The organism is Lentisphaera araneosa HTCC2155, assembly GCF_000170755.1.
GTDB classification, from domain to species: Bacteria; Verrucomicrobiota; Lentisphaeria; order Lentisphaerales; family Lentisphaeraceae; genus Lentisphaera; species Lentisphaera araneosa.
Genome location: NZ_ABCK01000008.1, coordinates 1 through 210,656 on the forward strand (window position 1 = coordinate 1; position 210,656 = coordinate 210,656).

The 210,656-nt window shown below is 41.2% G+C and carries 177 protein-coding genes, 1 tRNA gene and 6 pseudogenes; 104 read left to right on the forward strand and 80 right to left on the reverse strand.

Annotated features, from left to right (window positions below; genetic code table 11):
* Nucleotides 1–1,225 (reverse strand): DUF1501 domain-containing protein (locus LNTAR_RS09680; RefSeq protein WP_007278511.1); only part of this gene is annotated, 1,225 nt, incomplete at its 3' end.
* A gap of 4 nt (nucleotides 1,226–1,229) precedes the next feature.
* On the reverse strand, nucleotides 1,230–4,364 hold the full coding sequence (locus LNTAR_RS09685) for a DUF1553 domain-containing protein (RefSeq protein ID WP_007278512.1): 3,135 nt from the start codon (nucleotides 4,362–4,364) through the stop codon (nucleotides 1,230–1,232).
* A gap of 416 nt (nucleotides 4,365–4,780) precedes the next feature.
* Between LNTAR_RS09685 and LNTAR_RS09690 the strand changes: the two genes are divergently transcribed.
* On the forward strand, nucleotides 4,781–5,893 hold the full coding sequence (locus LNTAR_RS09690) for an ROK family protein (protein WP_007278513.1): 1,113 nt from the start codon (nucleotides 4,781–4,783) through the stop codon (nucleotides 5,891–5,893).
* 47 nt (nucleotides 5,894–5,940) lie between these two features.
* Here LNTAR_RS09690 and LNTAR_RS09695 read toward each other — a convergent pair whose 3' ends face one another.
* Nucleotides 5,941–6,234: a hypothetical protein gene (locus LNTAR_RS09695; protein ID WP_157473461.1), complete on the reverse strand. Its 294-nt coding sequence runs from the start codon at nucleotides 6,232–6,234 to the stop codon at nucleotides 5,941–5,943.
* A gap of 70 nt (nucleotides 6,235–6,304) precedes the next feature.
* Nucleotides 6,305–7,336, reverse strand: a complete 1,032-nt coding sequence (locus LNTAR_RS09700) for a Gfo/Idh/MocA family protein (RefSeq protein WP_007278515.1) — start codon at nucleotides 7,334–7,336, stop codon at nucleotides 6,305–6,307.
* An 85-nt stretch (nucleotides 7,337–7,421) separates the two neighbouring features.
* Here LNTAR_RS09700 and LNTAR_RS09705 point away from each other — a divergent pair, with 85 nt between their 5' ends.
* Entirely contained in the window at nucleotides 7,422–8,312 is an 891-nt protein-coding gene (locus tag LNTAR_RS09705) for a hypothetical protein (protein WP_157473463.1), read from the forward strand.
* A gap of 3 nt (nucleotides 8,313–8,315) precedes the next feature.
* Nucleotides 8,316–9,674, forward strand: a complete 1,359-nt coding sequence (gene mnmE / locus LNTAR_RS09710; RefSeq protein ID WP_007278517.1) for a tRNA uridine-5-carboxymethylaminomethyl(34) synthesis GTPase MnmE — start codon at nucleotides 8,316–8,318, stop codon at nucleotides 9,672–9,674.
* On the opposite strand, the gene LNTAR_RS09715 is transcribed toward mnmE, so the two are convergent.
* Nucleotides 9,675–10,931, reverse strand: a complete 1,257-nt coding sequence (locus LNTAR_RS09715; protein WP_007278518.1) for a valine--pyruvate transaminase — start codon at nucleotides 10,929–10,931, stop codon at nucleotides 9,675–9,677. It abuts the gene before it with no gap.
* Between the two features lie 132 nt (nucleotides 10,932–11,063).
* Nucleotides 11,064–13,487 (reverse strand): InlB B-repeat-containing protein, encoded by a 2,424-nt coding sequence (locus tag LNTAR_RS09720; RefSeq protein WP_007278519.1) that lies wholly within the window; start codon nucleotides 13,485–13,487, stop codon nucleotides 11,064–11,066.
* A 160-nt stretch (nucleotides 13,488–13,647) separates the two neighbouring features.
* On the opposite strand from LNTAR_RS09720, the gene LNTAR_RS09725 reads away from it, so the two are divergent.
* Nucleotides 13,648–14,394, forward strand: a complete 747-nt coding sequence (locus LNTAR_RS09725) for a TrmH family RNA methyltransferase (RefSeq protein ID WP_007278520.1) — start codon at nucleotides 13,648–13,650, stop codon at nucleotides 14,392–14,394.
* 8 nt (nucleotides 14,395–14,402) lie between these two features.
* Here LNTAR_RS09725 and LNTAR_RS09730 read toward each other — a convergent pair whose 3' ends face one another.
* Complete coding sequence (locus tag LNTAR_RS09730) at nucleotides 14,403–15,257, reverse strand: hypothetical protein (RefSeq protein ID WP_007278521.1); 855 nt, start codon at nucleotides 15,255–15,257, stop codon at nucleotides 14,403–14,405.
* 110 nt (nucleotides 15,258–15,367) lie between these two features.
* On the opposite strand from LNTAR_RS09730, the gene LNTAR_RS09735 reads away from it, so the two are divergent.
* Both LNTAR_RS09735 and LNTAR_RS09740 read left to right on the forward strand, forming a co-directional pair.
* Nucleotides 15,368–16,192, forward strand: a complete 825-nt coding sequence (locus LNTAR_RS09735) for a DUF6576 domain-containing protein (protein WP_007278522.1) — start codon at nucleotides 15,368–15,370, stop codon at nucleotides 16,190–16,192.
* Nucleotides 16,179–16,871: a DUF4197 family protein gene (locus LNTAR_RS09740; RefSeq protein WP_007278523.1), complete on the forward strand. Its 693-nt coding sequence runs from the start codon at nucleotides 16,179–16,181 to the stop codon at nucleotides 16,869–16,871. Before LNTAR_RS09735 ends, LNTAR_RS09740 begins: the two co-directional genes overlap by 14 nt.
* Before the next feature lie 39 nt (nucleotides 16,872–16,910).
* Here LNTAR_RS09740 and ylqF read toward each other — a convergent pair whose 3' ends face one another.
* Nucleotides 16,911–17,867, reverse strand: a complete 957-nt coding sequence (gene ylqF / locus LNTAR_RS09745; protein WP_007278524.1) for a ribosome biogenesis GTPase YlqF — start codon at nucleotides 17,865–17,867, stop codon at nucleotides 16,911–16,913.
* Nucleotides 17,864–19,114 carry a hypothetical protein gene (locus LNTAR_RS09750; protein WP_157473466.1) on the reverse strand — a complete coding sequence of 417 codons (1,251 nt, stop codon included), beginning with the start codon at nucleotides 19,112–19,114 and terminating at the stop codon, nucleotides 17,864–17,866. Before LNTAR_RS09750 ends, ylqF begins: the two co-directional genes overlap by 4 nt.
* Before the next feature lie 201 nt (nucleotides 19,115–19,315).
* Between LNTAR_RS09750 and LNTAR_RS09755 the strand changes: the two genes are divergently transcribed.
* From LNTAR_RS09755 to LNTAR_RS09765, 3 genes are read left to right on the forward strand one after another with little or no spacing between them, the layout of a single operon-like run.
* A complete protein-coding gene (locus LNTAR_RS09755; RefSeq protein WP_007278526.1) occupies nucleotides 19,316–20,794 on the forward strand; it encodes an NfeD family protein in 1,479 nt (492 codons plus the stop codon).
* Nucleotides 20,787–21,488: a lipoate--protein ligase family protein gene (locus LNTAR_RS09760; protein WP_007278527.1), complete on the forward strand. Its 702-nt coding sequence runs from the start codon at nucleotides 20,787–20,789 to the stop codon at nucleotides 21,486–21,488. The genes LNTAR_RS09755 and LNTAR_RS09760 overlap by 8 nt, the downstream gene beginning before the upstream one ends.
* Complete coding sequence (locus tag LNTAR_RS09765; RefSeq protein ID WP_007278528.1) at nucleotides 21,488–21,964, forward strand: low molecular weight protein-tyrosine-phosphatase; 477 nt, start codon at nucleotides 21,488–21,490, stop codon at nucleotides 21,962–21,964. Before LNTAR_RS09760 ends, LNTAR_RS09765 begins: the two co-directional genes overlap by 1 nt.
* A gap of 4 nt (nucleotides 21,965–21,968) precedes the next feature.
* Here the strand turns inward: LNTAR_RS09765 and LNTAR_RS09770 are convergent, their stop codons facing one another.
* Nucleotides 21,969–23,351, reverse strand: a complete 1,383-nt coding sequence (locus LNTAR_RS09770) for an MATE family efflux transporter (protein ID WP_040914666.1) — start codon at nucleotides 23,349–23,351, stop codon at nucleotides 21,969–21,971.
* 135 nt (nucleotides 23,352–23,486) lie between these two features.
* On the opposite strand from LNTAR_RS09770, the gene LNTAR_RS09775 reads away from it, so the two are divergent.
* The gene (locus LNTAR_RS09775) at nucleotides 23,487–24,614 is read left to right on the forward strand and encodes a glycerate kinase family protein (RefSeq protein WP_007278531.1); all 1,128 of its coding nucleotides are present in this window, start codon (nucleotides 23,487–23,489) and stop codon (nucleotides 24,612–24,614) included.
* Here the strand turns inward: LNTAR_RS09775 and LNTAR_RS25500 are convergent.
* Nucleotides 24,604–26,052 carry an FtsW/RodA/SpoVE family cell cycle protein gene (locus LNTAR_RS25500; RefSeq protein ID WP_007278532.1) on the reverse strand — a complete coding sequence of 483 codons (1,449 nt, stop codon included), beginning with the start codon at nucleotides 26,050–26,052 and terminating at the stop codon, nucleotides 24,604–24,606. The two genes, LNTAR_RS09775 and LNTAR_RS25500, sit on opposite strands and share 11 nt — an antisense overlap.
* Complete coding sequence (waaF, locus tag LNTAR_RS25505) at nucleotides 26,053–27,135, reverse strand: lipopolysaccharide heptosyltransferase II (protein ID WP_007278533.1); 1,083 nt, start codon at nucleotides 27,133–27,135, stop codon at nucleotides 26,053–26,055.
* Nucleotides 27,136–27,298: 163 nt separating this feature from the next.
* Here waaF and LNTAR_RS09790 point away from each other — a divergent pair, with 163 nt between their 5' ends.
* From LNTAR_RS09790 to LNTAR_RS09820, 7 genes are all read left to right on the forward strand, one after another.
* A complete protein-coding gene (locus LNTAR_RS09790) occupies nucleotides 27,299–27,565 on the forward strand; it encodes a hypothetical protein (RefSeq protein WP_007278534.1) in 267 nt (88 codons plus the stop codon).
* 8 nt (nucleotides 27,566–27,573) lie between these two features.
* Entirely contained in the window at nucleotides 27,574–28,437 is an 864-nt protein-coding gene (locus LNTAR_RS09795) for a hypothetical protein (RefSeq protein WP_007278535.1), read from the forward strand.
* A 67-nt stretch (nucleotides 28,438–28,504) separates the two neighbouring features.
* Nucleotides 28,505–29,674 carry an OmpP1/FadL family transporter gene (locus LNTAR_RS09800; RefSeq protein WP_007278536.1) on the forward strand — a complete coding sequence of 390 codons (1,170 nt, stop codon included), beginning with the start codon at nucleotides 28,505–28,507 and terminating at the stop codon, nucleotides 29,672–29,674.
* An 87-nt stretch (nucleotides 29,675–29,761) separates the two neighbouring features.
* Nucleotides 29,762–31,186 (forward strand): adenylosuccinate lyase, encoded by a 1,425-nt coding sequence (purB, locus tag LNTAR_RS09805; protein WP_007278537.1) that lies wholly within the window; start codon nucleotides 29,762–29,764, stop codon nucleotides 31,184–31,186.
* Nucleotides 31,187–31,267: 81 nt separating this feature from the next.
* Nucleotides 31,268–32,263: a hemolysin family protein gene (locus LNTAR_RS09810; protein WP_274377939.1), complete on the forward strand. Its 996-nt coding sequence runs from the start codon at nucleotides 31,268–31,270 to the stop codon at nucleotides 32,261–32,263.
* Nucleotides 32,264–32,485: 222 nt separating this feature from the next.
* A complete protein-coding gene (locus LNTAR_RS09815; protein ID WP_007278539.1) occupies nucleotides 32,486–34,126 on the forward strand; it encodes a hypothetical protein in 1,641 nt (546 codons plus the stop codon).
* Nucleotides 34,127–34,290: 164 nt separating this feature from the next.
* Entirely contained in the window at nucleotides 34,291–35,907 is a 1,617-nt protein-coding gene (locus LNTAR_RS09820) for a hypothetical protein (RefSeq protein ID WP_007278540.1), read from the forward strand.
* Between the two features lie 63 nt (nucleotides 35,908–35,970).
* On the opposite strand, the gene LNTAR_RS09825 is transcribed toward LNTAR_RS09820, so the two are convergent.
* Both LNTAR_RS09825 and LNTAR_RS09830 read right to left on the reverse strand, forming a co-directional pair.
* Nucleotides 35,971–36,429, reverse strand: a complete 459-nt coding sequence (locus tag LNTAR_RS09825) for a superoxide dismutase [Ni] (protein WP_040914681.1) — start codon at nucleotides 36,427–36,429, stop codon at nucleotides 35,971–35,973.
* Nucleotides 36,430–36,526: 97 nt separating this feature from the next.
* Nucleotides 36,527–37,525 carry a DUF2786 domain-containing protein gene (locus tag LNTAR_RS09830; RefSeq protein ID WP_007278542.1) on the reverse strand — a complete coding sequence of 333 codons (999 nt, stop codon included), beginning with the start codon at nucleotides 37,523–37,525 and terminating at the stop codon, nucleotides 36,527–36,529.
* 86 nt (nucleotides 37,526–37,611) lie between these two features.
* Between LNTAR_RS09830 and LNTAR_RS09835 the strand changes: the two genes are divergently transcribed.
* The 13 genes from LNTAR_RS09835 to LNTAR_RS09895 all read left to right on the forward strand — a co-directional run bounded on the left by LNTAR_RS09835 (nucleotide 37,612) and on the right by LNTAR_RS09895 (nucleotide 51,131).
* The gene (locus tag LNTAR_RS09835) at nucleotides 37,612–38,115 is read left to right on the forward strand and encodes a TIGR00645 family protein (protein WP_007278543.1); all 504 of its coding nucleotides are present in this window, start codon (nucleotides 37,612–37,614) and stop codon (nucleotides 38,113–38,115) included.
* 10 nt (nucleotides 38,116–38,125) lie between these two features.
* Nucleotides 38,126–38,641, forward strand: coding sequence for a hypothetical protein (locus LNTAR_RS09840; protein ID WP_007278544.1), 516 nt, complete (start codon nucleotides 38,126–38,128; stop codon nucleotides 38,639–38,641).
* Nucleotides 38,641–39,270, forward strand: a complete 630-nt coding sequence (gene tmk / locus LNTAR_RS09845) for a dTMP kinase (protein WP_007278545.1) — start codon at nucleotides 38,641–38,643, stop codon at nucleotides 39,268–39,270. The genes LNTAR_RS09840 and tmk overlap by 1 nt, the downstream gene beginning before the upstream one ends.
* Before the next feature lie 101 nt (nucleotides 39,271–39,371).
* On the forward strand, nucleotides 39,372–39,809 hold the full coding sequence (rpiB, locus tag LNTAR_RS09850; protein WP_007278546.1) for a ribose 5-phosphate isomerase B: 438 nt from the start codon (nucleotides 39,372–39,374) through the stop codon (nucleotides 39,807–39,809).
* Complete coding sequence (locus LNTAR_RS09855; RefSeq protein WP_007278547.1) at nucleotides 39,809–40,552, forward strand: ElyC/SanA/YdcF family protein; 744 nt, start codon at nucleotides 39,809–39,811, stop codon at nucleotides 40,550–40,552. The genes rpiB and LNTAR_RS09855 overlap by 1 nt, the downstream gene beginning before the upstream one ends.
* Nucleotides 40,553–40,617: 65 nt before the next feature.
* The gene (cysE, locus tag LNTAR_RS09860) at nucleotides 40,618–41,391 is read left to right on the forward strand and encodes a serine O-acetyltransferase (protein ID WP_007278548.1); all 774 of its coding nucleotides are present in this window, start codon (nucleotides 40,618–40,620) and stop codon (nucleotides 41,389–41,391) included.
* Between the two features lie 95 nt (nucleotides 41,392–41,486).
* The gene (gene gap, locus LNTAR_RS09865; RefSeq protein WP_007278549.1) at nucleotides 41,487–42,482 is read left to right on the forward strand and encodes a type I glyceraldehyde-3-phosphate dehydrogenase; all 996 of its coding nucleotides are present in this window, start codon (nucleotides 41,487–41,489) and stop codon (nucleotides 42,480–42,482) included.
* A gap of 76 nt (nucleotides 42,483–42,558) precedes the next feature.
* Nucleotides 42,559–42,822 carry a phosphoribosyl-ATP diphosphatase gene (locus tag LNTAR_RS09870; RefSeq protein WP_007278550.1) on the forward strand — a complete coding sequence of 88 codons (264 nt, stop codon included), beginning with the start codon at nucleotides 42,559–42,561 and terminating at the stop codon, nucleotides 42,820–42,822.
* 29 nt (nucleotides 42,823–42,851) lie between these two features.
* Nucleotides 42,852–43,841, forward strand: coding sequence for a CobW family GTP-binding protein (locus LNTAR_RS09875; RefSeq protein ID WP_007278551.1), 990 nt, complete (start codon nucleotides 42,852–42,854; stop codon nucleotides 43,839–43,841).
* An 85-nt stretch (nucleotides 43,842–43,926) separates the two neighbouring features.
* Nucleotides 43,927–45,324, forward strand: a complete 1,398-nt coding sequence (locus LNTAR_RS09880) for a nucleotidyl transferase family protein (protein WP_007278552.1) — start codon at nucleotides 43,927–43,929, stop codon at nucleotides 45,322–45,324.
* 91 nt (nucleotides 45,325–45,415) lie between these two features.
* Nucleotides 45,416–46,810 carry a TolC family protein gene (locus tag LNTAR_RS09885; RefSeq protein WP_007278553.1) on the forward strand — a complete coding sequence of 465 codons (1,395 nt, stop codon included), beginning with the start codon at nucleotides 45,416–45,418 and terminating at the stop codon, nucleotides 46,808–46,810.
* The gene (locus LNTAR_RS09890; protein WP_007278554.1) at nucleotides 46,780–47,997 is read left to right on the forward strand and encodes an efflux RND transporter periplasmic adaptor subunit; all 1,218 of its coding nucleotides are present in this window, start codon (nucleotides 46,780–46,782) and stop codon (nucleotides 47,995–47,997) included. The genes LNTAR_RS09885 and LNTAR_RS09890 overlap by 31 nt, the downstream gene beginning before the upstream one ends.
* Nucleotides 47,998–48,002: 5 nt before the next feature.
* Nucleotides 48,003–51,131 carry an efflux RND transporter permease subunit gene (locus LNTAR_RS09895; RefSeq protein ID WP_007278555.1) on the forward strand — a complete coding sequence of 1,043 codons (3,129 nt, stop codon included), beginning with the start codon at nucleotides 48,003–48,005 and terminating at the stop codon, nucleotides 51,129–51,131.
* 74 nt (nucleotides 51,132–51,205) lie between these two features.
* Here LNTAR_RS09895 and dapA read toward each other — a convergent pair whose 3' ends face one another.
* From dapA to LNTAR_RS09915, 4 genes are all read right to left on the reverse strand, one after another.
* On the reverse strand, nucleotides 51,206–52,081 hold the full coding sequence (gene dapA, locus LNTAR_RS09900; protein WP_007278556.1) for a 4-hydroxy-tetrahydrodipicolinate synthase: 876 nt from the start codon (nucleotides 52,079–52,081) through the stop codon (nucleotides 51,206–51,208).
* Between the two features lie 35 nt (nucleotides 52,082–52,116).
* On the reverse strand, nucleotides 52,117–53,199 hold the full coding sequence (locus LNTAR_RS09905) for a polyprenyl synthetase family protein (protein ID WP_007278557.1): 1,083 nt from the start codon (nucleotides 53,197–53,199) through the stop codon (nucleotides 52,117–52,119).
* Nucleotides 53,200–53,211: 12 nt separating this feature from the next.
* Nucleotides 53,212–54,510, reverse strand: a complete 1,299-nt coding sequence (glgC, locus tag LNTAR_RS09910) for a glucose-1-phosphate adenylyltransferase (RefSeq protein WP_007278558.1) — start codon at nucleotides 54,508–54,510, stop codon at nucleotides 53,212–53,214.
* A gap of 154 nt (nucleotides 54,511–54,664) precedes the next feature.
* The gene (locus LNTAR_RS09915; RefSeq protein ID WP_007278559.1) at nucleotides 54,665–55,114 is read right to left on the reverse strand and encodes a NanQ anomerase/TabA/YiaL family protein; all 450 of its coding nucleotides are present in this window, start codon (nucleotides 55,112–55,114) and stop codon (nucleotides 54,665–54,667) included.
* A gap of 283 nt (nucleotides 55,115–55,397) precedes the next feature.
* Between LNTAR_RS09915 and LNTAR_RS09920 the strand changes: the two genes are divergently transcribed.
* The 5 genes and pseudogenes from LNTAR_RS09920 to LNTAR_RS28440 form a co-directional block, all read left to right on the forward strand.
* Nucleotides 55,398–56,426 (forward strand): COX15/CtaA family protein, encoded by a 1,029-nt coding sequence (locus tag LNTAR_RS09920; RefSeq protein ID WP_007278560.1) that lies wholly within the window; start codon nucleotides 55,398–55,400, stop codon nucleotides 56,424–56,426.
* Nucleotides 56,419–57,318 (forward strand): heme o synthase, encoded by a 900-nt coding sequence (gene cyoE, locus LNTAR_RS09925; RefSeq protein WP_007278561.1) that lies wholly within the window; start codon nucleotides 56,419–56,421, stop codon nucleotides 57,316–57,318. The genes LNTAR_RS09920 and cyoE overlap by 8 nt, the downstream gene beginning before the upstream one ends.
* Before the next feature lie 13 nt (nucleotides 57,319–57,331).
* Nucleotides 57,332–57,799: a DUF420 domain-containing protein gene (locus tag LNTAR_RS09930; protein ID WP_007278562.1), complete on the forward strand. Its 468-nt coding sequence runs from the start codon at nucleotides 57,332–57,334 to the stop codon at nucleotides 57,797–57,799.
* A complete protein-coding gene (locus LNTAR_RS25510) occupies nucleotides 57,796–58,932 on the forward strand; it encodes a class I SAM-dependent methyltransferase (RefSeq protein ID WP_007278563.1) in 1,137 nt (378 codons plus the stop codon). Before LNTAR_RS09930 ends, LNTAR_RS25510 begins: the two co-directional genes overlap by 4 nt.
* Nucleotides 58,933–59,096: 164 nt before the next feature.
* Nucleotides 59,097–59,300, forward strand: a pseudogene (locus tag LNTAR_RS28440) (TM2 domain-containing protein); the annotation flags it as partial.
* A gap of 52 nt (nucleotides 59,301–59,352) precedes the next feature.
* Here LNTAR_RS28440 and LNTAR_RS25515 read toward each other — a convergent pair.
* On the reverse strand, nucleotides 59,353–59,973 hold the full coding sequence (locus tag LNTAR_RS25515; protein WP_157473469.1) for a C40 family peptidase: 621 nt from the start codon (nucleotides 59,971–59,973) through the stop codon (nucleotides 59,353–59,355).
* 276 nt (nucleotides 59,974–60,249) lie between these two features.
* Between LNTAR_RS25515 and LNTAR_RS09945 the strand changes: the two genes are divergently transcribed.
* Nucleotides 60,250–60,322 (forward strand) — tRNA-Phe (locus LNTAR_RS09945).
* Between the two features lie 93 nt (nucleotides 60,323–60,415).
* Here the strand turns inward: LNTAR_RS09945 and LNTAR_RS09950 are convergent.
* The 4 genes from LNTAR_RS09950 to LNTAR_RS09965 are packed head-to-tail and all read right to left on the reverse strand — an operon-like array spanning nucleotide 60,416 to nucleotide 63,102.
* The gene (locus tag LNTAR_RS09950) at nucleotides 60,416–61,213 is read right to left on the reverse strand and encodes a peptidylprolyl isomerase (protein ID WP_007278566.1); all 798 of its coding nucleotides are present in this window, start codon (nucleotides 61,211–61,213) and stop codon (nucleotides 60,416–60,418) included.
* A gap of 38 nt (nucleotides 61,214–61,251) precedes the next feature.
* On the reverse strand, nucleotides 61,252–61,626 hold the full coding sequence (locus tag LNTAR_RS09955; protein WP_007278567.1) for a hypothetical protein: 375 nt from the start codon (nucleotides 61,624–61,626) through the stop codon (nucleotides 61,252–61,254).
* Nucleotides 61,623–62,747 (reverse strand): M20 family metallopeptidase, encoded by a 1,125-nt coding sequence (locus LNTAR_RS25520; RefSeq protein WP_007278568.1) that lies wholly within the window; start codon nucleotides 62,745–62,747, stop codon nucleotides 61,623–61,625. Before LNTAR_RS25520 ends, LNTAR_RS09955 begins: the two co-directional genes overlap by 4 nt.
* A gap of 1 nt (nucleotide 62,748) precedes the next feature.
* Complete coding sequence (locus tag LNTAR_RS09965) at nucleotides 62,749–63,102, reverse strand: response regulator (protein WP_007278569.1); 354 nt, start codon at nucleotides 63,100–63,102, stop codon at nucleotides 62,749–62,751.
* 267 nt (nucleotides 63,103–63,369) lie between these two features.
* On the opposite strand from LNTAR_RS09965, the gene LNTAR_RS09970 reads away from it, so the two are divergent.
* The 7 genes from LNTAR_RS09970 to LNTAR_RS10000 are packed head-to-tail and all read left to right on the forward strand — an operon-like array spanning nucleotide 63,370 to nucleotide 69,395.
* Nucleotides 63,370–64,650, forward strand: a complete 1,281-nt coding sequence (locus tag LNTAR_RS09970) for an adenylosuccinate synthase (RefSeq protein ID WP_007278570.1) — start codon at nucleotides 63,370–63,372, stop codon at nucleotides 64,648–64,650.
* A 12-nt stretch (nucleotides 64,651–64,662) separates the two neighbouring features.
* On the forward strand, nucleotides 64,663–65,355 hold the full coding sequence (gene uppS / locus LNTAR_RS09975; protein ID WP_007278571.1) for a polyprenyl diphosphate synthase: 693 nt from the start codon (nucleotides 64,663–64,665) through the stop codon (nucleotides 65,353–65,355).
* Nucleotides 65,355–66,245 (forward strand): phosphatidate cytidylyltransferase, encoded by an 891-nt coding sequence (locus LNTAR_RS09980; RefSeq protein ID WP_007278572.1) that lies wholly within the window; start codon nucleotides 65,355–65,357, stop codon nucleotides 66,243–66,245. The genes uppS and LNTAR_RS09980 overlap by 1 nt, the downstream gene beginning before the upstream one ends.
* 3 nt (nucleotides 66,246–66,248) lie before the next feature.
* Complete coding sequence (gene dxr / locus LNTAR_RS09985; protein WP_007278573.1) at nucleotides 66,249–67,409, forward strand: 1-deoxy-D-xylulose-5-phosphate reductoisomerase; 1,161 nt, start codon at nucleotides 66,249–66,251, stop codon at nucleotides 67,407–67,409.
* Nucleotides 67,406–68,029, forward strand: a complete 624-nt coding sequence (gmk, locus tag LNTAR_RS09990; RefSeq protein WP_007278574.1) for a guanylate kinase — start codon at nucleotides 67,406–67,408, stop codon at nucleotides 68,027–68,029. Before dxr ends, gmk begins: the two co-directional genes overlap by 4 nt.
* Nucleotides 68,022–68,549, forward strand: a complete 528-nt coding sequence (locus LNTAR_RS09995; RefSeq protein ID WP_007278575.1) for a gamma carbonic anhydrase family protein — start codon at nucleotides 68,022–68,024, stop codon at nucleotides 68,547–68,549. The genes gmk and LNTAR_RS09995 overlap by 8 nt, the downstream gene beginning before the upstream one ends.
* Before the next feature lie 3 nt (nucleotides 68,550–68,552).
* Nucleotides 68,553–69,395, forward strand: a complete 843-nt coding sequence (locus LNTAR_RS10000; RefSeq protein WP_040914668.1) for a glutamate--tRNA ligase family protein — start codon at nucleotides 68,553–68,555, stop codon at nucleotides 69,393–69,395.
* Between the two features lie 345 nt (nucleotides 69,396–69,740).
* Here LNTAR_RS10000 and LNTAR_RS10005 read toward each other — a convergent pair whose 3' ends face one another.
* Nucleotides 69,741–70,163: a hypothetical protein gene (locus tag LNTAR_RS10005; RefSeq protein ID WP_007278577.1), complete on the reverse strand. Its 423-nt coding sequence runs from the start codon at nucleotides 70,161–70,163 to the stop codon at nucleotides 69,741–69,743.
* Between the two features lie 177 nt (nucleotides 70,164–70,340).
* On the opposite strand from LNTAR_RS10005, the gene LNTAR_RS10010 reads away from it, so the two are divergent.
* The 8 genes from LNTAR_RS10010 (at nucleotide 70,341) to rfbB (ending at nucleotide 76,949) form a co-directional block, all read left to right on the forward strand.
* Nucleotides 70,341–70,700: a HopJ type III effector protein gene (locus LNTAR_RS10010; RefSeq protein WP_007278578.1), complete on the forward strand. Its 360-nt coding sequence runs from the start codon at nucleotides 70,341–70,343 to the stop codon at nucleotides 70,698–70,700.
* Nucleotides 70,701–70,838: 138 nt separating this feature from the next.
* Complete coding sequence (rplM, locus tag LNTAR_RS10015) at nucleotides 70,839–71,264, forward strand: 50S ribosomal protein L13 (RefSeq protein WP_007278579.1); 426 nt, start codon at nucleotides 70,839–70,841, stop codon at nucleotides 71,262–71,264.
* Between the two features lie 10 nt (nucleotides 71,265–71,274).
* Entirely contained in the window at nucleotides 71,275–71,667 is a 393-nt protein-coding gene (rpsI, locus tag LNTAR_RS10020) for a 30S ribosomal protein S9 (protein ID WP_007278580.1), read from the forward strand.
* 87 nt (nucleotides 71,668–71,754) lie between these two features.
* Nucleotides 71,755–72,798 (forward strand): N-acetyl-gamma-glutamyl-phosphate reductase, encoded by a 1,044-nt coding sequence (gene argC, locus LNTAR_RS10025; protein ID WP_007278581.1) that lies wholly within the window; start codon nucleotides 71,755–71,757, stop codon nucleotides 72,796–72,798.
* 10 nt (nucleotides 72,799–72,808) lie between these two features.
* Entirely contained in the window at nucleotides 72,809–73,684 is an 876-nt protein-coding gene (argB, locus tag LNTAR_RS10030; RefSeq protein ID WP_007278582.1) for an acetylglutamate kinase, read from the forward strand.
* A gap of 9 nt (nucleotides 73,685–73,693) precedes the next feature.
* Nucleotides 73,694–74,872 (forward strand): aspartate aminotransferase family protein, encoded by a 1,179-nt coding sequence (locus tag LNTAR_RS10035; protein ID WP_007278583.1) that lies wholly within the window; start codon nucleotides 73,694–73,696, stop codon nucleotides 74,870–74,872.
* Nucleotides 74,865–75,764, forward strand: a complete 900-nt coding sequence (gene argF, locus LNTAR_RS10040) for an ornithine carbamoyltransferase (protein WP_007278584.1) — start codon at nucleotides 74,865–74,867, stop codon at nucleotides 75,762–75,764. The genes LNTAR_RS10035 and argF overlap by 8 nt, the downstream gene beginning before the upstream one ends.
* A 63-nt stretch (nucleotides 75,765–75,827) precedes the next feature.
* Complete coding sequence (gene rfbB, locus LNTAR_RS10045; protein WP_007278585.1) at nucleotides 75,828–76,949, forward strand: dTDP-glucose 4,6-dehydratase; 1,122 nt, start codon at nucleotides 75,828–75,830, stop codon at nucleotides 76,947–76,949.
* Between the two features lie 342 nt (nucleotides 76,950–77,291).
* Here the strand turns inward: rfbB and LNTAR_RS10050 are convergent, their stop codons facing one another.
* Both LNTAR_RS10050 and LNTAR_RS10055 read right to left on the reverse strand, forming a co-directional pair.
* Nucleotides 77,292–78,200 carry an IS3 family transposase gene (locus LNTAR_RS10050; RefSeq protein ID WP_157473474.1) on the reverse strand — a complete coding sequence of 303 codons (909 nt, stop codon included), beginning with the start codon at nucleotides 78,198–78,200 and terminating at the stop codon, nucleotides 77,292–77,294.
* Nucleotides 78,201–78,247: 47 nt separating this feature from the next.
* Complete coding sequence (locus LNTAR_RS10055; RefSeq protein WP_007278587.1) at nucleotides 78,248–78,556, reverse strand: transposase; 309 nt, start codon at nucleotides 78,554–78,556, stop codon at nucleotides 78,248–78,250.
* Nucleotides 78,557–78,874: 318 nt separating this feature from the next.
* Between LNTAR_RS10055 and LNTAR_RS10060 the strand changes: the two genes are divergently transcribed.
* Nucleotides 78,875–79,069 carry a hypothetical protein gene (locus tag LNTAR_RS10060; protein ID WP_007278588.1) on the forward strand — a complete coding sequence of 65 codons (195 nt, stop codon included), beginning with the start codon at nucleotides 78,875–78,877 and terminating at the stop codon, nucleotides 79,067–79,069.
* A 37-nt stretch (nucleotides 79,070–79,106) separates the two neighbouring features.
* A complete protein-coding gene (locus tag LNTAR_RS10065; RefSeq protein WP_193363964.1) occupies nucleotides 79,107–79,406 on the forward strand; it encodes a hypothetical protein in 300 nt (99 codons plus the stop codon).
* A 110-nt stretch (nucleotides 79,407–79,516) separates the two neighbouring features.
* On the opposite strand, the gene LNTAR_RS10070 is transcribed toward LNTAR_RS10065, so the two are convergent.
* Nucleotides 79,517–80,224, reverse strand: coding sequence for a hypothetical protein (locus LNTAR_RS10070; RefSeq protein ID WP_007278590.1), 708 nt, complete (start codon nucleotides 80,222–80,224; stop codon nucleotides 79,517–79,519).
* Complete coding sequence (locus tag LNTAR_RS10075) at nucleotides 80,224–81,006, reverse strand: glycosyltransferase family 39 protein (protein ID WP_007278591.1); 783 nt, start codon at nucleotides 81,004–81,006, stop codon at nucleotides 80,224–80,226. The genes LNTAR_RS10070 and LNTAR_RS10075 overlap by 1 nt, the downstream gene beginning before the upstream one ends.
* Before the next feature lie 489 nt (nucleotides 81,007–81,495).
* On the opposite strand from LNTAR_RS10075, the gene LNTAR_RS10080 reads away from it, so the two are divergent.
* Entirely contained in the window at nucleotides 81,496–81,729 is a 234-nt protein-coding gene (locus LNTAR_RS10080) for a glycosyltransferase family 2 protein (protein WP_007278592.1), read from the forward strand.
* A 433-nt stretch (nucleotides 81,730–82,162) separates the two neighbouring features.
* Here the strand turns inward: LNTAR_RS10080 and LNTAR_RS10085 are convergent, their stop codons facing one another.
* Together LNTAR_RS10085 and LNTAR_RS10090 are read right to left on the reverse strand one after the other, a co-directional pair.
* Nucleotides 82,163–83,257 (reverse strand): IS110 family transposase, encoded by a 1,095-nt coding sequence (locus LNTAR_RS10085; RefSeq protein WP_007276754.1) that lies wholly within the window; start codon nucleotides 83,255–83,257, stop codon nucleotides 82,163–82,165.
* 89 nt (nucleotides 83,258–83,346) lie between these two features.
* On the reverse strand, nucleotides 83,347–84,312 hold the full coding sequence (locus tag LNTAR_RS10090; RefSeq protein ID WP_007278593.1) for an IS1595-like element ISLar1 family transposase: 966 nt from the start codon (nucleotides 84,310–84,312) through the stop codon (nucleotides 83,347–83,349).
* A 90-nt stretch (nucleotides 84,313–84,402) separates the two neighbouring features.
* Here LNTAR_RS10090 and LNTAR_RS10095 point away from each other — a divergent pair, with 90 nt between their 5' ends.
* The gene (locus LNTAR_RS10095) at nucleotides 84,403–85,095 is read left to right on the forward strand and encodes a glycosyltransferase (RefSeq protein WP_007278594.1); all 693 of its coding nucleotides are present in this window, start codon (nucleotides 84,403–84,405) and stop codon (nucleotides 85,093–85,095) included.
* 219 nt (nucleotides 85,096–85,314) lie between these two features.
* Nucleotides 85,315–85,983, forward strand: a complete 669-nt coding sequence (locus LNTAR_RS10100) for a sulfotransferase family 2 domain-containing protein (protein WP_007278595.1) — start codon at nucleotides 85,315–85,317, stop codon at nucleotides 85,981–85,983.
* A 10-nt stretch (nucleotides 85,984–85,993) separates the two neighbouring features.
* Here LNTAR_RS10100 and LNTAR_RS10105 read toward each other — a convergent pair whose 3' ends face one another.
* The 5 genes from LNTAR_RS10105 to LNTAR_RS10120 all read right to left on the reverse strand — a co-directional run bounded on the left by LNTAR_RS10105 (nucleotide 85,994) and on the right by LNTAR_RS10120 (nucleotide 89,554).
* Nucleotides 85,994–86,734, reverse strand: coding sequence for an RIO2 family protein (locus LNTAR_RS10105; RefSeq protein ID WP_007278596.1), 741 nt, complete (start codon nucleotides 86,732–86,734; stop codon nucleotides 85,994–85,996).
* A 79-nt stretch (nucleotides 86,735–86,813) separates the two neighbouring features.
* Nucleotides 86,814–87,896, reverse strand: coding sequence for a hypothetical protein (locus LNTAR_RS10110; RefSeq protein WP_157473472.1), 1,083 nt, complete (start codon nucleotides 87,894–87,896; stop codon nucleotides 86,814–86,816).
* Between the two features lie 129 nt (nucleotides 87,897–88,025).
* On the reverse strand, nucleotides 88,026–88,442 hold the full coding sequence (locus LNTAR_RS27720) for a glycosyltransferase (RefSeq protein WP_420798213.1): 417 nt from the start codon (nucleotides 88,440–88,442) through the stop codon (nucleotides 88,026–88,028).
* Nucleotides 88,402–88,995, reverse strand: coding sequence for a hypothetical protein (locus tag LNTAR_RS27725; protein WP_007278599.1), 594 nt, complete (start codon nucleotides 88,993–88,995; stop codon nucleotides 88,402–88,404). The genes LNTAR_RS27720 and LNTAR_RS27725 overlap by 41 nt, the downstream gene beginning before the upstream one ends.
* A gap of 4 nt (nucleotides 88,996–88,999) precedes the next feature.
* The gene (locus LNTAR_RS10120; protein WP_007278600.1) at nucleotides 89,000–89,554 is read right to left on the reverse strand and encodes an NAD-dependent epimerase/dehydratase family protein; all 555 of its coding nucleotides are present in this window, start codon (nucleotides 89,552–89,554) and stop codon (nucleotides 89,000–89,002) included.
* 11 nt (nucleotides 89,555–89,565) lie between these two features.
* Here LNTAR_RS10120 and LNTAR_RS10125 point away from each other — a divergent pair, with 11 nt between their 5' ends.
* Nucleotides 89,566–90,534: a glycosyltransferase family protein gene (locus tag LNTAR_RS10125; RefSeq protein ID WP_007278601.1), complete on the forward strand. Its 969-nt coding sequence runs from the start codon at nucleotides 89,566–89,568 to the stop codon at nucleotides 90,532–90,534.
* An 8-nt stretch (nucleotides 90,535–90,542) separates the two neighbouring features.
* Here LNTAR_RS10125 and LNTAR_RS10130 read toward each other — a convergent pair whose 3' ends face one another.
* From LNTAR_RS10130 to LNTAR_RS10170, 9 genes and pseudogenes are all read right to left on the reverse strand, one after another.
* Nucleotides 90,543–91,376, reverse strand: coding sequence for a BUD32 family EKC/KEOPS complex subunit (locus tag LNTAR_RS10130; RefSeq protein ID WP_007278602.1), 834 nt, complete (start codon nucleotides 91,374–91,376; stop codon nucleotides 90,543–90,545).
* Nucleotides 91,369–92,577 carry a hypothetical protein gene (locus LNTAR_RS10135; protein WP_007278603.1) on the reverse strand — a complete coding sequence of 403 codons (1,209 nt, stop codon included), beginning with the start codon at nucleotides 92,575–92,577 and terminating at the stop codon, nucleotides 91,369–91,371. The genes LNTAR_RS10130 and LNTAR_RS10135 overlap by 8 nt, the downstream gene beginning before the upstream one ends.
* Before the next feature lie 9 nt (nucleotides 92,578–92,586).
* A complete protein-coding gene (locus tag LNTAR_RS10140) occupies nucleotides 92,587–93,558 on the reverse strand; it encodes a glycosyltransferase family protein (protein WP_052607315.1) in 972 nt (323 codons plus the stop codon).
* A gap of 4 nt (nucleotides 93,559–93,562) precedes the next feature.
* Complete coding sequence (locus tag LNTAR_RS10145) at nucleotides 93,563–94,597, reverse strand: NAD-dependent epimerase (RefSeq protein WP_007278605.1); 1,035 nt, start codon at nucleotides 94,595–94,597, stop codon at nucleotides 93,563–93,565.
* Nucleotides 94,598–95,233: 636 nt separating this feature from the next.
* Nucleotides 95,234–96,394 (reverse strand): annotated as a pseudogene (locus LNTAR_RS10150) (IS1380 family transposase); the annotation flags it as partial.
* Nucleotides 96,395–96,397: 3 nt separating this feature from the next.
* Nucleotides 96,398–97,309: pseudogene (locus tag LNTAR_RS10155) on the reverse strand (transposase); the annotation flags it as partial.
* A 45-nt stretch (nucleotides 97,310–97,354) separates the two neighbouring features.
* On the reverse strand, nucleotides 97,355–98,521 hold the full coding sequence (locus LNTAR_RS10160; protein ID WP_007277098.1) for an IS256 family transposase: 1,167 nt from the start codon (nucleotides 98,519–98,521) through the stop codon (nucleotides 97,355–97,357).
* Between the two features lie 184 nt (nucleotides 98,522–98,705).
* Nucleotides 98,706–99,245, reverse strand: a pseudogene (locus LNTAR_RS10165) (ISNCY-like element ISLar6 family transposase); the annotation flags it as partial.
* Nucleotides 99,246–99,375: 130 nt separating this feature from the next.
* Nucleotides 99,376–99,552, reverse strand: a pseudogene (locus LNTAR_RS10170) (IS1380 family transposase); the annotation flags it as partial.
* Nucleotides 99,553–99,847: 295 nt separating this feature from the next.
* Between LNTAR_RS10170 and LNTAR_RS10175 the strand changes: the two are divergent.
* The 9 genes and pseudogenes from LNTAR_RS10175 (at nucleotide 99,848) to LNTAR_RS10215 (ending at nucleotide 125,922) form a co-directional block, all read left to right on the forward strand.
* Nucleotides 99,848–101,086, forward strand: coding sequence for an IS4 family transposase (locus LNTAR_RS10175; RefSeq protein WP_007278610.1), 1,239 nt, complete (start codon nucleotides 99,848–99,850; stop codon nucleotides 101,084–101,086).
* Nucleotides 101,087–101,497: 411 nt separating this feature from the next.
* A pseudogene (locus LNTAR_RS26610) lies at nucleotides 101,498–102,899 on the forward strand (transposase).
* A gap of 552 nt (nucleotides 102,900–103,451) precedes the next feature.
* The gene (locus LNTAR_RS10185; RefSeq protein ID WP_007278613.1) at nucleotides 103,452–118,424 is read left to right on the forward strand and encodes a hypothetical protein; all 14,973 of its coding nucleotides are present in this window, start codon (nucleotides 103,452–103,454) and stop codon (nucleotides 118,422–118,424) included.
* A gap of 18 nt (nucleotides 118,425–118,442) precedes the next feature.
* Nucleotides 118,443–120,038: an autotransporter outer membrane beta-barrel domain-containing protein gene (locus LNTAR_RS10190; RefSeq protein ID WP_007278614.1), complete on the forward strand. Its 1,596-nt coding sequence runs from the start codon at nucleotides 118,443–118,445 to the stop codon at nucleotides 120,036–120,038.
* Between the two features lie 138 nt (nucleotides 120,039–120,176).
* Entirely contained in the window at nucleotides 120,177–120,527 is a 351-nt protein-coding gene (locus LNTAR_RS10195; RefSeq protein ID WP_007278615.1) for a hypothetical protein, read from the forward strand.
* Between the two features lie 142 nt (nucleotides 120,528–120,669).
* Nucleotides 120,670–122,760, forward strand: coding sequence for a type I secretion system permease/ATPase (locus LNTAR_RS10200; protein ID WP_007278616.1), 2,091 nt, complete (start codon nucleotides 120,670–120,672; stop codon nucleotides 122,758–122,760).
* The gene (locus LNTAR_RS10205) at nucleotides 122,760–124,268 is read left to right on the forward strand and encodes an HlyD family type I secretion periplasmic adaptor subunit (protein ID WP_007278617.1); all 1,509 of its coding nucleotides are present in this window, start codon (nucleotides 122,760–122,762) and stop codon (nucleotides 124,266–124,268) included. Before LNTAR_RS10200 ends, LNTAR_RS10205 begins: the two co-directional genes overlap by 1 nt.
* Nucleotides 124,265–125,638, forward strand: coding sequence for a TolC family protein (locus LNTAR_RS10210; RefSeq protein WP_007278618.1), 1,374 nt, complete (start codon nucleotides 124,265–124,267; stop codon nucleotides 125,636–125,638). The genes LNTAR_RS10205 and LNTAR_RS10210 overlap by 4 nt, the downstream gene beginning before the upstream one ends.
* Nucleotides 125,639–125,652: 14 nt before the next feature.
* Nucleotides 125,653–125,922 (forward strand): hypothetical protein, encoded by a 270-nt coding sequence (locus tag LNTAR_RS10215; protein WP_007278619.1) that lies wholly within the window; start codon nucleotides 125,653–125,655, stop codon nucleotides 125,920–125,922.
* A 67-nt stretch (nucleotides 125,923–125,989) separates the two neighbouring features.
* Here the strand turns inward: LNTAR_RS10215 and LNTAR_RS10220 are convergent, their stop codons facing one another.
* Nucleotides 125,990–127,171, reverse strand: a complete 1,182-nt coding sequence (locus tag LNTAR_RS10220; protein WP_007278620.1) for a serine hydrolase domain-containing protein — start codon at nucleotides 127,169–127,171, stop codon at nucleotides 125,990–125,992.
* 189 nt (nucleotides 127,172–127,360) lie between these two features.
* Between LNTAR_RS10220 and LNTAR_RS10225 the strand changes: the two genes are divergently transcribed.
* A complete protein-coding gene (locus tag LNTAR_RS10225) occupies nucleotides 127,361–130,237 on the forward strand; it encodes an FAD-binding and (Fe-S)-binding domain-containing protein (protein ID WP_007278621.1) in 2,877 nt (958 codons plus the stop codon).
* A gap of 20 nt (nucleotides 130,238–130,257) precedes the next feature.
* On the opposite strand, the gene tsaA is transcribed toward LNTAR_RS10225, so the two are convergent.
* The 8 genes from tsaA to bcp all read right to left on the reverse strand — a co-directional run bounded on the left by tsaA (nucleotide 130,258) and on the right by bcp (nucleotide 137,561).
* A complete protein-coding gene (tsaA, locus tag LNTAR_RS10230) occupies nucleotides 130,258–131,019 on the reverse strand; it encodes a tRNA (N6-threonylcarbamoyladenosine(37)-N6)-methyltransferase TrmO (RefSeq protein ID WP_007278622.1) in 762 nt (253 codons plus the stop codon).
* On the reverse strand, nucleotides 131,016–132,791 hold the full coding sequence (locus tag LNTAR_RS25535) for a hypothetical protein (RefSeq protein WP_007278623.1): 1,776 nt from the start codon (nucleotides 132,789–132,791) through the stop codon (nucleotides 131,016–131,018). The genes tsaA and LNTAR_RS25535 overlap by 4 nt, the downstream gene beginning before the upstream one ends.
* Nucleotides 132,788–134,374: an ABC transporter permease gene (locus LNTAR_RS10240; protein ID WP_007278624.1), complete on the reverse strand. Its 1,587-nt coding sequence runs from the start codon at nucleotides 134,372–134,374 to the stop codon at nucleotides 132,788–132,790. Before LNTAR_RS10240 ends, LNTAR_RS25535 begins: the two co-directional genes overlap by 4 nt.
* A gap of 113 nt (nucleotides 134,375–134,487) precedes the next feature.
* Nucleotides 134,488–134,925: a hypothetical protein gene (locus LNTAR_RS10245; protein WP_007278625.1), complete on the reverse strand. Its 438-nt coding sequence runs from the start codon at nucleotides 134,923–134,925 to the stop codon at nucleotides 134,488–134,490.
* Nucleotides 134,925–135,815, reverse strand: coding sequence for a TIGR01777 family oxidoreductase (locus LNTAR_RS10250; RefSeq protein WP_007278626.1), 891 nt, complete (start codon nucleotides 135,813–135,815; stop codon nucleotides 134,925–134,927). The genes LNTAR_RS10245 and LNTAR_RS10250 overlap by 1 nt, the downstream gene beginning before the upstream one ends.
* Nucleotides 135,812–136,660: a peptide chain release factor N(5)-glutamine methyltransferase gene (prmC, locus tag LNTAR_RS10255; RefSeq protein WP_007278627.1), complete on the reverse strand. Its 849-nt coding sequence runs from the start codon at nucleotides 136,658–136,660 to the stop codon at nucleotides 135,812–135,814. Before prmC ends, LNTAR_RS10250 begins: the two co-directional genes overlap by 4 nt.
* Nucleotides 136,657–137,076, reverse strand: a complete 420-nt coding sequence (queF, locus tag LNTAR_RS10260) for a preQ(1) synthase (protein ID WP_007278628.1) — start codon at nucleotides 137,074–137,076, stop codon at nucleotides 136,657–136,659. Before queF ends, prmC begins: the two co-directional genes overlap by 4 nt.
* A 17-nt stretch (nucleotides 137,077–137,093) precedes the next feature.
* Nucleotides 137,094–137,561 (reverse strand): thioredoxin-dependent thiol peroxidase, encoded by a 468-nt coding sequence (gene bcp / locus LNTAR_RS10265; protein WP_007278629.1) that lies wholly within the window; start codon nucleotides 137,559–137,561, stop codon nucleotides 137,094–137,096.
* Between the two features lie 87 nt (nucleotides 137,562–137,648).
* On the opposite strand from bcp, the gene LNTAR_RS10270 reads away from it, so the two are divergent.
* From LNTAR_RS10270 to LNTAR_RS10305, 8 genes are all read left to right on the forward strand, one after another.
* On the forward strand, nucleotides 137,649–138,146 hold the full coding sequence (locus LNTAR_RS10270) for an NUDIX hydrolase (protein ID WP_007278630.1): 498 nt from the start codon (nucleotides 137,649–137,651) through the stop codon (nucleotides 138,144–138,146).
* A 67-nt stretch (nucleotides 138,147–138,213) separates the two neighbouring features.
* A complete protein-coding gene (locus tag LNTAR_RS10275; protein ID WP_007278631.1) occupies nucleotides 138,214–138,960 on the forward strand; it encodes a metallophosphoesterase family protein in 747 nt (248 codons plus the stop codon).
* A gap of 16 nt (nucleotides 138,961–138,976) precedes the next feature.
* Nucleotides 138,977–140,152 (forward strand): hypothetical protein, encoded by a 1,176-nt coding sequence (locus LNTAR_RS10280; protein ID WP_007278632.1) that lies wholly within the window; start codon nucleotides 138,977–138,979, stop codon nucleotides 140,150–140,152.
* Between the two features lie 3 nt (nucleotides 140,153–140,155).
* Entirely contained in the window at nucleotides 140,156–141,358 is a 1,203-nt protein-coding gene (locus LNTAR_RS10285) for a serine/threonine protein kinase (protein WP_007278633.1), read from the forward strand.
* The gene (locus LNTAR_RS25540) at nucleotides 141,358–142,152 is read left to right on the forward strand and encodes a metallophosphoesterase family protein (protein ID WP_007278634.1); all 795 of its coding nucleotides are present in this window, start codon (nucleotides 141,358–141,360) and stop codon (nucleotides 142,150–142,152) included. The genes LNTAR_RS10285 and LNTAR_RS25540 overlap by 1 nt, the downstream gene beginning before the upstream one ends.
* Entirely contained in the window at nucleotides 142,137–143,681 is a 1,545-nt protein-coding gene (gene trpE / locus LNTAR_RS10295; RefSeq protein WP_007278635.1) for an anthranilate synthase component I, read from the forward strand. The genes LNTAR_RS25540 and trpE overlap by 16 nt, the downstream gene beginning before the upstream one ends.
* A gap of 11 nt (nucleotides 143,682–143,692) precedes the next feature.
* On the forward strand, nucleotides 143,693–144,706 hold the full coding sequence (locus LNTAR_RS10300) for a branched-chain amino acid aminotransferase (RefSeq protein ID WP_007278636.1): 1,014 nt from the start codon (nucleotides 143,693–143,695) through the stop codon (nucleotides 144,704–144,706).
* Nucleotides 144,693–145,481: a lysophospholipid acyltransferase family protein gene (locus LNTAR_RS10305; RefSeq protein ID WP_007278637.1), complete on the forward strand. Its 789-nt coding sequence runs from the start codon at nucleotides 144,693–144,695 to the stop codon at nucleotides 145,479–145,481. Before LNTAR_RS10300 ends, LNTAR_RS10305 begins: the two co-directional genes overlap by 14 nt.
* On the opposite strand, the gene LNTAR_RS10310 is transcribed toward LNTAR_RS10305, so the two are convergent.
* The 8 genes from LNTAR_RS10310 to LNTAR_RS10345 all read right to left on the reverse strand — a co-directional run bounded on the left by LNTAR_RS10310 (nucleotide 145,482) and on the right by LNTAR_RS10345 (nucleotide 152,699).
* The gene (locus LNTAR_RS10310; RefSeq protein ID WP_007278638.1) at nucleotides 145,482–145,754 is read right to left on the reverse strand and encodes an HPr family phosphocarrier protein; all 273 of its coding nucleotides are present in this window, start codon (nucleotides 145,752–145,754) and stop codon (nucleotides 145,482–145,484) included. It lies immediately after the preceding gene.
* Nucleotides 145,755–145,817: 63 nt separating this feature from the next.
* The gene (locus LNTAR_RS10315; RefSeq protein WP_007278639.1) at nucleotides 145,818–146,453 is read right to left on the reverse strand and encodes a redox-sensing transcriptional repressor Rex; all 636 of its coding nucleotides are present in this window, start codon (nucleotides 146,451–146,453) and stop codon (nucleotides 145,818–145,820) included.
* Nucleotides 146,454–146,457: 4 nt separating this feature from the next.
* Nucleotides 146,458–148,761 (reverse strand): peptidylprolyl isomerase, encoded by a 2,304-nt coding sequence (locus tag LNTAR_RS10320; protein ID WP_007278640.1) that lies wholly within the window; start codon nucleotides 148,759–148,761, stop codon nucleotides 146,458–146,460.
* 137 nt (nucleotides 148,762–148,898) lie between these two features.
* Entirely contained in the window at nucleotides 148,899–149,795 is an 897-nt protein-coding gene (locus LNTAR_RS10325) for a DUF58 domain-containing protein (protein WP_007278641.1), read from the reverse strand.
* Nucleotides 149,796–149,888: 93 nt separating this feature from the next.
* Complete coding sequence (locus LNTAR_RS10330) at nucleotides 149,889–150,716, reverse strand: hypothetical protein (RefSeq protein WP_007278642.1); 828 nt, start codon at nucleotides 150,714–150,716, stop codon at nucleotides 149,889–149,891.
* Nucleotides 150,716–151,075 carry an aspartate 1-decarboxylase gene (gene panD / locus LNTAR_RS10335; RefSeq protein ID WP_007278643.1) on the reverse strand — a complete coding sequence of 120 codons (360 nt, stop codon included), beginning with the start codon at nucleotides 151,073–151,075 and terminating at the stop codon, nucleotides 150,716–150,718. The genes LNTAR_RS10330 and panD overlap by 1 nt, the downstream gene beginning before the upstream one ends.
* A 58-nt stretch (nucleotides 151,076–151,133) precedes the next feature.
* Nucleotides 151,134–152,135: a tryptophan--tRNA ligase gene (trpS, locus tag LNTAR_RS10340; RefSeq protein ID WP_007278644.1), complete on the reverse strand. Its 1,002-nt coding sequence runs from the start codon at nucleotides 152,133–152,135 to the stop codon at nucleotides 151,134–151,136.
* An 81-nt stretch (nucleotides 152,136–152,216) separates the two neighbouring features.
* Nucleotides 152,217–152,699 carry an acyl-CoA thioesterase gene (locus LNTAR_RS10345; RefSeq protein WP_007278645.1) on the reverse strand — a complete coding sequence of 161 codons (483 nt, stop codon included), beginning with the start codon at nucleotides 152,697–152,699 and terminating at the stop codon, nucleotides 152,217–152,219.
* Between the two features lie 259 nt (nucleotides 152,700–152,958).
* Here LNTAR_RS10345 and LNTAR_RS10350 point away from each other — a divergent pair, with 259 nt between their 5' ends.
* The gene (locus LNTAR_RS10350) at nucleotides 152,959–153,753 is read left to right on the forward strand and encodes a ThuA domain-containing protein (protein WP_007278646.1); all 795 of its coding nucleotides are present in this window, start codon (nucleotides 152,959–152,961) and stop codon (nucleotides 153,751–153,753) included.
* 50 nt (nucleotides 153,754–153,803) lie between these two features.
* Here the strand turns inward: LNTAR_RS10350 and rlmN are convergent, their stop codons facing one another.
* The 3 genes from rlmN to LNTAR_RS10365 are packed head-to-tail and all read right to left on the reverse strand — an operon-like array spanning nucleotide 153,804 to nucleotide 156,158.
* Nucleotides 153,804–154,835 carry a dual-specificity RNA methyltransferase RlmN gene (rlmN, locus tag LNTAR_RS10355; RefSeq protein ID WP_007278647.1) on the reverse strand — a complete coding sequence of 344 codons (1,032 nt, stop codon included), beginning with the start codon at nucleotides 154,833–154,835 and terminating at the stop codon, nucleotides 153,804–153,806.
* Nucleotides 154,828–155,292 (reverse strand): SixA phosphatase family protein, encoded by a 465-nt coding sequence (locus LNTAR_RS10360; RefSeq protein ID WP_007278648.1) that lies wholly within the window; start codon nucleotides 155,290–155,292, stop codon nucleotides 154,828–154,830. Before LNTAR_RS10360 ends, rlmN begins: the two co-directional genes overlap by 8 nt.
* A 2-nt stretch (nucleotides 155,293–155,294) precedes the next feature.
* On the reverse strand, nucleotides 155,295–156,158 hold the full coding sequence (locus tag LNTAR_RS10365) for a hypothetical protein (protein WP_007278649.1): 864 nt from the start codon (nucleotides 156,156–156,158) through the stop codon (nucleotides 155,295–155,297).
* 187 nt (nucleotides 156,159–156,345) lie between these two features.
* Here LNTAR_RS10365 and cobA point away from each other — a divergent pair, with 187 nt between their 5' ends.
* Nucleotides 156,346–157,728, forward strand: a complete 1,383-nt coding sequence (cobA, locus tag LNTAR_RS10370) for a uroporphyrinogen-III C-methyltransferase (RefSeq protein WP_007278650.1) — start codon at nucleotides 156,346–156,348, stop codon at nucleotides 157,726–157,728.
* A complete protein-coding gene (aat, locus tag LNTAR_RS10375) occupies nucleotides 157,709–158,392 on the forward strand; it encodes a leucyl/phenylalanyl-tRNA--protein transferase (RefSeq protein ID WP_007278651.1) in 684 nt (227 codons plus the stop codon). The genes cobA and aat overlap by 20 nt, the downstream gene beginning before the upstream one ends.
* 162 nt (nucleotides 158,393–158,554) lie before the next feature.
* On the opposite strand, the gene lpdA is transcribed toward aat, so the two are convergent.
* The 3 genes from lpdA to LNTAR_RS10390 are packed head-to-tail and all read right to left on the reverse strand — an operon-like array spanning nucleotide 158,555 to nucleotide 163,998.
* Nucleotides 158,555–159,958, reverse strand: a complete 1,404-nt coding sequence (gene lpdA / locus LNTAR_RS10380; protein ID WP_007278652.1) for a dihydrolipoyl dehydrogenase — start codon at nucleotides 159,956–159,958, stop codon at nucleotides 158,555–158,557.
* Nucleotides 159,959–159,969: 11 nt separating this feature from the next.
* Entirely contained in the window at nucleotides 159,970–161,217 is a 1,248-nt protein-coding gene (odhB, locus tag LNTAR_RS10385; protein ID WP_007278653.1) for a 2-oxoglutarate dehydrogenase complex dihydrolipoyllysine-residue succinyltransferase, read from the reverse strand.
* A 15-nt stretch (nucleotides 161,218–161,232) separates the two neighbouring features.
* Nucleotides 161,233–163,998, reverse strand: coding sequence for a 2-oxoglutarate dehydrogenase E1 component (locus LNTAR_RS10390; protein WP_274377940.1), 2,766 nt, complete (start codon nucleotides 163,996–163,998; stop codon nucleotides 161,233–161,235).
* Nucleotides 163,999–164,143: 145 nt separating this feature from the next.
* Between LNTAR_RS10390 and LNTAR_RS10395 the strand changes: the two genes are divergently transcribed.
* The 7 genes from LNTAR_RS10395 (at nucleotide 164,144) to LNTAR_RS10425 (ending at nucleotide 171,176) form a co-directional block, all read left to right on the forward strand.
* Nucleotides 164,144–165,592 (forward strand): DEAD/DEAH box helicase, encoded by a 1,449-nt coding sequence (locus LNTAR_RS10395; RefSeq protein ID WP_007278655.1) that lies wholly within the window; start codon nucleotides 164,144–164,146, stop codon nucleotides 165,590–165,592.
* Nucleotides 165,593–165,624: 32 nt separating this feature from the next.
* Nucleotides 165,625–166,440, forward strand: a complete 816-nt coding sequence (locus LNTAR_RS10400) for an NAD(+)/NADH kinase (protein ID WP_007278656.1) — start codon at nucleotides 165,625–165,627, stop codon at nucleotides 166,438–166,440.
* Nucleotides 166,441–166,448: 8 nt separating this feature from the next.
* On the forward strand, nucleotides 166,449–166,967 hold the full coding sequence (locus LNTAR_RS10405) for an NUDIX hydrolase (RefSeq protein ID WP_007278657.1): 519 nt from the start codon (nucleotides 166,449–166,451) through the stop codon (nucleotides 166,965–166,967).
* 1 nt (nucleotide 166,968) lies between these two features.
* A complete protein-coding gene (locus LNTAR_RS10410; protein ID WP_007278658.1) occupies nucleotides 166,969–167,544 on the forward strand; it encodes a thioredoxin family protein in 576 nt (191 codons plus the stop codon).
* 6 nt (nucleotides 167,545–167,550) lie between these two features.
* Nucleotides 167,551–167,937 carry a DUF3010 family protein gene (locus LNTAR_RS10415; protein ID WP_007278659.1) on the forward strand — a complete coding sequence of 129 codons (387 nt, stop codon included), beginning with the start codon at nucleotides 167,551–167,553 and terminating at the stop codon, nucleotides 167,935–167,937.
* 70 nt (nucleotides 167,938–168,007) lie between these two features.
* On the forward strand, nucleotides 168,008–168,685 hold the full coding sequence (locus LNTAR_RS10420) for a class I SAM-dependent methyltransferase (RefSeq protein WP_007278660.1): 678 nt from the start codon (nucleotides 168,008–168,010) through the stop codon (nucleotides 168,683–168,685).
* A gap of 373 nt (nucleotides 168,686–169,058) precedes the next feature.
* Nucleotides 169,059–171,176 (forward strand): Tex family protein, encoded by a 2,118-nt coding sequence (locus LNTAR_RS10425; protein ID WP_007278661.1) that lies wholly within the window; start codon nucleotides 169,059–169,061, stop codon nucleotides 171,174–171,176.
* A 1-nt stretch (nucleotide 171,177) separates the two neighbouring features.
* On the opposite strand, the gene LNTAR_RS10430 is transcribed toward LNTAR_RS10425, so the two are convergent.
* Together LNTAR_RS10430 and LNTAR_RS10435 are read right to left on the reverse strand one after the other, a co-directional pair.
* Nucleotides 171,178–171,945: a carboxylesterase family protein gene (locus LNTAR_RS10430; RefSeq protein ID WP_007278662.1), complete on the reverse strand. Its 768-nt coding sequence runs from the start codon at nucleotides 171,943–171,945 to the stop codon at nucleotides 171,178–171,180.
* A gap of 85 nt (nucleotides 171,946–172,030) precedes the next feature.
* Entirely contained in the window at nucleotides 172,031–173,095 is a 1,065-nt protein-coding gene (locus tag LNTAR_RS10435; RefSeq protein ID WP_007278663.1) for an Lnb N-terminal periplasmic domain-containing protein, read from the reverse strand.
* 43 nt (nucleotides 173,096–173,138) lie between these two features.
* On the opposite strand from LNTAR_RS10435, the gene LNTAR_RS10440 reads away from it, so the two are divergent.
* The 3 genes from LNTAR_RS10440 (at nucleotide 173,139) to LNTAR_RS10450 (ending at nucleotide 176,123) form a co-directional block, all read left to right on the forward strand.
* Nucleotides 173,139–174,050, forward strand: a complete 912-nt coding sequence (locus LNTAR_RS10440) for an alpha/beta hydrolase (RefSeq protein WP_007278664.1) — start codon at nucleotides 173,139–173,141, stop codon at nucleotides 174,048–174,050.
* Between the two features lie 100 nt (nucleotides 174,051–174,150).
* A complete protein-coding gene (locus LNTAR_RS10445) occupies nucleotides 174,151–175,599 on the forward strand; it encodes a sialate O-acetylesterase (RefSeq protein ID WP_007278665.1) in 1,449 nt (482 codons plus the stop codon).
* Between the two features lie 158 nt (nucleotides 175,600–175,757).
* Nucleotides 175,758–176,123, forward strand: coding sequence for an SgcJ/EcaC family oxidoreductase (locus tag LNTAR_RS10450; protein WP_007278666.1), 366 nt, complete (start codon nucleotides 175,758–175,760; stop codon nucleotides 176,121–176,123).
* 88 nt (nucleotides 176,124–176,211) lie between these two features.
* On the opposite strand, the gene LNTAR_RS10455 is transcribed toward LNTAR_RS10450, so the two are convergent.
* From LNTAR_RS10455 to LNTAR_RS10470, 4 genes are all read right to left on the reverse strand, one after another.
* On the reverse strand, nucleotides 176,212–177,789 hold the full coding sequence (locus LNTAR_RS10455) for a LamG domain-containing protein (protein ID WP_007278667.1): 1,578 nt from the start codon (nucleotides 177,787–177,789) through the stop codon (nucleotides 176,212–176,214).
* Nucleotides 177,786–178,304, reverse strand: a complete 519-nt coding sequence (locus LNTAR_RS10460; RefSeq protein ID WP_007278668.1) for a sigma-70 family RNA polymerase sigma factor — start codon at nucleotides 178,302–178,304, stop codon at nucleotides 177,786–177,788. The genes LNTAR_RS10455 and LNTAR_RS10460 overlap by 4 nt, the downstream gene beginning before the upstream one ends.
* Nucleotides 178,305–178,411: 107 nt before the next feature.
* Nucleotides 178,412–182,587, reverse strand: coding sequence for a cytochrome c (locus LNTAR_RS10465; RefSeq protein ID WP_007278669.1), 4,176 nt, complete (start codon nucleotides 182,585–182,587; stop codon nucleotides 178,412–178,414).
* 1 nt (nucleotide 182,588) lies between these two features.
* Nucleotides 182,589–183,290, reverse strand: a complete 702-nt coding sequence (locus LNTAR_RS10470; RefSeq protein WP_007278670.1) for a 3-keto-disaccharide hydrolase — start codon at nucleotides 183,288–183,290, stop codon at nucleotides 182,589–182,591.
* Between the two features lie 254 nt (nucleotides 183,291–183,544).
* On the opposite strand from LNTAR_RS10470, the gene LNTAR_RS10475 reads away from it, so the two are divergent.
* Entirely contained in the window at nucleotides 183,545–184,387 is an 843-nt protein-coding gene (locus LNTAR_RS10475; RefSeq protein WP_007278671.1) for an alpha/beta hydrolase, read from the forward strand.
* Nucleotides 184,388–184,403: 16 nt separating this feature from the next.
* On the opposite strand, the gene LNTAR_RS10480 is transcribed toward LNTAR_RS10475, so the two are convergent.
* From LNTAR_RS10480 to LNTAR_RS10495, 4 genes are all read right to left on the reverse strand, one after another.
* Nucleotides 184,404–184,691, reverse strand: a complete 288-nt coding sequence (locus LNTAR_RS10480) for a hypothetical protein (protein WP_007278672.1) — start codon at nucleotides 184,689–184,691, stop codon at nucleotides 184,404–184,406.
* A gap of 119 nt (nucleotides 184,692–184,810) precedes the next feature.
* Nucleotides 184,811–185,329, reverse strand: coding sequence for a hypothetical protein (locus LNTAR_RS10485; protein ID WP_007278673.1), 519 nt, complete (start codon nucleotides 185,327–185,329; stop codon nucleotides 184,811–184,813).
* A gap of 84 nt (nucleotides 185,330–185,413) precedes the next feature.
* Complete coding sequence (locus tag LNTAR_RS10490) at nucleotides 185,414–186,754, reverse strand: DUF1501 domain-containing protein (protein WP_007278674.1); 1,341 nt, start codon at nucleotides 186,752–186,754, stop codon at nucleotides 185,414–185,416.
* A gap of 9 nt (nucleotides 186,755–186,763) precedes the next feature.
* The gene (locus LNTAR_RS10495) at nucleotides 186,764–189,214 is read right to left on the reverse strand and encodes a PSD1 and planctomycete cytochrome C domain-containing protein (protein WP_007278675.1); all 2,451 of its coding nucleotides are present in this window, start codon (nucleotides 189,212–189,214) and stop codon (nucleotides 186,764–186,766) included.
* Between the two features lie 197 nt (nucleotides 189,215–189,411).
* Between LNTAR_RS10495 and panB the strand changes: the two genes are divergently transcribed.
* The 6 genes from panB to LNTAR_RS10525 all read left to right on the forward strand — a co-directional run bounded on the left by panB (nucleotide 189,412) and on the right by LNTAR_RS10525 (nucleotide 195,803).
* Entirely contained in the window at nucleotides 189,412–190,209 is a 798-nt protein-coding gene (gene panB / locus LNTAR_RS10500) for a 3-methyl-2-oxobutanoate hydroxymethyltransferase (protein ID WP_040914670.1), read from the forward strand.
* Nucleotides 190,209–191,063, forward strand: a complete 855-nt coding sequence (panC, locus tag LNTAR_RS10505; RefSeq protein ID WP_007278677.1) for a pantoate--beta-alanine ligase — start codon at nucleotides 190,209–190,211, stop codon at nucleotides 191,061–191,063. The genes panB and panC overlap by 1 nt, the downstream gene beginning before the upstream one ends.
* A complete protein-coding gene (locus tag LNTAR_RS10510) occupies nucleotides 191,056–191,685 on the forward strand; it encodes a regulatory protein RecX (RefSeq protein WP_007278678.1) in 630 nt (209 codons plus the stop codon). The genes panC and LNTAR_RS10510 overlap by 8 nt, the downstream gene beginning before the upstream one ends.
* A 9-nt stretch (nucleotides 191,686–191,694) precedes the next feature.
* Complete coding sequence (gene glgA, locus LNTAR_RS10515; RefSeq protein WP_007278679.1) at nucleotides 191,695–192,897, forward strand: glycogen synthase; 1,203 nt, start codon at nucleotides 191,695–191,697, stop codon at nucleotides 192,895–192,897.
* Nucleotides 192,898–193,001: 104 nt separating this feature from the next.
* Complete coding sequence (locus LNTAR_RS10520; protein ID WP_007278680.1) at nucleotides 193,002–195,272, forward strand: LPS-assembly protein LptD; 2,271 nt, start codon at nucleotides 193,002–193,004, stop codon at nucleotides 195,270–195,272.
* A gap of 9 nt (nucleotides 195,273–195,281) precedes the next feature.
* Entirely contained in the window at nucleotides 195,282–195,803 is a 522-nt protein-coding gene (locus tag LNTAR_RS10525) for a hypothetical protein (protein WP_162026385.1), read from the forward strand.
* Nucleotides 195,804–195,826: 23 nt separating this feature from the next.
* Here LNTAR_RS10525 and LNTAR_RS10530 read toward each other — a convergent pair whose 3' ends face one another.
* Complete coding sequence (locus LNTAR_RS10530) at nucleotides 195,827–196,312, reverse strand: hypothetical protein (RefSeq protein ID WP_007278682.1); 486 nt, start codon at nucleotides 196,310–196,312, stop codon at nucleotides 195,827–195,829.
* A 240-nt stretch (nucleotides 196,313–196,552) separates the two neighbouring features.
* On the opposite strand from LNTAR_RS10530, the gene lepA reads away from it, so the two are divergent.
* The 6 genes from lepA (at nucleotide 196,553) to LNTAR_RS10560 (ending at nucleotide 204,543) form a co-directional block, all read left to right on the forward strand.
* Complete coding sequence (gene lepA, locus LNTAR_RS10535) at nucleotides 196,553–198,358, forward strand: translation elongation factor 4 (protein WP_007278683.1); 1,806 nt, start codon at nucleotides 196,553–196,555, stop codon at nucleotides 198,356–198,358.
* A 2-nt stretch (nucleotides 198,359–198,360) separates the two neighbouring features.
* The gene (locus LNTAR_RS10540; protein WP_007278684.1) at nucleotides 198,361–199,731 is read left to right on the forward strand and encodes a S26 family signal peptidase; all 1,371 of its coding nucleotides are present in this window, start codon (nucleotides 198,361–198,363) and stop codon (nucleotides 199,729–199,731) included.
* Nucleotides 199,732–199,819: 88 nt separating this feature from the next.
* Nucleotides 199,820–200,275: an arsenate reductase/protein-tyrosine-phosphatase family protein gene (locus LNTAR_RS10545; protein WP_007278685.1), complete on the forward strand. Its 456-nt coding sequence runs from the start codon at nucleotides 199,820–199,822 to the stop codon at nucleotides 200,273–200,275.
* Nucleotides 200,276–200,278: 3 nt separating this feature from the next.
* The gene (locus tag LNTAR_RS10550) at nucleotides 200,279–202,210 is read left to right on the forward strand and encodes a hypothetical protein (RefSeq protein WP_007278686.1); all 1,932 of its coding nucleotides are present in this window, start codon (nucleotides 200,279–200,281) and stop codon (nucleotides 202,208–202,210) included.
* 2 nt (nucleotides 202,211–202,212) lie between these two features.
* Nucleotides 202,213–203,322 carry an IMP cyclohydrolase gene (locus LNTAR_RS10555; protein ID WP_007278687.1) on the forward strand — a complete coding sequence of 370 codons (1,110 nt, stop codon included), beginning with the start codon at nucleotides 202,213–202,215 and terminating at the stop codon, nucleotides 203,320–203,322.
* 114 nt (nucleotides 203,323–203,436) lie between these two features.
* Nucleotides 203,437–204,543 (forward strand): prenyltransferase/squalene oxidase repeat-containing protein, encoded by a 1,107-nt coding sequence (locus LNTAR_RS10560; protein WP_007278688.1) that lies wholly within the window; start codon nucleotides 203,437–203,439, stop codon nucleotides 204,541–204,543.
* Between the two features lie 69 nt (nucleotides 204,544–204,612).
* Here the strand turns inward: LNTAR_RS10560 and orn are convergent, their stop codons facing one another.
* The gene (orn, locus tag LNTAR_RS10565) at nucleotides 204,613–205,167 is read right to left on the reverse strand and encodes an oligoribonuclease (RefSeq protein ID WP_007278689.1); all 555 of its coding nucleotides are present in this window, start codon (nucleotides 205,165–205,167) and stop codon (nucleotides 204,613–204,615) included.
* Nucleotides 205,164–206,141, reverse strand: a complete 978-nt coding sequence (locus tag LNTAR_RS10570; RefSeq protein ID WP_007278690.1) for a serine/threonine protein kinase — start codon at nucleotides 206,139–206,141, stop codon at nucleotides 205,164–205,166. The genes orn and LNTAR_RS10570 overlap by 4 nt, the downstream gene beginning before the upstream one ends.
* A gap of 180 nt (nucleotides 206,142–206,321) precedes the next feature.
* Between LNTAR_RS10570 and LNTAR_RS10575 the strand changes: the two genes are divergently transcribed.
* The 3 genes from LNTAR_RS10575 to LNTAR_RS10585 all read left to right on the forward strand — a co-directional run bounded on the left by LNTAR_RS10575 (nucleotide 206,322) and on the right by LNTAR_RS10585 (nucleotide 210,626).
* On the forward strand, nucleotides 206,322–206,840 hold the full coding sequence (locus LNTAR_RS10575) for an adenine phosphoribosyltransferase (protein ID WP_040914673.1): 519 nt from the start codon (nucleotides 206,322–206,324) through the stop codon (nucleotides 206,838–206,840).
* Between the two features lie 21 nt (nucleotides 206,841–206,861).
* Complete coding sequence (gene acs, locus LNTAR_RS10580) at nucleotides 206,862–208,820, forward strand: acetate--CoA ligase (RefSeq protein WP_007278692.1); 1,959 nt, start codon at nucleotides 206,862–206,864, stop codon at nucleotides 208,818–208,820.
* A gap of 81 nt (nucleotides 208,821–208,901) precedes the next feature.
* The gene (locus tag LNTAR_RS10585) at nucleotides 208,902–210,626 is read left to right on the forward strand and encodes a Na+/H+ antiporter NhaC family protein (protein WP_007278693.1); all 1,725 of its coding nucleotides are present in this window, start codon (nucleotides 208,902–208,904) and stop codon (nucleotides 210,624–210,626) included.
* Nucleotides 210,627–210,656 lie beyond the last annotated feature (30 nt).

The following is a 210,656-nucleotide window of genomic DNA, read 5'->3' on the forward strand; positions in this document are numbered from 1 at the left end:
ATCGTGGGTGGTGGTCACGACCGTAGTTGTCACGAGTGAGTTTACCCTGTGAATAATTTGTACGACCAAATTCACCGCCCCAAACGACGAGGGTGTCTTCGAGTAAGCCACGTTGCTTGAGATCTTGAATGAGACCATAGCAAGATTGGTCAATATCTTTACATTGATTGGGGAGGTCGCCAGCGATATTAAAATGTTGGTCCCAGCCGCGGTGGAAAATTTGCACCATGCGCACATCGCGTTCGACCATTCGTCGAGCTAGAAGGCAAGAAGCAGCAAAAGTGCCTTTCTTGTGAACATCAGGGCCATAGAGTTCGAGAGTTTTTTTATCTTCCTTACTGATGTCGGTAAGCTCTGGCACCGAAGTTTGCATGCGGAAAGCCATTTCGTATTGAGAAATACGGGCATTAACTTCTGGGTCATTGACATCTTGGAAATGTTTACGGTTCATTTGTGCCAAGCTGTCGAGCATGCGACGACGAGTGCTCGAATTTACTCCTTTTGGGTCAGATAAGTAGAGTACAGGGTCTCCATCCGAGCGAAAACCGATACCTTGGTGTTCAGAGGGAAGAAAACCTGAGCCCCAAAGACGTTGATAAAGTGCTTGGGCATCTTTTCGGCCTGTCCAAGATGGAGTCATGGCGACATAAGTGGGTAGGTTGTCATTCATACTCCCCAAACCGTAAGAAAGCCAAGAACCCATGCTGGGACGACCTGGGATTTGATTGCCAGTTTGCAGATAGGTGATCGCGGGGTCATGATTGATCTGCTCAGTATGCATGCCTCGCATGATGCACAGGTCGTCAGACATTTTAGCGGTCCAAGGCAGAAGTTCACTAAACCATGCACCTGATTTACCATGTTGTTTAAATTTAAACTTTGAGGGAGCTAAAGGGAAGCGTGATTGATTGGCTGTCATGCCTGTAAGACGCTGGCCATCCCGAACAGATTCAGGGAGATCTTTATCAAACATCTTTTCCAGCGTAGGCTTGTAGTCGAGCATGTCGAGGTGTGATGGAGCGCCAGCCATACAAAGCCAAATGACTTTTTTAGCCTTTGGAGCATGATGGGGAAGGCCGAAAGCATTTTGTGTAATGCCTGGAGCAGCTCCATGTTGATCTTTGGCATTGAGATCCATGAAACTAAAGGCACCGAGTCCAAGAGCTGAATTGCCTAAAAATTGGCGACGGTTTTGAAGTGTATTGAATTGGTCTGCTAAGTTCATGATTCTACTCCTTAGTAATGGCTTCGTCTAAATTGTATAGTTGGCTGCAGAGCATCGTCCAAGCCGCGAGTTCATTTGAGTCGATATCCTTTGGGACCTTTGACTCACCATGAGCAATCAGTTCTTTGGCTTCATTGGCATTTACTTCGAAATGCTTGTGGTGTGCCTGCAAAACTTCTGACATGATGATTAGCTCCTCTTTATTAGGGAAGCGTGAAGTCACTTTTCGGAAAGCCTTTTTAATCTTGTCATTATTATCGCCTTGAGTCTGTAAAGCTTTTGTGGCTAGATGGCGAGAAGCTTCAAGGTATTGTACATCGTTCATGAGTTGTAAAGCTTGAAGAGGGGTGTTGGTCCGTTCTCTGCGAACTGTGCAAGTTTCTCTGTTCGGCGCATCAAAATTACTCATCATGGGAGCGGGAGCGGTACGTTTCAGGAAGGTATACAGGCTGCGACGATAGAGCTTCTCTCCAGATTCTTGTTTGAAATGTCGTGTATTGGAACCGGAGTAGGCCACGGCATTCCATATACCCTCAGGTTGATAGGGCTTCACAGATTTGCCACCAATTTTCTCGACTAATAGGCCCGAGGATTTGAGGGCGTTATCGCGGATCATTTCAGCATCTAACCTAAAGCGAGGGCCGCGAGAGATGAGTCGATTATAGGGGTCGATCTCAAGTTTTTTGTCGCTGACGAAGCTGTCTTGGCGGTAGGATGCGGACATGAGCATATATTTCATCAGTTTTTTGACGTCCCAGCCTTCGTTCATGAACTTATAGGCTAGATGATCTAAAAGTTGTGGGTGTGAGGGGAACTCACTTTGGGAACCAAAGTCATCCGATGTTTTACAAATGCCTGTTCCAAAAAGTTGTTGCCAAAAGCGGTTAACTGTGACTCGCGAAGTAAGCGGATGGTCCGGTAAAAAGAGCCACTTTGCAAAAGTGAGGCGATTGCCAGGACCTTTTGGGAGGTCAGGAAGAAATGCTGGGACGGCAGGTTCAACTTTATCTTTACGTTGATCATATTGACCGCGATCTAAAACGTAGGCACCACGCGGTGTTGGACGTTCCTGCATGATCATGGTCGTGGGGATAGTTTTTAAGAAATTATTACGTTTATTTTCAGCAACACGAAGCTGTTTATCAGCTAGTAGAGAAGCTTCATCGACGTGACTGCGGTAATAGCTGTAGAGCTCTTTGACTCTTTTGTTTTCAGCATTCTTATCTTTTTTAGGGCTCAACAGATGTTTAATGGGGTACTCACCATAGGCGCTTGTGACTTGTATAGGGCTGAGTTTTTTTTCGAAGAATTGTAAGTCACTGATCTTACCCTTGAAGCCTGGCTGCGATTCTCGCCCACCGAGGTAAAGTGGTTTTTTGTTTTTTATAGTTTTGCTGAGATTGTTGTTGTTTGTACGAAAATCCTGAGTTCTGCCATTGAGATAAATTTTAATGCCATGGGCGCGGCCACTGCCATCAGATGTTATAAATAGATGGTTCCACTTTTTTGGTTTTAATGGTGCTTTTTTGGTTTCAACCTTTAAAGCATTGCCTGGCCACTCATTAATCACATGAAGGACAATTCTCCCGCTTGTTGACCAAATATCCCAGCCGCGAGTGTATTGGGCATTGTCCATGTTGGAAACGATTGCGCCGCTAAATTCTTCTCCATATACCCAAAGGCCAATGGAGAAGGGCTTATTAAACTCAAAATCTGGTTTAGTCGTCGTTTCTAAAACGGCTTTTTTATCGAGGACTAGAGAGTTTTTTCCCTTATCAATCGTAAATACGGGTTTCCCTTTAATATCCACAGTTTGTTCAGTGAAATTGAGAGCTAGCTTGGCATTTGGAGCAGGCGCAGGTTTTGTAGTTTTCGCTTTTTGGGCCCAGGTTAGAAAGTTGGGGTCTTTTGGATTGTGAGGAACGACTTTCTTGGCTTCCGCAATTTTAGCTTCTAGTGCAAGGTCTTTCTTTTTTTGTTGATCATTCATGACGTGAATGATAGGGGGAGTGTCTTTGCGATTGCCGTCCATAGCATTTTCAGTTATGTTGTTAAAGAATGCTGTCATCTCATAAAATTCTTTTTGTGAAACGGGATCAAATTTATGATCGTGGCAAGCTGCGCAGCCAGTTGTTAAACCAAGCCATACAGTGGAAGTCGTTGATGTTCTATCAACTGCGTAGCGAACGTAGTATTCTTCGGCAATAGAACCTCCTTCACTCGTAGTGACGTTACAGCGGTTGAACCCTGAAGCGATTTTTTGCTGAAGAGAAGGTTTTGGTAGTAGGTCGCCGGCTAATTGTTCAGTTGAGAATTGATCAAAAGGCATGTTTTTGTTGAAGGCTTCAATAACCCAGTCACGGTAGGGCCACATTTCACGGTAGTTATCCAGGTGAAGCCCATGGGTGTCACCATAGCGAGCGGCATCTAGCCAAAATCTTCCCATATGCTCGCCGTAGGCAGCTTGTGCTAGGTAATGATCCACCATTTTTTCGTAGGCATCAGCGGAGTTATCTTTTAGGAAACGATCTAATTCTTCTAGGCTTGGTGGGAGACCTGTGGTATCAAAACTAAGGCGACGAAGAAGTTTTTCTTTTGTAGCCTCTTTATTAGGTTTTAAGTTTTTATCTTCTAGTTTATTTAAGACATAGCGGTCAATATCATTATTAAGCCACTGTTCCTTGTTTACTTCAGGTGGAGTTTGATCTGCAATTTTGGTGAATGACCAATGTTCTTGGAATTCGGCACCTTGTTCAATCCATTTGGCCAAGAGATCTTTTTCATATTGACTTAAAGTTTTATGAGACTCAGGAGGTGGCATGATGTCGTCTTCGTCGTCAGTATTGATGCGTTCGACAAGAGATGATTTTTCAGGATGTCCAGGGATGACAGCGTATTTTTCACGGCGCTTACTTAGATTTTTGGTAGCGGCTTCAAAACTATTGAGGAGTAGTCCTGCTTCGGCAGTTTCTGGATCGTTGCCATGACAATGGAAACATTTATCAGAAAGAATAGGGCGAATGTGTTCATTGAATTCTACTCGTTCGGGTAATTTATTTTCATCTTCATTGTTGAAAAGAGCACAGCCACTTCCGATTAGAGTTGCGCTTATGAGTGCTGTGTAAGCTAGTTTGTTCATATTTGATTACCCTTTATTAAAAGTTGCCCTGTGTACTAATGTATCGTTAGAAAAGTAATAGATCAGCCTTGCTGTTTACAAGAAAAATTGAGTTATTTCACAAAAAACGCTATGTTTACAATATTGATTTTCAATTTATTTCATAAAAACACTATATTTATAATATATATTTCTAATTTTCATTCAAAATAATACTATTTAATTGAGTGGAGTAAAAAGACCATAAAAACATCGTTTGTCTAACCTTCCTTAAATAAAAATTCAATGAATGAATATATCTTAAGATTTAATACGCTCTAAATCTTAACTTTGTGACTGTTTATGAGTAAAAACTCTTGAGTTTCTTCATTGAATGAATTTTAATCATTTTAGAGAGTCTTTAGAGAAAAAAAAGGGCATGGGATTATTATCTGAACATGAATCAATCAAAAAACAGTATGAATCAGCAGAGCGCGGCTCATTATAATCGTCAACAAGTATTAAAATTGTTGCGCGTACATCAAGGTTTGAGTCGTGTACAGCTTTCTGATTTGACACAGCTACAGAATTCAACGATGTCTTATATCATTCGTGATTTTATTAATCGTGGTGTAGTTGTTGAAGGCGCGAAATTAGAAGGTGGTGCAGGGTATAAGAAGCAAACTTCACTTAGAGTCAACCCCGAACTTGGTTGGGTTATCGGTATTGTCGTACAAAATGTTTATGCGGAATTAGTAAAAGTAGATTACGCTGGAGAAGTGATTGACTCTTGTAACTTTGAGGTTGATCCCGATATTTCTACCTTGCCGATGTACTTAAAAAATCGTTTAGAAAACTGGTTTAAAGAAAGAGGCTGTCCTCCCGGTCCGCTGAAAGGAATTTGCTTGGGTTTACCAGCGATTGTTGATCATAATAGCGGGATGATAAAGAGTTCCTCATTCTTTAATATTCAAAATTACCCTTTAGCGGCAGAAATGCAGGCTTTGTTTCCCGAAACAGAAATTATGATTGATAATGACGCAAGGCAGGCTTCCATGGCTGAGCTTGTTCATAAAGATACAATTTCAGGAGACTTTTTGTTTTATTACATGAACTACCAAAAAGTTAGCAAAGGTGTGAAGCCTTGTAGTTTTAGTTCCGTTATGTTTGTCAATGGACAGATGATTAATGGTATGAATTCCTCTGCAGGTGAGTTGAGCGGCGTTTTAAAACCCCATGATCCACCTTTTTTATCTAATGAAGATTGGAAAAACCTTCAAGATCCCGAAGGCGATTTGAGTCCGGCTATGATGAATTTGGGGCTTTGGGTTCTGCCTTGGTTGGAAGCTTTGACTTGTTACTCAGATCCAGAGTGTGTCGTCATGGGCGGTGCCTTGAATTGGCAGAATAAAAAATTGTTTGCGATGATTAATGAGTACCTCAGTAATCGTTTAAGCGCAATTGGCAAAGAGAGTGTACTCGTTCGGCGTGCTAATTCTCCAGTACAAAGTGTGGCCTACGGGGCAGCGAGTTCGCTATTAGAGCATTTAGCCCAAGATCTAATCAAATAAAAAAGGCCGCGGTTAAGCGGCCTTTTTAATATTCTAAGAAAGGTTTCTTAGAATTGTGCAATCACGTTGTTGATTTGACCAACGAGCTTGTCAGAAGCTTTCTGTTCGAGAAGATTATCTTCACCAACACGAATGTTCTTTTTGAAAACTGTAGTGATTTGATCACCATCGAAGTTTTGGACAAATAATCTCCAAAGCTTTCTGCTTTCTGTTTCGCCATTATTACGAAGGCTTTTTTTAGCACGACGATTTACGTAGTTGAGCGTGATAGAAAGGTTGCTATCAGCAAACTTTTCTTTAATTTCAGCCCAAGTTAGTCCTGAGGGAAGTTGTTCCATCATTCTCTCCAACTTTGTTAGTTAATAATATTTGGGAGGTGCTAGTATAAGGAGTTTTTCCTTGTTGGCAAGCTTAATCCGTTTCTTTTTTCGTGCTGGTCAATAATTTATGTATGTTGTAGGCACTCGAGAAGTTGGGTTCAAGTGTCGTGTCATGCTTACGGATAGCGTTGATGAAGCTTCTCCAAATATTAGGGACAAGCGGGCATTCAATTTCTGACCATAGACCATTTTGTCGATCCGGACCCGTACAGAGTCGCAAGCTTGGTATGCCATCTTTTATTTTTAGTGAGAGCCCGCCTTTGTCTCCATAAACTCTTAATCTAAGAGAATTAATTTCTCCCGTGGCCCAGCGACTGAGGTGGAAAGAGCCTAGAGCGCCACCTTTCATTTCTGCCATAATGACTGCTGAATCGCTTGCGTCGAGTTGAGTGTCGCCTAAGCGATTGCCTGGGACGTCTTTGCGAAAGGATCTTTTGGAGACATCAATCGTATTGATTTCACCAGCTATAAAATCAACACAATCCAATAGGGTGAGGCCTAGGTCATCAATAACACCATGGCCACCAAATTTTTGAGTCATTCGCCATAAAAGGGATTCTGAGGTTTTCCAATTACCTAAAGTGTGCGTGCTCAGCCAAGATTGTAGGTAACTAGCTTCAATATGCATGATTTTTCCTAAGCGACCCGCTTTTACGAGGTTGGCAGCTTTGTGTACTTCGGGGATGCCGCGTGTTTCGTAGGATACTATGTTCACGAGTTCGGCTTCGTTGGCGAGTCTAGCGAGTTTAGCGGCGTCACGTGAATTGTTGGTGAGAGGACGTTCACAGAGAATGTGAACTTTGTGTTCGATGGCGATGAGACAGGCCTTCAGTTGAGCGTAAGGCGGTACTGCAATGATGATAGCGTCGGGTTTTTCGCGTTGCAGCATATCTTCAATATTTAGGTAGAGATTTTTGATTTTATGTCGCAGAGCAAAATCTCTTGCTTTTGAGTGGGATACGTCACAGCACGCACAGAGTTCAACCCCTCTAATTGCATCTAATTCTTGAGCGTGTAAATCTGCAATGGCTCCAGTGCCAGTTATTGCGATACGAAGGCTCATGCTAGGTCCTGCTTAGTCTTGACAAAGGGGGTGGTCCAGTTAAATTGGGCGAGTTTTAAAATCATAATTTATAATTGGGATCAATGTGATGAAAATTTTAAGGAAAATAGTCCTTGTGTTTATATTGTCTGTGAGCTTTTTTGAGCTTCAGGCGCAGGTTCAGTATGGTTTGTCATTTGATCGTGAAAGATACCTTCAATATGAGAAAATCCAAGTGACCTTTACGGTAGTTAATAACTCGGGTACACGTTTGACTTTCGGAGCAAATGAGAGGAGTGGCAAGTTAAAGATACTTGTTGTTGACCCTGAAAATCGCTTAGTTCCAGCATATGATAAGAAGTTTAATCCAGTGAATGGTTTAGTTTTAGCGGCGGGTGAAACTAAATCTTTGGTGTTTAACATAAATGAACATTTTTCAATGACGCGGCTGGGACGTTTTAGTGTTTCGGCATCGATGACTCACCCAGCTTTGACTGGTTTAGCTTTTGAGACTAAACCTAAGATCCTCAATGTTGAATCGGGGACCGTCTTAAGGAAGAAGACTTTTGGTGTGGTTGACTTAGAGGATAGTAATGTAATTCACCCGAGGAGTTATGAGATTATCTCGTTCAAGGAAAAAGAGGGGGATATCGTCTGTTTAAAAGTTTATGATAAGCAGTGGGTTTACGCTTTACTGCGTTTGGGGCCTTATGTAACGGGGGTGAAAGTGAATCATGACGTGGACACTTTCTCAAATATTCATACGATGATTCAGGTTAAACCACGCGTATTTATTCATATGGTTTTCTCTGATACTGGGTCTATTAAGCAGTTTATTGTCTATCGTGCGACTTTTGAAAATGTTCCAGTTATGGTGCGTGACTCAAAATTGGGAACCGTGAGAATTTTTGGTGGGGAAAAGCTCACAGAAGGTGAAGACTATATCCGTATCGGTAATACACTCGAACTACGTAACGTAGATCCTGATCTTAATTAGATCATGGATCATGATACAATTGCGGCATTAGCAACTGCGCCTGGTGGAAGTATAGCCATTATTAGAGTTTCAGGGTTAGATGCCTTGAGTGTAGCTAAAAAAGTTTGGCGTGGAAAGACGAATCTAGAAAATAATGAAAGACGTTTGGTTCTTGGTCAAATGATCGACCCTGAAACTCAAGAACCTGGTGACCAGGCGATGGCAGTTTATATGAAAGGGCCTCAAACTTACACGGGTGAGGATGTTGTTGAGTTTCAATGTCATGGCGGTAATTTCACAGCAAAGCACACCTTAATGTGCACTCTGAAAGCTGGAGCTCGTGCCGCAGAAGCGGGAGAATTCACGAAAAGAGCTTTTGTGAATGGTAAGCTTGATTTGACTCAAGCTGAAGCTGTCATGGATGTTATTAGTGCGGGTTCTGAGAAAGCGATGCAAATTGCAGTTAATCAATTAAATGGTCGTTTTGGTAATGAAATTCGTTCTATGTATGATGGCCTCTCTGATTTGTTAGCGGAATGCGAGGTTCGCATGGACTTCGTTGATGAAGATTTAAATTGGACTCCGCCTGAAACAATGAATAAAACCTTAAATGACGCAAGTACGCTCATGGCTAAGCTTTTAGAGGGACGTAAGGATGGGGAAGTTCTTCGCGATGGAGTCAAAGTTATTATTGGTGGTCCACCAAATGCAGGTAAATCCAGTTTGATGAATCATGTGCTGGGGCGCGATCGCGCGATTGTCACAGATATTGCAGGTACCACTCGCGATACTTTGGAAGAATATACAAGAATTCGTGGGATTCCTCTTAAAATCACCGATACAGCCGGGATTCGTGAAGCAGAAGATATTGTTGAGCGCACAGGTATTGAGCGCAGCAAGCAGGCGTTGAAAGAAGCACAGCTCATTTTGTGGTTAATGGATCTATCGCGTCCACTTGAAGATCAATTGCCGCCGGAAGATTTCAAATCAGATGCACCTTTGATCGTTATTCTCAATAAAAGTGATATTGCTCTCGAGCAAGAATTGCCGAGTTATTTCAATCAAAGTCATGTGTCACATGTCAGGGTTTCAGTTAAATCCGAAGATAACCTCAACCGTTTGTATGACCTCATTGAAGAGGCGGTTTGGCAAGAGGATCACCATCATATCCCTGATGTCGCCGTTAATGCGCGTCACGGTGTGCTTCTAGAGCAAGCAGTCCAGCAAATTGATGATTGCCAAGCCTGTATTGATGGAGAGGCTTGGGAGTTAGTTTCCGTGCATTTACGCGGAGCCTTGGATCCCTTAGGTGAAATTCTGGGTTTAACACTGATGCCTGATATTTTACACACAATTTTTGGCCGTTATTGCATAGGTAAATAATTAATCGTAAAGATTGTTTATTTCTTCAGCAATAATTTTAATCCCTTGTTCCACCTGTGAGCTTTCGCTTGAGTAAGTCATCCTAATACATTCGTGTTGATGGGGCCAGTTATCTTCTGCTAATCCGGGGAAGAAATGATGGCCAGAGACAACTAAAACATTTTTATCTTTTAAGCGCTCATAAAGTTCTTGTGAAGTGATAGGCAGCTTGTCGAACCACAGCCACAGGAACATGGCGCCTTCAGCTTTATGGATATGCCATGGGATATCTGCACGTAAGTGTTTGTGGAGAAGTTTTATGGCTGTGCGTGCTTTTTTGTGGTAGTAAGGCTTAATAACGTCTTCACTTAATTTAGCGATGTTCTTACTTTCAACTAAATCTAAAGCTAGTTCTGCGCCAAAGCTACCAGGTGCAAGACTCATGACTGAATTCATGGAAGCTAAGGTTGAGATGACAGATTTATTTGCAATGACAATGCCTGTTCGAGCGCCGGGCATCCCCAATTTGGATAAACTTAAACACATGATAAGTGACTCGTTCCATTTGGATTCAATGTCGGTAAAAATGATGCCCGGAAAGGGGGCTCCATAGGCATTATCAATAATGAGTGGAATGTCGTGTTTGCGAGCTAGGTCTTCTAATTGTTTAATTTCCTTGTCAGTGATGACATTGCCGGTAGGGTTAGTGGGACGTGAAACGCATATAGCCGCAATAGTATCATCAATATTTAAGGCTTCAAAGTCGACATGGTACTTAAATGTATGTTGATCGATGTGTTCAATTTTTGCTTTCCGTGACGTGAAGACGCCATCTTCAATGGACGAATCTCCATAGCCAATGTATTCAGGAGTTAAAGGGAAAAGGATTTTTTTGATATTTCCATCATCATCACGTCCGCCAAAAATGTTGAATAGGGAAAAGAAAGCACTTTGGCTTCCTGAGGTGAGGGCAATGTTATCCTCAGTTACATCCCAGTTGTATTCTTGCTTGAGGAGCTCTGCAAGTGCTTTGCGAAAGCTGAGGTTGCCTTTTGGCCCATCGTAATCACCTAGCATTTCTTCGAATTTTCTATCTGAATCGAGGAGTGATTTCATGCTTTGGCGTAAATAATCTTGGACTGCAGGTATATGGCTCGGATTACCACCGCCCATCATGATCATGTCTTTGTTTTCTCTTAGGGCTTTGCCTAGTTCATTCATTAATTCGACTATGCCAATATTGGAGGAGAATTTATTGCCTATACGTGAAAATTTCATATACTCTGTGTTCTTGATTGATAAAACTATACTTTAGGAGGCTTATGCACTTGATCAAATAAGTGTCATAAGTAAAATCTAAAAAAAAGGCCGATCATGAGGATCGGCCTTTAAAGTTAGAGGGAGTTGCTTTTACTTTTTATTAAAAGTCCAAGTAACCGTGCTTATTTTCGCTTGATTCAGCTGGGTCATGCTACCGATGTGAGAAATCTCGAGGTAATCGATGCTCTCTTCAGGAGATGTAACCTGGAAGTTAGTGTTTTGTTCGCAAACTTCTTCGCCAGGAGTTACCAATGCGTTAGCAGTGATTGAGTATCCTGGGTAGTCCATGTGAAGTTCGGCTGCGTGTGTACCAACTTTCCAGCCTTCATCACTTGGCTTTGGAACTGCAAAAGTTACTGAATTTTCTTGTTCAGCAGGCTCAGCCAGTTCGCCGTTGAAAACAACATAGCCAGTGGGGTGCATTTCTTCGAAAATACTTTTTCCGAGTGTTACACTTGTGGGGCGTTGGAATTCAGTGAAAGTAGCTGGGCCGACACTGAAGTTGTGGCCGATTTTACCTTCTTGTGCAAGGAGTTTAGAAGATACAATGAGTTGATTGTGCTTCACTTCAAAAGTTCTTTCAATCGCACAGCCAAAGTCTGCATTAGAGCGGCTGGTAAGAATTACTTTACCTAATGATGCAGTAAGTTCTGCAGCAGGAGCGCCATCAAATTCATAGGCAGGTGGGAATTCTCTTTTCAAGAGCATGTGATTGAGTTCAACTGGAGCTACCCAAACGCGTGAGCCACCAACGTCATTCCATTGATTGAGTGCTTCGCCTCGTGAAAAACTTTGACCTGCAAGATCTTCGTTGAGCCAAAGAGTATTTTCTTTGCCACCAGGAGTGCCCATGTAGATAACTCTTCCGACGTCAGGAGAAATGATGATTTCGAGTTCTTTGCTCGCCATGCGGATGCAGTTTTTCCATCCCATGTACTCAGTGAAGTCAATTTTAGCATGTCCTTTTTCGAGCATGTCTGGCGCTTCAATGTGAGTTAGAGCTAGTTTATCATGTTCTTGGATTTGTTCTTTGAGTGGAGCTACGTCTAAGACATTACGTTCAGCAGGACTATTGTAGATAGTGCCAGGAATATTGTTCTTGGCTTTTTGGTGAGAGTAATATTCGTTTTTAGATTCAGAAACTACTTCGCCTTCGTTACTCTTGATTGTAAGAGTGTTTGGCTTGGGGTTAAAGTCAGCAATTACAGTCTTCGGCTTATCGGCAACGATGTCTACTTCGCTGTCTTCAACGTTGGCTGTTTGAATATCACCAGCCCAAAAGAAGCTTTCGCCATCTTTAACTGGAACAGTGATGTTATCGACAGAGTCACCTTTGTTGAGCCAGTAAGTACCAAGAAGTTCTTGACCATCGCCAGATTTTTTGATAACTTTAACGAGGACTTGTTCAACCCAGTTGACATTAACTTCTTTGTCGCTGTCAATAGTTACTGTGCCAGTCGCAGGGACAGCAATGAAGCGTGTGCCTTTGATGTCTTCGGTAGGAGAGCTGACAGCCCAAGTAACTTCGCTACCACGAGCATGAGCACCAGCGCCAGTGATTTCACCATGTTCACTATTGACATTTAAGTTAAATTCTTTCTTTAAGAAAATAGCTTTGGCATTAACAGCGCCATCAACAGTAATTGTCACAGGGTTTGTTTGAGCAAGCTCCTCTGTGATACCTTCCCATTTTACAAACTCGAATTGATCATCTTTTGGAGTGGCCATGAGTGTGATTTCTTCGCCATGAGCTAACCAGCCTGCAGGTGATTCAACACTACCATTTCCATTTGAAGTACTCTGAACGAGAAATTCATGTTCCCATTCGAGTGTGATATTGTGATTGTCGTTAAGGACTGCAGAGCCACTTTTTTCACGTGCAACCATGCGCTCGTTTTCGCTGAGTGCTACAGGTGAAGCAACTGACCATGCAACTTTAGATCCGCGTTCGTAGGTACCAGAACCTTCTGGTTTTCCGAACTTACTGTCGATATTAAATTTAACATTATTAGAGAGGAAAGCTGCAGCAATATTTCTTGGGCGATCCATTTTAATCGATATAGTATCACCAGTTACTTCAGCACCTTCAATGTCGCCAACCCATTCGTGGAAAGTGGCATTGTCATCATTATTTGCTTTAATTGTAACTGTGTCTCCAACTTTGACCCATTTATTTTTGATTGATACGGAACCGTATCCTTCTGGGTTGTCGGCTTTAACGTGAAGGGCAAATTGCTTTTCGTACTGAAGGCTAATTTCACGACTATTTGTCATGTCTACTTCTACGGCAACGTCAGGTTTGATGTGACGGACAATAGCGGGGTTCTTTTCCCATCCTTCACCATAACGTGCGGTTCTTTGTTCCGGAGTTAAGAAATTTACATCTCTTACATCATAGACTTTAGTTTTTGGTATAGCAGCATTTTCAGCTTCTTTATCTTTTTCAGCATTATTACTTTGGCATGAGCTTAGCGCTACAGCCACTAAAGCAGAAGTAAATGTACGTTTTATCATCGAGTTACTACTCCACAGAGTTCTTTGTTGACACGTTTGTTTTATAAAAATTTTATTTCATATGACTAAAAATTTACCAGTGTGAGTTTAAAATGCTATCTCTTTGTAAAAAAATCACCTGCAGTATTATCATTTTTTTCACTTAGATGTATGATTTTGCATGAATAGTTCCCTTCCACGTAAAATTAAGCAAGAGTTTATAAAATTAAAAACTCGTGGTGGTCGTCGTAAATCCAATTACTTTCTATGTGAAGGAAAGCGTTGTTGTGACGAGGCCTTAAAGTACGCAGCTAATTCAATAGAATGTTGTGTTGTGGCTCAAGAGAAGGCAGACTTAGATTTCTTGGATATGAAGTTTGTCTTATCCGAAAAAGAAATGTCTGAATTGAGTTTAACAGAAAATCCTCAGGGAATTTTGATGTTGATGAAGAAACCGGATAAAGTTGAATGCCCATCCAGTTTGAAACCCTTTGTCTTAGTTTTAGATGGTGTGGCGGAGCCTGGTAACATGGGGACGATTTTAAGAACCGCTCTTGCTGTTGGTTTGGAGCGCGTCATTTTAACCTCTGGTACAGTTGACCCTTATAATGCAAAAGCCGTACGAGCTGGCATGGGGGCCCAATTTCGCTTAGAATTTATTTATGTGGAATCATTGGAGTCCCTTTCTCAGGACTTTCCTGAAGCTAAGTTTTGGCTTACGAGTCCAAGAGCTGATATATCCTTATATAATAAGGGCTTCGATTTATCGGGAAGTTTTTTAGTCTTTGGTGAAGAAGGTGATGGTATTAAAGATTTCTCAGTGGGAGAGCGTGTAACTATTCCGATGCCAGGCGATACAGAATCTTTAAATGTGGCTCAAGCAGCAACATTATTCCTGTTCGAAGGTGTCCGCCGCAATTTGTTATAATTTGGTTTTTACTTATCCTTTTTCATTTCTTCTTTTAGTAGCTCTGCAATCTCTTGGTCGCTAACTTGGGCTGATATTTTTAGCTCTGTTGAGTTTTGTTCAAACTTTAAACTCTTTCTCATTTGGTCAGGTAGGGGTGTGAAGCCAATGAGAGTTCGCAGCATATTCTGCGCACCACTAGTGGCCTGTTCATTGTTGAATTGCCCTTCAAAATTAATATCAAGTGTGTCTTTGTACTGTGCTTGACCTGAGAGCTCCTTGATGTCTTTGAGTTGTGGAGGGAGAAGTTCGCTTTGCTTAATGAGTAAAGAGAAAGGTAAAGCGAAGTCGATCTTGTCGACGATAGGATTGCTACTTACAGCTTTGGAGCTAAGAGAATTGAGAAGGTCGTTTTGTTGACCAATAAGGATTATCTTAGGTGAGACTTGGGCACAGAAACGACTTTCATCTTTGCGTGTTAGTCGATAAACGTTTTTGTCTTCAAATAAGAGTCGCTCACCATTGTATTTAGGCGATTTAGCTTTAAGAAACTTCTCAAAGAGGCGGTCGAGTTCTAAAGGTGCCTTCAATGTAAGGATGTAGAATTCATGTTGACTCAGGCAAGTTGTGATGTTGCTGAAATCAGAGAATGGGATTTGTAACTCATTTAAAATTTTAAACTCTTTATTTTTCCCTAGTTTATCGTGAAGAAATTGCTTTGCCCCGGTAGTTGAGTCTATACTTTTGAGGTTAAAGTTAATGATGCCAAAAGCTTTTGGAGAAATAAAGTCCGTTGCTTGAGCTGGCTTGGTGGCTTCTTTAGGTTTACAAGCACAGAAAGTCAATGCGATTAAGATAAGTGTGGTAGCAGGTTTTATTTTCATTTTAATGAGTTTTTTTGTTTAAATCCTCGCCAAGCTAACCTGTGTTTCGCCTAGCTACAAGAGATTTTGCCTTTACTTTAAACTGAATTTTTGAAGAGGAATAATAGAAAATGCTAAGTGATAGAGAATATATCAAAACTAAAGGGCCTGAAAAGTGGCCTTTGTTAAAGGTGATTCTTGGTGTTGCAGTGCTTATTAATGTTGCGGTTTTTTTAACTGCGGGGCGTTTATGGGATTCCTTTGCGCTGAGTTTAGTCGGTCTAAAATCAGGTTGGATTTGGCAGCTTTTCACCAGCTTTTTCTTAGCGTCTTCCGATCAGCTTTTTTCATTTGTCTTTGATCTACTCATTTTTTATTTTGCTGCACAGCGCTTAGAAGAAGCTTATGGTGAATCACGTTTGCGGCTCTTGTACAAAAAGCTTTTTGCGGCCATCGCCATTGCGATGCCTGTTTTATTACTTTTATTTTTTTATCAATCCTTTGCGTTTTTATCTGCTTTGATGTTAGGGACAGTGTGTGCCTATGGATGGACTTATTATTCAGTGAAAGCGAGGTTTTACATATTTTTTGTTTTGCCTTTGGATCTTAGTGGAAAGAATATTTTGACACTTATTGCTTTGTATGCAGTTTTGGTGGCAGCAACCCATCAATGGTCCATTTTAATTGTTTATTCCTTGGTAGCGTATGTGGCTTATGATCATTGTAAAAAGAAAAAAAAGAAGCGTAAGAACAAGCAGAAAGGTCAAAAGCAAGAGAAGAAGCCTGTAAAACGCAATGAAATGCAAAGAGGATTTAAGCGGATTGTTAAAGAAGATCTTGCTGACCCCGAAATAGATGCGATTTTAGACAAGATTTTAGCTCAGGGTATGGATAGTCTGACTGCTAAAGAAAAAGAAATATTAGAATCAAGGAGCTCGTCGAGTGAAAAGCCTTAAATTAATGTACTTATCGGCCTTAACTTGTTTTGTCGGTTGTGCTGATCTACAAGATGTAATGCCTGGGATGAGTTATAGTGATCGAACTTTGCTCGAGGGCATACAAGCTTGTGCAAGTTACTCGATGGAGAAAGCTGTTGCGGATTTAGATGGGCAAAAATTGGGGGATAAGTTTTGGGGCTCAAAGGCGGAAGAATTAGATGAGTTTGAAACGATTTTAACAAAACTTAAAAAAGAAGAAGAACTAAAAGAAGTTCGAGCTCTTTTAAATGAAACTATATCCACTGTTTTGAAGCAGGAAGCAGTTTCATTTAACAAGCAAATTGTGACTTTACATGTTGTGGAAGACCCTGAGGTTTTAATGGAGTCAAGTAATCGAGCCATTACTGATTATTATATGGGGAACTTAAAAGTCCAAGGTCAGGTGGGTGATGTGATTTTAAAAGTTATGCAAGCAAATGGCGCACAAGAAAAGTTCCTCAAGCTTAAACAAATTTACAACGATATTCCCTACTTAGAGGATCAGTTTGATTTAGCTTTACATAGTCAGTTGAGTTCATTTCTTCTGGCTGAAATAACTGAGCGTATGGCTCACCATGAGCAAGAGTTAAGAAGAAATCCCCTGTTAAGGAAAACTAAAATCTTAAAGAAAACTTTTGCTGACTACGACCCCGTCTAATCCTCGAGGTTGATCGGTGCAGGTGGTGGTCTTTGAGGATTAGTTTTCTTCGTCTTCTATATCTAAGTTGATCTTTGCGTCTGGCCAAAGGATTTTAACATCTCCAGGAGCTTGGAAATCAGGGGGAGTATCCAAGGTCATCTTTCCGAATTTACCGTCTGTGTAAGAGCGTAAGATGAATTCTTCGGTTTTGCGAATGTCGGGTTCATCACCAGGAAGTTTATAGCCCATTTTTGCCGCAATCGTGGTAAGGATGTCATCGTAATCCTTTACTGGAAATGCGACGCCTAGGCTTTTGAGGTAGGCATAGTTTTCATGTTTAAATGCCTGAGACATGAGGTAAGTGACGAGTAAACTTTTACCGATGAGGTCTTGTTTAACGGCATTGATGAGGCCAAGGCGTAAGCCGCATTCTACTAAAGGATTGCCTGGGGGCATGATGCCCGGAGTGTCGAGTAATTCCATATCATCAGCTAAGGTGATCCATTGCTGCGAACGTGTGACACCAGGGCGTGGACCCGTGCGAGCTGATTTCTTGCGATTGAGTGCATTGATTAAAGATGATTTACCAACATTGGGGACGCCGGCAATCATCAGGCGGATGGGACGGAAAAGAGGGCGAGTGGCGCCTTTTTTCTTGCGATCTTCTTTGATGAGTTGGCGTGCCGTGTTTGTGATTTGCTTCAGGCCACGTCGATTAATAGTTTCTGTGATGACGTAATCACAGTTTTCGTACTTGGATTTTAGGTGTTCAGCCCAGTCAAGAGTTTTTTCATCTTCGGCTAAATCCGCTTTGTTAAGGACGATGAGCGTCGGCTTCGTTGAAGTTATTTTGATTAAACCTTCATTGAGAGCTGACACGGGAGTTCTTGCGTCAGTGAGAATCATAACCACGTCAACCAGTTTGAGCTGTTTGCGAATATCGCGGGTTGCTTTTAGCATGTGACCAGGATACCAGCCGACGCCTTTTACGAATGAGAAGTCAAAATTAATCACTTGAAGAAGCCTTCTAAGCTGGGTAAAGCTAGTCTTTCTTCTTCATCTGGTTTTAGGAAGATTTTAAACTTGTCTTTGGCGTGGTTGTCGATCCAGCTAAGAAAGTCAAAAATAGGGTTGATGTCCCAGTGAGCTAAGCCCATGACATTTTTTCTTTCAATGTGTGAGGGGTGGTAGCAGATTCCTGGATGAATACCTTCTAGGATAAGTCCGTTAAAGCCATCCATTTCACTAACGCGGCGCATGATTTTTTTGAGGCGACGAATGATGACTGGTGATTGCCAGCAGAGTTCATCGCTCACTAAGCCGCAGCAAAAGGCTTGTGAACTGGGGACGGCTAAGGCATTATCTGGCCAGCTGAGACCTCGATGAATGTTGAAGTATAAGTAAGTGTTTTCTTCTGATGATTCAGCAAGTGATTTTTTTAAACGCTCAAAATCGACTTCTTGTCCAGCATTTTTAAACGGAATGTAGAGTTTCTTGTGTTGCGGTACAGTGAGTTTCTTCTTATCGTTATTCCAAGCAATGTGCCAAGTGAAGCGGTAGTTTCTCTGTTCTGGGGTGAAATCTTCGCAGCAGGCTAAGGGCTCACGAGTGAACTCAAGGCTTTTTTCTTTTAATTTGATTTTGTAGGAACCACTTTCTGGATGGTAGCCTAGGTTTTCTTCCCAACGCCAGATATCAAATCCAGTACCAACTTCAATATCGATGCCATCTTTTCTGTGGAAGATGATCGCGAGTGGTGGGCGGTGCCAATGACCGATCATGATTTCTTTGCCTTTCCAGTCAGGGATCTCCCTAGTGTATGGCTCGCTGCCTTCGGTTTGGTGTTGGGCAGGCGGGATAACTGTGAAAGCTTCGTATTTGCCCTTTAAATTTAAGGATCCTACGGAAAAATGTCGATTAACCGTTGTGCCATGACGGAAATTTATATCTTGCGTAACACGCAAAAGGTTCTTGTGGTAGCGAGAAGTTTGTTTGAATTCACTTTCGCCACCGAAAGGTAAGTAGCCTTCGCTCTCAACAACCGATTGCCCAGCTTTGTGGTACTCTTTAACTTTGCGAGTGATGCACTGAGTATCTTCAATTCCACTAATAGAACTGCGAATGTCAGTGATGATAGATTTGTTATCAATTTTAATTTCACAAGGACCCCCACAGCTTTCGACGGGGTGAAAGGCTTGCCAGTTATTTTCAATGACGTAAATATTTTTGTCTTCGTCTTTTTCGATCATATTTGTATCCATTGCAACTCAATGAGTTGACTTAATTAAGCATTATAATTTTTCGAATCTAAACCTTATTGCTTATAGATGAAACTGGTTTTAAGATTTTTTACCTATTTAGCCATGGATTTGAAAAAGCGAAAAGAAAGTGCTTGCAATATGGGTCTTGTACTTGTTTAGGTGGAGCAAGAAGTTAATTTAAGAGTATATAGGGAATGTTACATGAGAACAATATTAATATTTTTACTAGCTCTTATTAAGCTTTCAGCGCAAGAGATCGAATCAATAGAAACTGAAGTTGATAAAAGTGTAGAACGCTCGAAGCTTTTGCTTGACCTAAAAAATAAAGGTCCTGAAGCACTTATTTTACATGTACGACTCGACGGCGATACAGGGCAAGAGTTGACTGGGCGTCTGGGGCGAGCGCTTGAGAGAGCTGATGACGAGTTTGTCGATGCTTTGGTATTAGATCTGCATAATTTAGAGACCGATATATCTCGAAGTCTTTTGGTGAATCAGAAACTACTCAAATTTGCGGTCCCCATTTTTGTCTATGCAGAGGGTAAGGTGAGTGGCGCAGCTAACTTATTCCTTTTAAGTGGAGATAAAATCATTTTGCATGATCAGCTTGAACTCGCTTACTCAGAACCCAAAATGTTTAATGATGAAGAGCCATCTTTAGAACAGAAAAAAGAACTTCGATCCATGCGGATTGACGCTTTTGCTAAAAACGCAAAGATGAGGAATCATAACGTGAGCTTAGCCAAAACCTTGGCGGATTGGAGGATCCCCTTCAGCAAAGCAGGTGTCGAACATCTAGGTACTGAGGGGGCTTTCAAAATTTCTGCTCAAGAATGTCGCTTGGATGAGCAGGGAGAAGTTATTTTAACAAAAGATATAGTGACTTCCTTTGATGAGTTTAAGAAAGGTTTTTTGGGAGAAGCAGAGATTATAACTTTTAAAGAAAGTTCCTCTTATCTCTTGGCTAAAAGGCTCATGCCTTTCCTGCCAGCCATTTGGATTGCCGTTATGATTGCTTTATTTATGGAGATGAATACGCCAGGTTTTGGCGTTGGCGGAAGTGTGGGTTCAGTAGGCTTGGTTTTTTGTTTGTTTCTTCAATATCAACTGGGGACTGCTGGGGCATTAGATATTAGTCTTATAATAATTGGTTTAGCGTTGCTGGCGGTAGAAGTGGTCGTACTTCCGGGCTTTGGCATAGCGGGCATATTAGGTATACCTGCATTCGGTGCCGGTGTTGTGATGAGCTTTATTGATTTGGAGGCCTTGCCCGAAAACGAAGTAATTCGAAGCTCTTATTTAGTTGATTCCTCTATGTACGCCATGTTCAATTTATCGGTTATTATCATAGGTACTTTTGTGGGGACTTTAGCTGTCATGTATTATTTGCCAAAAATGAAACTGAGCAACAGTGTGGTGTTACTAGATGAAGGTGATAATCGAGAGAATACGGCAGGAGAAAATATTGTCCCTGAACTCGTTCAAGGACAAATAAGTGCGGGTGTCTTACTGCATAGTAAAGGTGTGGCATTGACGGATTTGAGACCAGTGGGTTCGGCTAAAATCTGTAATGTTCACTTAGATGTAATTAGTCATGGCGAGATGCTGGATATGGGTACTAAACTTATAGTTGTTGAAGTGGAAGGAAGTCGAGTCGTGGTGGAGCAAGTCAGTGAATAAAGAAGAGTGGTTTCTTTGGCAAGATGAGGAGCATTCTGCCGCTGAAAACATGGCCATAGATGAGGCTCTCATGGAGCTAGCCATGGATTTACCTGGTCCGCTTTTGCGTTTATATGAATGGCAGGAGGAAGCTGTTTCCTTTGGTTATACGCAGAAATTTGACAGAGTTCCTCAAGGTATTAAAGATTTAGTTCGTCGCCCAACGGGTGGGGGGATAGTTTATCATAAGCATCACTTTACCTATACAGTTATTTTACCTCCAAATCATTGGATTGTGAAAGATACAAAGCCCGTAGAAAGCTATGCTTGGCTTAACCGTTGTGTACAAAATGCTTTGAAAGTTTTTAGTTTAGATTCGTCTCTTGCCGAACAAGAGATTCCTAGATCAGTTGACCGTGCTGGGATGGTTTGTTTTGTGACCCCAACTCGCTATGATTTACTTTTGGAAGACAAAAAAATTGCAGGCTCCGCACAAAGAAGAACGAAGTTGGGGATGCTGCATCAAGGTTCTATTGAATGTGAAGGCTATGATTTTTTAAATGCGAAAAGCTTGCGCGAAGCTTTGCCAAAGGGTTTTGAGAAAGTAATTCCCTGTAATTTTATAGCTTACTCTCCAATGACTTTGATAGAAGGTCGCGTGATTGAACTGCAAGAAGAGAAATACAATAATAAAGTATGGAATCAAAAACGCTGATGAAAAAAATTCTATTTGTTTGTCTTGGAAATATATGTCGATCTCCCGCTGCCGAAGGAGTCTTTAAAGCTAAACTTACTGAACAAGGTTTGGAGTCTGATTATGTGGTAGATTCTGCAGGAACTAGCGGTTGGCATATTGGAGAAAGAGCTGATGGCCGTATGATAAAATCTGCTGCTCAGCGAAATTATGATCTTCAGTCACGTTCACGTAAAGTTTTAGATAGCGACTTTGATGAATTTGAACTGATTATTGCTATGGATAGAAGCAATGTCCGCAACCTGCAAAAAATGGGCGGTGGGCGCAAACATCGTGCGAATTGTTTTTTAATGACGGATTTTTGCCAGAAATATAAGGGAGTCGAAGAGGTGCCAGATCCTTATTATGATGGTGAAGAGGGCTTTAGTCATGTTCTCGACCTTCTTGAAGATGCCTGTGATGAACTTATCAAAAGATTAGAAGCCAAAGAGCTTTAGTTGATTAGATGATTTTCTTCGTCTTCCAAATGCCAGTACGAAATCTTTGGTAGTATAAAATGCCTATGGCGATGATGAGGATGGTGAAACTCCACCAAACTTTTATAGGGCTTAGCTCCAAGATATTTATTTCTATGTAAGCGAGTATGCACGCACCCCAGAAAATAAAAAAAGTCAGACAAGTCGGGTAAATCAGATCACCAGCACCTTTGAGGATACCTGCATAAACGAGGTGAATGGCATCAAAAGTCATATATACACAGGCAATTCTCAGCATTGTACTAGCCATTTGACTCGTTTCATTGAGCTCGCCATTAGTGAAGGCGCTGGCAAGGTTAGGAGCAAAGATGAAAAAAATGATGGCGAGTGTACCCGAATATAACATGGCGATTTTTAGAGCGTTATAACTCGTGCGTTCAGCTAATTCAGTTTTTCCCATGCCTATATATTTTGCGCTCAGCGCAATTACGGCAATTTGTATGCCTGTCATCGGTAAATAAGAGAGGAGTTCCCAACTAAAGGTGATAGTTATGGCCGCCGCTGCTGTGGGCCCGGCCGATGCAAAGATAAGAATGAAAAAATTAAACCCCGATAGTTGAAGTAAGAATTCCAATCCTGCTGGGAGGCCTAGTTTAAGCAGTGCTCGCATGATATCAGGATTGTAGCGAATACTGAGGTGAGTTTTATGGCTTTCGCGGTAGTGGTGGCTGAAGTAATAATAAATCAAGATACACAGGACTATGAAAGAGGAAATGACTGTAGCCCACGCAGCACCGACTATGCCGAGTTCGGGCAGATTCCATTTCCCAAATATCAAAGCATAGGTAAGTGGGATGTTAATGACGACACCTATAAGGGCGCTCTGCATAATGATCATAGGCTTACCAATTCCAGAGAAGAAGCTGGCTAAAACACATCTTAGCAAAGTGATGATGTGAGCCGAAACGAGTATTTGGTAATATTGAGTTTCTAAATGAAGTAGGCGGCCTTCGTGACCACAAAATGAAAAGAAGTTTTTGGCGAAAGGTAAAGTAAGATATAAACAGGGGGCAAAGAGGCAGGCGAGCATGATGCCTTGTCCTGCGGCTAGCGAGGCTTCAATAGGTGATTTCTTCCCAGTGAATTGTCCTGAGAGTGCGTTGACTTGGGAGAGTAAGCCGAAGAAGAGAGTTACGGTGAGAAAGGAAGTGAGCCCCCCAGAAAGTGCGGCCGCCATATCGATCGGGGATTTTCCTGCGAGTAGATAGCGGTCGGTAAACATGAGGATGGTATCACTGGATTGAGTGATAATAATGGGAGTGGCTTGAATTAATAAGACTTTAATCCCGCCAGGGCCACGCCAAGATTTTTTTTGAGCTTCTACAAAGTTGCGATAAATCATGGTCATAAAGATGCTTTGGCTTTATCAAATTAAAAAGCTTGCGATGGAAATTGGCGAAAGTTTTTTTCTAGGTTCTTTCAATTAAAGTAAACTCAATTAGTTTATTTTATGCAGGTTTAATTTTTATTTGGTGAGCTCAAGATGAGATTAGTTTTTGCTTTTGATTCGTTTAAAGGGACGATTGATGCCCGAGATTTGTGTGAGATTGCAGTGAAGAAATTTGCTGAATGGGAACCGACTTGGGAATGTATACCTATGCCATTGGCAGATGGTGGAGAAAATACTGCTGAAATTATCGCAGGAAATTTACAAGGTAAGATTTCCTCGATGGGGCAAGTGCAAGGACCAGTTAAGGCGATGTCATGCGAAGGGCATTATGTAGAGTTGCCCGGAAAACGAGCAGTTGTGGAGATGGCACATTGTTCGGGTTTAGCGCAATTGGGCTTAGAGGGTAAAGAGCCGCTGAATAGTAATACATTTGGAACGGGACAAGTTTTACGCTATCTAATTGATCAAGGATTTGAAGAGATTTTATTGACTCTGGGTGGTAGTGCGACAAATGATGGTGGAACTGGCGCAGCAGCGGCCATGGGCTGGAAGTTTATCAATAATCATGGTGATGAGTTTGTTCCGAATGGTGGAACCCTTTTGAATATAGTTGATATAATAGCGCCTCAAGATTTTGATTCTTGGCCGAAAATATCCGCTCTTTGTGATGTGCAAAATCCCATGACAGGTGCGCAAGGGGCAGCCTATATTTTTGGACCTCAAAAAGGCGCGAATAAAGATCAGATTTTACTAATCGATGAAGGTTTAAAACATCTGGCAAAGTTGTTTAGTGCTCAGTTGTCGAAAGATGTCGAAGATCTGCCTGGCACAGGTGCCGCTGGAGCTTTTGGCGGAGGGGCGATGGCCATGATGAATGCTGACTTGGTTCCTGGTATCGAGACTATTTTGGATTGGTTTAAAGCCGATGAAGTTTTGCAAGCAGCGGATTATTTGATAACTGGAGAGGGCTGTTTAGATATGACCTCTTTTGGTGGAAAAGTTGTGGGAGGTGTGAGTCAACGTTATGGCGCTAAGTCTGAATTGGGGCTAGCTGCGATTGCGGGTGCAGTAAAAATTAATGCGGACTTCGCAAAGCAAAAGGGCTTATCTTATGTGGGTGAATGTCGAAAAGCGGATCAGTCGGAAGTAGATGCATTTTCTAATGCTAAGCAAAACTACATCGATGCCTTAGAAGAATTTTATCGTTTTCTCAAGTCTTAAGTTCTTTAAGTTTTTCAGCAGATTCAATTCCCTTCCTATGTATGTAAATGCTCTGAAGGATACCAATACATATTAAAGAAGACACAATTGAAGAGCCGCCATAGCTAATGAAGGGGAGTGGGATCCCGATTAAAGGTGCAACCCCCATTGCCATGCCTACATTTATATATGTGTGGTATAAGAATAAGACGGCAATAGAGATGGCCATGTACTTGCCGAAAGCATTTTGCGCATAGCAGGCAATTCGAAAAGCGCTTATGAAAAGGCCTAATTCAAGTAGGATAACTAGTGTGCCCATGCGGAATCCACCTTCTTCGGCAATGACCGCGTAAAGTGAGTCTGTGGTGGAAACTGTTTGAGGAAGGAATCCGAGTCGCACTTGTGTACTGTTTCCTATGCCTTTACCATTGAGGCCCCCGCTGCCTATGCTTAATAATGATTGGCGCGCATGCCAGCCTTCGGCTAGGTAAAATTGTTTTAAGCTTGTGAAGACATCAGGTTTTTCGTTATAGAGATCTTTGGAGATTGTGATATTCTTATTTTTGAACTCTTGTAGGAGAGTTTTATCGGGGCGTCTTGATGTGAGAATCGGCGTTATTTTTTTGTGCTCCATACCATGCGCTAAAGCTAGTTTTTTGATAGTAATTAGTTCATTGATGTATTTGTAAGGGCTACGCATTAGTTCCATGCGTTCCATGCATTTGATAGGAAGCTCATTTTTTTCAGCGAGTTTCTTACCTCTCGCAATTGCTACGGGGTGGGATACGGGGTGTACAAACACATCAATACGTTTCTTTTGGTGATCCTGTAGCAAGAAGTAGAGAATGGGGGTCATGATAGCGATGGCTAAAATTGGGTAGATGATGTAGCGCTTTCGAATGCCAGCAACAAATAGTACGGCAACAGTGACTGGAATGAAAGTACTGGCAGACCCAAAGTCAGGTTGGAGACCCACGAGAAATGCGGGCAAAAACCCAATGCAAATTACGGGGATGACGTGCCAGAATTCACTTAACTTTCTGTGAGCTTGCGAAGCAAACCAAGAGAGGGCAACAATGGTGCAGGGTTTTGCGATCTCCGCAGTTTGAAGTGTGATCGGACCCAGTTTGATCCAGCTTTTTGCACCGTTGATGGTTTGGCCGAATAATAGGACACTTACCAGCATGATTAAGCCGAAAACATAGATCTGCCACCAAAAATGACCGTAGTAATTGTAATCGATTACGGCTACCACTGTGCAAGCGACTCCGCCAACAATAATCCATTGGATTTGCTTAGTTCCATAATTAGCTAGAAAGCCCTGTACTTGTTCTCCGATTCCATTTATATAGGTCACGCTGATAATAAGCAGGCAAACCGTGCATAAAGTCAAACTTAAGTCAAAGCGACTAAGGCGTTTCACCCAATCAGGTAAAGACTGGAATTTTTGTCCTCTCATTTATCCCAAACTTTCGAGTAATTCAATGACCATATTAGGGCTTACGGTCGAAAGACATTTGTATTGATCTTCATTAAGAGGACAGGTTTTTTGAAGGCAGGGTGAGCACTCTGGATTTGTGGAAGCAATTTTCCAGCGACCGCCTAGTGGGCCAGTGGCAAATGAATCTGTTGAGCCAAAGATGGCGACACCTTGAGCGCGAACACTCGCAGCCAAATGCATGGCTCCGCTATCGTTGACGACGCAAAACTTTGAGCCAGCTAAGATGTGCATGAGTTCAGGGATAGATGTTTTGCCAACCAGATTAAGAGCTTTAGGGCATAGGGATTCGACTTCAGCTCCAACTTGTTCTTCCCCAGGGGCGCCCAATATGGCGACTTTGCCGCCTTTAGAAATCCACCAATTAGCGAGTTCCGCATAATGCTTTGCGGGCCATTGTTTAGCGGGGCCAAAAGCGGCTCCTGGAGCAATATTCAGCCATATGTCTCTTTGCTCGGTATAAGCAATTTTCGCGAGTTTATCTTTGTCGATATTTGGTGTAGCGGCCTCGAATTGGTCGTTCCATCCTTGTCCTCCAGCGATGTAAGCGAGTTCAAGGTACTCTTTGAGTTGATGGTTTTTGTCTTCTCCGGGAGTACGATAAAAGCCAGGGAGAGAGCGGTTTAGCATCAAGCCACGCCCGCGACCTGAACGACCAATTTTCAGTGGTATTCCCTTAAGGAAAAGATCCATGGCGGACCCAAAGGAATTTGGGAAAATTACAGCAAAGCCAGGGTTGGCTTTTCTAATGAGTTCAGTTTCTCTTCTCTTTGTATGTTTTTCTTCCATAGCAATGACCTCGCTAACCCAGGGGAAGCTCTGCCACAATGAAGCGAGGTTTTTTTTACATAGAATAATGAAAGGAGCGCCGTTTGGTAGACTCTGTTGAATTTTATAAACTGCTGGTAAAGTCATGACTGCGTCGCCTAGCCAATTGACAGATCGGATGATAGCACCGCGTGCTTGGAGGTTTTGTGGGATTTGTTGACGCTGGATATTGTCTGGCTCGCTACCAATCTCAGCTTGGTAATAATTTGGTATCATAAAATCCTGTGTAATTTTGTCAAAATATAGCGGAAGAGAGCTATTTAACTACAGAAAAGGATAAAAATCTGTTTAATTTGTACAATATTTTTTTTAGAGTCTTGAACAGCTGAGTAGAATGTTTTACCTTGGATTAGAGAGTTAAATAAATTTGCAATAGCGTATGAGAAAAGTATTGGGAACATATGAAAAGCCACTGGCTTTCAAGCTACAAGATGGATTTGCAAGATATCTGTTTAGTATTGCTTCCGCGATTATCGCGGTGTTCTTGATCTATGTACTTGTAAATAATGCCGTTGATATGTTAAACTTTATTGACGTTAATTCTGCTGGAGAAGGTGGAATGACTCATGATGATGAAGCCGTAGTATGGATTCGTCGAGGTTTATCTATTATTGCAGCAATATATTGTTTTAAAAGAACCAGTTAGGAGAACACATGGCCACACTATTAGTACTATATCTCATATTCGGCTCAGGCATGATATGGGGTTACACAAAATCGAAGAAAGATCCAAGAAAACCAATCCCCAAACTCATGTCAATCATCTGTGCAGTTGCTGTCGTGATGGTGGCTATTCTTTCTCCTCTGATTAATGCGGGCCCAGATCGTGTTGCCATTGAAGATCAATACAGAAATTCTCGTTTGCAAAAACTAGCAGCAGATCTCGCTAGCCAAGTGACAGGCCCAGGTAAAGTTTTGGTTATTCATAGCTATGATGTAAATAATGAAAGAAGTAATCAGCACCTACAAAGGTCACTGGCCTATCTTCAAAAGGGGTTTGCAGGCAAAGCTAATATCGAAAAACTTATTAATCCCGCGCCTCCTTCAAAAAATCCAGATGAAATGGAAATGATGGAAGAAGTTACTGGAGAACAGTTACAGGCCGTTCTTGAGAGTAATGCAGATTGTGATGTAGTCGTTTTTCTTTCTTCTTTGCCTTATGGTAGAGAACAGTTAAAAGCTATGGAAATTTTTCACATGCCACCGAAAGAGGCTGATAAAGGTTATGTAGAAGATTCATACCCTGAGTTCGATGAAGCAAAACTTCCAGTAGTTGGTTTGTCAGTAAGTTCGAGCGTACGTGAATTAAAAAGCTTTATTAAAATGGGTAGAATTGATTCGGCCATTTCATGGAACCCATCAAAAGACTTTACACAAGTAACTAATCCCCCAGCTTCTGAAGATTTGAATGAATGGTTTGATCAGCGTTACTTATTAATCAATGCTTCCAATGTTGATGCCTTAGATGGTCAGCATGGCAATTTGTTCGTCGAGCCTAAGCCTCCGAAGAAGAAATAAAACAATACAACTTTTCAAAACCGCAGGTGCATACCTGCGGTTTTTTTGATTAATTTTGGGGTATTCAATGAAAAAATATTATTTTGCCTTTGCGGCTTTTTTGGGTAGTGCACTGCACGCAACCGTAGCTTTATCAACAGGAACTAATCAGGCGGCCTTAGCTGGTGGTGGTGTGGCTGCACCTCAAGACTCTACGTGGGTAAAGTTAAACCCTGCATCCATTGTGGGTATGGGTAACCGAGTTGATTTGAGTTTAGAGTACTTAAGACCTCAGAATGAAATTGAAATGGGCTCTGGAGGTTTACCTAATGCCTTTGAGAGCAGTGTCGATGATACGGGAAACTTATTTTTCCCACATTTCTCGATGGTGGAGCAATTGGATGATCAATCAGCGTATGGTGTCGCGCTCTTTGTTAACAGTGGTTATTCCTCAGATTATTCGGGTGCACGGTCTACGCCAGGGCATTTAGGTGATTATGATAGACGCCTTGAGTATAGTTCATACAAATTGTCATTAGTCTATGCGCATGAATTTAATAATGGTTGGCGCGTTGGTTTTGGTCCTAACTTGAGCTATGCACGAGTTAAAACTGATATGTTGACATTGACAACAGGGCAGCAGACGAGAGGCAATAATGAATGGGATGATAGTTTTGGAGTAGGCTTTCAATTAGCCGTTCATCGTGAATGGGATCGCTTTGCCTTTGGTATGTCCTACACATCTCGAGTGTGGTTTTCGGAATTTGGTAAATACGAGGATGTGACAACGCATCCACTGGATATGCCCAACATATTACAGACAGGTATAGCCTATAAATTAAGAGACAATTTAACTTGGACTTTTGATTGGCAGTACCTTAATTGGAGCTCTGTAAAGGCTTCAGGCAATGATGTGACTGACGGCGGTTTTGGTTGGAGTAATCACAATATTTTTAAAACTGGGCTTATCTGGGCAGTTGATGAGCAGTGGACTTTACGCGGTGGTTATTCTTGGGGCGAGGCTCCGATTGATAGTGAAGCACTATTTGCCAATGCCTTTGCACCAATTATTATTGAGCATTATTTATCCGCAGGTTTTTCCTATAGAGTTAACGAAAAATGGGAAATCGCGGGTGCCTATATACATGGCTTTGAAAATAGTGTGACAGATAATGGAGGGCAGATTCCCTTGGCAGAAGGCACCGAAGTGACTTCCTCGGTGGATATCGTAAATATCGGCTTAACTTATTACTTTTAAGACTTTCTAATTTATGTTCAGAGCTTTGTAGATTTTCTAATCATGCGAGCTAAGTTCCCGAAACGTTTTAATTAATAAGGAAAAACAATGTCTAAAGATAGATATGAGAATCCCTTAGTAGCTCGTTACGCTAGTAAGGAAATGAGTTATATTTGGTCTCCGCAAAAGAAATTTTCAACTTGGCGTAAACTTTGGCTTGCTTTAGCTAAAGCTGAACAAGAATTAGACCTTCCTATTTCAGATGAGCAATTGAAGGCAATGGAAGGCAATCTAGAAAATATCGATTTCGATTTAGCGGCTAAGTACGAGCGCGATTTGCGTCATGATGTAATGGCTCACGTACATGCTTGGGGTGATCAGATTCCTGTAGCAAAACCAATTATTCACTTGGGCGCAACAAGTTGTTACGTTGGAGACAATACGGACCTAATTCAGATTCGTGAGTCTCTTGATTTAGTCGAGAAAAAAGTTGTTAAACTTATCAATGTTTTAGCTAAGCAAGCTAAAAACTATAAAGATTTAGCAACACTTGGTTTTACTCACTTTCAACCAGCTCAGCTCACAACAGTAGGTAAGCGTTGTACTTTGTGGCTTCAAGACTTTTTAATTGATTTAGAAGATCTTCGTCACCGTATAGATACACTGCCTTTCCGCGGCGTAAAAGGAACCACGGGTACACAAGCAAGTTTCCTTGAACTCTTCGAGGGTGATCATGATAAAGTGAAGACTTTAAATTTACGTGTTGCTGAGCTTATGGATTTTGAGAAAGTCATTCCTGTTTCCGGTCAGACTTACACACGTAAAATTGACTACTTAGTACTTAGTCAACTATCTGCGATTGCTCAATCTACGGCTAAGATGGCTGTTGATATTCGTTTACTTTCTAATCTTCAAGAAATTGAAGAGCCCTTTGAATCTAAACAAATTGGTTCAAGTGCGATGCCTTATAAACGTAACCCTATGCGCTCTGAGCGTATTTGTTCAATTGCGCGTTATGTAATGAGTTTAGCAGATAATGGTGCTCATACTCACGCCAACCAATGGTTTGAAAGAACGCTTGATGACTCTGCAAATCGCAGGCTTTCTTTGCCTGAAGCTTTCTTGGGCGTCGATGTAGTTCTTACACTTGCAACAAATGTGATTGAAGGTATGGCAGTTTGGCCTCATGTCATCAATAAGAGAGTGATGACTTACCTTCCCTTTATGGCGACAGAAAACATCATTATGGCTTGTGTAAAAGCTGGTGGTGATCGTCAAGATCTCCATGAGGCAGTTCGTATTCATTCAGTAGCAGCGGCAAAAGTGATGAAAGAAGGTGGTGAAAATGATCTTCTCGAGCGCATTGCAAATGATGAGATTTTTGCCGCAGTCAAAGATAAGCTTGATACTTTGACTAACCCAGCAGACTATATAGGTCGTTCTTCGCAGCAAGTTGATGAGTTCATTGACGAAGTTGTACTCGCTGAAGTAGGCGACGTCGAAGATGTTGAGATGGATGACATTATCAACTAAATTTATTATCCACCTGCTTTGTAGAAACTATAAAGCAGGTGTGGAGACCTTTTGTTAAGTTTAATTTTATTATCTTTGTTAGTGGTGTGTTTCTCTGCTCTTTCTTCGATGTCGGAAGCAGCATTTTTATCTATTACTGAAGTTGAAGTAGAAAAGAGTCAGCTAGATAATCATAACAAAGGTTCATGCTTTGCCCTGAAAAAGCTACATGAGGACTTAACTCATACTATATCAGTTTTAGTTATCCTTAATAATATAGCCAATATCGCTGGTTCATTAGCAGTAGGAGCTATTGCGACTAAAGTGCTCGATGATGTGTGGCAAGGTTTTTTCTCTGCAATCCTCACTTTGGTAATTATCATATGGGCAGAAATTATTCCTAAAACTATTGGTGAGCGCTACGAGACTAAGGTTTGTCTTGCAGTCGCTAGGCCCCTTTATTTTACTTCAAAGTTAATTGGCTGGCTTGCGGATATTTTGAACTTTATTGCTAAGTTCTTTGTACCCGCACAACAATTATCTCACACAACTGATGAAGCAGAAATTTTGATGTTGGCAAAAATTGGTGGTGAGGAAGGTGTCATTGACGAAGATGAATCAGAGATGATTGCCAATGTCTTTAAATTGGATGACACGAAAGCTTCTCACATCATGACTCCACGTGTTAAAATGTTTTATTATTCGATTGATCAGACGCTTAATGAAATTAAAGAAAGTCTCATTGATTGTTCCTACAGTCGCATTGTACTTGTGGGTGAAGGCCCAGATGATATTAAAGGGGTGGCGCACAAAAATGAGTTGCTTGTGGCGATCATCAATTCACAAGGCGATGAGAAATTAGAAAACTATATCCACAAAGTTCGCTTTGTGCCTGAACAAGCCCCAGCAGATAAGCTATTAAAAGACTTCCAAGATAACCGCCGACACCTTGCGGTAGTAGTAGATGAATTTGGCGGTGTGGAAGGGGTGGTTACCTTAGAAGATGTGTTAGAGGTGCTCACAGGTGAAATCGTAGATGAATACGATGCTGTCGTTGATTTACAGCAATCAGCACGATTAGAAAACAGCGATAAGTAGTATTTCGGGAGCAAATTTATAGCCCTTTATGCTGATGGTGGAGGAGCTATTAGATATATTTATTCACTTATACAAGAGTAGGTATGTCTCATTTACTTAATTGGAGTAAGCAGAAAAATCGAGAAAAACACCACAAAATGACAAAAGTGACACTTGTCGACTTGATAGCTTGTTAATCATGACTTAGATTAAGAAAAACTAATATAAATTAATGAGGATGTTATGTCTGAAGAAGAAATGCCGGAAGATCCGTTTGGAATCTTAAGTCCGGAAGAATTGATGGAGATTCAGGAGAACTATCGTAAGCAAAAGCTTAAAGAGTCTTTAGTTGGTCCTGTTATCTCTACCTGTATGCACGTTCTACTTATTTTTGCCGCTTCATTCTTTAAAGGTGAAAGCAAAGAGGCCAATGCACAAGTAGAAATTACTCAGCAAGTAGAAGAAGTGATTGAAGAGCCACCACCGCCACCGCCGCCACCACCACCACCGGATGAGCCTGATATGGAAACTGAAGTTGATACAGTTAATCCAGAGATTACTGAAACAGTAGATGTGGAAGATGTGGCAACTGAAGTAGAAGAGGTGAGTGATGAGCCACCAGCAGCTGAAATCATGGATGATGTTGAACTCATGTCAGATGTTAAGCCGTCGACTTCTCCTATGCAATCTGCTAAAATGTTTAGTGCACGTTCGCCGAATGCAAAATCAGCAGCTCTCCGTAAATATGGTGGTTCAAAGGCCGCTCAACAAAGCTTACTTAAAGCACTCGACTGGTTAGCTAAAAACCAGAAACCTGATGGATCTTGGGGTAATAGTGGTACAACTGGTTTAGCACTTCTCGCGTACCTTGCCCATGGTGAAACTCCTAAATCACAGCGCTATGGTAAAACAGTCAGTAAAGCCATTCAGTGGCTCGCAAGTTCAAGCCCAGGTGCCAATCTAGTATATACGCCAAACTTCGACAAAGTAGAACGCGTAGTAGGAATTCAGGAAGTGATCCAAGAGGAACTTGGTTTCTTTGCAGCTGGTCCTGCTCAAGGTACAGGTGATGTAAGAGTTGCGCACGGATACCCGCACGCTATTAAAGTTTATGCATTAGCGGAAGCTTACACAATGACGGGTAACTATAGTATTGAACGTCCTTTGAAAGCCTTTGCGGCATTACTCATTAATGGGATGAAGCCTGAGGGTGACTTTGACTATAACTATAAAAAAGGCCCTCGTTGGGATAACTCCATTTCATTTTGGAACTATCAGGCACTCAAAGCACTTAAATCTACGGGCTTGGATTTCGAAGGTCTTGACGCAGCTATAGAAAAAGCTATTCCTCGCATGAAGTTAATGGCGAAGTATCATTTTCCGTACTCAGGTACTTCTAAGCCTACTAAAGGTAGAGGTAATGCAGGTCTCGCAGCAGCAGGTGCTTTATGTCTCCAGCTCTTAGGCGCAGCAAAGGGCGATGGCAATGTTGATAATATTATGGACCGTCTTGAAAAAGAATCTATTCCTAAGATGGACTGGGAGAACTCCCCAAAGAAATGGACGATGTACGCTTGGTACTACCAAACTTTTGCAATGTTCCAACACGGTGGTAATCATTGGAAAGGCTGGAATAAAATATTCCAAAATGTTCTCATGAAAAACCAACACCCAGAAGGTTACTGGTCACATGAATTAGCATGGGGTGCAGGTAAAAACCTTGAATCAAAGGCATACCAAACTTCTTTGGCGGCTTTGATGCTTACAGTTTATTATCGCTACTTGCCTTCTACTTCGGTTAAGAAAACTAAGCCAAAGTCAGCGACTCAGAAAAAGAAAGAGAAAGAAGCTGCTGGTGGAGAAGAAACTATAGATATCTTCTAAGCTAGAGTTTATAGAGATTTTAAAAGCCTTTGCGATTGTCGCAAAGGCTTTTTTGTGTATAAACGATAAATATGAAAAAAGTGACAAAAATGACACATTGACACTTGCTATCTACTTTTCCTCACATTAGAGTGAATCATTAAGTTAATAAAAGTGAGGTGCTTATGTCAGATCAAGATCATTTAGAAGACCCATTTGGGCTCTTAAGTTCAGAAGAATTAATTCACATTCAGCAAGAGTATCGCAAGAAGAAACTGAAGGAAACTTTACTGGGACCTCTTATTTCTACAGGCTTTCACGTGCTTTTAGTTTTTGCTGTTAGCTTTTATAAAGCAGAGCCCAAAACTGAAAACCCCCAAGTAGAAGTGACTCGTTCTGTTGATGAAGTCCCTCCCGTGCCTAAGCCAGAACCACCACAAGTTCCTCAAGTAGAACCTACTGTATGTGATCTTCCAATAGTTGATGAAAATAAACAAGTGGATAAGCTGTCTATTGATGAGTTGGAGCCGACTGTTGAAGAGTTTTCTATTGATCCTCCTGCGGTAGACATGAGTAATGATATGAGCTCATTAGATATTTTAAAACCATCTACATCCACAGGCTTATCATCTTCCATGTTTATCGGTCGCACACCTGAGTCTAAACAAAGATTACGAAGCAAACATAATGCCGATCAAACTGAAGAGAGTTTATTAAAAGCCTTGGATTGGCTAGCGAAAAATCAAAGACCGGATGGTTCTTGGGGCAATAGCGGCGTGACGGGTTTAGCTCTCTTAGCTTATTTAGCTAATGGAGATACACCGCAATCTAAGCGTTATGGTAAAACGGTGAGTAAAGCCATTCAATGGTTGGCCAGTTCAAGTCCAGGAGTTGATCTTGTGAGTGCTGTAGGTATTAATTCAAATGATAGAGTTGTGGGTCTACGCAATGTGACCCAAGAAGATCTCACCTATTTTGCTGGTGGCCCGAGTGTGGGAACTGGTGATGTGCGTGTATTACACGGCTATCCTCACGCCATAAAAGTCTATGCTTTGGCAGAAGCTTACCTGATGACCGGCAATTATAGTTTGGAAAGGCCTTTGAAAGCGTTTGCGGCTACACTAATCAAGGGGCAAAAAGCAGAAGGGGATTTTGACTATAATTATAAAAAGGGGCCGCGCTGGGATAATTCGATTTCCTTTTGGAATTATCAAGCCCTAAAAGCTTTGGATGCGATTGATTTAGAATTTGATGGTCTTGATGAAGCGATTACTCGATCAATTCCTCGCATGAAGCTCATGGCAAAATATCACTTTCCCTATTCGGGAACATCAAAGCCAAGTGCTGGTCGAGGAAATGCGGGCTTAGCGGCAGCAGGAGCTTTGTGCTTGCAATTATTGGGGGCGGCAAAAGGTGACAGTTATGTGGATAATATTATGGATCGCCTTCGCAAAGAAGCTGTGCCTCAAATGAATTGGAATCATTCACCTAAAAAATGGGTCATGTATGCTTGGTATTATCAAACCTTTGCGATGTTTCAGCATGGAGGCAAGCATTGGAAAGAATGGAACTCAGCATTTCAAAAAGTTCTCATTAAAAATCAACATCCCGAGGGTTACTGGTCGCATGAATTAGCTTGGGGAGCAGGGAAGAATGTTGAAGCGAAGGCCTATCAAACTGCGATGTCGGCTTTGATGTTTACGGTTTACTTCCGTTATGGTATAGAAGCTGATAGAGCCACAATGAAAAAGAACAGAAAAGAAAAAGCTTTAAATGAAGATGAGACCATCGACATATTTTAGTTTCGGCACATAAAAAAGGCCTTTGCGAGATTCGCAAAGGCCTTTCTAAGATCTAAAAAATTCTTAGTGGCTGTGCTCGAGGTGCACGTGGTAGTAGGGCACAATAGCCATGATAGCTTTTGTGAGTTCCTCAGAGTACTTGCCATCGGCATTTTGTTTGACCTTCATAGCGGCAACCATAATGGCATGGTGCTTAGCTAAGCGGTCTTTGTAATCTTTTTGAGAAGCTTTCACACGTTGAGTCAAGAAGTAATGACTTATTGTTTCAATAACATTTTGTGCGTGAGTTTCTTTGTTTGTGACCCAACGGCTGAGTTGATTAGCTGACTGAGCATCAGTTTTTCCTGCGAGTTCCGCAATCATTTTACTAGCTTTGGCAGTGGTTTTTGTGTCTTCAAGCATTTGAATGACACGTGCGCCATCATCGTAAATTCCACAAGGCACTTCACAGTGAGCTTGAGCCGTTTGATTTGTCGTAATAGCTGTTAGGCCGATAATTCCGGCTGTAAGTAATTTTTTCATTAACATCGTAGGTCTCCTATTTAAATGCGTTCATATAATAAAAGCCAGTTTTCATTTTTGAAAACTTTATTTAAGCAAGACAGCATTTAGAAATGTGTTAATTAAGTCGTTTTTGAGCCGTTTTCTTAGAAAGTGACTTGGGTATTTTAAGTTTGCGTCCGATTTGTTGGCCCTGTTTATAGAGGGCAGGGTCAATTTTGTATTTATAAGAAATAGATCGCGTTCGAGGATTGAGGCTTGTGAAGAAATCTAATAAGGCGGGATTTCTTAGGTGAATGAGTGAGTTCTGGCTGGCATGTTTATTATGCTTCAAGCTTGATTCAAACCCCTCATATAAGCCTAGGAGGAATTGTTCTCGCCTCTGTCCAGCTTTCTTATATTCTTTCCAAAGGCTCTGACCTTGGGAGTAGAGAAAATTATAAATGTATTCCGCAGTGGCTATGTTTTGCAGTTCGCCATAAAACTCGAAGAAATATTTTTCTTCTCGATTCGAGTAATTTTTTAGAACTTTCACGTAAAAATATCGACTGCAAATATTGATAATTTGACTATGCCACATAGGGCAACGCTTGAAGGCTGTGCCAATTGAGCGAAAGGAGAAATTGTGCTCGTGCAAGTTATGATTATACTTATCCATCAGTGCTTGTGCTTTTATCGCGGCGTTAGTGGCCTCGTGTTGATTGCTTGATTTGGATAAAGCTAAGAGTTTATTGATTTTGTTGTTCAGTGAGGAGTGTTTTTGCGGGTTTCGCAAGCTGGCTTCGGATGAAATGCCGAGCTCAGAACAGGCTTTTTTAAAAGAGGGGCCATGGGAAGTCTCGTTGCTACCTTGGTAGGCGAGGTCGGCTATCATATGAGCCAGTTCATGTTTAAAAACATGTAAAACTTGATCCCAAGGGAATTCATAGAAGATAGTTTCTGCTAAGCAAATTTCATTTTTTGATTTAGACCAATGACCTAAAGTTTTGTTGAGCTTATTTGATATGCTCAAAGTTGGGCATGAAAGAGCGTAGTTTTTTAAGATGCCTTCGGCATGTTCTTGTAGACGCATGTACCAGGCTCGGTAGATATTTGTGTGGTCATCTTGCTTTGGCATAAAGAAAAAGTTTTTTTGTGATTGTTCAAAAGTAAAGCTCCGCTAATTTAGGCGGAATTAAAAATAATTGTCAATAGGAAGATACAATGTTAAAGAAAGTTGAAAATGCTTTTGAAAAGTTTTTGTTTACGAGTCGTTGGTTATTAGCTCCGTTCTACGTAGGTTTAGTTGTAGGTTTAGCGCTTCTCCTCGTTAAATTTTCGAAGGAAGTTTTTCATTTAGTGACGGTTATAGGGACAATTACCAAGTCAGAACTTATCATTTCTGTGCTGACACTCATAGATATTTCTCTCATTGCCAATTTGCTCGTCATCATCACTTTCAGTGCGTACGAAAGTTTTGTTTCTAAAATTGATGTGGTGATTGATGAAGATAAGCCGGGTTGGATGGGTAAAGTCGGCTTTGGTCAATTAAAGATTAAATTGATCGGCTCAATTGTGGCGATTTCTTCTATTGAATTGCTCAAAGTTTTTATGCGCGAAGGTGAATTGAATCCCCAAGAAGTGAAGTTAAAAATAGCGATGCATATTACCTTTGTCTTTTCAGGCTTATTGATGGCCTTAATGGATTGGTTATCGAATAAGAAATAGAGGGGGCAGTATGATTCAAACATTAGATAAATTTGTTAAAGACCTTAAAGATCCCGCAATTACCGAAACTTTTGATCAGGCGCCATTTAGTAAGCGTTTGGACTTGAGCCCCGCAAAAGCGGATTTGGTCAAAAAAGCTGAAGCGGTGATGGCAAAGTCACCTAAATTTAAAAGTTTAAGCGGTAAAAAGAAAGAGATGCTTGAATCGGCTTTTTATCTGGCTTGGGATTGTTTGGATGAAGGTCATGAAATCATTAGTAATATCGGTGATTTAGAAGCGAGTTATCTGCATTGCGTGATGCACCGAGTTGAAGGTGATTTACCAAATGCAAGTTATTGGTACCGCCGTTCAATTGCCTGTGACTTACATGACGAATTACCAAATCTCGTGTCCAACTTAGTTCCTACTGCTGCAGTTTTTAATGATCCTGTGGAGTATGGAAAGATGGAAGCTAAGATGGGGGCTGAATACAAAAAAGTTCGTCAATACGAATTCGCTTTGTATCTCAAGGAGATTTTTAAGTAATGGATTGCTCACGTTTTATTGTGGTCGAAGGAAGTGAAGGCGCAGGTAAAAGTACGGCCATTAAACTCATTAAAAATTTATTAGAAGAGCAGGGGCAAACGGTAACTTTAGCCAGAGAGCCAGGCGGAACACCCATGGCCGAAGATTTACGCACGGTGATTAAGTCAGCTTCGGTGGATGAGAAAGTTGACGCACGTACAGAGCTATTGATTATGTATGCCGCTCGGGTGCAATTAGTCGAGAATGTGATTCGTCCCGCACTTGAGCGAGGTGAATGGCTAGTTTGTGATCGCTTCTTTTATTCGACTTGGGCTTACCAAGGTGGAGGTCGTGAGTTAGGCTTAGATTTAATTCGTCCCATTCACGATATTTGCTTGGCAGATATGACTCCTGGTTTAACGATTTTTATGGATTTAGATCCAGAATTAGGGCTTGAGCGTGCGCGTGGTCGTGGAGCTCTCGATCGTTTTGAGCTTGAGCAAATTGACTTTTTTCATCGCACGCGAGCCATGTATACACAACTTTGCGATGAGCGCAAAGAAATGCAAAAGCTTGATGCATCTCAATCGCTGGAAGAAGTTCATGCCCACTTGCTCAATTTGATCCGTCCTTATATTGAGCAAAACTAAGATTTATGACACAAAGTCGCGAGTTCTTAAGGAAATGAATTTGCTTTTTAGGTAGATGAGTCAAGAATCATTTTAAGTTAATTAATTCTTCGGAGAACAAAGTGAAAATTTCGATTGCATCAGATCATGCAGGTTTTGAATTCAATAAAAAATTAAAAGATTACTTAGAATCTCAAGGCCATGAAGTTCAGAGCTTTGGTTGTGAAGGTTTAGATAGCTGTGACTACCCAGATTTTGGTATTCCTGCAGCAAAAACTGTTTCTACTGGCGAAGCCGATCGTGCCATTTTAGTATGTAATAATGGTATTGGTATGAGTATGCTCGCCAATAAGTTGGATGGTATTTTAGCTGCACTTGTTTACTCTGAAGAAACGGCACGCATGACGCGTCAGCATCACGGATCAAACGTGTTGTGTTTAGGTGCAGCGCAATTTAGCGAAGATGAACTCCTTGCATTTATTAAAGCATGGATGGAAACTGAATTTGAAGGTGGACGTCACGGTCGCCGCATTGGAAAAGTTCAAGATTTAGATGCTTAATGTTTTTTATTAAAAAAGCAGTTGTCTTTTTTATTAATCCCCTCGTGTTATTTTGTATAGCACTAGGGGTTTCTTTTTATCTATGGAAAAAGAAAGATGATAAGAAGCGAGCGTATAAAGTTGCGATGATCGCAAGTTTGTCAATTTTGCTGTTGAGTTTCCCCCCAGTGAGTCATTTGATTGCACGCCCTCTGGAGTATCAATACCCGCCCTCATCAAATCATTTAGATGCAAAATATATTGCAGTTTTGGGTTCGGGTCATAGTTCTCAGAAGCATTGGCCAGATAGTTTGAAGTTGAGTCGAACAGCACGATCGCGCTTGATGGAGGGTTTGAGGCAAAAGCAGTTGAATCCAGAGGCGAAATTTATATTTTTTGGTTTTGGCGTTAATGGCAAGCAGCCTCATGGAGAAATTATGACTCAGGCGGCTATTAGTTTGGGAGTGAATCCGGAAGATATTAGTTTTTCTGTTCAACCTCGAGACACGAATGAAGAGGCTCAATTCGCTAAAGAGGTTTGTGGAACTGAAAAGCTGCTCTTAGTGACGGATGCGACTCATACTCCTCGTGCGATGAAATTATTTAAAAGTTATGGCCTCAATGTTTTTGCGACTCCCGCAAATTATGAATCATATGGCGATGCTTGGTTTGTCCCCATGCCAAGTGCAGAAGCACTAGAGTTGACAAGAAAATCAATCTATGAATATGTGGGTTTGATTTGGGTTAACTTAAAGACTAAATGATTTTTTTGAGTTTGATTCTAGAAATTATGGCATAAGTTTGGCTTGATTAAATTTCAGGAGTAAACATGATTAGCAAGTTTTGGCAGGAAATTTTGACTCAGGCGGAGGCTGTGAAGCAGGATGAGCACCGTCTCGCAAAACTGATTGATGAAGCCATTTTATCCAAGTCCAGTATTGAGCAAGTTTTGACTTCTCGCCTCGCGGAAAGTTTAGGTGAAAAATATGTCAGTGCTGAAGATCTTGAACATATTTTTACGGAACTCTACGCTGAAGACCCGTTTTTAGCGAAGGCCGCAAAGAAAGATTTGAAGGCGATTTGTGATCGTGACCCCGCTTGCAACTGCTATGTCATTCCTATGCTGTACTACAAAGGTTTTCAGGCTTTACAAGCGTCTCGTTTAGCTCATATCTTATGGAATAAAGGTCGAGCCCATTTAGCTAGCCATATTCAATCTCGCAATGCTGAGATTTTTGGTGTGGATATTCACCCAGGTGCTCGCTTTGGTACAGGTATTCTCCTCGACCACGCTTCTTCATTTGTCGCAGGAGAAACGGCTGTTGTGGGTGATGATGTCTCGATCTTACACGAAGTTACCCTCGGGGGTTCAGGTAAGGAATGTGGAGATCGTCACCCGAAAGTGGGTAATGGCGTTCTCATTGGTGCAGGAGCTAAACTGCTAGGTAATATCTGTATTGGTGCAGGAGCTAAAATTGGTGCAGGAAGTGTTGTCCTTGATGATGTGGAAGGGCATACGACAGTTGTTGGCGTGCCGGCAAGACCCGTTGGTAAGCCCCTACATCAGAGCCCATCCAAGTATATGGATCATCATGTGGAGTAATCTGAGTCATAAAGATAGGCAAAAAAAGATTTACGCTTATAGTACGCACTCATAAAAATTTCTAAACAAAAACAAAATAAACTAAGGATAATACAATGGCAATTAAAGTCGGTATTAATGGTTTCGGTCGTATCGGTAGAAACGTTTTTCGCGCAGCTGCAAAACGTGACGATATTCAAATTGTAGGTATTAACGATCTTCTTGACGTAGACTACCTCGCATACATGCTTAAATATGACTCAGTACACGGTCGTTTCGACGGTTCTGTTGAAGTTGTTGACGGTAAACTCGTAGTAGACGGTTCTGAAGTTCGCGTTTCTGCTGAACGTAACCCTGCGGATCTCGCATGGGGCGACGTAAGCGCTGAAGTAGTAGTTGAATCAACTGGTTTCTTCCTTACAGACGAAACTGCACGTGGTCACATCGCTGCTGGCGCAAAGAAAGTTGTTCTTTCTGCTCCTTCTAAAGATGCTACTCCAATGTTCGTTTACGGTGTTAACACTGACAAGTACGCTGGTCAAGACATCGTTTCTAACGCTTCTTGCACAACTAACTGTCTTGCCCCTATCTCTAAAGTTCTTAACGACAAGTTCGGCATTAAGCGTGGTCTTATGACTACTGTTCACGCTGCAACTGCTACACAAAAAACTGTTGACGGTCCTTCTGCGAAAGACTGGAGAGGTGGTCGTGGTATTCTTGAGAATATCATTCCTTCATCAACTGGTGCAGCTAAAGCTGTAGGTAAAGTTCTTCCTGAGCTTAACGGTAAACTTACTGGTATGGCTTTCCGCGTTCCAACTTCTGACGTTTCTTGCGTTGACTTAACTGTTGAGCTCGAAAAAGATGCTTCTTACGAAGAAATCTGTGCAGAAATGAAGCGTGCTTCTGAAAACGAGCTTGCTGGTGTTCTCGGTTACACTGAAGATGCAGTAGTTGCTACTGACTTCCGTGGTTGCGAACTCACATCAATCTTCGATGCGAAAGCAGGTATTGCACTTGATGGCACATTCGTTAAGCTCGTATCTTGGTACGACAACGAAATGGGTTACTCAAACAAAGTACTCGACCTTATCACGGTTATCACTGCTTAAGCTTTAGATTTAGTATTGAAATTTCGAACGCAGCTCATATTTTGAGCTGCGTTTTTTATTTAATTCAGGATATATAATGAAAACTTTCGAAGAACTCTTTGAAGAGCTCAGTAAAAAAGCTGCAGCTGGAGATCCAAATTCAGGAACTGTTAAGGAACTCAATAAAGGTACTCACTTCATCGGGAAAAAAATTGTGGAAGAGGCAGCCGAAGTTTGGATGGCTGCAAAATTTGAGACTGACGACGATACAGCTCTAGAAATCTCTCAGTTGCTTTATCACCTTCAAGTCATGATGATTGATCAAAAGTTGACTCTCGAAGATATTTACAAAAAGCTTTAGTTTGATGCCGGTTTAAACCGGCTTTTTTTATGCGTAAACAAGATTATAAGATTCCAGTAACGATTCTCACCGGTTTTTTGGGAGCAGGCAAAACCACTTTGTTAAATAATTTAGTTGAACAGGGCGATAAACGTCTAGCACTAATTATAAATGAATTTGGCGAAGTAGGTCTAGATGGTGATTTAGTAACCAATGCAGAAGACCAAGTGCTTGAACTGAATAATGGTTGTCTTTGTTGTACAGTTAAGGGTGATTTGACCAAGATATTGTTAAACTTATTAAGTTGTGAAAAAGAATTTGATCAAATTGTTATTGAGACCACCGGTTTAGCAGATCCCGCTCCGGTTGCTGAGTTGATTTATTTTGACTCTCATGTGAATAAAAGGTTTTATCTGGATGGCATCGTTACGGTATTTGATTGTGCTAATGTGGATTCAGTTTTAGAGACGCCGGAAGGGCTTAAACAGTTGATATATGCGGATAAAGTTTTACTCAATAAGATGGATCTAGTTGAGGGATTTGATTTAGCAAGATTGAAAATTTTAAATCCTTTAGCAGACTATGAGGAAACAGTTAAGGGTGAAGTCAGTGATTTAGCAGCTTTGTTGGAGCAGGGCGGTTTTCGAGTAGATCTGAAAGCTTTGCAAGGAGAGACACATCACAATCGCGACCATTCTCACGATCACGACCATTCTCACAATCACGACCATTCTCATAGCCATGAACATAGTGACATGGCATCTTTATCAATATGTAAGAAAGGCAGTTTGAACAATGGAGCATTTCGTCAATGGATTGGAGCATCGCTTTTTGATACATCTCAAGTAATTTATCGAATGAAGGGGATAGTGAACCTTTCGGGGGTTAAAGGAAGTACGGTTTTTCAGTCTGTGCATCGTTTGTTTGAGGACGAAGTGGCAGAAAAAGATTACAAGGATGAAAACCGAATCGTTTTTATCGGGAAAAAATTAAATGAAGAGAAGTTGAGAAAAGGTTTTTTTGCGTGTTTCGAGCCGTAAGTTCTAGTGAAAATGTGATTGAGTTTTATTGTTATTTTATATATATTTTTTTGTAAGTATTATTATATGTCACCGGAGAGTTAAAATGAGTAAAATGACAGAGTCTTTGAGCACGATGGAAAAGGCGCTTGAAGTCAATTTGGATAATAGGATCTATGGGACTTTTGCTGAGATTGGAGCTGGACAAGAAGTTGTGCGCTGGTTTTTCCAAGCAGGTGGTTCTGCAGGAACAATTGCGAAAAGTATTTCAGCTTACGATATGGTGGTTAGTGACTCCATTTACGGTAAGTGTCAGCGTTATGTAGGGCAACAACGCTTGCAAGACATGTTGGATTATGAATATGATCTAAATATAAAAAGACTTGAGTATGGTCGTGGCGACAGCACCTGTTTCTTCTCTTTTGCAGACACTGTTTCAGCGCGTAATTTTTCTGGTACGAATAAATGCCATGGCTGGTTAGGTGTTAAATTTCAGTCGCGTCCAGGGGATGATTTCAGCCAAATTATCATTCACGTTAACTTAAAAGATAAAACTAATTCCTTGCAACAAGAAGCCCTGGGTATTGTGGGTGTAAATTTGATTCACTCGGCTTTTAATTTAGCTCATCGTCCTGAAAACTTACTCGAATCACTTTTAGATAATTTAAGTCGCGACCGTATTGAGATAGATATGGTTGAATTCAAAGGTATTGAATTCCGCAGAGTGGATAACCGTTTAATGCTTCTCAACTTAGTGAAACTAGGTTTAAGTGATGCGGCAATGTTTGGCCCCGATAAATCAGTCCTCCTTCCCTCATCAGTCTTCTATAAAAAATCTGTAATTGTTGAACGCGGTAGTTTCCGACCCGTATGTAATGTAAATATCGATATCATGGAAACCGCACTTGAGCAGTTCTCAGAAGAAATTGGCGTTGGAACAGAAGAAATTGTGCCGATCATGGAAATTACTATGAATAACCTCATGCAGGGTTCTGGAAGTATCGACCTTCATGATTTCTTAGCTCGTGCAGATATGTTGGCGGCTTCGGGTTATAAAGTTCTGATTTCTAACTATAAAGAATACTACCGTTTAGGTCACTACCTCCGTATGAACACCAATCGACCCGTAGCAGTAGCTATGGGAGCGGCTAGTTTGATGGAGCTCTTTAATGTGGAATACTACAATGATCTTGAAGGCGGCATCCTCGAAGCTATGGGACGCCTGTTTAAAAATCAAGTAGGTCTTTATGTGTATCCTTGGCAGTACAAAGATGAGTTGATAACGGTTGAAAACTTTAAAGTGGATTCTGACTTACAGATGCTTTTTGATTTCGTGAAAGTACATGGGAAAGTGAAGGATATTAAAAATTATAACCCCGAGTACTTGAGTGTTTATTCACGAAAAGTTTTGAAGAAAATTGCAGATGGTAAGCCTGGCTGGGAGAAAGATGTTCCAGAGGCTGTTGCAGAAGTCATTAAGGAACGAAAGTATTTTATTAAATAATTCACAAAAAATTTAAATATAAGCATGACTTAATTAGGATTAGTAAATTTGAAGTATAAATTTTAATAATTTGGAAAACAGGGATATACACATGAAGTATTACTTATGCGCGGTGCTGATGGGCTTGCTATTTAGCTCATGTAGTTCATGGGATGCGCTTAAAAAAGAGCCAATGCAGGATGCGCCAGTCGATGAAAATGTAGAAGCGCGTTGGCTCGGGGAAGGCAAAGAGCAGACTGAAATTGGTGAAGATTGGTGGCGTTCATTTGGAGATCCAGAACTCGATCGTTTGATTCAAAAAGCCGCCAAAGAAGGCTTCGATCTGACTTTGGCGCGTAATCGTGTTCTATTAGCGCAAAAAGAACTGTCTTTAGCTCAATCTGAAGGACAAATTTCTGGTGAATTAAATTTGTCACAAGATTTTAATCGTGTTAATCGCGATAGTAGTACCAATAAAGAAGCTATTGCGGGAGGCTCACTAAGTTGGCAAGCGGATATTTGGGGGAGAATCTCGAGTCTATCAGCAGGAGCTTTAGCGGAGTACCAAGCGACTCAAGCCGATTATGATGCAGTCGCACTCCAGATTGTTTATCAAGTTGGGGTAGCTTATTTTTCTCTTCGTGAATATGACGAATTACTTGTCCTTCACCAAGATGCTTTAGAGATATCAGATAAACTTTATCAATACTATAAAGATCGCCATGAGCTCGGCTTAGAAAGTGATGAACTCTTTTTAGCGCAGGAAGCTGAGAACCTTCGTTTAAGAGCTAATGTTAAAGATCTAGAACGTTTACGTCATTTGCAACAAAATACTTTGGCGACACTGATGGGAGAAATCCCTGGGCAATTTAAGCTAGAACCAAAAAATTTAACTGACGCAGTTTCTTTCGTGGACAAACCAGATGTCTTAAACGCGAACTTACTTGAACGTCGTCCTGATTTAGTTGCGGCTGAACTTCGTATAAAAAGCGCTTGGAATTACAAAGAAGCAGCTCGTGCGGCTCACCTTCCAGATGTTTCAGTAACTTTGTCAGGTGCAACAGATTCAAGCTCAATTTCGGGCCTGTTTAGTGACTGGGCTGTGGGGATCATGCCAAGCATTAATTTCCCTATTTTAGATCCCACTCTTGATGCACAAGAAGAAATTGCACGTGTGAAACTCAAAAATGCCGAAGACGTTTATCGAAAAACAGTTTCTACTGCCATTGGTGAAGTGGAAAATGCGATTATTAATTTACAAAAATATGAAGAACGTCGAGTCTTGGAACTGCAAAGACTTGAGCGCTTATTAAAAGCTCAGGAAAAATCTCAGGTCCGTTTAGAAAACGGCCTAATTACTCAACTGGAATTACTTCAGTACCAAAGAGAAGTTCTCGCTTCTCGAGAAGATGTACTTAACTTAAATATGCTATTACTTAGCGAAACAATAACCCTTTATAACGCCCTTGGAGGACCATGGAAACCATCGAAAAATCAAGAAAAATAATTTTTCTAAGTTTAAGCTTATTATTATTTTCTTGCGGAGAGAAAAAAGTTGTTAAAGAAGCGCCTGTTCCTCAGGTCGTTTATGAAGAAGCCTTGTCAATGTCAGTTCAACCCACGACTGAGTTAGTTGGGCGAGTGCGTTCGTTTTCATCGGTAGATTTGCGTGCCCGAGTGGAAGGCATATTAGAGAAGCGTCACTTTCAAACTGGAACTTCTGTTAACAAAGGAGATCTGTTGTACACGATTGAAAAAGATCAGTACGCAATCAATCTCAAGCGTGCTCAAGCTGAGTTAGAGAGCTCGAAAGCTCGTTTAACTTTAAGTGAAAGTATTTTTGAACGTATGAAAAAGCTCGACGAGAAAAAAGCTATTGCTAAACAGGATTACGATAAAGCTATTGGCGATCGCGATGAAGCTTTGGCGGCACTTAATTTAGCTTTGGCGAAAAGAGATGAAGCAAAGTTGCACCTTGATTGGTGTGAAATTCGTTCACCCATTACCGGAATACCTGGTGCGAGACAATACGATACAGGTAATCTCATTTCCCCATCTTCAGGAGTTTTGGTGAATGTGACTTCTACTGAGAAGATGGAAGTGGATTTTGATATTCCAGAACGTCAACTTGTGGATTTCCAAAGGAAATTTGTGACGAAAGAATTGAGACGTACAATAACTGATCGTATTCAATGTAGATTATCACTTCCAGATGGGACACAATATAGTCATGAAGGTAATATTGCTTTCTTTGATAACCGCATCAATAAATCAACAGGTACGGTTAAAGCAACAACTCATTTTGACAACCCAGAGGGACTCCTTCGTGATGGTATGTTCGTCAAGGTTTTGTTGACTTATATACCGCCAGAAGATGATTCTGAGCGAGTCAATGGTGAAGAAGAAAGAAAGCCTAAAATCGTCGTTCAGCAATCAGCTGTTATGCAGGATCAGGCAGGCCATTATGTAATTATTGTCAACAAAGAAAGCAAAGCCGAAATTAAGCGTGTAGAATTCAAGGAAAGCTTTGAGGAATACTTTGTTATAGAAGAGGGGCTCGAAGAAGGTGAAAAAGTCATTACACTTGGCCTTCAAACAGTTATTCCTGGTCGTCCAGTCAAAGGGATTCCTGCTCGAGTAGAAGTGGATGAAACCGAGCATATGAAAGAAGCTCCAGAGTCTTCTAAGGAATAATTCAGATGTCTTCCGAAAACTTTTTTATTAGGCGACCAAGGTTTGCCTTTGTCATCTCAATTATTATCCTGATTGCGGGCAGTATTGCGATGGTGAATTTACCCGTCGCGCAGTATCCAGAAATCACACCACCTCAAGTGTCCGTTACGGCGTCTTACCCTGGTGCTGATTCAAAAACACTGATTGACACGGTTATTACTCCACTAGAGTCTGAAATTAACGGTGTGGAAGATATGCTTTATGTATCATCCAAGGCCAGTAATGATGGCAATGTTACAATCACAGTGACATTTGATGTCTCTTCTGATCCAAATATTAATACAGTTAATGTCCAAAACCGGGTTTCTGCGGCTACGGCAAAACTACCTGCGGAAGTAACTCGTCAAGGGGTAATAGTACGTCAAAAAAGTACTTCTATGCTTTTGGTTGTGAATCTCCTTTCACCCGAGAAAACTTACGATGGCCTCTTCTTGTCTAATTATGCGACGATTAATGTAAAGGATCGTTTACTTCGTCTTCCTGGTGTGGGTGATATTACTCTGTTTGGTGGTCAAGATTACTCGATGCGTGTGTGGTTGGATCCAGATAAAATGACAGCGCTCAATCTTTCTCCCCAAGAAGTGGTTTCTGCTATTGAAGAGCAGAATGTCCAAGTGGCAGCAGGTATTGTTGGTGGCGCACCGAGTAAGGCTAGCCAGAAGTTTCAGTACACTGTTCAGACCCAAGGACGTTTAAGTGAGCCAGAAGAGTTCGGACGTATCATTGTGCGTGCCAACCAAGACGGTTCCTTTGTACGCGTAAATGATGTGGCATCTGTAGAACTTGGAGCGGTGAATTATGATTCAACTTCTAAGTTAAATGGTCAGCCTGGACTTGTGATGCCTATTTATCAGTTGCCATCAGCAAATGGTATTGCCGTTGCCGATGCTGTGAGAGCTGAAATGGATTTAATTGCGGAGAGTTTTCCTGATGATATTGAGTACGATATTCTTTATGATACGACTAAATTTATTGAAGCCTCAATCGACGAGGTTATAAGTACTCTCTTCGTAGCGGTCTTATTGGTGATTCTCGTAGTTTATATCTTCCTGCAAGATGTTCGTTCAACAATTATCCCTTCCTTGACTATCCCCGTTTCGCTTATTGGGACTTTCGCTTTTCTCCTCGCTTTGGGTTACACCTTGAATACAGTGACTCTTTTTGGTTTGATTTTGGCGATTGGGATTGTGGTGGATGATGCCATTGTTGTTTTAGAGAATGTCCAACGACTTATGGACGAAGAAGGCTTGTCTCCACGTGCAGCGACTCAGAAAGCTATGGAAGAGGTGTCGGGTCCCATCGTTGCGACAACATTAGTTCTTTTAGCCGTATTTGTGCCCGTGGCTTTCTTGCCAGGCATTACAGGAACTCTGTATCGTCAGTTTGCGGTAACGATTTCTGTGGCGGTGTGCATTTCTTCATTAAATGCTTTGACACTGAGCCCAGCGCTTTGTTCTTGTTTTTTGCGACCTCAAGATAAAACAAAGAAGAAGTTCTTCTTATTTGAAAAATTCAATAAACTTGTTTCTTGGAGTACGGATAAGTATGCGGGCTTTGTTAAGCTTTCTATAAGAAAGATTATTATCACCATGCTCTGCTTTGGTGGCATGCTCTTTTTGACTTTTCAATTTTACACTTCAACGCCTACGGGCTTTCTCCCTGATGAAGACCAAGGGAACTTCTTAGTTGACGTTCAATTACCCCCGGGTGCTTCTTTAGAGCGTACGGGTGCAGTTATTGATGAAATGGAACATATGATTTCTCAGATCCCTGGAGTGAGTGCCGTAATGACAGTTAATGGTTATGGTATGATTAATGGTGCGAATTCATCCAATGCTGGTTTTATGATTGTACCTTTGGATGACTGGGGTCAACGAGCGGAGGCTGAAAAGCAAGTGAAGGCAATCATTGCACAGGCCTACCGTAAAATGCTTGGCATGCCCGAAGCCCGCTCATTTCCATTCGAGCTCCCCGCAATTCCTGGCTTGGGTGCCAGTAATGGTTTTGAGTTTATTTTACAGGATACTCTAGGGCGTGACCCAAAAGATATGGCGGAGATTTCTCGCGCTTTGATTATGGCGGCAAATCTACGTCCAGAAATTGCTCGAGTGAGTACCTTCTTTACGGCTAATACACCCCAAATTTTTGTTGATCTTGATCGTGAAAAAGCCCATGATCTTAATGTTCCAATGAACGAGATTTTCAGTGCTTTACAAGTCTATTTAGGCGGGGCTTATGTCAATGATTTTAATAAATTTGGTAAAAGTTATCAGGTTAAGTTACAGGCCCAGACTGATTTTAGGTCAGAGCCCGAAGACATTGAAAAAATCTATGTGAAATCACGTAGTGGAGATATGGTGCCTTTAGGTGTTTTGGTTAATTTAGAATCAATGGTTGGCCCAGATGTTATTAACCGTTATAATCTATTTAATTCCATTACCTTTAATGGCGGTGCTGCCCCTGGTTATAGTTCAGGTCAAGCAATGGATGCAATGGAAGAGGTGGCACGTTCCGTGCTTCCTCCGGGGTATTCTTATGACTGGACGGGTATGTCCTATCAAGAGAAAATTTCATCTGGTAATGTGGGGCTCATTTTTGCTCTAGCGATTGTCTTCATTTTCCTTTTTCTAGTGGCTCAATACGAAAGTTGGTTTACTCCAATTTCAGTACTGATGTCGGTCCCTGTGGCGATGTTTGGTGCCCTAGGCTTTAACTGGTTGATGAAAATGGATAATAATATTTACTCGCAAGTCGGTATCGTTTTACTATTTGGCTTAGCTTCGAAGACAGCGATTCTTATTGTGGAGTTCGCAAAAGAAAAACGTGAATCCGGTGAGACGATTCTCGATGCTGCAGTCATTGCGGCACGTTTGCGTTTCCGGGCTGTGTTGATGACGGCCATTTCTTTTATCCTAGGCGTAATTCCTTTAGTAATCGCAACGGGGGCGGGTTCAGCAAGCCGTCGTTCGCTTGGTGTGATCGTATTCGGTGGTATGATGGTCGCAGCCATCTTAGGGACATTATTGATCCCGGGCTTCTACTACACGATTCAAAGTATACGTGAATGGCTTAAAGCGAAGATTTCGTCAAAGTAAATTCTTCTTAGCCAATAAAAAAGCTCGAGTTAAAAACTCGAGCTTTTTTTTTGTGGAGAAATTTGATACGCGGACTAAAACTTTAATCCAGCTTCGCGTGCAGACTTATAAAGAACTTCGCGTCCTGCTTCACTAATCGGGCAGAGTGGCAAGCGGAATGTCTCTGTACCATAACCGATGACTGCCATCATTGTTTTGACTGGGATGGGATTGGACTCGACGAACATATCATTCATGAGTTGGTAGTATTTTTGATGGAGCTTAAGTGCTTCAGAAAAGTTGCCTTCGTTAGCTAGCTTACAGAGTTGGGTCATTTCCGCAGGCAGAATGTTTGAGAGGACACTAATGACGCCTGTGGCACCAACAGAAATCATCGGAAGAGTGAGTGAGTCATCTCCTGAGACAATTTGGATATCGCAGGCTTGTTTAATTTGGCTAATGCGATCGACACAACCACCGGCTTCTTTGACGGCTACAACTTGAGGGACCTCGTTCATACGAGCGATTGTATCAATTGTGAGCGAGATAGCCGAACGTCCAGGGACGTTATATAGGATGATGGGCATATCTGCGCTATCCGCAATGGCTTTGATATGCTGGTATAAACCTTCTTGTGTGGGCTTGTTATAATAAGGGGTTACCTGAAGGCTAGCATCAGCACCATCGATGTGGGCTTGCTTAGTGAGTTCAATAGCTTCTTTCGTGCAGTTAGCGCCTGTTCCAGCAATAACTTGGCAGCGACCTGCAGCTATCTTTACGGCAAAGCGAATAACTTCGCTATGGTCTTTCATTCCTAAAGTGGGCGATTCGCCAGTTGTGCCTACAGCGACAATGCCGTCAATGCCGGCTGAAATTTGATCATTGATAATGCGTTCAAAAGCTTCGTAGTCTACATTACCATTAGAATCAAAGGGGGTTATGAGTGCTGTGTAGCATCCTTTGATAGTCATAGTCTTACTCCATAATGGATTTTTAAAATTAGTGCCTAAAAGTTTCTCTTAATCATGAAATGTGCAAGCTCTTTTAAGCGTTCTTTTGCAGGAGAATTAGGGAGTTTGGCTAAATGTTCCTCAGCAGCCTGTACATATTGATCCATCATGGCTTGGATTTTGCTGAGTGCACCACAAGTTTTTATGATTTCGGCCGCCTGTTGAAGCTGTTCGGAGCTGATCTGATTGGAGCCGAGTAGGTCCAAAATGAATTTTTTATCATCTGCTTTCGTCATCTTGATCGTTTCGACAATAAGCAAAGTGACTTTTCGTGCTGCAATATCACTACCAACGGGTTTGCCTAATTCCTTTTCATCAGCAAAAACGCCAAGGATATCGTCTTGAAGCTGGAAAGCTAGGCCTGCGTTGTAGGCAAATTGGCCCGCATGATGAACTAAGTCGTGATCGAAGCTATCGAGTTCAAGTCCAACTACCACACCCGCTTGGGCTGAAAATTCGAGTAAGCAAGCCGTTTTCATCTCAAGCATTTTGAGGATTTCTTCAGGGCTAATTGAGTCGATTTCGCGATGTTCAAATTCCACATCAATCGCTTCGCCACCGAGTAGGACGGGATAGACGTGGGAAAGGAGACGGTCCATGACTGCGAGTGCCGTGCCGCTCGTGAGGTCTTTGTTGGCTTGTTCGCTAACGAGGCGCAGGGCCCAAGCTTGTTGGAGGTCTCCCGTAAGAATGGCCATAGATAGACCAAAATGATCAGCGTTGTCGCCTTCGCTACCGTGTTCCTTCCGAGCGAAGTCTGCAAGAGCCGTATGGCTTGTGGGCAGGCCGCGGCGAGTCGCATCACGGTCAATAATATCATCGTGAACTAAAGTCCATGTATGGAATATTTCAGCTGCGGATGCAACAGAAGTTGCAAGCTCGGGACAATCTGAGACTAAAGCAGCAGACCAAAGACAAAGGGCGGGGCGCAAGCGCTTGCCGCCGTTTTTGGTATAAGAAGACATTTCATTGCCGAGCCATGAAGGACTGACAGTGTTAGGGAAGGGGTGTTCTAATAAATAAGAATCAATCTGACTTGCTATCGAAGATAAGTCAGATTTAAAATCTTTATATTCCATTAAATATTTGGCCTAAATTGTTAATACGGTAGTTTTTGTATCCTTACTAACACGGGAGTGATTTTTTTCAATTACAGTTAGCCAAGTTCCTTGTTCTTCGCAGAGGTCGACAACGTGATAACGACTTTCATCCGCTTGACGATCGTAGCCAATAACTGTGCCAGGAGGGAGGATGACGTGTTTGTCAATGATAGCATTTTTGATTTTGCAGTTCTCAAAAATTTCGACAGAGTTTAAGATGATGCAGCTATCGATGCTAGAGAATGAGTGAACGTGGACTTCAGATGACAAAATGGATTCTTTTACAGAACTACCAGAGACAATACAGCCATCGCAAACAATTGAATTTGTCGCATGACCAATTCGTGTTCTACCGTCGGGGTGATGTTCATCGTGGACAAATTTTGCTGGTGGTAATGGTGAGTTATAAGTGTGGATCGGCCAACCTGAGCCGTAGAGGTCGAGCTGGGGGTCGGCTTCTTTTAAGTCCATGTTTGAATCATAATATGATTTGAGCGTGCCGACATCTCTCCAGTAATTGTCTTTACTTACATCAGAGCCTGGGATCTTATTTTCAAAGAAATTGTAAGCATAAAGACGGCCACTCTCTACTGCCGGAGGTAAAATATCATGACCAAAGTCGTGGTGCGAGTCGGGGTTTTGTGAATCGGCTTTTAATGATTTGTATAACCATTTTGAATCAAATACGTAGTTCCCCATAGAAGCTAAGCAGTAGCCAGGCATGCCTGGGATCTCTGTTGGATGATCAGGTTTCTCTTGGAAACCAGTAATGCGCCAGTCTTCGTCTACTTGAATGATACCAAAACGTGAGCCTTCATCAATGGGAATGGGGAGAGCTGCGATGGTCGCAAGTGCATCGCGCTTGGCGTGGAACTTAGCCATTTGCGAGATATCCATTTTGTAGATATGATCACCACCAAAAACGGCGACTAAGTCAGGAGTGAAATCCTGTAGTAAGTGAATGTTTTGCCAGATGGCATCGGCAGTTCCTTCGTACCAACGCTTGTCTCCACCTTGCATTTGCGCTGGAACGGGAACGACAAACTGACCTTTCATTAGGGAGGACATATTCCAACCATTAATAATATGCTCACTCATACTTTGAGAACGGAATTGAGTCAGAACAAATAGTGAGTGAATACCACTATTTACAAAGTTGGACAAAACAAAGTCAATGATGCGATATTTACCGCCAAATGGTACGGCTGGTTTAGCTCGTTTTGTAGTTAAAGGTGATAGACGCGTGCCTTCGCCGCCTGCTAAAATCATACCAAGAATTGACTTGCGCATTATTGCTCCCAATTAGTTTAATTAATTTAATTAATAATATATATTATCGTAGCAAAATGAATATAAAATCTTTTTCATGTACCTAAACTGGGTCAAACAGGTCATAAAAAACAATATTAAAGATATTTTAACATTATATTGATATGCTTTAAAATTAATTAACCAAAACTTTAATGACCAACTTGGTCAATTCTTCGTCGGCAATTAGTGGTGCGTGAGCATCTTCCGGAAAGAATATGGCTGCTTTGTCATCGTAGATCTGTATACTTTGTACGGATTTGTCCATGTAAAATATGATGTCTTTTTCTTCGCAGTAATCCTGCAAGACGGTTTGGCATTCTGAATTGGCTTTCCACCTGATGTTATCACGCCCTTGGAGACAGATTTGTATATCAATGTATTTTTTGTGTGCTTCCAAGTTGGCTTTGTCTTCTTTTCTTCCTGCTAGAGTTTCTTTGATGGCAAAAATCTCATCACCATCAATAATAGTTTTGCCAAAAGCAAGCTTATCGAGATCCTGGTCTAATAACCATTTTGCGGCAGTCGCAAAACGAGGGTTGAGGCAAGCGTAGTTTTCAATTTCTTCAAAAGTGCAGAGAATCATAAAGTTTATCCATTTTGTTTTTGTGAATTTAGAGAGTTTTTAAGCATAATCAATCACGAGTCATTCTATAGTATCCGTTTGAATGGTTTTTTGTGTAAAATACACTTATATCATGGCTTGTGAAAATCCACGGAAATCCTTGTGCGCAATGAAATTATAATTCTTGAGTATTAGTTTGAAACGCACTTGGTTTTTTTATGTTTAGGCTTTGTTTGTAAAAAGTAAAAATTCTTTTACTTTCCACCGGTTAAATTTTTAACAGCTAGAGTTTCTTGACAAAATAATGCGCCAGTTTGAAATCGTTCTATTTACACTATTTATAGCCCTCTTATTTGCGGCTAATGCTTTTCTCAAATCAAGAAGTGAAGAGAGTAAGGCAAAAATTTTCAAAAGCTTACTATGGACTTTTCTAGTCTCCACAGTAGGTCTTATCTACATGGGGGCGATGACGGTGTCGACTCGCTCGGGAATGGCCTTCCCAGATTGGCCGACTTCTGATGGAGTTCTTTGGCCTTCTTGGAATTATTTTACGGCTCAGCAAGATCGCTTTTATGAGCATGGTCATAGGTTGATGGGGCAATTTGTCGGCTACCTAGCCATACTCGTTTTAATTTTTTCACGTTACTTCCATAAAGAAAGAAATTTTAAATTAGCACTCATTGTATTTATTATGGTTGTGATACAGGGCTGCTTAGGTGGTTTGACAGTCGCTAAAAATACACTTTGGCTGACGACGGTTTTGCATGGCGTTTTTGCTCAACTTTGTTTGGCGGCCATGTGTTATTTACTTTTGAAAAACACCAAGCTCTATATCGAGCAGATCCCGGAAGAAGGTTTCGCCCCTAAGCTGAAAGGCTTAGCTAAATTTACTCTCGGTGCGGTGGTGATTCAGTTATTGCTCGGTGCAATTTTTAGGAACAAAGCAAAAGTATTTGAATACAGCGAAACGGGTAAAGTGATTTACAAAGAAATTGTTGAGGGCAATGCGGGGTGGCTTTTTTCTCACATGACTTTTGCTCTGCCTGTAGCAATCTTACTTTTTGCTTTAGGCGTTGTTTTGATGAAATTTAAAAACCTCAGTAAAAGTTATAAACTGTTTGGAATGTCATTTCACATGATGGTGACAGCTCAGATTTTATTAGGCGTGGTGGCTTTCTTCACAGTGTACAATCGCCAAGATGGTAAGTTTGGCTTTGCTGAGACAGTTTTAACTTCCGCACACGTGGTGAATGGAGCTTTAATTTTAGCCTTTACTTTTACGGCATTTAAACTCTTATCAGTAGAGATCAAAAAGGATGTGCAAAATGGGTAGAGTCAAATCCTTTATTGAACTTACCAAGCCTCGTTTGAGTGCTATGGCAGTCTTTTCGGGTAGTGCGGGTTACGTGATGGCGCGTGATCCTAATATGAGTTTTTCTATGCAGAACTACCTTGGGTTGCTGTGGTTGACGCTGGGTTTGAGCTTTGTTGGGGCCGCTTCGAATATTGTGAACCAGGCAGTTGAACATAAGCTTGATAAGAAGATGGATAGAACCGCTGATCGCCCGATTCCTTCTGGACGCGTTCAGATGGGTGAGGCGCTGTTTTTTGGTCATATTTGTTTAGCGATAGGCCTTTATATTTTGTTTCACTTCTTCAGGCCAGAAGTCGGCTACTTAGCTTTATTTACTTATGTAACTTATGTTTTCATGTATACGCCCATGAAAACAAAGACCGCACTCAATACGATTGCAGGTGCATTCCCTGGAGCATTTCCCATTTTGACGGGTTGGGTAGCTAATAGTAATAATGACTTTCATACTCTGCCACAGACTGAATGGTGGGGCTTCTTTCCATTCGCAATCGTCTTTGTATGGCAGTTACCACATTTCTTTTCAATAGCTTGGATTTACAAAGAGGATTATCAGCGTGCGGGTTACAAAATGATGTCACTTTACGATGAGACAGGTAAGCAAGCGGTGATCTTAATTTTTGTAGGGACCTTGGGCTTGATGGCTGTTTCGCTCATGCCTTACATGTATAAAATGAGTAATGGTTGGTACTTCCTTTCAGCGTGTATACTGAATGCGGGCTTCTTGTGTTCTTCGGTTTTACTACTGATTAATCGTGAACGTTTTATGAAGCAATACTTTTATGCATCGATAATTTATTTGCCCTTAATTGTTTTGGCACTTATCTTTTTCCCTCTAACTACGACCCCCTGATTAGGAGATTACTTTGGATTTACCTTTACTTAATGCTTGTTTAAATTTCATAAGCGCCACCTTATTGGTCTGCGGTTTTGTGGCGATTAAAAAGAAAAATAAAGACCTGCACAAAAAGCTCATGATTGCAGCTTTTTGTACTTCTGCCATATTTTTAACTTCTTACCTTTACTATCACTTTACGGCTGGTCATCTTTTGTTTCAGGGGCAAGGTACAGTGAAAACTATATATTTTATCATTCTGATTCCTCATATAATTTTGGCGATGGTGATGCTGCCAATGATCTTGATGACTTTCTTCTTTATCTTCCGTGGTCAGGTTATTAGTCACAAAAAAATTGCACGATGGACCTTCCCCATTTGGTTATATGTTTCAGTGACGGGTGTGGTGCTCTATATCTATATGTACCAGATGTACCCACAGCACTTAAAGAAAGTCGATAAACAGCCAGCTCCAATTGAGGAGCCAGTCGCTCAATGAGTGAGATTAGTTTATTGGGACGCGGTAGCAGTCACCAGATTAAAGTAGGGCCCAAACAAAAAGTTAAAGTTCATGCACTGCGTTATGTTCGCCCTGGTGAGCGTGACTTTTTGAAATACCTTCCCAATCCCCTTCCAGAGAAAACTTTATTTCTTTATGGTGCGGATGCCCCACTTATGCCGGCAGTTTTACGTGCCTTATCTCCCGAAATGCACATTGATGTCTTTACCAATGAATTGCACGATAAGCGTGTGGCTGAAAAGAAGTACGCTCCTGAACATAAGATAAATGTTCTCAGTGGCTCTGATTTACAGGGCGATGAAAATTACGATATGCTGGTTTTTGCGCCAACTAAATACTTTGACCGCATGCTGTTTTTTGATACGCTCGAGCGCTTGAATCTCATTTATCCAAAAGGAACCGCACTTTACGTGGTTGTTCCTCAAGAACGTTTGAAAGATTTTAGAAAAAAAATCGACCAAGAGTTGAAGGGAGTAAAAATCATTTCGAGCACTCGTTCCAATACAGTCTTTAAGACAGTGACTCGCGGCAGCGATGTGAAGAAGAAGTGGTCCGACCGCATTGCGAATGTCGCAGTTTCGACGATGAATGCTGAGTTCACTATGCAGACTCGCCCGGGCGTGTTTAGTCACGGTCGTGCAGATACGGGTGGAGTTGCCTTGTCAGAAGCGATTGACGTTATTCCTGGTGAAAATATTTTAGATCTAGGTTGTGGTGCTGGTTTGATTGGCTTGGCATTAGCTAAGCGTCAAAATGATGCGAAACCTGATCATGGTGGTTCAGTTGTTCTAGTCGATTCTAATATCCGTTCTATTGAATGCTGTAAGAAAAATATTGAGATCAATGGTTTTGAAAATTGTGAAGCGATTGCCAGTGATCTGTATGAGACCGAAAAAACTTTTGATTTGATTGTGGGTAACCCTCCATATTTTGCAGGGCAAAGAATTGGTGAATACTTTATTGAAACGGCAATGAAGTACTTAAATAAAACGGGTCGCCTCGCGATTGTTTCTAAGCACGGTGAACAGCTTGCGGAAGTCGCAAAAGACTTTGGTTTTAAAACGACGACGATTAAGCGTAAGGGTTATGATATTAGTCTTTGTAAGCGTTAGCCTTCATCTTAGTTGAAGTTTGACTTGTAAGCTTATTGTAAAACTCTGTCACAGGAAGTTTTAATTGAGTGACTTTTTCTTATTTTATGGTATCTGTCTTTTGGGATAGCTTATAAACATAGGAGATTAAGCATGGAAACAGAAAATAAACCTCAAAAACAAAATTAGTCGCAGCCTTATTAGCCTTTTTCTTTGGCGTGTTCGGTGTGCATAACTTTTATTTAGGTCATAGCAAAAAAGGTGTTATTCAATTAGTTCTAACTTTGTTGGTCGTCACATCACTAATTAGCTGGATCTGGGCAATTGTTGACTTGATTAACATTCTTTTAGATAAAGCAGAAGATCCTAAAGGTCTGTCTTTGGCTTAATATATAGAGTTCTGATTATATCGGCTCTCCATTTGTTTGGAGAGCCTTTTTTTTAGACAATTTTCAAGATAATTTCTTCTCCTAAAGACGCACCAAGCAGTAAGTCGAGCTTGCCCTTATCAGAAAAATCTTTGGGGGTGAATTCGTTAGAGATTTTTCCACCATCTTCATTTTTTTGTAATAAGCCCATGCGCTGGTAGGCTTCTGCAATGAGTTCACTACAGAAGAGGCTAGAGAGATCCTCTTCTTGGTTGGATCCAAAGGGGCCGTCGTAGGCGGCGCGAATAATTTCCCAAGTGTCTTCTTCAAAAGGACGCCCTTGGATTTCCTTTCGGAAGGCGCTGAGGCCATTGAGGACTTGCTGACTTCGCTTAACAGCCAGTTTTCTAAAGGCGACATCTCCTGGGTAGGTATCGATAACATGGCTTAAGACATTGATTTGTACGCCGGGATTTTCTTTTTTGAGAAAGAAGTCTTTGACTGCGGTGGAGGGAGTAGCCTGATAGATGAGGGCGATATCAGGATCTTTGACACGAACAACCATCCCCACGTGTGACCATTTACAGAGGCTTCCTAGTTTAATTCCCGCACTCAGTTTGCCGGGGCCAGAAAATAAAATAATGTCTCCCGTTTCCAATGAATTACGGTATTTCTGATATTCGCTGATTATCATTTTCTCCACTATAACTTTCATAATGTGATTTTTTTTAAAAATTATCCTAGTTATACTTTAAAGAAAAATGCCTATCTAGTCAATAGGCTTCTATCAATTTCCCACTTATTTGAGAGTATAAGTTCAAGCTGATCAATGAGATGTGTTATGGGCTATGGTTTACTTTATTTTGACTTCAAAACATGCTTTTTCGAGAGAAATAAAAAAAATTGTTTTTTCTTAAAAAAACTAGTTGCAGAAGGTCGATAGGGCTGTATTATCAATGCCATACAACACGGCGAGATAGCTCAGTTGGTAGAGCAGGGGACTGAAAATCCCTGTGTCCCGGGTTCGACCCCCGGTCTTGCCACTCGAAAGGATTCAGTGAAAACTGAATCCTTTTTTTTTGTGCAAAAAAAAATGCCTGCGACATGCAGGCATTTTCAAGTAGATGTTTGGAGGCTTATTTCTTGACGCGGATCGAAAGGATGGTGATATCACTTTCTGGTTTACTACCTTGTCCAACTTTGACGGCGCCAATTTTTTCAATGATGTCATCACCAGCAATCACTTTGCCAAATACCGTGTGCTTGCCATCGAGGTGAGGGGTGTCGCCAAGATTGATGAAGAATTGTGAGCCGTTGGTATTCGGGCCTGAATTAGCCATAGCTAGGCAACCTTTGGTCGCTTTGATGCTTTCGAGTTTGTCGTCGTATTTATAGCCGATGTTTTCGTAAGCGTCTTTGAGGCTCATTTTTTCAATGATGGCTAAAAATTCTTTTTGTTTGGCTTCGAAGGTCTCTTTGGAGTTGATGCCGAGTTTTTCGTAGACGGGCATGATGGCGCCTTGCATTGAGCGCTGTGGGCCAAGTTTTTGATTGGGTTGACCTTTAGGGAAGGCGAGTTCTTTATCGAGGCCGAGCTTATTGGCGTTGATTTCATCTTTGAATTTGTAGCCAGGACTACCCATGCCATTGCCTTGGGGGCATCCGCCTTGAATCATGAAGCCGCTGATAACTCTGTGAAAGATAAGTCCATCGTAATAGGCTCTTGTTACCATCTCGCCAGATTTTGGATCTTTGAACTCTTTTTTTCCTTCCGCCAAGTCAATGAAGTTTTTGACGGTTTCGGGTGCGGCTTTGGGGTAGAGCTCAATATCAAAGTTTCCGAGACTCGTTTTGAATTCTACGGTGGGGTTTGCGGAGTCCGCAAAGAGAGTGAGGCTTAAAAAGAGGGTGATGAGGAGGTTGATCTTTTTCATAGGGTTCGCTTTATTTTGTTTTTAAGATGAGTAGAAAATTACAGCTTTTTAAGAAGATTCAAGATTTTTTCAGGAGAGCTACAGGCTTTTGGGGAAAGTAGGGCGCGAAGACCATTTTGCGTTTTGAGTCCAACATAAGCTTCTGCTTTAACATAAATGAGGCCCCGATCTTTTGGGTATTGTGAAATCACATTGTCAGTAATACATAGACTTCCCAATTGTAAAACATCCTTGCAAGGAGCAATTTCTGGGGTGTAAGTGAAGGTCATGTAACGATCGTCTTTAAGGTAATAGAGTTGGGCGAAGAGCTCCTGCTTGTCTCCTCCAGTGAGTTGCGCCTCATGGTAGCAATCGAAATCAGCGTTTGCATTTTTGAGAACTTCTTTGGCTTTGTTGATAAAATCTTCTTTCATGAGCAGAGTAAGCTTTTGATGATGTTATAAGCTTTTTCTAGTTCACTAAGTGGAACGAATTCATCTTTGGAATGGGCTTTGTTAATTGAGCCAGGTCCGAAAACGAGTGAGGGGATCGAGCTCTCGCTATAAAATGGGGCGTGGGTGCCAAAAGCTGCGTTGGTGAAAAGCAATTGATGGTTATGGCAGGTGCAGGCTTCTTGGAGTTTGTGGGCAACCGAGCTGTCTTGTTCAATGTGAAAGCCTTTTGAGCATACGTGAGGAATGGAGAGTTGGCTGCCTGGGATGGTGGAGACTAGATCTTTGATTTCTTGAATGATTTCATCGGGGTTCTCCCCAGGGATAAGACGTCGATCGATTTCGATGGATGCGGATGGGGGCACCGTGTTGACTGTTGTGCCGCCCTTGATGAGTCCAACGCTCAAGCTAGGTGATCCAAGTATGGGGTGCTGCTTATTTTTTAAAGTCTGGTGATAATCTTCAAGAAGTAAAGAAATCCTCGAGATATCGTATATAGCATTTCTTCCCAGTTCTGGTGTGGATGAATGGCAAGCTAGCCCTTCGGTAGAGATATTGAATCGAAGTACGCCTTTATGGGCGTGAAGAGCATTGAGCTCAGTTGGCTCACCAATAATTGCGAAGTCCGCAGTGATGCCATCTTTTGCGACTTCCGCAATGCCGCCAAATGAAAATTCTTCATCGCTACATCCGATGATGAGGATGTTTTTAGTGATCTGGCTTTTTTGCTTCAATAAATCTTCGACCGCAGCAATGTAAATCGCCATGTTTGATTTTGTGTCGCAGGAACCACGTCCAAAGAGACGCCCATCTTTAATTTCGGGGTCAAAAGGCTTGATGCTCATTTCTAAATGCGAGACGGTGTCGAGGTGAGCGTCTAAGGCGACAGTTTCGTCTTTGCCTAAATCTAAAAATGCTGCAAAAGATGGGTGTTTAGGATCTTTAGCGTATTGCTGAATTGAAAAACCGAGTTTGCTGAGCTTGTTGCAGAGAAACTCGACTATTTGAGCTTCGCTATAAGTGGGGTCGTCAGTCGTTTGGCCAAAAGAGTTGACCGAGGGGATTGCTACGAGATCTCGTAGCAGGGAGCTTGCTGGGTGCATATTATTCTAAAACGGAATTGATTAAATCTACGAGTTCGTCAAATTTAAAGGGTTTACTGAGGTATTGAGTATCAGTTTCATCGGTCTCTTGGAGTCGAGCGATATCTGCTGAAGCAGAAATGATGATTGCTTTACTGTCTGGAGCTTGATTACGAATTTCTTTAAGAAATTTCAGGCCATTCAGTTTGGGCATGACCAAATCTGATATGATTAAATCATAGTCATTGGGATCGGTAGCTTCCAAGGCCTTGAGGGGTGAGTCAAAGGAGGTGATTTCAAAGTTTTGTCTTTCGAGAATCATTGTGGTGAGCTTTAAAACTGTTGGTTCATCATCAACTAATAAAATTTTACGCAAAACAAACTCCTTAATGTTAGTGTTAAAATAGTTCTTAAAGCTCAATATGGAAAAGCTTTCACGGTAGCAATGGTTTAAAAACCATAAAAACTCAGCTGTAAAGGCTGCGTTCACATATTTGTACAGTTTTGTTTGCCAATTTAGGTCGGATTAGGGCTGCTTTAAGAAAAGTCTATCTAAGAAAAGTTATTGGTTTGTCAGTCTTGAATAAGCGATGTATGTTTGCGGGTTTGTAATATTTTTAAGATAAATAACTAGGAAAATTAAATGCCAGTTTCAGTATTAATCGGAGCTCAATGGGGCGACGAAGGCAAAGGTAAAATTATTGATGTACTCGCAGGAGATGCCGATGTGGTAGCGCGTTACCAAGGTGGTAATAATGCAGGTCATACAGTAATTGTAGGCGGTAAAAAATACGTTCTTCACTTGATCCCATCAGGTATCCACAGTGAGCGCACCACTTGCGTCATCGGTAATGGTGTTGTGATGAACCCAGTTCAACTCCTAGTTGAGTTCGACGGTCTACTCGATCAAGGCATTGATATTTCTGATCGTTTTGAAATCAGTTCACGCGTTCACCTCGTATTCTCGTACCACTGTGCAATTGACTCAATGAGAGAAGGTGCTTTAGGTGACGACCTCATTGGAACAACTAAACGTGGTATTGGCCCAGCTTATGCCGACAAAGTTAATCGTGTTGGTCTTCGTGGCGCTGACATGCTCAAACCAGAAAAATTTGCTCGTCTTTTCCGTCAAAACTGTGAAGCTGCCAATAAAATTTTAGTAGCGAACGGCGCAGCTGCTTTAGATGTGGAAGCTGAACTCAAAGAAGCAACTGCAGCTGCGGCTCGTTTAGCTCCTTTCGTTAAAGATACAGCGGTCTCACTCAATAAAGCTGTTCGCGAAAATCGCAACGTCCTTCTCGAAGGTGCTCAGGGCGTATGGCTCGATATTGATCACGGCACTTATCCTTTCGTTACAAGTTCTAACACAGGTGTAGGCGGAGCTTGCAGTGGTGTTGGTATTGCACCCATGCATATTCAGCGCGTTATCGGCGTATTAAAAGCTTACACAACTCGTGTGGGTTCTGGTCCTTTCCCAACTGAGCTTTTTGACAAAACTGGTGAAGATATTCAGCGTATTGGTCACGAGTTTGGTGCAACAACGGGTCGTCCTCGTCGTGCTGGTTGGTTAGATGCTGTGGCAACTAGCTACGCTGTCATGACAAATGGTATTACTGAACTGACAGTGACTAAAATGGATGTACTCGATACTTTCGAAGAAATTAAAATTTGTACTGCTTACGAACTCGATGGCAAGACTATCAAAGAAGTTCCTGCAGATATCGAAGATCTTGAAAATGTGAAGCCAGTTTACGAAACTTTAGCAGGCTGGCAAGAGCCGACAAATCACTGTCGTGAGTGGTCTGATCTTCCAGTAAATGCTCAGCGCTATCTTAAGCGTGTTGAAGAACTCGTGGGTGCACCGGTTAAGATCGTTTCTGTTGGTCCTGACCGTGCAGAGACTTTTAAAGTTCGTCAAGACTAATTGAACTTGGGTATGGATTTAAGCGTACCCAAGCACATTGCCATCATCATGGATGGCAATGGACGATGGGCCGCAGAACGCGGCCTTGATCGTATAGAGGGACATACAGCAGGGGTTTCAGCCGTTTTGAGAACGGTAGACGCTTGTCTGAAAAAAGGGGTTAAGTATTTAACCCTTTATACCTTTAGTACAGAAAACTGGAAGCGATCAGAAGAGGAAGTTTCAGCTCTGATGATGCTTTTGGGTGAAGCTTTGAGCAAGTACTTACCCGACTTCATGGAAAAGGGGATTAAACTTGCTACCGTAGGTGATGTGAAGGCTTTGCCAAAAGAAGTCTGTGCAAAACTTGAAGAAGTTCGCGAGAAGACTAAAGAGAATAATCAGATCGTTTTTAATTTAGCGCTCAATTACGGGGGACGAGACGAATTGATTCGTACTTGTCGTCGAGTCATGGATGCGGGTATAAAATCTGATGAACTCACGGAAGAGATTTTTGAGACTTATTTAGATTCAGCTGGTATGCCTGATCCTGAACTCTTAATTCGTACGAGTGGGGAAATGCGCATTAGTAATTTTCTTTTATGGCAGATCTCCTATAGTGAATTTGTGTGTATGCCTGAGTTTTGGCCTGACTTCGGTCCTGAGTTGTTGGATAAGGCCCTAGAGGATTTTAATGCGAGAGAGCGTCGGTTTGGTGGCCGTTAATGTTTAAATATAGACTTATTTCTGGGATAGTGCTCATTTCTTTAGTGACGAGTTCGCTCGTTTTTAAAGGTGTGAGTGGAGCTGTTGTGTTTACTTTGCTAGCCATGATTTTATTGTTGGGAGGCATGCGTGAATTTTTTGATATGACGGATAAAATCGGTATTCCGGGTTATAAACGACCAGGCATGTCTGCTGCGGCACTCGTGGTTTTGGGCATCAGTGTGCCAGCGATTTTAGGTAGAGGTAACGAACATTTTCAAGGGATCATAGTTGAATTGCTCATGAGCTTTGTGGTGATTAGTGGCTTTGTACGAGCGATGCAGGAAGAAGACTTGAAAGAGGGGCTCAAACGTCAGCTGATCTCTTTAGCGGGTTTCTTCTACATTGTCTGGAGTTTGAGTTTTTTACTACGTATTTATTTCGGCGAAGGCACGGGCATGAGCGGCCGTTATCTTTTAGTCTATATGGTTCTTGTGACAAAATGTTCTGATATCGGTGCCTATTGCACAGGTATGACCACACATAAATTGAGTGGCGGCAAGAATCATAAAATTGCTCCACGTTTGAGTCCTGGGAAAAGCTGGGAAGGCTTCATCGGTGGCATGGTTTTATCTGTTGTGGTTGCTTTGGTTTTAGAAAAGCAGTTAGCAGAGCATTTAATGTTCCATGGTAAAGATGTGATCACGCCATACGTGGCCGTTGGCATGGGTGTCATTGCGGCAACCCTCGGCTTTATCGGTGATGTCTGTGAATCTATTTTCAAGAGAACGGCAAATGTGAAAGATTCCGGCAATACAATCCCTGGTATGGGTGGTGTTTTGGATGTTTTGGATAGTTTAATTTTAGTTGCCCCTCTATATTACCTTTATCTTCAGGTAGCGACAGTATAAAAAATGGCTAAGAAAAAAATTGTAATTCTCGGTGTAACTGGTTCGATCGGCCAGAGTACGCTTAAGGTTGTGCGTCATTTGCCCGATCAATTTGAGGTCGTGGGCGTGGCAGGCGGAAGTCGCTGGCAGGAAACTGCTCAGATCGCGAACGAATTTAAAGTTCCCTATGCCTCTGTTTCCAATGAAGCCGATTATGAAAAATTTAAGAGTGAACTAAAAAATTCTGAAGCTTTGCATGGCGAAGATGCGCTCACAAAAATGTGTACTTTGCCTGAAGTTGATTTAGTGCTTTGTGGTATTGTTGGCACAAGTGCGCTCATTCCCGTGTATGAAGCCGTGAAATTAGGTAAGACAATTGCCTTGGCAAGTAAAGAGATTTTAGTTGCGGCAGGTGAAGTTGTCATGGATACGGCTCATAAAAGCGGAGCTACAATTCTCCCAGTTGATAGTGAGCATAGTGCAATTTTTCAGTGTTTAGAAGGCAAGAAACCCAAAGATATTCGTCGCGTCATTCTCACTTGTAGTGGGGGACCATTTTTAAGACGAGAAGAAGGTTTTTGTTCCGTTGAAATTGGTGATGCACTCAAGCATCCGACTTGGGAGATGGGTAGAAAGATCACGATTGATTCAGCGAGTTTAATGAATAAGGCCTTGGAAGTTATTGAAGCGCGTTGGCTCTTTGATTTAGAACCAGATCAAGTGGATGTGGTCATTCACCCTCAGTCAATAGTTCACTCCATGGTTGAGTTTACCGATAATACAGTTCTCGCACAAATGAGTGAGAATGATATGGTCTTCCCAATTCAGTTTGCCATGACTTATCCCGAGCGTTTTTCGAGTAGCTTAAAGCCCATGGACTTTACTAAAGCCATGAGTTTAACTTTTGAGGGACCTGATCACGATCGTTTCCCCTCTTTGCGTTATGCGCATAAAGCCATGGATAGGGGCGGTGCGGCTCCCGCAATTCTCAATGCAGTAAATGAAGTGGCGGTGCACGCCTTTTTAGAAGAACGTATCAAGTTTTCAGCGATTTGGGATTTAATAAAATTATTTTTAGATAAAGCTGCCACTTATCCAGGTTCTAACTTAGAAGAGATTTTATCAGCTGATTCAAAAGTTCGTCTTGAAGCCGAGGCTTTAATTGCATCGGGAGTATATCAATGAGTCAGGGTGTAGCGATTATCATGTCAGGGCCGAGTGGAGCAGGTAAATCTACCGTTTGTCACATTTTACTTGAACAAGATGATAAGTTGAGTTTCTCAGTGAGTTGTACGACCCGTCAGCCCCGAGAAGGCGAGAAAAATTGTGTGGATTATCACTTTTTAAGCCGTGAAGAATTTGAGAGTCGTATTGCGGCTGGTGACTTACTGGAATACGCCGAAGTCCACGGCAATTATTATGGGACTTTAAAGTCGGCCGTTTTAGATCAAGTGAAGCAGGGTAAGTCTGTCTTGATAGATATTGACGTTCAAGGACAGCGGCTGATTCGCAAGGCTTGTGAAAGTGACGCGGAATTAGCTTCTGCTAGTGTGTTTGTTTTCTTTGCGCCACCTTCCTATCAAGAATTGGAAAGTCGCCTGCGCGGTCGTGGAACGGAGAATGAAGAATCTCTAAATAAGCGACTCAATAATGCCAAGGCGGAACTCGAAGCCTGGACGGAATATGATTATATGGTGGTTAACCATCAACCTCAGCAGGCTGCCTTGGAGTTGAAGGCTATTATTGACGCTGAAAAAGTAAAAGTTTCTAGAACTGATTTAGTTAAGGGCTGGCCTTATGTCTAATATTCGAGAGTATCAGGGGATCAAGCCTCAGTTAGGTAAAGATGTTTTGGTGGATGAAACAGCTGTGGTCATTGGTGACGTGGCCATTGGTGATCATGCGAGCATTTGGCCCACAACAGTGATTCGTGGTGATGTGAACTCGATTCGCATTGGCACGGGCACAAATATTCAGGATGCTTCTGTCTTGCATGTGACTCACAAAAATGCCGCCAATCCCGAAGGTTATCCACTTATCATTGGTGATAATGTAACTGTTGGCCACCGTGTCACTTTGCACGGATGTCATGTGGGTGATTACTGCTTCATTGGCATGGGAGCAATTATTATGGATGGCGCGATTTTACAAGAACGCGTCATGGTCGGAGCTGGAGCGCTAGTTACCCAAAATGCTCAGCTAGAATCGGGTTACCTTTATTTAGGTTCTCCGGCGAAGAAAGCTCGCCCGCTGAACGAAGAAGAATTGCAGTGGCTCGAGAAATCAGCAGATAACTATATTCGTTTTAAAAATACTTACCTCTAGATCATGAAGCCGCGAGGAAGATTGGCGCCGACTCCTTCGGGAGAGTTGCATTTAGGTCATGCCGCCAGTTTTTTGCGAGTTCAGCAAAGTATTCGAGAGAAAAACGGAACACTCATTTTACGTATCGAAGATGTGGATCGTTTGCGCTGTAAGCAAGAGTTTGTCGACTCATCCATCACAGCTTTAAAGAACTTGGGAATTACTTGGGAAGAGGGGCCCGATGTGGGGGGCGATTATGGTCCCTATACTCAGAGTCAGAAAACCGAGAGATATCAAGAAATCATACTCAAATTACGTGAGAAGGGGCTCGTTTATCCTTGCCCAATTTCGAGACGTCAATTGCGTCAGCACGGCTTTGATTTAGCTCATGGCGAGGCGCTCTTTCCGAAAGATTTAAGAGATTCTTGTGACCAGGTACCTGAAGACCCTTGGTCAATCAATTGGCGCTTTCGAGTTCCAGATGGGGAAGCCTTGAGCTTTTATGATCAAGAATTAAAGAAAGAGCTTTCTTTTGTCGCAGGTCAAGATTTTGGGGACTTTATTGTTTGGCGCCGCGATGGTATGGCGAGTTATGAGTTGTCAGTGGTCGTTGACGATCACGATATGCAAATTACTGAAGTGGTGAGGGGCGAAGATTTACTTTTGTCAACGGCGCGTCAATTACTGATCTATCGCAGTTTTGCTTGGCAGGAACCCGTATTTGGTCATTGTCCGATCCTCAAAGATGATGAGGGTGAAAAAATGGCAAAGACAAAAGGCTCGCGATCTTTGAAAAGTATTTTTGAAGAAGGACGTGATTGGAAACAAATGCTTCGCGATTGCGGACTCGGCAAAGTCCTCGACTAGTTTTTGCCTCGGATCCACCTTCAAAGTAGTTCATGAGTCAATGGCTTTATGGGTTTTATCAATTCAAAATTAAGCATTAAAAATTTAAAATTGAAGCGTAGCGCCTCCTCCCATCCACTTTCTTCTATCTTCCAAACTCACATCCTTAGTGCAAAGCACGTCAACTCAGGCCACGGGCCGTTAACTCAGTACGGAGTGCGTCAACTCAGACCGCAGGCCGTTAGCTTAGCACGAAGTACGTCAACTCAGGCCTCATGCCGTCTACTCAGACCACAGGCCGTTAGCTTAGCACGTAGTGCGTCTACTCAGACCGCAGGTCGTCAACTCAGTGCAAAGCACGTCAATTTAATTCGAAACTTCTTCGGCACCTTGCGTCGCGAGATGAGCCACGAGTTCATTGGCGAGGTCGGCAAAAAGGGTGCCGTCGTTGAAGGCTTTGGCGCCTAGGAGCATGGCTTGGACTTGAGTGGCAACGGGGCCACATTTAATTGTCACTGTAGGGGTTTTAGTCTGTGGATCAACACTCCACTTTGAGATGTAGGAGCTAGCGAGCATACGACTAAAAACGGCGCCCCACTGAATAGCGATACTATTCTCGAGTTCGCGAGGGGTTCCCTCGGGCCACTTCTCTTTAATGGCGTAATCACGTGCTTCGTCGAGTTGGCAGATTTCTTCGAGAACGTAGTTCCATTGAGCTTCGTAATTAATTTCTTTGCATAGCTTTAAGAATTTTTCACATTCCTTATTGATGTATTCTTCTGGGCTCATATTCTTGTCCTGCTGTCAATAAATTATAATATTCAACCATTATAAAATTGAGCTTTCTTTATACAAGTGAAAAAAGTGAACAAATAAGTTGTTTAAAATGAAAGCCTAAGTATTATGAAAAATCTGTTAAGTTAAAGCTTGTGAAGCTGAGAGAAAAATGAAGATTAAGGAACTAAGATGAAACTTCAAGAGTTTTTAGATAAAGTCAAAAGTCGCCCTAAGAAAATTGAGTTCGTAGAAACGATGGAAGTGATTGAAAGTTACTACGATTTCACCGAAGTAACTTTCGAGAATGGTGAGTTGGTGAATTGCTCTGGTGAAAACAATGGCTCATGCAAAGTTTTTTCATTCGCTCAAATGCATGATTTATCAAAAGATGAGACTTTAGCCCTCTTCGGGATCTATTACCGCGCTGATGTATTGACTTACCCCGAAGGTGAAGACCATCCAAATATTCGTCAATTTATGAAGTCGGGTTGGGATGGAATTAAATACGCTGGACAAGCTTTAAGTCTCAAGGCGAAAGCTGGAGCTTAAACCCCACCCAAAATAACTTATCTTATTTAACTCGACTGAGTTGACAAGTAAGGGAATCAAATTATGGTTGGGTTCTCGTTTTTTAGCCTGTGCTAAAAGACATTTTAAATTATTGAAAACAACTGGATACAAGATACAATGAAAACTTACCTTCCAAAAGCCTCAGAATTTGAGCGCAAATGGCTTGTGTTTGATGCCGAAGAGCAAGTGCTTGGTAGACTGGCTGTTAGAATCGCTGACGCATTACGCGGCAAAGATGAGCCTACATACACACCTCACATGGATTGTGGTGCTAACGTTATCGTTATCAACGCAGACAAAGTAAAACTTACTGGTAGAAAAGAAACAGAAAAAACTTACATCGGTCACACTGGCTGGGTTGGTGGTCAAACTGTTACGACTCCAGAAGAAGTAAGAGCTAAAGATTCTACTCGTTTAGTTCTTTGGGCTGTTAAAGGCATGTTAGATGATGGCCGTTTAGGTCGTAGTCTTTTCAAGAAGCTTCACGTCTACACTGGAGCAGAACACCCACACGAGGCTCAAAAGCCCGTTAAAGTAAACTAAGAGAGTCGTTATGTCTAAAGAAGAAATTTGGGGTACAGGACGTCGTAAAAGTGCTGTGGCTCGTGTTAAGCTCACAAAAGGCAGTGGTGTTATCACTGTAAACAAGCAAAAACTTGAAGATTATTTCCCGCAAGAACAATTGCGCAACTACTTAGCTCAGCCTATCCAAGTAACGGGTACAGAAGGTCAATTCGACCTCCTTATCAACGTTAATGGTGGTGGTAAAGTAGGTCAAGCCGGTGCATTACGCCACGGTATTGCTCGTGCAATCCTTGCTTATGATGAAAGTGCTCGTCCAGTACTCAAGCAAAGCGGTCTCTTGACTCGTAACGCTCGTGTTAAAGAACGTCAGAAACCAGGTCAGCCTGGCGCACGTAAACGCTTCCAGTTCTCTAAGCGTTAAGCGAAGTTCATCCTTCATGGAGCCCCGAGCTTTCGCTTTGGGGCTCTTTTTGTTTTTATCAGATAAGTTTAAATTAAGGTTTATAAAATGAGCGATCATCAGGTCGGTAAAATTAAGGCAGCTATTGTAGGTGCTAGCGGGTATAGCGGTGAAGAATTATTGAGATTGCTTTTTAGGCATGATCAAGTGGATATTGTGTGCGTTACTTCACGCCAGTATGCCGGCCGACCCGTGGGAGATGTCTTCCCTCGTTTTACAGGACTCGATTTAAACTTTTCTTCTCCGTCAATTGATGAAATTGCGGAAAGCGCCGATGTGGCTTTTTTAGCCTTGCCACATGGTGTCTCAGCAGAATTTGCGATTCCCTTAGTAGAGAAGGGTGTTAAAGTCATTGATATTTCAGCTGACTTCCGTCTCAAATCTACTGAGAAATACCTCGAATACTACAATGCCGAACACCCTGCACCAGAACTTTTAAAGAAAGCCGTGTATGGAGCTCCCGAGCGCAGAAAAGAAGCGATTAAAAACGCTGACCTCGTCGCCTGTCCAGGATGTTACCCCACGAGTATTACACTTCCTTTAGTTCCTTTGCTCAAAGCGGGGCTGATTTCTAGCGAAGGCATTATCTCGAGTTCGATGTCGGGTGTGAGTGGTGCTGGTCGTAAAGTTGACTTGCCGTTTATCTTCCCCGAATGTAACGAGAGTGTGCGTCCCTATGGCGTAGTGGGTCACCGTCACCTTCCAGAAATTGAGCAAGAGCTTGCCGAAGCAGCTGGTGTTGATGATGTGGCGATTAATTTCATCCCACACCTGGTGCCAACTAACCGTGGGATTCACTCGACGATTATCGCTAAACTCAAAGACGGTGTTTCAGCTGATCAAATCCGTGAAGCTTGGAATAGCTCTTATGCCGACGCTCCTTTTGTGAGAGTCTTGCCGGCAGGACGTTTAGCCGATACGAAGAATGTGACTTTAACGAATTACTGTGAAATTGCCTGTGCGACTGATGCGCATACGGGCAATGTGATCTTGAGTTCCGCTATTGATAACTTAACCAAAGGCGCAGCGGGCCAAGCAGTACAAAATATGAATATAGTTTTTGGCTTTGATGAAAAAGCCGGCCTTTTATAGGAAAAACCTTATGGAAAAAACAATAGAGAAAGCAGCCTTGTTGATGGAGGCTCTGCCTTACATTCAAGAATTTCGCGACGAAATCGTCGTGGTGAAATTTGGCGGCAGCGCGATGGAAAAACCCGAAATTATCGAAGCGGTTTTACGTGACGTTGTGCTTATGGAATGCATTGGTATGCGTCCTGTGATTGTTCACGGCGGTGGTAAAGCGATTTCCGCAAAACTTGAGACCATGGGTTTAGAAGTGAAGCGAACGGGTGGTATGCGCCATACTTGTGAGGTCACGATCGACGTAGTCGACGATGTTTTACATAACGAAGTCAATAGTCACTTGCTCGAACTTTTAGCGAAGCATAAAGCTAAAGCTCAACGCGTTTCCGGTAAAGATATCCTGATGGCTGAAAAATTATTTGTGAAAGATCCTGAAACGGGTGAAGATGTGGACGTCGGTTTTGTTGGCAATGTTAGCAATGTTGATGCCGAATACATTCACGAGATCATTGAAGCGGGAGTTATTCCCGTTATTGCGCCTCTCGCAAAAGATAAAAAGGGCCATGTTTACAATATCAATGCCGATATTGCGGCTGCCAAGATCGCCGAATCCATTCAGGCGCGCAAGCTCGTTTATCTTTCCGATGTCCCTGGCCTTTTAAGTGACCCTAAAGATGAAAGTACTTTGATTCATACCATCAAGGTGCACGAAGTGGAAGAATATATTGCCGACGGAACGATTTCGGGTGGAATGCTGCCGAAGATTCTCAGTGCAGTAGAAGCGTTGAAAGTCGGAACGAAAAAAGTCCACATGATTGATGGACGTATGCAACACTCACTTTTACTTGAAATTTTTACTGATAGTGGTGTTGGAACAGAGATTTTAGCTGACTAGGAGAAAGTCATGACAATTAGAGAAAAATACGAAGAGTATATCTTGGGCACTTATAAGCCTTCGATTTTATTTGAAAAAGGTGAGGGTTCTTACCTTTGGGATGAAACAGGTAAGAAATACCTCGATTGCTCTTCTGGAATCAGTGTTTGTAATGTGGGTCACGCTCACCCTGCGGTAGCGAAAGCAATTGCGGATCAAGCGACTCAACTTTTACATGTATCAAATATCTTTATGACCGCAAATGCTCCCTTGCTCGCTGAGAAAATTTCTAAGGCCAGCTTTGGTGGCAAAGTCTTTTTTGCCAATAGTGGTGCAGAGGCCAATGAGGGTATTATTAAATTTGCGCGTAAATGGGGTTCTGAGCAAGGACGCAACGAAATTATTTGCATGGAAGATTCTTTCCATGGTCGTACCTTAGCAGCTCTAGCAGCCACGGGACGTGCGCAATACAGAGTTGGTTTTGGTCCCGATCTTCAAGGCTTTCATCACGTGCCTTATGGCGACATAGAAGCAATCAAATCAAAGCTGACGGATAAAACGGCTGCGATTATGCTCGAAACAGTTTTAGGTGAGGGTGGTGTAAAGCCTGCCGAACCAGCATTCATTCAAGCGGTGCGTGATCTTTGTGATCAAGAAGGCATTCTCATGATGTGCGATGAAGTCCAAACGGGCATGGGTCGTACGGGCAAGATGTTCGGTTACCAGAATTTTGGTGTTGAGCCAGATGTGATGTCCATGGCGAAAGCTCTGGGCAATGGCATGCCCATTGGTGCTTTAGAAGTTCAGAAGAAATACGAAGGCATTCTCGTTCCCGGTACACATGCGACAACTTTTGGTGGGACTCCACTAGCTTGCTCAGCGGGCTTAGCTGTATTTGATGTTTTCGAAGAAGAAAATGTTCTTGAGAACTGCAATAAGCAAGGTGCTAAATTCATGCAGGCTTTCAATGAAATGAAAGCTAAATATGACTTTGTTTCTGATGTGCGTGGCTTGGGTCTCATGATTGGCATTGATGTTGAAATTCCAACTGCGGATGTTCTCAACAAAGCAACTGAGAAAGGCTTAGTTCTTTTAACTGCAGGAACAAAAACCATACGCCTCCTTCCAATGCTCAATATTACTGATGCTGAAGTTGATCAGGCAATCCAAATTATAAGTGAAATTTTCCAGGAGTTGAATCATGGCTAAAGACTTGATGAATTTATTAGACCTCACGAAAGAGGAATTAAGAGAAGTTTTAGATCTAGCACATAAATATCGCGAAGATCGCACTTTGGATAACACTTCCTTGTCGGGCAAAACCATTGGCCTCATCTTTCTGAAAAACTCAACGCGTACTCGCGTTTCTTTTGAAGCCGGCGTAAATCAGCTTGGTGGCTACCCCATGTTTATGGATCAAAATAGCCTACAGCTTGGTCGTGGTGAATCTTTTGCGGATACCGCAAAAGTCCTTAGTCGTTACCTCGATGGCATTGTTATTCGCGGTCATGAACACGAAAACATAAAAGCGTTTGCGGATGCCTGCACAATTCCAGTGATCAATGCACTTACCGATACTTTTCACCCCTGCCAACTCTTAGCAGATATGCAACTCATCGAAGCTACGAGTGGCAAACTCGAAGGCATCAAAGTGGCCTTCATGGGTGACTGTGCTTCTAATATGGCACTTTCGTGGATCTACGCGGCTCATTTAACGGGTATGGAACTCACTCTCGGTGGTCCTGAAGGTTACTTGCCTCCGCAAGAATTCTTAGATTCCATTGGCAATCCAAGCAATATTCGAGTAACCACCGATGCAAAAGCAGCTGCTGCTGGTGTGGATTATATCTACACAGATGTTTGGGTAAGTATGGGTTTTGAAGAAGAAGCAAAAGATCGCCTTGCGAGCTTCGCACCTTATCAAGTCAATATGGATTTGCTCTCAGTGGCAAAAACTGACGTTAAAGTCATGCACTGCCTACCCGCTTATCGTGACAAGGAAGTTTCAGCAGAAGTTATTGACGGACCTCATTCGATAATTTGGGATCAGGCAGAAAATCGCCTCCACGCACAAAAAGCAGTGATGAAACTCAAGTTTTAATCTAGTGCTGCTTCCTCTGTGGAGTTGCTAAAATTAGTCTAAATTCAAGGCGGGATATAAGATATGAAAATAATTGTAACTGGTGGTGCGGGTTTCATTGGTTCGGCAGTGATTCGAAATTTGATTGAGAATACAAATGATGAAGTCCTCAATCTCGATAAATTAACTTATGCAGGGAACTTAGAATCTTTGACTTCGGTTGAGAACTCTGAGCGTTACCACTTTGCGCAAGTGGATATCTGTGACCGTGAAGCTGTTGAAAAAGTTTTTGAAGCTTTTCAGCCCGATATTATCATGCATTTGGCAGCAGAGTCTCATGTGGATCGTTCGATAGATGGCCCAGGTGAGTTCATGCAAACGAATATTATTGGGACATACACTCTTCTTGAGGTCGCTAGGAAGTATTGGGAGGCTTTGCCTTCGCGAAAGGTGACAGGTGACAGGGATCAGGTGTCAGAAAGTACAAAAAAAGCTTTTCGCTTCCACCATATTTCAACAGATGAAGTCTATGGTGATTTAGAGGGGCCAGAAGATCTTTTTAGAGAAGATACTCCTTATGCACCAAGTTCCCCTTATTCAGCGTCAAAGGCTTCGTCGGATCATTTAGTACGTGCGTGGAACCGTACTTATGGTTTGCCAGTAGTGATCACAAATTGCTCAAATAATTATGGTCCTTATCACTTCCCAGAGAAACTCATTCCTTTAGTGACGCTTAATGCTTTAGCCCAAAAAGATTTACCAGTTTATGGAGATGGTAAACAGATTCGCGACTGGCTCTATGTTGATGATCACGCTCGCGCCCTCTGCTTGGTAGCCAAAAAAGGCTCTAATGGCGAAACTTATAATATCGGTGGGCATAACGAGAAGCAAAATATTGAAGTAGTGAAAACCATCTGTTCTATTCTTGACGAGCTCGCACCTCTTTCAGAGAATTCATCAATTCAAAATTCAGAATTAAAAATTAAAAATTACGAAGACTTAATTGTCTTCGTCAAGGATCGTCCCGGTCATGACCTGCGTTATGCGATTGACGCCGATAAGATTGAGCGCGATCTTGGATGGACACCAGAAGAAACTTTTGAGTCAGGTATACGCAAGACAGTTGAGTGGTATCTCGCTAATAAAGATTCTTGGTGCAAAAATGTTCTCGATGGATCCTATCAGATGGAGCGTTTGGGGCATTAGGACGGAACGACGTTCCTGAGTTGACGGCCTGCGGCCTGAGTTGACGGCCTGTGGCCTGAGTTGACGGCCTGCGTGCTAGTGGAGGCTGGAAGGTGGAGATTGGAGGCTGGAAGGTGGAGATTGGAAATTGGAAATTGGAAATTGGATCGCGCTACGCGCTGATGGAAAGCGGGTAAGTATATGGGGATAAGGGTATATGTGAGGATGAGTAAACCCCTGAACCCCTAAACCCCTGAACGGACTTGGATATTGGAGGGCGAAAAGTGGAGATTAGTGTGCTGCTTCAGCGGGAATTAGACAGTTGCCCACTTTCTCTTAGTTGAGATTACTCACATTAGTGGCTTATGAAGCTTCTGCAAAGAATTCTAATCTACGAATTTTTGCATCAGCAAGTTTTCTGCGTCTTTCTTGTATAATGCTCACATCCTTCCCATTGAGCTTATCCTTTGGAGCGATGAAACCAATAGCGCTATGCAGGCGTGTGTTATTGTAATAGTCAACATACTGATCGACAACTCTCCTGGCATCTTCTACACTCAGAGGCGTTAAAGGTCTTATAGATCCATTCTTCAAAGTAAAATGAAAACGTTCTATTTTTCCATTACTCTGGGGATAATATGGTGAGGTTCGAACATGAGTAAGACCATGACAGGCAATGAATTTTTTAAATTCCTGTCCTGTATACTGAGAACCATTGTCAGTAATAATCCTAGGCCTTGCTTCTGGGAACTTTTCTAAAGCTCGTTTTACAACTATTTCAGCATCTTGCTCATTCATCGATTCTCTGATTTCCCAGTGAAGTAAACAACGACTATAACCATCTAAAACACCAATGAAGAAGTAGAATCTCTTATTGATCTTCACATACGAAATATCTGTATGCCAGTGTTCATGAGCTTGTAATGGTTGCTCAAATCCATTTCCTTTAGTGGATTTCTTTGTAGCTTTAGTACGCATGAGTTCTGCATCTGATAAAATACGATAAACAGAGGAAGAGCTCATATACGCAACATTTTCATCAATCATCATATATGTCACTGCTCGGTAGCCTTCTTGACGATGAGACTGATAATATTCAATGACAGCACGTCTTTCATCTTCAGTAATGCAAAAATCTTTGGGCTGTTTACCATTATGCTGATTGGCCTTACCTTTTCGTTTTTTCCATTGATAGAATTTGCTCGGGTGAAGAGCTAAACTTTTGAGCATGCTGCGCAGGTCGATTTGCGTCCGTTCATGCCACTTATACAGATATTTAACGACCTGATCTCGAACTTCTTTACTAACCCAAGTTCCGTTTAGATCAGGCCACGTTTCTTTTTTAAGTTTAGATTCTCCGCCACGAGTTCAGCTATAACATCATTTTTCTGTGAAGTTGTCGCCTTGAGTTGACTGTTCTCTTTTTCTGCCTTCTTTAAATTACTATCATCATCCTTGGTGAATGCTCGAGAACCATTTTCAAAAAACTCTTTTTGCCAACGATAAAATAGAGTCGTTGTAATATTCAGTTCATCACAAATATCAGATACAGGAGTTTGCTCAAGTAGGTGTTTACGAATGGCAACAACTTTCTGTTCTGCACTAAAATAACGGCGTTTCTTAGACATAATTTTTTCCTTTTCGGAGGGTTACGATTTTAAAGTAACTCAACTAAGAAAAAAAGGGATGTGTCCTATTTCAACTGAAGCGCAACATTAGATCGCGCTAGGTGCTGATGGAAGGGGGATAAGTATATGGGGATAAGGGTAGATGTGAGGGTGAGTAAACCCCTGAACCCCTGAACGGACTTGGAGATTGGAGGCCGGAAGGTGGAGGTTGGAAGGTGGAGGTTGGATCGCGCTAGGCGCTGATTTTAGATGAGTGTACTTTTGAATTAGCTGTGGTACATTTAGTCAATTAGGCATAATGATGAAGGCTGATGAATAATGGAAAGACGTATACGTGTTGGGAAAATAGAAGATCAAGATGATTTTCGAAGAGCTGATATATCTCAATTAAGTGGCAATGAGCGAGTTGCGATGTTGATTCAAATGCAGTCACGTTATTTACGTTGGGATCTTCATTCAAAAATGGAAAAAGTGGGACGCTTAAAAAGAAAGAACTTCCAAGATGTTCCCTAGTAGTTTATCAGAGGACATGTTGGACCTTTTGCGACTCTTGCAAAAAAATGAAGTGGAGTTTCTCGTTTGTGGTGGGCATGCAGTTTGCTTTTATGGTTTTCCTCGAATGACAATGGATTTTGATCTATTAATTAAACCAAATGCAGTGAATGCTGAGCGCCTTATGCAAAGTTTATTAGAGTTTGGCTTTGGCGCTGTTAAGGAACTTAAGAAAGAGTTGTTTTGTCAAAGAGGTACAGTCTTTACTCTAGGGGCACAGCCTAATCAAATCGATTTATTAACATCAGTCAGTAGTCAGAATGAGGAAGAGGTTTTTTCTCATCAAGTATTAGGGTAGGTGCTAGGCTCGAATTTTAAATTTTTAATTCTGAATTGACCCCCTAAACTCATTTGCTGATATACTCATAGGCATAGAGGCTTGACTGAAAGCTACTCTAAATGCTAGGCTTATTTTTTGTAAGTGACGCCTTGGAAGAGGGTGTAGGTTTTTTTCTTGTGGTTTTGGGTGCTGAGGACTTTTTTCCAGACCATGATAGCATCAAAATCTTTGGGGACTGCTTCGCCTTTGCAGGCAAAAAAGATGGACTGAGGCTTCGAATATAGACCTCGTTTAATATCTTTTTTTAAACGATCAGCAATGAATATTTCCATGCGATGTTCTTTGCCAGCGAGGTAATTGATGCGGGGCATTAATCCGTATACATAAGCATCTTTGGGTGCTTGGTTTTTAATGTGTTCCGCAAAAGAGAAGAGGTACTCTTTATGGGGGCGAGGTTTGAAGACAATGATCATCTGGCCCAGCGCAATGGTGACTAAGGTGTAAAAAACGATTCTTTCGTAGGCAAAAGAAGTTTTTTCAGTGATCTTTTTTCCGAGAATCATAAAGCCAATGGCAGCAGGAGTTAAAATGATGAAGAACTCGATAAAGTAGTAACGCCCCGCAGTATCACGTCCTGCAAAGGCGTGAATGAGTCGAATAATAAAATCCACGGCGAGGAAGACGAGTAAGCATTTAGCCGGTGTGGAAAGTTTTTTTGTTTTCAAGTGTTCCTTAAGGGCGACGAAACATAAGATGATATTGAAATAACCCATCATTTTTACCATGCGGCTCATGAAATCGATAAAGGCTTGAAAGGTGAATCCATCTTCTAACATTATTTGCCCCTTAAGTTATCTAGCAAGAGCTGAGTTCTTTGCTTATTGAGGGGGTCCCATTTGCTGCCCGCGGATTCGTTTACGAACTGGGACAAAATTAAGCTAGGGATAAAGAAAATTAAAATAAGTGCAGGACTTATTAGGGTAAGTTTTTTGCTATGCTTTTTATCTGTGAAATAAAGTATGATAAGTATTATAGGAAGGATTAAAACAAGTTGTAAAGCTTCTTGTCTACAGGTGTAGGCAATACCCCCTAAGAAAAAGCTTAAGCTTATAAAGAGAGGTTTAAGTTGTTCCTGAAATGTTTTGATGAGAAAGACTAAACTTAGACTTATTAAGGGATAGTAGAGGGCTTCACGTTCAATAGCTGAAGCACCTTCAATCATGTCGCGATGAATAGCGACAAAAAATAAGGCGAGTAGAGCAAGATGATGTTTTTTGGTTAGGGTATGGGTGATTGAATACGCCGACAATAAAATAATGAGCGAGCCGACCATGGAGACTATGAGGGCAGCGTTCTCGGTCGAAAGGGAGAGTTTTATTAATCCAGAAAGTACTAAAGGGTAGAGGGGTGGCATCCAAGGATGTGTGTCGGCAATTTGAGCTAGATTATCCGTGTGATAAAATTCAGCGAGCGACAAATACATATAGGCATCCCGACTCGGGTAGGGGGTTTGCCAGGCAACAAGTAAGCGCAGGACAAAAGCAAAGCCTACAATGAGGCCAATTTGATGCTTCGGCTCGAGGTTTGTAAATGCTTTGCAGATTTTATAAGTTGTCATGGTCGTAGCTTAGTGAATTTAATTGAGCAATAAATTAGAACCGAATCCCTTTTATGCACGTTGGGTCGTAGAGCTTTTTGTGTCTTATGAGACGCGCGTCGCGCTGAGTTGACGGCCTGCGGCCTGAGGTGGCGCACTTCGTGCTTGGGTGGCGCACTTCGTGCTTGGGTAGCGGCAACAAGTTGCCTTAGGTAGCGCTGACGCTTAGGTAGCGCACTTCGTGCTTGGGTAGCGGCAACAAGTTGCCTTGGGTGGCGCTGACGCTTAGGTAGCGCACTTCGTGCTAGTGGAGGCTGGAAGATGGGAGGCGCTACGCTCCAATTTTAAATTTTTAATGCTGAATCTTGAATTGAACCCCTGAACCCTGAACCCCTGAACTGTTTTGGATGTTGGAAAGTTGAGAATGGAAGGCAGATAGAGGATTTGTTGAAGGTGGGTTGAAAAACAAGAAAAAACCCTTTTATTGGCGTGAATCAAAATGGTGGAAGAATGTATAAGTTATCAATCATCATCCCTTGTTATAATTACGGGGATCGTGTCGTCAATGCGATAAAGTCAGTTGCGGAGCACGGAAACGAAGATGTCGAATTGATGGTGATAAATGATGGTTCTACTGATAATTCTTTAGATGTTCTCAAGGGACTGCAGAGCGAGTATTCATTTCAGCTTATCGATCAAAAAAATACACGATTAACCATCCATTTAGCCATATTTGTCAAGTAGACAATAATCTATTGTATCCGTTTTTTGTTATTTTTGCTTAAAACGAAGCTTAGAATTAGCTCTTTACTTTGTGCCCATCTTGATTTCAACTTTGTGGGTACGAGTCTTCACAAAAGTGAAGCCCTCCAGCCATCCATATAAGGTCAACGGTTTTAAAGGAACCGTGTTGATCAGTCCAACTTTTTCTTTTAGCTGCGCTCAACGCCTTAGAAACTCCTAACGGTCATATCCTCGCCGTCCCATTCAGTTGGGTGTTAGGGCTCAGTCCTTCTCTATTGGACTGTCCAGGGTTTTAGGGGCTCGGGGAGGAGTGGGTCATCATCAGTAAATTGCTGTGAGTGTAAAGTGTACACTCAGCCATATCCTAATCAGTTAAGTTGTTTCGACGGAACAAGGGTAATCAATAGGTTCATGACTGAGGTACTAAATTTATTTAATGAACTTTTTTTGTGAGTCGCTCATATTTTTCTCTGCCGAAAAAATCGATAGGATCAAAAGGTTTCTTTCGTAAAAGCATAAAATAAATAGCTCGGCATATTTTATGTATAAAGATGGATCGTCCTTTGCGTTTACCGTGACGTTGATCGAGTTCATCGGCAAAGAATTTCATTACTGGATCTGATTTTGCTAACATTGCGATTTCACCAAAGGCCCACTTTAAGTTAGGGTTGCCCATTTTTGTCCCACTATAACCATAACTTTTTCCCGCACTTTCTTTTTTGCATTTAACAACGCGACAGTAACTTGCATAATCACCTGGAGTTTTAAATCTTTGAATATCATGAGTTTCATAAACCAGAGTCATACCTAAAATATCTCCGATACCTTTCATTGATTTCACTATTTCAAAATCTTCTTTGAACTGAGAGTCAAGGGTGAATTTCACAAGGTCCTTATCTATTTGTTTTAACTGATCAGTAAACATCTTTAGTAAATCGGCGTTGAGTTGATAGTTTCGAGCCATAGCATGATCTTCTGGTAGGAATGTCTGAAGATCCATGAACTGAAGTGATGACTTTGCATTTCGTCGAAGCTCAGCAGAACTATGTTTTAAATTATTTTGGTCTTCGAAGAGATTAAGATAAATTGATATACCTGAGCGAATACTCACGAGCTTGATTCGACGGCGTAGTAGATCTCGGTGAGAACGAAACCGACGTGGACAAGCATACGCTTTGGGCAGGAGATTAGTTCGTAACAAATCTGTTATTTTTTTACTGTCTATTTTATCGTTCTTTGCTTTACCTCCATGAATTGCTCCCATATAAAGGGCATGGCCTAGGGCAAATTGAACGGGCTCTGTTTCACAAAAATCAGATAATTTGTACCAGTTGTAAGTAGTTTCGCAGGCAATAGTAAGGTCATCCCAATAAGGAGAGAGGATTTTCTTCATGTACTGAAAGTCATTATTTTTGATCTCTGTGTGCACGTATATTTTTCCTTCTTTGTCCATCACGCAGATATAAGACATCGATTTGTGAAGATCAATTCCGCAGTGAAATTTTGTTTTTGTAGTATACATTTTCATGGCAATATCCTTTTTTGTTTTGTGGAATTACAATTTAGGTTATTGCCATTTCTTTGCCAAATTTTGTAGATCACGTTTGACCGTGAGTACTATTGGCTAAGCGTACTATCAGTTAACGATGCATTAAGGTAATCTACAGGTTTTTGCGATGTAGTCATAGCTTTGGAAATCAGTCCAAAAAACATTTTTCTGAGGTCAAATCTTCTGTTGAGCCTAAACTGTAAATCAGCAAGATACCTGAAACCGTATTTCTCGAATTTTAGTGAATGAAATGTTCCAGAAATAGAAGTTTTTACATTACTCAGAATGGTATTCACCCATTTAAAAGTACTTTCGATTTCTTCTTTCTTTGCTTTACTAGTAACTAAAACGTTATGATTACTTACTTCTTTTAAGGCGCTGAAGCCTCTAAGTCCGTCTGAAATTGTATCACAGTTCTCCTCAAGATTATCTATAGCCCATTGTTTAATCACTTCATAAGAAAAACTTGATACAGGATTCAGTTTAACAAAAACTGGATTTCGATTTTCGTTAGTTTCCACAGCCGCTATAAATGGAGATTTGTTTTCTGAACCTCTACCTCGTTTACCTCCTTCCAGTCGACCACCTAGGTAAGCATCGTCTATTTCAACCAAACCTTTAAGTTTATACTTACTGTCTTGCTCATACATCATCTGCATGATTTTCTGCTTTATTAACCAGGCAGTTTTATAATTCACATCAATATGGCGGTGTAATTCTAATGCTGAAACACTGTTCTTTGATTGGCTTATTTGATGCAGAGCTAAGAACCACTTCTGTAGAGGAACTTTCGTACGATGAAATAAAGTGCCCGCTGTTAAACGATGGTTTTTACGGCAGGATTTACATTGAAAGATGGTGCGGCTTCCAGATTCATAGCGGTAATACTTATCACTATCGCATGTCTCACATTTAAAACCATTAGGCCACTTACAGCTTTCCAAGTAAGCACTACATTGATCCTCGGTTCCAAAAGTTTTGATGAATTCTGGAAAACTAACTCCAACTTGAAACTGAATTTTATTCTTAGGCATAATACATCTCCTTATTAGATGTAATTAATATGCTACTAAAAGATAGCTATATCAAGTTTTACACTCTTAACTGGTTAATCGTGAAAAAATATGGGTTTGGCAGCCGCTCGAAACAAAGGAGCTAAGATTGCTCAGGGTGAGTACTTGCTCTTTCTCGACGCGGATGATGAACTTGGAAAAGATGTCCTAACTCGAGCCTTAGAATTGCTCCCCAATAATGAAAATTTTGGACTAATCTGTTTTCGTCATGAAAGCATCTTTGTGGATCGCTTTCCAAAGAAATCTTCCAAAGTACAGTTTTCCGTTACTCGTGAAAAGAATTTCAAAGCCTTTATTCTCAATAAATTGGCGATTATTCCCTCCGCAACAATGATCAAAGCTGATGTTTTTCAGAAAACTCAATTTGTCAAAGAGCTCAAGCTCAGCGAAGATATACCCTTTTTTGCACAAGTAATCGCTAATTATGATTGTCTCTACTTTGACTTAGTTTTAACGAAAATGTACAAGCACAGCGCTTCAATGCGTCATGATTTAGATCGTTTACTTTCGAGTTCTTATGAGTCCGTGGATGTTCTCTTTGATGAGAAAGTTTTACCTGCAAATTTATTCAAGTACCGGGATATGTACAAAGCTAAAAGGGCCTTATCCATGTTTAGATCACTGCGCCGTCAGGGAGAGGTTGAAAAAGCGAAAGCCTACTACCGTGAAGCGATTAAATTACACCCAGCATTTTTACTGAATTGGGTGTACTTAAAGAAGTATTTACTAACAAAAAAATGGTAGTCTTAGTAGATCAGATCTAAATTACTGGTGATCTGTTTGAGCTGTACAACGCTTTTGGTGTTTGTGACGCTCTTCTGGTTTTTATTGACGACGTTTCATGTGATAATCCGTGTGTTTATACTATCTAATTTTCACGACTTCTTAAGCGAGTGCACTGTGTTTATTTAGGAGTTCTGCTATACTTTGACTATTGATATTTTTAGAAATATAGGCGTTAGCATGTTTGAGAAAGTCAGAAAAAATTTAAAGTTAAAAAGATATAAGCCTGAAGTTTGGTCTTTAAATGAAGGAAAAGTAGTTTTCATTTCAATCCCCAAAAATGCTTCTAGATCTATAAGAAGAACTTTAACGTCCTATATTAGCGGTGTCGATGTAGTTGACGTTACAAAAGAGAATTTGCCTTCTTTAGTGGAGGGGCATGTTACAAGACTTAAGCAATCAAAAATTTCCAAAGAGTTCTCTCAAGCTTTTATTTTTTCATTTGTAAGAAACCCCTATAAACGAATCTTTTCCTGTTGGAAAAATAAAATTGGCAATCAACCAAATGGTGATTGTATATTTTCCCATTGGGGGATGAGTATGGAGACCAGTTTTGATGAATTTGTCGATATAGTATGTGCCACTCCAGACGAAATGGCAGATAGGCACTTTAGGTCCCAGTCGTGGTTTTTGTGTGATGATCAAGGGGTTCTAGTGCCTGATTTTATTGGTAAATTAGAGAATATGAATCATTCGTGGACAAAGGTTCAGAATAAAATTGATGTGCCTAATATACCACATGTCAACTCATCAAATTCTAAAGATTTAAATTTGTCGAGAAGGAATATTGATTTAATTAATGAACGTTTTAAAGACGATTTTAATAATTTTTCTTACGAGTTTTTATAGCTTGATCTACTTAGTTGTTTAGTTCTCTACCGCTTATTATATTAATACGTTTTTTACGTAAGTCTTTATTTAATTTCACTTTATAAAATAACTTGAATAAAGGTTCAAAATCTCTAAAAAATGGGTGTTTTCTTTTCATGTATTTTTTTGCTAGTAGGTGGAAATCATCTCTACTTATAATGTTGTCGAGAAGGGAGGTCCTCATATTGGCTATTTGAATTGTAAGTGCGGTATTGTGGTCGCATTTAAAGGGCATTGCCAATTCAAAATCTATGAAGTAACCTGATGATAAGTCATCATTTAAAAAGATGTTGCCAAGGTTAGTGTCTCCGTGGAAAAATTTTTTTTCAAGGCTTTTATCTAAAAAAGAAAAACATTTTAAAAGTATCTTCTCAGAATCTGTGTGAGTGAGTTTTATTGATTCTATGATAGGTTGCTTATCTAATTTTTTAAATAAAAGTGATGTTTCACATTTTATGTGATGATAACTAAGTCCAAGTAGTATATGACCGGGGAAGTTTAAATCTTTGGCAATAAGAGTATTTAGGGCTTCTCCTAAAATACCAACGTGACCTTTGTGAGTCGACTTTAAATTCAAGTGAGTCTCTTTGAAACGTTTTTTAAGCAGTTTTATATCAGTTTTAACTACAAATTGATCATTGATTAGGACCTTACAGAATTTATTTGAACTACAATCTTTTCCCGATGTTTTAAGTTTTTGTATTTCATGCAGGATAACTAAAGGTGTCATTATCTTTGTAAATGAAAGGGTAGTCGTAAAGCGTCGCTTATGATAACTCGTGGACCTATGGACTAAATCAGACCAAAGCTTATTCATGGATAATTTTGTTTAATTGATTAGTCAAATCTTCAATTTTGTCAAAGCTGAATAGTGATGAGTACATATGAAATGCTTCTAATGCATTATCGCTACTATGGATTGCGTTGTCTATAGAGGTTTGTTTTTTGATTTCCTGTCTTATCTCATGTTTTAAGAAAATATTATTATTACAGACTTCGGGGTATTTGCTTTGGAGGCTTTCATTGATAGATGGATCAGGGTTCTTGTCGTAATAGATGAGGTATTTATAAGGGGCGACAAAGTGTGAATTATCCTTTGAGAGCCAATTGCCTCCACGAATATTAGATATACATCTATCAACTTGTGGTTTAGTCATTTCGGCTTTTTTTAATAAAGTGAACTTTGATTCTAATTTCTTCTCAATCGCTTTTTCCACAGGGTGATTTTTTAATTCACCTCTTAATATGTAAACAATTAGATTTGGGTATTTAACGGTATATTCTTTATAGGCTCGCGCATCATTTTTTTGAAGAAAATCAATAAATGGGCACTTTATAGGCCAGCGTGGAATAAGGTCATATGGTATTGCCCAATTTTCATCTTTAAGCCATTTGTGTAAGGATTTTAAAGTTATAGTGTCAGGTAATTTAACTTGGTGCTTATGAGCTTCTGATAAGAGGGATTTTTGATAGTTTCTTTTTGGGTTAGTGATACTCATTATAGAATCTACGCCACTTGGGATCCCGGAGTTTAAAGCTTTTTGGTAGGTTAAATGATATACGAGGGCTTTTATGTAGGTTGCACCTTCTAAAGTGTAGAAGCTATAGCGATTTTTATTTGCCGCCTTAAGTATTTCATAACTCTTGTTCGGGGGGAAGTAAGGGATACCTCTGAAGCTCATGCCTTTGCTTCCTCTCGATGAGTAGACGTCTACCTTAATGCCTTTTCGACTTGGATTACTAAGCGGAATGAGTTTATCAAAATTCTTTAAATCAATTAATAAATCAATATCTCCGAATGTTTGATCAATTACTTCGTTACTCATTGATTTTAAGTTAATATTAAAGGGGACTTCGTCAGGCCAACGGAGACAGCAGTAAGCTATGTTCATTTTTTCAAGTTCTGAAAAAAACTTTTCAACAGATTGTATTTTAAGGCTTATAGTGGACCTGTTTTTAGCCTTTTTACGCCATTTCCGTCTAAGTTTCCAGTGATGATATATTTTTATAAAGGATAACATTTACTTTTTGAGTTTGTAGTTTTTTTTAAGTCCAAATAGGCTTTTGATACAAGTTTTTTCTCTTAGAGGAGGTTCGATGAGTTGGGTGATTGTTTTAGCCGCATGTGACCAGGTGTGTGAATGCTGAACCAAGACCTGACCATTTAAGGCAATTTTCTTAGTAAGTGAGTCATCATTTCTTAAGATAGTAAGTTTTTCAATCAATTCATCCATTGATTTATATAAAACTACATTGTGCATATCGACAAAGCCTACGGCGTCATTTTCGATTTTTCCTTGGTCCCAGGTGAAAAGGGTACAGCCACAAGCCATAGCTTCGAAATTCTTTATCATGTATTCCCCAAAGGGAATGTCCGCGCTAACGAAATATTTAATTCTATTTAGAGTTTGTAAATAATCGTTTCCTGGTTTTGTCATTAATGATGGTTAAGTCTTCTTTGCTAGCTAAATTTTCTAAAAATGCTTTACGATATTTGTATACACCTGTCTGTAAGCTTCCGACAAAAGCTAGCTCTATATCTCTTGTTTGATTTAAGTTATGTAGTAATTGGTTGTCGTAAGCTTTTGAGAAGAAATGAGCATCAAAACCTTCGTATTGCAGTCTATGGGCAAGTTCTTTTCCTGTGCAAAGTATGCGAACCCATGGGACTTGCTTGAAATATGCAGAGAATCTTCCGTTGTATTTACTCTCACAGTAGTTCTGACAGGCATCTAATTCAATGATAGTTAAGTTAGGTATTGTTTGGATGAAATTGACTTGTCTCATCATTTTTTTGTATCGAAGAAATAAGATGACTCGATCGTATTGTTCGAGCTTGATGGAAGATTTTTTTATAAATGTTTTGAGTCTTTGTTGATCGTCAGAAGAGACTCTAATTATATCACATTTTTCGAGTCCATCAGCAATTGCATTGTACCATGTATCGAAGATGGAGCGCTGTTGTTCCTGGACGAGTAATAAAACTTTCATGATCTTACTTCTTATAATGTTGTTTATACCATTGGACTAATTGATCTACACCTGTTTGGAGGCTTGTGGAAGGTGAATAATGCAAATTTTGGATAATTTTTGTGCAATCAGCGTGCGTCGAAACCACATCCCCTGGCTGAAGTGGCAAAAAGTTCTTTTTGGCTTCTTTGCCAGTAGCGTTCTCAATGGCCTTAATGAAATTCATCAGCGGTACGGGGCTATTATTGCCTATGTTATAAATTTCGTAAGGTGCAGAAGAGCTATCAGTACTCAGTTTTTCTAGCTGCCTTCTTTTAGGAGGGGAGATGAGGGCTTTGTAAATGCCATCGACGATATCGTCGATATAAGTGAAGTCGCGTGACATTTCCCCATTATTAAAAACTTTAATTTCTCTGTTATTTAATATGGCATCAGTAAACAAGAAAAGTGCCATATCCGGGCGACCCCAGGGGCCATAGACTGTGAAGAAACGTAGGCCGGTCGTTGGCAGGTCGTAGAGGTGTGAGTAACTATGTGCCATCATTTCGTTTGATTTCTTAGTGGCGGCATAGAGACTCACGGGGTGATCCGTTGTATCAGATTCAGAAAATTATCGCGATTGGGCCACCCTTACTTAACTTAGAAGCTGAGTTCTCTCCCATTACATTGAAAGTTGGGAACAAAATAATCCCTTTTAAATATAAATTTAATGAAAAGAAAATAGCTGTTTTGGAAGCCAAATTAGCTGACGAGCTACAGTTTCCATGCCAATATGAAATTCACATTGGAAATCAGATTTATTCGGTAAACTTGGAAGCGATTGATAGGCCTAAAGGACCAACACTCATTTGTATCCAAAAAGATAATAATGTGCAATGGATTAAGGATTGGATTTCATATTACACTAATGAGTTTGGTGTAAAAAATATTGTCATTTATGATAATGCGTCTACTTATCCTACCCCCTTAAAAGATGAATTAGCTGGATTGGCCAAAGTTATTGATTGGCCTTTTCCCTATGGTATTTTTTACAAGCATGCCAATAAATATGCCCAGATGGGAGCGCTCAATCATTTTAAATTAAAATTTGGTGGTGAATGCAAGATTTTTAATTTTGACATAGATGAATTACTCGTTTGTAAGAGTGATGAATTTAAGAAAAAAATTCTTTCATCACCTTATATGCGTTTTGATAGTTATGTGGTGAATTATGATCCAAGTCTACCGCAAGAAAGCTCATTCAAGGACTATGTCTATCGCGAGAAGCATGTGCATGGTTCTGCGTATAAATATGTCTTTGATAGTGCCTTAGAAGGGCTTATGAGTGTACATTACTTCAATAAGCAAAGAAGTGGTTTTACACGTTTTCTTTCTAAGAATAATGTGAAAATCCCCGCGGTCGATCCGAGTCAAGCCTATTTTTTACACTACAAAGGCATAAGTACTAATTGGAAAAAGCATTATAGCGATAAATTTAAAAGTGATTGTTTAGACAAGACTGATTTAGAGTTAGATTTAAGTGTCCAAGAAGCTTTTAATTACATTGAAATGCTAAAATAATCATATTGCTATATAGTGAGCTTGGAGCTACCTTTATTAGTTATAAGGCGAATTTTCTTGAAGCGTTCTTCGCTATTGAGCTTTAATTTATAGTAATGATTAAAAAGCGCTATTAATTCTTGCTTATCAAATTTGTTGTTTAAATATTGTGTAGTGACATTTTGAAAATCTTCTTCACTAATTAGATCAACTAATAGCCGATTTCGCATATTTGAAATTTGAATACATAGAGCTTTTTCCTGATTATACCTTAGGGGGACTGCTAACTCAAGGTCAATGAAATGCCCAGATTTAAAGTCAGGTGCTAGGAAAATGTTGCTGGTGTTGGTGTCGCCGTGATATATTTTAGAGTTTAAAGAGTCATACATAAAATCAAAAGTGTTATGTAATATTTTTTCAATATTACTGGGATTCTCTTTTATATATTCAATGGCTGATTTGTAGAGTGATTTTCTGTAAATTATAACACTTTTTAAAGAGAGATGATTGAATTGAAGAGCCAAGACATCGTGGCTGGGCAATTCTTGGTTTTTGGCGACTAAAGTATTGTAAACTTCACCAAAAAAACCTTCGTTACCTTTGGAGGGATTGTTGAGGTTTAGTTTACTTTCTTTAAATCGACGCTTAAAACGTTTTCGTTCGTATTTTACTACAAAATCATTGAAAATAAAGACATCAGATAGATTTTTTGAGCTGACGTCACAACCCAGTAATTTTGCCTCTTGTATAATCTTTGATATCTGATTAATTGAAAGCTCGTCTGAAAAAGATAAAGTAGAACGGGAAAAACTACGATGTTCATGCTTAGCTAATTGCTTCAGGTCATGCCAGAGTTTATTCATTTTTTAATGCATCTATAGATTCTGTTAAAGACTCAGTTGATTGACTGCTTAAATATTCGTACATGTAAAAAGCCTCTGTAGCATTATCACTGCTGTGAATGGCATTATCAATACCAGTATTTAGCTTAATGCTTTTTCTTATTTCATGTTTTATGAAGATATTATTATTAACAATTTCTGGATGTTTCGATTTTAATACTGGATCGATTTCGAGCTCTGGGGATTTATCGTAATAAACAAGGTATTTGTAGGGTTTTAAGATTTTATGTGTTTTGATAGAAAGCCAATTCCCGCCTCTTAAATTAGCCATGGCTCGTTCTTGTTGCTGGGGGCTTAATTCCCCTGCTTCAATTAATTCAAACTTACTCGAAAGTTTTTGCTCGATAAGCTGCTGCTCAGCTGGGAATTTGCTTAAGTCTCCGCGAAGAACGTAGACGATTATATAGGGATATTGCTTGTCAAGTTGCTCATATTTCACGAAAAAATCGGCTTTCAGTTTAGATATAAACAGGGATTTTTTAGGCCAACGGGGGAGTAAATCTAAAGGGATCGACCAGGAGTGTTCTTGTAGCCAATGATGGAGGCTTTGTAGATTTATTTCATCAGGGAGCTGAACCTTGTTCTTTTTTGACTCATCTTTTAGGAGTTGGAGGTAGTCTTTTTTTGGTTTTTGCTTAGTGGCGATACCTTTTACTCCAGATGGTATGCCCGATTCTAAAGCTTTTTGATAAGTTAGATGATAGACAAGTGATTTTATGTAGAGGAGACCAGAAGGGCATGAAAACCCTTGTTCTTTTGATGAGTTGGAGAGTAATTCCAAGCCCTTGTTTGGGGGGAAATAGGGGAGACCTCGCATATGCATGCCTTTAGATCCATATAAGGAATATAAATCGATTTTAATACCTTTTTTTCTGACACTACAGATGTCGAGTAAAGTCATTACATCCTTTAGTTCGAGTAAAAGATCGATGTCACCAAATGTCTCATCAATTTCCTTGTTGCTATATAGAGCTAAATCAATGTCGTAGGGAACAGATTCGGGCCAGCGCAATGAGCTATAGCGAATCTTACGATCGTCAAGGTATTTAAAGAATTGATTGAGGTTCTCTATTCTTAGCGTTATGATAGATTTTCGTTTAAGTCGCTTACGCCATTTGTTTTTTAGGCGCCACTTAAGGAATGTGTGTTTAATTTTGAGCATTAAAATCGTTTAGTTGTTTTTTACTTGATAAGTGGAGAAGAGGCCAAGGCAATGCTTCTTTTGAACTTTAGTTCTTAAGGGGGCTTGTAGCGCTTCGATAATTTTGTTGGCTGAATCTTGCCAAGTATGATTGTCTTCGACGAGTTTCTGGCCGTTCTCGGCGATAATTTTAGATAATTTTTCATTATTTCTAAGGATATTGATTTTCTCAATTAATTCATCCATGTCCTTGTATAAAACGACATTTTCCATATCGACAAAACCAAGTTGTTGATTTTCGACTTCGCCATTATTCCAAGTAAAGAGAACGCAGCCACAAGCCATGGCTTCAAAGTTTTTAATCATGTATTCTTTGAAAGGTATGTCGGCACTAATAAAGAATTTGATGCGATTGAGCATCTGTAGGTACTCTTCGCCAGAACTTGTACGATGAATGAGGACCTCTTCTTTTTTAGCGAGATCTTCTAGGAATTGCTTTCTGTGTTTATAAACTCCCGTTTGCAGGCTTCCTAAAAATCCGAGTTCGATATCGCGGTTTAGCTTGAGGTTCTTGAGGAGTTTATGGTCATAGGCTTTGCCGACAAAATGGACATCAAAACCCTCGTCACAGAGGGTTTGTGTGTGGCCTTTCCCTGTACAAAGAACTCGAGCCCATGGGATTTGATTAAAGTATTTGGTAAAGCGTCCATTGTATTTACTTTCACAGTAATTTTGGAAAGCATCGAGTTCAATGATAACTAAATTCGGAATGCTCTGGATGTAATTGACTTGTCGCATCATTTTTTTGTATCGAAGGAATAAGATGACTCGATCATAGGTAGAAAAGTCGATATTCCTACTTTTAACAAATTTTTTAAGCCTCTTTTGTTCATCTGAATTAACGCGTACGAGGTCACATTCATCGAGACCATTTGCTATGGCTTCATACCATGTGTCAAAAATTGATCTTTGTTGTTCCTGAACTAAAAATAATACTTTCATAAGCCTAGTAATTATAATAATTTTTGTACCATTGAACAAATTGATCTACACCTTTTTGGAGGCTTGTGGAAGGTGAATAATGCAAATTTTGGATAATTTTTGTGCAATCAGCGTGCGTCGAAACCACATCGCCTGGCTGAAGTGGCATGTAATTCTTTTTAGCTTCTATACCAGTGGATTTTTCGATAGCCCTGATGAAGTCCATGAGGGGGACGGGGCTATTATTACCTATGTTGTAAAGCTCATAGGGTGCGGATGAGTTATCTGTGCGCAACTTATCTTCTTGAGTTCTTTTTGGCGGTGAAAGTAGGGCTTTATAAATTCCATCGACGATGTCGTCGATATAGGTGAAGTCGCGTGACATTTCCCCATTATTAAAAACTTTAATTTCTCTGTTATTTAATATGGCATCAGTAAACAAGAAAAGTGCCATGTCCGGGCGACCCCAGGGGCCATAGACTGTGAAGAAACGTAGGCCGGTCGTTGGCAGGTCGTAGAGGTGTGAGTAACTATGTGCCATCATTTCGTTTGATTTCTTAGTGGCTGCATAGAGGCTGACGGGGTGATCAGTTGTGTGAGATTCAGAAAAGGGGCTGAGGCTGTTTAGCCCATAAAATGATGAGCTGCTAGCGTAGACTAAATGTTTGATGTTGAAGTGTCTGCAGGCTTCAAGAAGATTGCCAAAGCCAACTAGGTTGCTTTGAATGTATTCATTTGGGTTTTCTATACTGTATCGAACTCCGGCCTGAGCTGCGAGGTTGCATACGGCATCGAAATCTTCATCTCTGAATAATTTATCGAGGCTGTCTTTGTCTTGTAATGCGATTTTTTTGAACGTGAAGTTTCGGTGTTTTGTGCTGGTGTGCTGTTTTTTTGCAATCCCGAGTTCTTGAAGTCTGCTTAGTTTTAAGTTGACATCATAATAATCGTTTAAATTGTCGATTCCGACTACCTCAAAATCTAGTTCAATTAATTTTTTGGCTAGATGAAAGCCAATGAATCCTGCTACACCAGTGATAAGAATTTTTTTTATATGCATAAAGTTAGGTGCCTTTTGTGTCGTTATATTTTATTAGATTTCGATGTGTTTTTATCTAAAATGTACAATAATCTTATTTAGAGTAATGACCATATTTTTTTTTATGAAATGTTTAATTCATTTTTCAGTGATTAAAGCCTTGGTTTGGGATCTTGGTGTTGTTGGTCGACGCGAAAAAAGCAGTTAAGGGTGGGGGGTTGTTTTAAATCAGTATTTTAAATAATTAGAATGCCGTTTGTGTTCAATCTAATATTAAGAAATCATTAATTTGGGGCATTTGAAAAGACGGCCTGTTGCCTAAATAAAATATTATTTATACAGTGTACTGTATTATTTTTTTAAATTATTTTATAAACAAAGCCTAATAAGGAATGCAGTTATGCCAAAAGGAAAGTACACACTAACCTGAATTCGTGACAAAGATTTGTGAACTACCTCAAAAAGCTGTAATTGGTTAATTTGAGGAGTATTTAAGCCTGTATTATGAAAAATTTCTATACCTTATGATGACAGTGATGTATATGGACCACGGAAACCTCAAAAACTAGCGTGCACCAAGACAAATTGCCGTAATTTGAGTACAGGGAAGTAAAAGCTCTGTAATCAGAACTTCCTGAGAGTGATATTTGGGCAGCTTTAAAGACTAAAAGAAATTTTTTGATAGAGTTTAAACCAAGGGCAATGTCGTCCAAATTTAAGGAACTCGTCTCCTGAATGTTTTACGTGCTTACAGGCTATCAAAATTAGATCCCGTATCACGCAACGTAAACGTCGTCGTTGGCCTTTAATTTTTACAGGAACCAACGGTTTATTCTTGATTAGGTGAGTACCGATAACTCTGAGAATATTAAAGGCGAGCATGGCGCAGTGCAGAAAAAACTGGTTTGCCACGAATTTGCCCGAAGGTAGGCGTTCCACATTCATATCGGTTTTGAGTTCGCTATGATACTGTTCGCTGGTTCCGTGATCATGGTAGAGATCAATTACATCTTCAGCTTCTAAAGGGAGGTTTGTCCAATATGTTTCAACTTCTATCTCAGGTATTAAGAGCTTATTGCCGTCTTGATCTTCCAATCGCTCTGTAACCTTAAAGATTAAAGGAATCGCGCTACGTTTTTCATTGTTGCCCGGAGACTTATGATGAACTTCTCCCACCAATATATTCTTGCCATCACGCGATTTGAGTTGACGGCCAAGGCGTCGCGCATTAGCAAGCCACTGAACTTTATCTTCTTTTCGAAGGTTTCGTTTTATCAAAAAGTAGTGGTCTTCTGGTAGGTGATCAAAGTTAATTTCAGCATCATGAGCAGAATCTAAGCGAAGTAGAACTGGGTGATTAAGATTAAGTTCTTTGACCATAGTAAAACTCTCGTCTAAAAACTGCGGCATTCCTTTCTGTGCGTGCTGTGATCCTGGTCGTAATTCCTGATTGAGCATAAAACCCTGAGTTCCGATATAAGCAAACATGGGAGAAAAACCATCGTGGTTTTTGTATGTCCAGCATACATGCTCTTTTTGACTACCGGAATTATCCATGGGTGAAACGTCCATATCAAGTGGAATGAAATCCATGCCACCTTTTGAAATTTGACCTACCGACTGCTTTTTAAGAAGCTTTGTATTCGCTTGCTTCAAAAGGCTTTTATGCTTGGATGGCATCGTTTCCAGGCGTTGGCGAAGTCGTTCCTCTGAGGGCACACTATTTAATCCAAGCGATTTGCTAAAGACTTCATTTTCACGAAACTGATTTATGTCTGTGTAGCGCTCACGACCTTGAGCCAGCAAGATGCACTCCGACATTTATGCAGCGACACTGATCTCTATTTGACACAGTAGCTGGCAGAGCTTCTCTAAATTGAACCCTATGGCACTTATTAGCGTTTCTTGACGAACCCTCTTTAAACCACAAACTGTAAATCTCTCAAGGTTATGGTAATTCTTCAGCTTTGAAATTCCAGCTTCAGAAATAGATCGGATATTTCTTGCCAGCTGGTAGTTTTCAGTCTCATAAATTGCTTCTCCAAGGAGCTTCTTTCCCTTTGAACCACTGATACTGACTAATTCCGCCCCCTTTTCTAGGGCGTAATCCAAATTCGCGGCCGAGCTATACCCGTCGTTAACACTGATCATCATAGCCGTCTCGCCGGTCATCTTTTCATTTTCCACAAGGCAATTCGTAAAGGCCTTACTATCACTGGTGTTTCCAGATTCTAGAGTAAAAGATGTCAGGAAACCATTGGCGCTAAAGGCAAAATTTGGTCGGTAACCAAACACGGTTTCACGACCGCCTTTTTTGATAAAGGCCGCATCGTCATCACTCATGCTGTATATTTTCCGTGCCGTCTTCGTATCGTAGTCCTCTGGAGCCATATTGAAGCGATGTTCAACCATCAAAACCTTATCTGTGAAACGGGATAGTGATTCATCAATAGTCAGAGCATTTATACTGCCACAGTGTTGTTTGATTTTAGGAAGCACCTTCTCCAAGCGAGTTATGAATTTTCGACATCTAGGCAAAAGCTCTTGTGTATAAGAGTTTCGCCTCATTTTCTTTGCTCCTTTCTTTCCTTTGAACATCGAAATTTCGAAGTTTAATTTACTCATGTCATCACAGTAATTCTGTAGGCGCTTGAGAGGAGTTTTCCTACGCTCAACACACGGAAGCTGATCATGGACTTCATGGATGTTTTTCATAATTTTACAACTAAGGTTGATAGAGTCCCGTTGTTTCTGTAAATTGGTGTTGACCAATTTTAGTTAAACAGATAGATAAACTCTTTTTGTAGCTATCCAGGTTTCATCTAATTCCATAAGAATAGCGGATGCTAATCTAAGAAGTGAAGCTTCATTTGGGAATATAGATACGGTTCTAGTTCGCCTGAGAATTTCTCGATTCTGTCTTTCAACCATATTGGTCGTTCTCAGTTTTGTCCAACAAGAACGCTCGAGATCGAATACAGAAAAGCCTTCAGGAAGTGCAGATTCCATCCATTCAGATAAATGTGAAGCCTTTTCTTCATACTTTAAGCAAGTAAGCTTTAAAAGCCTTTCAGCCTCAAGCTTTGAAGGTGCATTAAAGATATCTCTAATATCTTGAGCTACTTCTGAGCGCATAGCTTTCTTAGGGACATAAGCACCAGCATTTTGCTGTAAGTGAAATTGACATCTCTGCCATGGGATAGAACCAAATACAGTCTTTAACGCTGCTTTTAGGCCCGAATGACTATCACTGGTAATCATCTTGAGGCCATGGAGTCCTCGAGCATTCAATGACAGAAAAAAGTTCCTCCAATGAACTTCCGCTTCACTTAAAGAAACACTTGTTCCGAGGACTGAACGTTTTCCTGATTCATCTATTCCATAGGCAATAAGTAAAGCACAATCTCGAACAGTCTTATCTACTCTAACCTTCTCGTATCTCGCATCCACCAAAAGATAAGAATATTTACCTAAAGGACGGTTGCGCCACTTTTCTAAACTCTCATCTAGCTCAGTTACCACACGGGATACCTGTGATTTACTTACAGATAGACCACACATTTTCTCTAAAAGTTTAGTCACCTTTCTAGTCGATGTCCCCTGAATATAACTCTCTGCCATAGCTGTCATTAAAGCTCGTTCACTTCGCAAGCCTTTCTCCAAAGAACTTGGATAAAAATCAATTTCACCTCTGACTTGAGGGATATTAAGCTTCATTGCTCCAAGTCGAGTGTTTACAGTTTTATTTTTATAGCCATTAGCATAACCCAAGCGACTTTCATTACGTTCATATGGATCAGCTTCAAGAGAATTACTTCTCTCCACTTTCATCGCTTCATTTAATAAAACTCTCATCGCTTCAAGCATTCCGCTTTCGCCGTTTTCTGTAACTTGTTGGATCATTTCTAATAAGACGCTACTGTTTTCTTGTGTAGAGTGGTGCATAATAATTCCTTGTGGGTTGTTTTGGTACAACACCACTCTGCATCTTCTTTACCCCGAGTTACAAACAACTTCCTCAATTTCGCTCCGACGAGAAAGTTCCCATTCTCGCGAAGTCTCGGAAGCTATTCATAACTCTTAAAGTAGAGCAATAGCAGAATTTACAGAAAATTTGGGACACTACCCTAAGGTTCTTTAGTAGTTGACTATCGACAGGCCATGCTGAATCGGCCTTAATGGCTGTGGAATCAATAATCACTGCTGAAAAATCATCTAGTCCACACTCCTTAACGCATTTCAAAATAGTTTGATGAAAAAGCTTAAGCGTATGCTCAGAAAGAGCAACAATTTGTTCATGGATCGTATTTCGTGAAGGGAAACTTCCTATGCCCAAACGCCCAATAAACTGTTGCAAGGAACTATTCTCACATAACATACTATAGCCTCGTTCACCGTAACAATTATCATAAAAGTGACGGGCAATAAACAGAGCCACCACCAGTTTCGCTGGTGGATTATTTCGTGTGTTACTATTTTTAAAATCGCGATTTCTAGCGGCCGCTCTATCTTTACTCAGCTGAAGTTGATCAACTTCAATCGACTTTTTGATTGCTTCAAATTCAGGGAGAAGTATGATTTGTCCCGCAATCTTCAGAGGACCGCTTAAAATCCCAACAGTTTGCTGTAGTTCCTCAATGAAATATTCGGGAGAAAGAGTATCGTTTATCATGAATTCCGCCTGCTATTTGTTTTTGTAAGAGACTACAATATAGCATTTTAGGCGGGGTTTTTTATTGACATACGGATATTTAAGCTATTTTTTAATAGTCCTCGAGAGCTACCTGTCGGAGTGCATCCAGCAAACCTATTTGTGACTTAAAGATATCTATATCCTGAAAGGTATGATTTGCTTTATGCTCTGTATTGAATGTTTGATCTATTTCACTTTGATGGAGTACTTGACCGGCGAGATATATTCCACCAAAACTGTGAAGAGAATCATTGCCAGTAGCGAGTTTAAATGCTTTATTCATGAAGAAACCTGTTGGGTGATTTTGGTGTGGTAACTTAAATTACTGTAAACCAACAGGTTTTCTTGTTTTTACGGTGTTTTTTCAGAAACAGCTCACGGATTCAGGTTAAAGACTAAGTAGTGCTCATTAGTAGCGTGGAAGCATAAAGTTTACTAAGAAATAAACGAAAGACAATAAGCGGTATGATTAGTGAATAATTGTCACAGTCATCCCATAAGAAATTATAATTTGGACTAACTGAAAGTAAGTCTGACTTCATTGAGTACTTTAGATTACCACAAATAAAGGAACTACAATGAAGCCAAACAAGAGTAATTTATCGACCTTAAAACAGATCTGCCAATTAATTCCACCTCACATAGTCAATAAACTTGCTAAGAAGCATGGAATAAAGACCCGAAAATTTAGTTCGTGGAGTCACGTCGTAAGTTTATTATATACTCAGCTCTCTCATGCTTTAAGTTTAAATGATGTATGTGATGGTTTACATTATCACTCCAGTGCATTATTTCAGATTAGAGGTGCGACAGCACCCAAAAGAAACACTTTCTCTAATGCCAACCGAACACGGGATGCAGCAATGGCGGAAGATTTGTTTTGGGAAGTTTTAAATTCACTGCAGTCTCAACTTCCTAGCTTTGGTTTAGATAAACAGAATTCAAACTTCCCAAAACGTTTCAAAAGAGCCGTATATGCGGTTGATTCTACGACAATTCAGTTAGTAGCGCATTGTTTGAACTGGGCTAAACATCGTCGCCGCAAAGCTGCGGCTAAATGTCATATGCAATTAAACCTTCAGACCTTTTTACCTTCCTATGCAATTGTTAAAGAAGCTAATACTCACGATTCAACAGAAGCCAAGGAGATGTGTGCTACTATTAAAGACGGTGAAATCGTTGTGTTCGATAAAGCTTATGTCGATTTCAAACACCTTTATCATCTTGATATCCGGGGAGTCAATTGGGTGACCCGTTCTAAAGACAATATGACTTATGATATAATCGAGGAACGATCCTCTAAAAGTAATATTATATCAGATCAACTCATTAAACTGAATGGTGTGAATACCGAAAAACATTATCCCAAAATACTCCGTTTGGTTGCCGCTAATGTTGAGATTGATGGAAAAATGAAGGTCCTGAAATTTCTAAGCAATAATTTACAGTGGGCACCAAGCTCTATCGCTTCTATTTATCAATCGCGATGGGGCATTGAAGTTTTTTTTAAGCAATTAAAACAAAACTTGAAGTTAGCTGATTTTTTAGGACATAACAAAAATGCAATTCAATGGCAAGTTTGGACTGCTCTGCTTACCTATGTTTTACTAAGGTTTCTAGCTTTCAGATCTCAATGGCCACATTCCTTCTCAAGAATTACGACTTTAATACGGGGAGTGTTATGGAGCTATTTCGATTTGTCTTCACTTTTAAAAACTTGTGGGACAGCCAGTGATCCGCCAAAGATCAAAGCCGTTCCAGATCAAGCGTATCTACCAAACTTTGATAAGGCATTCTATGGGACAGCATGTGTTTGATTAAGTCCAGTTTTAATTAAAACCGTCAAACCCCTTCAACGAAAATAATAGCTAACACGCACAAACATTAAGCGATATGAGCTAATTCAGAAATTTATGGGATGATTGTGAATAATTGTCTAAGATCTTAGCTACTAGTGTAGAGTGTCTGATGATAAACAAGCTGTTTTCGTGGTAATTTAAGATATGATTGATCACGATCGCTGCAGAATATTAATTTCCTGCTGACTCTATTACCTCTAACTATATATACATGAATTAAGATAATTTAAGTGTTGGTTTTTAGGCTTATATATGAATTTTTTAACGAGTAATGAACTAGCAGCCTGTCGGACTTATCCTGACTCGAGAAGTGAAATTAGAGGAAGCTGGAGTATTTTGAATAAATGCTAATTCAAGTAGGTTTATTTTATGTCATCCCGGTTCAAATACTTTGATAGAAATACTCCTTTGTTACTACCTCCAAGTCTGAATGACTGGATACCCGAAGATCATATAGTCCACTTTATAATTGATGCAGTGGACCTTGTGCCAGTCGATAAATTCAAGACAAATCCAACAGGCAGTGGTTCCGATCAATTCCATCCTCACTTAATGCTTTCAATATTGATCTATTGTTATGCAACGGGTCGTTTTTCCTCACGAGAAATAGAATGCGCTACTTATTCAGATCTAGCCGTGCGCTACATAGCAGCAGATTTACATCCCGATCATGATACTATCTGTAAATTTCGCAGAGAAAATGGAGTCGCTTTCAAAGAAGCATTTATTCAAGTTTTAGAATTAGCTTCGGAATTAAAAGTTCTTAAGAAATTGGGTGGAGTAAGCGTAGATGGCACAAAGATTAAGGCCAATGCAAGTAAGCATTCGGCCGTGTCGTATAAGAAATCAGGTGAGTTACTTGAGTTGCTTAGCGCAGAAGTTGATGCGTTAACTCAAAAAGCTGAACAGGCCGACTCTAAACCACTTGAAGAAGGCTTGAGCATACCAGAAGAAATCACTCGACGCGAAACCCGTATAGCTAAACTCAAAGATGCGAGAAAAATCATCGAAGAGCGTCATTCCGAAAGATGAAAGCAAAGCAAGAAGAGTATGAACAGAAACAAAAACACGACAAACTATTCGTGATAACGCGGAAAACCTCGTGGACGTGAACCCAAGCCTCCTCAAGATATACCTGACGATAAAGCGCAGTAAATTTCACGATGAAGAAGTCGTATATGAAGACATCTTCATCAGTTTCAGCATGCTATACGCTCAAGCGGCGGTAGATATTGAAGGTAGCATGTTGATTCTCGGTGCCTATGTAACAAATGATCCCAATGACAAACTACAGCTTGATCCAGCCTTGAATAGCATAGATTCCTCCATCAGAGAAGTCAGTGAACTCTTGGCTGATAGTGGTTATTACTCCGAGGGAGCTGTTACAAAAATCGAAAGCGATGAAACCCAAAACACTGAAGTTTATTGTGATGTAGAACGTACGCCTCACGGGCGAACAGTCGCAGACTTAGAAAAGAGAGATGACCTAGAATACTCACCTCAAGGTTTAACTCCAAAAGAAGCTATGCGCCAAAAGCTTCAAACTACACGAGGGAGAGAATGTTATAAGCTGCGTAAACAAACAGTGGAACCAGCCTTTGGTATAATTAAAGAAGTGCTCGGGTTCAGGCAATTTTTCCTGCGAGGTATTGAAAAAGTTAACCTCGAGTGGGACTTACTCAGCATCGCTTATAACCTCAAAAGAATATTTAAACTCACAAAAGGCAATGGCCTGTCGCCGTTCGATAAAAAATTCTTTATTGGAGCCTAAAAAGGCTCTCAGGCACTCTTTTTTATACAGATAAGGTGATTTCTACTCGCTAATTACTTGGTGCTCTGTAAAGACGACTAAACTCATCATTACATGTACATGTTGACGTGATTTGATCGGCTTGATACGCAATATATCTTTTCAGAAGTCCGACAGGCTGCTAGGCGTAAAAATTGTCAAATTGCTTTTATTAACTAACTAGGGGATTTGTGTCTATACAGTATTCAAAGGGCATTTATAATACTGTTTTTGTTAAAATTACGACATTAATATACAGAAATGTATTTAATATTAGTCGATTTTAAATGTTTGTTTTAAGTTCAAATGGAGGTTTTAAGTGAAGAAAAAAAACTATTTCAAAAAAAAATCGGTTTTTATATTAAATTTTAATTAAAAATAATTTCTTTGCAGATGAGGTACATTTTTTATATAAAATAATAAAGAAATAGCAAGTTTTTTAGCTCTTAGGCTTGGATAAAACAATTGACAAGGGTTTCTAGCTTAGTAATTTAATGTGTTTATAATATTTAAATTAATTTAGGAACCTAGCACATGGCCGAAGATAATAGAATAGTGACCACAGTTGAAGATGTAACTGTCGCAGCTGGAGATAACGCTGTAATTACCGTAAAAGTTGATTCTTTTGACAAAGATATCGTAACAGCTGAGCTTAATGATGATTTGAAAATCACTGGCGATAGTTTTTCTGGTACTATTACTACTAATGAAGGTCTGGACTCCGTAGACGTCACTGGGCAGCAGTTTTCAGGTGAAATAACTACTGGAGCATCCTCTGATAACATAGAGTTAAGGGGTAATAATTTTTCGGGCCAAGTTGATACAGGTTCTGGCGATGACTTTGTTGTGGCTTCGGGTTCGGTTTTTACTAAAGACGCTACTATCGATACTGGCGAAGGTGAAGACTTTGTTCATATTAAGGGAGCAGATATCAATGGTACGATAAATACTGGCGATGATGACGATATACTACAAATTGACGGTGCTAGAAGCTATGCCTACTTTGATACAGGTGATGGTGACGATACAGTAGATGTTCGCGGTGACTTCTTTTCTGGTTCAATTTATACAGGTGACGGCAACGATTCCGTGAATGTGCTCTCGCAGTCTACGTCATTCTTCGGGACATTAATGACGGGTACTGGCGATGACGATATTGTTATATTTGGTAGCAACTTCAGTGGTGATATTGATGGCGGTCTTGGTTCAGATACGCTTGAGATTGAAGGTACCCTTAAAGGTGGTGTTAGGATTACTGATGTTGAAAAGGTGGACTTCGATTCCGAAAAGATCCAAAAGATTTTCGATGGTTATGTTGAACAGGGCGAAATGTCTCCTGAAGAGGCACAAGTGGCGCTTGAAGCGGCGCAAGCAAATCTAGAAGAACAAAACGACGCTCTCGATGCTATTCAGGGTGAGTTAGATGTGGCTATTTCACAAAATGACCAAACGGCTCAGCTTGAACTTATGCAGTCCTACGATGCTCAGTTGCTCGTCGTTGAAGAGGCTCAATTAACTTTAGATCTTGCAGAGAAAGATTACAATATTACAAATCGCAAAATTGATGGTGTGGACGTACTGCTCGCTGTCGATGGTGGTGATGTTCGTGGTAGTAAAGGTGATGATGTATTCCGTTTTGTTGGTGATGGTGCGCCTGAATCGGTCAAGCTTGATTATGGTAATGACTTGCTTATTCTTGCGGGCGGTGTTGAAGAAAATATAGAGATAGATGGTGGTTGGGGTTTTGACTCTGTTCATCTAGTAAGTGGTGATGTGCTCGGCAATATCTCTTTAAGCAACGTTGAAGAGTTAATTTTAGTTGATGAAGATGGCTTTAACAAAACAATTGATGTTAGTAACTCTGCTGGTATTGAAATATTTACCGGTTCAGCAGATGATAAATTTACCGTTGTTGGTGATGACGTAACGATCAATTCGGGTAATGGCAATGACACGATCATTGTATCAGATAATTTTTCAGGTGAGGTCTATGTTGGAAGTGGAGAGGATAAAATTATCGTTGGAGATAATTTCTCAGGCACCATATATGCGGGTGACGGTAATGATCAGATTATTGTAGGAGACAACTTTACTGGAACTATCGAAGGTGGTTCTGGGAATAATACCTTGGTCGTTGGTGAAGGCTTCGAAGGTTCAACCACTGGTTTTACACAAATTGGTGTGGGTATAGACGGCGATACAACAATTGACAATAAGGATGATGTTAACTTTATTGCTGGTGGATTCGGTGAAGAATCACTTACGCTTACTTCAGCTTTCACAGGAACTGTCGCTGAAATTGAAACTTTAATTCTTGCAGACGGCACTATTAATGAGCTTATCAGCTTTGATGAACATTTAACGAGTATTCAAGGCGGTGCAGGTAATGAATTCTTAACGTTTGGTCTTGAGTACATTCACTCCATTAGTCAGTTGGAAGGTATTGGTTTAGCGAAGAATGGTGTCTATGACATTGATAATGACGAAGCTCTAAATGATATTCAAGGTGAGTCTGGTACTGAAAAAATCACCTTAACAAGTGCATTTGATGGTCGAGTTACTGATCTTGAAGAAATTGTTCTCGGTGCGGATACGATTAATAGAATTAATGATATTAGTGGTGATTTAGACAAGATTAGTGGTACTGAGGCAGGCGATGAGACTGTACGTATAGAAAACGATTTTGATGGTACGATTGAATTTGTCGAAACTGTTATTGTTGCGAATGGCTCGACAGTTCTTATTAATAATGACGAGTACCTTACGCGCATTGAAGGTACAGAAATTGGTGATGAAACAGTTGAATTGGCCAATGACTTCAGTAACGATATTTACGTTACAAATATCGAAAATTTTAAAATTAACGGAGTTAATCAGGATGGTGACGAACCAATTCCAGATGATGAAGACGAAGACGATGATGATGACACACCAGTTATTATCGTCGATGATGAACTCGAAACTTTAGAAGGTTCTGATGATGTTGACGTTATTCACCTCGAATCAGAATCTCAGGTGAATGCGCAGTTAAAAGGTGGCGATGATATCTTGACAGGCGATGATAGTATTGCGGCTATTATCGATATGGGCGGTGACGATGATACAGTTAGACTTGGCGATGATTTTCAAGGTGAAATTCAAGGTGGTGACGGTAATGATATCATCGAAGTAGGCGAGAATGCTTCGGGTCTATTAGAAGGTGGTGCAGGCGATGATGTTTACATTATCGGAGATGGTTTTACTGGCACAATCATTGATACAGAAGGTAATAACACTCTTATCATCGAAGGTGAGCTAGGTGAAGGAGCTCAGATTAATCCTGGTCCAGACGAGGATAGTACAGATGACGATATCAACCTCGACGATTTTGATTCCACTATTATAAATAATGAAATTGTCGTTGGCGCAGGTCAAACAATTACGACACCAGAAACGATTAATCAAGTTATCTCAATTACAGGAGCGGCGGCGGCTCCAGAGGAAGAAACTGTTATCTTGACAAACGCTAATCTTGTCGCAGAAGATGAGAGTTCAGCAGCAGTAGTTAGCGAACTAGAAAATTTGACACTTGCAGCTAGTTCTGACAATAATATCGATGCAACAGGCTTGAAAGAATTAACTCTTGGTGAGAGTTCAAATACTGAAATTATTACGGATAGTTTAGAGACTATCGTAATGGGCAATAACTCAAGTGTTACGATTACCGATAAAAATGATACGCTTACAACAGTAGTTGGTAGTACTGGCAACGACTCAATTGACCTCACAGGTAATACTGAGCTTACTATCGATTTAGGTTCTGGTAATGATATTATTCGTGTCGATAACGAAGCCGACAACGATCTTGATAATGATGGTATTAAAGATGCCGAAGACGCGGATATGGACGGAGACGGCATTGATGATGATGGTCTAGATAAGTTTGGAGATGTGATCACAGATATTGATGATAATCCAGTTGGAGCAGATGCAGATGTTGGAAATGGCCTTGTTGATTACAGTGTTCAATATACAGGTGTACTGCGTGGTGGAGATGGTGAAGATACACTCATCGTTGATGATGCAGGTTCACAGTTAAACTTTGATCATACAAATTTTGAAGTTTTTGGTTTATTTGGCACGTCTGAAGATGGTTTCCGTTTTGATAATCTCGATAGCGTTGTAAAAATTTTTGGTTCAGATGATGATTTCGAGACCTTTATTCTCAATGACAATTATAATGGGGTGTTAGAGGGTATTGATAAAGTTATTTTTGAAGGTAACGAAAGAACATACACGATTGATCAGGATGAGGCTTTACTCGAAGTAGAAGGTATTGACGGCCGTTTTGGTCTTGAAGATGATTTAACTCTTCGCAACAACTTTGGTAATGACGATACAAATACTGAAGAGATTGATAATTGGGGCGAAGTTTCAAATATTGAGTTTGTGAGTTTACTTGGTGAAGAAAACTACCTTGTTCACGATGCCGATATGGAGTACTTAGCGGGTACAGGTTCAAATGAAGTAACCTTAAAATATGAATATGTGGGTGTTATCAAAGACATTGCGACCCTTAACCTAGAAACAAGTGGTTCGTTACTCAGAACTTGGGGTGGAGCCATTTCGGAAATTAATGCTACTTCAGCTGATGATGAAACAGTTGGTTTGTATGACGCTTCTGCCTTAGGTGATTCTGGAATGTCTATTAAGATGACGAACATGGAAAACCTTTACATTGAAGGTGCTTTCTTTATTGAAAATGATTCTTTCCTAACAAACATCGATAGCTTTAGCAATGGTTATGAGTTTGGTTTGTCAGATGTTTATGATTATGCAGATTACGATTTCTTTGTAGGGGAAAAGTCGGGTATTACTCTTCTCAATGAGTATATTGGGCGAGCAGGTACATTAGGCTCATTGCACTTAGCTAATGATTCAACACTTAATATTGTAGAAAATATTAACATTACAGAGATTACAGGTAATGGTGCTAATGCGAGTGATTCATCGACTTTTACTGGTGTGACATTATTAAATGATCATGAAAACTACAGAGACGATGTAATCTTTACAGAAATCAATAATCTAGATGTTCTTGCTTTTAGTGAAGTTCTTTTACCAAAATTTGTTTATAACTTTGACTCTAATGAAGCTGAAACTGTAATCAATAAAGAAATTTTAGACACCGATGCTTATATAGCTGCACTTGTATTTGAAGGTGCAAATTTAGATGAAACGGATCCACGTTATTTTGATAATGTCCTTTATGAAGAAAGCTTAGAAGATATGGTTCAGTCAGTGTTGGATGCGAATTTCGGCCTTTACAATGCTGCGGATAAACCCTTGCACGTCAACCGTGATGACTTTGCTTCTGATGAAGACTACTTCTCTGCATTGGCTGTTCAGTATGGAAATGGAATAGGAATAGATGATCCTGCAAGTACTGCGATGACTGCTGAGCAATACTGGGATGCTGTAGATGCGGATCCAAGCTTGACAGAAGATTATAATACGGTTCTTGATTCAGCTAGTACTGATTATATCGATTACGACTTATACCTTGATGATATGGAAGATGAGGTGACTAATGCCGGTGGTACACTTCCAGCTTATGAAGATTATATTGATCCCGATGCCTACATTGAAGCCTTACAAGATGCTATTTTAGATAAGTTTGGCGTGGCTACAGATAATCTCTACCTCAAATCCGCTTCTGACCTAGGTTTAGATTTAAGTATTGAAGCAGACCAGGATGCTTATATTGCAGAACTTGAAAATGATTTGTTAAATTACGGTACGCGTCACGTTTTCAAGCACGATGGTTCACTAGAATTTATTCATGGTGATAACCACAATGACTTTGTCATGATTGATTATGGAGATGCCGCAATCGCCATCAATGAAATTGATCTCATGAATAATGAGTTTGATCCGGGCTATCCAGAAAATGACCGTTTAGTATTAAAGTCTGGTGGTCTGGATTCACAAAGTTTAATCAAGAATGCTGAGGATATTTATCTCGATATTGAAGGTGAAGTAGATTTTGCTGCTTTTCAACATGACTACAACACTAGTCCAGACGCACTGACTTATGATGGTTTTAATGAGTGGTCGGTTTATGATGTTGATCCTGCTGATGTTAATGGCATTATTAAGATTGATGGTGGTAAAGGGCTTGAAATTGATGTTTTTGAAAATGGCTCAGATGTAGATGAATTAGTCAATCTTATCACAGGTGTTCACAATGTGTTCAGTGATGGTATTGATGACTTCTTCTACAATTGGGAACACAATGTAGTTTTCCAGGTACAAGACTCAGGTATTGGTGAAGGTTTTACCAATGATGGAGATCCAGATAATTATGTTTTTGTAGCCGATGGCAATGTCGTAATCGACATGAATGATCCGAATCAGTACTACTTATTTGAAGATATATTTACAGGTGACTTAGAGTACACATTCTATAGCTGGGATGATGGTGTAGACAATGATCATGTCGCTAAAGTTTATGGTACTACTAACAACGATACATTCACAATTGGAGAGGATGGCGAAGGTCTAAATGCATCTCTATTTGATGTCGAGCAAATTAACCTTGGGGCTGGTTCTAGCAATATTCTCTCTTTGCGTGATGCGGCTAATAATGTAGGTAACGACGTTTTTGTAGACTATCAGCTTTCCAACGGTGGTAGTCATCTCGCAGAAACAGTCAAATTACATTTCAATGAAGCTGGTCAAAACTTATTTGTTGATCTTGGTAATGCTAATAATGTTGTGACAGTTGGCGGAGGTGTTAAGGGTTTCGCAACTATCACTACTGGTGAAGATGCCGATACATTTAATGTGGGTGCAAATACAAATGGCTTTATCACTATTAATGCTGGCAATGGTAATGATACCGTTAACGGGCCAGATAAAAACAAAAGCTTTATGGGTGAAGTTAACTTAGAAGCTGGCGACGATACATTTAATGGTGCTGCAATGGATAATGCAGATGTGGAAATTGATGGCGGTGCTGGCAATGACAGTATCACTGTAGATGACGGACATATTGGTGAGATTCGTGGTGGCTTAGATAATGACACAATTACAGCCGACGATTTACACGTAGGTGACATTTACGGTGATGAAGGTAATGATAACATTACAGTAGATGACTTTAACTCAGGTGATCTCTATGGCGGTACGGGTAGCGACTCCTTCTCTGTAGGTACTTCAAATACAGGAGATATTGATGGTGGCGAAGGTGATGACACTATCGAAATTGGAGCTCTTTTAAATTCTGATGAATTTGGGGTCGCTGGAGCAACAACAGTAACTGTAGATGGCGGAGTTGGTAACGATACAGTGACCATTAAAGCAGGAGCCAAAAATGTTTCGCTTGAACTTGGTACAGGTAATGACTCAGCGGAAATTACAGGTGATTTTGATGGTGTGATTGATGGCGGTGCAGGAGATGACAGCATCAGTTCCACGGGAGATGTAACTGCAGCTGTAAGTCTAGGTGAAGGTGCGGATAGCTTTACAGCACAAAACCTCAATGGGGATCTTCTTGCAAGTACTGGCGATGATACAATTAATGTTGTCGACACCATTACAGGAAATGTTTATTTAGGAGCTGACAATGATAGCCTAACAGTGAATGATATGTTTGGTGACATCGAAGCAGAATCGGGTGATGATACAATCTTGATTAAGGGTGTAGCCAACTCAAATATTGATCTGGGTGTAGGTGCCAATAAATTAGATATTAAAGACATCAGTTCAGGCACGATTGATGCTGGTGGTGATCTGGATACAGTTACTTTAGTATCTCACACTGGTGACATCGATCTAAGTAATGGAGCCAATGTTCTTAAAGCTGATGCTATTACGGGCGAAATTAATCTTGGTAAAGACGCCGATACAGTAACTGTAACTAGTATTACAGGCAATGTTGCTTTAGGTGCCGGTGCCAATAAACTTACAGTGGACACGATTACGGGTAACATAAGTGCTGGTGGCGATGCCGATACAGTAAATGCTGATACTATTACTGGTGCAGTTAATCTTGGCAGTGGTGATAACGTTCTCAATGCCGAAACTGTAACTGGATTAGTAAGTACAGGGGCAAATGCCGATAAAATTACGATTAATACAAGTGCTGGAGACATTTCTACTGGAGGCGGTGTTGATACAGTAAGTATCGATGGTACTTACAGTGCAACTGTTGATGGTGGTGCCGCAGGTAAAGATGAAGACGGCAATGATCTCCAAGACTCAATCACTTTCAAAGGTGATATTGATGGTGCTACAGTCACTGGATTTGAAAAAGTTACTGTCACAACGGATGATATATTTACATTAGAAGGTTCAGATATCCAAGAACTCATTGGTACAAACACTGAAGTTCAAACTGCTAGCATAACTAATAATTTTGACGCATCTGTTTCAAATATAGAAGAGTTAAATTTAGCTGGAACCGTTAATACTGTAGCTGTAGATAATAAAATAACTAATATTACCACTAATGCTGACGTGGCTGGCGATAAGTTAAGCCTGTCAGGATCTTCAAATGGATTAACTGTCGAGACTTTAGTTGGTGATGACAGGATTTACGCAGGTGAAAAATTCAATGGTCTGATTGATGGCGGTGATGATTTCGATACCGTAGTCCTTACGGATAATTTTGAGAGTGGTAGTATTCAAAATATAGAAAAAGTACAGTTAGAAGCAGGTGTCCAAGAAGCTCAATTTACGGCAGTTGGAGTTCAAGAAATTGCTGGTAGAGAAGAAACTGAAGGCGAAGGCGAAGACGCTAAAGAAGTTACGGAGTCCGTTATTATCACAGATGGTGATTTAACGGCAGAGATCGAAGATATTGAAGAACTCACATTAGCGGATGGTTCTGATAATACTCTGGATATTGATAATGATCTCATTAAAGTGACTTCAGGTACAGGTGATGAAAGCTTAACTCTTGAAGGTACGGCACATACAGGTCTTGAGATTGACCTTGGTTCTGGTACAGATGAATTATCAGTTGACATTAATAACGCTGACTTGACGACTAAAGGTGTTGACCTCTTAAACATCAGTGCAGGTAATACGGTGACAATTTCAGATGAAGGAACTATTTCCTCAGTTACTGGTACTGACCTAGATAGCGAAGAACTCGTGATTAGTGGGAATGGCGATTTAGTTATTGATGAACTCGAATCAATAACAGTTGGAAATAGTGCCACAATTACCGATGATATAACGGACACTGATTTAGCTGAAATCACTTTAGCTTCAGATATCGATGTAACTGTGATTAATGCAGGTTCGTTAACTACTATAGCTGGTGATGCAGAAGGAACTGAGTCACTTGCCCTCGAAGGCAATGGTGATATCAACGATCTTAGCAATATTGAAAGTTTAAGTATCGATACTGCAGCAAACATAGCAGCTGATGATCAGTTAGAGACATTAATCTTAAATGATATTGCAGCTGGTATAACAACTGTAACAAATGCAAGTGCTTTAACAACTGTTGTTGGTGGTGCAACTGATGAGGTATTGGAGATTGAAGGCAATACTGCAGATGCTGAGATTACTATAAGCGACCTACATAACCTTACAGTTGAAAATAGTGCAACATTAAGTGATAATGACCAGTTGAATTCATTAACAATTGGCCAATCTAGTAATGTTATTGTAGAAAACGCTTCGAACCTTCAAAATATTTCAGGTAATTCTTTTGGCGATGAATCAGTAACGGTTCAAAGTCATAATGCGGATATTAACGTAGATGAATTGGAAGCATTGACTTTACTCGGCGGTTTGTACGGTGTAACAAATACGGTTACAGATGTATCGACCATTAGTACGCTAGAGACTTTGACTTTAGGTCGTGATGCTCAAATTACTTTATCTGGAGCTGCAGCTATTAATGCGATTACTGGTGACAATGGCGTTGGTACAGAATCTGTGATATTGGATACTGAAGTAAGCGATATTGCTGTTTCTGAACTCGAAGAACTCACAATTGTAGGTAACGGAACGACCTTACTTACAATAACTGACGAAGAAAATAACAGTAATCTAGAACGTGTTGCTATCAATGCTACAGTTGCCTTAGCCGCACTGACAATTGATAATGCTGGCGACTTAATGGCGATTGAGGGTGACCTTATGGGTCTCGACGGGCACACGGTGACTCTCTCTGGTAATAATGAGCAGCAAATTTCTATATCCGATGTTATAGATTTAACTGTTGACTCTGCAGGAGATAGTTCAGATATTTTAGATACAACTGATATTCTTGAAAACTTAACAATAGCTGGCGCCGGTGAGTCTGTGACTATAACAGACGCTAATTCACTGAGCCTTGTTACAGGTGCTGGTGGGGCTGAAGAAGTAACTGTGAATGTCGCAGATTCAGGTGTTCTCAATGTCGATCAAATTGAAACAGTAAATATCATTGGTAACACCATTACGGAAATTGTAGATGCAAGTGCAGATCTTTTATCAGTAAGCGGTGACGCATCAGTTCAGTTATTAACAGTTAGCAATAATGCAGTACTCAATACTTCTGGTATTGAAACACTTACAATTACTAATGACGGTTCTATTGTCGATGATGGATCTCTGGAAACACTCAATTATGGCGCTGATGGCTTAGACATTAATTTAAGTGGAGCTTCAGCTTTAACTTTAGTAAACGCTTTTGATGGTATAGAAATTGATCAATTAACTGTAGATGAATCCCTGACAAATGTTGAAGTTCATGACTTAGAGAGGTTAACTCTATCTGAGAATTCAGTGAATAGCATCATTGCACAAGATGATGATGGACTTGGTGAAACAGCCCTGACAGATATTAATACTACTGGTGCCGGCGATGAAACTTTAACTTTAACAGAAATTGGTGCACTCGTTTATAACAACTTGGACATTGATCTTGGCGATGGTGAAGATACGCTCAATTTACAAGTGTCAGAATACACGGGTACAGTGAGCGGTGCAGAAACTATTACTTTCTCAGTTGCAATGACAGCAAATATCTTAAGTGATGCAACGGTGAGTGGTGATATTGGTGGAGTTATTGACCTTAGTACTTGGACTGAAGATGAAAATAATGACTATATCGATGGTACAGAGCACATATTTACACGCGGAGATGTAACTCTGACACTTCTCGTCGATCCAAATAGTACGGGAAATAGTTACGATCCATCTGACCAAACTTACACTTTCTCTGTGGGTACCAGTATAACTATGGATGGTGTGATTACTGGAATGACTGTAGTGGAAGATCAACTCGTTATCAGTGATGGTCAGAGAATATCTGTAGAAATGCTCGATGGTGACGATATTATCACTGGTGGTGATGGCATTGCGGATTATGTCGATGGCGACGCCGATACGGATCTGGATGCTGGTGATGGAGAAGGTCCGGAAGTTGGTTCTGATCCTCTTAACTTTGTTCCCATTGTTGCAACAGGTATTGATTTAGGAGCTGGTGATGACAGCCTTGAGCTCGGTAATGATGTAACTGTGACTATTGCGGGTGGCGCAGGTGAGGATACAATTACACTCGGTGAGAACTACGCAGGTAATATTGATGCAGGTTCAGAAGATGATATTGTCACACTCGGAACAGGTGTGGTGATCGATCCAGGGGTAAGCGAACTAGACGGTGGTGCTGGTGATAATGATATCCTTATCTCAATAGATGACGTATCAGCCTTTGTCGGCGTTGGCTTAGGTATTGAAAACTTTGAAGGCGTTGTTTCTGGTGACACAATTACGATTACATCAACTGACGCAGCCTTTAGCTTAACAGTTCCAGAAGGTTTTGATAGTATTGGAGAAATTACAGGTACTGGAATTGCTAACGGTGAAGTTATTTTTGAGAGTGGTGATGTCTTCAGTATTGCTGGTGCAACGGTTGATGAACTCAATCACCTTGTTCTTGCTGAAGGTTCATTTAATCAATTCACCTCCACAAACCTTAAAGAATTAACTATGGGAATCAATTCTGAAGCTGAAGTTGAATCCACGGGTTTAGATACAGTAACACTCGCCAATGGTGCGAATATTACATTAGTTGATACTGATTCAGTAGGTCCCAATGACATTACCGTCGTAAGTGCGATTGGTGACGAAACTTTAGATCTTACGGGTTTTGATACTGGTGATATTAACTTAGGTGAAGGCGATGATAGCTTGCGTATCGATAATGCCGCCGATGACGACATCGATGATGATGGTATTCTTGATGGTGTTGACCCTGAGCCTGATGGCGGTATAGGACTAACAGAAACATCAACAGCCTATACAGGTGATATTAACGGCGGTATTGGTGTAGATACACTGATTGTTGATCAGTATGCTTCTATTGCAGGAGCTGGAGATTTTGCAACTGGCTTTGCTTTTAATTACGTTGGTATTGAACGCATCGGTCTCTTTGGTGAAGATCTTTGGGACCATGATAGTGATGGTGATGAAACAACCATTACTTATCTCTTCCAAAATGATGATTCAGTAATTGAGCTCTTTTCGGATGATAATTTCCAAACCATTATTTTTGATGATAACTTTAATGGTTCACTCTCTGGTATTGAGGCGGTAGAGTACGAACGAATTCTCGATAGTACTTACACTTTAGATGCTGATACGGATCTTGTTTCTGTGACGGGGCAAGCTGATGGTGTGAATATCGGTTTTGAAGATGACTTGACACTTATTAACAACTTTGGTAGTAGGGATGAGATTACAGGTGATATTTCATCTGGTACATTAACTGATATCGAAATACTTACCTTGAACGGGGATGTGAATTACATTGCCTTTGACGATCAACTTGAATGGATTTTTGGCAATGGTGCTTCCTATGTAGAGTTTGCCCAGCAATATGTGGGTACAATTCGCGACGTTGGAACGGTAAAACTTCAAGATGATTCAGTACTGACAACTTGGGGTGGTGGACTCGAACTAATCGAAGGCTCTGATGCCGAAGACGAAACCGTGAGCCTTTATAATGATCCAAACTTACAGTCAGTGACAGATTCTATTACGATTACTGATTTTGAGAACCTTAATATTGATGGCGATTACGTTATTACTAATGATGAATTCCTCACAACGATTGTTGGTATTATGCCAGATCTACGTTTTGATGCTGAATTTACTGCGGGTCAATATGCAGCCAAAGACCTCGACCCACTTGTCGCCCTTGACAGTAATTTAACCTTAACAAATCAGTATATTGGATCAATTAGCGATATTACGTCACTTGGCTTAGCTGCAAATACAACAAATATCATTACCAATGATAATATTGCGACTATTTCTGGCGGTGGTGGCGGTGGTGAATCGGCCATCAGTAAATTGACGCTCCAAAATGAATATGAAGGTTCTTTAAATAACTTTGAGAACATCAACTTAGGAACAGGTGTTACTGATGGTTCAGGCGATGCTTGGTCTAAAAAGGAAGACAGATTTAATCACGATGACTCGGCTGAGCAGATCAATGGTGATGAAGGTGTCGATTTCGTTTATATTAACTTTAATGATGATATGACCACAGAAGTGATTGACTTGCGCGGTGAGGGGCAATTTACTGAAGATACCTATAATCTAGATGGCTCAGTGGCTACCTTTAATAATAATTATACAGAGGATGTTTTAGTTATTAGTGCCGATAGTGTTTCTCAAACCTCACAAATTAGAAATGTTGAGAACCTCTACCTTGGCGAAATGACTCAGGAAGTAAGCCTGGATCCTATTCAACATGACAATGGTACTGACTCAGGGCTCAATGATGCCGATGATGTTGGTAACGATGGCTTGGTTACAACATTTGCAGATGCTTTAACTGCTAGTTTAGTTGGTGGTGTTATTAGAGATGGTAGTGACCGTGCCGAAGTTGAAGCTCTAGGGCTCGGTGTGGGTACTTCTCCTGATTATGTATTCATTGCTGGTGGTGAAGGTGTTGAAGTCGATGTGACTAATAATGACCGTTTGTTAAATACGGACCATTTAACCGCCAACTTAAATGATGGTTTTGATGATATGATCTTTGATGCTGAAACGGGCTTAGTGATGATTCTTCAAGATGCAGGTATTGGTGAGAATATTGATCCTAATGGGGATTATAACTTCCAAGCAGATGGTTGGGAAGTGGTTGACTTCGCTAAAGAAGGCGCTGGAGGCGGATCTCTCAGATGGGACGCTAATGGTGTTATTATTAATGGTGGAGCATCAAGTGAAACAATTAATTTAGGTGGTCAAAATCAGGTAGATGCTTGGAGTAATGACTCTGTGGCAAAAGTCTTTGGTACAGCAGCTGGAGCAGAGACAATGATTTTTGATAATGATTTGTCAGGTGGTCAGCACGTTGATTTTAATGGCTCAATTTGGGACGTCGAAAACATTCAGCTTGATAACGGCTCCGATAATACAGTGTCTTTCCGTGAGATTGATGGTATTTTTGGTGGCATAGTTAACGTTTCTGTCGAAGGTCTTGGTCTTCCGCAAGACCCAGCGGATGAAATTCTCACATTAAGTACGGTGGAAAACCTAGCTGTCACTTATAATATTGACTTAAGCGGTGGTGTGCCAGCTAACAATGATGATGCAGATACACTCGATGTCGGTGGTAACGCCTTGATATTTGGGACTATCACTTTAGGTGGAGGTGATGACATCTTTACTGCTAATGGTGATGGTACGGTACAAACTAATGATGACATCAATGGCCTCGGTATCGACATTAATGCAGATGAAGGTAATGATACCGTCTTTGTTGGCCAGGGCTACACTGGTACTGCTGATGGTGGTACAAGTGCAGATGACTTTGATACGATTATTATTGGTAATGGTGGTGCGCCCACAATTCAAAACTTTGAACGTGTTGAGTTGTTACGCGATACTGCACTCACCAATTTAACGGCTACAGGTGTCGAAGAAATGGTTGGTACAGCTACAGGTGATGAATCAGTATCTTTTGCTGGAGCAGCTAACGATATGCTTATTATTGATATTGAAGCTCTGACATTGGCTACAGGCACAAGTAACAGTCTGACAGTGGATGGTGCTTTGACTACAATTACTGGCCAAGCTGGAAATGAAAGCCTTGAACTCTTAGGTACGACTAATGAAAACCTTGCAATTGATTTAGCGGGTGGTGCGAATGATTCACTTACTATAGATCTAGGTGTTTTTGAAGGGACAATTACAGGAGTTGAAAACCTTGTTGTTGAAGAAGGTTCTTCAATGACCGGAACCATATCTGATGATGTTAGCTCTATTTTATTAAAAGAAGGAGTTAGCTTTGATGCCAATGCAATATTAGATGGTGCGAATGTAAATATTGATGGTGCGGAGGGTTCGAGTATTGACTTGGAAGGTTGGACTGAGACAGGTACTAATGATTATGAGGATGCTGTTGCAGATACCTTTACTTTGGGTGCTAGCACAATCACAGTTGATCCCAATGCAGGTTTAGATATTACATTCTCTGGCGGGACATTGACCTTCGCTGGTATTACAGTTTAATTTAAAGAGAGATATAAAATGGCTAATAATTACAAAATAAAGATCAAAGATTACGTCACCGAAGGCGAAATCAGTGATATGGCTCGCTATGATAATGCAAAGGTAGAAATCTCAATTCCGGATACAGAGTTAGGGACTTTTCAATCTTCCATTAGTGGGACCATTGATGGTAAAGATAAAATAAGCATTAAAATGTCGAGCTTTGATGAAGCTGTTAATTTATACTCCAATAATGATACAGTATCAGTTAAAGTTGATAACTATGCAGGTACTATCAATACTGGTGGAGATAACGACCAAATTTCTGTCAAGGGACAGTGGGTAGATGGAAGCATTTCTGGAGAGTTTGGAAACGATGCTATTTCAGTTAAGGCTTCTGGGATTTTTACTGGTTCTATTTCAGGAGATGAAGGTAATGATAGCATCAGTTTAAAAGCTCTTGATGGTTTTGATGGTCAAGTTAAAGGTGGATCTGGTGATGACGTCATCAAACTTAAGATTAAAAATGAGTATGATGCCGATGTACTTGGTGGTGAGGGTAACGATAATATTAAACTCACGGGAAATTTAGCGGGTACAATAGATGGCGGTGCTGGAATTGACTCAATTAAAGTTTCTGCAAAACAGTTTGATTCCAGTGCACGTATCTTAGGTGGTGATGAAGTTGGTCAAGGAGACCTTATTAAAGTTTCAGTCCCTACCTTCACAGGTGAAATTGATACTGGTGCAGGTGATGATCAATTAATCTTAAATGCTAAAAGAACAGAAGGTATAATTCAATTAGGAGAAGGTGAAGATACGCTAAATCTCACAGTAAAAAATTATAGCTCTCAGTTAAATACAGGTGATGAAGCCGATAATTTATCAATTTCTGTGAGTAATGGTTTAGATGTTTCATCTATTAATACTGGTGAGGGTGCGGATGTTGTGAAAGCTAAACTTAGCAACTATGCGGGTACGGTTGATTTTGGTACTGAGGGTGACATAGTGAATTTAAAAGCCAGCTCATTGATAGGATCTATTGACTTTGGAGAGGGCTTAAATAAAGCAACGCTTAAACTTAGTAAAATTGAAGGTAGTATTGATTTTGGTGACGACAAAGATTTAGTGACCATGAATGGCAGTGAACTATCTGGATCTATCGATTTTGGTGATGGGGATAATGAAGTTTCTGCAAATATTAGTAATGTTGATGGTGATATCACTTTTGGGTCGGGTGATGATACAGTTAGCTTATCGGGCAAAAGTATGTCAAGTACTTTAGATTTAGGTGCAGGTGAAGACGAATTGACTTTTAGTATGTCAAAATTCACAGGTACTTTAGACGGTGGCGCTGACGATGATGATTTATTCATCAATACATCTCTTTTAGAAGGTGCTGAAGTAAGCAATTTCGAAAATATAACTTTAGCTAAAAAAGTTAAAGTCGATGCTGATATTTTTACTTCCGATGCATCTATATCTGGTGATGTTAAATCTTCCATAGATCTTAGCGGTTGGGAGAATACAGGAGATTTGTGGACTGACGGTGTTGTCACTTTAGATGTCGAAGGTTCTGCAGATTTTGATACTGATTTGAACAATGGTGTATTTACCTTTTCAGGTCTTGTTTAGATTTTTTAAACTCTAAAAAACACTTTTATGTATTGCTATACTTCTAGTAAGTGTAGCAACATTTTTTGTTATATTTAATAGTTTTTAAGGATAGCATTATGGCTACATAATTTTGTTGATGGCATTGCAGATATCAATGTGCTTTCAGGTAATATTAGAATTGAATTATTCCGTTATTTGGATGAGGGAAAGGGAGCGGATAAACTTAGTTTAACTGATGCAGGTTTAATTGTTATGTCTCCAGAAGCTTTTTTAGACACTTATAATAAAGCCACTCAGCTTTTTAAAGTGTTAGAGTCAAAAGGTGTATATAAACGTACTGAAAATAAAGAAACCGTAAATAATAGCTCAGACTTAGCTTCTGCTAAAAAGACTTCTTCGAAGTCTAAGAAATCACCTACCGCAAAAAAGACTAAAGCTAGAGCGAAGTCTACCAAAGCAAAGCCAAAAGCACAAAAGCACAAAAGAAATAATAAGGTATTTCTTTAAGAGCAATACACTAAGAATAGTGTTATCCTAAAAATACATTTGATTATTGTCGTTTAAATCAGCTTACTTTTTTCTGTGTAAAATTGTAAGCATTTAGGCGAGTGCTATACTTTGCGCATATTAAATTTATTGAGAATGATTAATGAGTGTAAATGATTTTGACTATTTAGCGTCATGCTTATCATTATTAGCTAAGCGAAGCTCAAGGTTATATTCCGAAAATGCCCTTAAAGACGGCCTTCCTTTACAGGATGGGCAGTTGAATGTTGTGAGTTTTAAAAGGGCTGCAGTTAGAGCGGGCTTTAAATCTGAGGTTGTTAGAAGAGGCCCAGAGTCTCTGTCTACATCACTCTTTCCTTTAATAATTGTTTGCAAAGATCAGTCGGCAGTAATATTGGAAAGCTTTGAAGAAGATACTTATACGATTTTTGACGTTAAAGAGAATTGTGAACGTAAGCTAAATGCGGATGAGCTCACGGAATTATCATCCGGTTTTGCAATTTTACTGCAAGACCTTCAAGAGAGTGAAGCGCGAACAGAAAAAGAGAATTGGTTTTTCTCTACTCTTTTTAAATACAGATCAATGTATGCTTGGGCTTTAGTTGCATCTGTTTTTATTAATATGTTTGCTCTAAACTCATCGATTTTTATTATGACTGTTTATGATAGAGTTTTGCCTAATAATGCTGAGTCTACACTATGGATGTTAAGCGCGGTAGTGATTGGGGCATTTGTATTTGATTTTATTTTTAAAACGGTTCGCTCGGCCACTCTGGATAGGATTACTCAACGAGTTGAAGTTATTTTATCCTCAAAGATTCACGAGAAATTAATGCGCGTGAATATGACTCATCGTCCTCCCTCAGCAGGACACTTCGCAAGTGTTGTTAAAGATTTTGAGTCAATTAGAGATTTTATGACGTCTATGACATTGACCGCTCTAATTGATCTGCCTTTTGCTTTGTGTATTTTGTTTTTTATCTATCTCATTGCAGGTAAATTGACCTTTGTTTTAGTCGCTTGTGCTTTTGTTTTATTAATTGTGAATGTTTTAGCACAGCCTTTACAAAAACTACTGGTCGGTAGATCCATGGAAGAAGGAGCTCGCCGTCAAGGACGTTTAGTTGAAGTTGTCAATAATCTCGATATAATTCGAATGCTTAATGCACAATCTTTGTTTCAGTACAAATGGGAGCAAGATACAGGAGTTCTTTCAGAAACTTCAAGAAAAAGTAAATTTGCCAGCTCCGTGACACTTTCCATTTCCTCAATTATACAAAATATGGTTTCTATTTTTGTTGTTATTGGCGGTTTCTACCTGATTCGTGATGAAAATATGACGATGGGACAGCTAGTTGCGGTGGTTATTTTAGGCGGTCGTGCCTTAGGGCCTTTAGTGACAGGTATAAATTTATTAGTACGTTATCAATACGTTAGAAAGGCTTACACTAATGTGGATAATTTTATGCGCTTACCTGAAGAAAGAGATCCAGATAGTTCTTTGTTAAGTCGACCAGAAATTATGGGTGAAATTTCTTTGGAAAAGGTCGGGTTCTCTTACCCTAATCAAATTTTTAGAGCACTTGATAATGTGTCTTTCAAAATTAATAAAGGTGAGAAGGTCGGCATAATAGGTAACGTGAGTTCTGGTAAAAGTACTTTGCTTCGCTTAATCCTAGGTCTTTATACTCCTACTGAAGGGAAGATTTTAGTTGATGGTACCGACTTGCGCCAAGTGGATTCAGCAGATTTGAGACAAGCTGTCTCCTGCATTTCACAAGAAGCTAAGCTTTTTGATGGTTCAGTAAGGGATAATTTATTTTATGCCAATCCGCATTTATCTCATGAAGAACTTGATGAAGTTGTTAAGGTTTCAGGTTTAGATAAACTTTTAAATTCTCAGCCCATGGGTCTTGATTTACCTGTCGGTGAGGGTGGCTCACAATTGTCAGGTGGACAACGCCAATTAGTCGCTATTGCTCAGGCAGTAGCTAAAAACCCCCCTATAATTTTGATGGATGAACCTACTTCATCTTTAGATACAGGTGCTGAAGCTGAGTTTTTAGCCAAAATGAAAGAGTTTACTAAAGACAAAACACTTATTCTTAGTACTCACAAAATGCGTGAACTGCAGCTCGTTGATAGAATTATTGTTTTAGATAAAGGACTTATGATTGCTGATGGCCCTCGAGATAAGGTGTTGGAAGTTTTACAGAATAAGGGGAAGAAATAATGGATAAAAAAGAAATTGCTAAATTGCAGCCTGGTGATGAGAAGTTTATTTCTGATCTTAATGCTGCTATAATGCATAAAAACAAGAAGCTTCCTTTTCTCGTTTTGGGAGCTATGGGCATTTTTGTTATATTTATCATTGTATGGTCTCATTTTTCAGAAATAGAGATTATTACTCGTGGTATGGGCAAGGCCGTGCCATCGAAAGAGATTCAAACGATTCAAAACTTAGAGGGTGGTATCATTTCTAAGATGAATGCGAAAGAAGGTCAATCAGTCAAGCAGGGTGAGTTATTAATTAAGCTTGATAATAGTAAGTATTTGTCTGCTTTTAAAGAGATGGAAGCTGACCGTCGTTCAACTAAATGTAATTTAACTCGTTTGTACGCAGAGTATAAAAACTTGCCTACACTTGATTTTTCTGATGAATTAAAAATGGATGAACTCTTGTGTAAAACCCAAAGTAATTTATTTGAAGCTCGTCGTAAGCAGTATTCTTCGCGCATATCAGGTTATGAGGTGAAAATCAAGCATTTAAAAGTTGAGCTTTTTGAACAAGAACTTTCGCTTGTGCGCTTGAGAGCTGAGATGAATCAAGCGGAACCTGAATTTAAAGACTTCAAAACCGTTAATGAAAATATGGTGGCTTTAGAAACACGCCTATATGAAACTCGTAAAAAGATCTATGAAGCACAGAAGACGTCGATTAAATCGAATCAAAATATATTGAGAAAAGAACTTGAGCAGACCCGTGATTTGGAGAAAAATGGCGCCGCTTCTATGGTTGAAGTTCTACGTCTTGAAAGGCAGGTAATGGATATGGAAAGTGCCTTGCAGTCTTTAGAGTCGACACGTTTGCGAGATATCACCATGAGTATAGAGAGTCGTAAACAAAGTAAAGTTAAGTTAGAGGGGCTTTTGGTCGATAGTGAATCAGCACGGAGTCAATTTGAAGCTGATTGGTTTAATGAGATCGCATCAAGTATTGCTGATTACGAGGCAAAGTTGAGTGCAGTGAAAGAAAAAATATCTTCCTTGCGGGATACAGTTGATCGTACTGAAATCAAATCTCCTGTCGACGGGGTGATTAATGAAGTTTTCCAAAGGAATGAAGGTGGTGTCGTTAGTCCTGGGCAGCCAATTTTGGAGATTATTCCCGATGATGAAAAGCTTGTGGTAGAAGGTATGGTTTCTCCTCAAGAAGTTGCATTCTTAAGAAAAGGTATGCCTGTTATCGTGAAAATAACCGCCTACGATTACTCTGTGTATGGTGGCTTGGATGGTGAGCTTGTTCACATTTCTGCTGACACTCACACAGACGAAAGCACGGGTGCACCATTCTATAAAGTCCTCGTTGAGACCGAAAAGAACTACTTAATGGAAGAAAATAACAAAGTTATTCCAGGAATGACGGCTCAGTTAGATATTTTGACGGGAAAACGTTCAGTCTTGAACTATTTTATCTCTCCCATTTATAATGCACAAAGCACGGTATTTACTGAACGATGAAACTATTCTACAACTTTTTAATCTCTACAGCAATTTTGACATCTCTGATTGCTGATGATGCAGAGCAGGCAACTGATCCCCAACAAGATGGGGTGAAGTATGAAAACAACACTCTGCAATACGCACTACACAAGGCGCATGTGAGTCATCCTGAACTCAAGACACAAAAATATACTGTAGATGCGTCAAAATATACTTATCAATCTTCCAAAGGAGCTTGGTTGCCAACCTTAGACGTCAGTACAAGCATTGGTCCAGAAAGAAATGTTGACCGAATCACGACAGTGAATGGAAGGCAAAAGGGGACTGAAGATGAAATTTATGAGCTCTATCAAGCTAGGGTGCGTCAAGTGCTTTTTGATGGAGGCTTGAGAGATAGTCTAATTGACCAAAGTCATGAGCAATTATCTCAATCAAGAAATACCTACGATGAAACGAGAGAAGGCATTAGTTTCTCTGTGATTTCAGCTTACGTAGAAATTTTACGTCAAAGTAAGTTGGTTGTTTTATCTGAAGATAACTTTAACCGACATAAAGATCTTTATGAAAAAGTAAAGAAACGCTTTGATTTGAAGCGTGAAACAAAAGTGTCTTTAGCTCAAGCACAATCAAGATTGCTAAGATCAGAAAATGCCATTATTCAAGCAAAGCACAGCCTGAAGCAGGCTAAGGTTGCCTATAGACAGTTAGTGGGTGAAAATCCTCCAGGAACTTTGGTCGATGTGAGGTTAGTAGATTTTAAAATGGAAGAAAGTCTCTTTGATGCCTTTAGTATTTCTGAAAATCACCCTGCTTTATTGAGAGCGGGTAGTCAAATCACAGAAGCAAGAGCGGGCATACAAGGAGCCAAGTCACGATTTGCACCTGAAGTTGCCTTAGAAGCTAATGCGTTTTATGATCGTTATGCGAGCGGGATAGATGCCGAGAATGAAGAATATAACTTATTACTGACCGCTAACTGGAATCTCTTTAATGGTTTTCAAGATAAAAGAAATTATCAAGCCTCTATCAGTAGACTTTATGCTTCGACAAATAGTAAGGATGCAGTAAAAATACAGATTTTTGAGAATGTTGAAGATTCTTGGATCGAAATTTCTAAGTTAAAAAGGAATGTCACTATTCTTAAGGAACAAAAAGAATTGGCTCAATACACAGCAGATGGTTATGTCGAGCAATATGATAAATCGAGTCGTAGCCTTTTCGATGTTTTGAATACTCAAACAGATGCATTTAACTCAGAGACTGCGTACATCTCAGCTATATATGATGAAGTTGTAGCTTTTGCGCGCTTAGGTTTCTTTATGGGAGACCTTTCTCAACGAGTTGTGGGCTATAAATTTGATAAAGAACTATACTTAAAACAAAAATAATTAGGAGAAAAATTATGAGTGTAAATTATGTAGATGGCATTTCAAATGTTGCTTCAATTTCTGGTAACGTACGTATGGATTTATTCCGCTATCAGTTAGATAAAGATGCTGAGGGTGGAAAAAAAGCTGAAGAAGTTGAGCAGCTTATTATGTCTCACGAAGGCTTTCTTGATAGCTATAAAAAAATGACGGTTATCTTCAACGCTCTTGCGAGCAAAGGTGTTTACAAAGTAAAGCCTAATGAAGATGCTGAAGAAAGTAAAGAAGAGAAAAAAGAAGCTTAATTCTTTATCTTCAATACTTTGAAAAAAGCCTAGTGAATTCTCACTAGGCTTTTTTTGTAAAGAGTTTTTACTTTACAAAAGCGGGGATGATATTTTCAGGTGCTTTACTTAGCATAGATCCCATGCCCTTGTTGTGAGCCGTACTGACAATAATTAGTTCGAGTTTAGGGAACATGAGAATAAATTGTCCACCGGCGCCTCGTCCTGAAATACAGTGGTAGCTCTTGTCGCCAACTTTTGCTTGATGGCCCCACCAAAAGTAGCCGTAAGTACGATGTTCATTAACGTCAATGGGGCTTATGGCGACTTCGATAAATTCTTTTGGGATTAAGTCTTTCCCTTGCCATTGACCTTGATCCATGATCAGTAAACCCATTTTGAGCATGTCTCTCGAACGCCAGCTCGAACCAGCCGCAGATTTAGGTGAACCACTTAAATCATCTTGCCAGGCATAGTTGCTAATGCCCATAGGAGCGAGGAGCTCATTTTTGATAAAATCTTTAGCTGAACCAGGGACGACGGCTTCTAAAACTTGCATGGCCATAGAGGGGTCCGAGCCTTGGTATTTAAAGCTTTTATTTTTCATGGGACTACTGAGTTCCATGTATGTTTGAATTTGTCCCTGGCCCTTGAGGCTATGGGGATTTGTTTTAATAAATTCTTGGGCACGCTTTTTCTCCACTCGAATACCAGAGCGCATACTCATGGCTTCGTGCAGCGTGATCTTTTTGGTGCCCTCGGCTAAATTTGTTTGATTAATATCTTTTAAGAAGCTAATAACGGGTTTGTGAAGGTCATCCATCGTCATATAGCCAAGTTGTATGGCTCTGCCAATCGCCATGGCAGTATAGGATTTGGTAATCGACATTTGGTAATGAGGGTAGTTGCTACGTCCACGCTTGTAATAAGATTCTAAGAGTAGCTTTCCTTTGTAGGAAATAAGTAGGCTATCAGTATTATTATGCTTATTATCAATGATTTCTTGAGTGAATCTAAGGATGTCTTCTTTGTTGCCACCATCAACGCCTAGCTCGCCTACGGTGATGCCATCATTTTTATCTTCAGCTTGAGTACTGATAAAAGCCTTTTCGAGGTAGGGAATCTTTTTTTCCAAAGTATAGGATATGTCTTTGGCATTTAAGTCGGTGACTTCTGGTGCGAGGCCGTTGCTATTATCGGCTTGGAGTAAAAGGCCTCCTATGGATACGAGGCAGAAAACGAATTTATTTGTGCTTGATCTGAACTTCATGTGAATCCTTTATCTTGTCATGTTTATTACACTACGCTTTAAAAGACTGAAATATAACAATCAGGATGAGAAGATCTGCAATTTTGGTCTTTGGGCGTGATTTTTCTTTTCGTGCTTAGCGGCTTGACTTAGTTGCTGTTTTTGCGAAGCCCGCTATTTTTAGGTAAATTTTTTAGGAGCTTATTCGTCGTGTTAGCAAAGTTAAAAGAGTCCTTGCAGGCAGAACTCTATTGGGATGATACGCTACGTACTCTTTATGCAACGGATGCTTCCGCTTATAAAGAAATGCCTTTAGCGGTTTGTTTCCCAAAAGACTCCCAAGATCTTCAGGCGCTTATTTTATTTGCAAAGTCTAATAACTTGAGTTTAATTCCACGAACTGCAGGGACTTCTTTGGCAGGGCAGGTTGTCGGTTCCGGTATTGTAGTTGATGTGTCAAAATATTTTACTGAGATTATTGAAGTTGACATTGAGCAATCTTTTGTACGTGTTCAGCCGGGTGTTGTACGCAATGAACTCAATAAAGATTTAGAGTCCTTAGGCTACTTATTCGGCCCAATCACCTCTACGGCAAATAGGGCGATGATTGGCGGTATGTTGGGGAATAACTCTTGTGGTCAAAATTCCTTGCGCTACGGAAGTGTTCGCGATAAGCTTATTTCAGTCAAGGGTTTTTTGAGCGATGGCTCAGAAGTGGTCTTTAAAAATCTATCCCCCGATGAGCTCAGCGCTAAATTGACTTTGGAAAGCCTAGAAGGAGAAATTTACAGAGAGCTTTATTCGATTTTAAGTGAATATAAATCGGAGATTGTGGAAGCCTATCCTTACCCTGAAATTCATCGTCGTAATACGGGGTATTGTTTAGATCTTTTAGCAGCGATGGATCCATTCTCCAATGAAGGCAAAAAGTTTAATATGGCAAAATTGATTGCGGGTTCCGAGGGGACCTTATTTTTTGCTACAGAGATATGCCTTGAGATAGAACCTTTGCCTCCCAAATTTCGAGCTTTGCTATGTCCGCATTTTGATTCAATTGATAAGGCTTTAGAAGCGAATGTTTTAACTTTAAAGTATCAGCCCATGGCAGTGGAGCTCATGGATCGCTACATTTTGGAATGTACTGCGGGCAATCGACTCTATAAAGACTTGCGCTTTTTTGTTAAAGGTGATCCCGATGCGGTGCTTATGGTCGAATTGGATTCGGACTCTGAAGAGGGGGTGAAGAGCAAAATAGAAGAATTGACGGATGAGTTTAAAAGCCTTGCTTTATGTAATGATATATATTTAGTTAAACAGGAGGATATCGCGAAAGTTTGGGCCTTGAGAAGTGCAGGCTTGGGGCTTCTTTCTAATGTCCCTGGGGATGCCAAGGCAGTTCCAGTAATTGAAGATACCTGTGTAAGGGTTGAAGATCTTCCTCAGTATATCAAAGAATTCAATCAAATTCTCGATGAGCACAATTTATATTGCGTCCATTATGCTCACGCCGGTTCAGGCGAGTTGCATCTACGTCCTATTATTGATTTAAAAACTAGTAAGGGCCATGCCCAATTTAGAGCGATTGCCGAAGATATTGTTGACTTACTGAAAAAATACCGTGGTTCCTTGAGTGGTGAACATGGGGACGGTCGTTTACGAGGGGAGTTTATTGAGGCTATGTTGGGGTCTGAGGTTTACCAACTCTTGGGAAGGGTAAAAAAAGTCTTTGATCCCCAAGGGGTGTTTAATCCGGGCAAGATTGTGCAAACCGCACCAATGGATGAAGCCCTGCGTTTTGAGGCAGGGACTTTGACCCCTGATTTCGAAACCATGTATGATTTTTCTCATGAGCAGGGTTATTTAAGGGCAGCTGAGTTCTGTAATGGCTCAGGAGATTGTCGGAAATCATCTCTCATGGGCGGCACGATGTGTCCTTCTTATATGGCAGAGAAAGAGGAGAAATACACAACTCGGGCACGAGCCAATATCTTGCGTGAGTACTTGCGCAAGCCTTTCGATAAAAGTGCTTTTGAACATGAAGAAATAAAAGAAGTTCTTGATACTTGCTTATCTTGTAAGGGCTGTAAATCAGAGTGCCCTTCAAATGTGGATATGGCGAAATTGAAATCAGAGTTTTTATATCAATATTACAAAGTTAAAGAAGTGCCCTTACGTACGAGGCTGATTGCGTATTCCGCAAAAATTGCTGACTTAGGGGCTTATGCACCGAGGCTGTTTAATTTTTTGAATCAGAGCTCAGCGATGAAAAAGTTTTTGCGAATCTCGCAAAAGCGCCCGACACCTCAGCTATCACTCAATTCATTTAGGTCTTGGTTTCGAACTCATCCGCAAGAAGCTTTGTCAAAAAAAGTTTATCTCTTTGTGGATGAGCTCAGTAAAAACTACGATAGTGATCTGTTAATTAAGGCCGTTAAGCTACTCAATAAACTCGGTTATGTGGTCATGTGCCCTGATCATGAAGAGAGTGGTCGTGCAGCTTTTTCTAAAGGTTTTTTAGATCACGGCCGTGCTTGCGCAGAGAGAAACGTGGAAGTTTTTTCACGTTTAGTAGATGAAGAAAGTCCGCTTATTGGCATTGAACCATCGACACTTTTGTGTTTTCGCGATGAGTACATAGATATTCTGCGTGGTGATATGAAAAAGCAGGCGCAAAAATTGGCAAAAAACGCTTTTTTACTCGATGAGTTTTTAGCTAAGAATAGTTCAAACTTATCTCAGCAATTGTTTACTGATAAGTCTCAGCGAATCGATGTGCATGTGCATTGCTTTCAAAAATCTTTAGCGCAAGCATCGACCTTAGCTACAGCTTTAAGCATCCCGCGTAATTATAGCGTTAAGCTAATTGATTCAGGCTGTTGCGGTATGGCAGGCTCCTTTGCTTATGAAGAAGAGCATGAAGAGATGTCCGAAAAAATAGCGAATTTAAGTTTAATACCCCATATTAATCAAGTTAAACAAGAAGTGCTTATCGTGGCTTCTGGAACGAGTTGTCGCCATCAGATCAATGATCTATCAAAACGCGAGGCTTTACATCCAGTGGAAATTCTCTATGATGCACTCACTTAATATGGTAATGTTACTTTAAATCAAGCGAAAATTTCTGTGAAACTTCGATGCTCGCCCATGTCCTGCCATTTGGAATCAGTATCACTATTTAAGGTCTCGGCATCATAGCCCGAATAGATTTTATCTATGTGAATGGCTTGCTCATTTTGATAACATCGCAAACGCCAGCTTTTACAGGCCAGTTCAAATTTTTGATCATCGAGTTTTTTGATGCGGTCTCGGCTGGGGCGAATACCTGCCGAAAGGATCTGACTCGCTAAGCGCTTGATTTGCCATTGAGAATGTTGCTCCAGCCACTGGATTTGTTCATAGGCTGCGTCTTCCCAAAGCACGTCAAAATGTTGGTGGTTTTCCACTTCGTCTAACCAACCTGCCGCAGAATTTTCAAATGAATCGGCAAAAGGGATGTAGGGTTTGATATCGAAAATGGGGGTTTGATCAATAAGATCGTGTCCACTGATCTTTAAAGTATTGCCTTTAACTTCAAGGAGTTTAACACAGGAGAGGCCGATGGGGTTAGGGCGATGGGGGCTGCGTGTGGCTAAGACAGAGATTTTTTTATCGCCTCTGGGGGGGAAGACTTTTCGCTTCCAGCCCTCGCTTAGATGAAAGTGAAAGACCAACCAGAGGCGCTCAATCCCTTTGAGGTCTTCTATAGCCTGTGACATATCTTGAGTAAAAATGATTTCTGCTTCGAGTTCTCTAAGGGAGCCTTGGCTAGGGAGTTCGTAGAGCTCGCTGGAATTGCAGTGTAGGAAAGCGATCGGCTCGAGTTCCATCATTGTTGTGATTCGATCATTTTTTGGAGCTTATCTTTGTGCTGAGGGAAGCGTTTCTCGAAGTTTTTGCGACTTGCATTTAAAATCCGATTAAAAGCAGGGATTTGTCGACCTTCACTAAACTTTTTCATTTTAGTTTGATAGTTTTCATGGAGGGTTTTTGCCATCAGAAAAAATTGTGTGGAGCTTTGTTCAAATTCATCGCCATAAAGCAGCAGTGTCATCGAGCGTTGTAAGAGATTATGGATGCCGTAGAGAACCTCGTTTTCGTCTGAGCTTTGGTAGAGTTCGAGAAACATTTTACTCACAAAGCTATCGATGTCTGGCGGATTTTTGATGTTTTGAAACTTAATGAGCTCTTTGAGGTAAGCTTGGGATTTTTTCTTATCTCCTCTCATGTACAAGGCTAAAATGGCTTCTTTTAAGAAGTTGCCATAGCCAGATTTGAACGAGCTTGATTTAGTCTTGTTAATGGCTTCTAGATTTAACCTTTTAACCACATCAGCGAGCTTGAGGTTATTTGTCCAATCAATAGATAGTTTGTCGCCATCGCGGTATTCAAGAAGCTTTCCTCCTTGGAAGGCTGAGTAGAGACTTTGGACAATCATACGTTCACATTTGACCGAGAGTTCAGTGTGACCAGATTGTTTACCTCGCCAAGCCCAATAAATGGCATGAGCTTGTGGTAGGTGCCAATCAAGATCGGGGCTAATTTCCTTTTCGACTTCTAGAGCAATAGATGGGATGATGCGGTAGTGTTGTTCAGACCAACGACGCTTGAGGAAGTTTGAAATGAATTGCAAAGTGATTGATCGCGTTTTTGGTTGCAGTTGATTGAAGCTTTCTGCGAAGGCTTGAGGTAGTTTTCCCGAACGACGATAAAAGGCTTCTACCTTGCTCCAGTCACTTAAGTTCTCATTCATTTTCATGAAGTGATCTTTAAAGAGCGTGATGTCACTTAGAGCTAGTTGTAGCGTGCTAAATTCTAGAGGAGCTTCATGACTCGCTTTGGCGTATTGACTTAAGATTTCAAGTTGTTCTTCTGTTATGACTTTTTGAAGAGCTTTGGGCAGATCGCGGCCATTGGCAACATCCTCTAAGAGTTGTTTGAGGTTATTGTTGAGTAAATAACTCGTGGCTTGACGAAGACCTGCTTTTTCTAATTTATCGCCGAGGATTAAGGGGTTGGTATAGAGTTCATCCATGGCTTTCCAGTCGGGTTTCTTGCCATAAATTTTTTGCATTTCGATTGCCCATTGAATCTTATAATAGCGATTGGCATCATCGAGATTCTTGTCGATTTTATGGCTGAAAAGCCATCCGAGTTCGTGGTAGAGTTCGGGGTCATTATTGTTGTACTGCATGGCTTCATCACGAATTAAAGAGATGCCTCTTTGAACCCAGTGCCACCTTTCGGTAGGATCTTCAACGGTTACAGAAATGTTGTAAGCCATATTCCAGGCAAGGTGATTGACTGCTGTGGTATAGCGAGGTTGTAAAACTGTAATCAGTTTGGCAATTTGGTACGATTCATGGAAGCGTAGTTCCTCTTGGTTTTTAATATTTCGAATCCAAAGCCAGTTGGCCATGAGCCCACGAAAGCTACCCAGTGCTACAGTGGTGAAGACAATTTCTGGTGGAGCATCTTTCAAGACCACATCATCATTGAGTTTGTGTTTCTGACGAAGCTCGCTGAGTTGACCGATGGAGATATGGGCCATGAACAAGGCGCAAGCCATTACGATAAGGCATATGGGGTAAGTTTTTTTATTCATTTTCTTGCTACCTTACCAAATTCTTTTCTTTTGACGCACTGAACCGTGATGGCCAGCAGTGCCGATATTTTTAGTAGAACTTCAATGCTGAGGATTTTTAAAGCATCAAAATAACTAAGGATTTGTCCTCGAGCTAAGTATTCTCCGCTATGGAAATCGCCAAAGCCTGCAATGATTTTTGAAATGGCTAAGTGGAAATAGAAAATGATTTGTTCGAAGAGCCCCGGTGGGGCTGCGGTGGCAATAAACGAGTTGAGAAGAGATCCCAAAATGAAGTAGGTGCCGGCCAAAAGAATGGCCATGCTCGATGAAAATAGGAAGCCAAAACTACAGCCCACGGCGGTGAAGGTGGCGAGTAAGCCCGTGTACAATAAGAAAGTTTGAGTCATGGATTGTTTGAAGCTGTACTGACCCATGACGATGAAGGGTCCTTCATTCTTGCGGATTAAGACTGCATTAGTGTTATTTCTACCGCGTTCGGCATTGGTGATTTTGACTTTGGCTTCGCCATCTTTTGAAATAAAATCTGAACGAATGGGAAGGTGATAGTAACGAGCACCACGACCTAACCAGGGGTAGGGGTCGCTCCAGATTTTTTTATTGGGCTCCCACATAGAAATGAGAACATTAACTTGGCCAGTTTTATTGAGACTGTTTAAATCCATGCCATAGAAGAGGCGCATTTTGAGGTAGATGTCTTTCTCTTGCTCAGTATCGAGGCCAGAGAAGGTCCATTCTTTTGAATCACTTTGGCCAATGCGGCCTTCTGAGCGAGCAATTTCATCGCGAATAAGGGGGAGCATGTTGTCGCGCATGTTCTCGCGAGTAAGTCCTTGTTTGAGCCTGCGATCAAAAATTTCCTCAGCACTCGCTTGTCTAAATGAGGGTTCACCATCGTGATGGATTCGGGCCGTAAGTAGTTCAGTTTTTACTGAGACTAGTTTTTGCATATTGCTTAAGGCAAAGCTTAAGTTGGTGAAGATGTTAGCCTTGTTGATGCCCAAAGTATCGACGTCTTTGAAATCTTCTTTACTCAGCTGTTTTTCTGGTTCAACAAGCGAGTAATAGAGGCGGAAGTGTTCGTTGGCCATTTCTCCCAGTTGGCGATCTTTGACTTTGCCCTGAGGATAATTTTCATAAAACCAAGCAATGACTCGATCGGAGTTTTGGAGATATTCATATTTAAGTTTTTCATAGTCATTTGAAACATGCCAAGTGATATAGCAAAAGCTGAGAGCAAGTAAGGATGCAGAGATGCAGAGTGTGCCTAGGAATTTCCCCAGCCAGATTTGCGAAGTTCGCACGGGGCGCGTAAGCATTAATTGAATTTGGTGTGATTCGACTTCCTGGGAAGATAAGTTGAAGGCACTGAGCCAAAGTGTAATCAGCGCACAAAGCAAGACGGCCATGTTGATGGAGTATTCAAGGCGAACCAAGAACATGCTTTTGAGTGTGCCGTCGCCCGAAGTATCAGCAGTAAGAATCCAAATGAGACAAAGCAAAACGGGGATGATTGTAAGCAGGGCTTTCGAGCGTAGGTGGGCTCGTAAAGTTTGTTTGGCAATTGTAAATATTTGAAACATTTAAACCCTGTTTAATCTTCTCATTCCTATTAATAGAATAAGTTTAGGTCTTTTATAAAGTCAAGGCAATACATGTGGGTGGAGAAAAGGCTAAAAAAGAGCTTTAAAACGACTTAGTCCTGAGGGCTTAAGCCGAATGCCTCCAAACAACGCTTCGTTTCTTCAAATGAGTCGCTCACGATTGTGAAGCTTTCGTAGACTTGATTATCATTGAGAAGAGAGCTCAAGCCTAGTAGCTTGTGAATGGCTTGATTGATGGGCTCGTCTTCTTCATAAGAGAGACTAGAGAAATTATAGAGTGAATCAACTTCTTCTGCGATTTTCGCAATTTTAATCATTTCGGCTTGCTGAGCCCAAAATAGAGCATCGGGACCATAGGCAACGTACCACTCTGTTTTTGAGTGTAAGATTTGCTCAAGAGTATTCTTCATTTCATCAGGATTGAGACCATCTCTGAGGCTTATATGTAAGATGGGGCAGTTATTTTCGGCTTGATAGTCGTTTGCGTCAAATAGCTTAACTTCTATTTTGTCCTTGTGGGTGAATAACATTATTTCTTGGGCTTGAGTAAAGTTTTGATTGTTGGATGAGTGAACTCAAAAGAGCTCGCTTGGATTTTTTGCGGAGAGATTTTTAGATCACATAAAAATAAGTCATCAGCCATCTCCTTGGGGAGGAGTTTAAAAACTAAGGTGGGGACAGGAAAGATGCTGGGTCGGCCGAGATGTCGGGCCAGTGTTTTTGTGAACGTGGCATTGCTAATGATTTCGGGGGCACAGGCGTTGATAGGGCCACGTAGAGAGTCGTCATTTAAGCAGTGAACAATCAATTGAACCATATCGCAGAGGGAGATCCAGGGGAAGTAGCGTTTGCCCATCCCAATATTCCCGCCCAAGCCCATTTTGAATACGGGCAGGCATTTGGCTAGCATGCCCCCGCCAGGGCCAAGAACGACTCCAGTTCTCATGAGGACTCTACGGATTTCGAGTGCTTCGAGACTTTCTGATGCGGCTTCCCATTCCTTACAGACATGAGCAAGAAAGCTCTTGCCATTAGGGGAGTTTTCAGTCAGTTTTTGCTCAGATTTGGCGCCGTAATAATTAACGCCAGAAGAGCAAATAAAGACTTCGGGTTTATTCTTGCATTCCGCTATGGCACGGCAGAGCGTTTTAGTGCTTTCTGTGCGGCTTTTGAGTAGAGTTTCTTTGTATTTGCTAGTCCATATTTTATCTGCGACACCGGCGCCGCCTAAATGAATGACTGCGTTAAAGCCTTCAATAGAAGAGGCTTCAAGTTCACCAGTGCTTGGATTCCATTGAATTTCGTTTTGACTATTCGGTGGCCGTCTAACTAAGCAATGGGTTTCTAGACCGGACTTGCTTAGTTCTCTGATGAGAGCTTGGCCAATAAAGCCGCTGCTTCCTGCAACAAGTATCCTCATACTGGTCTCTGAGCTTTGAGAATGCGGTCGCGAGAACTGTAATCTTTGACGACTTCAACATTTCTATAGTTTGAAGCTTCAAAGAGTTCTAAGCAACGAGAGCCTTGAGAAGCTCCAATTTCAATCAAAATGTAGGCCTTAGGCTCCATGTATTGAGGAGCCTCTTGGGCAATCCTTTCTATGATAGCCATCCCATCGTGATCGGCAAAAAGTGCTGATGGAGGTTCGTGTTTAAGTACGTCTTTGCCCATTTCTGGGCGTTCAGATTCACTTACATAGGGAGGGTTGGAGGTGATGAGATCGAATTTTATGTCATTTGCGATCTTGGCAAAGAGGTCGCATTGAAGGAGTTCAATATTTTGAGTTTTGTTTTGGGTGATATTCTCTTGAGCGTAGTTTAGTGCTTTTTCTTCAATATCACAGGCGACAATGCTTAAGCTCTGTTTTTTTTGCTCTTGAATCGCGATGGGGATACAGCCTGAGCCGGTGCAGAGATCAAGCAGTTTTTGACCTTCTTTGATATGTTTTGTAGCGAGGTCAACGAGGCACTCAGTTTCGGGGCGCGGGATGAGGACTCCGGGACCCACAGAAATTTCTAGACCATAGAAGTTTGTGCTGCCACAAATGTATTGCACGGGTTCGTGTCTTGCGCAACGTTGAAGCTTTTCGCGAATAGAGCTCAATTCACTTTCGCTTAATGGGCGATCGTGCTGTAAGTAGAGGTCGAGTCGCTTGATATTTAATGAGTCGGAAATAATCCACTCGGCATTAACTTTAGGCGATTCGATTTTATGTTTAGCCAAGTAATCCTCACTCAGAGTGAGGATCTCTCGGATATCTTTCACGACTCTTTTTTGTGCGAAGCTTCGATGTCGAGGCTAATGCCTCCGCGCGGCATGAATTCACCATAAACAGTGATTTCGCGAGGATCGCAAACGGCGACAATATCTTCGAGAATTCTATTCACGACTTCTTCATGGAAGCTGTTGTGGTTACGGAAGGCAAAAAGGTACATTTTGAGTGATTTTGACTCTACGCATTTTTTATCAGCAATGTAGGTGATGGTGATTTTTCCAAAATCGGGCTGGCTTGTTACAGGGCAAAGAGCCGTGAATTCAGGGCAGTTAAAAGTGATTTTGTAATCGCGACCAACGTAGAGGTTGTCAAAAACTTCGAGTGGCGCATCATCTGGAGATGTGAAGTAATTGTTCTCGTTTTTGCTGAGAAGAGTGAGGTCGTTTAGGCGTTCTTTTTCGCTCATTATAAATCCTAACTTAATTAAGCCTGAAGCTCTTTGAGGGCTTCGAGCACTTTTAGGGGGTGGTCTTCGGCGCCGCGTACAGTCTTCCAATGTTTTAGAAGAGTGCCATCAGGAGAAATAATTGCCGTTGAGCGAATGATTCCCATGTACTTTTTGCCGTAGTTATTTTTTTCGCCCCAAGCATTGTAGGCTTGTAGCATTTCCTTTTCTTCGTCAACTAAGAGCGGGAAGTTTAAATTGTGCTTGGCAATGAATTTTTCATGGCTGGCTGCGGAGTCCGCAGATACACCTAAAATAGCACAATTAGCTGCAGTGAATTCACTTAAGTTATCGCGGAAAGTGCAGGATTCCTTAGTGCAACCAGGAGTATTGTCTTTGGGGTAAAAATAAATAACAAGATATTTGCCTTTGTAGTCTGTGAGAGAATGTGAGTTGCCGTTTTGGTCGAGTAGTGAAAAGTTTGGAGCCTGTTTGCCTTCTTCCATTTTGGTAGTCCTTAGCTAGGGTTGAATAGTTATCGGAGGGTAATATAATCGCTTTGTCTAATGTAACAAATTTGAGAGTGTAAAATAATGAAAAAGCGAATTGAAGCGACTTTGATCTACCTTATGGATAATGATCAAGTATTGATGCTTGAGCGGGTGAAGAAACAAGGGGATATTCATATAGGGAAATGGAATGGTTTAGGTGGTAAAGTAGAGTTGGGTGAGTCAATAAAAAAATGCGCTATTCGAGAGTTGAAAGAAGAATCTGGCTTAAGTGCGGAATACTTTGATTTTGCGGGACATATAACTTTTCCAGGGTTCGATAAGCATGGTAATGATTGGTCGGTTTATGTCTTTAGGGCTTATGGACCGAGCGGTGAAATGATTGAGTGTGATGAAGGAGAGCTTTCATGGGTCTCCAGAGACGACATACTTTCACTTAACTTATGGGAAGGTGATAAGCATTTTATACCCTATGTTTTGTCAAATAAGACCTTTTTTGGCGAGTTTTGTTATCAATCGGGTGAATTATCTTCATATACACTCGATTTTGCCGACTACTTAAGTGGAAAAGATTTGAACTAAGACTTAAGGAGGTCTAGTTTGACTCTATATTATTATAAATAATTTTTAAAACTATTAGTAGGTTGTCATGTTATACGGTATTATCTCCGATTTGCACTCCAATTTAGAGGCAGTGCGTGCGGTAATTGAAGAAGGGAAAAAATTGGGGATCCAGAAGTATATTTGTCTGGGTGATATTGTTGGCTATAATGCCAATCCTAAAGAAGTTATCGATATTGTGAGAGATGAGCTTCAGCCAATTGCCGTAATTAAAGGTAATCACGATGAATATGTTTCTCAAGAAAATGAGCTCATTGGTTTTAACCCACAGGCTGCTCAAGCGGTTCAGTGGACTCGCGAGCAATTAACTCTCGATGACCGTCAATGGTTATATTCCTTGCCAATGACTAAGAACTTATGGCAGTTAAAAACAACAATTGTACATGCGACTCTCGATAGTCCAGAAGCATGGGGTTACATTTTTGATAAATACTACGCTGAGAACTCATTTTCTTACCAAAGGTTGCCCTACTGTTTTATTGGTCACTCACACGTACCTTTTGCTTATGAGCAAATTGGTGGAGCAAAAGGAGTTATCCAAGCAGGTCGTTATGAGCAGATTCGCTTAAATCCTAATCATAAATATTTAATTAATGTTGGTTCGGTTGGTCAACCACGTGATGGTGATAACCGCGCAGCTTTTTGCTCATTTGATACTGATGAACGAGTTGTGACGCTTCACCGTGTCGAATACGACATAGAAACGACGCAGAAAAAGATTTACGAAGCTGGTTTGCCGGAACGCTTGGCTTTACGCTTGCAGGTTGGCCGCTAGTTAATGGAGCCACTCTGTGAATAGAAAGGATAAGGGGGCTTCAGCTAGTTCAAAATCACGAACTAGAATGAATACCAAAGCAGGGTCAGGGGCGACTGCAGCGCGCTCAATAAAAGAAAGACCTCAGACAAATGCTAGAGCTAATAGCCGTGCCAATTCAAGATCACACACTCGTGCAAACACTCACTCACCAAGGAAACACAAATCTGGTGGGGGTAGTCTATCTTACATTATTGTGACTCTATTGACTTTTGGGGTGATCATTTCTGATATAACAGGACCAATGCAAGGCTGGTTGAGGCCTGCTAAAGCAGTTGAAGAGCCAAAAGAAAAAGTGATAGAAGAGCCAAAAGAAGAAGTTAAAAAAGCTCCCAAAGAAATTAAGAAAACTTCAGTAAACAAAAAACCTCAGAAAACGGAAGAAAAAGCAGCTGTTTTTCAAGCGAATATTAGTGCGGACTTAAGTGCTGAAGAAGTCGAGGAAGCTGATGAAGAGAAATTGAAAAAAGCTCGCTATGAGGATCTTTATGCAGAACTGAAGACTAAAGTTAAACCGCCCCCCATGAATAAAAGGGTCTTAGTTCAGATGAGAAGTGGCCAGAAAATGTATTGTCAAGTAGTTGATATTACCAAGGGAGTATTATCCCTAGTGAAGATTGAGCCGTACAATGGTAAGATGAAGGTGAGTGCTTCAAAACTTTCAGATAAAAGTCGAGCTATGTTTTTTGGCGATGAATTTGCGAAAGCTAAAGCACGAAAAATGGTGGCCGCTGAAGAGCGCGCGGGATTCTTTAGAAAAGATCCAGCAACCGAGTCGGGCTTTTTTAATCCAGACTTAGAAGAAACACCTGAGAAATTGGTGCATGCGGTTCAAGAAGTGGGGACCTGGCTCAATTTACAAGCTAGCCGTGGAGCAGGAAGTGGAGTGACACGCATGGGGGCAAAAATTAATGGTCAAGCCAAGATCCTCTACGTGTACGTGGGTAGAGGTTTTTTCAGTAAAACTAAAAATGAAAAAGCTCAGTGGTTAGAAGCTCTTCGTCAGTTTTGGGTTTTACGCTGTAAAAGTAATAGCTTAGCAAGCGAAGCCAATGCACATGTATGCTTAGTACTAGATGGTAGAAACTTGATTGTAGGTGGTACTAAAGAAACTGATTCAAAAAAAATATGGCTGAAAAAAAACAGGAGATAGGGAATGAAAGTACAGTGCGAAAGTTGTTTTGGAGTTAATGCTGTAGATGAAGCAGATCTCGGTGAGTACCTTCAGTGTGGTCACTGTGGTGAAGCATTTTTAGTTCCTGATGAACGTTTTGCTCCTGGTGTAGTTATTGATGATTACATTATCGAGAAGAAAATTGGTCAAGGTGGCATGGGGATCGTCTTTAGAGCCCTGCAGATTAGTTTAGATCGTTATGTTGCCCTTAAAATTTTAATGCTCGATAATCAGAGTCAGGACGCAGTGATTGATTTCGTTCGTGAAGCTCGTGCCTCAGCTAAACTCCACCACCAAAATATAGTACAAGCTTATGCAGTGGGTCAAGCAGATGGTGGTGTTTATTACCTCGCTATGGAATTGGTGAATGGCCAAACGCTAAAAGAAATTTTGGATGTTGAGAAAAAAATCACTGTTGATACAGCTTTAAATATCACTAAGCAAGTTTCTGATGCTTTGTCCTATGCTTGGGCGCAGCAGAAATTAGTTCACCGCGACATTAAACCTGACAATATCATGGTTGTTGACGACATGGCAAAGCTGATGGATCTAGGTCTATCTCGTTTTGCTAATGATAAGCTTGAGTCAACCGACGATGAAGATTCAATTATGGGAACTCCACAATATATCAGCCCTGAGCAATTAATTGGTTCTGAAATGGATTTCCGTGGTGATATTTATTCTTTGGGTGCGACACTTTATCACTTCGTTACAGGTGAATTTGCCTTTGGTGGTACGTCGGTAACTGAGATCGCTAGAAAGCATTTACAAGAACCTTTGCGACCGGCGCATGACTTAGATAGTACAATTCCTCCTCAAGTTTCTAAACTCTTAGACCGTATGATGGAAAAGCAGCCGGAAGATCGCTTCCAGAGTATGCAGGACTTGAGTAAAGAAATCGAAAAAACGCGTAAAGCAATTAGTACCAGCACAACTTCAACAAAGCGTGGTTTACATTTAAGATCGAGTTCGTCTCGTAGAAGAAATGTCGAAGGTGGTGGTCGTGTAGCTCACCGTCCAGTTAGAGGTGAAACTCGTGCTCGCGCAAGAGCTGGTGCAGTTGCCCTAAGTCCAGAAGAGTTGAAGTCATACACGGATACATCGGGGCATGGTAAGCTCAAGGCTCTATCCGTAGTCTGTTTTGCGGCGACTATAATTTTAGCCTTGGTTATGTTAGTGATTTGATGAAAATTATTCATTTTTCTGATATTCATGAGGGGGCTTTTCCAGCTCCCTCGTCTTTTTTTAGCAAACGTCTATTCGGTGGTAGCAATTATGTTTTTCGCCGCAAGAAAACGGTTAATTGGTCGCGTCTAGATAAGTTGACTGAATATGTTGAGCAAGAAGGCTTTGATTACGCCATTATTTCCGGTGACTTTACTTCTACGGGTTCAGTTCGTGAATTTGAAATGGTCAAGAAACGCCTCGAAAAGTTACATGCTATAGAGGGCTTGAAGATTTTAGCCGTTCCCGGTAATCATGATAATTATATCGATTGTTCCAAGTCGTATAAAGCTTTAGAAGATTTCATCACATGGCTCACCAAAGGTTTAGTGAAAAATTTTCCTCTTCGCATTGAAGAAGGAGAGGTGGTTTTTTATTTGAGTAATCATGCAGTTCCCCGGCCCGTACAACTCTCTAGTGGCTTCGTGAATGAAGAGACACATGAGCGTTTAGTAGAATGGAGTTCAAAAGATGAGCAAAAAACAAAGATCGCCATCGGTCATTATCCTCTATTAAATGGTGAAGGCAATTCACTTCCCGAACATAAGCTTTTAGTTGATGGAGAGAAAGTGCACAAGCTATTGCAAAGTGGGGCGATTGACATAAATTTGTGCGGACATATTCATCATGCTTTTCTACGAGAAGAAACTGGCGGATCCAAGGAGATCTGTGCGGGTTCTTTAACGATGGGTAGGAAAGCAAATATTTTAGAAATTGACGGCAGAAGAATAGAACAGACATGGAAGATTTTTTAGAAGAGAGCCTTTTGGTGAACATTCATCCTCCAAAGGATGAATTAGCAGATTTAGCGAAGCAAGGGACGCTTATTCCCATATACACAGAGTTGATAGCAGATTTAGAAACCCCTATCTCAGCATTTAGTAAAATTGCCTATGATGAGAACGGCAAGAAAAAACCTTATGCCTTCCTATTAGAGAGTGCAGAAGGTGGAGAGAATATCGGCCGCTACTCATTTATGGGCGTTGACCCAATTGCTTTAATAACTCGTAATGGCGACATGATTGAGTTGAGCGGTGAAACCGAGTCCCGCATAGAAACGACTGATAATACCTTTCAATTTTTAGAAGATTATTTAAAGCCTTATAATCAGGTGCAATTAGAAGGTTTAGCACCTTTTAGCGGTGGTGCCGTTGGTTATGCTTCTTACGAAACAATCCAAGAAATCGAACCTCGAGTTAAATGTAAAGACAAAGAAGATTTTGGGACTCCAGATGCTTTGTTTGGCATCTATGAAACAATTGTTTCTTTTGATCGACTTAAGCAGCGAATTCAAGTGATTAGTCATATAGATTTGCGCAAAGAAGAGCTTGAGGTCGGTTATCAAAAAGCTATAAAGAATATTTCTGATATCGTTTCTAAACTCGGTCAAGAGCGTTCTGCTAAGCCATTGGGCTTGAACTTGGCAAGCGAAGCGCTTGAATCGAAATCAAACATGACTCGTGAAGAATTTTGCGATAAGGTCCTCCGAGCAAAAGAATACATCCGTTCAGGTGATGTGATTCAGGTTGTGCTCTCTCAGCGTTTTGAAGCTGATGTGGATCCTGAGCCTTTAGATTTGATGAGAACCTTGCGTATGATTAATCCCTCGCCCTACATGTTTTGTTTACATTTAGGTGATGACTTTTCATTAGTTGGAGCGAGTCCTGAAGTTCACGCTAAGGGAGAAGAGGGTTTAGTCACTGTTCGTCCGATCGCAGGTACGCGTAAGCGTGGCGCGAATAAAGCTGAAGATGAAGCTTTATCCGCAGATCTATTAGCCGACCCTAAAGAGAGGGCGGAGCATATCATGCTCGTTGATTTAGCTCGCAATGACGTTGGAAGAATCGTTGAAACGGGTTCAGTAGATATTTCTCAATTAATGATTATTGAGAAATATAGTCACGTTCTCCATATTGTTTCTGAGGTTCAAGGTAAGTTGCAAAAAGATTTTGGTCCAGGATCAGTAATGAGTTCGACTTTTCCAGCAGGTACAGTGAGTGGTGCGCCTAAAATTCGAGCCATGGAAATTATCGCTGAGTTAGAGCCCGAAAGACGTGGTGCTTATGCTGGAGCCGTGACCTATTTCTCCTTTAATGGCAATGTAGATTCATGTATTGCTATTCGAACAGCGGTTTTAAAATCAGGAAAAGTTTACGTGCAAGCAGGAGCGGGAGTCGTCGCTGACTCAGACCCCGAATTTGAATACGAAGAAACACGTAATAAAGCTCGAGCAATGCTTGTCGCGTTGAATACTGCGAGTAAAATGAGTGCAGAGAAAAAATAACAGGATATACAATGAGCACCATCGATTGGAACAATCTCAAATTTTCATACTTTCAGACGAAATGTTACGTTCAGTATACATATAAAGATGGTAAGTGGTCTGACTGTGAATACGTTGAAGAACCTTACCTTAAAATGCATGTGGCATCAACGTGTCTTCACTATGGTCAAGCGGCTTTCGAAGGCCTAAAAGCTTATCGCGGTGAAGATGGTCAAGTCAGAGTTTTTCGCCCAGAAGAAAATGCTAAGCGTTTACAGCGCTCTGCAGAGCGTTTGTGCATGGAGCCGGTTCCTACAGAGGTCTTTCTTGATGCGGTAGATAAAGTTCTTCAGTCTAATATTGATTTTTTACCTCCATATGGTTATGGCGCGTCTATGTATATGCGTCCTTTATTGATTGGTACTGGTGCAAGAATGGGTGTTCAACCTTCTGATGAGTACACTTTTATCCTTCTAGTCGTTCCAGTGGGTTCATACTATAAGGGTGGTTTACAATCAGTTCCGGCTTTGGTGATGGAAGATTACGATCGTGCGGCTCCGATGGGAACAGGCAATGTAAAAGCAGCGGGTAACTACGCAACGGGAATGCTTCCTGGAATCATGGCTAATGATCAAGGCTATCCCATTAACCTTTACTTAGATGCCAAAGAGCATAAATATATCGATGAATTTGGGACTTCTAATTTTGTAGGCATTAAAGGCGATTCTTATATCACGCCAAACTCAGCCGCAGTTTTACCAAGTATAACGAATATGTCTCTCATGACTCTCGCAGAAGAAATGGGTATGACAGTTGAGAAGCGCAATGTAAATTTCGACGAGATAACAGACTTGGACGGTATTGCGGCGTGCGGTACAGCAGTTGTGGTGACGCCTATCAGTCATATTGATAAAGCTGGCAAAACTTATAAACCGGCTAAAGAAGGGATTCACTCGCGTTTCCAAGACCTTTACACTCGCATGCAGGAAATTCAGTTAGGTCAATGTGACGATAAATATAACTGGTGTCACATTGTCGCTACCTAAACCCAGTTTAGAAGGGGATGGCTATAAAACTTTAGAGCCATCTCGCAAGTTCATGGATAAGCTCCTTGGGCTTGGAAATCTTTATTTTTATTATAAGGCTTTCAAGCCCATTAATGATTTCTCAAAAATTTGCCAAGCAGGTAATTATGATTTCATCAACCTTGCCAAACACTGTCAGCGCGTTATGCAGGCAGTAGAAGACAGCGGTGGTTCTGTAGAAATTGATGGCTTAGATAATTTAGTTAAAGAACCTCGTGTTTACGTGGCCAACCACATGAGTTCATTGGAGACAGTCACTCTGTCTTATGTCATGCAAAAAGCAGGTCCTTCAATCTTTGTGATTAAAGAAAGTTTGATGACTTACCCAGTGTTTGGTCACATTATGCAGGGAATGAACTGCATTCCCATGACTCGAGATAATCCTATACAAGATTTAAAGACTCTGCTCAAGCAAGGTGGCGAAATGCTGAAGAATGGGACGAGTGTTATCATCTTTCCTCAAAAAACTCGTGGCGTGGAGTTTATTGGTGATGAATTCAATAGTATCGGCTGCAAACTAGCGCGTCGCGCTGGTGTAAAAATTCAGCCATTCGCCCTTGATACCAGCTTTTGGGGGAAGGGTAAAATAGTTTCTGACTATGGCCCAATTACGAGGAGTTCAACAGTGCGTTATAGTTTTGGCGAAGGTATGGATCTTGATGCCAAGAACCAAAAAGAGGTTCATAATAAATGTGTTGAATTTATCGAGAATAAACTCAATCAATGGAAGAACTAATTACTTATCAGGGTAATCGTAGATTTCTTCAAATAATTCAGCAATCTTTTTAGCTGCGGCTTCTTCATCAGAGCCTTCAGCACTTATGCTGACTGAGGCGCCTTGGGGTAAGCCCAGAGATATTAATTCAAGAATATTAGTAAGGTTGGCAGTTTGTCCATCAGCATTAACAGTGATGCTTGATTCAAAGGATTTGGCTCCTTTAACGATTGCCGAACTTGGACGGCAGTGAATGCCGTGAATATTGTTTACTGTTGCATCAATTGTATACATAGCTGTCTATCTCTCTTTGGCCTTTTTGTCAATAAAAAGCCTCAGTATACATTTACAAGTATTTTACAGGGAGCATTTATAGGAAAGTTGCATAAAAGAACAAATGATCTGTTCATAGTGAACAGAGACGTGCTCGGGGACTTTGAGTCGAATACGTGAGTAGTTAAGGATGCCTTTGACTCCAGCGTGAATAGCGAGGTCACAAGTTTTTTGTGCGCGACTCGCAGGAACGCAGAGGGCGGCCATGGTGATGTTTTGTTCCTTGATGATGTTCGACATATCGTCTGAATTAAAAATTTCTACACCACCGATCTTTTTCCCTATAACATTTGGGTCCACATCAAAAGATGCCGAAAGTTTCATGCCATAACGATCAAAAGGGACGTGAGCCGTGATAGCTCGCCCCAAGTTACCCATACCAATGACACAGAGATTTTTCTCGTTTTGCAGATTGAGGGCAATGCGGATATCTTTGATCAACTCAGAACAAAGGTAGCCATGACTTTGGCTGCCTTTGTGTTCGATTTGGAATATATCATGGCGTACTTGGCTCGAGTTATTTCCGTAGACAGTAGCCAAGGCACGACTCGATACGACTTCCTGCTCTTGAGCAATGAATTGCTCAAGAATGAGAAGGTATTCACTCAGTCTTTGGATAACTGGTGGGGAGAGTGTGCCACTTGGCTTCTTGGGAGGCATGTAATTAATTACTTGTGATGGTCACAGAAGTTTTGATTCCCTGGAAGATCTGATCAATCTTCTCGTAGGCCAATCGCGATTTTTCACTCTTCATAAGGCTTTCAAAACTCTCTTTAACTTTATCTTCTTTGCCAGCTTCAATTTTTTTGATGTAAACTAAAATGCTGTCGTTACCGCTAGTCGTGATGTAAGCTGAATCTTTTTCAAGGATTTCGTCGTTGAGTAGGCCAGTGAATTGAGCTTTGTTCTCGGGAGTAATGCTTTGTTCTTCAGCAAATGAATTAGCTTTAAAGAAGGCTCCGGTATCTTCAGCTTTTTCGAGTTCAGTTTTTGATGAGTCCGCTTTAGCTTTAGCAAGAACTTTACCTTGAGCATTAGCTACTTGGAAAGCGATGCTTGACTTAGCGCGTTCAAAAGGAACGTAAGAAGAAGGAACTTCTCTTTCCACTAAGAGGTATTGGATGTCGCCATTTTCAGTAACTGAAGGGTCACTTACAGGACGCGAAGCAGAAAGTGCTGAAAGCATTTGGCCAACTTGTGCAAAAGCTTGTTGGGAGAAACCACCTGGAGGAGTGTAGCCTTGTTGGAGAAGTTGCATAGCGAGCTGCATGCTTTGTTGGTTGCCAGATTGAGGAGTAAGAGGTTGAAGCTTACGCTCATTGAATTGGTGACTTGCCGCTTCAGTTAAAAAGAGGTTGAAGAAGTTTTCATTGCCGCGATTTGATGAGATGAAAGATTGAAGTTTTTCAGCAGCGAGACGAGCTTTAGTACTAGCTTTAGCATGAGTGATGCTCGCGCTGATTTCTTTGCTGGCCTCAGCGAAAGGAGTCTCGTCGCGTTTTTCTTTGATAAGTGTAAAAGTGAATTTTAATTCATTCGCTTCGATGGCAGTTGTTTGACCTTTGGCAATAACAAAGAGGGATTTGTTATTTTCGTTCTCAGAAAGCCATTCAGTATCTGTTTTTTTAATGTCAGCATTTTTCTTGAGTTCTTCTTCAAGATTCTTCGCCTTACTATCAACTAAATCTTTGATAGCCTTGAGAGTTGTTTCGGCAGCTGCGAGTGATTTGTCATCCTTAGCAGTGATGGCGTACTCAGTTGATTTGATTTGTGCAACTTTGTACTTCTCGATGTTCTTGTCGTAGTCTGCTTTGATTTCTTCATCACTTACTGCTACTTCAGAGTAGAGTGTGCTGGGGCTCAAGCTAACGAGACTTAATTGTAGGCTGCGGGGAATGAGGAACTGACGCTTGTTATCTTCATTATTGTAGAAAGCTTGGAGAGGATCAGCACCAAAGTAAGCTTCGATCACTTGTTCACGAATTTGAGCGAAGGGAAGAACTCCGCCTTTAGCAGCAAGGACAGCTACATAGTTGTGTTGAGCACCTTCGATAACTTGGCTAATAGGTTTTTCGCTTGTGAGTTCAATGAGGGCTGTACTTAAAGCGAAGTCACCTTCTACGAGTTGACCGCCATTGATAGCTGAAACGCGAGTTTTTGGAAGTGTGATCACTTCAAGTTTTTTACTTTTGGCTACGGCTTCAAAATTACTTACCTTAACTTTAGCTGCGGCTTCCGCAAAAGTGCTAGCAGCTGTTTTACCTTCAGGGCTTTTTGGGAAGCGAACCACTTGCGCTGAAATGGTATCTTCAAAAGTGAACTCTTCTGGTTTCTCTTTGTAATAAGTGACAAGTTTTTCGTCGATAGCTTCTGTTGCTGAGAAAGTTTTTGCTTGAACCGCAATCGTGCTATTTTGCTGGGCAGCTTTAGCTTTAACTTGTGTTTCATCAACTGTCACACGCTCTTCGAAACTGTCGATGTAATTACGACGAGTAATAATTGTTTTAATAGCAGCATCGAGTTCTTGGCCACCAACACCTAAGCGTGTACGGATAATTTTGATGATATCAGGAGTTAATTGATTCTCATCAGCAAATTTGCGCATCGCTTCGGCATCAACTCCTTCAGCTTTATAAGCACCTGATGCAATGTCTTTTTGCATCTTTTGGTCGAAAGCTTTTTGCGAAAGGACAGCTTCGATGTGAGCGCTATTACTATTATTGAGCTCAATGATCGCTTTACGTTCAATACTGAAAACGATACTCTCTTTTGCTGCAAGTTGGTCGTAGGTGTCTCTGTCGACGAGTTCGCCATCAATAGCGCCAACAGCTCCAGATCGAGTCCCGCTGCTTAAATCGGCAATGCTTACATCACTAAGTGTAAGGATAAATGAAAGGGTGAGAAGACCGAAAACGACCACAAAAAGATTTTTATTTTTACTGAAAGAGTTGTTGAGTGATGAAAACATAGAGTGTCCATTAAAATTGAGGTTAAAACTTGAAAGAGCCTAAGATAAAATCACAATAAATACCGTCAAGTAGTGCAAGGGGTTAAGCACTATAAAAGCCGTTAAAAAACGCTTATATTTGGAAGGGTATGAAGGAATTACATCATTGCGCGTCGTTGACTCATGAAATCGTGGATCGCAAGGTCAAATGGATCAGCGGTATTGATGAAGCACCAAGTGATTTTACTCTCTTGACATTTACCTTTGATTTTACTAATAAAATCTTGGATGAGTTTTTGATAAACTTGGCGAATGGAGTCGGGGTTAGCGACGACTTTGGAGTCGGGACGTTCGCTGTCTTGGAAGCGAGAGAGGTCGCCTTCTTTGAGTTCGATTTCCTCGGGATCAAGGAGGTGGAAAAGCATGATGTCGTGTTTGCCATAACTAAGTGTTTGCAGTGTTTCTAAGGCTTTGTCAGTATCACCCAAAAGATCGCTGAAGCACACGAGCAAACCTTTGTGGCCCAACATGGAAGCCGCATTTGGCAAGGCAGTACTAAAATCGCTGGCTTGTGATTCTTCTTGAGTTCCTAAAGTGTGAATGATTTGCATGAGTTGCTTTTGGCTCGAGCGAGGTTGGATGAAATGACGAACATCATCATCGAAAGTGATGAGACCGGGACTGTCTTGCTGTTGAGTGAGTATTAGGCTAAGTGCGGCGCAGAGGCATGTGGCATATTCCAGTTTACTCAGAGCGTGGCTTTTATAATTCATTGACTCAGAGATGTCGACTAAAAAAGTGCATTCAATATTAGTTTCAGCTTCATATTTTTTGATGTGATATTTGTCTGAGCGAGCGTAAACTTTCCAGTCAATATCTTTGATGGGGTCGCCTTTTATATAGGGGCGGTGCTGACTAAATTGAGTCGAAAAGCCGTGCTGAGCACTACGATGTCGTCCTGTTAGGTAAGCTTCAGCAATACATCGAGCTTGGAGGTCGAGGCGTTCAACAGCGTTGACGACTTCGGGGTTGAGGTATTGGCTTAAATCAGACATGAATCAATCTAATGCCTGTGCAGAGATATTAAATGAATAATGACTTATTTCTTATATCCTGAAACTTGAAACCTGGAACCTGAAACCTGAAAGCTAAATATGCTTATCGCAATAATCATCGCCATCATCGCCTACGCGGAAGATCATGTCGGGGTCTTCATTTTCGGTGATACCACAAGTACTGCACTTGTGAAAGGTAGCTCTGCCTTGGTTGGGGTCGAGTTGCTTTTGGAATTGTTTACTTCTCTTTTTTAAGCTCGCATCGCTGTAGAGGTAAGGCAAGACAAAAGCAGCGTAGTGAAGAAGAGGGATGAAATAAATAAGTGCAACAGCACGTGCGGCAAAGGGGCTTAGTTGAGGTGAATTAAGTGCTGAGAAAGCCATAAAGGCAACAAAAAAACCAGCAATGAAACCAAGATATTTAATTTTGACCGGAATGACAAACATAACCATAATCTCTACATCGGGGAACTTGGTAGCAAAAGCCATGAAGACACCTGCATAGAGTAAATCTTCAGGGAAAGGTACCGCTCTTGAGAAAAAGCGAATACCTGTAAAGATCGCTAGGTAGAGTAGGGCATAAAAGAGAATATAAAGATTATAACGGAACTTGCCCCAAACTTGTTCGAGGCCTCGTCCTGCCATGAGGAAAATGGAGAGTGCAAAAAAGAGCCAAATAATGTTCCAGCCCTGCATAGTTTGAACTGGCGGAGTACAGAGAGCTCCAATAAGGTCGCCGATAATATGAATATTAGCGACTTGAATACGCTCTAAAGTAGAAGCATAGGTGTTGGGGTTTCCTTGGAAAATAAGCTGAATCGAAGCAAAAACAATGACTTTAAGTATGAGGAGCTTCTTGGTGAGGTCGGGGATAGCTAAGTGACCAAACTTGTTTTCCAGCTTATTGAGGAAAGTATTCATTACTTAAGTAATTCGATCTCGTTAACTTCGTTGAGAACTGCAACAGTCGGTTTGTGGCCTTTTTTAATATCTTCAATATCGAAGTAAGCAAAGTTCATGATGATAATGCGGTCGCCAACAGCACCGAGACGGGCAGCTGAACCATTGAGTAAAAAGGAGCGTGAGCCACGTTCTGCCGGAATCACATAAGTTTCGAGGCGTTCACCATTATTAAGGTTACTTACCAAGATTTTTTCGTAGGGAAGTAGTCCTACTTTATCCATCAGGTCCTGGTCGATTCCTAGGCTGCCCTCGTAGTTGAGGTCGGCCTGAGTCACAACGGCTTTATGGATTTTGCTTTTAAGCACTTCGAGTTTCATAAAATTTCTCTATCTATTTAATTTTCGGGAAGATACACTCAAATGTGTTCTTGTAAAGTTAGCAGGGGAAACCCGCTGCTTTTCGTAAGCGTGTGATCGTAGACGAGGCAATATCGCGAGCTTTTTCACCACCTTCTTGAAGGATCTTGTCGAGAGTTTGGCGGTCTTCGATAAGGGCGTCATACTTTTCTCTCATGGGAGCAAATTTGCGTTCGACAGCTTCGTAGAGTTCCTGCTTGGCGTGACCCCAGCCTAAGCCGCCAGCACGGTAGCGTTCGGCGAGTGTATCTTGTTCGCCTTGGTCAGCAAAGAGTTTATAGAGCGAAAAGACATTGCATGTATCAGGATCTTTGGCTTCTTCAATTTCCTGAGAATTCGTGGTGATCTTCATGATCTGCTTACGCATTTTCTTAGGAGTCTGAAAGAGGGGGATCGTATTGTTGTAGCTTTTACTCATTTTACGACCATCGGTACCGATAATGATGTCACAACTCTCAGAGATAATAGCTTCTGGGATGACTAGGATTTCTTCACCATAGTTGTGGTTGATGGATTGTGCGATATCCGCTGTAATCTCAACGTGTTGCTTTTGGTCGCGACCCACGGGAACAATATTGGTGTCGTAGAGTAGGATGTCCGCAGCCATTAACACGGGATAAGTGTAGAGACCCATGTTGACGCCCGAGTCAGTGTCTTTGCCAGCTGCTTGGTTATCTTGAACTTTAGCTTTGTAAGCGTGTGCTTTATTCATCATGCCTTTTGCGGTAAAAGCCATGAGGAAAGTAGCGAGCTCATGAGTTTGAGGAACATCAGATTGACGATAGATCAAGGCATCATTGGGATCGAGGCCACATGCGAGCCAGGTAGCGGCAACTTCGTAGGTATGATCAAGCATCTCTTTAGGATCTTTTACCGTGTTGAGGGCGTGATAATCGGCAATGAAATAACGTGCTTGATACTTTTCCGTTAATTCCAATGCGGGGTTGATAGCGCCGAAGAAATTCCCAAAGTGAGGAGTTCCAGTCGGTTTGATACCTGTAAGTGAGATTTTTTTGTCCACGAATTTACCTTAGAGCTAAGTTTTGATCAGCCCTTTATTAGTCCAAAACTAGCTCTTTTCAAGCTTAGCTCAGCGATTTACTTAGCTCTCTTTACTTTTTATCATGGCGTCAACTTTGTTCTGAAGCATGCGACGTTCACGTCGTTGCTCAGCAAGCTGAAAACGTTCTTTTTCTTTTGCCGTTTCTGGGACAAACTTGGGGACTTCAACAGCTTTGCTGCTTTCGTCAACCGCAACCATGGTGAAGTAGCAGGTATTGGTATGACGAATGCTCTGTAAGTGGAGGTCTTCTGCAATGACTTTGACGCCAACTTCCATTGATGTACGTCCAGTGAAGTTCACTGAGGCCATGAAGGTGAGCAATTCACCAATTTTTATGGATTGTTTGAAGGTCACTTGGTCAACAGAGAGAGTGACGGCATATTTGCCACAATAGCGTGTCGCACATGTGTAGGCAACGCGGTCAAGGAGTTTGAGAAGGTCACCACCGTGCATGTTGCCATTAAAGTTGGCCATTTCGGGTGTAACGAGTACTGACATCTCTGTTTGAGATTTTTTTAACATGATATTCACCTGCAATTGTAAAATAGTTTTCCAATAATGTTATCATAAAATTATTTTTCAAACAAAAATGTAAAAAATAATAAAATAAATTACATAATTGTATCTTCAGCGATGCTGTTATTTTGATAAATAAAGATTTCTTTCTTTTAAAGGCTTAGGAGCTGTTAAGAAAAGCTATTTCCTATTTATTATAGAGTTAAGACTTTATCCGTCATGCGAAGCTTGGCGATGGGCTTAAAATAACAAATAAGGAATAAATATGAAAAAAGTAACAACAATGTTTCTCGTGTTCTTTGCGGCTTTCGCAAGTTTTGCAGCTGAAGTAAAACCGATCAAAGTTCTAATGATCACTGGTGGTGGTTGGCACGATTATAAAACTCAGGCACCACTTCTCAAGAAAACGATTGAAAGTCAAGTAAATGCCGAAGTGACAATTAAGTGGACTTCCACAGATGAGCACCCCGTTAAACCATCAGAGAATAAATTGCCAGAAGTTTTTAAAGGTGATTTTTGTAAAGGCTATGATGTTGTTTTTCACAATCACTGTCAGGTAAAGTTTGAAGATGATGATGCGATTGATAAGGTGATTGATAATCACGTAAAAAATAAAGTAGGCGTGATTATGACTCATGGCTCATTCCACACTTGGTTTAGAACTAAACGTGAAGCATGGGATCGCCTCTGTGGTGTGAATAGTATTCGTCATTATCACAAATCAGCCATTAAAGTTGAAGTTACAGATAAAACTCATCCCGTAATGAAAGCTCTTGGAGTTGATGGTTGGGAAACGAAAGAAGGTGAACTTTATCAGACAAAGCTAAATCCTACAACAAAATCATTGGCGAAAGGTACCACTCTCAAGGGCAAGGCTTTTACTGAAGATTGCATTTTTTCTCATACAGAAGAAGGTTTAAAAATGTTTGGGACGACACTTGGTCATCATAACTCTACAATGGAACAAGCTATCTATCAAAAAATGATGGCTTATGCAGTTCTTTGGAGTGCGGGTAAACTCGATAAAGATGGTAAAGCAGCTGTGGGTTACCTCAAATAGATTTAAGCTCTAAGTCGTATTGATTTTAATTTATAGGCAGCATTCGCTGCCTATTTTTTTTGGTTTTTTGCGGCGAGTTGGCCGCAGGCTGCATCGATGTCACGACCGAGTGAATGACGACGAGTAACTTGGAAATCGCTTTCCTGTAAAACGTCTTGGAAGGCAGACATTTTTTCTTCACTGGAACACTTCCAATTGCCCATGCCCATAGAGTCATTGTAGGGGATGAGGTTGATGATGCAGTTGATACCTTTTAAAAATGCAGCGAGTTCCTGAGCTTGTTCAGGACTGTCGTTGAGGTCTTTAATCAGCAGGTACTGAATCATAAGGTCTCCCGAAGCCAGTTCTTGTGCAGAGAGTAGGGTCTCTTTGATTGTCTCCATGGGGAAAGTCTTATTGATGGGCATCAGGATGTCGCGCACCTGATCATTCGAAGCGTGCAGCGAGAGCGCTAAATTCACTTCTGGAAAACTATGGCGTAGCTTAGTTATATTATCCGTTATGCCAATAGTCGAAACAGTCACTCGTTTTGAGCTTAATCCCATATACGCTGAAGAAAGCATGATTTCGAGAGATTTTAAAACGTTGTCGGTATTGCGAAGGGGTTCGCCCATGCCCATAAAGACAATGTTGCGAACTTTGCGATCTTCTTTACGAAGAATTTCTCCAGCTAAGATGACCTGACCAATGATCTCGGCTAAAGTGAGGTTTCGTTTGAAGCCTAAAGTCGCTGTTGAGCAGAAAGTGCATTTTTCTGTGCATCCAGCTTGGGAAGAGATGCAGAGTGAGGTGCGTCCCGTGCCGATGCGAAGAATCACGGTCTCTATATTGAGGCCGTCTTCAGTTTGTACGAGCAGCTTACTTGCACCATCAATTTTTGAATCTTGGCGAGAGATGATTTTAAGTTGGGGGATTTCAAAATGATCTCGGACGAGTTCGACAAATTTAGGATTGTCGAAGGCTGAGTCTAGGTCGAGAAACTCTCTAAAGAATAGGCGACGAAAACTACGGCGTTTACGTTCGGGAAATTGCTGTTTATTGAAAAAGCTCTCGAGCTCTTGATGGTCGTAGAGGCTAGGCATAGCTGATGACGGTGGCACAAGTTGGGTGGATATCTTCCCATTTTTCTATGTTGAGACTCATATAGCACCAGTCAGCGGGGCTAAAGCCTAAGTAGTCATGGGCTTGGTTGAGCTCTTCGGCTAAAAAGCTAACGCCGGGGTTATGCGCTACAATGATGGCGCGTTGAACACCTTCGGGTATTTCGCTCAAAGCCTCAAGTAAACTGTTTAAGCTGCCATTGTAGATGGATCTAGGTTGCACGATAGGGCAGTTGGGCCAGTTTTGGCTCGCTAAGTCGTAGGTTTCAATGGTGCGTGCAGCAGGGCTCACTAGGGCATAATCGGGAAAAATGTTTTTCTCTTCAAAAACTTTGCCAACTTGCAAAGCTTCTTCTCGTCCTTTACCCCGTAAAGGACGATCAAAATCAGTCAGGGCCTCGCCTGCGTGGGCGTGGCGCAGTATGATCAGTTCAAGCATTCTTAGAAGGGTTGAAAGCCTTGGTTGCGGCCACGGCGCATTTTTTGCTTCTGTGGTTTAGCTTGAGGAGGAGTTTCTAAATGGAGTGAGTACCAACGCTCAGAATAAGCTTTATTAGAAAATTTTGATGCTTGGTTATTGCGAAGGACATCGAGGTTGCTTTTGATCACTTCGTCAGCGCATTTGTCGAGGCCTTTTGTGAGGAGCTCGAGTGCCATTTTACTTTGGTCGGCTTTAGATAGCATCCAGCCGTAAGTATTGTACAGGAAGGCACCTGTAGTACCTTTGGCACGAGAAGTGCCTTTTTTGAATAACTTTGCAATTTGAGAGCCTTCAATTTCTTTAGGGCTCGACTTCTTGTTGAAAGGTGTGCGCATCCACTCACGAGCCATTCTCATAGCCACAAGTTGTGGATCGAAAAGCAGCAGGTCATTTTCGAGTTTATCAGCTTTATCAAATTGTTTGAGGCTGAAGTAGAGCTGGTACTTGAAAGTGCTGACTTGTTTTCTAGCAAGGATACTCCAAGAGAAAAGTTCTTCGGCGGGGTCGAGCATTTTAATAGCTTCTTCAATGCCTTCTTTTTGCATTGCTTCAAGTGTCTTTTGAGCCGCCGCTTGATTGAGTCCGGGCTTGTTTTGCATGCCGTTCATTTTCTTGCGAACTTTGTCTTGCGTTGACTGAATGTGGTCTTGCGTTGCATTGACAATTAAAGTGAGCTTTGAATTGATTTTGCGGTTGACGATAAAGTAAGCTGCAAGAGCCGTGATTACACTAGCAAGACTAATGCCCCAAGATGCATCGGGTAAAAGGCTGTAGGCAACGCCACCGATTGCGCCTGCAATTAGAGCAATGACAAATGATTTCATGTGAGTCCTTAAAATTTGATAAAAAGTAAAAATGTTTTTGGAAAGTAACTCATAAATTAAATGCGTAAAGACGAACTTAAAACTCTTGTGGGCATCTTCTGTCTGTCACCTTTAGAGTCAAGGCTTAACTTTGAATAATTCGCTTCAGTGCTTATACTCAATGGATTATTAATATGAAGAGATTTTTATGAACTACGCAGGCAACTTTTTTTGCATGAATTTGGCTAAGGACTTGGTAGCGAAATTTGCTGAGCTTATGCCAAAAGCAGAGTTTGTCCTACAAGAAAATACTGAACCTAAAGATTATCATACTACCCTAAGTGATTTGAACGCGGGACGCATTGATTTTTTTGTTTGGCCTAAAGAAGATTTTCCTGGTTCGGTAGAGGCGACTTATGACTATTTCATTCACGAAGAAGCCACAGTGGTTTTCATGAAGGGAAATCAAGGCTTTGTCAATTTACGAAAAGCTTTCTCTTTTCCCGTTAGTTTCGTTGGTGCGGGTCCTGGTGAGCCGGAATGGATTACTGTGGAAGGCTTGAATTACCTAAAAAATTGTGATGTCTGTTTCTACGATGCCTTAGTAAATCCTCAAATTCTCAATCACATTGGTCCTGAAACTGAAAGAAAGTATGTTGGTAAGCGCGGTGATTCAACCTCCTTTGATCAAGGTAAAATTAATGAATTAATTTTCAATGCCGTTCGCGATGGTCACAAAGTTTTGCGCTTGAAGGGCGGAGATGCAGGTATCTTGGGTCGAATTCAAGATGAAGTTGACTTCCTCCAAGAATACGAATTGTCTTGGTCAATTAGCCCAGGAATTACGGCAGCACAGGCTTTGGCTCCTTGTACAGGAACTTATTTAACTTCACGAGGTGTGAGCGATCGAGTGATTTTGACCACCGCGCGTCAGGCGGGTGGAGGCCTCAATCAGCTTATGCATTTTGATCGCGCGACTTTAGTGATTTACATGGGGATTTTATCCATTAAAAAAATCTGTTCACAATTACTCGAAGCAGGCTATCCCGAAGATTTGCCCGCCATGCTCGCGATGAACTTGGGCCGTAGTGATTGTCAAGAGTTACGCGGTCAGCTCAACACAATTGCGGAGCTCGCAGAAGAAAATAATTTACGCCCTCCAGGTCTTGTGGTGTTTGGTGATACAGCAGGAATAAAAAGCTTCCCGACTTATTCCCCTCTCTTGGGGCGTCGCGTTATTGTTTGTGGTGGTAGCGAGAGTGCATGGCAGCAAGAAGAAAAATTCTTGCGCTATGCTGGAGCCAAGCCCGTTTATATTCCCAATCTAGATCTTTATCAAGATAGTGATTTGCGTTTCCCAGAATACGATGATGTGATCTTTTTAGATGCACGTGCGGTTTATGCTTTTCAGGGTATGTATAAAGAGCTTCATGATGAAGTGACTTACCTCTGCTTAAATGAGGAGGTCTCGGTGAGTTTTGAATGTCTTTATGGTCAGCAGGCACAAGTGACAGAAAACTCGAGTCTTGTGGGTGAGAGCTTGCGTCAGTATTTATCTCGGAAGTACTTGGATGCTCTTTCTCCTCAATGAAGAACTCAGTTTTCCTCCCGTAGATTACGCGGATGAAAATGGGCTGTTGGCTGTGGGCGGAGATTTAGACCCCCAACGGCTCATTCTTGCTTATCAGTCTGGAATATTCCCTTGGCACGACGAGCCACCCATGTGGTACAGCCCCGATCCTCGCATGGTTTTGGATTTGGAGAATTACAGACCTTCAAAATCTTTATTACGCCGTATTAAAAAGGGTGAGTTTGAAGTGAAGTACGACTCTGCTTTCGGTGGAGTGATTCGATGCTGTGCAGCTTTGCGTGATGATACCTGGATTTCGGAAGATTTTATTGAGTCCTATACCAAGCTCCATGAGATGGGGCTTGCTCATAGTATAGAAACTTATCAAGATGGGCAGTTAGTCGGTGGCCTCTACGGCTTATCAATTGGACAAGCTTTTTTTGGGGAATCCATGTTTCACACTGTGACGGATGCCTCGAAAGTTGCCTTTCACTACCTTGTGCGACAATCGCAAAAATGGGCTTTCGATTTGCTGGATTGCCAAATCAATAATGATCATTTATTGAGTCTTGGGGGAAAAGATATCCCACGTGATGATTATATGGATCTGCTCAAAGAGGCTTTGAGTAAGCCTAAAAAAAATGAATCCTGGAAAAAGTACTCTCCCCAGGATATCTATCTTTGAGCTCTAATAAAAAAGGACTAAAAATCAAAGGTTCCTGATCTTTAGCCCATACCTAAACAAACGCGATCAATGGAGTTCGCATATGAGATTCTATAATAAAGGCTCTTAGTGTTATGACAAGTTAAACTTGATAAATTTAATCAAGTTTAACAAACACTTAACTTAAATATGTATCGGACGATTTTCCGTCGCCATTAAAGCAGCTTCTTTAAAAGATTCTGTATAAGTCGGGTGAGCGTGACAAACTCGACCAATATCCTCAGCAGAAGCCCGGTATTCCATCGCAAGAACCGCTTCGGCAATTAGATCGGCACAACGTGGGCCAATCATATGAACGCCTAAAATTCTATCGGTTTCCGCATCGGCGAGGACTTTGACAAAGCCTTCTGATTCTTCTGAGGCACGAGCGCGGCCAGAAGCACGGAAAGGGAATTTACCCGTTTTATATTTGATCCCAGCTTCTTTAAGCTGTTCCTCAGTTTTGCCTACGCTTGCCACTTCAGGCCAAGTGTAAACAACACCAGGAATGAGATCGTGATCCATGTGCGGCATTTCGCCATTCATGAATTCAACTGCGCAAACGCCTTCTTCTTCCGCTTTGTGAGCTAACATAGCGCCACCAATGACATCGCCAATAGCGAAGATGTGTGCTGCCGATGTTTGTCCGTGATTGTTGACGGGGATAAATCCGCGTTCACCAACTTCAACGCCAGCGGCTTCGAGATTGAGTCCATCAGTGAAAGGTCTACGGCCAACAGAAACGAGTGCGTGGTCTGTCTCAAAAGAGAGTTCATTCCCCTTCTTGTCTTCAGCCGTTACAGTGACTTTGTCGCCTTTCACGGTAGCGCCTGTCACTTTCGTAGAGAGGTGGAATTTAATTCCAAGCTTTTTAAGTGAACGTTGAAGAGTTTTGCCGAGCTCTTTATCCATAGGAGGGACAATGCGATCCATGAATTCAACCACAGTGACTTCAGTTCCTAGACGAGCGTAAACACTACCGAGTTCGAGGCCAATAACACCACCGCCAATAACAACCATTGATTCAGGAAGTTTTTCAAGTGTGAGCGCTTCAGTAGAAGTGATGATACGCTTTTTGTCGCAGGGCATGAAAGGCAGGTCAACGGGCTTTGAGCCAGTGGCAATAATGAACTTGTCACCTTGGTACTGAGATTCTGAACCGTCTTGTGCCGTCACTTTTACTGTATTAGCATCGACAAATGAACCTAGACCTTCGAGACGAGTGATTTGGTTTTTGCTAAAGAGATAGTTGATGCCTTCAGTTGTATTAGATACAACGTCAGTCTTTCTTTTGATCATTTGAGTGAAGTCAACTTTTAAGTCGCCAGTTTGAATGCCGTGTATAGCAAACTTTTCTTTGGCTTGGTGAAAGTGCTCAGATGAATCGAGAAGAGCTTTTGAAGGGATGCAACCCACGTTAAGGCAAGTGCCGCCGAGTGTCGAGTATTTCTCTACGCAAGCGACTTTCATGCCCATTTGAGCGCCACGAATCGCAGCTACGTAGCCACCAGGGCCACCACCAATAACGATTAAATCAAATTTTTCCATGAGTTCAGATCCTAGAGTTCTAAGAGCATGCGAGTCGGATCTTCGAGAAGAGTCTTGATCTTCACGAGAAAACGTACAGCATCAGAGCCATCAATGATACGGTGATCATAACTGACAGCGAGGTACATGATAGGACGAACTTCAACTTGGCCATTAACTGCCACAGGACGTTCTACAATATTGTGCATACCGAGGATAGCGCTTTGGGGACGGTTTAAAATTGGCGTTGAAAGCATAGATCCAAAAGTGCCACCGTTGGTGATAGTGAAAGTACCGCCAGTCATTTCTTCTGGGGTGAGGTCCATGTCGCGACCCTTGAGTGCGAGCTCACGAATCTTTCTTTCTATACCGCTGAAGTTGAGTTGATCACAATCACGAATCACTGGAACCACAAGACCTTTCGGAGTTGATACGGCAATACCCATGTCAACGAAGTCGTGATAGATGATGGAGTTGCCGTCAACTTGTGCATTCATGATCGGGAATTCTTTAAGAGCAATCGCAGTTGCTTTTGTGAAGAAAGACATGAAACCAAGTCCGATTTCGTGCTTGTCTTTAAACTCATCTTTGTGCTGCTTACGCAAATTCATGACAGCAGACATATCAATTTCGTTGAAAGTTGAAAGGATAGCGGCTTCTTGTTGAGCATCAACAAGGCGCTGAGCAATCGTACGTCTAAGACGAGACATTTTTTCTGTGCGTGTTCCGCGAGCTTCCGGAGCAGTAGCTGGAGTGGGTGCCACAGCAGGTACTGGTGCAGGACTAGCATTCTTGTTAGCAACATCTTGAACATTCGGAATTGAACTTGGGATATTGAGAACTTTTTCACGAGCAGCTAAATGCTGAATAACGTCTTCTTTAGTGATGCGGCCATCTTTACCAGTAGCCACAACATCTTGGGCACTAATATTGTTTTCGGCAATAAGTTTACGGGCAGCAGGAGAAGCCATGTCAACGCTTGGAGCGGCTTCGACTTCTTCCTCTGTTTCTTCCACTTCTGCTGTGCTTTCAGCAGCAGAGCCTACACCTTCTTCTAATACAGCGATAACTTCACCAACTTGAACAGTTTCATCTTCTTCAACTTTAATGTGAAGTGTACCAGCTGCAGGAGCTGTAATTGTTAAAGATGCTTTGTCAGTTTCGAGCTCTACCATTGGTTCATCAAGCTCGAGGAATTCACCATCTTCTTTGAACCAGCGAGCGATATCGGCTTCTGTTACTGATTCGCCAGCGGCCGGAACGATAATTTCAATACTCATTTCAAAAATCCTTGCTTATTTTTTGCTGCTGAGGCCTTCGAAAGCCCCTTTAATAATTTTTTCCTGGAAGGCAATTTCGCGCTTCATGAGACCATTTGCAGGACTCGCACTCTTTTTGCGGGAGATGAACTTCATGTCGTGGCGTAGGTGATCCAAACGCGCTCTCATGTAATACCAGCCACCCATATTTTGCGGTTCTTCTTGAACCCAATACCAATCTTTACAGTGGCCGTACTTTTTGTGAAGTGCGGTGTCTTGGTCTTTTGGCGTAGGATAAAACTGTTCAATACGGACGATGGCGACGTTTTCGAGGCCTTGTTTTTCTTTCTCGTCGAGAAGTTCGTAGTAGATCTTACCAGAACAGAGGATGAGGCGTTCGATTTTTTTCGCGTCTTTTACTGAATCGTCATCAATCGTTTCTTTGAATTCACCTTTTGTTAAATCGCTTACTGGCGAAACAACTTTTGGGTGACGAAGAAGACTCTTTGGAGTCATGACGATAAGAGGGATTCTATAAGTTGCTTTAAGCTGACGTCTAAGTAAGTGGAAAAGGTTAGCAGGAGTTGTTGGGTTTGCAACAATCATATTGTTTTCAGCTGCAAGGGATAAAAAGCGTTCGAGGCGGGCACTTGAGTGCTCGGGGCCTTGGCCTTCGTAACCGTGAGGTAAGAAGCAAGTTAAGCCATTCATACGCTGCCATTTTGATTCTGCAGAGGAAATGAATTGGTCGTAAATGACTTGAGCGCCATTGGCAAAATCACCAAATTGAGCTTCCCATACTGTGAGCGAGCTTGGTAGTGTGTGAGCATAGCCGTATTCAAAACCTAAAACACCGTACTCAGAAAGGTGTGAGTTATAGGCTTTGTACTTGGCTTGGTCTTTATCAATGGAGTTGAGTGGAACGTATTCCATCTCATCTTTTTCGTCAATTAAGTAAGAGTGACGATGTGAGAATGTGCCACGACGTGAGTCTTGACCAGAAATTCTAACTGGGTGACCTTCGAGAAGGAGTGAGCCAAAAGCTAAGTGCTCGGCAATACCCCAGTCGACTATGTTGCTGTCGAAGTAGACGTGACGACGTTGGTCGATGATTTTACGTAATTTTCTGAGGATGTTGAAATCTTCAGGGATATCTGTTATACCCTTAGCGATTTTGTTGAGAGTCGTCTTTTTAACACCTGTTTTTGGTGATTTCTCAAAATCAGCTTGCGTTGCTTTGCGAATACCGCTCCACTGCTTCTTAAGGAAGTTAACTTGGATCGTTTTATCTTGAAGTTCACGAGTCGTATCGAGAGCTTCCTGTAACTGAGAGTTAAATGTTTTGACGATGCCAGAAGCTTCTTTTTCGATAATTTCACCACCGTTTACAAGACGTTTAATGTACATGTCGAGCACGGTTGGGTGCTTTGTGATGGCATTATAAAGGAGAGGTTGAGTGAAACGAGGTTCATCACCTTCGTTATGACCATGACGACGATAACCAAGGATATCGATGTAAACGTCGCAAGCGAATTTTTGACGAAGCTCAATAGCTGTCGTACAGGCATGAACAACGGCTTCAGGATCATCTGCGTTGACGTGGAAAACTGGGGAGTTAAGCACTTTTGCGATGTCTGTACAATAGAGGCTTGAACGGCTCTCGCGGTAGTTTGCAGTAAAGCCTACTTGGTTATTAAGAACGACGTGGACCGTGCCGCCTGTACCATAGCCGTCGAGATTAGCCATGTTACAGATTTCGTAAATAATGCCTTGGCCAGAAATCGCTGCGTCACCATGAACAAGAATAGGAACAATTTTATTAGGGTCATTTTCATAGAGTTCTTCAATTTTGGCGCGTACGCGACCAAGGACAACGGGATTAACAGCTTCGAGGTGAGAAGGGTTGGCTGCTAGTGAAAGGTGCAAGGGGTTACCATCTTCCGTCACAACATCAGCTGAGTGACCCATGTGATATTTTACATCGCCATCACCACCGACGTCGTCGGGAAGGGCGTGGCCTTCAAACTCTTGGAAGAGAGCTTTGTATTCTTTTTCAAAAAGATTAGCGAGAACGTTGAGGCGGCCACGGTGTGCCATGCCCATAACGAATTCTTGAACGCCTAGGCGTGAACCTTGATTAAAGAGTTCAGTCATTGCGGGGATAAAAGCTTCTAGACCTTCGAGAGAGAAACGCTTTTGGCCAACGTATTTAACACCGAGGAATTTCTCGAAACCTACACCTTGTGTAAGTTTTTTGAGAATATTCATTTTTTGTGTTTTATTGAAGTTGGGCTTATTGGCATTTGATTCCATTTTTTCATGGAGCCATTGGCGCATTTCAGAACTTTGGCTATAGCGATATTCAACACCAATAGAAGAGCAGTAGGTGTCTTCAAGGTGAGAGATAATATCTTTAAGTTTTGCTCGGCCGAGACGGATTTCGTGGCCTACATCAAATTCTTCTTCTAAATCAGCTTCATCTAGACCAAAATAGTCTAGAGTTAAGTCAGCTTGGTGAAGACGCCTAGGACGGATCGGATTCGTTTTTGAAATGAGGTGACCTCGAGAACGGTAAGCATTGATCAACTTCATGATCTTGACTTCCTTTTCTACATAAGAGGTGGCTTCGAGAGTTTCTTGCTTGTCTATACCTAGTTCATAACCTTGAAAAAATTGCTGCCAAGAAGCGTCCACCGAATTTGGGTCGGTTTTGAACTTTTGGAGCATCATTTCAATGTACGCCGGATTGGCGTTGTCCGTGACGTTTGAGCTGCTCATGTGATTTAGTCTTTTTTGTTGTATTTATGTGGTATTAATTTATAAACTTGCTTATAATGGAACAGGTATTTAAGAAATCAAAGAGATGTCATAAATTCTCAATAAAAAATGTAAATGTTTTTAAGCTTATAACAATAATGTAAAGACTTTTCTTCATGAAGGCTAAAAAATGAACAAAAATGTACAGTTTCAGGATTTGGGGCTAAAGAAAACGATCCTTAGTGCTATTTATACAGCTGGGTATAAAAAACCAACTCCGATCCAAAATAAATCATTAAAGATAATTTTACAGGGCCAAGATGCTCTCGTGCGTGCTAAAACTGGAACGGGAAAAACGGCGGCTTTTGCGATCCCCGCATTGCAGCATTTGCGTGCTGAGGTTCAGCACCCACAAGTATTAATTCTCACGCCAGGCAGAGAACTCTGTAAACAAATCTCCCAGGAATTCATAAAACTCGGCAAGGGCTTAGAAAATTTTCGTGTCGCGGAAGTGACTGGTGGCGGTAAATTATCGGGAGTTAAGAAATCTTTGCATGGAGCGCAAGTTATCTCGGCAACTCCAGGGCGCTTGATAGATATTAAAGAACAAGGTTTGCTCAATAGCAATTGTATAAACATGCTTGTGATCGATGAAGCCGACCGCCTTTTTGATATGGGTTTCAGAGAAGCCGTAACGAGTATTTTAAAAGATCTGCCTAAATCAGTGCAGACAGTTTTATGTTCGGCTACATTTACAGATGATATAAAGAATTTTTCTAAGACGCTTTTAAAGAAGCCCGTGATTATTGAAGACCGTTCAAATATTGGCTCTGAAGAAAATTTAGAAGAATGGGCGGTTTCGGTTTATCCTGAAAATCATTTAAAGCTCACAGAAAAACTACTGAAGAAGCATAAGAATGATCAAGTCATTGTGTTTTGTAATCACAAGGAACGCGTTGATGAAGTAGCTGAAAAGCTCGATGATATGGGCTTTGATGTTCACCCACTTCATTCTGGGATGGAAAAAAATGTTCGAAACCAAGCACTCAAGCTCTTTCGGGATAAACAGGTTCGAATACTCGTTGCAACTGACGTAGCTTCACGAGGGATCGATATTCCTGGCTTACCGCTAGTTGTTAATTACGATTTACCCTATGACTTCCCCGATTATGTTCACCGTGCGGGCCGTACTGCTCGTGCAGGTAAAAGTGGTTTAGTGATATCTTTTTATAATGGCCGTAAAGAAAAAACGATCAAATCCTTTGAAGAACGCACCGGACGTCAAATGTTGCGCGTGAGCTTCAATCAAATTATGGATGAGAAACAAGTCTCGCAAAAACCATTGGCAAAAAAGAAACAAGATTCCGTGCGCAAGAAGGCGAATATTCGGGATTGCTCTCGCATCATTGTTTATGGTGGGAAAAAGCAGGGTTTAAATAATGGCTTACTCAAAAAGATCTTAGCAAAAAATTGTGGTTTGGACGACTCGGATATCGGCTATATCGAAGTTAATGAGAAGCATACACTACTCGGGGTTCTTCGCGAAAAATCGAGCCGAGTCCTCACAACATTGCAAAAAACAAAGATTTCTGGCCATATTCTCAAGCTTGAATTGCGAAGAACGCAAAAACGTAGGTAAATTAAGTCCAAGATAATAATATTAGAGAATTTATGAAAGAAAAACTCATTTATTACCCCTTACTTCCCGATCCCAAAGAGCTCGGCTTTGAGCGCTCTAACTTTGTTCGACGCTGGATTGAAGAAGATCTTTTTGACGCGGGACTTGTCACTGACGATGAATCAAAAGCTAATGCTTATTTAGTTGCCTCTGGTGATGGCGGCATGACTCGTGCGGCACGAACTACTTGCGATAGTGGCAAAGTTTTGTTCGGTCTCAATTGTGGTACACTTGGTTTTTTGATGAACCAAATTGAGCAGCCTCATCAAATTCCTTTATTTAAAGAAGAGCTTCACCTCGTCAGTGTAAAGTTGATGAAAGGACATTTTTATAATGCCGCGGGCGACAAAACCTCGTATTTAGCCTTTAACGATATTTTTTGTGGGGGCAATATTGCCGACTTTATTTCCTTCGAAATAACCGGTGAATTGAGTCATTTTCGTAATCGTACAGTAAAAGGCAATGGCGTCTTTGTTTCGACACCTCAGGGTACGACGGGTTTTGCTCTTAATGCCCGTGGCTCATCTGCTGTTCTACCCTTAGATACACGTACTTGGTATGTGGGGGGCGTCGCAACGGGACCTTATCCTTCAAGCGTATGTTCTCCTCAAAAGATCACTATCAAATGTACCTCGCGTCGAAAAATTAATGCTTATGCTGATGGCTATGAGCAAGAAGCTAAAGAAATTGACCAAATCATTATTGAACCCACCGATCACGAAGTCACTTTAGCTTTCCGTACAGGAGTTGATTTTGAAGCAAGACGTCGTGAATTGGCCGAAGCCGTAGAGCGCGGATTAACCCATTAGGATTCACCATGGAAGAAATCTATAAGGGCAAATTTTTACATTATATAAAAACGGGAAATTGGGAATGGGTCACTCGACCCAATGATATTTCCGCCGCAGTAATTGCGGCTGTAACGGACAAAAAAGAATTAGTCCTCATTGAACAATTTCGCGTTCCCATGAATGCACCCGTCATTGAATGGCCCGCAGGCCTCGTTGGAGACGGTGATTATGAGGGTGAAGAGAGTTTTATAGCGGCTCAGAGAGAGCTAGAGGAAGAGACGGGCTATTACGCCAAAAATTTCAAAAAAGTGGTTCACGGCCCCGTATCGGCGGGAATGAGCGACGAAGCCAATGATCTTTACATTGCTTGGGACCTCGAAAAAGTGTCCGAGGGTGGCGGTGTTGATGACGAAGAAATTATAACTCATTTGGTTCCCTTTGCAGAACTACACGAATTTATTGAAAAGAAACAAGCACAAGGTTGTGCCCTAGATCTAAAAGTCTTTGTGGGCGTTTATTTTTTACAAAAAGAAGGATTGATATAACATGGCATTTACACTCGAAATTGGCAAGGAAGCCATTGATTTTGCGCTCCCCGCAACTGATGGCAAAACTTATTCACTCAAAGATTTTCAGAAAGACTACTTAGTGATCTTTTTTACTTGTAATCATTGCCCTTACGTTATTGGTTCGGATGAAAGCACTCGCAAGACCGCCGAGGCTTTTGCGGACATAGCAGATTTTGTTGGCATCAACTCAAATTCAGTGAATACCTACGCAGAAGATTCTTTTGAGCACATGGTCACACGCATGGAAGAACATCAATTCCCATGGACTTACCTCCATGATGAGCGTCAAGCAGTGGCCAAAGTCTATGGCGCTTTGCGAACTCCGCATTTTTACGTTTTTAATAAAGAACGCCAGCTGGTCTACACAGGCCGTGCCGTCGATAAGCCTCGCGTTGGTCAAACTCCCTCGATTTTTGATCTCGATCGTACCCTTGAGGAACTCAAAGCAGGTAAAGAAGTTTCTACACCCCAAACCAACCCTATTGGCTGCAATGTGAAGTGGGATGGCAAAGATCATCACTGGATGCCCATCGAAGCCTGTGATTTGGTTTAAGCGTCGATGAAGAGTTTAGGTGTCGAAATTAAGAGCAGTACTTGTGTTTTAGTCTTGCTTGATTCGGCAGACGAAATCAAAGAAGCAACAAAGATTGAATTAGAAGACCCTTATTGCGCGACGAGTGTAAAGGAATTCTTTGATGATTTAAAAACTTGGCTCGAGAAATGTAATGCCGATGTGGTGAACATTAAAAAGCGTTTGGAGAAGGGCAAGTTTGCGGGTGGCGCGAGCTCCTTTAAAATTGAGGGCTTGATTCAATTGGCTGCCTTGGTCTCTGTTAACTTAGTTGGTGGGCCTGAACTCAATCGCTTAGCTAAATCAGTTGAGACTTTGCCAGCAATGAAAAAGTACCAAGAGCAGGCTTATTTAGCAGCGTTGTCAGCGCTTTGATTTTATGTACGAGAGGGACAGAGTCCCTTTCATTTGCGGAACATCATTCAATTAAATGAAGGTATAAAAAATGCATAAATTATTTTTAGTTCTCACTTTTTTTACTTTTGCGGTCTTCGCAGAAAACAAAATCAATACTTCAAAGCCCAAGGTTTACATGGGGCGTCAAATTGCTTGGACTATGCATTGCAATGCGGCTCATTGGCTGACGCGTACGGAGCGAGAAAAAGAAGAAAACACCTCCGAAATGCTTCGCGAACTCAAGCTCAAACCCGGCATGGTGGTAGCGGATGTGGGTTGTGGCAATGGCTATCACGCATTAACTATGGCAAAAACTGTTGGCGAAAAAGGCAAAATTCTCTGTGTGGATGTTCAGCTCAAGATGCTCGAATTCCTTCAAGAGAGAGCGAAGGAAGCAGGAATAAAAAATTGCGTATCAATTCTAGGTGAATTCACTGATCCCAAACTGCCGAAAAACTCTGTTGATCTCATCTTACTCGTCGATGCCTACCACGAATTTACTGAACCTGAATCCATGCTCAAAAAGATGCGCGAGTCCCTCAAGCCCGAGGGAGTTTTGGTACTGGTTGAATTTCGCAAGGAAGATAAGAAAGTTCCCATTAAAGAAGATCACAAAATGAGCAAGGTCCAAATGGATAAAGAACTCACTGCCAATGGCTTCAAAGTTGTGCGATCTTACGATAAACTTCCCTGGCAACACATGGTTTTCTACGGTAAAGATAAGTAGAACTAAGCGCTTAAATTCATTATCCCAAAAGTTTTAGAGACCATTAATTCACCACAGAGGACTCAGAGTTCACAGAGAAAAGTTTGGGTTCGTGATTTATCGTGAATGGTGAAGTCATCATCATAAAAACTCATCTAATCTGTTAGTGTTTCAGCTCTATGTTCTCGGTGTACTCTGTGGTAAATATGTTTTTGATTAACTGTTTACGCATGTATGTCCATATATAAATTCTCGGTGAACTCGGTGGTGTGATTGTTTTGTAGATGAGTTCCTAAACTAAGTTGAGGCTCTTTTGGTTCAATATGTTCAAACTTGGTATAAGTTTTTTCTCTTGGAAGTAATGTGTTGCATTCTGAATTAATTAGGTTCCCCAATGTCTGAAATCCTTTCTTTTATTAGTGCTGAATTAGCCATTCAATCATCTCAAATAAGCAAAACAATTGAGCTCTTAGATTCTGGGGCGACGCTGCCATTTATAGCGCGTTATCGAAAGGAAGCCACGGGAGGCTTAGACGAAGTGCAAATTGGCGCCATTCGCGATTTAAAATCGAACTTTGAAGAACTCGATAAAAGAAAACAGGCCATCTTTAAGTCACTAAAAGAACGAGATCTACTCACTGAAAATCTAAAAGCTAAACTCGAACAAGCCAAGAACCTCAATGCGCTCGAAGATTACTATCTTCCTTATAGACCGAAGAAGAAAACGCGAGCTTCGCAAGCACGAGAAAAAGGTTTAGAACCTTTGACTCAAGTTTTGATGCAGCAGAGTGGTGATCGCATTGATTTTCATAAGTTTATCAATCGCGCTAAGGGCGTGAATAATCGCGATGAGGCCTTGGCCGGTGCTCGTGATATTTTGGCTGAGCAAATGAGCGAAGATTCTAAAACGCGTTCGCAATTGCGCAATGCTTTTGAGACTCATGCCCGCTTGAGTTCAAAAGTCATCAAAACTAAAATTGAAGATGCGCAAAAGTATCGTGATTATTTCGATCTAGAAGAAAAATTGAGTCGTGTGCCAGGGCACCGACTCTTAGCGATTTTACGTGGCGAACGCGAAGGTTTTTTACGAGTAAAAATGCGACCGGATCAAGAAAGAACTCAAAAGATTGTCGAGCGCAATTTTGTGAAGGGTCGAGGTTTGGCCTCTAGCCAAGTTCAACTGGCTGCCGAGGATGCCTATAAGCGACTGCTCCTCCCATCTTTGGAGAAAGAGGTTCAAAAGAAAGCCCAAGAGAAAGCCGATATAGAATCAATTCGTGTCTTTGTGGCGAATTTACGCGAGCTCTTGTTAGCCGCACCCTTAGGTCGAAAAAAGGTTTTGGCCTTTGATCCAGGCTTTAGGACAGGAGCGAAAGTCGTTTGTTTAGGGTCGGCCGGTGAGCTTTTGTACAACTGCAATTTATTTCCCGTGGGGAACTCAAAAGAGAAAGAGCAGCAAGCAGCGGATGAGACGCGTCGCTTAGTCAAAAAATATGCTATCGAAGCTCTTGCGGTGGGCAATGGTACGGCAGGTCGTGAAACAGAACTCTTTCTCAATGAACTCGATTTGGGGCTTCCAGTGATTTCGGTGGATGAGAGTGGGGCATCAATTTATTCAGCCAGTGAGAGTGCCCGCAATGAATTTCCCAATCATGATTTAACTGTGCGAGGCGCGGTTTCAATTGGTCGTCGACTGCAGGATCCCTTAGCAGAACTCGTGAAGCTCGATCCCAAAACCATTGGCGTTGGCCAGTATCAGCATGACGTGGATCAAAGTGCTTTGAAAAAGGCTTTGGATGATCAGGTACTCAGTTCCGTGAATGCAGTGGGCGTAGATCTTAATACTGCCAGTGTGGAGCTCTTGAGTTATGTATCGGGCATTGGGCCAAAACTAGCCGAAGCGATTCTCAACTATCGTTCATCTGAAGGGCTTTTTAAAAATCGTAATGAATTAAAGAAAGTGCCCCGTTTGGGTGATAAAGTCTTTGAGCAAGCCGCGGGTTTCTTGCGTGTCTTTGATGGGGATCAAGTTTTGGATTCCAGTGCCGTTCACCCAGAATCCTATGGCCTAGTCAAGCGCATGGCAAAAGACTTAAATTGTTCCGTGACTGATTTACTTAATAGCGGGGAATTCAGACAGCAAATAAAGCTCGAGTCATATGTGAACTCATCAGTAGGCTTGCCGACCTTAGAGGATATTAAGCAAGAATTAGAAAAGCCCGGTCGCGACCCTCGTCCAAACTTTAGTGCTTTTAGCTTCTCCCAAGATATTCATGAAATCAGTGACCTTCATGTGGGGATGAAAGTTCCAGGTTTAGTGACGAATGTGACCAAGTTTGGAGCCTTTGTCGATGTCGGAGTTCACCAAGATGGTCTGATTCATATCAGTAAACTCAAACATGGCTTTGTTGCGGATCCCGCAGAAGTTGTCCGGGTGCGTCAACAAGTGGAAGTCAAAGTCATTGAAGTGGATGCCAAACGCAAAAGGATCTCTTTATCCCTGATTGATTAAGCTAGTTCTTTTCTTGCTTAAAGAGCCACTTCATGAAGTGACTTTCGGGGTCACAGCGACTTCCACTCATGGTGGTTACGCCACTCTCGTGACCAGGAATGAAGCGGTCGGAAACTCCGTGATTTCCTCCTTTCCATGAAGTGAGTTTGAACTTGCCATTGAGCTTTTTCATTTCTTCCATGATTTTGACAATTCTATCATAGGGGCAAACTCGGTCTTGATCGCCGTGACTCGTCCAAATGGGGATGTCCTTAATGATTTTAGGGTCGATGAAGTCTGCAGTGGATTTCAAACCTGTTCCGGCGGAGGGAGCTGCTGCAGCAAAATAATCGGGATCTGCCTGGATGTAAATGAAAGTTCCGTGTCCCCCCATGGAGTGACCGAGAATATAAATGCGCTTCATATCGGCGTTCGGTAAAGCGGCAATGACTTCTTTGATTAAACTTAGCATATCAGTGTCCCATAAACCGGGGGATTGAGGCGCCAAAACATAAGCTGGATAATCTTGACGAATTTTAGCATCTGCAAGCTGTTGATTCCAGGGTTTGAGTTGACGTTTATTATCACTGCCTTTGCCGCCCGCACCATGAAGAGAGAGTATGACGGGGTACTTTTTAGATGAGTCCATGTTGAGGGGCGTCATCAAGCGATAAGGCATGCTTTTATAGTTTTTTGCTACGTAGAGTTTTTGCCAGCTTCTATCCTTTGCTTGTGAGTGGATTTGGAAAGAACTAAAAATGAAAAGAAGCGAGATGATGAGTTTATGCATGGCCTATCCTTATTTAAATGATTGTTTACATAAACACTACGAAAGCTAAAAGCTGAATATTACTTCTTTGAATTAAATTTGTTGTTCAATACAACTTTGCAGATGGCGCACGTTTCCAGCGTTCGGCATTCAGGCGCTTGTTGATGACTTGGCGTAGGTTTTGTGAGTAGTTGTCATCGAGGGCTAAGGCATTGCTGGTTTCACTGATGTAGCAGCAGCGCTTGAGAACGTCGAAGGGAAGGTCAGTGGGGATGCCTTCGAGTTGGTAGGCGTAGTAATCTGAGATGCCATTGAGGATGATTTTTTTCGAGGTGGGAATTTTGAAGTCACGAATAGTATTAAGGTGATCGACCATGCCTGTTGTGCAATTGCGGCCAATGGAGTGATAAAACTGAGGTGAATCGTGCAGGCTATTGGCGGCTCTTATGATGTCGAGTAAAAAGAGTTTGGAATGCTCGATATTGAGATTCATGGGATACAGGAAAGTCTGTTCTTTACGTACTTTGGTACGGAGTGGGATGAGGTCGCGCTCATCACCCATAACATAAATGAGTTCATATTGTTTAAAAATACCCTTGAGGGGATGATAACTTTCTCCTTCTTGTTTGCGAACCTCTAAGGAAATGGCGATGTTTTGACCATCCTTAAAGCGGAAGCTCAGAAAAGTATGGCTGATGGTGCGGTAATTATCCCAATAAGAGATGATGAGATCAGTACCTTCGAGTTGTCCTAAGTCAAAAGTTCGATTATCAAATTTTACTTCGACTTCCTTGCCTTCAGCGTACTTAAAGTTGCGGAAGTTTTTTATGCTCAATAAATCACCATTTTGTTCAATGAGTGGTAGCTTTGCGACTTCCGCATCCCAGTTACGCTCATTGGAGGCGGGGATAAAGATAAACCACAGAATGACAAATAAATTGATTAGCGAAAAGATCTTTAAGGCTTTGCGAAATCGTTTCACTAAGAGCAGTAGGATTCCACTGCTGATTACATAGAGAATGATGGACAGCAATCGTATGGCATCATGAAAAGTGAAGTGAATGATTAAACAAGCGACAGCCAGCGTAAGGGGGATGTACAAACCGCAGACTCCAAATAAAGAGAGTCGGAATAGGGCGAGTTTGAGTTGTTTGATATGCTTAGTTTTCATAGACTTAGTTTAGAAAGAAAAGACATTTTTCCAAGGTTGAACTATGGTGGAAAGACAAAAACTGCCAATAATTAGAGGTCTTTCGATGAAGTTAATCGCCATGCTCATGATCACCATATTTAGTTTTACGGTAATATCTGCCGATTCAGAATATAAATATGGACCCGATTCATCTCGACAAGAAGGAGTGCCACAAGGCAAAATTCACGACTTCGTTTTTAGTACGAGCAAGATTTACCCCAATACAATTAGAAGGTATTCGGTATACGTTCCAGAACAATACAAGGGTGAAGCCACCGCCTTGATGGTTTTTCAGGACGGACATGCATTTTTGAAAGAGAAAGGGCATTTTAGAACGCCGACTGTTTTAGATAACCTCATTCATCAAAAACGCATTCCTGTGATGATCGCAATTTTTATAGACCCAGCTTATCTAGGCAGCGAGTTACCTAAAAATCGAGGATGGCGGCCAAAACCAGAAAATCGCAGTGTGGAATACGATAGTCTCGGAGATAAATATGCCCGTTTCCTAATAGAGGAAATTATACCCGAAATAAGTAAGACTTATAAGCTCACTGAGGATCCCGAGAAAAGAGCCCTTGCGGGACTAAGCTCTGGCGGGATATGTGCATGGACAGCTGCGTGGGAACGACCCGATTACTTTCGTAAAATTTTGAGCTGTATCGGTAGTTTCACTAATATTCGCGGTGGTCATGTATATCCAGCGATGATTCGCTCTAATCCAGCTAAGCCCATTCGCGTCTTTCTACAGGGAGGTGCCCGTGATTTAGATAATCAATTTGGAAATTGGCCTCTTGCGAATCAACAAATGGCAAAATCTTTAGCCTTTGCTAAGTACGATTATAAATTCGTGTTTGGAAATGGGGGCCATAGTGGATTACACGGAGGGACTATTTTACCTGAGGCTATGGAATGGCTGTGGCGAAAAGAATAATTTGCCTTGAATTTAAGAATATTTTGTGATTAGCTGTTACTATTGGGGATCGGCGGTCATAAATAGTTTAAGCACTTTAACTACACAGGACATATAAGATATGAAAATTTATTTAGCTTTATTTTTCTTTTCACTTTCACTTTTTGCAGGCGATTTGCGTTTAGCTTCGCTCTTTCAAGACAATATGGTGGTGCAAAGAGATCAAGAATTTGTAATTTGGGGCGAAGCTCCAGCTAATAAAAAAGTTGACGTGCAGGTAGCTGGGCAAAATGCCTCTGTAAAGGTTTCAGAATTGGGTAAATGGATGATTAAGCTTCCCGCATTAAAAGCGAGTAGCGCTTTTGAAATTAAAGTGACTGCGGGGTCTGAGAAAAAACTGATTAAAAATGCGGTTCTTGGTGAAGTTTGGATTTGCTCTGGGCAATCGAATATGCAGATGGGCTGGGGCGGCATTCCCGAAATCAAGAAGATGGCGGTGAATGCGAAAAATATTCGCACTTTTAAAGTTAATAATACGGTTTCATACCAAGAGGAAGATTATTGCCAGGGTTCTTGGGTCGAAGCTGCACCAGGTAGTGCTGTAGCAGCGGCTTTTGCCGTGAATCTTCAAAAATCTATTATTTGCCCAATAGGTATTATTCAGGCTTCTTGGGGCAGCTCATCAGTTGAAGGTTGGATGCCAATGGATATGGCAGAGAAATTGCCTCACTTTAAAAAAGAGCTCGAAGATTGCCGTGCGAATGACAAAGATAAGGTTGCGGAGATTTTAGCAAAGAAAAAAATGTCTGGCAAAGACAATATCTTTCTGAGAACACGTCCAAACTTATTATACAATGCGATGATGCACCCTTTGATCCCTTATTCACTCAGAGGAGTCGTTTGGTATCAGGGCGAGGCAAATACGAAGAGCGTCGAGGCGATGTTGCAATATGGCCAAACTCTTCCCATGTGGTTTCAGCGTTACCGTCAAGAGTGGGACAATGAAAATCTTCAGTTAATGGCTGTGATGCTTCCTGGGTTTGGTCGTAACTTTACCAAAGGGACGACAATAGAATCACCTGATGCGCAAACGTGGGCTTTGATGCGTGAATCGCAAATGAAAGTTTTAGAACTCGACCACACTTCAGTGGCAACGACAATTGATTTAGGTGATGTGAAGAATATTCACCCTAAGGATAAAGCTCCCATTGGCGAACGCTTGGCATTGTTGGCGCGTCGCGATGTCTTAAAAGAAAATATTGTGGCTGAAGGCCCGGTGTTTAAATCGCAGCAAGTGAACGGTTCAAAAATTGAACTGAGTTTTGATAACTCTAAGGGGATGAAAGCTAAAGATGGCGAAGCTATTAAAGCATTTTGGATTTGCGATGATAGCAAAAGTTGGAAGTTAGCTAAGGCTGAAATTGTTGGAGAGAAAGTCGTTCTCAGTAACGCTGAAGTGAAGAAACCCCTCTATGTTCGCTATGCTTATGCAGCAATGCCAGCAGTGAATTTAGTGAATGAAGCAGACTTGCCTGCACGTCCCTTTAGAACAGACTCTTTCACTCCCTAATAAAATGGTTAAAAAGTGGCTTATTTAAACTTTGAACTGAGCCACTTTGAGGTATAGTTGCAGCGATCAAGTATGAGAAATAAAAAGCCTGAGTTTTTAACTCGGGTTTTAATGAGCTTGGACGCTAATAAACATCCATAAATTAGGAGAAGACAAACATGGAAAAAGAAATTACAGCACTTTTTGACGTTTGGAATAAGGCACTACAGACAGGTGACCCAAATAAAGTTGCTGAACTTTATGAATATAACGCTATTTTACTCCCCACAGTTTCAAACAAAGTTCGTCACAATCACGACGAAATTGCAGATTATTTTGTAACTTTTCTTGCTAAAAAACCAGTTGGTAAAATCGATGAGGGTAACGTTCGTACTTTCGGCGATATTGCTATCAATTCTGGTGTTTACACTTTTACATTTGAAGATGGTTCTGCAGTAACTGCACGTTTTACTTACGTTTACCGTTGGAATGGTCAGGACTGGAAGATTATAGAGCACCACTCTTCTGCAATGCCTGAAAAGTAAACGATTAAATAGTTTTACTTTAAACTCCTCAATTTGAGGAGTTTTTTTTGTATAGAAGTATTGAGTAAATGAGTAGATTTGATAAAAACTATAGACCTAATTCGTAAAGCTTGAGGATCTCTTCCTCGCTTAGAATTTGGTTAAATATAGCTATTTCATCTAGGCTACCATCCCAGTGGCCAGGTACTTTGCGATCAAAACCATGATCTTGATCCGAAATTTTGGTTCCGATACCCAATGATTTTAATTTACCTTGGGTGTTGAGGCCGTTGACTTGTTCAGAAGCCATGAGTTTCCCGTTTCTGTAGAGGCGGACTTCAGAGCCCGTGTGAACAAAGGCGACATGTTGCCAGGAACCAGTAGGGAATTTGTCTTTTTCTTTTATATGAATTTTCTGACCATCTTTATCCATGACTTCGACATCGAGAAAACCAGTTTGATTAAGGCCAAAATGGAATTGCCCCCATTCTCGCATGCCCCAGTTTTTGACGATTGTCGCCCAACTAGGTCGACTTTTTGCGTAAACCCATGCAGATACAGTAATTTCTCCTAATGGGCTCTTTGGATAGTCAGGGACATAAAGAAAGCCTTTATGGTTAGCTCCCGAGAGGTGTAAAGCATTACCAGATTTCCCTCGAACGAGTAAGTTGTTTTTATGAGCAATTCGATTGGCCGAGGCATCGTTTTTATAAGTTGACCAATCGCTAAGAGTTGAGCCATCTTTACTCATTTCCATAGGGAAGTAGGCCACAGGGCCTAGTTGAGATATGTACTTTGAATAATCATTGTCGGGTTCCTGAAGATTGCGAATGAAAAAATCATTTTTTAAATCTATATCATTGATGGAAATGTTTTGAACAACTTGTCTTTCATCTTTTTCGAAGATGATACGAACAGCTTCTTGAGCTTTTAATTCTCTTGATCTCTCTTCTTGAGTGGCCGTTAACCTAACATCAATTAAGCCTTTATAGACATGGGTTTCAACAAACTCATTTTCTACAACCCAAACAGAGAACTCAGTGCCCAAGTCGACGACGTCAGCGACAGCAGTACGAATAGTAAAGTTTTTGGCTTCTGGAGGCACAAAAGCTGAGATTTTTCCCTGAGAGCAGGTGATCAATAAATCAGAATCAAGAGAGAAATGGGCGGGAGCTTCAATGATAGCTTGAGCGCCATTTTGGTAGTTGAGTTGGATTATGCCCTGCTCAAGAGTGTAGAGTCCTTGAGCGACTTGTTCGCCAACCTTGGGTTGTTGACCATTTTGGTTACCATAAGTAAATTGACTGCCAATGCTTCTATCTAATTTAGCTAGGATAGTACCTCGGTATGGGGCCTGACTAAGGGTCTCAGCTTCAATTTGAGGAACTTGGCTTTGGCTTTGAATGAGAGTGAAAACAAAGAGGGAGATTGCCGCGAGGCTCGTGGCCCAAAGCAAGTATCGAAAAGCGCCTTTGTTGGATTGTGATTTTGGAAGGTCAGTATTTTGTGGTAATTCGAAGTTTTGATGATAATCCTTGAGTAAAGCATGGGTTTCACAGAGCTCATAATAAACTTGGCGCGCTTGGCTAGAGGATTCAAGATGCTTTCCGAGTTCTTGTTTTTCTTCACCAGTAATCTCACGATTCAGCATTTGATTACTCAGTTCAATAATCCGCTCCTTATTCATGCGGAGTCCTCATCTAAGGATTTAACGCATTGCGAGAGGTTGGTTCGAGCACGAAAAAGTGTTTGTCGAATGGTGTTGGCTGAATTCTTGAGCTCTTCGGCAATTTGTACAATGCTTGTTCCCAAGCGGTAGCGTTTGGTGATTAATTCTTTCTGACGGTCAGGGAGTTTGGCTATGCACTTTTCTAAACGTGACTTCTTCAATTCATAATCTTCTTCACGGTCAGCTTGTTCATGAACCATGAGTGAAATTACTTCATTATTGAAAATGAGTGGGTCGCGCATTTGCTTTTGACGCCAAGCCATGACCTGAAATGAGGCAATGCGAAATGACCAACTCTTAAAACTCGTACCCAATTCAAATTCATGTGCTTTGCTCCATAGAATGAGATTGGTCTCCTGCAAAATATCATTGGCCGCATCAGGATTGGCGACGAGACTGAGGATCAAGCCATAGAGGCGTCCTTGAAAGGAACTCATGAGTTCAACGAATTCGTCTGTGTTGTTTTTGGGCATAAGTTAAAGTCTTTAGTTGGCAGTAGTCAGTTTTTTATGGGAGTTTGCCAAGCTAGTGCTTGCCGTTCCCAGTTTGTGATTGCGCAGCAGTGGCTGCGCGGTACGAATTATTTTAGTGTATTGATGTACTCAAAGATAGCCTCAAATTGCTTAGCTGCATCATTGTTATAGTCGGGGAGGGGAGATTTACCTTTTTCATCCGCATATTTTGGCATCTTGGTGTTGGGTACAATATGAGCGGGGTTGAGCATCCAACGCATATAGAAGTCCTTGCCAAGTCGATCGGCAGTGTACTTCAGGTTCACACCTTTAACTTCGAAAGCCGCAATAGCTTTTTCCTTGCCAATGTCATGGCAAATAATACAGCCAAAACCAGAGGTGCCGACCAATTTTTTGCCCACGGCAATTATGTTTTTGTCAGCATTCAGTGAATCTTTTTTGCCCTGTTGAGCATGCTGATAAGCCAAACTCTTGGCCATCATTTCAGCTCTTGCTGGGAAACTCGGCATGCGGGCCAGTAACCATTCACGACTATCATAATCTAGTGAGCCATCGAGGTATTTCTTAATCGTACCTTCTTTGATCTTTTCACCAACAAAAGTGAGTTGAGGGCGACTTTGATCTAAATGGCCCTTGTCTTTGTAGTGGGTTTTTAAGTCCTTGATCTCATTGGCGTACTTCTGCCATTTAGCTGAAGCATTATCGCGGCTGTGACAGGCATTGCAATTGAGGGTCTTGAACTGACGCTCCGCAAATTCACTTGGGGAGTGATTTTTGAGTGAATGGGCTTTTTGAGCAAAGACTTTTCTTATGGGTTCCATTTCTTTTCGAGAAATACCAAAATTGATTTTGGGTTTTCTGGATAAACATCCTTTTTGTTGACCCTTGATTTGCTCAAAGGGAATAGTGCTTAGCATGCTGGATTCCTTGCCTCCGTGACAATCAATACAGCCACGTTCTCTAAAGAGTTTGTGGCCGACTTTTGCATCGGCTTTAAATTCGGCCATTTTGGGGCCCTTAGCACGTTTAAGCAGGAAGCTCGCAAGATCGATCGCTTCATCATCTGATAAGCTAAAGTTGGGCATCTTGGTCCATTTGTAGAGCTTCTCAGGTGACATGAGAAATTCTTTGAGTGCTTGGGGTTTAAATTTATTAGCTACATTGCTGAGGAGAAGGCGTTCCCCCTTTTGATTTTTTTCCTCTGGGCGAGTGTGACAGGAAATACAACCTAGATCGTAAAAGAGCTCAGACCCGCGTTTACTATTGCCAGTTAAAGCCGCTGATTTGTCTGCTTGTATATCACTAGCAAGAAATTCTGCAATATTTTTGGCTTCCTGTTTATTCAAGACGACTTTGGGCATGTGCGCATGCTTGTTGAGGTTTTTTGGGTTGGCAATCCACTCTGCCATCCAACTTTTGTGAAGACGTCCACCCGCATTCTCGAGTGAGGGGGAATCCATTTGAGCGAGCTCGGGCATGAGTTCTTTTGATTCGCTTTTGTGGCAGGAAATACAGCGAGCTTCGGCAATCATCATACGACCTTTGCGGTGACTTTGGAATTCATCGCTCGTAGCTCCTGTGCTATAGCGCAAATTATTTGGGCTTATGGGTTCTAGGGGGAATTTACTGCCTTGCCATTTGAGATTGAAGTAAGACTTCTTTGCCGTATCGGACTTAAAACTCAAGCGCAAATCATGGGCACCGGGATCGAGTTCAATCATTGAAGATTTGATCAGCTCGCCATTCTTATTTTCGTCAAAAATGACTTTGCCATTGAGTTCAAAACGCAAAGCTCCCGTGAGCTCAGTTTGAAAGTGAACTTTTTCTTTTTCAGTGACGATGAGGTGGCCATTATAAATTGCTGTGAAAGCACCGCTCATTAGGAAGGGGCTTGGGAGCTCATCTTTTTTGAGCTGAATATTGAGTAAGCGAGCGACTTTGTTATCGTATTCCCAGACGTGTTTCCCTTTCATCTCAACAGTTATGCCTACAGGATAATTATTGATTTTATCTTGGAGTTCCATTTCTTTGACTGATACCATGTCGGGAACTTGGGAGTCGTCGGGGGAGAGATTATAAATGGTGTTGATTATCTCCGAATTGAGATCCTTTCCCTTAGCCGTTTTGAGTTGATAGACCACTTTCATATTATCGACGGGCTTCATATCGTGCAACTTGAGAAAAACAGTCTTGCCATCGCGCATGAGTTTAAGTGCAGTGACGTAAACTTTTTCACCTTCCTGATTACGGCTGAATCCAATGCGTCCAACGCGCTTACTCTCAGTTGTTTTGAATTTATCGAGTTCTTCTTGAGGCGTATTTGTCGCAAAGTGACCAGAACCATATTGCTCTGAATAAACATAGTTCCATCTTTGAACGGAGAAGTTATTAACATTCTTTAAGGTTTCGGGGTCGAGCATTTCATTAAAAGTCAAATAAAGGCCTTGAGTTGTGGCTTTGACTTCCAAAGGACGGATCATTTTATTGCCCTTGTAACGTACACGATTAATGGCGCTCATGCGGCTGGCGTTTGTTTGCCAACCCTTGAAGCCAGTGATAATTGCTGAGTCAGTATTTTTCGGATTAAAGCGTATGCGCATGCCAGAAGACATGAGGCGAATGGGAAGGGCGACGACTCCGCCTTGAACTTGGCCATTGACTTTTTCTTGGAAAGTTGTGTAGGCTTTACTTTGACCATAGGAGAGATGAATAAGTTTGCCACCGAGGTCGCCCCAAGAGTTCTTTGGAACCCAAATTTGTGAACCCCCAGAGTTATCTCTATTCATCGGGATAAAGCAAAGAGGTTTTTTGTAGCCTTCAGACTCTTTTTTGCCATTTCCGGGGTGAATCACCCCCGCAAAATCGCCTTTCTCGAGATAATTGATTTTGCAGGCCGGTACATAAGTTCCTTCGTTCTCACCTGTGGTCGCAATCGTGCCTTCGGCATTAATCGACATGCCACCCGGGGCGCGTAGGCCACTTGCAAAGATTTCGGAGTGTTGTCCATCTTTGCTGACTTTAAAAATAACCCCATGATTATCGTGAGTCTTATCGAAGCCACGACCACCCTGCAGAACGGGAGCAGCTTTGGCTACATAAAAATTGCCGGCGGCATCGGTATGGAGATCAAAAGTGAATTCGTGAAAATTTTTGGTGATTTTGCAATCGTTATTGAAGTTCTCGTAGAAGTCGGCTTCACCATCGTTATTAAAATCGTGGAGGCGGGTGATTTGGTCCTTGCCACTGACGTAAATCACGTCATCGACAATGCGTAGCCCTAAAGTTTCATTCATGCCCGCGGCATAGCGTTTCCATACGATGTTTTTGAGGTCTTTGTCAAGATTGGAAGCAATCCACACATCGCCATTCCAAGTACAGAAAGCAGCGCGTGAGCCATCTGAAAAATAATCAAAGCCACCAAATTTCATGACCGAGCCCCAGGGATTCCTTTCAGGGATGGGGATCTGATCAACTGCAAAGATGTCGGATTCGAAGTCATTCAATTTCCCTTGGGCCTTTACGGTTTGAGGCCAGCGAGTTTTTCCACCCTGAGTTAAAGCTTTTAAATCCATCGCAGCTAGCGAAGGAGCTGGAGAGCCTTTTTTGTATGAGATGGCGAATTTTAAGTTTTTAGAACCAGCAGGGATGCGGATGAATTGAATAGCTCCCTCTTTTTCCAGCTTCATTGAAGTAGTATTGAGCTGAAGGCTGGGCTCAGGGCTATCCAGTACTTTGAGCAGAAGCTCTTCTTTGGCGACCGCAATATTGAAGTGACGCACAAAAGCCCCGTCTTTCATTGCAGGCATTTCTAAGATGGCGCTTTTCTGATCGCCAACTGTGTAGGAAAAGACCACCTGCTCATTGTGACGATATGTACCTAGGAATTTCACATAGTGATGGGGTAGTGGAGCGTAGTCAAAGTCACGAGGGTCATTCCATGAACTCTTATAAGCCCATGCTAAACTAGGGGCTGAATTAAGCAAGACTTCACTTTTAATATTTGAGTTGCCACCATGGGAACCATTCCAAGGAGTTCCGTTAAAGTTGATCCTACCTTTGGCAACAAAACGCAAGTTCATACTGCCCGAATCGTAGTAAGCTGAGTATTGGTCTTTACCTTGCCCCATTAACACGGACTTACCGCGCAGGATTGTGTCATCTCCGAGACTGACAACTTGTGATGAGACTTGGCTGAAGTCGTAGGATTCGTACCATTGTTTCGCTTGTGCGGAAATCGCACAAAGCCCAAGTCCTAGAGCTAACTTTGATGCTCGCTTCAGCATATTATTTTAACTCCAAAACTTTAAGGTTTTTGAACCAAACCACATCGTTGTGGTCCTGTAGTCCTAAGTGTCCCTTTTTGTTCATGCCAAAACCTTTCCAGTTTTTAAATTTGCTTTTACCCACGAGTTCTTTCCATTCATCGGAGTGCATGACGATGTCCACAGTTTGAATTCCGTTCTGCCATACTTGTAGGTGACTCTTGTTGAGTAAGATTCTAACTTGGTTCCACTCACCGGCTTTTTTGTGCGATTCAGCAGGAGAAGTAATCATATCGTAGAGCGAACCTGAGCGGTGATTCGGTTTTTTACGATCGTTATGTTTTTCATTGTCGAGAATCTGAATTTCCGGTGCATGAGAATAAATGCGCTTGCCCTTTTCGTCGGCGAGGATAAAAATGCCGCTATTGCCCGCTTCAGAAATTTTCCACTCCATACGGAAATCAAAATTTTCATACTGCTTTTTAGTCATGATGTCGCCACCACCGCCACCCGAGAGCTTCATAGTGCCTCCTTCAACGACCCATTTTGGATTAATATCTTGTTTTTTGAAATTTCTCCACTGGCTCATATCCTGACCATTGAAGAGAAGTTGCCAACCTTCTTTAGCCTCGGCTTTTGACAAACTATTATCTGGGATCGGTGTACTTGTACAGGAAGTGATAAGTGCAGTTGTAGCAATTGAAAGGAAAGCGAGGAATTTCATGTGGTACTCCGTGTATTTTTATTTAGTTGCCCTCGTATATAAGCGGAAATCGCAAACGTTACGGTGAATCTTTAAAATAATAAAATTTTTTTGGAGCTAATGCGAGCTTTTGCGATCTTCGCAAGTGAAAAAGTGGTGAAATAAATAATAAAAACTCACTGCTTCATTAGTTTGTGTTGCTATTAAGTTATATTAGTTTTTGTCACTTTTATAATTTTTTTTCGTATTCATTGTAAAACAATTAAAGGATGACCATGAAATATTTCTTAATCGCTATCTTATCTATTTCTCTTTTTGCTCAGAAAGACCTTAAAGATATTACCTTTGCTATTACAGTTGAAAAAAAATTAGAAATGGACATCTATTTTCCTAAGGGCAAGCAGGAAAATAGACCTATGCTGATGTGGATTCACGGTGGAGGCTGGAAAGGCGGTAGCAAGAAGGATTGTAAGTTACAGTGGCTCACGGAGTATGGTTATGTGGTTGCAAGTGTTTCTTATCGTTTTTCCCAAGAAGCTAAGTTCCCTGCGCAAATTCACGATTGTAAAGCAGCACTAAGGTTTTTGAAAGCAAATGCCGTAAAATATGGCTTGGATAAAAAACGTTTTGCAGTTGGCGGATCAAGTGCTGGCGGACAGTTGGCGGCTTTGATGGCTACCTCTTCAGGAGATGATTTTTTAGATGGAGAACTTGGAGATTATAGTGAGGAAAATACACAAGTATCAGCAGTTATAGATTTTTATGGAGCTAGCGATTTTCTTTTACGTGAAAAGAATCAACCTGAAAAGGTTAATAAAAAGGGAGGGGTAGTTTACGAGCTTTTAGGTGGAAACATTCAAGATAAAAAAGATCTCGCCAAGAAGGCGTCAGCGGCATATCAGGTAGATCATAAAGATTCACCTATTTTGATCATTCATGGATCTAAAGATCGGGTTGTTCTTCCTGGGCAATCCAAGCGGCTTCATGAGGTCTACCAAAGTAAAGGTCTAAATTCACAATTACATATTTTAGAAGGGGCTAGTCATGGTGGAAAAGCTTTTGGGGATGAGGAGGTGAAAAAAAATATTTTGAAATTTCTAAAGGCAAATGGTGTTTGAGTAAAGAGTGGAGTGCTTACTTAAGGTAGCGGTATTCCTGTTTCGGCATGAGTGCAACTTTTATAGTCTTTACTTCAGGGGCTTTTTTCGGCTTATATGAGATTATTTGAAGGGTAAGGTTCTGGCCATTTCGTTCGGTAATGGTTCCCTCGCTGTAAATTTCTTTAAAGAGAGTGTTTTCAATTCTGACTTCACCATTTGATTTCACAATGAGGACACTGTTTTCTGTGAAGTAATGCTTACTGCTATCGAAAGCGCCGCATGAGATAAGAGTTAAAAGGCTAAGTGTGTATAAAAATTTCATTGTTCCTCAAGTAATAGTTTTTTGAATGTAAGTGGCCATTTATATAGAGACAAATAGAAAAGCCCTAATCGTGGTTCGATTAGGGCTTTTAAAATTAGAAAATTGAAGTTGAGGAGGACTTATGGACGCTGGGGTTCAATGCCCTCTGGTTTTACGTCTTCAATCTTTTTCTTTTTACCACCATTATCTTCACGTTTACCTTTTTTCTTTTCCATGAAGGCTTTTTTATCTTCGTCGCTCATGTTTTCCATTTTAGCTTGCATTTCAGCACGTTTTTTCTTCATTTGCTCAAAGAAAGCCTTCTTTTCTTCTTCACTCATGCCTTCGAGTTGTTTTTTGATTTCTTCTTTTCCTTTACCATTCATGCCGCCTTTGCCACCGCGTTTTTTACGTTGCTCTTTAATGAAGGCTTCTTTCTCTTCGTCACTCATGCCTTTCATTTTTTCTTGCATTTCGGCACGACGTTGTTTCATTTTTTCTTTGAAGGCCGCCTTTTCTTCGTCACTCATGTTCTGCATGCGTTTTTCCATTGCGGCTTTGCGATCACCGCCTTTATTACCTTTGCGTTCTTTTTTTTCTTCGGCAAACATGCTGTGGGCTAAAAAGAGAGATAATGTGATAATAAATAATTTTTTCATTTTTTGAGTTCCTTTTTTGAGTCTGTAAAAGCTATATCGCAGTAAAGATGAATGATCTTTCACCAAATATAAAAAAACGTTTATTTATAATAGAATATCTTTGGCCACATCGCCATAGACATCGGTAGGGCGGAAGTCACGACCAGCGTATTTATAGGTTAAATTTTCATGGTTTAAGCCAAGGATATGCAGAATGGTCGCGTGCCAATCGTGGATAGAGAGTCGGCCTGCTACAGCTTCGTAGCCAAATTCATCTGTGGCGCCATAGCGGAAGCCACCTTTGACTCCGGCACCAGCCATCCAAGTCGTGAATCCTTTGGGGTTGTGGTCGCGTCCATCCATGTTAGGTGACTCAGGTGTACGCCCAAATTCAGTACACCAAACCACGAGGGTGTCTTTTAAAAGTCCTCTTTGCTTTAAATCAGCGAGTAAACCTGCAATAGGCTTGTCGATTTCGCTACAACGTGCCGTGAGGTCATTTTTCAGGTTCGAGTGATGATCCCAGCCACCATGGCCAAGCTCGATATAACGTGCACCCGCTTCAGCAAAGCGTCTAGCAAGGAGGCATTGGCGTCCCACTTTTGAAGTGAGGTCATTATCCACTCCATAAAGAGCCAGTGTTTTTTTCGATTCTTTACTGATGTCTAAGATTGCGGGCATGGAGCTTTGCATACGGAAAGCCATTTCATAGGAGTCTTGAACCGCATTGATTTCAGGACTGTGTTTATCTTTTTGGAGCTTGCGTTTATTGAGGGCTGAAATAAAATCGAGTTGGGAGCTTTGAAGTTTTGTGGAGAATTCTTCATTTTTGATATTTGGGAATGAAGCAGGGTCTCCAGAGGCACGATTCCCACGAATAGATCCTCCGACGGCGGTTCCTTGGTATTTAGAAGGAAGGAAAGCACTACTAAAATGGGCACCAGCACCTGAATTGGGGTTGAGTGTAATAAACCCAGGGATTGATTTATTCTCACTTCCCAAACCATACATGACCCACGCACCGAGTGAAGGGCGAGCGAACTGCACATTGCCCGTGTGGATTTTAGTCTGTGCTTGGGGGTGATTGGGTTGGTCAGTTGAATGACCATGAAGTAGGCAGAGCTCATCAGCTTGCTGACCAAGGTTAGGGAAAAGAGTCGAGAGCGGTAAACCGCTTTTTCCGTAGCGTTTAAATTCCTTGATCGGGGGCATGAGCTTACGGCCGTATTTACCGCGCTTTTCAGCGTTTTTAATGAGGCTAGGTTTGTAGTCAAAGGTGTCGACGTGAGAGGTCGCGCCACCCATGTTAATGACAATGACACGTTTGGCTCTAGGAGTAAAATGAGGTTTTTGTGGGCTTTGTGAACTAGAAAATGCATTTATATTAAGCCCAGTGAGGGCAGCTGTTGAACCTAAGTTTAAAAATTGTCTACGATTAAAATTCATATGGATCTCCTAGTTGAGGTAGCGGAATTCGGAACTAGCAAAAAGTGCTTGGACGATAGCGGCTAAAGATTGAGTTTTTCTATCGTTTGAGTTTTTCTGACGCATTTCAGAACTTTGATAAAATTTTTGATAGAGTTGACGAGCTCCAATGAGTTCACCTGAGTCTGGGCTTCTGCCAAGACAAATAATAAAAGCAGTTTTGATTTGCTTGTCGAGTTCGGAGCTGTGATTTATGAGCCTCTCTGCAGTTAGTTGGCTACTATTGATCACGAAGTCATTGTTCAACATATAGAGCGCCTGGGCAGCATTGTTGTTGACTTCGCGTTGGCTCGTAGTTGTCATCGACTCGGGAAAATCAAAAGTTTTTAAAAGGTCGGGCAGGAAGTCGCGAACAACGGGGAGGTAAACTGAGCGATAAGGGGCGCCGATATCAATGTTTAATTGATTGGCTCGACCAATGGTGGTTTGGCCTTTTTCGGCTAATTGAGAACCTGTGGGTTGTGAGACACTGATTTTTCCTGATATTTGAAGGATTGCATCTCTAAAGGACTCAGCTTCAATTCGTCGTTTATCCATTCTCCAAAACTGTTTGTTATCGGGATCGAGTTTGAAGTTATCTGAATTAAATTCTGAATTACTGCGATAAGATCTGCTAAGGACGATACTCTTAATAATACTTTTGACTGACCAATTATTGGTCATGAATTTAAGGGCTAAATAATCCAATAATTGCTGGTTAGTGGGTGCCGATCCAGTAGTTCCAAAATCATCGGGGCTCCTAACGATGGCCTGACCCATGAGTTTCATCCAGATGCGGTTTACCATCACTCGAGCTGTGAGAGGGTTTTCCTTTGAAGTAATCCAATCGGCGAGTTCTAAACGACCATTGGAGTTTTGGTTTATGGTGATATCGAAAGGTCCAAGGACTTGCACTAAGCCACGCTTAATTTCTTGTCCTGGACGGTGAACTTCGCCTCGTTCGAGTAATTTAGCATTCGTTAAAGTACTTGGTTGAACGCCCATGCAATAAGCTACGGCTTGCCCAGAGCTATCGACGGAATTGATTTTTTCTTGAAGGGCAAAATACTTGTTTTGGGAACGAGCAATGTCTCGTTGAATTTGATTGGCGTCGACATTTTGCATATTTCGCGAATTCCGACGAGCCATACGGGCTTTCTGCATATCGTCCTCAGCATTTTTTAACTGAGACTTAAGTTGACTGAGTTCGTTTGGGCTCATAGGTGAGGTGACATTTTTCGCCATACTCACAGGGAGTTTGATATGAGTGCTGGGATGTCGGTTTTGAGCATTGGGAGTGGTGCCATAATAGGTTTTTGTACTTTGGAAAATACCCGCCATTGCATAGTAATCGCTTTGGGGGATGGCTTCAAATTTGTGGTCATGACAGCGAGCGCAGGCAACTGAAATCCCCATGAGACCTCGAGTGACTAAATCGATTTGTTCATCAACCATCTCGGCATTAAATTTGCGTTTGTCGTCTTCAGGTAAAGCTTTCGAGCCCATGGCTAAGAATGAAGTGGCCACTAAATTATTAGCCCATTCTTGATCACTATCCGTTTTAATGAGGTCGCCAGCAATTTGTTCGCGAATGAATTGATTGTAGGGCTTGTCTTGATTGAAAGAATCAATGACATAATCTCGGTAACGCCAAGCATGCGGATAGGTCATGTTTCGTCCTTGACCAGTGGACTCAGCGTAACGAGCCACATCTAGCCAGTGGCGGCCCCATTTTTCACCAAAGTGAGGGCTTTGAAGCAGAGTTTGAACTGTCTTGTAAATCGTGGCATCGGGATCTTGTTGGTATTGCTCTTGAAAAGACGTGAGTTCCCCAGGTGAAGGGGGGAGGCCTATGAGATCAAAATAGAGTCGGCGAGCTAAGTTGAGGCTTGAGGCGGTGCTTGGAGTACTCAATTTGTTTTCTTGAAAACCTTGATAGAGGTAGCGATCAATCTCAGTTTGATTCCATTGCGCGTTACTATTAGCTTGAGATGCTTTGTATTCAGGTGTTTGCATAGACCAGAAATTGCGACCTTCGCGAATATCTTTTTCACTCACCGAACTTTTGACGATGATTTTCTCTTGTTTCCTCGGATCAGGGGCACCCATGAGAATCCACTTTTTGAAATCAGCGATCACGGCATCGGGCATGGGTTCTTTGGGGGGCATTTCAGATATTTCGTAATTGATGGCACTCCAGAGTTCACTCTTACCAAGGTCGCCAGGGACAATGGCGGGACCGCTTTCTCCTCCTGTGAGTAAGCCGTGTTGAGAGTCGAGTACCAGTCCGCCTTTGACTTTGTTTTCCTTGTCGGAATGACAGCGATAACAGTATTTTTCTAGTGCAGGGCGAATTTTCTTTTCAAAGAAAACAATACCTTTATTCGCTTTTGCGAAGGGAGCAATAATAATCAGTAGAGAAGTGAGTTGGATTAGTTTCATTTGAACCTTGAGTTTATAAGTCTTTATATTCTCAATCTCGCGAATGAAAGCAAATCTTTCACTAAAACATAAAATTCACGAGATTTTTTCCTCGGGCCAGTCGCTGAGTTGCTTAAGCTGAAAAAGGCTAGGGAAATTAACTTGAAAAATAGGTCACGTGAATTAGCCTAAGAGCCGTAAAAAATTTTGGAAAAAGAATGATGAGAAATACCGTCAGCGATATCTGGAAGCTCTACAAAAGTGGTGAAAAGATTGCTTGTGTAACTGCCTATGATTCGACTTCGGCTTTGTTAGCGGATCGTGCGGGAGTCGATTTATTATTAGTGGGCGACTCACTTGGAATGACCGTCTTAGGGCATGAAACAACTGTACCAGTTAGCCTAGAAGATTGTTTGCGCCATAGTGCGGCTGTGGTCAGAGGTTCAGAAAAAGCTCTCGTTGTAGCGGATATGCCTTTTATGTCTTATCATGGATCAAGTCACGAGGCTTTAAAAAACGCTAGCCGTTTTATGCAAGAAAGTTTAGCGAGTTCGGTAAAGATCGAAGGCGGAGAAGAAGTTGCGGAATTAGTGAAGCTTATGGTTCAAGGTGGCGTTCCGGTTATGGGGCACATTGGCTTGCTTCCGCAAGCAGTCCTAGTTAAGGGCGGTTATAAAGTTCGCGGCCGATCAAAAGAAGACGAAGAGCAATTGCTCAAAGATGCTTTGGCACTTCAAGAAGCGGGTGCTTTTGCGATTGTGATGGAATGTGTGAAGGATGACGCAGCGCAGCGCATCGTTTCAGCTTTAGATATACCGATTATTGGAATCGGCTCAGGCCTTGCATGTGATGGTCAGGTTCAAGTTATGCACGATGTTTTGGGTTTAGATCCACGTTTCACTCCAAGGCACGCAAGGAAGTATTTAAATTTGGCAGAGCAAATTGAAGGAGCCTTTGGGCAATACAAAGACGATGTGAAGTCAAGTTCTTTCCCTTCTAACGAGAATTGGTATTAATGCAACAAATCAAAACGATTGCTCAAATGCAGGAGCTTTCTAAGCTTTGGCATTTTAACGGTGATAAAGTAGCGGTTGTTCCCACCATGGGTGCGCTTCATGAAGGTCACTTGTCATTGATACGAGTGGCAAAAAAGCATGCCCAAAAAGTCATTGTGACAATCTTTGTGAATCCCACTCAGTTTGGAGAGGGCGAAGATTTAGGTGCTTATCCACGCCCCTTAAAAGAAGATATGCATTTGTGTGATCTAGAGGGAGCAGATGCCGTGTTTACGCCCTCAGCGGCTGAAATGTACCCTAGAGGTAGTTCGACTTGGGTTGATGAAACAGAAGTCGGTTTAGGGTTGTGTGGTGCTAAACGCCCCGGTCACTTCAAAGGCGTAACCACTATTGTAACTAAGTTGTTCTTAGCGGTTCTTCCTGATTGTGCCGTGTTTGGGGAAAAAGATTTTCAACAACTCGCAGTTATTCGTCGCATGGTTCGAGATCTCAATTTCCCAGTAGAGATTATTGGCGCGCCTTTGATTCGAGAAAAAGATGGTTTGGCCATGTCGTCACGCAATCGTTACCTCAATGATCAAGAACGTCAAAATGCGCTAAGTTTATCAAAAGCACTTAATTTTGCCCTAGAGAAAATTCAAGAAGACCGGTCAGTAGATCTTGCCTCCTTAGAAAATGAACTGACTAATATGATTCAGTCTGCTCATGGCAAAGTTGATTACATTGAGTTTGTTGCGGCAGACACTCTGAAAGCATTAGATGACTTTAGCCAAAATGGAGAAATCCGTATATTACTTGCCGCAGTTTTTGGCCCAGCGCGCTTAATTGATAATGTGGGGTTGCAGCTTGGCTGAAAGAAAAGTGGTAAAACAAAAATTTCTCGAAGATGGGCGTATTGAATTAAGCCTTGAAAATAAAGAGAAATTTATTGTCGATCCTTTTCAGTACAAGAGTCATCAACTTGAAACAGGTGCAGAAATTCCTGATGAACTTTACCAAGAATTTTTTGGAGAAAAACTCCTCAGCCAATGCAGAAAAAAAGCCTCTGACCTTCTCTTTCGTCGTTTACATAGCCGAGGTGAACTCAAGAAAAAGCTTCGCGATAAACAAGAATTTAGTATGAGGCTTATTGAACAAGTTCTCGAAGAAATGGAATCCTACGGCTATTTAGATGATCGGCGTTTTGCAGAACTCTATTGCAAAGAGTTAGCCAAGAAGGGCTTTGGCCCTCGTGTTGTCAGTCTGAAAATGCGTCAGCGCGGCTTGGAATCGAATTTAGTACGCGAAATTATTCAAGAATTCACGCTATCTGAACAGGAGCCATTGAATGAACTGTTGCGTTTAGCGCAAAAGAAGTTAAAATCTTTGCATCGAGAAAATGATAAATTTAAAAAACGTCAAAAACTTTACCGTTATTTAGCTGGCCGCGGATGGGGATCGAGTGAAATTTCGAAAGTGATTGATAAATTATTATAAGGAATAGGAATGAAAAGCCTTTTGTTAACAAATGAGTTTCCACCAAATGTTTATGGTGGAGCAGGCGTACATATCGAATACTTGAGTCGTGAATTGTCCAAGTTGATATCCACGGAAGTTCGTTGTTTTGGTGATCAAGAAGTCGAGGGAGAGAATATTACTGTTAAGGGGCATTCTCCAGAGCTTAATTTTCCTGAAAATGGTGAAGCTAAATTTAAAGGCTTATTTAATACTTTAAATCATTGTCAATCTTTTGCGATGGACCCGAGTGATGCAGAGGTAGTACATTGTCATACTTGGTATACTCATTTTGCAGGTCTTTTATGTCAAAAATTGTACGGCTCAAAATTAGTCGTTACCACTCATAGTTTGGAACCACTTAGACCTTGGAAATCCGAGCAACTGGGACGAGGCTATGATGTTTCTTCATGGGTAGAGAAAACGGCAATTGAATCAGCAGATTTAGTTATTGCTGTATCTAAAGATACGAAAGATGACGTGATGAAACACTTTAATGTGGATGAAGAGAAAGTTCAGATCATCTACAATGGTATAGATACAGAAGAATACAGTAAGACACTCGATCCAGAGCTCATGCGCTCGTACGGTATTGATCCCGATCGTCCCATCGTTTTGTTTGTGGGGAGGATTACCCGTCAAAAGGGGATTATCCACTTGGTAAATTCAATCCCAAAAATTGATCCTTCCGCTCAAATTGTATTGGCAGCTGGTGCACCTGATACACCTGAGATTGAGCAAGAAATGAAAGAAGCGGTTGATCGCGTTAGCGAAAATCGCGAAGGTGTGATTTGGATTTCTGAAATGCTTGACAAACAATCTATTATCAAACTTTACTCGCACGCAGATATCTTTTGCTGTCCTTCAATTTATGAGCCTTTTGGCATTATTAATTTAGAAGCCATGTCTTGTGAAACGGCGGTTGTAGCGAGTGCTGTTGGCGGGATCAAGGAAGTTGTCGTTCATCATGAAACGGGGTTTTTAGTTCCAGTGCATCAGCTTGATGTTGCACCCTATGAGCCTGTTAATCCACAAAACTTTTCGGATGATTTGGCAGAAGAAGTGAATCGCTTGATTGCAGATCCTGGACTCCGTGATCGTATGGCGCAGGCAGGTAGAAAGCGTGCAGTTGAGGAATTTAGTTGGACTTCAATTGCAGAAAAAACTGTGGAAGCTTACAAAGGCTTGCTTTAAGCCTCTTAAAAAGTGATTAATGGGAGTCGGAAAGCGACTCCCTTGGTTAGACAGGAACTGCTTTGCGAGTATCTTGTTAGCTTAGTATAATTAGGGACTGTTTAATGAAACGATTTTATAGCTGGCTTACAGTTTGTATTAGTATAATTTTTTTCACTCCGAGCGAATTAGTTGCTCAGGGACTTTTCAATTTTAAAGGATCGCAAGTCAATGCGGACTCTTCTGAATTTCAGCAAAACACAAAGTTATTTATCTTAAAAAATAATGTTCGACTGAGTACTGGAAAGGGTTTAATAACTTGTAACTATGCTCAGATCAATACAGAAACTTTTGATTTTGAGGCGAAAGGCAATGTTGTTATTACTGGCTTGGAGGCTGGTGATGAAATTAAAGCCGAGCTCGTTACAGGTAATATTAAGACTCGCGTCATCAACCTTGGTGAATACGATGGGAGAACAGGGCCTTGGTATTTGCTCGGTGATAAGGTGGAGAGCAAAGAAGATAAAACAATTACCGGCTACAACGTTAAATTCACAACATGTGACTTAGGGCATTTGGGTCACGAAGAGCATTATTATTGGAAGGCTGGAAAAGTTGTCTATAATGAAGATGGCTCCTATGATGCAGAAGATATCACCACCTACGTTGCGGATGTTCCGATTTTCTACCTTCCTTATTTTACCAGTCATTTAGAAGGTAATGATGGACAATTTAAAATTGTGCCGGGTTATAGTTCTGACTGGGGCGCTTTTTTACTTGTCAGTCGTAAAATCAAAGTAGCGCCTAATACAACGGTAACTCCGATGATAGATTATCGTAAAGAAGATGGTTTTGCGTTTGGTGTAGGTTCAGAGAGTAAAGGGCCCAATCACGAATTTAAATCTTTGTTCTACTACATACCTGAGGGTGATGTAGATAAAGATGATTTGGGAAGATTCGACGAGCCCAGTGATAGGTATAATGTTGATATTTTTCATCGTTGGGATGTGATGGATAAGCTTACATTGCGTATGAAACTTGACTTAGTATCTGATATTGAATATAAAGAAGATTATGTCGAGGGCGGTAGTTCATTTGATAAACAATTTGATTCGTCGATTAATTATTTTGATTTAGAATATTTAAGTGATAACTATTCATTATCACTCGGTGCTAACGCTCGTCTTAATGATTTTGACTCAACTATTGAACGTCTTCCTGAAGTGCGTTATGATTTACCCAGTTATCGTATTGGCAATAGTGATTTTTATTACACTAATGAAAATAAGTTTGGCTCGTATAAGGCTAAGTGGCGCGACTTTGATGATGATTTATCGGACTTGGAAGATTACGAGTCGGCAAGATTTGATAGTTTGCATGCACTTCATTATAACACCAAAATTAATAACTGGTTGAATTTTACTCCGAGGGCAGCTATACGCTTAACTTATTACTCTGATACAAGCGATGGTGAAGTAAGTGATGAAGACCTGTCTCGTTTAATTGGGGCGAATGATCCTTATAACCCACCGGGCTATGCCGCCAATAATTATGATGATGAAGGTGATGATGCTTTGAGATTAGTTGCTGAGATCGGCTATGAATTAAGTTTTAAAGCCTATAAAACCAATCTTGATGTTCAAAATGAATGGATGAATGTCAATGGTTTGCGTCATGTGATAGAGCCCTATATGAACCATAACTATATTCCTTATGTCTCTGAAGATAGAGAGCACCTCTATTACTTTGATGAGACTGATCGGATTGCGGAACAGCACTGGGTGCGTACGGGTGTGAAGAACCGTTTTCAAACGAGAAGGAATGGCCAAATACATAATTTAGTAACTCTAAATACTTGGGTTGACTTTCATTTGCCGAGTGATGAAGATAATGCACGTGAAGGTGTAGGTGACTTTGGTACAAATGTGACTTTTGATCCCCGTGATAACTTATCTTTCGAATCGGATATTATTGTTGATTTAGAAGAAAATGATGTGAATATTTTTTCATTGACTGCAATGGTTGGTGATCCTGATAAGCTTCAATATACTTTAAATTACCTTTATAGAAATGAATTTGAAAGTGATAGTCTATATTCGAATGCATCAACGATGTATAGCTCTGTTTTTTCCTCATCATTTTCTAGGTATTATGAAGAAAAGCAGACTTTGACTGCGGGTGTGCGTTATCGTTTGTGGTTTAATAATTTCCTTTCGTTTAGAGCAAGTTATGATCCAAAGGAAAATGAATTTATTCGTTATATGGTTGAATGGCAACGTCGTTTACATGCTTGGACGGGAGCAGTTCGCTTTGAGGAAAGTCGAGATGAGTATCGCATTATGGTTTATCTATATCTCAATGCCTACCCTGGTAGCAAAATTGGCTTGAAGCAGTAGTTCTTGTCTTTGAGAAAAAAAGATATTCAGATACCGATTTCTCAAGACGTACTTAAACGAGTCTTGCCTCTCTTGGAGGATTCAGAAGATGTTTCTACTTTATTAGAGAAGCTATTAGAGCAAGAAATTGATACACGTTTAGATGCGGGTCTTAATCAGGGTTCAACTCAGCCAGAGCCAGGCGGCTTTGTGTTTCCTGAGATTAGTGAGGAACTCCCCCTCAAACCTCAGTACTCTGATTTAAAGCATATTAATCGCCGAGAAGTTGTGGGCCTCTTAGGGTCCTGTGAGTACTTAGATAAAACTTCGATTGATAAAATTCCTAAAGAGCTTCAGGCTCTGTTAGAGTACGATATTATGTCATCCCATTGGTACCCTCGTGAGGGTTGGGAAGAGTTACTCAATGATTATTTAGATAATGGTTCCCACACGAGTTTAGATTCGTGGATCGAGGTTCGTAAAAAGAACCAAATGGAAGATGAGGCGGCTATGTGGGTGGAACTCAGTAGGCGTTCTTTAGACGACTACTGAGTCAGGTCTATTTAAACTCTTACTTAGAATAAGTTAAAATCTTTTGCTTTGCCCATGAGTTTTTCTTTTTGGTCAGCTGGCATGGACATAAATTTTTTGAAAAGCTCAGCTTTATCAGTCTCAGACATCTTTTCCATCATATCTTTACCCATGCTCATGATATCCTCTTTGGATTTGCCCGCAAAAGAAGCTGGGTCAAAGGGAAGGTCGCCTAAGCCATTGAGAAGGTCGCCAAGGCCATCACTGGCAGGAGCTTCGCCGCCTTCTGGTGAATTTTCCTCCTGGCTACTGAAGCTGTCTGGGCTTGTAGAAAATATTAATTTATCACTTTGTTCCTGAGAATAGATCCCTGCCATCGAGAGTCTGGATAAGATCATGTCGAGTTCGAGTTGGTCTTTTTCGACGATGGCTTGAATCTTATTGAGGGGGAAGGCAACCACATTTTCGGGAAAGCCGTTGTTATTGAGGTTGTTTTGGATTTTTTCGATGAGTGCGTCTTCTGGGTCCATGAGCATAATTCCTGTGGTTTATTATAAAAAGTAGTGCAATATAATGAGTTTTGAAAAAAAGTCATTTGTTTATAGCTGAGCTCATAATTGATTTCAGAATTTATGATAAATGAGTTTGATCTTTATTTGTGTTGAATTGATAGTTAAAACGATTATCCTCAAGGAATTAATTTAGACAAGAATGCCTTATGGTTTTTGTGATAAGTTGCATTCAAAACAAAAAACTTTAGAGATTTATATATGGAAAGAAATAAAATCCGTAATTTTAGTATAATCGCTCATATTGATCACGGTAAATCAACTTTAGCTGACCGCCTTTTACAGATGACGAATACTGTAAGTGAAAGAGATATGGAAGAGCAGCTTCTAGATAACATGGACTTGGAGCGCGAGCGTGGTATTACGATTAAGGCTCACCCAGTTACGATGTCTTACAAAGCAAATAATGATGAAGTTTACGAGCTAAACTTGATTGATACCCCAGGGCATGTTGACTTTGCTTATGAAGTGAGTCGTTCTTTGGCGGCTTGTGAAGGTGCGGTTTTGATTATTGACGCTACTCAAGGTGTTCAGGCTCAAACTGTAGCAAATATTGGCTTAGCGATGAAGCAAGGTTTGACCATCGTTCCTGTGTTGAATAAAATTGATTTGCCTGCAACGGACCTTGCCATGTGCTACGAGCAACTCGAAGAGATTTTGGCCATACCTGCTGAAGAAGCTTTGCTTTGTTCGGCAAAATCAGGTGAAGGCATTCCTGAGATTGTTGAAGCAATTATTGACCGTATTCCATGCCCCCCAGAAGTGGAAGAGAAATCTTTGGCTAGTTTGATTGTTGACTCGAGTTACGATGCTTATCGCGGTGTGGTCAACTACGTACGTGTTTTTTCTGGTGAAGTTCGTGCCAAGGATCAAATTACAATGTTTTCTACCGGTAAGTCATATGAAGTTAAAGAAGTGGGTGTTTTTACTCCGAAAATGAAAGCTTTGGATGTACTTACGGAAGGCTCAGTGGGTTACTTGATTGGGAATATTAAAGATACGGCAGATTCGAAAATTGGTGATACGATTACCTCCAGGATGGAACCCGTGAAAGAGGCTCTGCCTGGTTTTGCTGAAGTTCTTCCCATGGTTTATTCAGGTGTGTACCCAATAGATAGTGCAGATTTCGAAACTTTACGATTGAGTATGGGTAAGTTACAGCTTAATGACCCCTCATTTGTGTATCAGGCCGAGTCGTCAGCTGCCTTAGGTTTTGGTTTTCGTTGTGGCTTTTTAGGTTTGCTTCATATGGAGATTATTCAGGAGCGTTTACGTCGCCACTATGATATGGATATTATTTCAACTTATCCGTCAGTTATTTATCACGTCCACCTAAAAAATGGTGAGATGGTGAAAGTTGATAACCCCGTTTATTTACCGGATCCATCAACAATTGACTATATCGAAGAGCCTGTTATTGCAGCTAATATCATGATCCCTAATGATTATATCGGTGCGGCTATGAGTCTAATTATGGAGAAACGTGGGCTTTGTGAAAATACGACTGCAGTAGACGAGCGACATGTTATGCTATCGGCAAGTTTGCCGCTTCATGAAATCGTTATTGATTTTAATGATCGACTAAAGTCGATGACCAAGGGTTATGGATCAATGAATTACACACCGAATGGTTATCAGCAAGCACCTCTAGTAAAACTTGAGATGAAAGTGAATGATGATCCGATTGATGCTTTTGCTTCGATTGTTCATCGTGATGCAGCAGAATCTCGTGGTCGTAAAATTGCAGAGAGACTAAAAGATGTGGTCCCACGTCAGATGTTTGCGATTGCAATTCAAGCATATGTGGGTGGCAATATTGTTGCTCGTGAGACCATTAGTGCGATGCGCAAAAATGTTACGGCAAAATGTTATGGCGGTGATATCTCGCGTAAACGTAAGTTACTAGAAAAGCAGAAAGCCGGTAAGAAGCGTATGAAGCAGATTGGTAATGTAAATATCCCGCAGGAAGCTTTTGTGCAGGTTCTTAAAGCGTCCACATCGGAGTAAGAATGAGCGATTCTTTTTTTGATATTCTTTTAGTCGTCGTTATTTTTTGGGCGGTCTGGGCCCATGTGCCTTTGACTGCTGCAGTTAAGCGTCATCGAAAGCTCAAAGAATTTATGCGTTTTCTGAAACATGAAACGCGCATGAATGACGATCTTTATCCTGAGGTACTCAATCAAGAATTGCGCGATCTTCGCCAAGAAGTTCACGCTGCACTCAAAGATAAGGCTGCGGATGTTGAGAGGATTGAAGAAAAATTAGATACTGTGCATAAGAAAATTCCCCGTAAAAAGTATGCCGATTGGGGAGCCAGAATCGAAGGTTTCGTGGTTGTCGTGGCTATTGCTTTCGCCTTTCGTGCTGTGATTCTTCAGCCTTTTAAGATTCCTACAAACTCCATGCGCCCAACATTGCATGGGATCAATGTTTATTTAGAGGATGAATCTAAAGTCGAAAAATTCCGTGAGAATTACCTCTACCCAATTTATTTTGGTCGCTCTTATTTTAATGATGATGTGCCAGTGATTGGGATGACTGAGCAACTTCCCGATGGGCGTAATTTTTTAATTAAAAAACTGTTCACGCGTACTTTTTATCGCGTTAATAATGGCGAGAAAAATAATTTCCCAGGTCAGATGATTCATTTAAGTGAGGCTTATGAGTTGTGGTCCAAGTCTAAGTATGCCGGTTCAGGAGATGTTAAAATGAACGGCTACGTGGAAACGGGAGACAACCTTTTTGTGAATCGCTACGTCTACAATTTACGAGAGCCGCAAAGGGGCGATATAGCCGTTTTCGAGACCAAAAATATTACGAAATATAATGGTGAAAGTCTGGGTGGGCAGTTTTATATCAAGCGTCTTGCTGGCCTGCCTGGCGATACTTTAAAAATTGATTCGAATCGCGACTTATACTTGCGTAAACAAGGTGAAGATCAGTTTATAAAAATGGATGAAATCCACCCGGGTTTTGCCAATGTAATGAGCAAGGAAGATGGCTTTAATGGTTATATTCGAGTGCCGCCGAATGAGCGCTATGCATATAGTACAGCCATTGAAAATAAAATCGCTCCTCTTGAAAATCTTGAAGACGGCACAATTAAAGTGACCACAAAAGATGCCACCTTAATCTATAAAGCTGATGGTTTTATGCCTTATTTAATCAAAGCTGAATTTAGCGATGGTTATAAAATGGAGTTCACCGATGATGCTGATATCTTTACTATTGGTGAAGATCAATACTACATGCTAGGGGATAATAGTAATAATAGTTTAGATAGTCGTTTTTGGGCGACAGTGCCACGAGCGAACTTAATGGGAACAGCTTTTGCTGTTTTTTGGCCGTTTTCTAAGCGTTGGGGCTGGGCAGATAAATAGCTCATTTTATCATTGTTCAATGAGGTGAAAAATTATTTTCGCATTACTTTAACTTTTTGTATTTAATAAAATTTAAGAAACAGGATAAATGATGAATATTCTTTTTGTCTGCAATGCAAACTCTTGCCGTAGCCCTATGGCAGCCGCTTTTTTTAATCACCTCTGTACTCAAAATAAAATCACAGGTGTCGCAGCTGTATCTGCAGGGACTCAAGCAGAGGAAGGTGCCCCAGCATCTCAGCTCGCCGTTGCCCTAATGGCAAACCTCGGCGTTGTTATTGAAAACCATATTTCTCGCCGCGTGACAGCCGAGATGGTGAGCGATTGTGAAGCTATCTTTTGCATGGAGAAAGCTCAGCTCAACGAGCTAACAAAAGATTTTCCAGAAGCTAAAGAAAAAGCGCGTCTATTACTGACTTTACTCGATAGTAAATTGGGAGTTGAAGATCCCGTTGGCGGTGATGATGAAATGTATCAGCAATGTTTCCTCAATATGATGCCCGCACTAGCGGAGCTTTCCGACCGGATCATTAGATCACGCTAAAAAATGATTCGCTTAATCCTCCGCGCTTTAATCGCTCTATGTGCTGCCATGGCGGTTTATGTATCTATTTTGAGTTGGCGTGGAGCGAGAGCGAAAGCAAAATATAATCCTGAAAAGTTAGCTCAAATCACTGAGGCAATTAAAAAGCCTCAGCTCAATGAATCGGAAACGATTCCGGCCATTGGTGAATGGCCTGAAACTGAGCTTTTGGCCAATACTTCAGGTTTTAAATTAGCTCTCAGATCATGGCTTCGTGAAAACCCTACAGGGACTGTAGCTTGGGCACTTAGTCTTGAGTCTAATGAACGTAAGTCAGTTGTTTTTAGCGAACTCATCCCTATGTGGATGATGCTATCTCCACAAGAGTGTGGTGAGTGGTTAGTTTCCAACCAAGATCAAGCTTTTGTGGAAGAGGGTTTATTGCGCGCCATCGTCGATCGAGGTAATGTTTCACCCTATCATGGTATCAAATTAGCATTAAGTTTAAAGAAAAGAGAATGGCGAGCTTACACATTAGAAGGTATCTATCTTGTCTGGGTAGAAAAAAGACCTGAACAGGCGGTTAGCTATCTAGAAGATTTGGCGGTTTTGCCCGAGTATGAAAACTTAGTATTATTGACTTTTTCGACTTGGGGAAAAAACGATTTCCCTAAAGCCTATGAATGGATGGCGAATTCCAAAATAAAAAATAAAGACGAACTAATTCGTTTTGTTTATTTACTCCATTGTGAAAATAAGCCGGATCAGTACCTTGATTGGATTTTTAATAGCCTAGAGCCCGAACAACGTGGAGCTTTTTTAAAGACTCTGATGCACAAAACCTTCCCTAAAAAAGAACGCCTTATCTTAGCTAAGGTGAAATCATTATCTAATTACAAGAAAGACTTGTGCTATGGGTGGATTGCGGTCAGTCTAGCAGGTGAAAAAGGACAGAAGTACCAAGAGTTTTTAAATAAAATTCGTTCGACAAAAGAAAAAGAGAATTTTAAAAATCTTACTTATCTTAAAATTGCTAACAAAAACCCTGCGTACTTAATGTCAAAATTAAGTGTTGTTGAATTAAGAGAGTTAGGTGATACTCGCTCATTACTTTTAAAAGAGTATGCGAAAAGACGTCCTGATGATGCCTTTAAATGGTTGAAAAGTGAGACTGCGAAAAACTTGTTGAGAGAGCTTATTTTTTATAGCCAAGATGACGCGGTATCGGGTATGACCAAAAACCTTCAGCTCTCAGCGTACTTTGTCGATAACTTTCCGAGTGAAATCAAACAAAAACCTATAATAGATGGGCTGTTCAACTCTTCTTTTCTTGTTGCCAAAAGAATTTATGATGATTACTTAAGTACTATTAATGATATGTTTTTCGAAATTATTAAGCATCAAATCAAAAAGAAAGGTGTGAAAGTTGCTCGAGGTAGCATTAGAGATCAAAGCTTGAAAGACCTTTATACAAGTGAGTTGCTCATGCATCCTAATTATACCTTCACTCAAGAAAGCCTAAAGCTTTTTAGAGGTATTGAAAATGCGAATATGAGTAAATTGGTGGTTAATTATTTGGCCTGGCAAGTCAAGGGTGAGAATGCCTCTAAGTTTTTAGATTTCGCCGAGAGTCATGACCTGCTCAATTATAGTTTGGTTTCGGTGCTTTTGAAAAAGTGGTCAGATTTTGATCAAGTTAAGGCTAGTAAATGGCTTCATAATCATTCGAATTCATCATGGTATATTGCCGTTTGCGCAAATTACTCTACACACTTAATTCAAAACTCAATTAAAAAATTCATAGAATTCACTAAAGAGATACACCCATCTAAGCGTAACCTTTACATCAATAAATTGACGATTGTTTTTAGCGAAACGAGTCCCGAGTTACTTGCGGTTTTATCGGAAGAGTTTAACGTGAAAAAATATTTACAAACATCAAATAAGGAAAAATAATCATGTCTGAAAAGACTTTATCCAGAAGTGCGTACCTCAATCGCAATGAGGGTTCATACGAAGACCAGCTCGTCATTTGTGGTGCTGACTACACTAAGGTAGATGATCTCCGCTACGGAACTAATCCACACCAAACAGCAGCTTTTTATAAACCAGCTGGTCTTGAGAGTCCCATTGGCGACCTCAAGGTATTGAAGAATGGTAAGAGTGGTCTTTCTCAGACTAACTTAGAAGACATTTCCTATGCTTTGAATATCGTTAAATTTTTTGATGAGCCTACATGTGCAGTAATGAAGCATGTTAACCCTTCTGGCGCAGCAACTGCAGCGAACGTCTATGACGCTTACATTCAAGCGCGCGATGCCGATCCTCGTGCCGCTTTTGGGAGTACAATTGCATTTAATTCAACAGTTGATGAAGCGACAGCTAGAGAAATCATGTCTTCTTTTGTTGAGTGTGTTGTCGCACCTACAGTGAGTGAAGAAGCGATGGCAGTATTCACCAATCCTGATGTAAAAATGAATAAATCAATTCGCATTCTGCAGTGCGGTGATTTAAAGAATTTACCTCGTTACACAGGTGAAGAAGAAGCGCGTCACAATACTTTAAAAACTTTAGCAGACGGTTCTGTTGTAGTTGCAGCTCCTCTCACAACTTCTCTCAAAAGTGTAGCAGACCTTAAGCCAGCTAGCGGTGAAAATAAAGCTTGTGGTTTCCAAGAATCTACAGTTGCTGCTTCTGAGCAAGAGAAAAAAGATTTATTAGCTGCTTGGTACTTCAATATCAACGTTAGATCAAATGGTGTTGTTCTTGTGAAGAATGGCACAACAGTTTCTGTTGGTACGGGCGAACAAGATCGCGTGGGTGCAATTGAGCAAGCCATTGCGAAATTTAAGCTCAAGTACGAAGGTGAAGAAGATATTCAGGGTTCAGTGATGTCCAGTGATGGTTTCTTCCCTTTTTCCGACGGTGTTGAAACTGCTGCAACTGCTGGTGTTACCGCAGTTATTGCTCCAGCTGGATCTTTGAAGGATGCAGACGTGATTAAGCGCGCTAATGAATTAGGAGTGGCTTTATTCCACGCACCTGAGCGTATTTTCTCACACCATTAAACTTTAGCGAATTAAGATTTGATAAAAAACCCAGTTAGCGCTGGGTTTTTTCTGTAAAATCGATAAATTTGACATAAGTGACACTTTTTATTAAAAACTAAAGGTAATGATATCATGAAAAAGCTTCTTTTAAGCTTACTCCTCTCTGTGAGTCTTTTTGCTCAGTCAGGCATTGACAATTCACTCAAATATGAAGTGAAAGCATCCATGAAAAAGGGTGAGAATTTCTTACTCGCTCAACAAAATGAAAATGGCTCTTGGGGTTTATACGGTGGTGTGCCAGCGTACTCGGCACTCTCGATAACCACTCTAGCCATGTCTCCCTCGCGCGATCAATACAAAGAGCAAATTGATAAAGGTGCGAAATATTTAAGTCAGTTTCTTAATCCAGATGGTTCAATTCACGATCGCAGTGAACATGCTTACCCAAATTATACGACCTCACTTTCTTTGATGGCCTTTTACTTTGTTGATAGCAAAAAATATGGTGACGCAATTCGCAAAGGCCGTCGTTTCTTGGTTAAGAGTCAGTTCGGTCCAGAAACAGGTATAGAAGAGGGCGGCATTGGCTATGGTTCTAATATGACAAAGTCTGACTTATCCAATACTCAATACGCACTTGAAGCGCTTTACATCACTGAATCGGTTGATCAAGAGGGTGTGAGTCCCGAAGATGTAAAAGCCACTCGTGAAGCTTGGGCAAAAGCATTGGAATTTGTCGAACGTTGTCAATCATCAAAAGAGAATGATGAAGAGCTCAATATTGAGTGGAAAGAAAGAAACTATGGCGGTTTCCGTTATTCTCCGGATCGTTCAAAAACAGAAGGTCCAGATATGGCCCCTTATGCAGGTATGACTTACGCGGGTGTTAAATCGATGATTTATGCGAAAGTAAGCAAAGATGATCCACGTATTAAAGCGGCAATGGAGTGGGTGAAACGCAACTACACTTTAGATGAAAATCCAGGCCTCAAACTTCAAGGACACTTTTACTACATTCACACCTTTGCAAAAGCTTTACACGCAGCTGAAATTGAAGTGGTTGAAGGTGAAAATAATGCCAAGCACCACTGGAGAACAGATGTTTGTAAAAAACTCCTTTCAATGCAAGCAGAAGAGGGAAGTTGGTCAAACCCTGAAAAACGCTGGCAAGAAAATAACCGTCAGCTCGTAACTGCTTACGCATTAATGAGCCTTTATTACGCAATGGCGCATCAGTAAAGTTTTCGCTAAGCACTAAAAAAAGCCCGTCGTTCGATGGGCTTTTTTTGGTTTGGAGAAGTTTGTGTTCTACAGATCAGCTTTGGGTATGAGGAACTTTTCACGATAAAACTTGAGTTCTTCAATAGATTCAATGATGTCGTCTAGAGCTCGGTGAGAGGTCTTCTTTGTGAAGTATGACTTCTTCTGTCCATACCAACGATTAAAGAGTTCTTTCATGCTTGAAACATCCACCACCCTGTAGTGAAGCACATCAATAATATCAGGCATATGCTTCGTCAGAAACATGCGGTCCTGACCAATTGAATTACCGCAGAGTGGTGCACGACCTTTTTCGCAAAATTCTAAAATGAAATCTCGCGTTTGTCGGCAGGCTTCTTCTTGGCTGACCGTCGACTCTTTTACGGCTTGAGTCAGTCCTGATTCACCGTGGTGTTTTATGCACCAATCATTCATATTATTCATTACTTCGTCGCTTTGATGAATGATCAGGCAAGGCCCCTTAGCGATAATATTGAGTTCACTATCTGTAACTAAGGTGGCGATCTCGATGATTTTATCATTGTCGGGGTTGAGGCCCGTCATTTCTAAATCCATCCAAACTAGATTATTGGTGCTTTTCATTGATTGGCTCTTTCTCTGTTGGGATCTACGAGTAGAGGATCCTCATCTTTTAAAAATCTTAATAAGTCTTGCGATACTTCAAAAGCGGTGGCATAGCGGTCGTCACTTTCGGTGGCCATCATCGTCATAATAATTTGCGCTAGCGCTTCTGGACATTCAGAGAATTCACCTCTTGGGTCTGGTGGAGGATTCTCAATGCGAGCATTCACCACTTCTAGCAAGCCACCGTAGTTAAAGGGAGGTAGGCCTACCACTAAATGGTAGAGTGTACATCCCAGAGAGTAAATATCTGAACGATTATCTTGATAGACGTCAGTTTGAATCATCTCAGGAGAGAGGTAAAAGGGAGTGCCCAAAATATTGCGACTCTCTTGTACCGCCATTTCATGATTGGACGTTAAGCCAAAGTCACAAAGTTTTACTGCACCTTCTTTGGTTACAATGATGTTATGAGGTTTGACGTCCCGGTGGATCATTAGAAAATTGGACCATACGTAATCGAGCGCGTTACAGGCATGAATCATTGCTGCTACCGCTTCTTTCGGTTCCATTTGTACGTAGAGTTCTAAGTACTCACCAAGGTTGAGGCCACTAACATGCTCCATGACGATGTACATAATGTTTTCATGTACACCACCTTCAAAAATACGTACGATATTTTCGTGAACCAGTTGCGATGCCGTTTCGACTTCTTGTAAAAACTCTTGTGAAACGTTGTTGTCATCTTCACATTTAGTGAAAAAAAGCTTTAGGGCGTAGTCGAGACCCGATGGTTTATGCTTAGCTTTAACAACGATAGAATGGCCACCAGCGCCAATGGCTTCGTCGATGATGAAATCACCGAAAACGATGTCTGGTGCATCGTCTAAAATTGCAATATTAAGTTTGTCACAGAAAGAGCAGAAATCTATGCCCCCGCCTTTTGACAAATTTGTCTCAAAAACCCTTCCGCAGTGCTCACAGGAATATGACATTTCTGTTCCCCAAAGTTAAAAAAATGATAAATCCTTTAAAAACTGCCTCCGAGCATCGCCTTTTCAAGGCAGTATGGCTTTACATTAGGAGTTTTTTTCCTACTTTTATGAATGTTTTTTTGCAATTTTGTGTGGTGTCGTTGCTTAAAAATAAAATATAAAATAAATTTAGGTAAGAGAATGAGTGAGGACTTTAGTTCCTGTTTGAGGGATATCCCGGACTTTCCAAGTCCAGGAATCATATTTAAAGATATTAGTCCATTACTAGCTAATCCACAAAAATTCACTGCAGTGATCGAAGCCATGGCGAAACTCGTCAAGGACAAAGAGATAGATTATCTCCTTGGGATTGATTCGCGCGGCTTTATTTTTGCGGCGGCTTTAGCACAAAAACTTAACTTAGGAATGGTCATGGCTAGAAAGCCAGGCAAGCTTCCAGGTGATGTGGTGAGTCAATCCTATGAACTAGAGTACGGTACAGCAACTCTAGAAATTCAAACTGATGCTTTTAAGGCGGGTGATCGAGTATTGATCATCGACGACGTATTAGCAACAGGTGGAACGGCTAGAGCCGCGGGTGACTTAGTTGAAAAAATGGGTGCCCAAACTGCGGGCTTCGCATTTTTTGTGGAACTAGAATTTTTAAATGGTAAACAGGTACTGGATTCAAGTTCAGTCACTTCTTTAGTCAAATTTTAATTACAAAATTGAAGGGATAAAATGAGTAACGATATCGAAGTAACTATGCAAGAGGATAGGCTTTTTGAGCCCACTTTTGAATTCGTCGAGCAAGCACACATCAAATCTAAAGGTCAATACGACGCCATGTACATGGAATCAATTCGTAGCCCAGAAAAATTTTGGGGCGGAATTGCCGAAGAATTCACTTGGAAAAAGAAATGGGATCAAGTTATCAACTGGGACGATGCGCCAGTAGCTAAATGGTTTGATGGTGCCGAACTCAATATTACTGAGAACTGCTTGGATCGTCACTTGGAAACGGAAAGACGCACAAAAGCGGCTTTGATTTGGGAAGGTGAGCCAGGCGACAGCCTCACACTAACTTACGAAGAACTTCACGATCGCGTTTGCCGTGCTGCTGCCATGTTGCGCGAACAAGGCGTTAAAAAAGGCGACCGTGTAACAATTTATTTGCCAATGGTTCCTGAGCTCATGATCTCAGTTCTTGCCTGTGCGAGAGTGGGTGCGATTCACTCGGTGATTTTTGGTGGTTTCTCTTCAGGTGCAATTTTAGACCGTGTTAAAGATGCCGAATCTGAAGTTGTAATTACTGCTGATGGTGGCTGGCGCCGTGGTAAAAAACTTGGCCTCAAAAACATTGTGGATGACGCAATTAACCAAACGGACATCGTAAAAACTTGTATCGTTGTTCAGCGTGCTGAAATTGATCACGAGATGAAAGAAGGCCGCGATATTTACTGGAACGATGTTTACCCAGCAGCTGGAACAGCTTTCGAAGCTGAGACAATGAAAGCTCAGGATCCCCTTTTCCTTCTCTACACTTCTGGTTCCACTGGTAAGCCTAAAGGTGTTCAGCACTCAACGGCTGGTTACATGGTGGGAACTTACACAACGACTAAGTATATCTTCGACATGAAAGATACCGACGTGTACTGGTGTACGGCCGATGTGGGATGGATCACTGGCCACAGTTACCTCGTTTACGGTCCTTTACTTAATGGTGCTTCAATCGTCATGTACGAAGGTGCACCAAACTTCCCTGACCTCGACCGTTTCTGGGATGTTATCGAAAAATATAAAGTTTCTATTTTCTACACAGCACCAACAGCGATTCGCGCATTCATGAGCTGGGGTGACGAGCACGTAGAGAAGCACGATATCTCTTCACTGCGTCTTCTCGGTACAGTGGGTGAACCGATTAATCCAGAAGCTTGGATGTGGTATCACGAGAAAATTGGTGCGTCACGTTGTCCAATTGTCGACACTTGGTGGCAGACTGAAACCGGTGGCGTCATGATTACTCCGATGCCTGGTGTAACGAAGACTCGTCCGGGTTGTGCAACAACTCCTTTCTTTGGTGTCGACGCAGCGATTGTCGATGAAAAAGGCAACGAAGTTCCAGATGGTAAAGGTGGATTACTTGTGATTCGTAAGCCATGGCCTTCAATGTTGACCAATATCTGGGGCGACCTCGAGCGTTTCAAAGAAATGTACTGGAGTCGTTTCGCTGAGCAGGGTTATTACCTCGCAGGTGATGGCGCCGTAAAAGACGAAAATGGTTACATCACAATTCTCGGTCGTATCGATGATGTGATCAATGTCTCCGGTCACCGTCTCTCAACTATGGAACTCGAAAGTTGCTTAGTGGCTCACCCAAGCGTTGCCGAAGCAGCTGTGGTTGGTTTTGAGCATAATATTAAAGGCGAAGGCATTGCGGCTTACGTCATCACCAATACTGGTTTCACAAAAACCGAAGATGATAAGACGGCTTTGAAAAAGTATATCGCAAGTGAAATCGGTGCTTTTGCACGTCCCGATCAAATTCACTTTGCCGATGCACTGCCAAAAACTCGCTCAGGTAAAATCATGCGTCGCGTCTTGAAAGAGATTGCAGCTGGTCGTGATATTGAAGGCGATTTAAGTACTATTGAGGATATCGCAGCCCTCAAAAAACTTGCGGCTTCCGCAAAAGCTTAAGCAATTATCAAAACAGCCTCGGTTCTACCGAGGCTTTTTTGTGTATTCTTTGAATTTAAAATTAGCCATTAGGATGAGATTATGAAGAAAAAAACAGTTTTAGAAGCGATTTTTATAGTCGCCTTCCTACTCTTGGCTTTTGGGATTAGTAAGAACTCTAAGCCCAACGTAGCGATTCAAGAAATTAAGCTTCAACATGAACTTGATGAAAACGAGCAAGCTTACTATACCTATAAGAAGAAAAAAGTTTTCTTAAGTTCAGCTTTGCCTTGGACAGAGAGTGGCTTTACCAAAAAAGATGCCGATCCGACTAGCTTGCCCGAAGAGCAGTTTGTGTACAAAGACCAAGAAGAGGGGCGTCTTTATTACCAATTTAAAAAGGCTTATCACTTTAACTTTTTTAGTTTACTTCCCGCCTTGGCAGCGATTGTACTCTGTTTTTTAACTCGTGAACCCATCGTTTCTTTAACGGTTGGCGCTGCCTGTGGTGCCATAATGATTGGCTCTTACCATTTTCCTGATTACACAGTTGCGATGCTCGCACAAAAAAGCCCCGCAAAAACTTTAGTCCTTTACCTTTGGTTACTTGGCGGACTCTTAGGTATTTGGCAACGCACGGGAGCATCTTTAGCGTTCGCCAATTTCATGACCGAAAAATTTGTCAAAGGACCGCGTTCAGCCAAATTAGTCGCATGGGGACTGGGAGTGGTCTTTTTCCAAGGTGGGACCATTTCTTCGGTCTTAGTCGGAACTTCAGTTAAGCCAGTGGCCGATAAAGAAAATATTTCCCACGAAGAACTTTCCTATATTGTCGATTCGACTTCCTCACCCATTGCCTCGCAATTAGCTTTTAATGCTTGGCCAGGCTATGTCCAAGCTTTCATCTACGTTCCTGGAGTCGCTTTTTTAGCTACGGAATTGGATCGTATTGATTTCTTTTTTAAATCAGTCCCCTTTTGTTTTTATGCCATATTTGCCGTTTTAGGAACTTTTATGCTCAGCATTGAGAAGCCTTGGTTTACCTCAAAACGACTCAAAGCAGCCATGAAACGTTCACGTGAAACGGGTGAGCTCGATGCTCCTGATGCGGAACCTTTGGGCGTCGATGAATTCAATAGTGTGGATATGCCTCAGGATTATAAACCCCATGTCAGTGAGTTTTTACTTCCTCTCTTCACTTTACTGGGAGTCGCGATAGGGACGTATATCGTTTACGATTCACCGGATATTCTTTTGGCATTTGGTTTGGCTTTCGCGCTTTCCATTATTATGGCCGTCTTGAAAGGCATGGAAATTCAAGAGACAATTAAAGCGGCAGTGGGAGGAATGAAGGGAGTGCTCGGCGGTTCCATTGTGCTGCTCATGGCCTTTGTCACTGGAGCGGTGAGCAAAGAAGTAGGGGCGGGCACTTATCTCGTAGAAGTCATTGGTGGCGACGTTTCCTATATGCTTTTACCATTTATCCTTTTTATCATTTCGATTATCATTGCTTTTTCAACCGGCTCGAGTTGGGGGACTTATGCAGTGGTCTTTCCTTTAGCGATGCCGCTCGCGTGGGCAATTGCCAATAGTGGCGCTATTCCTGCGGAATCAGCCATGTTCTTTATGACGATTTGTTTTGCCTGTGTGATGGATGGTTCAGTCTTTGGTGACCAATGCTCGCCTGTATCCGATACGACGGTGCTGAGTTCTATGAGCACGGGCTGTGACCTCATGGATCACGTCAGAACACAGGCGCCGCAGGCAATTTTCGCCGCAGCTTTAGCCTGCATAACTTGGTTCATTTGTTTAACATTTTTTATATAATAAGCCATAAGTATAAGATATTCAGTAATT

Bases quoted from the DNA above. Each gene is read 5' to 3' on its own strand.
- LNTAR_RS10430 (WP_007278662.1), bottom strand. From the start codon at position 171,945: ATGCATAAACTCATCATCTCGCTTCTTTTCATTTTTAGTTCTTTCCAA.
- LNTAR_RS10480 (WP_007278672.1), bottom strand. From the start codon at position 184,691: ATGAAATTTTTATACACACTTAGCCTTTTAACTCTTATCTCATGCGGC.
- panD (WP_007278643.1), bottom strand. From the start codon at position 151,075: ATGAAACTCGAAGTGCTTAAAAGCAAAATCCATAAAGCCGTTGTGACT.
- LNTAR_RS09820 (WP_007278540.1), top strand. From the start codon at position 34,291: ATGTCAGATCAAGATCATTTAGAAGACCCATTTGGGCTCTTAAGTTCA.
- LNTAR_RS09955 (WP_007278567.1), bottom strand. From the start codon at position 61,626: ATGAAAGAAGATTTTATCAACAAAGCCAAAGAAGTTCTCAAAAATGCA.
- LNTAR_RS09765 (WP_007278528.1), top strand. From the start codon at position 21,488: ATGAAAAAAATTCTATTTGTTTGTCTTGGAAATATATGTCGATCTCCC.
- LNTAR_RS10105 (WP_007278596.1), bottom strand. From the start codon at position 86,734: ATGACACCTTTAGTTATCCTGCATGAAATACAAAAACTTAAAACATCG.
- LNTAR_RS09995 (WP_007278575.1), top strand. From the start codon at position 68,022: ATGTCTAATATTCGAGAGTATCAGGGGATCAAGCCTCAGTTAGGTAAA.
- LNTAR_RS09870 (WP_007278550.1), top strand. From the start codon at position 42,559: ATGAAAACTTTCGAAGAACTCTTTGAAGAGCTCAGTAAAAAAGCTGCA.
- LNTAR_RS10140 (WP_052607315.1), bottom strand. From the start codon at position 93,558: ATGAAAGTATTATTTTTAGTTCAGGAACAACAAAGATCAATTTTTGAC.
- odhB (WP_007278653.1), bottom strand. From the start codon at position 161,217: ATGAGTATTGAAATTATCGTTCCGGCCGCTGGCGAATCAGTAACAGAA.
- LNTAR_RS10570 (WP_007278690.1), bottom strand. From the start codon at position 206,141: ATGTCATATTCCTGTGAGCACTGCGGAAGGGTTTTTGAGACAAATTTG.
- LNTAR_RS10175 (WP_007278610.1), top strand. From the start codon at position 99,848: ATGAAGCCAAACAAGAGTAATTTATCGACCTTAAAACAGATCTGCCAA.
- LNTAR_RS10070 (WP_007278590.1), bottom strand. From the start codon at position 80,224: ATGTTAGAAGATGGATTCACCTTTCAAGCCTTTATCGATTTCATGAGC.
- LNTAR_RS10555 (WP_007278687.1), top strand. From the start codon at position 202,213: ATGTCTGAAAAGACTTTATCCAGAAGTGCGTACCTCAATCGCAATGAG.
- argC (WP_007278581.1), top strand. From the start codon at position 71,755: ATGAGCGATCATCAGGTCGGTAAAATTAAGGCAGCTATTGTAGGTGCT.
- LNTAR_RS10285 (WP_007278633.1), top strand. From the start codon at position 140,156: ATGAAAGTACAGTGCGAAAGTTGTTTTGGAGTTAATGCTGTAGATGAA.
- LNTAR_RS09830 (WP_007278542.1), bottom strand. From the start codon at position 37,525: ATGCCAAAGCAAGATGACCACACAAATATCTACCGAGCCTGGTACATG.
- LNTAR_RS10145 (WP_007278605.1), bottom strand. From the start codon at position 94,597: ATGCATATAAAAAAAATTCTTATCACTGGTGTAGCAGGATTCATTGGC.
- bcp (WP_007278629.1), bottom strand. From the start codon at position 137,561: ATGGAAGAAGGCAAACAGGCTCCAAACTTTTCACTACTCGACCAAAAC.
- LNTAR_RS10110 (WP_157473472.1), bottom strand. From the start codon at position 87,896: ATGAACATAGCTTACTGCTGTCTCCGTTGGCCTGACGAAGTCCCCTTT.
- LNTAR_RS10160 (WP_007277098.1), bottom strand. From the start codon at position 98,521: ATGCACCACTCTACACAAGAAAACAGTAGCGTCTTATTAGAAATGATC.
- LNTAR_RS10085 (WP_007276754.1), bottom strand. From the start codon at position 83,257: ATGAAAATGTATACTACAAAAACAAAATTTCACTGCGGAATTGATCTT.
- LNTAR_RS10315 (WP_007278639.1), bottom strand. From the start codon at position 146,453: ATGCCTCCCAAGAAGCCAAGTGGCACACTCTCCCCACCAGTTATCCAA.
- LNTAR_RS10220 (WP_007278620.1), bottom strand. From the start codon at position 127,171: ATGAAGTTCAGATCAAGCACAAATAAATTCGTTTTCTGCCTCGTATCC.
- gmk (WP_007278574.1), top strand. From the start codon at position 67,406: ATGAGTCAGGGTGTAGCGATTATCATGTCAGGGCCGAGTGGAGCAGGT.
- gap (WP_007278549.1), top strand. From the start codon at position 41,487: ATGGCAATTAAAGTCGGTATTAATGGTTTCGGTCGTATCGGTAGAAAC.
- LNTAR_RS09720 (WP_007278519.1), bottom strand. From the start codon at position 13,487: ATGATAAAACGTACATTTACTTCTGCTTTAGTGGCTGTAGCGCTAAGC.
- rfbB (WP_007278585.1), top strand. From the start codon at position 75,828: ATGAAAATAATTGTAACTGGTGGTGCGGGTTTCATTGGTTCGGCAGTG.
- LNTAR_RS10475 (WP_007278671.1), top strand. From the start codon at position 183,545: ATGAAATATTTCTTAATCGCTATCTTATCTATTTCTCTTTTTGCTCAG.
- LNTAR_RS10245 (WP_007278625.1), bottom strand. From the start codon at position 134,925: ATGTTATTCACCCACAAGGACAAAATAGAAGTTAAGCTATTTGACGCA.
- LNTAR_RS10425 (WP_007278661.1), top strand. From the start codon at position 169,059: ATGTCTGAAATCCTTTCTTTTATTAGTGCTGAATTAGCCATTCAATCA.
- LNTAR_RS10250 (WP_007278626.1), bottom strand. From the start codon at position 135,815: ATGAGGATACTTGTTGCAGGAAGCAGCGGCTTTATTGGCCAAGCTCTC.
- LNTAR_RS09800 (WP_007278536.1), top strand. From the start codon at position 28,505: ATGAAAAAATATTATTTTGCCTTTGCGGCTTTTTTGGGTAGTGCACTG.
- LNTAR_RS09770 (WP_040914666.1), bottom strand. From the start codon at position 23,351: ATGACCATGATTTATCGCAACTTTGTAGAAGCTCAAAAAAAATCTTGG.
- tmk (WP_007278545.1), top strand. From the start codon at position 38,641: ATGGATTGCTCACGTTTTATTGTGGTCGAAGGAAGTGAAGGCGCAGGT.
- LNTAR_RS10540 (WP_007278684.1), top strand. From the start codon at position 198,361: ATGAGCGATTCTTTTTTTGATATTCTTTTAGTCGTCGTTATTTTTTGG.
- LNTAR_RS09950 (WP_007278566.1), bottom strand. From the start codon at position 61,213: ATGAAAAAGATCAACCTCCTCATCACCCTCTTTTTAAGCCTCACTCTC.
- argB (WP_007278582.1), top strand. From the start codon at position 72,809: ATGGAAAAAACAATAGAGAAAGCAGCCTTGTTGATGGAGGCTCTGCCT.
- LNTAR_RS10455 (WP_007278667.1), bottom strand. From the start codon at position 177,789: ATGAATAAGGAGCGGATTATTGAACTGAGTAATCAAATGCTGAATCGT.
- tsaA (WP_007278622.1), bottom strand. From the start codon at position 131,019: ATGATGGAACTCGAGCCGATCGCTTTCCTACACTGCAATTCCAGCGAG.
- LNTAR_RS10090 (WP_007278593.1), bottom strand. From the start codon at position 84,312: ATGCCTAAGAATAAAATTCAGTTTCAAGTTGGAGTTAGTTTTCCAGAA.
- LNTAR_RS10450 (WP_007278666.1), top strand. From the start codon at position 175,758: ATGGAAAAAGAAATTACAGCACTTTTTGACGTTTGGAATAAGGCACTA.
- LNTAR_RS10080 (WP_007278592.1), top strand. From the start codon at position 81,496: ATGTATAAGTTATCAATCATCATCCCTTGTTATAATTACGGGGATCGT.
- dapA (WP_007278556.1), bottom strand. From the start codon at position 52,081: ATGACTATCAAAGGATGCTACACAGCACTCATAACCCCCTTTGATTCT.
- LNTAR_RS10485 (WP_007278673.1), bottom strand. From the start codon at position 185,329: ATGAAAAAATTATTTATTATCACATTATCTCTCTTTTTAGCCCACAGC.
- rlmN (WP_007278647.1), bottom strand. From the start codon at position 154,835: ATGCCTAGCCTCTACGACCATCAAGAGCTCGAGAGCTTTTTCAATAAA.
- acs (WP_007278692.1), top strand. From the start codon at position 206,862: ATGAGTAACGATATCGAAGTAACTATGCAAGAGGATAGGCTTTTTGAG.
- LNTAR_RS10520 (WP_007278680.1), top strand. From the start codon at position 193,002: ATGAAACGATTTTATAGCTGGCTTACAGTTTGTATTAGTATAATTTTT.
- LNTAR_RS10470 (WP_007278670.1), bottom strand. From the start codon at position 183,290: ATGAAATTCCTCGCTTTCCTTTCAATTGCTACAACTGCACTTATCACT.
- LNTAR_RS10585 (WP_007278693.1), top strand. From the start codon at position 208,902: ATGAAGAAAAAAACAGTTTTAGAAGCGATTTTTATAGTCGCCTTCCTA.
- LNTAR_RS10210 (WP_007278618.1), top strand. From the start codon at position 124,265: ATGAAACTATTCTACAACTTTTTAATCTCTACAGCAATTTTGACATCT.
- LNTAR_RS10005 (WP_007278577.1), bottom strand. From the start codon at position 70,163: ATGAGCCCAGAAGAATACATCAATAAGGAATGTGAAAAATTCTTAAAG.
- LNTAR_RS09890 (WP_007278554.1), top strand. From the start codon at position 46,780: ATGGAAACCATCGAAAAATCAAGAAAAATAATTTTTCTAAGTTTAAGC.
- cyoE (WP_007278561.1), top strand. From the start codon at position 56,419: ATGGGTAGAGTCAAATCCTTTATTGAACTTACCAAGCCTCGTTTGAGT.
- LNTAR_RS10445 (WP_007278665.1), top strand. From the start codon at position 174,151: ATGAAAATTTATTTAGCTTTATTTTTCTTTTCACTTTCACTTTTTGCA.
- LNTAR_RS10190 (WP_007278614.1), top strand. From the start codon at position 118,443: ATGGCTAATAATTACAAAATAAAGATCAAAGATTACGTCACCGAAGGC.
- LNTAR_RS10270 (WP_007278630.1), top strand. From the start codon at position 137,649: ATGAAAAAGCGAATTGAAGCGACTTTGATCTACCTTATGGATAATGAT.
- LNTAR_RS09855 (WP_007278547.1), top strand. From the start codon at position 39,809: ATGTTTTTTATTAAAAAAGCAGTTGTCTTTTTTATTAATCCCCTCGTG.
- LNTAR_RS10400 (WP_007278656.1), top strand. From the start codon at position 165,625: ATGAAAGAAAAACTCATTTATTACCCCTTACTTCCCGATCCCAAAGAG.
- LNTAR_RS10100 (WP_007278595.1), top strand. From the start codon at position 85,315: ATGTTTGAGAAAGTCAGAAAAAATTTAAAGTTAAAAAGATATAAGCCT.
- orn (WP_007278689.1), bottom strand. From the start codon at position 205,167: ATGAAAAGCACCAATAATCTAGTTTGGATGGATTTAGAAATGACGGGC.
- LNTAR_RS09840 (WP_007278544.1), top strand. From the start codon at position 38,126: ATGATTCAAACATTAGATAAATTTGTTAAAGACCTTAAAGATCCCGCA.
- LNTAR_RS10000 (WP_040914668.1), top strand. From the start codon at position 68,553: ATGAAGCCGCGAGGAAGATTGGCGCCGACTCCTTCGGGAGAGTTGCAT.
- LNTAR_RS25515 (WP_157473469.1), bottom strand. From the start codon at position 59,973: ATGATAATCAGCGAATATCAGAAATACCGTAATTCATTGGAAACGGGA.
- LNTAR_RS10200 (WP_007278616.1), top strand. From the start codon at position 120,670: ATGAGTGTAAATGATTTTGACTATTTAGCGTCATGCTTATCATTATTA.
- LNTAR_RS10365 (WP_007278649.1), bottom strand. From the start codon at position 156,158: ATGAAATCATTTGTCATTGCTCTAATTGCAGGCGCAATCGGTGGCGTT.
- LNTAR_RS09715 (WP_007278518.1), bottom strand. From the start codon at position 10,931: ATGAAATTTTCACGTATAGGCAATAAATTCTCCTCCAATATTGGCATA.
- LNTAR_RS09825 (WP_040914681.1), bottom strand. From the start codon at position 36,429: ATGAAAAAATTACTTACAGCCGGAATTATCGGCCTAACAGCTATTACG.
- rpsI (WP_007278580.1), top strand. From the start codon at position 71,275: ATGTCTAAAGAAGAAATTTGGGGTACAGGACGTCGTAAAAGTGCTGTG.
- LNTAR_RS10420 (WP_007278660.1), top strand. From the start codon at position 168,008: ATGCATAAATTATTTTTAGTTCTCACTTTTTTTACTTTTGCGGTCTTC.
- LNTAR_RS10490 (WP_007278674.1), bottom strand. From the start codon at position 186,754: ATGAATTTTAATCGTAGACAATTTTTAAACTTAGGTTCAACAGCTGCC.
- argF (WP_007278584.1), top strand. From the start codon at position 74,865: ATGGCTAAAGACTTGATGAATTTATTAGACCTCACGAAAGAGGAATTA.
- panB (WP_040914670.1), top strand. From the start codon at position 189,412: ATGATGAGAAATACCGTCAGCGATATCTGGAAGCTCTACAAAAGTGGT.
- LNTAR_RS25520 (WP_007278568.1), bottom strand. From the start codon at position 62,747: ATGCACCCAGCAAGCTCCCTGCTACGAGATCTCGTAGCAATCCCCTCG.
- LNTAR_RS10465 (WP_007278669.1), bottom strand. From the start codon at position 182,587: ATGCTGAAGCGAGCATCAAAGTTAGCTCTAGGACTTGGGCTTTGTGCG.
- LNTAR_RS25540 (WP_007278634.1), top strand. From the start codon at position 141,358: ATGAAAATTATTCATTTTTCTGATATTCATGAGGGGGCTTTTCCAGCT.
- glgC (WP_007278558.1), bottom strand. From the start codon at position 54,510: ATGCGCAAGTCAATTCTTGGTATGATTTTAGCAGGCGGCGAAGGCACG.
- LNTAR_RS10135 (WP_007278603.1), bottom strand. From the start codon at position 92,577: ATGCTCAAAATTAAACACACATTCCTTAAGTGGCGCCTAAAAAACAAA.
- LNTAR_RS10300 (WP_007278636.1), top strand. From the start codon at position 143,693: ATGAGCACCATCGATTGGAACAATCTCAAATTTTCATACTTTCAGACG.
- LNTAR_RS10530 (WP_007278682.1), bottom strand. From the start codon at position 196,312: ATGGACCCAGAAGACGCACTCATCGAAAAAATCCAAAACAACCTCAAT.
- LNTAR_RS10435 (WP_007278663.1), bottom strand. From the start codon at position 173,095: ATGAAAACTAAGCATATCAAACAACTCAAACTCGCCCTATTCCGACTC.
- LNTAR_RS27725 (WP_007278599.1), bottom strand. From the start codon at position 88,995: ATGAAAGTTTTATTACTCGTCCAGGAACAACAGCGCTCCATCTTCGAT.
- LNTAR_RS10275 (WP_007278631.1), top strand. From the start codon at position 138,214: ATGTTATACGGTATTATCTCCGATTTGCACTCCAATTTAGAGGCAGTG.
- LNTAR_RS09970 (WP_007278570.1), top strand. From the start codon at position 63,370: ATGCCAGTTTCAGTATTAATCGGAGCTCAATGGGGCGACGAAGGCAAA.
- waaF (WP_007278533.1), bottom strand. From the start codon at position 27,135: ATGATACCAAATTATTACCAAGCTGAGATTGGTAGCGAGCCAGACAAT.
- lpdA (WP_007278652.1), bottom strand. From the start codon at position 159,958: ATGGAAAAATTTGATTTAATCGTTATTGGTGGTGGCCCTGGTGGCTAC.
- LNTAR_RS09700 (WP_007278515.1), bottom strand. From the start codon at position 7,336: ATGAGCCTTCGTATCGCAATAACTGGCACTGGAGCCATTGCAGATTTA.
- LNTAR_RS10415 (WP_007278659.1), top strand. From the start codon at position 167,551: ATGAAGAGTTTAGGTGTCGAAATTAAGAGCAGTACTTGTGTTTTAGTC.
- LNTAR_RS09695 (WP_157473461.1), bottom strand. From the start codon at position 6,234: ATGATGGAACAACTTCCCTCAGGACTAACTTGGGCTGAAATTAAAGAA.
- LNTAR_RS25510 (WP_007278563.1), top strand. From the start codon at position 57,796: ATGAGTGAGATTAGTTTATTGGGACGCGGTAGCAGTCACCAGATTAAA.
- LNTAR_RS09885 (WP_007278553.1), top strand. From the start codon at position 45,416: ATGAAGTATTACTTATGCGCGGTGCTGATGGGCTTGCTATTTAGCTCA.
- glgA (WP_007278679.1), top strand. From the start codon at position 191,695: ATGAAAAGCCTTTTGTTAACAAATGAGTTTCCACCAAATGTTTATGGT.
- LNTAR_RS10130 (WP_007278602.1), bottom strand. From the start codon at position 91,376: ATGAATAAACTCTGGCATGACCTGAAGCAATTAGCTAAGCATGAACAT.
- LNTAR_RS09755 (WP_007278526.1), top strand. From the start codon at position 19,316: ATGAGAACAATATTAATATTTTTACTAGCTCTTATTAAGCTTTCAGCG.
- LNTAR_RS10550 (WP_007278686.1), top strand. From the start codon at position 200,279: ATGATTCGCTTAATCCTCCGCGCTTTAATCGCTCTATGTGCTGCCATG.
- LNTAR_RS10345 (WP_007278645.1), bottom strand. From the start codon at position 152,699: ATGTTAAAAAAATCTCAAACAGAGATGTCAGTACTCGTTACACCCGAA.
- LNTAR_RS09790 (WP_007278534.1), top strand. From the start codon at position 27,299: ATGAGAAAAGTATTGGGAACATATGAAAAGCCACTGGCTTTCAAGCTA.
- LNTAR_RS09895 (WP_007278555.1), top strand. From the start codon at position 48,003: ATGTCTTCCGAAAACTTTTTTATTAGGCGACCAAGGTTTGCCTTTGTC.
- LNTAR_RS25535 (WP_007278623.1), bottom strand. From the start codon at position 132,791: ATGAATAAAAAAACTTACCCCATATGCCTTATCGTAATGGCTTGCGCC.
- LNTAR_RS09750 (WP_157473466.1), bottom strand. From the start codon at position 19,114: ATGGATACAAATATGATCGAAAAAGACGAAGACAAAAATATTTACGTC.
- LNTAR_RS10410 (WP_007278658.1), top strand. From the start codon at position 166,969: ATGGCATTTACACTCGAAATTGGCAAGGAAGCCATTGATTTTGCGCTC.
- cobA (WP_007278650.1), top strand. From the start codon at position 156,346: ATGAACTACGCAGGCAACTTTTTTTGCATGAATTTGGCTAAGGACTTG.
- LNTAR_RS10360 (WP_007278648.1), bottom strand. From the start codon at position 155,292: ATGCTTGAACTGATCATACTGCGCCACGCCCACGCAGGCGAGGCCCTG.
- LNTAR_RS10310 (WP_007278638.1), bottom strand. From the start codon at position 145,754: ATGTATACAATTGATGCAACAGTAAACAATATTCACGGCATTCACTGC.
- LNTAR_RS10215 (WP_007278619.1), top strand. From the start codon at position 125,653: ATGAGTGTAAATTATGTAGATGGCATTTCAAATGTTGCTTCAATTTCT.
- LNTAR_RS10395 (WP_007278655.1), top strand. From the start codon at position 164,144: ATGAACAAAAATGTACAGTTTCAGGATTTGGGGCTAAAGAAAACGATC.
- LNTAR_RS10405 (WP_007278657.1), top strand. From the start codon at position 166,449: ATGGAAGAAATCTATAAGGGCAAATTTTTACATTATATAAAAACGGGA.
- LNTAR_RS09920 (WP_007278560.1), top strand. From the start codon at position 55,398: ATGCGCCAGTTTGAAATCGTTCTATTTACACTATTTATAGCCCTCTTA.
- LNTAR_RS10060 (WP_007278588.1), top strand. From the start codon at position 78,875: ATGGAAAGACGTATACGTGTTGGGAAAATAGAAGATCAAGATGATTTT.
- LNTAR_RS10240 (WP_007278624.1), bottom strand. From the start codon at position 134,374: ATGTTTCAAATATTTACAATTGCCAAACAAACTTTACGAGCCCACCTA.
- LNTAR_RS09815 (WP_007278539.1), top strand. From the start codon at position 32,486: ATGTCTGAAGAAGAAATGCCGGAAGATCCGTTTGGAATCTTAAGTCCG.
- lepA (WP_007278683.1), top strand. From the start codon at position 196,553: ATGGAAAGAAATAAAATCCGTAATTTTAGTATAATCGCTCATATTGAT.
- cysE (WP_007278548.1), top strand. From the start codon at position 40,618: ATGATTAGCAAGTTTTGGCAGGAAATTTTGACTCAGGCGGAGGCTGTG.
- LNTAR_RS09980 (WP_007278572.1), top strand. From the start codon at position 65,355: ATGTTTAAATATAGACTTATTTCTGGGATAGTGCTCATTTCTTTAGTG.
- LNTAR_RS09730 (WP_007278521.1), bottom strand. From the start codon at position 15,257: ATGAAAATAAAACCTGCTACCACACTTATCTTAATCGCATTGACTTTC.
- LNTAR_RS10330 (WP_007278642.1), bottom strand. From the start codon at position 150,716: ATGAATACTTTCCTCAATAAGCTGGAAAACAAGTTTGGTCACTTAGCT.
- LNTAR_RS10325 (WP_007278641.1), bottom strand. From the start codon at position 149,795: ATGTCTGATTTAAGCCAATACCTCAACCCCGAAGTCGTCAACGCTGTT.
- panC (WP_007278677.1), top strand. From the start codon at position 190,209: ATGCAACAAATCAAAACGATTGCTCAAATGCAGGAGCTTTCTAAGCTT.
- LNTAR_RS10440 (WP_007278664.1), top strand. From the start codon at position 173,139: ATGGTGGAAAGACAAAAACTGCCAATAATTAGAGGTCTTTCGATGAAG.
- LNTAR_RS27720 (WP_420798213.1), bottom strand. From the start codon at position 88,442: ATGACAAAACCAGGAAACGATTATTTACAAACTCTAAATAGAATTAAA.
- LNTAR_RS10205 (WP_007278617.1), top strand. From the start codon at position 122,760: ATGGATAAAAAAGAAATTGCTAAATTGCAGCCTGGTGATGAGAAGTTT.
- rplM (WP_007278579.1), top strand. From the start codon at position 70,839: ATGAAAACTTACCTTCCAAAAGCCTCAGAATTTGAGCGCAAATGGCTT.
- LNTAR_RS10075 (WP_007278591.1), bottom strand. From the start codon at position 81,006: ATGACAACTTATAAAATCTGCAAAGCATTTACAAACCTCGAGCCGAAG.
- LNTAR_RS10095 (WP_007278594.1), top strand. From the start codon at position 84,403: ATGGGTTTGGCAGCCGCTCGAAACAAAGGAGCTAAGATTGCTCAGGGT.
- LNTAR_RS10035 (WP_007278583.1), top strand. From the start codon at position 73,694: ATGACAATTAGAGAAAAATACGAAGAGTATATCTTGGGCACTTATAAG.
- LNTAR_RS10545 (WP_007278685.1), top strand. From the start codon at position 199,820: ATGATGAATATTCTTTTTGTCTGCAATGCAAACTCTTGCCGTAGCCCT.
- LNTAR_RS10185 (WP_007278613.1), top strand. From the start codon at position 103,452: ATGGCCGAAGATAATAGAATAGTGACCACAGTTGAAGATGTAACTGTC.
- queF (WP_007278628.1), bottom strand. From the start codon at position 137,076: ATGAGCGAAAAAGAACGCCTAAACGACCTCACTCTTCTCAGCAAAAAC.
- LNTAR_RS09875 (WP_007278551.1), top strand. From the start codon at position 42,852: ATGCGTAAACAAGATTATAAGATTCCAGTAACGATTCTCACCGGTTTT.
- LNTAR_RS10055 (WP_007278587.1), bottom strand. From the start codon at position 78,556: ATGTCTAAGAAACGCCGTTATTTTAGTGCAGAACAGAAAGTTGTTGCC.
- LNTAR_RS10575 (WP_040914673.1), top strand. From the start codon at position 206,322: ATGAGTGAGGACTTTAGTTCCTGTTTGAGGGATATCCCGGACTTTCCA.
- LNTAR_RS25500 (WP_007278532.1), bottom strand. From the start codon at position 26,052: ATGAGAGGACAAAAATTCCAGTCTTTACCTGATTGGGTGAAACGCCTT.
- LNTAR_RS10350 (WP_007278646.1), top strand. From the start codon at position 152,959: ATGAAAAAAGTAACAACAATGTTTCTCGTGTTCTTTGCGGCTTTCGCA.
- LNTAR_RS09690 (WP_007278513.1), top strand. From the start codon at position 4,781: ATGAATCAATCAAAAAACAGTATGAATCAGCAGAGCGCGGCTCATTAT.
- LNTAR_RS09735 (WP_007278522.1), top strand. From the start codon at position 15,368: ATGCTAAGTGATAGAGAATATATCAAAACTAAAGGGCCTGAAAAGTGG.
- mnmE (WP_007278517.1), top strand. From the start codon at position 8,316: ATGGATCATGATACAATTGCGGCATTAGCAACTGCGCCTGGTGGAAGT.
- purB (WP_007278537.1), top strand. From the start codon at position 29,762: ATGTCTAAAGATAGATATGAGAATCCCTTAGTAGCTCGTTACGCTAGT.
- LNTAR_RS09725 (WP_007278520.1), top strand. From the start codon at position 13,648: ATGAATAGTTCCCTTCCACGTAAAATTAAGCAAGAGTTTATAAAATTA.
- trpE (WP_007278635.1), top strand. From the start codon at position 142,137: ATGGAAGATTTTTTAGAAGAGAGCCTTTTGGTGAACATTCATCCTCCA.
- LNTAR_RS09880 (WP_007278552.1), top strand. From the start codon at position 43,927: ATGAGTAAAATGACAGAGTCTTTGAGCACGATGGAAAAGGCGCTTGAA.
- LNTAR_RS09795 (WP_007278535.1), top strand. From the start codon at position 27,574: ATGGCCACACTATTAGTACTATATCTCATATTCGGCTCAGGCATGATA.
- aat (WP_007278651.1), top strand. From the start codon at position 157,709: ATGCTCTTTCTCCTCAATGAAGAACTCAGTTTTCCTCCCGTAGATTAC.
- LNTAR_RS10495 (WP_007278675.1), bottom strand. From the start codon at position 189,214: ATGAAACTAATCCAACTCACTTCTCTACTGATTATTATTGCTCCCTTC.
- uppS (WP_007278571.1), top strand. From the start codon at position 64,663: ATGGATTTAAGCGTACCCAAGCACATTGCCATCATCATGGATGGCAAT.
- LNTAR_RS09775 (WP_007278531.1), top strand. From the start codon at position 23,487: ATGAGATTAGTTTTTGCTTTTGATTCGTTTAAAGGGACGATTGATGCC.
- LNTAR_RS10320 (WP_007278640.1), bottom strand. From the start codon at position 148,761: ATGTTTTCATCACTCAACAACTCTTTCAGTAAAAATAAAAATCTTTTT.
- LNTAR_RS10010 (WP_007278578.1), top strand. From the start codon at position 70,341: ATGAAACTTCAAGAGTTTTTAGATAAAGTCAAAAGTCGCCCTAAGAAA.
- LNTAR_RS09915 (WP_007278559.1), bottom strand. From the start codon at position 55,114: ATGATTCTCTGCACTTTTGAAGAAATTGAAAACTACGCTTGCCTCAAC.
- LNTAR_RS09685 (WP_007278512.1), bottom strand. From the start codon at position 4,364: ATGAACAAACTAGCTTACACAGCACTCATAAGCGCAACTCTAATCGGA.
- LNTAR_RS09905 (WP_007278557.1), bottom strand. From the start codon at position 53,199: ATGGAATATAAAGATTTTAAATCTGACTTATCTTCGATAGCAAGTCAG.
- dxr (WP_007278573.1), top strand. From the start codon at position 66,249: ATGGCTAAGAAAAAAATTGTAATTCTCGGTGTAACTGGTTCGATCGGC.
- LNTAR_RS10560 (WP_007278688.1), top strand. From the start codon at position 203,437: ATGAAAAAGCTTCTTTTAAGCTTACTCCTCTCTGTGAGTCTTTTTGCT.
- LNTAR_RS10460 (WP_007278668.1), bottom strand. From the start codon at position 178,304: ATGCCCAAAAACAACACAGACGAATTCGTTGAACTCATGAGTTCCTTT.
- LNTAR_RS09835 (WP_007278543.1), top strand. From the start codon at position 37,612: ATGTTAAAGAAAGTTGAAAATGCTTTTGAAAAGTTTTTGTTTACGAGT.